At 63.8% G+C, this 230686-nt stretch carries 185 protein-coding genes, 3 tRNA genes and 2 pseudogenes (2 of these 190 only partly in view); 78 read left to right on the top strand and 112 right to left on the bottom strand.

The window, feature by feature from the left end; translation table 11 throughout:
• Positions 1-1175 carry the 5' portion of a vWA domain-containing protein gene (locus BDD21_RS19400; RefSeq protein WP_120800020.1) on the bottom strand. It extends 862 nt beyond the left edge of the window, so 1175 of the gene's 2037 nt are visible here — the first part of the coding sequence; its start codon is at positions 1173-1175; its stop codon lies beyond the left edge, outside the window.
• Positions 1176-1403: 228 nt separating this feature from the next.
• On the opposite strand from BDD21_RS19400, the gene BDD21_RS19395 reads away from it, so the two are divergent.
• Complete coding sequence (locus BDD21_RS19395; protein ID WP_120798558.1) at positions 1404-3653, top strand: hypothetical protein; 2250 nt, start codon at positions 1404-1406, stop codon at positions 3651-3653.
• Positions 3654-3784: 131 nt separating this feature from the next.
• Here the strand turns inward: BDD21_RS19395 and BDD21_RS19390 are convergent, their stop codons facing one another.
• From BDD21_RS19390 to BDD21_RS19360, 7 genes are all read right to left on the bottom strand, one after another.
• A complete protein-coding gene (locus BDD21_RS19390; RefSeq protein WP_120798557.1) occupies positions 3785-4327 on the bottom strand; it encodes a hypothetical protein in 543 nt (180 codons plus the stop codon).
• A 159-nt stretch (positions 4328-4486) separates the two neighbouring features.
• A complete protein-coding gene (locus BDD21_RS19385) occupies positions 4487-5620 on the bottom strand; it encodes an SEL1-like repeat protein (protein ID WP_120798556.1) in 1134 nt (377 codons plus the stop codon).
• 339 nt (positions 5621-5959) lie between these two features.
• Positions 5960-8737, bottom strand: coding sequence for a putative virulence factor (locus BDD21_RS19380; protein WP_120798555.1), 2778 nt, complete (start codon positions 8735-8737; stop codon positions 5960-5962).
• 429 nt (positions 8738-9166) lie between these two features.
• On the bottom strand, positions 9167-12160 hold the full coding sequence (locus BDD21_RS19375) for a virulence factor SrfB (RefSeq protein WP_120798554.1): 2994 nt from the start codon (positions 12158-12160) through the stop codon (positions 9167-9169).
• A gap of 99 nt (positions 12161-12259) precedes the next feature.
• The gene (locus BDD21_RS19370; RefSeq protein ID WP_120798553.1) at positions 12260-14116 is read right to left on the bottom strand and encodes an SrfA family protein; all 1857 of its coding nucleotides are present in this window, start codon (positions 14114-14116) and stop codon (positions 12260-12262) included.
• Positions 14113-15600 (bottom strand): hypothetical protein, encoded by a 1488-nt coding sequence (locus tag BDD21_RS19365; protein WP_120798552.1) that lies wholly within the window; start codon positions 15598-15600, stop codon positions 14113-14115. Before BDD21_RS19365 ends, BDD21_RS19370 begins: the two co-directional genes overlap by 4 nt.
• Before the next feature lie 17 nt (positions 15601-15617).
• A complete protein-coding gene (locus BDD21_RS19360; RefSeq protein ID WP_120798551.1) occupies positions 15618-16175 on the bottom strand; it encodes a CDP-alcohol phosphatidyltransferase family protein in 558 nt (185 codons plus the stop codon).
• Positions 16176-16402: 227 nt separating this feature from the next.
• Here BDD21_RS19360 and purM point away from each other — a divergent pair, with 227 nt between their 5' ends.
• The 3 genes from purM to BDD21_RS19345 are packed head-to-tail and all read left to right on the top strand — an operon-like array spanning position 16403 to position 19055.
• Complete coding sequence (purM, locus tag BDD21_RS19355; RefSeq protein WP_120798550.1) at positions 16403-17476, top strand: phosphoribosylformylglycinamidine cyclo-ligase; 1074 nt, start codon at positions 16403-16405, stop codon at positions 17474-17476.
• The gene (gene purN, locus BDD21_RS19350; RefSeq protein ID WP_120800019.1) at positions 17469-18188 is read left to right on the top strand and encodes a phosphoribosylglycinamide formyltransferase; all 720 of its coding nucleotides are present in this window, start codon (positions 17469-17471) and stop codon (positions 18186-18188) included. Before purM ends, purN begins: the two co-directional genes overlap by 8 nt.
• A gap of 60 nt (positions 18189-18248) precedes the next feature.
• A complete protein-coding gene (locus tag BDD21_RS19345; RefSeq protein WP_120800018.1) occupies positions 18249-19055 on the top strand; it encodes a cold shock and DUF1294 domain-containing protein in 807 nt (268 codons plus the stop codon).
• A gap of 28 nt (positions 19056-19083) precedes the next feature.
• Here the strand turns inward: BDD21_RS19345 and BDD21_RS19340 are convergent, their stop codons facing one another.
• The 3 genes from BDD21_RS19340 to BDD21_RS19330 all read right to left on the bottom strand — a co-directional run bounded on the left by BDD21_RS19340 (position 19084) and on the right by BDD21_RS19330 (position 20278).
• A complete protein-coding gene (locus tag BDD21_RS19340) occupies positions 19084-19338 on the bottom strand; it encodes a hypothetical protein (RefSeq protein ID WP_120798549.1) in 255 nt (84 codons plus the stop codon).
• Positions 19339-19367: 29 nt separating this feature from the next.
• Complete coding sequence (locus BDD21_RS19335; protein ID WP_120798548.1) at positions 19368-19658, bottom strand: DUF6489 family protein; 291 nt, start codon at positions 19656-19658, stop codon at positions 19368-19370.
• Positions 19659-19798: 140 nt separating this feature from the next.
• Complete coding sequence (locus BDD21_RS19330; RefSeq protein ID WP_120798547.1) at positions 19799-20278, bottom strand: hypothetical protein; 480 nt, start codon at positions 20276-20278, stop codon at positions 19799-19801.
• A 149-nt stretch (positions 20279-20427) separates the two neighbouring features.
• Between BDD21_RS19330 and BDD21_RS19325 the strand changes: the two genes are divergently transcribed.
• Positions 20428-20742 carry a thiamine-binding protein gene (locus tag BDD21_RS19325; RefSeq protein ID WP_120798546.1) on the top strand — a complete coding sequence of 105 codons (315 nt, stop codon included), beginning with the start codon at positions 20428-20430 and terminating at the stop codon, positions 20740-20742.
• Between the two features lie 435 nt (positions 20743-21177).
• Positions 21178-22020 (top strand): metallophosphoesterase family protein, encoded by an 843-nt coding sequence (locus BDD21_RS19320; protein WP_120798545.1) that lies wholly within the window; start codon positions 21178-21180, stop codon positions 22018-22020.
• 56 nt (positions 22021-22076) lie between these two features.
• Here BDD21_RS19320 and BDD21_RS27975 read toward each other — a convergent pair whose 3' ends face one another.
• Entirely contained in the window at positions 22077-22247 is a 171-nt protein-coding gene (locus tag BDD21_RS27975; RefSeq protein ID WP_170164825.1) for a hypothetical protein, read from the bottom strand.
• Positions 22248-22513: 266 nt separating this feature from the next.
• Between BDD21_RS27975 and hslO the strand changes: the two genes are divergently transcribed.
• The 4 genes from hslO (at position 22514) to BDD21_RS19295 (ending at position 29198) form a co-directional block, all read left to right on the top strand.
• Positions 22514-23386, top strand: a complete 873-nt coding sequence (gene hslO / locus BDD21_RS19315) for an Hsp33 family molecular chaperone HslO (protein WP_120798544.1) — start codon at positions 22514-22516, stop codon at positions 23384-23386.
• 14 nt (positions 23387-23400) lie between these two features.
• Positions 23401-24651, top strand: a complete 1251-nt coding sequence (locus tag BDD21_RS19310) for a NupC/NupG family nucleoside CNT transporter (protein ID WP_120798543.1) — start codon at positions 23401-23403, stop codon at positions 24649-24651.
• 285 nt (positions 24652-24936) lie between these two features.
• Positions 24937-27111, top strand: coding sequence for a catalase/peroxidase HPI (gene katG / locus BDD21_RS19305; protein ID WP_120798542.1), 2175 nt, complete (start codon positions 24937-24939; stop codon positions 27109-27111).
• Between the two features lie 410 nt (positions 27112-27521).
• Positions 27522-29198 (top strand): cation:proton antiporter, encoded by a 1677-nt coding sequence (locus BDD21_RS19295; protein ID WP_245969697.1) that lies wholly within the window; start codon positions 27522-27524, stop codon positions 29196-29198.
• Positions 29199-29383: 185 nt separating this feature from the next.
• Here the strand turns inward: BDD21_RS19295 and BDD21_RS19290 are convergent, their stop codons facing one another.
• A complete protein-coding gene (locus BDD21_RS19290) occupies positions 29384-29821 on the bottom strand; it encodes a rhodanese-like domain-containing protein (RefSeq protein ID WP_120798540.1) in 438 nt (145 codons plus the stop codon).
• 179 nt (positions 29822-30000) lie between these two features.
• Here BDD21_RS19290 and BDD21_RS19285 point away from each other — a divergent pair, with 179 nt between their 5' ends.
• Complete coding sequence (locus BDD21_RS19285; RefSeq protein WP_425470262.1) at positions 30001-30168, top strand: cupin domain-containing protein; 168 nt, start codon at positions 30001-30003, stop codon at positions 30166-30168.
• A 28-nt stretch (positions 30169-30196) separates the two neighbouring features.
• Here BDD21_RS19285 and fghA read toward each other — a convergent pair whose 3' ends face one another.
• The 5 genes from fghA to BDD21_RS19260 all read right to left on the bottom strand — a co-directional run bounded on the left by fghA (position 30197) and on the right by BDD21_RS19260 (position 35261).
• Positions 30197-31042 carry an S-formylglutathione hydrolase gene (fghA, locus tag BDD21_RS19280; RefSeq protein WP_120798539.1) on the bottom strand — a complete coding sequence of 282 codons (846 nt, stop codon included), beginning with the start codon at positions 31040-31042 and terminating at the stop codon, positions 30197-30199.
• Positions 31043-31135: 93 nt separating this feature from the next.
• Positions 31136-32245 (bottom strand): S-(hydroxymethyl)glutathione dehydrogenase/class III alcohol dehydrogenase, encoded by a 1110-nt coding sequence (locus BDD21_RS19275; RefSeq protein WP_120798538.1) that lies wholly within the window; start codon positions 32243-32245, stop codon positions 31136-31138.
• A gap of 87 nt (positions 32246-32332) precedes the next feature.
• On the bottom strand, positions 32333-32992 hold the full coding sequence (locus tag BDD21_RS19270) for a uracil-DNA glycosylase family protein (protein ID WP_120800016.1): 660 nt from the start codon (positions 32990-32992) through the stop codon (positions 32333-32335).
• Positions 32993-33006: 14 nt separating this feature from the next.
• A complete protein-coding gene (locus BDD21_RS19265) occupies positions 33007-33591 on the bottom strand; it encodes a DinB family protein (protein ID WP_120798537.1) in 585 nt (194 codons plus the stop codon).
• Positions 33588-35261: a glutamine--tRNA ligase/YqeY domain fusion protein gene (locus BDD21_RS19260; RefSeq protein WP_120798536.1), complete on the bottom strand. Its 1674-nt coding sequence runs from the start codon at positions 35259-35261 to the stop codon at positions 33588-33590. The genes BDD21_RS19265 and BDD21_RS19260 overlap by 4 nt, the downstream gene beginning before the upstream one ends.
• Before the next feature lie 300 nt (positions 35262-35561).
• Between BDD21_RS19260 and BDD21_RS19255 the strand changes: the two genes are divergently transcribed.
• Together BDD21_RS19255 and BDD21_RS19250 are read left to right on the top strand one after the other, a co-directional pair.
• Complete coding sequence (locus BDD21_RS19255; RefSeq protein ID WP_120798535.1) at positions 35562-35885, top strand: DUF1840 domain-containing protein; 324 nt, start codon at positions 35562-35564, stop codon at positions 35883-35885.
• A 165-nt stretch (positions 35886-36050) separates the two neighbouring features.
• Entirely contained in the window at positions 36051-36239 is a 189-nt protein-coding gene (locus BDD21_RS19250) for a hypothetical protein (protein WP_120798534.1), read from the top strand.
• A gap of 49 nt (positions 36240-36288) precedes the next feature.
• On the opposite strand, the gene BDD21_RS19245 is transcribed toward BDD21_RS19250, so the two are convergent.
• The 7 genes from BDD21_RS19245 to BDD21_RS19215 all read right to left on the bottom strand — a co-directional run bounded on the left by BDD21_RS19245 (position 36289) and on the right by BDD21_RS19215 (position 45832).
• Entirely contained in the window at positions 36289-36966 is a 678-nt protein-coding gene (locus BDD21_RS19245) for an SOUL family heme-binding protein (RefSeq protein WP_245969695.1), read from the bottom strand.
• Between the two features lie 185 nt (positions 36967-37151).
• The gene (locus tag BDD21_RS19240; RefSeq protein WP_120798533.1) at positions 37152-38171 is read right to left on the bottom strand and encodes a hypothetical protein; all 1020 of its coding nucleotides are present in this window, start codon (positions 38169-38171) and stop codon (positions 37152-37154) included.
• 50 nt (positions 38172-38221) lie between these two features.
• Positions 38222-39451 (bottom strand): polysaccharide deacetylase family protein, encoded by a 1230-nt coding sequence (locus BDD21_RS19235; RefSeq protein WP_120798532.1) that lies wholly within the window; start codon positions 39449-39451, stop codon positions 38222-38224.
• 154 nt (positions 39452-39605) lie between these two features.
• Positions 39606-41696, bottom strand: coding sequence for a glycogen debranching protein GlgX (gene glgX, locus BDD21_RS19230; RefSeq protein ID WP_120798531.1), 2091 nt, complete (start codon positions 41694-41696; stop codon positions 39606-39608).
• 310 nt (positions 41697-42006) lie between these two features.
• On the bottom strand, positions 42007-43158 hold the full coding sequence (locus tag BDD21_RS19225) for an MFS transporter (protein ID WP_120800014.1): 1152 nt from the start codon (positions 43156-43158) through the stop codon (positions 42007-42009).
• A gap of 211 nt (positions 43159-43369) precedes the next feature.
• Positions 43370-44461 carry a chorismate synthase gene (gene aroC / locus BDD21_RS19220; protein WP_120798530.1) on the bottom strand — a complete coding sequence of 364 codons (1092 nt, stop codon included), beginning with the start codon at positions 44459-44461 and terminating at the stop codon, positions 43370-43372.
• Positions 44462-44464: 3 nt separating this feature from the next.
• Positions 44465-45832 carry a TolC family outer membrane protein gene (locus BDD21_RS19215; protein WP_120798529.1) on the bottom strand — a complete coding sequence of 456 codons (1368 nt, stop codon included), beginning with the start codon at positions 45830-45832 and terminating at the stop codon, positions 44465-44467.
• A gap of 338 nt (positions 45833-46170) precedes the next feature.
• On the opposite strand from BDD21_RS19215, the gene BDD21_RS19210 reads away from it, so the two are divergent.
• The gene (locus BDD21_RS19210) at positions 46171-47133 is read left to right on the top strand and encodes a hydrolase (RefSeq protein WP_120798528.1); all 963 of its coding nucleotides are present in this window, start codon (positions 46171-46173) and stop codon (positions 47131-47133) included.
• Between the two features lie 190 nt (positions 47134-47323).
• Here the strand turns inward: BDD21_RS19210 and BDD21_RS19205 are convergent, their stop codons facing one another.
• Both BDD21_RS19205 and BDD21_RS19200 read right to left on the bottom strand, forming a co-directional pair.
• A complete protein-coding gene (locus tag BDD21_RS19205; RefSeq protein ID WP_120798527.1) occupies positions 47324-48166 on the bottom strand; it encodes an ATP-grasp domain-containing protein in 843 nt (280 codons plus the stop codon).
• 266 nt (positions 48167-48432) lie between these two features.
• Positions 48433-50511 (bottom strand): molybdopterin-containing oxidoreductase family protein, encoded by a 2079-nt coding sequence (locus BDD21_RS19200; protein ID WP_120798526.1) that lies wholly within the window; start codon positions 50509-50511, stop codon positions 48433-48435.
• Between the two features lie 98 nt (positions 50512-50609).
• On the opposite strand from BDD21_RS19200, the gene BDD21_RS19195 reads away from it, so the two are divergent.
• The 4 genes from BDD21_RS19195 (at position 50610) to BDD21_RS19180 (ending at position 54149) form a co-directional block, all read left to right on the top strand.
• Positions 50610-51362 carry an ATP-binding cassette domain-containing protein gene (locus BDD21_RS19195; protein ID WP_120798525.1) on the top strand — a complete coding sequence of 251 codons (753 nt, stop codon included), beginning with the start codon at positions 50610-50612 and terminating at the stop codon, positions 51360-51362.
• A gap of 8 nt (positions 51363-51370) precedes the next feature.
• On the top strand, positions 51371-52981 hold the full coding sequence (locus BDD21_RS19190; protein WP_245969693.1) for an ABC transporter permease/substrate-binding protein: 1611 nt from the start codon (positions 51371-51373) through the stop codon (positions 52979-52981).
• Between the two features lie 101 nt (positions 52982-53082).
• Entirely contained in the window at positions 53083-53718 is a 636-nt protein-coding gene (locus BDD21_RS19185) for a Uma2 family endonuclease (RefSeq protein ID WP_120798523.1), read from the top strand.
• Complete coding sequence (locus BDD21_RS19180; RefSeq protein WP_120798522.1) at positions 53715-54149, top strand: nuclear transport factor 2 family protein; 435 nt, start codon at positions 53715-53717, stop codon at positions 54147-54149. The genes BDD21_RS19185 and BDD21_RS19180 overlap by 4 nt, the downstream gene beginning before the upstream one ends.
• Positions 54150-54332: 183 nt before the next feature.
• On the opposite strand, the gene BDD21_RS19175 is transcribed toward BDD21_RS19180, so the two are convergent.
• On the bottom strand, positions 54333-55019 hold the full coding sequence (locus BDD21_RS19175) for a DUF6064 family protein (RefSeq protein WP_120798521.1): 687 nt from the start codon (positions 55017-55019) through the stop codon (positions 54333-54335).
• Positions 55019-55951 (bottom strand): aldo/keto reductase, encoded by a 933-nt coding sequence (locus BDD21_RS19170; protein WP_120798520.1) that lies wholly within the window; start codon positions 55949-55951, stop codon positions 55019-55021. The genes BDD21_RS19175 and BDD21_RS19170 overlap by 1 nt, the downstream gene beginning before the upstream one ends.
• 330 nt (positions 55952-56281) lie before the next feature.
• Here BDD21_RS19170 and BDD21_RS19165 point away from each other — a divergent pair, with 330 nt between their 5' ends.
• Positions 56282-57571, top strand: a complete 1290-nt coding sequence (locus tag BDD21_RS19165; RefSeq protein ID WP_120798519.1) for an RNA-binding domain-containing protein — start codon at positions 56282-56284, stop codon at positions 57569-57571.
• 35 nt (positions 57572-57606) lie between these two features.
• On the opposite strand, the gene BDD21_RS19160 is transcribed toward BDD21_RS19165, so the two are convergent.
• From BDD21_RS19160 to uvrC, 4 genes are all read right to left on the bottom strand, one after another.
• The gene (locus BDD21_RS19160) at positions 57607-58755 is read right to left on the bottom strand and encodes a Fic family protein (RefSeq protein WP_120798518.1); all 1149 of its coding nucleotides are present in this window, start codon (positions 58753-58755) and stop codon (positions 57607-57609) included.
• A gap of 395 nt (positions 58756-59150) precedes the next feature.
• Positions 59151-59225 (bottom strand) — tRNA-Gly (locus tag BDD21_RS19155).
• A gap of 116 nt (positions 59226-59341) precedes the next feature.
• Positions 59342-59917: a CDP-diacylglycerol--glycerol-3-phosphate 3-phosphatidyltransferase gene (pgsA, locus tag BDD21_RS19150; protein ID WP_120798517.1), complete on the bottom strand. Its 576-nt coding sequence runs from the start codon at positions 59915-59917 to the stop codon at positions 59342-59344.
• 3 nt (positions 59918-59920) lie between these two features.
• Positions 59921-61789, bottom strand: coding sequence for an excinuclease ABC subunit UvrC (uvrC, locus tag BDD21_RS19145; protein ID WP_425470261.1), 1869 nt, complete (start codon positions 61787-61789; stop codon positions 59921-59923).
• Positions 61790-62006: 217 nt separating this feature from the next.
• On the opposite strand from uvrC, the gene BDD21_RS19140 reads away from it, so the two are divergent.
• Positions 62007-63188: an NnrS family protein gene (locus tag BDD21_RS19140; protein WP_120798516.1), complete on the top strand. Its 1182-nt coding sequence runs from the start codon at positions 62007-62009 to the stop codon at positions 63186-63188.
• A 31-nt stretch (positions 63189-63219) separates the two neighbouring features.
• Here BDD21_RS19140 and BDD21_RS19135 read toward each other — a convergent pair whose 3' ends face one another.
• The 3 genes from BDD21_RS19135 to BDD21_RS19125 are packed head-to-tail and all read right to left on the bottom strand — an operon-like array spanning position 63220 to position 64924.
• The gene (locus BDD21_RS19135) at positions 63220-63600 is read right to left on the bottom strand and encodes a nitrous oxide-stimulated promoter family protein (RefSeq protein WP_120798515.1); all 381 of its coding nucleotides are present in this window, start codon (positions 63598-63600) and stop codon (positions 63220-63222) included.
• A 41-nt stretch (positions 63601-63641) separates the two neighbouring features.
• A complete protein-coding gene (locus BDD21_RS19130; RefSeq protein ID WP_120798514.1) occupies positions 63642-64358 on the bottom strand; it encodes a c-type cytochrome in 717 nt (238 codons plus the stop codon).
• Complete coding sequence (locus BDD21_RS19125; protein WP_245969691.1) at positions 64355-64924, bottom strand: HPP family protein; 570 nt, start codon at positions 64922-64924, stop codon at positions 64355-64357. Before BDD21_RS19125 ends, BDD21_RS19130 begins: the two co-directional genes overlap by 4 nt.
• 184 nt (positions 64925-65108) lie before the next feature.
• Here BDD21_RS19125 and BDD21_RS19120 point away from each other — a divergent pair, with 184 nt between their 5' ends.
• Entirely contained in the window at positions 65109-65630 is a 522-nt protein-coding gene (locus BDD21_RS19120; RefSeq protein WP_211335101.1) for a hypothetical protein, read from the top strand.
• Between the two features lie 81 nt (positions 65631-65711).
• Positions 65712-66353 carry a CBS domain-containing protein gene (locus tag BDD21_RS19115; RefSeq protein ID WP_120798512.1) on the top strand — a complete coding sequence of 214 codons (642 nt, stop codon included), beginning with the start codon at positions 65712-65714 and terminating at the stop codon, positions 66351-66353.
• Between the two features lie 94 nt (positions 66354-66447).
• Here the strand turns inward: BDD21_RS19115 and BDD21_RS19110 are convergent, their stop codons facing one another.
• The 7 genes from BDD21_RS19110 to BDD21_RS19080 all read right to left on the bottom strand — a co-directional run bounded on the left by BDD21_RS19110 (position 66448) and on the right by BDD21_RS19080 (position 77090).
• Positions 66448-67536: a tellurite resistance/C4-dicarboxylate transporter family protein gene (locus BDD21_RS19110; RefSeq protein ID WP_120798511.1), complete on the bottom strand. Its 1089-nt coding sequence runs from the start codon at positions 67534-67536 to the stop codon at positions 66448-66450.
• A gap of 194 nt (positions 67537-67730) precedes the next feature.
• On the bottom strand, positions 67731-69266 hold the full coding sequence (locus BDD21_RS19105) for a respiratory nitrate reductase subunit gamma (protein WP_120798510.1): 1536 nt from the start codon (positions 69264-69266) through the stop codon (positions 67731-67733).
• Positions 69263-70012, bottom strand: coding sequence for a nitrate reductase molybdenum cofactor assembly chaperone (locus BDD21_RS19100; protein WP_147431150.1), 750 nt, complete (start codon positions 70010-70012; stop codon positions 69263-69265). Before BDD21_RS19100 ends, BDD21_RS19105 begins: the two co-directional genes overlap by 4 nt.
• 2 nt (positions 70013-70014) lie before the next feature.
• Positions 70015-71562, bottom strand: a complete 1548-nt coding sequence (gene narH / locus BDD21_RS19095; RefSeq protein WP_120798508.1) for a nitrate reductase subunit beta — start codon at positions 71560-71562, stop codon at positions 70015-70017.
• 3 nt (positions 71563-71565) lie between these two features.
• On the bottom strand, positions 71566-75345 hold the full coding sequence (locus tag BDD21_RS19090; RefSeq protein ID WP_120798507.1) for a nitrate reductase subunit alpha: 3780 nt from the start codon (positions 75343-75345) through the stop codon (positions 71566-71568).
• Complete coding sequence (locus BDD21_RS19085; RefSeq protein ID WP_120798506.1) at positions 75342-76208, bottom strand: hypothetical protein; 867 nt, start codon at positions 76206-76208, stop codon at positions 75342-75344. The genes BDD21_RS19090 and BDD21_RS19085 overlap by 4 nt, the downstream gene beginning before the upstream one ends.
• A gap of 561 nt (positions 76209-76769) precedes the next feature.
• Entirely contained in the window at positions 76770-77090 is a 321-nt protein-coding gene (locus BDD21_RS19080; protein ID WP_120798505.1) for a type II toxin-antitoxin system RelE family toxin, read from the bottom strand.
• A 91-nt stretch (positions 77091-77181) separates the two neighbouring features.
• On the opposite strand from BDD21_RS19080, the gene BDD21_RS19075 reads away from it, so the two are divergent.
• The 7 genes from BDD21_RS19075 (at position 77182) to BDD21_RS19045 (ending at position 83228) form a co-directional block, all read left to right on the top strand.
• Positions 77182-78489 (top strand): AAA family ATPase, encoded by a 1308-nt coding sequence (locus BDD21_RS19075; RefSeq protein WP_120798504.1) that lies wholly within the window; start codon positions 77182-77184, stop codon positions 78487-78489.
• A gap of 359 nt (positions 78490-78848) precedes the next feature.
• Positions 78849-79469 carry a hypothetical protein gene (locus tag BDD21_RS19070; RefSeq protein ID WP_120796895.1) on the top strand — a complete coding sequence of 207 codons (621 nt, stop codon included), beginning with the start codon at positions 78849-78851 and terminating at the stop codon, positions 79467-79469.
• 47 nt (positions 79470-79516) lie between these two features.
• Positions 79517-80875, top strand: coding sequence for a DDE-type integrase/transposase/recombinase (locus BDD21_RS19065; protein ID WP_120797115.1), 1359 nt, complete (start codon positions 79517-79519; stop codon positions 80873-80875).
• On the top strand, positions 80875-81675 hold the full coding sequence (locus BDD21_RS19060; protein WP_120797114.1) for an ExeA family protein: 801 nt from the start codon (positions 80875-80877) through the stop codon (positions 81673-81675). Before BDD21_RS19065 ends, BDD21_RS19060 begins: the two co-directional genes overlap by 1 nt.
• Positions 81672-81911, top strand: a complete 240-nt coding sequence (locus tag BDD21_RS19055) for a hypothetical protein (protein WP_120796898.1) — start codon at positions 81672-81674, stop codon at positions 81909-81911. Before BDD21_RS19060 ends, BDD21_RS19055 begins: the two co-directional genes overlap by 4 nt.
• A 282-nt stretch (positions 81912-82193) precedes the next feature.
• Positions 82194-82754, top strand: a complete 561-nt coding sequence (locus tag BDD21_RS19050; RefSeq protein ID WP_147431149.1) for an HNH endonuclease family protein — start codon at positions 82194-82196, stop codon at positions 82752-82754.
• A gap of 135 nt (positions 82755-82889) precedes the next feature.
• Positions 82890-83228, top strand: a complete 339-nt coding sequence (locus BDD21_RS19045) for a hypothetical protein (protein ID WP_211335100.1) — start codon at positions 82890-82892, stop codon at positions 83226-83228.
• Positions 83229-83531: 303 nt separating this feature from the next.
• Here BDD21_RS19045 and BDD21_RS19040 read toward each other — a convergent pair whose 3' ends face one another.
• The gene (locus BDD21_RS19040; RefSeq protein WP_120798502.1) at positions 83532-84107 is read right to left on the bottom strand and encodes a hypothetical protein; all 576 of its coding nucleotides are present in this window, start codon (positions 84105-84107) and stop codon (positions 83532-83534) included.
• Between the two features lie 348 nt (positions 84108-84455).
• Between BDD21_RS19040 and BDD21_RS19035 the strand changes: the two genes are divergently transcribed.
• Positions 84456-84740, top strand: a complete 285-nt coding sequence (locus BDD21_RS19035) for a hypothetical protein (RefSeq protein ID WP_120798501.1) — start codon at positions 84456-84458, stop codon at positions 84738-84740.
• Positions 84737-85672, top strand: coding sequence for an ImmA/IrrE family metallo-endopeptidase (locus tag BDD21_RS19030; RefSeq protein ID WP_120798500.1), 936 nt, complete (start codon positions 84737-84739; stop codon positions 85670-85672). The genes BDD21_RS19035 and BDD21_RS19030 overlap by 4 nt, the downstream gene beginning before the upstream one ends.
• Here BDD21_RS19030 and BDD21_RS19025 read toward each other — a convergent pair.
• A complete protein-coding gene (locus BDD21_RS19025; RefSeq protein ID WP_120795595.1) occupies positions 85669-87321 on the bottom strand; it encodes a DUF6399 domain-containing protein in 1653 nt (550 codons plus the stop codon). The genes BDD21_RS19030 and BDD21_RS19025 overlap by 4 nt on opposite strands.
• 279 nt (positions 87322-87600) lie before the next feature.
• Between BDD21_RS19025 and BDD21_RS19020 the strand changes: the two genes are divergently transcribed.
• The 4 genes from BDD21_RS19020 (at position 87601) to BDD21_RS19005 (ending at position 91487) form a co-directional block, all read left to right on the top strand.
• Positions 87601-89235, top strand: coding sequence for a site-specific DNA-methyltransferase (locus tag BDD21_RS19020; protein WP_120798499.1), 1635 nt, complete (start codon positions 87601-87603; stop codon positions 89233-89235).
• On the top strand, positions 89232-90401 hold the full coding sequence (locus BDD21_RS19015; RefSeq protein ID WP_211335099.1) for a PDDEXK nuclease domain-containing protein: 1170 nt from the start codon (positions 89232-89234) through the stop codon (positions 90399-90401). The genes BDD21_RS19020 and BDD21_RS19015 overlap by 4 nt, the downstream gene beginning before the upstream one ends.
• A gap of 190 nt (positions 90402-90591) precedes the next feature.
• Positions 90592-90882, top strand: a complete 291-nt coding sequence (locus BDD21_RS19010) for a nucleotidyltransferase family protein (RefSeq protein ID WP_120798498.1) — start codon at positions 90592-90594, stop codon at positions 90880-90882.
• Positions 90883-90944: 62 nt separating this feature from the next.
• Positions 90945-91487, top strand: coding sequence for a helix-turn-helix domain-containing protein (locus tag BDD21_RS19005; protein WP_120798497.1), 543 nt, complete (start codon positions 90945-90947; stop codon positions 91485-91487).
• 107 nt (positions 91488-91594) lie between these two features.
• Here BDD21_RS19005 and BDD21_RS19000 read toward each other — a convergent pair whose 3' ends face one another.
• Entirely contained in the window at positions 91595-92845 is a 1251-nt protein-coding gene (locus BDD21_RS19000; RefSeq protein WP_120798496.1) for an ISL3 family transposase, read from the bottom strand.
• Positions 92846-92954: 109 nt separating this feature from the next.
• Here BDD21_RS19000 and BDD21_RS18995 point away from each other — a divergent pair.
• The 3 genes and pseudogenes from BDD21_RS18995 to BDD21_RS28750 form a co-directional block, all read left to right on the top strand.
• A pseudogene (locus tag BDD21_RS18995) lies at positions 92955-93488 on the top strand (IS630 family transposase); the annotation flags it as partial.
• A gap of 80 nt (positions 93489-93568) precedes the next feature.
• Positions 93569-95710, top strand: a complete 2142-nt coding sequence (locus BDD21_RS18990) for a DEAD/DEAH box helicase (RefSeq protein ID WP_245969689.1) — start codon at positions 93569-93571, stop codon at positions 95708-95710.
• Between the two features lie 132 nt (positions 95711-95842).
• Positions 95843-96259: a hypothetical protein gene (locus tag BDD21_RS28750; RefSeq protein WP_245969688.1), complete on the top strand. Its 417-nt coding sequence runs from the start codon at positions 95843-95845 to the stop codon at positions 96257-96259.
• A 451-nt stretch (positions 96260-96710) separates the two neighbouring features.
• Here the strand turns inward: BDD21_RS28750 and BDD21_RS18985 are convergent, their stop codons facing one another.
• The 5 genes from BDD21_RS18985 to BDD21_RS18965 all read right to left on the bottom strand — a co-directional run bounded on the left by BDD21_RS18985 (position 96711) and on the right by BDD21_RS18965 (position 102308).
• Positions 96711-96917 carry a hypothetical protein gene (locus BDD21_RS18985; RefSeq protein WP_120798495.1) on the bottom strand — a complete coding sequence of 69 codons (207 nt, stop codon included), beginning with the start codon at positions 96915-96917 and terminating at the stop codon, positions 96711-96713.
• A 1380-nt stretch (positions 96918-98297) separates the two neighbouring features.
• A complete protein-coding gene (locus BDD21_RS18980) occupies positions 98298-98771 on the bottom strand; it encodes a universal stress protein (protein ID WP_120798494.1) in 474 nt (157 codons plus the stop codon).
• Positions 98772-98883: 112 nt separating this feature from the next.
• A complete protein-coding gene (locus BDD21_RS18975) occupies positions 98884-100233 on the bottom strand; it encodes an MFS transporter (RefSeq protein WP_120798493.1) in 1350 nt (449 codons plus the stop codon).
• 57 nt (positions 100234-100290) lie between these two features.
• A complete protein-coding gene (locus BDD21_RS18970; protein ID WP_120798492.1) occupies positions 100291-100752 on the bottom strand; it encodes a hypothetical protein in 462 nt (153 codons plus the stop codon).
• A gap of 509 nt (positions 100753-101261) precedes the next feature.
• The gene (locus tag BDD21_RS18965; protein ID WP_120798491.1) at positions 101262-102308 is read right to left on the bottom strand and encodes a LysR family transcriptional regulator; all 1047 of its coding nucleotides are present in this window, start codon (positions 102306-102308) and stop codon (positions 101262-101264) included.
• A 169-nt stretch (positions 102309-102477) separates the two neighbouring features.
• Between BDD21_RS18965 and BDD21_RS18960 the strand changes: the two genes are divergently transcribed.
• From BDD21_RS18960 to moaD, 9 genes and pseudogenes are all read left to right on the top strand, one after another.
• On the top strand, positions 102478-104301 hold the full coding sequence (locus BDD21_RS18960; RefSeq protein WP_120798490.1) for an assimilatory sulfite reductase (NADPH) flavoprotein subunit: 1824 nt from the start codon (positions 102478-102480) through the stop codon (positions 104299-104301).
• Positions 104298-105983, top strand: a complete 1686-nt coding sequence (cysI, locus tag BDD21_RS18955; protein WP_120798489.1) for an assimilatory sulfite reductase (NADPH) hemoprotein subunit — start codon at positions 104298-104300, stop codon at positions 105981-105983. The genes BDD21_RS18960 and cysI overlap by 4 nt, the downstream gene beginning before the upstream one ends.
• Entirely contained in the window at positions 105976-106695 is a 720-nt protein-coding gene (locus tag BDD21_RS18950) for a phosphoadenylyl-sulfate reductase (protein ID WP_120798488.1), read from the top strand. The genes cysI and BDD21_RS18950 overlap by 8 nt, the downstream gene beginning before the upstream one ends.
• A gap of 296 nt (positions 106696-106991) precedes the next feature.
• Complete coding sequence (locus BDD21_RS18945) at positions 106992-107846, top strand: iron-sulfur cluster assembly protein (RefSeq protein ID WP_120798487.1); 855 nt, start codon at positions 106992-106994, stop codon at positions 107844-107846.
• A gap of 490 nt (positions 107847-108336) precedes the next feature.
• Positions 108337-109758 carry a sigma-54-dependent transcriptional regulator gene (locus BDD21_RS18940; protein ID WP_120798486.1) on the top strand — a complete coding sequence of 474 codons (1422 nt, stop codon included), beginning with the start codon at positions 108337-108339 and terminating at the stop codon, positions 109756-109758.
• 222 nt (positions 109759-109980) lie between these two features.
• Positions 109981-110745, top strand: a pseudogene (locus BDD21_RS28745) (sensor histidine kinase); the annotation flags it as partial.
• 156 nt (positions 110746-110901) lie between these two features.
• Entirely contained in the window at positions 110902-111432 is a 531-nt protein-coding gene (moaB, locus tag BDD21_RS28740) for a molybdenum cofactor biosynthesis protein B (RefSeq protein ID WP_245969946.1), read from the top strand.
• Positions 111433-111434: 2 nt separating this feature from the next.
• A complete protein-coding gene (locus tag BDD21_RS18930) occupies positions 111435-112685 on the top strand; it encodes a molybdopterin molybdotransferase MoeA (RefSeq protein ID WP_120798484.1) in 1251 nt (416 codons plus the stop codon).
• Between the two features lie 201 nt (positions 112686-112886).
• Positions 112887-113141 carry a molybdopterin converting factor subunit 1 gene (gene moaD / locus BDD21_RS18925; protein WP_120798483.1) on the top strand — a complete coding sequence of 85 codons (255 nt, stop codon included), beginning with the start codon at positions 112887-112889 and terminating at the stop codon, positions 113139-113141.
• A 251-nt stretch (positions 113142-113392) separates the two neighbouring features.
• Here moaD and ltrA (BDD21_RS18920) read toward each other — a convergent pair whose 3' ends face one another.
• The 3 genes from ltrA (BDD21_RS18920) to moaA all read right to left on the bottom strand — a co-directional run bounded on the left by ltrA (BDD21_RS18920) (position 113393) and on the right by moaA (position 118304).
• Positions 113393-114703, bottom strand: a complete 1311-nt coding sequence (gene ltrA / locus BDD21_RS18920; protein WP_170164696.1) for a group II intron reverse transcriptase/maturase — start codon at positions 114701-114703, stop codon at positions 113393-113395.
• A gap of 563 nt (positions 114704-115266) precedes the next feature.
• Entirely contained in the window at positions 115267-116487 is a 1221-nt protein-coding gene (gene ltrA / locus BDD21_RS18915) for a group II intron reverse transcriptase/maturase (protein WP_120796613.1), read from the bottom strand.
• A gap of 779 nt (positions 116488-117266) precedes the next feature.
• Positions 117267-118304 (bottom strand): GTP 3',8-cyclase MoaA, encoded by a 1038-nt coding sequence (moaA, locus tag BDD21_RS18910; RefSeq protein WP_120798482.1) that lies wholly within the window; start codon positions 118302-118304, stop codon positions 117267-117269.
• A gap of 477 nt (positions 118305-118781) precedes the next feature.
• Here moaA and BDD21_RS18905 point away from each other — a divergent pair, with 477 nt between their 5' ends.
• The 6 genes from BDD21_RS18905 (at position 118782) to BDD21_RS18880 (ending at position 125308) form a co-directional block, all read left to right on the top strand.
• Positions 118782-120467 (top strand): NADH-quinone oxidoreductase subunit 5 family protein, encoded by a 1686-nt coding sequence (locus BDD21_RS18905; RefSeq protein WP_245969687.1) that lies wholly within the window; start codon positions 118782-118784, stop codon positions 120465-120467.
• 1 nt (position 120468) lies between these two features.
• On the top strand, positions 120469-121278 hold the full coding sequence (locus tag BDD21_RS18900) for a hypothetical protein (protein WP_120798481.1): 810 nt from the start codon (positions 120469-120471) through the stop codon (positions 121276-121278).
• Positions 121279-121394: 116 nt separating this feature from the next.
• On the top strand, positions 121395-121793 hold the full coding sequence (locus BDD21_RS18895) for a putative inorganic carbon transporter subunit DabA (RefSeq protein WP_120800010.1): 399 nt from the start codon (positions 121395-121397) through the stop codon (positions 121791-121793).
• A complete protein-coding gene (locus tag BDD21_RS18890; RefSeq protein ID WP_120798480.1) occupies positions 121790-124576 on the top strand; it encodes a DUF2309 domain-containing protein in 2787 nt (928 codons plus the stop codon). The genes BDD21_RS18895 and BDD21_RS18890 overlap by 4 nt, the downstream gene beginning before the upstream one ends.
• Complete coding sequence (locus BDD21_RS18885) at positions 124573-124902, top strand: P-II family nitrogen regulator (RefSeq protein WP_120798479.1); 330 nt, start codon at positions 124573-124575, stop codon at positions 124900-124902. Before BDD21_RS18890 ends, BDD21_RS18885 begins: the two co-directional genes overlap by 4 nt.
• 202 nt (positions 124903-125104) lie before the next feature.
• Positions 125105-125308 (top strand): hypothetical protein, encoded by a 204-nt coding sequence (locus tag BDD21_RS18880; RefSeq protein ID WP_120798478.1) that lies wholly within the window; start codon positions 125105-125107, stop codon positions 125306-125308.
• A gap of 640 nt (positions 125309-125948) precedes the next feature.
• Here the strand turns inward: BDD21_RS18880 and ilvC are convergent.
• The 4 genes from ilvC to BDD21_RS18860 form a co-directional block, all read right to left on the bottom strand.
• Positions 125949-126965: a ketol-acid reductoisomerase gene (ilvC, locus tag BDD21_RS18875; RefSeq protein WP_211335209.1), complete on the bottom strand. Its 1017-nt coding sequence runs from the start codon at positions 126963-126965 to the stop codon at positions 125949-125951.
• 223 nt (positions 126966-127188) lie between these two features.
• Positions 127189-127680 carry an acetolactate synthase small subunit gene (gene ilvN, locus BDD21_RS18870; RefSeq protein WP_120798476.1) on the bottom strand — a complete coding sequence of 164 codons (492 nt, stop codon included), beginning with the start codon at positions 127678-127680 and terminating at the stop codon, positions 127189-127191.
• Positions 127681-127710: 30 nt separating this feature from the next.
• Entirely contained in the window at positions 127711-129498 is a 1788-nt protein-coding gene (locus BDD21_RS18865) for an acetolactate synthase 3 large subunit (protein ID WP_120798475.1), read from the bottom strand.
• A gap of 136 nt (positions 129499-129634) precedes the next feature.
• Positions 129635-130690: a PilZ domain-containing protein gene (locus BDD21_RS18860; RefSeq protein WP_170164824.1), complete on the bottom strand. Its 1056-nt coding sequence runs from the start codon at positions 130688-130690 to the stop codon at positions 129635-129637.
• A 334-nt stretch (positions 130691-131024) separates the two neighbouring features.
• Here BDD21_RS18860 and BDD21_RS18855 point away from each other — a divergent pair, with 334 nt between their 5' ends.
• Positions 131025-132746 (top strand): proline--tRNA ligase, encoded by a 1722-nt coding sequence (locus BDD21_RS18855; RefSeq protein ID WP_120798473.1) that lies wholly within the window; start codon positions 131025-131027, stop codon positions 132744-132746.
• A 168-nt stretch (positions 132747-132914) separates the two neighbouring features.
• Positions 132915-133430 carry a 3-hydroxyacyl-[acyl-carrier-protein] dehydratase FabA gene (gene fabA, locus BDD21_RS18850; RefSeq protein ID WP_120798472.1) on the top strand — a complete coding sequence of 172 codons (516 nt, stop codon included), beginning with the start codon at positions 132915-132917 and terminating at the stop codon, positions 133428-133430.
• Positions 133431-133840: 410 nt separating this feature from the next.
• On the opposite strand, the gene BDD21_RS18845 is transcribed toward fabA, so the two are convergent.
• A complete protein-coding gene (locus BDD21_RS18845; protein WP_245969686.1) occupies positions 133841-134611 on the bottom strand; it encodes an aminodeoxychorismate lyase in 771 nt (256 codons plus the stop codon).
• A gap of 75 nt (positions 134612-134686) precedes the next feature.
• On the opposite strand from BDD21_RS18845, the gene BDD21_RS18840 reads away from it, so the two are divergent.
• The gene (locus BDD21_RS18840; protein ID WP_120798470.1) at positions 134687-136504 is read left to right on the top strand and encodes an AAA family ATPase; all 1818 of its coding nucleotides are present in this window, start codon (positions 134687-134689) and stop codon (positions 136502-136504) included.
• A 196-nt stretch (positions 136505-136700) separates the two neighbouring features.
• Here BDD21_RS18840 and BDD21_RS18835 read toward each other — a convergent pair whose 3' ends face one another.
• The gene (locus tag BDD21_RS18835; RefSeq protein ID WP_245969685.1) at positions 136701-140828 is read right to left on the bottom strand and encodes a hypothetical protein; all 4128 of its coding nucleotides are present in this window, start codon (positions 140826-140828) and stop codon (positions 136701-136703) included.
• A gap of 162 nt (positions 140829-140990) precedes the next feature.
• Here BDD21_RS18835 and BDD21_RS18830 point away from each other — a divergent pair, with 162 nt between their 5' ends.
• The 4 genes from BDD21_RS18830 (at position 140991) to BDD21_RS18815 (ending at position 147143) form a co-directional block, all read left to right on the top strand.
• Positions 140991-142559 (top strand): alkaline phosphatase, encoded by a 1569-nt coding sequence (locus BDD21_RS18830; RefSeq protein WP_245969684.1) that lies wholly within the window; start codon positions 140991-140993, stop codon positions 142557-142559.
• A gap of 107 nt (positions 142560-142666) precedes the next feature.
• Positions 142667-143800 carry a YibE/F family protein gene (locus BDD21_RS18825; protein WP_245969683.1) on the top strand — a complete coding sequence of 378 codons (1134 nt, stop codon included), beginning with the start codon at positions 142667-142669 and terminating at the stop codon, positions 143798-143800.
• 1687 nt (positions 143801-145487) lie between these two features.
• On the top strand, positions 145488-145664 hold the full coding sequence (locus tag BDD21_RS27970) for a hypothetical protein (protein WP_170164823.1): 177 nt from the start codon (positions 145488-145490) through the stop codon (positions 145662-145664).
• 183 nt (positions 145665-145847) lie between these two features.
• Positions 145848-147143: a DUF3422 family protein gene (locus BDD21_RS18815; RefSeq protein ID WP_120798466.1), complete on the top strand. Its 1296-nt coding sequence runs from the start codon at positions 145848-145850 to the stop codon at positions 147141-147143.
• A 42-nt stretch (positions 147144-147185) separates the two neighbouring features.
• Here BDD21_RS18815 and BDD21_RS18810 read toward each other — a convergent pair whose 3' ends face one another.
• The 3 genes from BDD21_RS18810 to BDD21_RS18800 all read right to left on the bottom strand — a co-directional run bounded on the left by BDD21_RS18810 (position 147186) and on the right by BDD21_RS18800 (position 151401).
• Complete coding sequence (locus BDD21_RS18810; protein ID WP_120798465.1) at positions 147186-149108, bottom strand: tetratricopeptide repeat protein; 1923 nt, start codon at positions 149106-149108, stop codon at positions 147186-147188.
• Positions 149109-149245: 137 nt separating this feature from the next.
• The gene (cbiB, locus tag BDD21_RS18805) at positions 149246-150211 is read right to left on the bottom strand and encodes an adenosylcobinamide-phosphate synthase CbiB (RefSeq protein WP_120798464.1); all 966 of its coding nucleotides are present in this window, start codon (positions 150209-150211) and stop codon (positions 149246-149248) included.
• Positions 150202-151401 carry an adenosylcobinamide amidohydrolase gene (locus BDD21_RS18800; protein ID WP_120798463.1) on the bottom strand — a complete coding sequence of 400 codons (1200 nt, stop codon included), beginning with the start codon at positions 151399-151401 and terminating at the stop codon, positions 150202-150204. Before BDD21_RS18800 ends, cbiB begins: the two co-directional genes overlap by 10 nt.
• A 267-nt stretch (positions 151402-151668) precedes the next feature.
• On the opposite strand from BDD21_RS18800, the gene BDD21_RS27965 reads away from it, so the two are divergent.
• Together BDD21_RS27965 and BDD21_RS18790 are read left to right on the top strand one after the other, a co-directional pair.
• Entirely contained in the window at positions 151669-151893 is a 225-nt protein-coding gene (locus BDD21_RS27965) for a cysteine-rich CWC family protein (protein WP_170164822.1), read from the top strand.
• Between the two features lie 43 nt (positions 151894-151936).
• Positions 151937-155056, top strand: a complete 3120-nt coding sequence (locus BDD21_RS18790; protein WP_120798461.1) for an SUMF1/EgtB/PvdO family nonheme iron enzyme — start codon at positions 151937-151939, stop codon at positions 155054-155056.
• 71 nt (positions 155057-155127) lie between these two features.
• Here BDD21_RS18790 and BDD21_RS18785 read toward each other — a convergent pair whose 3' ends face one another.
• The 9 genes from BDD21_RS18785 to tagH all read right to left on the bottom strand — a co-directional run bounded on the left by BDD21_RS18785 (position 155128) and on the right by tagH (position 167832).
• The gene (locus BDD21_RS18785) at positions 155128-156117 is read right to left on the bottom strand and encodes a tetratricopeptide repeat protein (RefSeq protein WP_120798460.1); all 990 of its coding nucleotides are present in this window, start codon (positions 156115-156117) and stop codon (positions 155128-155130) included.
• Between the two features lie 98 nt (positions 156118-156215).
• Positions 156216-157523 (bottom strand): autotransporter outer membrane beta-barrel domain-containing protein, encoded by a 1308-nt coding sequence (locus tag BDD21_RS18780; protein ID WP_245969943.1) that lies wholly within the window; start codon positions 157521-157523, stop codon positions 156216-156218.
• A gap of 400 nt (positions 157524-157923) precedes the next feature.
• Entirely contained in the window at positions 157924-158658 is a 735-nt protein-coding gene (locus tag BDD21_RS18775) for a PP2C family protein-serine/threonine phosphatase (protein ID WP_120798458.1), read from the bottom strand.
• Positions 158655-159413 carry a type VI secretion system-associated protein TagF gene (gene tagF, locus BDD21_RS18770; RefSeq protein ID WP_120798457.1) on the bottom strand — a complete coding sequence of 253 codons (759 nt, stop codon included), beginning with the start codon at positions 159411-159413 and terminating at the stop codon, positions 158655-158657. The genes BDD21_RS18775 and tagF overlap by 4 nt, the downstream gene beginning before the upstream one ends.
• On the bottom strand, positions 159410-162961 hold the full coding sequence (gene tssM, locus BDD21_RS18765; protein WP_120798456.1) for a type VI secretion system membrane subunit TssM: 3552 nt from the start codon (positions 162959-162961) through the stop codon (positions 159410-159412). Before tssM ends, tagF begins: the two co-directional genes overlap by 4 nt.
• Positions 162958-164340 (bottom strand): type IVB secretion system protein IcmH/DotU, encoded by a 1383-nt coding sequence (icmH, locus tag BDD21_RS18760; RefSeq protein WP_120798455.1) that lies wholly within the window; start codon positions 164338-164340, stop codon positions 162958-162960. Before icmH ends, tssM begins: the two co-directional genes overlap by 4 nt.
• A 3-nt stretch (positions 164341-164343) precedes the next feature.
• Entirely contained in the window at positions 164344-165675 is a 1332-nt protein-coding gene (gene tssK, locus BDD21_RS18755) for a type VI secretion system baseplate subunit TssK (protein ID WP_120798454.1), read from the bottom strand.
• A 12-nt stretch (positions 165676-165687) separates the two neighbouring features.
• Complete coding sequence (gene tssJ / locus BDD21_RS18750) at positions 165688-166188, bottom strand: type VI secretion system lipoprotein TssJ (protein ID WP_120798453.1); 501 nt, start codon at positions 166186-166188, stop codon at positions 165688-165690.
• A 105-nt stretch (positions 166189-166293) separates the two neighbouring features.
• Positions 166294-167832 (bottom strand): type VI secretion system-associated FHA domain protein TagH, encoded by a 1539-nt coding sequence (gene tagH, locus BDD21_RS18745; protein WP_120798452.1) that lies wholly within the window; start codon positions 167830-167832, stop codon positions 166294-166296.
• Between the two features lie 329 nt (positions 167833-168161).
• Here tagH and BDD21_RS18740 point away from each other — a divergent pair, with 329 nt between their 5' ends.
• The 3 genes from BDD21_RS18740 (at position 168162) to BDD21_RS18730 (ending at position 174542) form a co-directional block, all read left to right on the top strand.
• Positions 168162-170366 carry a bifunctional serine/threonine-protein kinase/formylglycine-generating enzyme family protein gene (locus tag BDD21_RS18740; protein WP_120798451.1) on the top strand — a complete coding sequence of 735 codons (2205 nt, stop codon included), beginning with the start codon at positions 168162-168164 and terminating at the stop codon, positions 170364-170366.
• Entirely contained in the window at positions 170363-171442 is a 1080-nt protein-coding gene (locus tag BDD21_RS18735) for a tetratricopeptide repeat protein (RefSeq protein WP_120798450.1), read from the top strand. Before BDD21_RS18740 ends, BDD21_RS18735 begins: the two co-directional genes overlap by 4 nt.
• A 421-nt stretch (positions 171443-171863) precedes the next feature.
• A complete protein-coding gene (locus tag BDD21_RS18730; RefSeq protein ID WP_211335098.1) occupies positions 171864-174542 on the top strand; it encodes an autotransporter family protein in 2679 nt (892 codons plus the stop codon).
• 30 nt (positions 174543-174572) lie between these two features.
• On the opposite strand, the gene BDD21_RS18725 is transcribed toward BDD21_RS18730, so the two are convergent.
• Positions 174573-175211 (bottom strand): lipase family protein, encoded by a 639-nt coding sequence (locus tag BDD21_RS18725; protein ID WP_170164820.1) that lies wholly within the window; start codon positions 175209-175211, stop codon positions 174573-174575.
• A gap of 232 nt (positions 175212-175443) precedes the next feature.
• The gene (locus BDD21_RS18720) at positions 175444-176868 is read right to left on the bottom strand and encodes a transglycosylase SLT domain-containing protein (protein WP_170164819.1); all 1425 of its coding nucleotides are present in this window, start codon (positions 176866-176868) and stop codon (positions 175444-175446) included.
• 398 nt (positions 176869-177266) lie between these two features.
• Here BDD21_RS18720 and BDD21_RS18715 point away from each other — a divergent pair, with 398 nt between their 5' ends.
• Both BDD21_RS18715 and BDD21_RS18705 read left to right on the top strand, forming a co-directional pair.
• Positions 177267-178286 (top strand): OmpA family protein, encoded by a 1020-nt coding sequence (locus BDD21_RS18715; protein WP_120798446.1) that lies wholly within the window; start codon positions 177267-177269, stop codon positions 178284-178286.
• A gap of 444 nt (positions 178287-178730) precedes the next feature.
• Positions 178731-179060 (top strand): type II toxin-antitoxin system HicB family antitoxin, encoded by a 330-nt coding sequence (locus BDD21_RS18705; protein ID WP_120798445.1) that lies wholly within the window; start codon positions 178731-178733, stop codon positions 179058-179060.
• Here the strand turns inward: BDD21_RS18705 and BDD21_RS18700 are convergent.
• From BDD21_RS18700 to BDD21_RS18615, 18 genes are all read right to left on the bottom strand, one after another.
• Entirely contained in the window at positions 179057-179320 is a 264-nt protein-coding gene (locus BDD21_RS18700; RefSeq protein ID WP_120798444.1) for a hypothetical protein, read from the bottom strand. The two genes, BDD21_RS18705 and BDD21_RS18700, sit on opposite strands and share 4 nt — an antisense overlap.
• 69 nt (positions 179321-179389) lie before the next feature.
• Positions 179390-180676 (bottom strand): TIGR02270 family protein, encoded by a 1287-nt coding sequence (locus tag BDD21_RS18695; RefSeq protein ID WP_120798443.1) that lies wholly within the window; start codon positions 180674-180676, stop codon positions 179390-179392.
• A 203-nt stretch (positions 180677-180879) separates the two neighbouring features.
• Complete coding sequence (locus BDD21_RS18690) at positions 180880-181779, bottom strand: WD40/YVTN/BNR-like repeat-containing protein (RefSeq protein ID WP_120798442.1); 900 nt, start codon at positions 181777-181779, stop codon at positions 180880-180882.
• Positions 181780-181897: 118 nt separating this feature from the next.
• Positions 181898-182971 (bottom strand): PAAR-like domain-containing protein, encoded by a 1074-nt coding sequence (locus BDD21_RS27960; protein ID WP_170164818.1) that lies wholly within the window; start codon positions 182969-182971, stop codon positions 181898-181900.
• Between the two features lie 5 nt (positions 182972-182976).
• On the bottom strand, positions 182977-183996 hold the full coding sequence (locus BDD21_RS18680) for a hypothetical protein (protein ID WP_120798441.1): 1020 nt from the start codon (positions 183994-183996) through the stop codon (positions 182977-182979).
• An 8-nt stretch (positions 183997-184004) separates the two neighbouring features.
• Positions 184005-185111, bottom strand: coding sequence for a DUF2169 family type VI secretion system accessory protein (locus tag BDD21_RS18675; RefSeq protein WP_120798440.1), 1107 nt, complete (start codon positions 185109-185111; stop codon positions 184005-184007).
• A 39-nt stretch (positions 185112-185150) separates the two neighbouring features.
• On the bottom strand, positions 185151-185693 hold the full coding sequence (locus BDD21_RS18670) for a DUF6484 domain-containing protein (protein WP_211335097.1): 543 nt from the start codon (positions 185691-185693) through the stop codon (positions 185151-185153).
• 26 nt (positions 185694-185719) lie between these two features.
• Complete coding sequence (locus BDD21_RS18665) at positions 185720-187951, bottom strand: type VI secretion system Vgr family protein (protein ID WP_120798439.1); 2232 nt, start codon at positions 187949-187951, stop codon at positions 185720-185722.
• Between the two features lie 84 nt (positions 187952-188035).
• Positions 188036-190843 carry a type VI secretion system ATPase TssH gene (gene tssH / locus BDD21_RS18660; RefSeq protein ID WP_120798438.1) on the bottom strand — a complete coding sequence of 936 codons (2808 nt, stop codon included), beginning with the start codon at positions 190841-190843 and terminating at the stop codon, positions 188036-188038.
• On the bottom strand, positions 190840-192015 hold the full coding sequence (gene tssG / locus BDD21_RS18655) for a type VI secretion system baseplate subunit TssG (RefSeq protein ID WP_245969682.1): 1176 nt from the start codon (positions 192013-192015) through the stop codon (positions 190840-190842). Before tssG ends, tssH begins: the two co-directional genes overlap by 4 nt.
• Positions 191979-193868 (bottom strand): type VI secretion system baseplate subunit TssF, encoded by a 1890-nt coding sequence (gene tssF, locus BDD21_RS18650; protein ID WP_120798437.1) that lies wholly within the window; start codon positions 193866-193868, stop codon positions 191979-191981. The genes tssG and tssF overlap by 37 nt, the downstream gene beginning before the upstream one ends.
• Positions 193869-193876: 8 nt before the next feature.
• Positions 193877-194389, bottom strand: coding sequence for a type VI secretion system baseplate subunit TssE (tssE, locus tag BDD21_RS18645; RefSeq protein WP_120798436.1), 513 nt, complete (start codon positions 194387-194389; stop codon positions 193877-193879).
• Between the two features lie 5 nt (positions 194390-194394).
• Positions 194395-195201, bottom strand: coding sequence for a type VI secretion system accessory protein TagJ (locus tag BDD21_RS18640; RefSeq protein WP_120798435.1), 807 nt, complete (start codon positions 195199-195201; stop codon positions 194395-194397).
• A 262-nt stretch (positions 195202-195463) separates the two neighbouring features.
• Entirely contained in the window at positions 195464-196003 is a 540-nt protein-coding gene (locus BDD21_RS18635; RefSeq protein WP_170164817.1) for an Hcp family type VI secretion system effector, read from the bottom strand.
• 245 nt (positions 196004-196248) lie between these two features.
• Complete coding sequence (gene tssC / locus BDD21_RS18630; RefSeq protein WP_211335096.1) at positions 196249-197748, bottom strand: type VI secretion system contractile sheath large subunit; 1500 nt, start codon at positions 197746-197748, stop codon at positions 196249-196251.
• Between the two features lies 1 nt (position 197749).
• Positions 197750-198274 carry a type VI secretion system contractile sheath small subunit gene (gene tssB, locus BDD21_RS18625; protein WP_120798433.1) on the bottom strand — a complete coding sequence of 175 codons (525 nt, stop codon included), beginning with the start codon at positions 198272-198274 and terminating at the stop codon, positions 197750-197752.
• A 67-nt stretch (positions 198275-198341) separates the two neighbouring features.
• The gene (gene tssA, locus BDD21_RS18620; RefSeq protein WP_120798432.1) at positions 198342-199385 is read right to left on the bottom strand and encodes a type VI secretion system protein TssA; all 1044 of its coding nucleotides are present in this window, start codon (positions 199383-199385) and stop codon (positions 198342-198344) included.
• A gap of 407 nt (positions 199386-199792) precedes the next feature.
• Positions 199793-201091, bottom strand: a complete 1299-nt coding sequence (locus BDD21_RS18615) for a cobyrinic acid a,c-diamide synthase CobB (protein ID WP_120798431.1) — start codon at positions 201089-201091, stop codon at positions 199793-199795.
• Positions 201092-201282: 191 nt separating this feature from the next.
• On the opposite strand from BDD21_RS18615, the gene cobM reads away from it, so the two are divergent.
• From cobM to lpdA, 5 genes are all read left to right on the top strand, one after another.
• On the top strand, positions 201283-202071 hold the full coding sequence (cobM, locus tag BDD21_RS18610) for a precorrin-4 C(11)-methyltransferase (protein ID WP_120798430.1): 789 nt from the start codon (positions 201283-201285) through the stop codon (positions 202069-202071).
• Positions 202072-202081: 10 nt separating this feature from the next.
• Positions 202082-202528, top strand: a complete 447-nt coding sequence (locus tag BDD21_RS18605) for a DUF29 domain-containing protein (protein ID WP_120798429.1) — start codon at positions 202082-202084, stop codon at positions 202526-202528.
• A gap of 262 nt (positions 202529-202790) precedes the next feature.
• A complete protein-coding gene (gene aceE / locus BDD21_RS18600) occupies positions 202791-205445 on the top strand; it encodes a pyruvate dehydrogenase (acetyl-transferring), homodimeric type (protein WP_120798428.1) in 2655 nt (884 codons plus the stop codon).
• A 209-nt stretch (positions 205446-205654) separates the two neighbouring features.
• Positions 205655-207394 (top strand): dihydrolipoyllysine-residue acetyltransferase, encoded by a 1740-nt coding sequence (gene aceF, locus BDD21_RS18595; RefSeq protein WP_120798427.1) that lies wholly within the window; start codon positions 205655-205657, stop codon positions 207392-207394.
• Between the two features lie 181 nt (positions 207395-207575).
• Positions 207576-209294: a dihydrolipoyl dehydrogenase gene (gene lpdA / locus BDD21_RS18590; RefSeq protein WP_120798426.1), complete on the top strand. Its 1719-nt coding sequence runs from the start codon at positions 207576-207578 to the stop codon at positions 209292-209294.
• A 204-nt stretch (positions 209295-209498) separates the two neighbouring features.
• Here the strand turns inward: lpdA and BDD21_RS18585 are convergent, their stop codons facing one another.
• The 3 genes from BDD21_RS18585 to BDD21_RS18570 form a co-directional block, all read right to left on the bottom strand.
• Entirely contained in the window at positions 209499-209777 is a 279-nt protein-coding gene (locus tag BDD21_RS18585) for a BPTI/Kunitz domain-containing protein (protein ID WP_245969680.1), read from the bottom strand.
• Between the two features lie 5 nt (positions 209778-209782).
• Positions 209783-210286, bottom strand: coding sequence for a hypothetical protein (locus tag BDD21_RS18580; RefSeq protein WP_147431146.1), 504 nt, complete (start codon positions 210284-210286; stop codon positions 209783-209785).
• A 620-nt stretch (positions 210287-210906) separates the two neighbouring features.
• Positions 210907-211326, bottom strand: a complete 420-nt coding sequence (locus tag BDD21_RS18570; RefSeq protein WP_093030780.1) for a rubrerythrin family protein — start codon at positions 211324-211326, stop codon at positions 210907-210909.
• A gap of 213 nt (positions 211327-211539) precedes the next feature.
• Between BDD21_RS18570 and cpdA the strand changes: the two genes are divergently transcribed.
• On the top strand, positions 211540-212406 hold the full coding sequence (gene cpdA, locus BDD21_RS18565) for a 3',5'-cyclic-AMP phosphodiesterase (protein WP_120800005.1): 867 nt from the start codon (positions 211540-211542) through the stop codon (positions 212404-212406).
• A gap of 42 nt (positions 212407-212448) precedes the next feature.
• On the opposite strand, the gene BDD21_RS18560 is transcribed toward cpdA, so the two are convergent.
• Together BDD21_RS18560 and BDD21_RS18555 are read right to left on the bottom strand one after the other, a co-directional pair.
• A complete protein-coding gene (locus BDD21_RS18560; RefSeq protein WP_120798422.1) occupies positions 212449-212739 on the bottom strand; it encodes an acylphosphatase in 291 nt (96 codons plus the stop codon).
• 60 nt (positions 212740-212799) lie between these two features.
• On the bottom strand, positions 212800-213315 hold the full coding sequence (locus BDD21_RS18555; protein WP_245969679.1) for a thioredoxin family protein: 516 nt from the start codon (positions 213313-213315) through the stop codon (positions 212800-212802).
• Between the two features lie 493 nt (positions 213316-213808).
• On the opposite strand from BDD21_RS18555, the gene wrbA reads away from it, so the two are divergent.
• Together wrbA and hda are read left to right on the top strand one after the other, a co-directional pair.
• Entirely contained in the window at positions 213809-214408 is a 600-nt protein-coding gene (gene wrbA / locus BDD21_RS18550; protein ID WP_120798420.1) for an NAD(P)H:quinone oxidoreductase, read from the top strand.
• A 33-nt stretch (positions 214409-214441) separates the two neighbouring features.
• Positions 214442-215146 carry a DnaA regulatory inactivator Hda gene (gene hda, locus BDD21_RS18545; RefSeq protein ID WP_120798419.1) on the top strand — a complete coding sequence of 235 codons (705 nt, stop codon included), beginning with the start codon at positions 214442-214444 and terminating at the stop codon, positions 215144-215146.
• Positions 215147-215149: 3 nt separating this feature from the next.
• On the opposite strand, the gene BDD21_RS18540 is transcribed toward hda, so the two are convergent.
• Positions 215150-215608, bottom strand: a complete 459-nt coding sequence (locus tag BDD21_RS18540) for a hypothetical protein (protein ID WP_120798418.1) — start codon at positions 215606-215608, stop codon at positions 215150-215152.
• Positions 215609-216301: 693 nt separating this feature from the next.
• Between BDD21_RS18540 and pabB the strand changes: the two genes are divergently transcribed.
• Positions 216302-217690 carry an aminodeoxychorismate synthase component I gene (gene pabB / locus BDD21_RS18535; RefSeq protein ID WP_120798417.1) on the top strand — a complete coding sequence of 463 codons (1389 nt, stop codon included), beginning with the start codon at positions 216302-216304 and terminating at the stop codon, positions 217688-217690.
• A gap of 106 nt (positions 217691-217796) precedes the next feature.
• On the opposite strand, the gene BDD21_RS29070 is transcribed toward pabB, so the two are convergent.
• The 11 genes from BDD21_RS29070 to BDD21_RS18480 all read right to left on the bottom strand — a co-directional run bounded on the left by BDD21_RS29070 (position 217797) and on the right by BDD21_RS18480 (position 226081).
• Positions 217797-217919 (bottom strand): hypothetical protein, encoded by a 123-nt coding sequence (locus BDD21_RS29070; RefSeq protein WP_281269161.1) that lies wholly within the window; start codon positions 217917-217919, stop codon positions 217797-217799.
• Between the two features lie 288 nt (positions 217920-218207).
• Positions 218208-218284, bottom strand: a tRNA-Pro gene (locus BDD21_RS18525).
• A gap of 37 nt (positions 218285-218321) precedes the next feature.
• Entirely contained in the window at positions 218322-218696 is a 375-nt protein-coding gene (locus BDD21_RS18520) for a MerR family transcriptional regulator (RefSeq protein WP_007194179.1), read from the bottom strand.
• Positions 218677-218976 carry an integration host factor subunit alpha gene (gene ihfA, locus BDD21_RS18515; protein WP_007194180.1) on the bottom strand — a complete coding sequence of 100 codons (300 nt, stop codon included), beginning with the start codon at positions 218974-218976 and terminating at the stop codon, positions 218677-218679. The genes BDD21_RS18520 and ihfA overlap by 20 nt, the downstream gene beginning before the upstream one ends.
• Positions 218977-218980: 4 nt before the next feature.
• On the bottom strand, positions 218981-221359 hold the full coding sequence (pheT, locus tag BDD21_RS18510; RefSeq protein ID WP_120798416.1) for a phenylalanine--tRNA ligase subunit beta: 2379 nt from the start codon (positions 221357-221359) through the stop codon (positions 218981-218983).
• Positions 221360-221472: 113 nt separating this feature from the next.
• Entirely contained in the window at positions 221473-222504 is a 1032-nt protein-coding gene (gene pheS, locus BDD21_RS18505) for a phenylalanine--tRNA ligase subunit alpha (RefSeq protein ID WP_120798415.1), read from the bottom strand.
• A gap of 116 nt (positions 222505-222620) precedes the next feature.
• Positions 222621-222977, bottom strand: coding sequence for a 50S ribosomal protein L20 (gene rplT / locus BDD21_RS18500; RefSeq protein ID WP_007194183.1), 357 nt, complete (start codon positions 222975-222977; stop codon positions 222621-222623).
• 44 nt (positions 222978-223021) lie between these two features.
• Positions 223022-223219 (bottom strand): 50S ribosomal protein L35, encoded by a 198-nt coding sequence (rpmI, locus tag BDD21_RS18495; protein WP_093186566.1) that lies wholly within the window; start codon positions 223217-223219, stop codon positions 223022-223024.
• A 148-nt stretch (positions 223220-223367) separates the two neighbouring features.
• Entirely contained in the window at positions 223368-223901 is a 534-nt protein-coding gene (gene infC / locus BDD21_RS18490) for a translation initiation factor IF-3 (RefSeq protein WP_120798414.1), read from the bottom strand.
• Between the two features lie 58 nt (positions 223902-223959).
• A complete protein-coding gene (gene thrS, locus BDD21_RS18485; RefSeq protein WP_120798413.1) occupies positions 223960-225879 on the bottom strand; it encodes a threonine--tRNA ligase in 1920 nt (639 codons plus the stop codon).
• Between the two features lie 125 nt (positions 225880-226004).
• Positions 226005-226081, bottom strand: a tRNA-Val gene (locus tag BDD21_RS18480).
• A 201-nt stretch (positions 226082-226282) separates the two neighbouring features.
• On the opposite strand from BDD21_RS18480, the gene BDD21_RS18475 reads away from it, so the two are divergent.
• Positions 226283-227806 (top strand): fumarate hydratase, encoded by a 1524-nt coding sequence (locus BDD21_RS18475; RefSeq protein WP_120798412.1) that lies wholly within the window; start codon positions 226283-226285, stop codon positions 227804-227806.
• The gene (locus BDD21_RS18470; protein WP_120798411.1) at positions 227806-228819 is read left to right on the top strand and encodes a YhdH/YhfP family quinone oxidoreductase; all 1014 of its coding nucleotides are present in this window, start codon (positions 227806-227808) and stop codon (positions 228817-228819) included. Before BDD21_RS18475 ends, BDD21_RS18470 begins: the two co-directional genes overlap by 1 nt.
• A 503-nt stretch (positions 228820-229322) precedes the next feature.
• On the opposite strand, the gene BDD21_RS18465 is transcribed toward BDD21_RS18470, so the two are convergent.
• The 3 genes from BDD21_RS18465 to BDD21_RS18455 all read right to left on the bottom strand — a co-directional run.
• Positions 229323-229562: an acetyltransferase gene (locus BDD21_RS18465; RefSeq protein ID WP_120798410.1), complete on the bottom strand. Its 240-nt coding sequence runs from the start codon at positions 229560-229562 to the stop codon at positions 229323-229325.
• Between the two features lie 245 nt (positions 229563-229807).
• Positions 229808-230050, bottom strand: a complete 243-nt coding sequence (locus BDD21_RS18460) for a BolA family protein (RefSeq protein WP_120798409.1) — start codon at positions 230048-230050, stop codon at positions 229808-229810.
• Positions 230051-230408: 358 nt separating this feature from the next.
• Positions 230409-230686, bottom strand: the 3' portion of a protein-coding gene (locus tag BDD21_RS18455; protein WP_120798408.1) for an ATP-binding protein. The gene runs 3268 nt beyond the window's last position; 278 of the gene's 3546 nt are visible here — the last part of the coding sequence; its start codon lies beyond the right edge, outside the window; it ends in the stop codon at positions 230409-230411.

Raw genomic sequence — 230686 nt, 5'->3', positions numbered from 1 at the left:
ACCATGAGGGCGACACCCTTCTCGGCCGCCTCCGAACGCACCTGCTCGGCATGCAGACCCGTGGTGGAGGCGTCGCCTTCGAGCGCGCCGGCATCCGTGATCAGCACGGCATAGCGAGCGCCGAAGCGGTTCCAGGGGATCTCCTCGAGGGCCGTGATCACCCCGGCGTAAGGATCCTCGTCGAACCGGTCCGTCGAGACCGTCGCCTCGGTGACCTTGGATGCGCGGGTCAGGAACTCGAGCCCCGAGGAGACCTCCGCGGGGTCGACGAACATCCGCGCGACATATTCCAACGATTTGGCCTTGGCCGGATCGGCGCTCGGTGCACGGAAGGCGACGAGACCGAAGGAGACCTTCTCGAGAAGCCCCGAGCCCTCGATCCGCTTATAGACCTGCTCCGCCGCAGCGCGCGCCTCGTCGATGTATTGCTGCATCGAGATGGTCGAGTCGATGATGAAGACCACCGCCGCGCGGAAGCTGCCGAGCTGGGTCACCGGCTCCGCGCCGCCGTCCCGAGGCGGCGTACTCGTCGGAGCCGCCGTCTCGGTGACCGAGGCCACCTTCAGACCGCGCATCAGATGACCCGAATCGGTGAAGACCTCCTCGAAGTCCAGGATCGGCAGCAGATAGAAGCGCGAGTTGATGTCGATAAAGCGATCCGGCTCGATCGCCACTACGCGCGGATCGCGCCCGCCCTCGGCGATCTCGCGGGTCAGCGGCCCGACCTCGGCGGCCGGATCCGGGAGCGCCAGCAGGCCGTTCAGCGCGTCCCAGGACTCGAAGAACAGGGCGCGCTCGCGCGCGGCGCCCGGGTTGGTGAAGGCCAGCGCCATTTGCTGAAGCCAAGGCACCGTGTCCCCGGCCCGCAGCCAGCCGCTGACCTTGCCCCTGGTGTCGACGCCGACCTCGAGCCAGCGCTGCCCGTCGCGCTCGGTCTCGGCATAGACGTAGAAGCGCGAGAAGGCATCGACAAGACTCCCGGCATCGCCGCCCGGTTGCGCGGTCAGCATCGCCCCCGGACGGGTCAGGACCCGCTGAAAGAGCGTCTTCTTCCCGGCCTGCAGCAAGGGCGAGCGATCGGTCGTCGGCTCGGCACAGACCGGCGCCGCTGCCATGACAACCGCAGTCAACAGCAGCCACGCACTCAACCGTCGCTTCAGGTGTACTCCAATCATCCGGCCTCCAGTGATTCCGCGCTCCGAGAGGTCATCGGGCGATCCGATCATGCCGACACGGCGTAGGTCGGGTTAGGCGCGCCACTCCGAGATCCGACGATCCGGACCACGGTCAAGGCGAGTCGTAACCCGACGCCGCAAGTCGATGATTATCGCATAGGCCGCCCTCGGCACCGAACCGGCTAGAATCCACGTCAGGACGTCACATCGACAGCTCGGGAGCCCGCGATGACACCCTCGGTTCGTATCCTGACCCTGATCTACGCCGGCCCTCCTGCGGATCGGCTGCCGCCGGATCATCCCTGGCAACAATTCGACGCACTCGGACGAACACTCAGACGGCATCTGCCCGGGGCAACGGCAGCCGTCTTCGCCCGGCCCGAAATCGCCGTCGACGGCTCGGGTACCGTCACTTGGACCAGCGAGTTGCCCGGACAACCGCGGCCCTTGACCGATCTGCCGGACGAAGAGCAGGCGGCGGCTCGGCGCATCCTCGACGATCACCTGAACGCGATCTCGCACCTGGCCGACGAGCTGACTCGTCGCGAGCCGGAGGATCCCGAGCCCGCGCGCCTGCTGATCCGCGCCATCGTCTATCCCGGCGACGAGGCGGTCTATGTGATCGGCGGCGCCCCGGTGCTGATCTCCTGGGGCGGGACCGACCCCGGCCGGCCGCCGCACGCAGCCGGTGCGTCGGATCCCGCGACTGTCCCGCCCGCGCCGCGCCGGCCCGCGTGGATCCTGCCCCTTCTCGGATTGATCGCATTCGCTACCCTGGGGCTCGGTCTCGCCCTGGGTGTCTGGCTCTGGCAACTGGAGGAGACCGAGCAGGGCTTACGCGAGGACCTCGATGCCGCACTGGCCAACCAATGCGACCCGGCTGCGCCCCTGTTGGAGATCGCGTCCCGCTTGGAGCGGATCGACCGCGAGGACGCACGCTACGCGGACATCCGCATGGCGGTCCTGACCGAGATCGGCATCTGCGAGGAGGCCGCACTCTTCACCGAGCGGCTCGCGACCGAGCCGCCCTGCGATCATCTGCCCGCCTTGGATGAGGAACTCGCCTTCTACGACCTCGAGCGCGAACCCTTCCGCGCCTTAAAGGCCGAGCTGGACCGAAGGATCTCGGCCTGCGCGCGGGTCGATGGACTCGCCCAACGTCTCGATGCGGTCGCCGGCGACTGCCTCGCCGTCGCTGAGTTGGAACGAGAGATCGCGACGCTCGACGCACCCCGGAGCGAGATCGCCGCACTGCGCATCGGCCTGGATCGCGCACTCGCGGCCTGCCGTCTCGCCGAGACGCTCGGCCCGCGGCTGACCGAGGTGTCGACCGACTGCACGGCACTGCGCACCCTGGCGCGCGAGACTGCCCCCGCCTTCGTCGAGCTGGACGCAAGCCGCCCACCGTTAAGCGAGATCCGGCGCGGACTCGACGAGGCCCTCGCGCGCTGCGACCTGGCCGATCATCTGGAAGGCGAGCTGGCACGCTCGCAGGACGATTGTTTGGTCCTCGCCGGACTTGACGAGACCCTGTCGCGCCATGACCCGGAGCGCGAGCCACTCGCCGCCGTGTCCGAGAGGCTCGCCATCGCGCTGCGCCAATGCGCGGACCTGAACGACTTGGAGCAAGGCTTCGCAGAGGCCAACGGCGACTGTGACCGTCTTCAGGCGTTGGCCGACGGGCTCGATGCGTACCGAAACAATCTGCGCTTCCTCGACATCCGCACCCGACTGGCACCCGAGCTCCAGCTCTGCAGCGAGGCCGACGCGCTCGAGGAGCAAATCGCGGCCATCGGCGGCGACTGCGCCAAGGCGCGCGAGCTGGCCGCCAGTCTCGCCGAGAAAGGCGACCCGCGCTTCGCCAAGGCACGCGACGCACTCAAGGCACCGATCGCCGACTGCGACCGAATCGACCGTTACACCCGACGCCTCGCCGAGGCCGGCACGGACTGCACGCGCCTCGTCGCCTTGGAGCGCGACCTCAAGCGCGAGTCCGCCCCGACGTTGCGACCGGTCCGGGTAGAACTCGGTGAGCGGATCGGCCCGTGCCGCCCGCCGCCGCCGAAACCCGTCGTGGCCCAAGCGCCCCCGAAGGCCCCGCCACCCGAGATCAAGATCAGCACCAAGTCCCCTGCCCCGCCTCCGACCCCGAAAGACAGCGGCTCCTTCGCCATGCGCGGGGAATGCACGGGACGCCTCACCATCGACCCGACCTCCGGTTGGGATGGCGACCGCGTCCGCCATATCGTCACCATCGATCCGCCGGCCAGCGAGCGCGTCGCCCGCGTGACCTCGACCAATCCCGGATGCCGCAACTGCGCCCTGCGCAAGATCGGCCGCAACACCTGGCGCGGCGATCTCTTCTACGGGTGCCGCGGTCGCGGCATCGTCCAGGTGTCTTATGCCGCCTACGATGCGAGCGGACGGGTGATCTGCAGCGGAAACGGCAGCGACCTGTGTCTCGGGCGGCGACGCTAGATAGATAACATGTCAAAAATAAGTTGAGCGCCGAGTCTAATTTCGTTGTCGTTGTCGTTGTCGTTGTCGATTACGACAACGACAACCGTGGCAATGGATTCCGAGCGACGCACCGTTCGGCAGTCGGCCACTCAGTCCTTACGCAGTAGTCGCTTCGAGAGTATGTCCCACTTTTTGATGTTGAACTCGCCCTCGGTGAGCACGCCCTCGCGCTCAAGAGCCTTCAGTCCTCGCAGGAGCCGGATCACGTCCTCGACTCCGCTCGACCGACCGGTGATCTGTTGCTTCAGAAGGGCCAGCTCCTCCGGGGTCAGAACGCCCTCATGGTGCAGCGCGGCGAGCCTGGCGAGCCCCTCCGCGATGCCCACGAGTCCGGGCGCGGCACCTGCGTGGATGGCGTCGAGGTCGTTGCGGATGGCCAGCTCGTCGTGGACGCTGACGCGCGGTGTCTTGGCGCCGGCGTTGAGCCGCCGACCGGCAGCGGTCAGGGCGCGGCCCTTGCGCAGGGCATCTTGGCGCAGCGTGGTGTTGGTCGGGTCATCGGCCAAGGCCGCGAGGGCAACTCGGTAAGCGTTCTTCGCGGTCGCGTAGGCACGGTGCTCGGCGTGGGTCTTGAGGATGGCGAGCGCAAGCACCGCACCGACGATCAGCCAAAACCAGATGCTGTTGTCCATGTCCTTCCTCCTGCGTCCTCTGGCGAGCCGTGGTCGTGCGAACGACTCCCATAAAGCATAGTCGTCGTTTTGATCATTGCGAGTCCGTCGCCTCGGCGACGGGTCGTTCCGTGCCGTCTCGCACACACCTTTGAGCCGGATCAGGCCATCCGGTCGGAATCACCGCCCCACGTCGAAGCGCTCGATCGCTCCCGCGGCCTCCGTGTCACCCGCAGCCGCCGCCTTCCGCAGCCAACCAAGGCCCGCCTCATGCGTCGGCCCGGAGGTCTCATGCTCGGCCATAAGCTGGCCGAGGCGGCGCTGGACCTCGATGTCGCCGGCCTCGGCGGCGTCGCTATAGTAGACGATCGCATACGGGATATCGGGGGCGACGATGCAGGTTCCGGGGCGATGGCTGAGCGGATCGTAACGCCGGGCGAGACGGGCCGCGAAGGTCGGATCGGCGTTGGCGGCTTCGCTGAAGAGCGCATAGGCCGCGGGGCAATCGCCGGCTTGCTCAAGTTGTTCTGCGCGCTCGAAGATGGCTGCCGGGGGCGGTCCATCGGCGAGAAATCGGCTCGCCAGCGCGATGCCGGTGAGGGTGGGATCGGGTTCCGGAGGGGGTATCGTTTCACCCGATCGCGTCGATCCCGACTCGTCCTCTGGAACGAGCGGGCGGTCCGGGGTCGGCTCGACGAGTTGAGCGACATCCGGATCCGCCGGCAGCGTCTCGCCGAACCAACCGAGCCACCAAGCGCCGGCACCGGCGCCGGCCAAAAGCAGGACGGCGACAAGTGCGAACCAGGGCCAGCGTGCCGCGGAGCGCGGGGTCGGTCGGGGATCCGCATGACCATCGAGGTCGAGCGAGAAGTCGTCGGCGTCGGAAACCGGCTCGGCGTCGCGCGCGGACTCGGCTCCGGGTCTGCGGACGCTGATGGTCTCCTCCAAGGGATCCCTGGATGCCGAGCGCGGTGCGGCGGCGCCGGATCCGATCAACTCGCCGCGGATCCGCAGTGTGCCGGCGTCCTCGGCGCCGTCGAGCCTGGCGACGACGCGCAATGGTGCGCCGCCGACGCCGACGATGCTGTCCACCAGGTCCGCGCCGAGGGTGAGCCTGAGTCCGTCCGATAGCGGCTCGGCGGTGAAGATGGGGTGCCAGTGCGGTGTGACCTGCCATTGGCGATCCAACCCCAGGTAGCGCCCGTCGTTGCGTTGCAGGGCGAGCGAGACCGTCTCCGGGCTCGGCCGTGCGCCTCCGATCAGCAGCCGGGCGGAGCCCGGACCGGCCGGGTGGAGATCGATCTTCAGGGCCATCGGGGTCTACCTGTACTCGTTGGGGTTTGAAGGCGTTGACGGGATCGCGTGGTCACGGAGGACAGCGAGTGCCCGGAAGGCATCGATCCCCGATGCCGTCGGTATCGAGCAAACCCGTCGCAGAATTTTTCGTTGTCGTTGTCGTTGTCGTAATCGGATTCAGGACGAACACGACAACGACAACGACAACGAGTAGAGCCCTCGACAACTGTTCATGTTTGCGGCTCTGCCCGTAGATCCCTTTCCGGAAATCACCTTAAACCGCGCCCCCGCTCAGGGCCGTGGATACACCAAACGTTGAGCTCACTCGAAAATTGAGCATCTCGCTCTGGACGCGGTTTAAGTCGCCCCTACAGCGCCTACGGGGCTGTTCCCGGCAACCAGGGCCAGGATCTGGCCGAGCCGGGCATTCTGCTCCGGCGAGATGTCCCGCCCGGCGGCGTGGCCTGCGTTGGCGATGGCGAGCGCACGAAACGCCTCGAACCAGTCGACGATGTAGAGCGCGGGGAAGTTCACCGGGGTCTCGGGCAGCAGGGGCATGCCGCGGTGCGGGATCGGCGGCGGCGGGGCAAAGACCGGGCGCTGTGGGCCGACCAGGGAGCGCGGACGATCGTCGGGCGGCAGGTCGTCGGTGCCGAGGTAATCGACGAATCGATTGATGCGCGTTGCGGTGGCGTAGACCTGTCGCTCGGCGAGCTGAGAGCGCATCGCCGCGGTCTGGGACTCGGCGCTGTCGATCAGGCCGATCAGGGCTTGATCGAGCCCCGAGCGGTCGGCGCCGGTGATCAGCTCGCCGATCAGATCTTCGAGCGCGCCCTTGTCCAGGCCCATGTGGCGCAGCCAGTGTGGATCCTCGGGCAGTGCCTTGAGGTGACCGACCCAGTAGCTGAGGACGGCGCGGACGAAGCGTGCCGCGTTCTCGTTGGTCGCCGCGGGGGCCGGTGCATCCGCGCCGCCCTTGGTGGACGCACGGTCCGTACCCGATGGATAGCCGGACGAGGCCCCGCCGAGCAGGGCATCGAGATCGATCAGGCCGCCGTCGCCGCTTGGCGCCGGGGTGCGGGCCGTATCCGGCGCGGCGGCCGAGATCGCCGGTGCCGGTTGGCCGGCCGCGGCGTCGGCACGCAGATAAAGTGCGCGCAGTCCCTCCTTGGGCGGCTGCAACGCGCCGAGCAGGGCGGCGAAGCGATTGGGTCGCTGACGCAGCGCCCCGACCACCCGATCGGCGAGACGGCGTTTGTTGTCGACCTCGGCCGCGCCCTCCGCGCGGAAATAGACTCCGAAGCGATGCCGGACGAGCTCCTCGATCCCCGCGTCGAGCTGCTCGCCGATCCGGGCGAGCTTGCCCTCGGGCGCGGCGACCCGGCCGAGATAGTCGGCGAGACGGGAAATGCCGCCGTCGTTGAAGCTGAGCATCGCGTCCCAGGCGGCGTGTGGATCCGCGAGATGCTTCTGAACGGTCGAATCCTCGCAGAAGGTGCGCCGCAAGAGGTCGAGACGGGACCGTTGGCCGGGCAGGATGGCGAGCTCGCCGGTCTCGTCCGTTTCGATGACGGCGGTCGCCATGCGCGGCTTGCGCACCAGAAAGAGGTTGTCGAAGGGCTTGCCGGGCGACCATTCGCGCAGCCAGTCGTAGGCGCCGAAGCGCTCCAGGAGGGCGAGCTTCATCATGCCTTCCCAGCCCTTACGCATCAGGTCCTCGGTCTCGCTCGGGACCGGGTTGAGGCGAAAGTCGAACATGGTGAAGGCCCAGATGAGGCCCGGATCGCGGCGCGCGCGGGTGGCCGGATCCGCACCCTGCGTGGCATGGACCCAGGTCTCCAGAACCGGTCCCAGGTCTTTGACATCGCTCTGTTTGTGCGAGGGGGCGCAGAGCACCAAGAGATTCATCTCCTGATCGTCCGTGTAGCGCTCGAAGAGGAAGGCGACCTTGCCGCGCAGCACCAGTTGGGCGACCGGGTCGACCTGATCGTCCTGAAGCTGCTTGCGCACCTCGGCCAGGTTCGCGACCGCGAGACGCCCGCGATAGCCGGGGAAGTCGAGCAGATCGACCTGCTCCAAGAGCCCCGTGCGCGGGGTCTCGGCGAGCACGAAACGCAGCTCCGTGGTCAGGGCCGCGAGCAGCGAGCGCGGCAGCGAGACAGCCGGCAGCAGGGTCTCGCCGCGACGCGGGACGATCTCGATACGGTCGGCGTCGTCGCGCCCGAGCCGCTCGAGGATGTCGACGTTCATGATGCTGTCGCCCTGGCTTAGCTCGCCGCTCGCGTCGGTGCGCACCAGCGCGGCAAGCGGGGCATAGGCGGCCTCGGCGTGACCGGCGTCGGCCAACCCCCGGCGCAGAGCCAGATAGGTCTCGGTCAGCTCGCGCACCTCGCCCCAGAGCACGGAGAAGAGCGCGGCGCGGTCCGGCGGCTCCAGATAGGGCGCCAGCGCGATCGCGGTGGGCCAATAATCGGCCTTGAGCTGCTCGGTGGTCTTGGGGAAGCGCTTCTCGAAATACTCAAGCAGATCGACCACGTCGTCCTCGCTCACGCCGCCGGTTGGCGCGGCGGTGCGGCGGGCCTGCAAGGCGGCAAGGTGTCGGCGCAGATGGCCGGGCGAGAGGTCGACCTCGACCTGCTCGCGGTCGAAGTCGTTGAAGAAGGCGTTGCCGAGCACCTTGGCGAGATCGACCTCGGAGAAGAGCGACAGCTCCAGCGGATAGCCTCGCGGCGCCGTGCTCGGCCGGCGAGTAAAGCGGGTCACCAACCCGGTAGCCTCCTTGCCGTGGCCGGGCGGGTTCACGTGCTGGATGAAGTTCAGCCGTCGGCCCTCGACCTCGGTCTCAAGCTCGCCGCTCTCCCCGGCCGCCAGGGCGGAGATCAGATAGGACTTGCCGGCTTGCGACAGGCCGAAGAAGCCGACGCTGACCGAGCGCCCGGCCGCACGGCCGAGCCGGGTGGCGAGGTTGCGGGTGCGTCTGAGCTTATCGGTCAGGCTGTCGGACTCGCGGTCGAGCCGCTGGGAGTGACGGCGGGTCTCGGCCACCCAATCGATTGCTTCGCCGCTGCCCTCGTACAGGGCGCGGCTGTGGCGAATCAGGTCGGCTGCGCGCGACGCGTGCGATGTATCGGTCATGGTCTCTTCGCTTGATTCATCATCAATGAAATCCTTGGTCAACTCCCGCGCCGAGGCTTGATGGGTTTCGCTGCGCTCTACCCATCCTACAACCCATTGATCAGCATGATCATTGAATCATCCCATTGACGACTGCTTGCGCTGTTGTTTCTGTCGAAGTCGCATGAGCTCGGTCCGCTTGCGCCAAAATTCGAGTTGCTCCTGTGTCGACATGCCGGCCATCAAGCGGGCCACATGATCGGCACCACGCCGCTTCAACGCGACGCAGTCAAGCTTGTACATGGGCCCGGCCTGTAGGGTGGACGAGCGAAAGCGAAGTCCACCGAATCCCGCGCCGACACTGGTGGACTGCGCTGCGCTTGTCCACCCTACCGATCCGATCGGCGATATGCGGATCGATGAGCAACACCCGCTGATCCGCGACCGCGCTCACCTGAAAATCGACCCGCTGTCGAGCCAGTAACTGTCCTGATCGAACCCGATGCTGGTCAAGGTATTGAGCTTCAGGGCCACGACACCGCGGCCGAAGGCACGGCCGCCTTCCAGCTCTACGGCGGCGACTCGGAACCGCTCGGCATTCACCCCGCGCATCCGCTCCAAACGCACCTGGAGCACGCCGCCTTGGGTGTAGAGCAGACGGCGGACCTCGTCGTCGGCGAAGTCGAGCAGATAGAGCGGCTGCGCACCCCAGCGCTCGGCGGCGAGTTGACGATAACCGATGTGCATCACCCCGGTCATGGGGATGGTGGTCTCGGGCAACTGGTACTCGGGATCGTCGAGGTCCACGTCGCTGTAATAGACATCGCCGGCCTTGATCATCCGGTTGCGGTCGATCATGCCGAGATAGCGAATCGTCGAATAGGGACGGAAGGCGTTGGCTCGGAACGAGAAATTAGGCAGACGACCCTGCCCGAGCAGGCAGAGCATGGCGCCGACCGCGGCCGTGGTCTTGGGGTCGGCGATGCGTCCGCGTCGATTGAAGGGATACCAGGCACCGGTGCGATAGTCGTGCATCGCGATGATCCGATCCGGCGGCAACGGCAGGAGTGCCCGCACCAGCGCCTGGAAACCCGGCAGGCGCGACGGGCGCCCGGTCAGCAGAAGCAGGTCGCAGTCGTAGAGGTGCGCGATCTCGCACAGGGACCGCACGGCACGGGTGACCTCGAGGCGCTCCTCCATGAACAACTGATGGGTGCGGTCGAGATCAAGCCTGACCGGGCAGTCCAGCAGCGAAAAGCCGGTGACCGTCCCGCCGGTCGCGTCGCGCACGCCGCCGGCGAACCAGTCCAGGACGGCGTCGGTCGGCCCCTCGGGACTGATCTCGGCGACCAGCTCGGAGAGCGCGAGGGTATGCGGCTCGCTGCCGTGGACCGGATCGAACCGCTCGTACGCCTTGAGCACCGCGAGCCCGGCCGGGTAAAGCACCTGCAGCGCCAACTGCTGACGGAGCATCCCCTCCTGGACATCGACGGGATCCGAGCCGATGAGGCGCGACAGCAGCGCGTCGGGCTCGTCGACCCCGGCGACGGTCACGGCCTCCTTGAGGGCCGGCACCAGGGTCGCGCCGATGACCTCGAGGAGGATGTCGTCGCCGGCGACCTTGAAGCCGTCGCGAAAGCGCTGCTCGGGCTCGATGGTGCGATTGGCGCCCGTGCGGCCGCCTTCGAGCCGATAGTCGTTGATGACGAGATCCGTGGTGCCGCCGCCGATGTCCACGGTCGCGATGCGCAGGCGCGGCCCCTCTCCGGCGGTTCTGCCCCCGGTCTCGGCGTCGCGGACCCGCCCGGCCATCGCGAACAGCTCCTCCGCGCGCCCGGCGAAGGTGTTCTGGATCTCGCTGTAGAGATAGACCGCCTGGCTGCAGGTCGCCTCGTCCCAGCGCACCTCGATGGTCGGGAACGGGGGCCAGGCCAGCTCGGCGCCGGGCCCCTCGATCGGCGCGTCCTCTGGGTGCCAGCCGAACGCCTTCCAGACCAGTCCGACGGCTTGGTGCATCCGCTCGGCGAAGAGATCGCGCTCCTGCTTGGGCATGGAGGGCGGGATGGTCAGGATGAGCGTGCGCAGATGCCGCGGCAGGTCGGCCGTGGGCATGCGCAGACGCTGGGCCGGACTGTTGATCTGGCAGAGCGCCTGGGTCAGGACCTCGGCGAGCATGAACATCATCATGGCGCTGCGCGAATAGTGCGGCATGAAGACCGGCATGCGGTCGGCCTCGGGCAAGGTGTAGAGCGCCGTGCCGACCTCGTTGATGAGATTGCAGAAGGGCGCGGCCGTGGCCATCGGCTCGATCTCGGTCCGCACGAAGGCGCTGTTGAAGCGCCAGCCGGTGTCGAAGCGGTCCTCGTCCCAGAGATAGCGCTTGGGGCTGGAGATGCCGGTAGCCCCTTCGGTACCGCGGCGACGCCCGGCCATGCGCGCGGCCTCCGGCCCGACGCGGGCGATGGTCGGCCAGAGGAAGGCCCCGGCGCGTCCGCTCTTGTGCGCCCAGTGCTCCTTGCCGAAGGTCGCCTGGGCGAGCTCGACGCGGCTCTCGAAGGGCTCGTTGTAGCGGTGCTGCGGCTGGGACAGATCGCGCAGCTCCAGCTCGTAACGGCGTCCGAGCACGTCGCCCTCCTTGGCGTGCTGCTCGATGAGGATGCCGCAGGTGCGCGAGTTGCCGACGTCCAGCACCATGTCGACCGGCACCGCCGGCTGCACGTCGGTCGCCTTGTTGCCGAGCAGCTTGATCTCGGGGATACAGCCGGACTCGCCGATCACCGCGAGCAGGTTGAGATAATGGGCATGGTGGGCGAGACGCTCGCGCTCAGCCTCCACGTCCTCGGGCGGCAGACGCAGGCGCGGGCCGGCACGCTCGTCGAAGACCTCCTGGATCCAGCCCGCCACCCAGGGCAGCTCCGGGAACCAGCCGATCTCGTGCGCGCGGTGCGCGAAGGCGAAGGCCGCGCCCGCGCCCACATCGGCCTCGGTCGGGGCCAGATAGCGCAGGTCTTCGGCATCGGCCAGCAGATTGGTGTCGATGGCGAGGGTGAGCCGATGGGTGTGATCGGTCGCGGCGGCCTCCTCCGCGGACAGGGCCAAGAGCCGCAACCGCGCCCAGGTCTCGGGACCGGCCGCAAAGCGCCTCGGCGGGTGCAGCCGCAGCACGGGTACCGGCAGCCAGATACCGTCGAGCAGGCGGGCCGAGTCGTCGACCGGCACGCTCAGTTGGGACTTCAGAGGAATGCCGGGGCGGTCGGGCCAGTAGAGCTGGTTGGTGCGCTCGTCATAGAGCAGGCGCGCGAGCGAGCGGTTGCTCTCCTGCACCACGAACTCGCCGGGCAGAGCCTTGCGCAACGCGAGGGTCAAGCCGAAGTCGAGGAACTGAACGCCGCTGTCGGCGATCAGCGTCACCTTGGTTTCGAAATTCACCAGTCTCGCGAGCATGGCCTATAACCTAAACCGCGCCCAGCGCGGAATGCGATGTTTTTGGATGGTGTCGGCCTCGGCGGACTTGACGACCGTTGGAGCCAGCGCGGTTTAGTCTCATTCACCGGTCGCGCCCTGCACGTCGATCGAGAAGGTACCGCCGCCGGGATAACGGCCGACGCAATCGGGTTTGCCGTCCTTGCCCGGCGCACACTCCACGCTCGGCCGACCGAAGTTGGTGCCGTCGACGCAGCGGATATCCCCGCTGCTGTCGATCACCAGACGCTCGCCCTTCACGGATGCCTCGGCACCGCTTTGGCAGACGCTGCCATCGTGGCGCTTGAGTCGCAATTGACCCTGACCCTCTTGGGTGCGGTATTCCATCTGGATCGGCAGGCCGGTCTTGGGGTCCTGCAGAGAGGTGGCGGTGCGCCAGCCGCTGGCCAGGCCACCAAGCGCCTGCGGGGTTCCGCCGGGTGTGGACGCGCTGGGCGTCGTGCTGGGTCCGGCTGCTCCGCGCTTGGGTGATGCGGTGCCCGGAACCGCACCGGGCGCGCCTTCGGATTCGCCTGCGGTCGAGCCAGGTAGACCGGGCGTCGCCGGGATCGGCTCGCCCTCCCCCGTCGGCGGCTCGGTACCTTCTTCGGAGGAGACGGCGTCCGAGGTATCCTGGCCAGACGGCGTCTCGGAAGACCCCTCCTCGGCCGCAATCGGATCGGACAGCGTGGGATCCAACACAGGATCGACGATACCGGTATCCGCGTCGAGGTCGGTCGGTAGGGGTGCTTCGCCGGTGGGATCGATCGGGGCCGAATCGTCCGGGGGCAGGTCGCTCGGGAGCGAGTCGATCAAGGGCAACTCGGCATCCGGGACCGGAATCTCGCCCTCGATCGGCACAGTCTCGGCCGCATCTGGATCGAGCACTTCGTCGAGGGCCAAAGGCAGCCCCTCGGTCCCCTCCCCCGCATCCGCTCCGATCGTCTCGTCCAAGACCGACGCCCCTTCAGACAGGCTATCGATCTCGTCCAGCAGGCGCGTCGATTCGCTCCCCGAGGCGTCCGCCTCGTCCAGCACCACGTCCCGGTCGGTCACCGAAACGGAACTGGTGTCGGTCGTTCGGTCGCTCCGGATGTCGCGCTCGATCAGGGTGCGGTCCCGCAGCTGTCCGGAATCAATCGTCACATCGCGAATGACCGACTCGTCTCGAATCGCCGGGTCGAGCAAGAGCGGATCATCGGCCGGCGGCTCTCCGAGAATCGGGGTGAGTTCCTCCGCAACCCAGTCCGGGACCCAGTCCGGGGCCCACTCGGCGAAGGGCGTCGAAGCGTCGGGCACGCAGCCGCGCAACAGGAAGAAAAGCAGCAGCACCAGCCCGAGCAGCAGGAGCGGAAACCAGATCCACCAAGGGAGACCGCGGCGAGGGGTCGGTTCCGGACTCCGGACCTGCCCGGGCTCGTCGGTCAGGTCGAGCGACCACTCCGTCGGCGGGGCGGCAAACCGTCCCAGATTCACCAAGGGGTCCGAGCCGACTGCCTCGCGATCGCGGACAAAGCCCCAAAAGCTCATGACCGGGCGGCCGTCGACCAGATAGACGTGATCCTCGTCCGGAAAGTTGAAGACATGGGCGAGCAGCCGGGCGAAGACATGACGCTCGGGATCCGGATCGGCCTGCATGGTGCGCGCAAGCGCGTCGATCCGGGTGCGGTTCTCCAAGAGCTGGCTTTGGGCCGAGAGTCGCTCCTCTGGGCTCGCGGCACTCCAGGGCACGACCGGGCCCGGGCGCGGTGCGTACCAATCCAGCGTATCGCCGTCCTCGTTGCGTTGCGGGATGGCGAAGCTGTCGGCGAGATCCGGGCCGAGCCGACGCGCCAAGGCGGCGCGCAGTTGGGCCGCGGCGAGATACACCGGGTGGCCGACGGCGCCGACCGGGTGATAGTCGGTGAGTGTTCCGGTGCGCAGTAAAGGTCCGATCATGGTTGCTTGAGCCCCTCGCCGACGGCCTCTTCCAGTTTTTCCAGGGTATCGCAGCGCAACAGCGCCTCGTCGAGCCTGCCGCGGATCGCACGCAGCGGCTCGCGCTCGGCGTCCTCGGCGGTCAGCTCCCGATCGAGTGTCCGCAAGGCGGCACAGTCCATTTGAGCATCCACCAGCTTCTGACGATAGGTTTGGGCGCGGGCGCAGCGGGCCAACTCGGCGTCGAATCGCTCCCGCAGGGCCGCGAGCGGTGCGCGGGTGACATCGAGCCCCGCCGACTCGCGGTCCAGCTTCAGCAGGGCCGTACATCCGCCGTCGTCAGCCCCCAGTGCCGCATCAAGCGCGACGACGAGTCGATCGGCCTCGGCGCAACCTGCAAGCTCTCGACCCAGGCGCTCCCGGACCGGTTGCCAAGGCGTTTCGTCCGGTGCGTCCTCGGACGCCGGCTCGGACTCAGGCAGAGCGATCGCGCTGCCCAGCTCGGCCAGCGCCGCACAGTTGCCGAGCCGACGCTCCAGCTCCGCCGCCGCCTGCGCCGAGGTCTCGCAGACACCGACACGCTCGTCGAGCCGCGCAACGATGCCGGCAAAGGGCTCGCGATCGAGATCCGGTCCGGACCTCGGCGAGCTCTCGTCCGACCCGGCCAAATCCACTCGAATCTCGTTCAACCGCGCGCAATCCCAGTCGGCGGCGATCACCTCGCGATCGAGCGATGCGGCCGCCGCACAGCGGGCCTGCTCGGCCGCGATCCGCTCGCGCAGCTCGGCGTAGCCCTCGCCCTCGGGATCAAGCCGGTCGATCCGCAACGCAAGCGCCCCGAGCCGATCTTGCCCGACACAGGCCGCATCCAGCGCGGCCTGCAGCTCCGCGGCGAGCGAGTCCGCCTCGCGCCGGTCGAGCCAGAGCCAGCCGCCGCCCGCGAGACCGGCTCCAAGGATCAGCGCGACCGTGACCGCCCAACCCCATCGGAAGCGGCGCCGGACGGGCGGCTCGGGCGCGGAGGCCGAGGCGAGGACGGGGCCATTCGAACGCCCACGCCCGGGCTCCTCGACCAAGACGAACCCCCAGAGCGTGAGCACGGGCTCGTCGCCGATGACATAGGCGTGGGAGTCGTCCGGATACCGGGTCGCGGCACGCAGGATGGCGGCGATGGACTCGGAGCCCTTCACCCGCGTCGGCAACGCATCGGCGAGCCGGCGCAAGGCATCCAGCCGTTCCTCGAGCTTGGCCTTCATGGCGGCACGACGCGCGGCCGGCAAGGCGGTCAGTCGCGTCGGCTGGCCCGGAAGATCGCTGTACCAGTCGACCGTCTTGCCGTCGGCGCAGGGCACGGGCAAGGCGAAGACCGATGCGACGACACCCGGCAGATGCCGGCGGATGAGGGTCTGAAGCTCCCGATGCAGGTCGTCGAGCCCGACAAGCTCCTCGGTCGGCAGCCGATAGCCGCCGATGTCGACCCGTGCGACCCGCAGTGATGGTGCCAACCGAGCCTCCCGTACAATCAATGCTCCCGCCAACCGCGCTGCCGCGCCTTGTGGCCCCAGATCCACACATACTGCGCGCCGCTGACGACGACGGTCACGAAACAGGCCCAGATCATCGTCTCGATCCACACTTCCGGCAGATGGAACGGACCCGCAGCCATGATGACCATCACCACCAGCACAATCTGGAGCACGGTGTTGAGCTTACTGATCGGCAAGGGCGCGGCCTCGACCGCCTCGACGCGATAGTTGTAGACGACTGCTCCCGTTACGATCACGAGATCCCGCAGGATCACGGCGATCACGAGCCAGACCGGAACCAGCCCCTGCCAGCCCAGGACCAGAAAACACCCGACCAGCAATGCCTTGTCGGCGAGCGGGTCCAGAATCCCGCCCAAGCGCGTACGCCAGTCGAAACGTTTCGCCAGATAGCCGTCCAGGCCGTCCGACACGCCGGCTGCGGCAAACAATGCCAAGGCCCAGCCGTATTCGCCGGCCGCGAGGAGATACATAGTGGGTGCGACCGCGACAAGTCGCAGGACGCTGATGATGTTTGGAATATCCCTGAGCTTCACGCACAGACTCCGGTCGCCGGGGGCGGCACCAAACCTTGATGCCTATGCGGTTGATGCTAGCCGGGTCTGTGGCGCCTGTCCAAGCCGAATGCCCTACTGCCCTACCGCGGTGCACCCTCGCCGTTGCGATCGACCCGCCCGGCGACGCCGACAAAGTCCATCGCCCGTACTGCGTGCCCGGCCGGACTGCTAGAATAAACGGCCGAACCCTCCCTTGGAGCCAAAGCGTGACGCAGGATTCCGCCCCGCCCTCATCGCCATCCCTCAGTTATCGCGACGCCGGTGTCGACATCGACGCCGGCGCCCGGCTTGTCGAGCGCATCAAACCGCTTGCCGCCGCCACCACTCGACCCGGCGTCATCACTGGTTTGGGCGGATTCGGGGCGCTCTTCGAGCTCCCGCTCGCCGATTATCGGCAACCCGTGCTGGTCTCGGGCACGGACGGCGTGGGCACCAAGCTCAAACTCGCGATCGAGCTGGGTCGGCACGACAGCATCGGCATCGATCTGGTCGCCATGTGCGCGAACGACATCCTGGTCAGCGGCGCCGAACCCTTGTTTTTTCTCGACTATTACGCCACAGGCCAGCTCGATGTCGAGGTCGCCGCGTCCGTCATCTCGGGCATCGCGCGCGGCTGCGAGTTCGCCGGCTGCGCCTTGACCGGCGGCGAGACGGCCGAGATGCCGGGTATCTATCGCCCCGGAGACTACGACCTCGCCGGCTTCTGTGTCGGGATCGCGGAGAAGGACGATCTCATCGTCCCGGACCGCGTTCGACCGGGCGACCTCCTAATCGGTCTTGCCGCATCCGGTCCGCACTCCAACGGCTACTCGCTGATCCGCAAGGTGATCGAGGTCAGCGGCGCGGATCTCGGCGAGGACCTAGACGGCGCCAGCCTCGGCGAGCGGCTGCTGGCACCGACTCGCATCTATGTCAGGTCGGTTCTGCCCTTGACCCGGGCCATCCGGGTGCACGCCCTCGCCCACATCACGGGCGGCGGACTGACCGAGAATCTGCCGCGGGTGCTGCCGGACGACACGCGCGCCGTCCTGGATGTCGCGAGCTGGACCCGCCCGTCGGTGTTCGATTGGCTCCAGTCCAAGGGCGGCATCGACGATGCCGAGATGCTGCGCACCTTCAACTGCGGGATCGGGATGGTGGTAGCCGTCGACGCAGCCGATTTGGATCAGGCGCTCGAGCTGTTGCGCGCCGGCGGCGAGGATGCCCGGGTGATTGGACAGGTCGAGGCGGGTCAAGGACCCTCGTCGGTGCGCTATGTCGGCGAGGCCGCGCATGTCTGATGGCGTACGCCTGCGCGTCGTCGCCTTGATTTCGGGCAGCGGCAGCAACCTGCAAGCCTTGATGGACGAAGCGGCAGACGGCGGGGCCTTCGAGATCGTCGCCGTCATCAGCAACCGCGCGGATGCCTTCGGCCTGGAACGGGCTCGCCGCGCGGGCATCCCGGCCGAGGTGCTGGACCATCGCGATTATGCGGGGCGCGAGCCTTACGAGGCGGAGCTGCGCGACCTGATCGATCGCTATGCGCCCGACTTGGTCATCCTGGCCGGCTTCATGCGCATCCTCACGCCCGCTTTCGTCGAGCACTATGCCGGACGAATGCTCAACATTCATCCCTCGCTCTTACCCAAATTCCGGGGGCTCCAGACCCATCAGCGCGCTTTGGACGCCGAGGAGCGCGAGCATGGCGCCAGCGTCCACTTTGTCACACCCGAGCTCGACGGCGGACCGGTCGTCATTCAGGCTCGACTTGCAATCCATCCGAGAGAGGACGCCGCGACATTGGCGCAACGGGTGCTCGCGCAGGAGCACATCATCTATCCACGGGCGGTCGGCTGGTTCGCGCAAGGGCGCCTGCGATTGGAGGAGGATGGCCGGCCGTGGTTGGACGGCGCGCCGCTGATGTCGCCGATCATGATCGATACCGCGACCGGCTCCGATGGTTTCGGAACGGGCGACGAGTCTCCCCAAGTGCGCGCGGCGCGGACAAGATGATCGATTGACTCGCGATCCCCGGAACCGGGGACATTGTTGCAACAAGCCAAAGAGACCGAAATGGAAATTCAAACGGACAGAAACCGCTTGCGCGAAGGGACGTTGGCTCGATGGGACGGGGCCAAGGGGTTCGGATTCATCCGGCCGAACGATGGCGGCAAGGACGTCTTCGTCCACGTCAGTGCGCTCCCTGCAGGCTTGACCCCCAACATCGGCACGTACCTCGTCTTCAGCGCCAGCGACGACCCGCGGGGGCGCGGTCAGCGGGTGATCAAAGCGGTTGCAGCAGGTGACGCAGGCAGGGCAGCGGCGCAGGCTGCTCCCGAGGTCAGGACGAAACCGGACCACTTCCGCAAGGAGAGAGCCGGAGGTCGCGTCGACGGCAGTCGAAGGCATGTCGGCCGCGTGCTTCCGTCGCGCGCTCGAAGCACGCGCGACCAGACGCTCAAACCGCTCCCGCTCAATGCCCAGACCGCCATGGTCGCCCTTCTAGCGCTGGTGTGTCTCGTCGCTGCCGCCACGATGGCGCCGCTGACGCCTCTCCCTTTCATCGCCTACCCGGTCTTCAGCTCACTTGCCTTTCTGATGTACGCCCGCGATAAGCTCCGTGCGATCCGAGGCAACTGGCGCATTCCGGAGTCCTCGCTCCATCTGGTCGAGGCGGCGGGCGGATGGCCAGGGGCTTATATCGCCCAGCAGATGATGCGTCACAAGACCGTCAAAACGAGCTATCAGGTGACCTTCTGGCTCATCGTCGTGCTCCATGTCGGTTTTTGGAGTCTCTGGATGGTCTCGCCCGAGACAGTGCTGGAGCAATTTCAGCCGATCGCAGATCATTTATCCAACTATTTTACGATTAACCGCTAAAAGCACACACCGGTCTCGGTCCGATCCATCAATGCTCACACTTGTCGAGCCTCTCGCGAGCGCCCGGGATCACCGACAGGAGAAAGGTCGAGATGAGCACGACCGGCGCGAGGATGATGAGCACGAGCGCGAAGAACAGGACGATCTGCTGCAGGTAGGCCAGGTCGGGCAGGACATAACGCACGGCCGTGAAGAGCAACAGAGCCGCGACGAAAAAGATAGCGGAAACGACCACCCCGTCGCGCATGGTTCTGCAGCCGAGGATCAGCAATCGGTGAACCATTCGTCATCTCCTCCGCGGTGTCGTGCGCACTATTTTCGTCGCGTCTTAGACTCGGTGTCCGAGCTGTCGCTGCCCGAGCCCGCTGCGCCCGAGGACATGCTCGTCGCATTCGTCAGCATTTTCTGGAACATGTCCCACGAGGCCATGGTCCCGGTCACGTAGGGCTGGAAGAGCTTGATCGGGTCGTAACCCTCGGTGCCGGCGACCATGCGCTCGCGGATGTCGTCCATCAACTGGCGTTGAAAGGCTTCGACATCCGGCAAACCCAACAGCTTGCGCATTTCTTCCGGCGTCATCTCGACATCGAAACTCATCTTCATGCCTCTCTCCTTGGAGCGCGGCGCGGCACGTTGCCCCGCCTGCCCGATAACTCTGGACGATGACGCGGGCTGAATCAAGACGCTTCGCAACGACCGTGGGCGTCACTCCCGGCCGATCCGCATACCGCACCGGGCGCGGTTTAGTGCCGACTCGCGCGCGGGACCGAGTCGGTCGGCGCGGGATCCTCCACGGCCATGGTGCGGCGCACCCGGCGCCCGACCAAGAGACAGGCGCGCTCGAATGCGCGAGCGGCCTCGCGTGCGTTCCACTCCCACTCGGAAGGATGCGCGGTGACCGGGAACTGCCAGTGCCCGGTCGTCAGCACGGTGCCGATGCGCACCTCTAGCGTCCAGTCATGCCAGACGGTGCCGGGCTGATCGTCCTCGACGAACTCCTGCTCGGCCAGTCGAACATAGTTGCCGGCGCGATCCTCCATCGAGACCAGGTCGGAAATGACCAAAGAATCGTCGACACAGCTGGTCCAAGCCGTGTGGACCGCGCTGGCTGTCCCCATTAAGGAGTGAATGAGGAGTGACGGGGTCAGTGTGAGCGACAAGGGGGTTTCCCAATCCGGCTCGGCGGCATCGGTCGGGATCTCGGTGTCGGTCTGGGTGGCCATTGCAAATCCTTTACGGTCGACTTGTTCCCGGCGGATGCAGGGCGTCTAATGCGCGTCAGTCTATAGTTCAGGTCCGCCGCAGGGCAATCCTCGTTCGGTTTCCATGCCTCGGCCCTCGGCAGGACCAGGTGCATTCCTGAGGTTTTATCATGTCCGTTCTTCTCGATCTCAGCATCTTTCCCGTGGACCGAGGCGCCGGTGTGAGCGGCTTCGTCGCCCCCGTCATCGCCATGATCCGTGACAGTGGCCACGACTACCGACTCTCGCCGATGGGCACCGTCGTCGAAACCGACACCCTGCCCGAGGCACTCGCGTTGATGGAGCGCGCCTACGCGATCCTCGAGGCGGCAGGCTGCGAGCGCGTCTATGCCACGGCCAAGCTCGACATCCGGCCGGGGCAAACCGGACGCATAGAGGGGAAGGTCGAGTCGGTGCGGAGGCAGATCGGGCAGGTCGCCTGCTGAACCGCGTCCGTCCGGCACGATATGGAGGGTTCGCGGGGCTGATGGGGCCAGTGGCCACGATCGGCGGGCGGAGCTTGACGCGGTTCAGGAATTTTTATGATCTAAAAGTTATTCAGTTATGGCATTAACTTCAATTAGATACTTAAACTGAGTCCAGAGCGAGATACTCATATTCGAGTGAGTTCAGCGTTTGGTGTAGCCACAGCCCTTAGCGGGGACGCAGTTTAAAATGATATATTTTTTATGATTTTAAACCGCGCAGGCTCCAGCGGTTGTCAAGTCTGCCGGGGCCGATCCCATCCCAAAACATCGCATACCGGGCCGGGCGCGGTTTAAACCGCGTCGACGCAACATCGCAAAGGGATGTCAAGCTGCGGCTCACCACCCACCACTCACCTCACCGCGCCGGACGCGGTTTAAAACGAGACATGGTTTATGAAGGTTGCGATCTTTTCCGATGTTCAAGCCAACCTGCCGGCGATGGAGGTCGCGGTCGAGCGGATCCTCGACTGGAATCCGGATCTGGTGGTGATGGACGGGGACCTGGTCAATCGCGGGCCGAGCAGCCTTGCCTGTGTCGAGCTGTTCGACGAGCTGCGCCGGACACGCGGCTGGTTGCCGGTGAAGGGCAATCACGAGGCTTGGATCCTGCGCTGCTCTCGGGAACCGCCCCGCACCGAGCTCGAGGGACAGATGCGGCGGTTTGCCGACTGGACCTACGAGCAGGTCCGCGAGCGTCTCGCGGCACTTGAAGGCTGGCCGGATCATCTGTGTTTCCACGGCGAGCGCGATTCCAGCTGGGTGCATGTCACGCACGGGACCATGGCCGGGAACCGCTTCGGGATCTCGGCCGGTGTTTCCGACGAGGAGATCCGCGGCAATCTCCCGGTGGATGTCGCCCTGTTCGTGACGGCGCACACGCATCGACCCCTGCACCGCGAGCTGGACGGCACACCCATCCTGAACGTCGGCTCGGTCGGCTCGCCGTTCGACGGCGATATGCGCGGAAGCTATGCCTTGCTCGAAGAGCGTCGGGGGCGGTGGACGTGGGAGATCGTGCGGTTCGACTACGACCGTGCTCGCGCGGAGCGGGATTTCCGTGATTCGGGCTTTATCGAGGAGGGCGGACCCTTGGCGCGCATTCTCTTCGAGGAGTGGCGTCAGGCACGTCTGTTGATGCCCTATTGGAGACGAGGCTTCGAGCCGGCCGTTCTCGCTGGAGAGCGCGACCTCGCTGGATCTGTCGAAGAATTCCTGCGGGATTCAGGTCACGTTTGATCGGGTCAAGCGCCGGTGCGCAGAGGCGCACCGGGGTTCGATGGATGTCATGACGGTCACTGCTTGGCTTGCTCGCTCAGGATGTAGACGGTGACCCCGGACCCGAGCAGCCCCCAGAACACCATCGGGATCCATGCCTTGCTCAGGAGCGCCTCGGCTCCGTAGGTCGCGCCGGCCAAGATCAAGAAGAGGGTTGCCGTGATCAGACTTAGGATAAGGGGCATCATGATTGTTTCCTTTTAGCTACAACGTTGACTCCAATATTAGCGTTTCCTTAATTAGTTACAAGCCTCCTCCAGCCTCACCCGGCGCCGATGACGCATCCGGGCGGCGCATGTAACGGATTGAAACCAAGAGCGACAACAGGTGCGATCGGGGTGTTCCGAAGCATCCGACGCTGCGGATCGGACAAACGACGTGATCGATGACAAATTGCAACAAGATGTAACAGGGCAACAATCGGCCCTTTGGAGTACCGCCCTTGGAGTATGAGATGAGCGACTCGGATCGTCTTTACCGCTTCACCTTCGAGAACATCGGGATTCGCGGCAACCTCGTCCATCTGGATGCAGCCTGGCGTGCCGTCCTCGGCGCACATCCCTACCCGGAGGCGGTTCGCGATCCGCTCGGGGAGTCGCTGGCCGCCGTGACGCTGCTCGCCTCGACGATCAAGTTCGAGGGCTCGCTGATCCTACAGGCACAAGGGAAAGGGCCCATCCGCACCCTGGTTGCGCAGGCGACTCACGAGCACAAGATTCGCGGGCTTGCCCGCTGGGAAGGCGAGGTGCCCGCCGACGGAACGCTCGCGGCGCGCTTCGGAGGGGGCCATTTGGCCTTGACGATCGAGCGGCGCGGCGCCGAGCCCTATCAGGGAATCGTGCCGCTGGAAGGGGCAGATCTCTCCGCAGCGATCGAGCGTTATTTCGTTGACTCCGAGCAGCTCCCGACGCGACTCTGGCTCACGGCCGGAGAGCACCGCGCTGCCGGGCTGCTGTTGCAGCGCCTCCCCGGCGAGGGTCTGAGCGACGAAGACTGGGAGCGCATCGGGATGCTGGCCGGCACACTGACACGCGAGGAACTGACCGGCCAATCCACGGGCGATCTTCTGTATCGGCTCTTCAACGAGGAGTCGATCCGGCTCTTCGAGCCCGAACCGATCGCCTTTCGGTGCGGCTGCTCGCGCACCCGGATCGAGGAGACCCTCAAGCTCCTCGGCCCGGCCGAGGTGGACGACATCCTCGCCGAGGAGGGCGCGGTCAGCGTCACCTGCGAGTTCTGCAACCGCAACTACGCCTTCGACGCGGTGGACGCCAAACAGCTCTTCGCCGAGCTGACTCGTCACGAGCCCTCGCCCTCGCAGCACTGATCCGGTCCGGGCGTATGCTGAGCACCCTGCAGCCCCTGCTCGGGCTGGGCGTCATCCTCGGTCTGGCCTGGCTCGCGAGCGAGCGCCGACGCGCGGTCAGTCCTCGCCTGGTCCTCGCGGGCTTGGCGCTCCAGATCGCCCTTGCGCTCTTGTTACTGAAGCTGCCGCTCGCCCAGACGGCCTTTCTGGGGCTGACCGACCTGGTGCTCGCGGTGCAGCGCGCCACCCAAGCCGGCACCGAGCTGGTCTTCGGCTTCCTCGGCGGGGGCGCGGCACCCTTCGAGACGCGCTATCCTCAGAACAGCTTCGTGCTCGCCTTCCAGGCCCTGCCGCTGATCCTGGTGATGAGTGCAGTCTCCGCCCTGCTCTTTTATTGGCGCGTGCTGCCGCTGCTGGTGCGCGGCTTCGCCTGGCTGTTGCGACGGACCATGGGAACAGGAGGGGCGCTCGGGCTCGGGGCTGCGGCGAACGTCTTCGTCGGCATGACCGAAGCGCCACTCTTGATCCGGCCCTACTTGGCGGGACTGTCGCGCTCGGCACTCTTCGCACTCATGACCTGCGGCATGGCGACCGTCGCCGGGACCGTCATGGTGCTCTACGCCGGGATCCTCGCAGACACCGTGCCGGATGCCATGGGACACATCCTCACCGCATCCCTGATCAGCGCACCCGCGGCCTTGATGATCGCCGGCATCCTGGTGCCGGAGCAGGCGGACGAGGCGGATCGGGCGATCGTCGCCATCCCGAACGCGTCACGCAGCAGCATGGACGCCATCACCCGCGGAACACTCGATGCCATCCCGCTCTGGCTCAACATCCTGGCGATGTTGATCGTGATGGTCGCACTGGTGAGCCTCGCCAACCAACTACTGGCTCTCCTACCGACGGTGGCCGGCGAGCCCTTGACCGCACAGCGTATCCTCGGTTGGGCCATGGCTCCGGTCGTCTGGTTGATCGGCATCCCCTGGTCCGAGGCGCAGGTTGCCGGCTCCCTTATGGGTGTCAAGACCATCCTCAACGAGTTGATTGCCTACCTGGAGCTCGCCGGCACCCCGAGTGCCGAGCTCAGCGAGCGCAGCCGACTAATCATGACCTATGCACTGTGCGGCTTCGCCAATCTCGGGAGCCTCGGCATCATGATCGGCGGCCTCGGAGCCATGGCACGGGAACGGCGCGACGAGATCGTCGCGCTCGGGCTGAAATCAGTCCTTGCCGGGACCATGGCGACGCTGTCGACGGGGGCGATCGTTGCCGTGATTCTTTAGAGGAGGTCACCCCCCGGCCTCATCCCGCTCGGACCCTGCCCGGGGTGTGCCGTGCCTCGCGGAGCACACCCGACCGACGGAGCAGACCGATACAGCAGACTGACACAGCATTGCCGCCAAAACTAATTTCCTATCGATATCTTAGATTCAATCGGCATAACCGATCTACGGCATCCAGGCAAACGATTGGCCATCCCCACTGACTGTCCGTATTCTCGATGTGTGCTCGCTGAGCACCCAAGACAAACCGACTTCGGACAACGAAGCCACAATCAGGAGACAGAGATGGACAAAACCGAGATAACGACTGCCGGCAAATGCCCTGTCATGCACGGCGGGAATACGACCGCCGGAACATCGGTCATGGACTGGTGGCCGAAGGCGCTGAACCTCGACATCCTGCATCAGCACGACACCAAGACCAATCCGATGGGGCAGGACTTCAACTATCGTGAAGCCGTCAAGACACTCGATGTGGAGGCGCTCAAGACCGATCTCCGCGCCGCGATGACCGACAGCCAGGACTGGTGGCCCGCGGATTGGGGCCATTACGGCGGTCTGATGATTCGGATGTCCTGGCACGCCGCGGGCACCTATCGGATTGCGGACGGCCGCGGCGGTGCCGGCACGGGCAATCAGCGGTTTGCTCCGATCAACAGTTGGCCCGACAACGTGAACCTGGACAAGGCGCGTCGTCTGCTTTGGCCGATCAAGAAAAAATACGGCAACAAGATCAGTTGGGCCGACCTGATCGTTCTCGCCGGCACCGTAGCCTATGAATCGATGGGACTGAAGACCTACGGTTTTGCCTTTGGCCGCGAAGACATTTGGCATCCCGAGAAGGACACCTACTGGGGCTCCGAGAAGGAGTGGCTGGCACCCAGCGACAACCCCGACAGCCGCTACTCGGGCGATCGGGAGCTGGAAAACCCCCTGGCCGCCGTGATGATGGGCTTGATCTACGTCAATCCCGAAGGAGTCGACGGCAAACCCGACCCCTTGCGCACGGCGCACGACGTGCGCGTCACCTTCGCGCGCATGGCGATGAACGACGAGGAAACCGTCGCCTTGACCGCCGGTGGCCATACCGTCGGCAAGTGCCACGGCAATGGCGATGCCGGTCTGCTTGGGCCGACGCCCGAAGCGGCCGATGTGCAGGAGCAGGGCCTTGGCTGGAACAACCACACCAGCCGCGGCATCGGCCGCGACACCGTGTCCAGCGGCATCGAAGGCGCCTGGACGACCCACCCCACGCAGTGGGACAACGGCTACTTCGCCATGCTGCTCGAGCATGAGTGGGAGCTCAAAAAGAGCCCTGCCGGTGCCTGGCAGTGGGAGCCCAAGGACATCAAGGAAGAGGACAAGCCCGTTGATGTCGAGGATCCTTCGATCCGCTACAACCCGATCATGACCGATGCCGACATGGCCATGAAGATGGACCCGGCGTATCGGGAGATCTCCGAGCGGTTCTACAAGGATCCCGAGTACTTCTCGGAGGTCTTCGCGCGGGCCTGGTTCAAGCTGACGCATCGTGACATGGGTCCCAAGGCGCGCTACATCGGCCCCGATGTTCCGCAGGAAGACCTCATCTGGCAGGATCCGGTGCCCGCCGGCCGAACTGATTACGCTGTCGACGCCGTGAAGGCCAAGATCGCGGCCAGCAGTCTGAGCGTCGGCGACATGGTCGCTACCGCCTGGGACAGCGCGCGGACCTTCCGCGGATCGGACATGCGCGGTGGTGCCAACGGTGCGCGCATCCGCCTGGCCCCGCAGAAGGACTGGGAGGGCAACGAGCCCGCGCGTCTGGCCAAGGTGCTGGGCGTGCTCGAGGGTATCGCGGCCGAGACCGGCGCCAGCCTGGCCGATGTCATCGTGCTTGCCGGCAATGTCGGGATCGAGCAGGCGGCCAAGGCAGCCGGTGTGGCGGTCTCTGTCCCCTTCACCCCCGGTCGCGGCGATGCCACCGCCGAGATGACGGATGTCGAGTCATTCGAACCGCTGGAGCCCATCCATGACGGCTATCGCAACTGGCTCAAGAAGGACTATGTCGTCAGTCCCGAAGAGATGATGCTCGACCGCACGCAGCTCATGGGTCTGACCGCACACGAGATGACGGCGCTGGTCGGCGGCATGCGTGTGTTGGGCACCAATCACGGAGGCACCAAGCACGGCGCGTTCACCGATCGGGAAGGCGTTCTGACGAACGACTTCTTTGTGAATCTGACGGATATGGCCTACACCTGGAAGCCAACAGGCAACAACCTGTATGACATCCGAGACCGCAGGACGGATGAGGTCAAGTGGACGGCGACCCGAGTGGATCTCGTGTTCGGGTCCAACGCAATCCTGCGCGCCTATGCCGAGGTCTACGCGCAGGATGACAACAGGGAAAAGTTCGTGCAAGACTTCGTCGCTGCATGGACGAAGGTCATGAACGCCGACCGCTTCGACGCTGTTTAACCTAAGATCCGGCATCGCCTCCCGCGCCGCCTGCGAGGCGTCGTCGGGATGCGGCAAAGCCACCGGGAGCCGCTGAGTCACAGCGGCTTCCGGCCATCACAAGGATGATATGCGCCCAACGAGAGTTCGAATTCCCGAGATCCTGCCGATTTGCCCGAGCGCACTGCGATCTCGATCGACGATGTCGCATCATCCCCCGGACTGCGACGACACCACACGAGGAGCAGAGAGCACATGTGGAACGAGCGCAACGCCGATACCGACGTCGCCTACGGGACATCGCCTCACGGCGTCCTGATCGAGCAGGCGGGCTGCGTTACAGAGGGTTCGGCGCGGCGCTTGGCCAGGCACACGGGCCGTGACGCGATTTGGTTGGCCGCGCGAGCCGATGCGGTGACCGTGGATGCGCGATGGGCGGGGTTGCGATGACCGATGCCTTTGCGGAGCTGTCGCTCCTCATGGTGATCGCGGCCGTTGCGGGCGCGATTGCGGTGAGCCTGAAACAGCCCCTGCTGATCGCCTACATCGTCGTCGGCATCGCGGTCGGCCCGGCGGGATTCGCGTTGGTCAGTTCCCACGATCAGATCGAGGTGCTCGCCCAGGTCGGCGTGGCGGTGCTCCTGTTCGTGGTGGGACTGAAGCTCGACCTCACCCGGGTGCGCGACATCGGCCCGGTCGCCTTGGCCACCGGATTGGGCCAGCTCGCCTTTACGATCGTCTTCGGCTTCCTGATCATCCTGGCCCTGGGCAAGGGACTGGTCGAATCGCTCTACGTCGCGGTCGCACTGACCTTCTCGAGCACCATCATCATCGTCAAGCTGCTCTCCGACAAGGGCGAGCTCGACGCGCTGCACGGGCGCATCGCGATCGGTTTCCTGATCGTGCAGGATATCGCCGTCGTGCTGGCGATGATGGCGATGAGTTCGCTCGGCACGGGCGCCGACGCGTCGGCCTGGATCGTCGCGATCGCGCTGGTGGGGCGCATCGCGGCCGCAGCGCTGCTGATGTTCGTGCTGATGCGCTACGTGCTCCCGGATCTCCTGCATCGCATCGCGCGCTCGCAGGAGTTGCTCCTGATCTTCGCAATCGCGTGGGGAACCGGGCTCGCGGCCCTTGGCGAGTGGGTTGGCTTCTCCAAAGAAGCCGGTGCCTTCCTGGCCGGTTTCTCGTTGGCATCGACGGCCTATCGCGAGGTCATCAGCGCGCGCCTGACGGGCATCCGCGACTTTCTGCTGTTGTTCTTTTTTATCCATCTCGGCGCCGAGCTTGACATGACGACCCTCGGTGCCGAGGTCTGGCCCGCGATCTGGCTGTCGTTGTTCGTGCTGATCGGCAATCCGTTGATCGTGATGGCCATCATGGGCGGGATGGGCTATCGCAAGCGAACGGGGTTTTTGGCGGGTCTGACGGTGGCCCAGATCAGCGAATTCTCGATCGTCTTCGTGGCGATGGGCATCAGCCTAGGGCATGTCGGGGTGGAGGCACTCGGGCTGACAACCTTGGTCGGGCTGATCACCATCACACTGTCGACCTACATGATCCTGTACTCGCATCCCTTGTACCGCACGCTCGCGCCTCTGCTCGGGGTGTTCGAGCGACGCCGACCCTACCGCGAACTCGGCGATGAAGATACCACTTCGGACGAGGCGCAGCCGGAGGTACTGGTGATCGGGCTTGGCCGCTACGGACTCCGCTTGGCACGACGGCTGAGCGACGAGGGCCTGCAGGTGATCGGTGTGGATAGTGATCCGGACGTCGTGCGTCGCTTAGCCGAAACCGACTTGAACGTGCGCTTCGGCGATGGTCACGACGCCGCCTTTTTGGATAGTCTCCCCATGGATGGACTGCGCTGGGCCATCAGCACCCTGCCGGAACTGGATTCAAACCGCGTCCTGCTCTATGCGTTGGCCGAGCGTCGGTTCTCCGGCGAGATTGCCGTCGTCGCACGCGACGACGCACAAGGCGCGCAACTCTGGCAGATGGGGGCCCCTGTCATTCTGTACCCCTTCCGCGACGCGGTGGATTTTGCCGCGGACAACATCATGGCCATCATACGTCGCCGAAGCGAAGCCGATGCAACGTCCTAAACCGCGCCCGGTGCGGTATGCGTCATGTGTTGGATGGCTTGGCCGCGCCAGCTCCGACGACTGACGGAGCTGGCGCGGCTTGATGGATTGAGAAGGTTAAATTTTAAACCGCGTCTCGCCAAGATCGAGGAAGCCTCCGACGCTGAACACAAACTGAAAGTGACGCATTTCGCTCTGGACGCGGTTCAACAGGTCTTGCAGCTTTCCACCGGTAGCCCTCGGCGCACCCAGCCCGGACCCGCCCGACTTCCCGCCATGCCTTCCGGAACATGCGAGACGTTGGTGAACCCCAGCTTCTCGAGGGCGTCTCGAGTGTAGCCGGTCCGGTTTCCGGTACGACAAATGAGAACAATGGGGGCGTTCCGATCACCCTCGACGGCTTTCAGGAGATCCTGCACGAAGGTCGGCGCGGTCATATCGATCGTAAGCGCGCCGGTCGCGATTCCGGTCTGTCGCCATTCGGCCGGGGTGCGGATATCAATGAAGGTGATCTCGCCGGCGCGGGACTTCTCCAGCGCCTCGGCTGCGGTCAGGGTCGAGTCGGCTTGCGCCGCCCCGCCGATGAGGGAGAGGGCGGCGAGCACAGCGACTGCGTGGTGTCGGACGGATCGAAGAACGGACATGAGAATAAGCTCCTTTTTGAACTGCTCACGTGATGTAACGAGCGCACGCGGGGGAAGTTGTGCCTCCTGGCCTCAGCACAACCTCGGGAGTCAAAAATTTTCGGAAAACCCCTTGGACCGACCACGGATCACGCGCTCGGCCTCACGGGTGCGTTGACGCGGGCATCGACCGTCGCAACATGTCCTTCGACGGCGGCGACGCACCTCGACCGATCCTCGAGGGCGAATTCGCCGACGAGCACGGCCGCTATCCGGAAGGGACCTGGATCCGTAGTCCACACATGAGCCAGCACACCCCGTTTTCGGATGCGGGGTGTCTGATCTACGTGCGCGTCGGCGGGCTATGACACGGGCCGATCGGGCGGACGCGCGAGCTCAGCTCCGGGCCGTCAGGGCGCGCGCGTGGTAGGCCAGGTGCTCCCCGATGAAGGTCCCGATGAAGTGGTAGCTGTGGTCGTAATCGGGCTGCATCCGCAGGATCAGCGGGATGCCGCGTTCCTTGCAGGCTTGTGACAATGCCTCGGGTCTGAGCTGGCCTTCGAGCAAAAACTCGTCGTCAGTGCCTTGATCGATGAACAAGGGCATCGGCTCCGCACCCGCGCGGATCAGCTCGGTGGCGTCCCAGTCCTTCCAGCACGCAGGGTCGTCGCCCAGATAGGCCGCGAAGCAACCGCGACCCCAGCCGGATTCGACCGGGTTGCAGATGGGCGCGAAGGCGGACACCGAGCGGTAGAGGCCGGGGTTCTTCAGTGCGCTGATCAAGGCGCCGTGCCCGCCCATCGAATGCCCGGTGATGGAGCGCCGCCCGGGGATCAGCGGCAGCGTGCGCTCCACCAAGGCCGGCAGCTCCAGATTCACATAGTCGAACATCCGATAGTGCGCGGCCCAAGGCTCATGTGCGGCGTTGATGTAGAAGCCGGCGCCCTGCCCAAGATCGTAACGGTCCGGCGCATCGGCCACCTGCTCGCCGCGCGGACTGGTGTCCGGCATCACGAGCGCCAGACCCAGCTCCGCGGCATAGCGTTGGGCGCCGGCCTTGACCCGAAAGTTGTCGTCGGTGCAGGTCAGCCCGGAGAGAAAATACACGGACGGGACCGCGGCGGCCTCGGCCTGCGGCGGCAGGTAGACCGAGAAGGTCATGCGGCAGTTGCAGACGGTGGAGTCGTGGGTGTAGCGCTCCAACCAGCCGCCGAATTCGCGAATGCGTTCGATGCGCTCCATCGTGACCTCCTTAAACCGCGCCCAGCGCGGTATGCGATGTTTTTGGATGGGATCGGCCCCGGCAGATTTGACGCCCGCTGGAGCCGGCGCGGTTTAGAACAGGATCACGGAGCGGATGCTTTCGCCGCTGTGCATGAGATCGAATGCGCGGTTGATGTCGTCCAGCGGCATGGTGTGGGTCACCATGCGGTCCACCTCGATCTCGCCGGCCAGGTATTGCTCGACATAGCCCGGCAGCTGGGTGCGGCCCTTGACCCCGCCGAAGGCGCTGCCCTTCCAGGTGCGGCCGGTCACCAGTTGAAACGGCCGGGTGCGGATCTCCTGTCCGGCGCCGGCGACACCGATGATGGTCGAGACACCCCAGCCCATACGGCAGCACTCAAGCGCCTGTCGCATCACGTCCACGTTGCCGATGCATTCGAAGGAGTAATCCACACCGCCGTGGGTCATCTCGACGATCGCCTCGGTGACGCTGCCGGTCAGCTCACTCGGGTTGATGCAGTCGGTGGCGCCGAGCGCTCGCGCCATCTCGAACTTGGCCGAGTTGAGATCCACCGCGATGATGCGGGCCGCCTTCGCCATCACCGCGCCCTGGATGACGGACAGGCCGATCCCGCCGAGGCCGAAGACGGCAACCGTCGAGCCGGCCTCCACCTTGGCCGTGTTCAAGACCGCACCGATGCCGGTGGTGATACCGCAGCCGAGCAGGCAGACCTTGTCGAGCGGTGCCGCGGGATTGATCTTCGCCAGGGCGATCTCGGGCACGACCGTATATTCGGAGAAGGTCGAGCAGCCCATGTAGTGGAAGATCGGCTTGCCCTTGTGCGAGAAGCGACGTGTGCCGTCCGGCATGTAGCCGGTCCAGACCGTCGAGGCGATGGATTGGCAGAGGTTGGACTTGGTCGAGTTGCAGTATTCGCAGTCGCCGCACTCCGGGATATAGAGCGGGATGACATGGTCCCCCGGCTTCAGACCCTTCACGCCCGGCCCGCATTCCACCACCTCGCAGCCGCCCTCGTGACCGAGCACGCAGGGGAAGGCACCCTCCGGATCCTGGCCGGACAGCGTGAAGGCATCCGTATGGCAGACGCCCGAGGCGATGACCTTGAGCAGGACCTCGCCCTCCTTCGGACCCTCGACCTCGATCTCCTCGATGGACAGGGGCTTTGCGGGCTCCCAAGCGACGGCGGCTCTTGCTTTCATGGTGCTCTCCGGAGGTGATCGGCGGAATGGGACGGCGCGGGTGCGACACAGGATCGTGAAAATGACGCGTTTCGCTCTGGACGCGGTTTAGGCAGCGCCGCCCCGATGGGCGGGCGACGCACGCCCCATGGCAGACCCAGTCCGAATCTCTTGCCAGGCCGGGTGCGCGTCGATGAGGGACAACGCCACCTCCAGCAGGGTCTTACCCGGCTCCATCTTGAACCAGGTCGAGGCGCCCGAGGGGTGCGGGAGCGGGATGAGGTCGGCCTCCAACCCACTCGGGGAGCGATAAGACCATTGGGCTCCGACAACATCGTTCAGACGCTTGGACGCCATGAACTGGACGATGGCGAGCTTGCCGACCGGGATGATCAATCGGGGCCGCGAAAGCTCGACCTCCGTGCGCCACCAGCCGCTGCAGCGCTCGACTTCGGCGGCATCGGGAACGCGGTCGCCGCCTTTCGGGGCTTTGCCGGGAAAACAGCGGCAGACCGCGCTCATGAGGGCGCGGCTGCGAAAGGTCGACTCGTCGATCCCGATGGACTCGAACCAACGAAAGAGCGTCTTGCCCGCGGTCCAGCAAAACGGAATGCCCTGCAGGATCTCGCGCGTGCCCGGGGCTTGGCCGACCATCATGACCGGCGAGACGACCGCCTGACCGTGCACGGGCGGCCCCTGCATCCCGGGGCAACGCCGACAGTCGACCAGATCGCGATACAGGTGACCGAGCGCGTCGATGCCTTGCATCCTCTCGCCCGAGCTCATGCCCGAAGACGCCGCAGGATCTTTTCGATCTGAGCGCGATGCGTGCGATTGTGGATCGCGGCCACGGCGTGCCACTGACGTGCATTAAGCGGACCGAACCAAGGATGCGGGTGCCGCTCGCGCGATCGCAGCGTGCCCAATCGCTGGACCACGTCCGTGTAGCGCTCGACCGCCGCCCCCAACGCCGTGATCCTGTCCGGTCCGGCATCATCATGCGGCCGGACGTCCTCCAAAACGATCTCGGCACCGTGATTGTGATCGGTGCAGATCGCGTGGATCAGGACCATGACGGCGGTATTGACCATGACGAGGTGGTCGAGCGTCATGTAGACGGACCAGTCGCGGCTGCTCTCCTCGATCCCCGGAAAGCGCGCGATCCGGATCCGAGCCCTCCCCTGCTCTTCGGAGAGACCTTGCGCGAGCGTTCTGGCCTGCAGCGCATCGCGTCGGAACGCCCGCAGGATCGCTGCCGGGGAGACGAACGACGCGTAAAGACGCAGACCGAGATCCGCGGCACGACGCTCGTGCCAAGGGATCAGGGCGCGCAGCGGGTCGAGGTTGTCCGGTGCGCCTCCCCTCATGATCGGCCCTTGCCCCAGGTGTCGCGCAGCCCGACGGTCAGGTTGAAGACCGGCCGCTCGGGCGTCGCATCGGCATCGACCACGAAATAACCCTCGCGCTCGAACTGGAAGCGCTCGCCGGGCGCCGCGCCCTGCAAGGCGGGCTCGAGGACCGCGTCGGTCAGGATGCGCAAGGACTCGGGATTGATGTCGCCGCGGAAATCCGCTCCACCGCCGCCCGGTACCGGAACGCGGAACAGACGGTCGTAAAGCCTGATCTCGGCCCGAATCCCGTGCTCGGCCGAGACCCAATGAATGACGCCTTTCACCTTGCGGCCCTGAGGATCGCGGCCGAGCGTGTCGAGATCCGCGCTCGCATGCAAGGCGACGACCGCACCCTCGGCATCCTTCACGACCTCGTCGCAGCGAATCACATAACCGTTGCGCAAGCGGACCTCGCCGCCGGGCACCAAACGCTTGAACCCCTTCGGAGGGATCTCTTCGAAGTCGGTCCGGTCGATATAGATCTCGCGACCGAACGGGACCGCGCGCTCGCCCATCTCAGCATCCTTGGGATGATTGCGTGCCTCGATCGACTCGGTTCGACCCTCCGGATAGTTGGTGATGACCACCTTCAGCGGCCGCAGCACGGCCATCCGACGCGGCGCGGTCGCATCCAGGTCTTCGCGGATCGTGCTCTCGAGCAACGCCATCTCGACCAGATTGTCCGATTTGGTGATCCCGACCCGCTCGCAGAAGTCGCGGATCGCACCCGGCGTGTAGCCGCGGCGTCGCAAGCCGGCGACGGTCGGCATGCGCGGGTCGTCCCAGCCATGGACATGACGCTCGCCGACCAGCTCGGTCAGGCGGCGCTTGCTCATGACCGTGTATTCGAGATTCAGCCGGCTGAACTCGATCTGACGCGGCTTGCAGGGCACCGAGACGTTGTTCACGCACCAGTCGTAGAGCGGGCGATGGTCCTCGAACTCGAGCGTGCACAGCGAGTGCGTGATGCCTTCGAGCGCATCGGAGATGGGATGCGTGTAGTCGTAGGTCGGATAGAGACACCAGGCGGAGCCAGTCTGATGATGGACGACCCCGTGCTTGATCCGATAGAGCACCGGGTCTCGCAGGTTGATGTTCGGGGAGGCCATGTCGATGCGCGCACGCAGGGTGCGGGCGCCGTCCGGGAACTCGCCGGCGCGCATCCGCCTGAAGAGGTCCAGATTCTCTTCGACCGTGCGATCGCGGTAGGGGCTGTCGCGGCCGGGCTCGGTGAGGGTCCCGCGGTAGTTGCGCGTCTCCTCGGCGTTCAGATCGCAGACATAGGCGAGGCCCTTCTCGATCAGCTCGATCGCAAACCCGTAGAGTTGCTCGAAGTAATCCGATGCGAAATAGACCCGATCGCCCCAGTCGAAACCGAGCCAACGCACATCCGCTTTGATGGAGTCGACGAACTCGACGTTTTCCTTGTGCGGGTTGGTATCGTCGAAGCGCAGATTGCAGGTGCCGCCGAACGCCTGCGCAAGACCGAAGTTCAGAACGATGGACTTGGCGTGCCCGATATGCAGATAACCGTTCGGCTCCGGCGGGAAGCGCGTGACGATGTGCGTGTGCTTGCCGGCGGCCAGATCGGCCTCGATGATCTGGCGGATAAAGTTGGTGCGTGGCGTCTCGACGGTGTCGCTCATAGTGCCCTTAAACCGCGCCCGGCGCGGTATGCGATGTTTTTGGATGGGATCGGCCCCGGCAGACGTGACGACCGCTGGGGCTGGCGCGGTTTAACTGAGATCGGCGAGTGGGCCGTGCGATCCCCGAAGCGGGCCCGAGCACCGCATTCTAGCGCTTGCCGGCCGGATTGAAAGGGTCGTCGACGGCTCGGGATCGCCCCCCGCGACCTTCGCGCTGAGGTCGCACCTGCCGGAGCGAGTTGCGCTATTCTGGTCTGCCGTCCGCCCGGGACACACTCAGCCAGGTCGAGGTCATCGTTCATGCTGGTTACATTTCGAACCAAGGCGTATGCCGATATCACCATGTTCGGGGACGTGGCCGTCACGCTCCTCAAGCTGATGGGACACAGCGGTGCGGTCCCCGGGGCGCTCATGCCGGAGGACATCCCCGCCGCCCTGACGAAACTCAAGGCCGCGGTGGAGGAGCATGCGGAAACGCCGCTCGACCCGACTCCGAGCGGCTCTCAAGCGGCTCCGCGAGACGGCAAAGACGGCCAGTACGTCAGTCTCGCGCATCGGGCGCTGCCCTTGATCGAGCTGCTGACCGCGGCGGCGGCGGACGACGCCTATGTGATGTGGGACTGAAGCGCGCCCGACGCGGTTTCGGAATTCCATGTAAAGGACAGCGTTGAGCGGCGGTCCGGTTGAAACGATCTTCGAGGAGCCACGCGGTGCGATCTGCGCAAGCCGGAGCACGGCGTCGGATCGATCACCAACCATCAAACCGCAATTCAGCCAAACGGAGGCCAGATGGAATACTCCACCTTCAAATCACTCCAGGCGCTCCTCTTTTTCGGCAGCGCCATGGGCTTTTGTCTGTGGCAGCTCGCCGTGATCCGCCGCATCCGGCGCGAGGACGCCGAGGCACGCGAAAAGGAACAGGCCGGGACGTCCGGCGCGGCGCCGATGCTCTCGGAGCAATCCATCGAGACCCGTTGAAAACCGCGTCGAGGCAGGTCGAGTGCGCACAGATGCGCGTCGCACTCGATCAGGGATTCGTCCCGGTCTCCGCGACCTCGACCATGACCTCGTTACGCCGCATGAGCCAGAGCGAGAAGGGCGAGTTGTAGCGCGCATAGACGGGCGCGGCGAGGGGCTTCAGTCCGGCCTCCTCGACGGCACGCAGGAGTTGAGCCTCGTTCTCGCGATAACGCGTCTCGGTCCAGCGTCCGGAATAGCGCCGCACCGCCATCAGCTTGCCGGGCTCTTCACGCAACCGCACCCGCGGGTCGACGGGCTCGGGCAGGGTGTCCAGCGTAAACCGATCCGGCATGACGAAGCTGACCACAAAGGTCTCGCCCTCGGTACCGCTCGCCGGGCGCTGCACCACGGGCGCGGTCATCTCGATGCGCTCACCCTCGCCCGCCGCCGGCCGCTGGGTGACCGGCGCCGTCATCTCGATCTTGGTGTCCGCGCGGTTATCTCCGAAGATGTAGCCCGCAAGGATGCGGAACGCCTGATTCCCTGCCTCGTCGAAGGGGCCGGCGACCTCGGTTTCAGCCACCGCATACGACGGATAACGACGAAGCTCGAAATCGGAAAAGGTTCGAACAACCCTGTAATCCGGTTCCTCGACGGCCATCGCTTCGGTCCCTCCGAACAACATGAGAAAGGCGCAGACCAGTGTCGTTATCTCGCGCCGAGTGGTGGATCTTGATCCGATCATGAAAGCTACCCCGTGTTCACGGTTTCGACATCGGTGTCGACATCGGGTTCGAGGTGAAACATGGAGGCGTGGGCGAGAAGGAGAAGGTCGACGACGACAGGAGGCAAAGACGCGTGTCACTCGGCATTCCCGGGCCGACCAGCCACTCGGCAACGCTCGGCCGTATGACCGCCCCGCCGCCGCATTCAGGCGTCGGCGGGGCGATCGGGCAGGTCCGGCGGATTCAGCTCGAAGGCCCGCTTGATCAATTCCGGATCATCGACCCGAATGACGAGCTGAAACCGGCCTCCCGGTCCGACACGGTAAGGCTGTCCGAAGAGATCGATCAGCGTGCCGGGTGCAGCACAGCCGTTGATGCGCAGCTCGGCCTCGATCAACAGCTCGACTCCGCCAGGCGTCGGCTGGCCGTAACGCATCGGTGCAGTCGGCGATGGGCTCGAACGCCGCTCGGGGGAGTCAGCCGGCTCGGGCATGGCAACTTCGGTAACTTCGCTCTGCGATGACGGTACGGCGTCGCGCGAGAGTGGAGCGTCGGATTCGGAATCCCGGAACCTGGTCGGCGATTGATCGGCATGATCGGCATGATCGGGCTGGACCGGGATCTCGGCGGCCGGCGTTGACTCGCGATCGGGTACAAGGTCCGGATCGCGACCGGCACCGAGACCAAGGCGCGCGCCGCGTTGGGCCAAGACGTCGATGGCGCGGATTCCGGTCTGCTCGGGAACGATAGAGATCGAGCCAAGCGGCTCTTGCACCGTTGGCGACGGCGTCGCTGCCGATCCCGACTTCGGAGGATCGGTCTGCGGTGTGGCAGCGGGCGCCGGAGCCTTGCTCAACCCATCGGAGGATGCCCCGACACTCTCGGCGGTCGGCAAGCGGACATCGACCCGCGCGCCGTGATCAAGGACGTTGGATCGGGCGAGCATCACCCAACCGCCCGCCGCATCGCTCAGACCCAGCTCGGCGTCGTAACGTGCGGGCCGTGCATCGACCGAAAAGACCTGCTCCCCGTGACCGCCCGGGCTACGCAGCTGCAGGGTGATTTCCTGAACCTGCGTTGCACCCCCGGCATGAAGACACCTCAGACGCAGCACGGGCACCGGCTTGGGACCGTCGGGCCGGAAACCGGCCGCGGCGGGGATGACGTCGTCGCCCGAGAGGTGCCAGAAGGCGCGGAGACCGCCGTCCCCTGCGCTCGCGAGCACGAGATGCGTCCCGCGTTCTCGTAAAGGGAACCGTGGAACGAGCGTCCGCTTCACTCCGCGAGGCCGTCCAAACCAAGCCCGATCGCATCGGCACGGGACGGCTGCACGATCGCGATCTCCGCCTCGTCCAATGCGAGGGATGCCTCATGGGTCCGTGCATGCAGGTGCGGGATCCAGGAATCACCCCAAAAGAGAAAACAGCTGGTCTCGGCCTCGAGGATCAAACGACGGGCACGCGACAGGGGCTCGGCGCACCGAGCGGTCGCGTCCGCAGATCCACGCATGAGCTGCCAATAGCGGGCACTGAGCCGTGCGATCTCCGCAACGGCTTCGCGTTGGCGCTCGCTGCCCGCCCACTGAGAGAGATCCTCCCCGGAGGTGGAGCCGACATTCCAGGCACCGGTTTGGACCTGCGCGTAGGCCGTCGGCGCGACCCGACCGAGATAGTCCGCCAGACGCACCGGGATGATCGGGCAGGTCCCGTCGCGCACCTGTCCCATGTAAGGGGCGAAGAAGTGACCGAAGAATCCGGATGGCTCGTGGGTTTGGCGAAACCAGCCGCCGTTTTCGCCGTCCGACCAGGTCGTCACGAGGCGTCTCTCGTCCGGCCGCGGCGAGCCAGCGGTCCGCCACAGGACCTCGTCGCGAAACCAACGTGGATTCAGTCCACTCTCCTGGGCGTTGGAGACATCGCGATCGCGCGGGACAACGTTGATGCACACACCTTCATGGCACGCGATGTAAGGGCGAAAGATGTCGCTGATGCCGTCCTCCGGGCGGACATGCACGCCGTCGACAACGACGTAGTCGTAGCCGGCTTGCACCAGCGCCGGGATCATCGCCATGGTGAAGGCCATCTCCGGGGGCCAAAAGCCGCGTGGCGCCCGGCCGAAGACCTGCTCCATCCGTGCTCGCCCCAAGGCAAGCTGCTCGGACCAATCGGCATACGGGATCAAGGGGAAGATCGGATGGGAGTAGCCCATGCCGATCAGCTCGATGTTGTCGGCCTCGCGATAGCCCTGGAGCATCGCCGGGATGTCGACGATGTGACGATACCGGTCGACGATCTCGGGGTCGAGAAGCTGCTCGAGCAAGACACCTGAAAACCCGACATGCAGTCGTGCGACATCGCGATACTGCAAGGCATAGCGCGGCACACGCTCGTAGCAGCGGATGATCTCCTCGGCCTCCCAAGGATTGGTATCGATCAGGAGCCGCAGGTTGCCGGGGGGCTGGTGCATGTGCAACCCGAGGGCGTGATGGATGTCGGTCCGAGTCATGGATCACCACAGTCAGGGGGATGCCTGTATGAATCGTCGGCGCCTTAAACCGCGCCCGGTGCGATATGCGTAGTGTGTTGGATTAGCTTGGCTGCGCCAGCTCCGACAACTGTCGGAGCTGGCGCGAAAGTGAGCATCTCGCTCTGGACGCGGTTTAGCGCCCCTCGAAGATCTGAATACTGCGCGAGCGCACCAGCACGGAGGCTGTTTCGAGCGCGATCTGATCCTCGGGCGGGATGAGATCGGTCGGGCTGGCACGTCCGGTGTCGAGGGCGGTGTACCAACGACATTGCTCGATTGCCGGGATCTCGAACCGTTTCGCCTCCGCATCCATGTTGATGAGTACACACAGCACGTCGTCGTCTTGGCGCGCACGCGCCAAGGTGAAGGCGAGCACCCGTGCGTCCGGGTCCTCCCAGGGCGGATCGCCCGGCGTGGTTCCGTGCCAGACCACGTCCGGAAGATCGCTGCCGTTGCGCGGCTGGCCGGACAGGAAGTGGCGGCGACGCAGACTCGCATGACGCTTGCGCAAGGCGATCAATCCGCGCACGAACCGCAGCATGTCGCCATTGCGCTCGACCAACGACCAGTCGAACCAGCCCAGAGGGTTGTCCTGGCACCAGGTGTTGTTGTTGCCCTGCTGGGTGCGCAGCACCTCGTCCCCGGCCAAGAGCATCGGGATACCCTGGCTCATGAACATGAGGGTCAAGAGGTTCTTGGCCTGACGCCGGCGCAGCGCGAGGATCTCGGGATTTTCGGTCTCGCCCTCGACACCGCAGTTCCAGCTCAGGTTGTTGTCGGTCCCGTCGCGATTCTCCTCGCGGTTGGCGCGGTTGTACTTACGCTCGTAGGAGACGAGGTCCCAGAGGGTGAAGCCGTCGTGGCAGGTGACGAAATTCACGCTGTTGATGGGCTGACGCAGGTTGGCCTGATAGAGGTCGCTGCTGCCCGCGAGCCGGGTCGCGATCTCCGGAACCAGTCCCGGGTCGCCGCGAACGAACCGCCGCACGCTGTCGCGAAAGCAGCCGTTCCATTCCATCCAGCGATAGCCGGGAAAGCTGCCGACCTGATAAAGACCGGCGGCGTCCCATGCCTCGGCGATGATTTTGGAGGCGTTGAGCGTATCGGAGAGCTCGATTGCCCAGAGCACGGGCGGATTGGCCATCGGCCGGCCGTCCGCGTCCCGCGCCATGGCGCTGGCGAGATCGAAACGGAACCCGTCCACGTGCATCTCGCGGACCCAATACTCAAGCGCGTCGATGATGAAACGAGACACGACGGGGTGATTTGCGTTGACCGTATTGCCGCAGCCCGTGAAATCCAGATAGATGCTCTTGTCGAGGGTATCCAGGCAATAGAAGGTCTCGTTTCCGAGCCCTTTGAAGCTCATGGTCGGACCGCCGTTGCCGCCCTCGCTGGTGTGGTTGAACACCACATCCAGGATGACGCCGATGCCGGCCTTGTGCAGGGCCTTGACCATGTCGCGGAACTCGCGCCGATGCGTGCCCTGCTCGGGGGTGACACAGTAACCGGGATGGGGCGAGAAGAAGCCGAAGCTGCTGTAGCCCCAGAAGTTGCGCAGCCCCGCCTCCCAGACACCCGGCGGGACGTCCTGCTCGTCGAACGCCATGACCGGCATCAGCTCGACATGGGTAATGCCGAGATCCTGCAGATAGGGGATCTTTTCGATCAGACCGAGGAAGGTTCCGGGATGATGCACGCCCGAGCTGGCATGCCGCGTAAAGCCGCCGACATGGAGCTCGTAGATGATGGTCTGCTCGGTGGGGCGGCGGATCGGCGTGTCGCCTTCCCAGTCGTACTCCTCGGCGAGGACCAAGCCGCGGGGCGAGTCATGCGGCTTCACCCCGTTGTTCAGGCGATTCCAGCGATCCCAATGCGAGAGATTCACGGCGCGTGCCCAAGGATCGAGCAGTTCGGTGCCGGCATCGAAACGCCAGCCGTGGGCACGAGGCTCGAACGGACCCTCCATGCGCCAGGTGTAGTGCGTCCCGGGCGGCAGATCCACGACCAGAACGTGCCAGTAGAAGAAGGTGTGGTTGACCTCCGGATCCAGCCGGATGATCTGGAAGGGCTCCGCGCTGTCCGCGCTGCGATAGAGCAGCAGCTCGGCTCCGCAGGCATGGCGACTGAACACGGAGAAGTTGACCCCGTCGTCTTCGACGCTCGCCCCGTTGGGGTAGCGTCGACCCGGAAGGATCTGAAAAGGACCTTGATCGACTGGCATGGCTGTAATGGCTGAGGTCAAACCGAGCAAGCTCGGCAGGGTTGGCGGCGTCGGCGGACCCGCGAAAGAAAATAGAATAACACGCGGCCCGTTAACCCGGATCCGTGATGAGTCCCGTCCACTAAACCGCGTCCAGAGCGATAGGCGTCATTTTCACGTTGCGTTTGGTTTTGGAGATATCCTCGATCTCGGTGAGACGCGGTTTAAAATTTAATTTTTTCAAGATTTTAAACCGCGCCAGTTCCGGCATTCGTCGGAGCTGGCGCGGCCAATCCATTTCAACAAACAACGCATACCGCACGGGCGCGGTTTAATGGCCGGCAACCTCCCTCGGGGGACGATCCACCCAGCGCCAGGCGGCGATCAGTCCAAGCGCAGCAGCACCGGATGCGATCCCGAAGGTGACCCCCGCACCCTCGGCGCTCCACAGCAAACCACCGATGAGACTGCCGAGCGCCCCGCCCGCGCCGAAGCTCAGGCTGTTGTAGAGCGCCTGCCCGCGTCCCTGCGTGCGTCCGCGAAAATACTGATGGACGAGATGGATCGCAGCCGCATGGAAGGTCCCGAAGGTGGCGGCATGCATGAGTTGGGCAACGATCGCCACAGCAGGGATCGCGACGAAGGTTCCGATCAGCAACCAGCGTACGACCGCGATCGCCAGACTCCAGATCAGGACATGACGCGCACCGAAACGCTCGAGCAGGTTGCGCATCACGAGAAACACCAGCACCTCGGCCACGACGCCGAGTGCCCAAAGCGCGCCGATCGCAGAGGTCGCGTATCCCACCTCCGCGAGATGGATCGAGAAGAAGGCGTAATAGATCCCGTGACTCGCCTGCATGAGAAAGCAGGCGGCGAAGAACGCCATCACCTCGGGTCGTGCCAAAAGCACGCGCAACCCGGGCGTGGCATGATCCCCCGTGACGGGCGCGCTGTCCGGGACGGTCAGGGTCGAGAGCCAGATGGCGACGAAGAGGATAAGCACCCAGATCGGCACGACGCTCATCGGGGCGGACTCCAACTGCACGCCCAGGATGGCGACCACCAGGATAAACCCGACCGAGCCCCACAGCCGGATCAGGGCATAACCCGCAGGCCGGTGGCGCAGATGATTGAAGGTGACCGCCTCCATCTGCGGAAGCGAGGCATTCCAGAAGAAGCTGAAGAGGATCATGGCCGCGGCGATGGTCCAGAAGCCGTCGGCCGGGAAGACGCCGAGGAAGGTCACCGCCGAGACCAGTGCGCCGAAGCGCACGATCGGCATGCGCCGCCCGGTGATGTCGACGATATGACCCCACAGCATCGGTGCGACGATCTTGGTGCCCACCAGGATCGCCATGAGCTGACCGATCGCCAGCGCATCGAACCCCTTCGATTGCAGATAAGGCCCCCAAAAGGGCACCAGTGCGCCGAGCGCGGCGAAATAGAAGAAGTAATAGCCGGAGAGTCGCCAATACGGCATCGCGTCTGGCCCAGTGCTGAACCGCGTCCGCTTCAACATGCTTTCTTTGCGTCCTGGATCGACCTTGCGCCGGCCCATCGGGGCCGTCGTCGACTCGGTTCAGTTCATTGGATTCTTGACCGCACCGCGTTGCGCTGCGCCAACGTCGGGCCGGGAATAACGCGAGACGCGAGACAGGTGCGAAATCGCCTCCTGTCGCCGCGGAACCGGTTCAGGCGGCGATAGGCGGGGTGGGCGGCACAACGCCGGCGTTTTGGCCGCGGTGCCGCAGCAGGTGATCCATCAGGACCAATGCGAGCATGGCCTCGGCGATGGGTGTGGCCCGAATACCGACGCAGGGGTCGTGTCGTCCCTTGGTGACCACCTCCGTCGCATGACCTGAGGTGTCGATGGTCCGACCCGGCAGCCGAATGCTGGAGGTCGGTTTCAGCGCGATGCGCACCAGCACGTCCTGACCCGAGGAGATCCCGCCGAGGATGCCGCCGGCATGGTTGGAGAGAAACCCCTCGGGTGTCATCTCGTCGCGGTGCTCGGTGCCCTTCTGCTCGACGCAGGCGAAGCCGGCGCCGATCTCCACCGCTTTGACGGCGTTGATGCTCATCATGGCGTGGGCGATGTCGGCATCGAGCCGATCGAAGACCGGCTCGCCGAGACCCGTCGGCATGCCGCTCGCCACGACCGTGATGGCTGCGCCGATCGAGTTGCCCTCTTTGCGCAGGTCGTCCATGTACGCCTCGAGACGCGGCACCGTCTCGGCGCAGGGACAGAAGAAGGGATTGCGCTCGACCTGATCCCAGTCGAGTCTCGCGGGACGAATCGGGCCGAGCTGCGACAGATAACCGCGCACCGAGATGCCGGCGTGCTCGGCCAAGTATTTCTTGGCGATCGCCCCGGCCGCGACCCGCACGGCGGTCTCGCGCGCCGAGGAGCGCCCGCCGCCGCGATAGTCGCGTCGGCCGTATTTCTGGTCGTAGGTGTAGTCGGCGTGTCCCGGGCGATAACGCGCGGCGATCTCGGAGTAATCCTTCGAGCGCTGATCTTCGTTGCGGATCAGTAGACCGATCGGAGCACCCGTGGTGCGGCCCTCGAACACACCCGAGAGGATCTCGACCGTATCGGACTCGCGCCGCTGGGTGGTGTGACGCGACTGGCCGGGCTTGCGCCGATCCAGATCACGCTGCAGATCCGCGGCTTCAAGCGCGAGCCCCGGAGGACAGCCGTCGACGACACCGCCGATGGCCGGACCGTGACTTTCGCCGAAACTGGTGAAGACGAAGACCCGCCCGAAGCTGTTGCCGGACATGATTCAGTACGCCAGCGGGGCGATCGTGTCTTCGGGATTGAGCCAGGCATTGCCGCGCCCCAGGATCTCCCGTGTCAGCGTGCTGGTGGCTTGGTGCAGTCGGACGCCGTTGAGGATGTAGTCGTACCGCGAACTCAAGTAATCGAACTCCGCCTGGAACAACTGACGTTGTGCATTCAGGACGTCCACTTGGGTACGGGTACCGACCTCCTGACCTGCTTCCGTGGATTCGAGCGACGACCTCGCCGAGACGACCGCGGCTTGTCGTGCCTTCACGTCCTCGATGCTCGAGATGACGCCGCGAAACGCGTCCTTCACCTGTTGATCGACCTGCCGGCGTGTCGCGTCGAGCTGATCCTGCGAGGCGCGGAAGTTGAACCCGGCCTGGCGTGTCCTCGAGGCGACCGCGCCGCCCTGATAGATAGGCACGTTGAGCGTGAGTCCGACGAAGCCGGTGTCGGTATCGGTGTTGAATTCGGCCCCCGAGCGGGCGACGTCGTAGCCGGCCTGCAGGTTGACCGACGGGTAATATCCCGAGCGCTCGATCTGGATCCCCTTCTTGGCCGCACTCACCGCCTCGCTGGCGGCGATGATGCCGTAGTTGGAGCGTGCTGCGGTATCGGCCCAGATCTCGATGTTGTTGGGCTCGGGCGGGGTGAGCGGCAGCGTATCGCCGAGTCGCGCCAGCGGAACCTGGATCGGGCCGACGATGGTGAGGAGCGCTTGCCAGGCGTTGTCGAGGTTGTTCTTCGCCGTGATCAGGTTGGCACGCGAGCGGTCGTATGCGGCCTGGCTGTCGTTCACATCCGTGATGGCCACCAAGCCGACCTCGAAGCGCTGCCGGGATTGCTCGAGCTGACGCTCGTCGGCCCTTACGAGTGCTTCCTGGACGGTCACCGCATCGGCGGCACGCAAGACCCCGAAGTAGCGATCCGCCGTGTCGACCATCAGGGTGATCTGGGCGTCGCGGTATTGAGCCTCGGCCTGCGCGATGATGTTGTCGGTCTGTTGCAGGGTCATCCAGCTGGCTCGGTTATACACCGTTTGGCTGACGACGGCTTGGGCACCGTAGGTGCTGAACGAATCGGAGCGACTGAAGCCTATACCTTGCCCCGACCCACCTCCGCTGGAGGTCCCGCTCGCGTCCAAGGTCTGGTAGTCGACGTCGCCGACCACGCTCAGGTTGGGCAGCAAAAGGGAGCGCGCTTGAGGCTTGACCTCGCGCGTTGCGAACAGGTTCTGCTCGGCTTGACGGATCTGGGGGTCGCTCTGAACCGCCAAGTCGTAGATCTGCAGGAGATCCTCGGCTTGGCTCGCCGATGCCAGACCGCAGAGTAATGCGGCGATCAGGGTCGAAAGGCGTGTTCGCATGTTGGATTCCTTGGTCGGGCTCGCGGGGTCAGGTGATACCCTGAAGGCCGTCAGTATAGGGGACAACGGGGCCGCCTCTCAATCTACGGACCCTCGAACCACCCAAACCGAGAGGATGGGTAGAGCGCAGCGAAACCCATCCTCCCCGCACCGCTCTGAACAGGCAAAAGCCGGAAGACATCGCGGTGCGGAGGATGGGTTTCGCTGCGCTTTTGGGGTGGCTGTCGTAGCCGTAGGCGCTTCGTGGATGGGTTTCGCTGCGCTCTACCCATCGGCTGTTGCTCCGTTGGTTTCGAGCGGATGGCGGATAGTTTGGATCATTGGAGATTTCGCGGGCTATGGGCTTGATCACACGCAGCACCTTCCGACCGGCCTGGTGGCTTCCCGGGGCGCATCTGCAGACACTTTGGCCGAGTCTGTCGCGACCCCGTCCGCGACCCGATCTTGCGCGTCGACGCATCGAGCTGGCGGACGGCGATTTCATCGATCTGGCGATCGGCCATGCTGCCGGGCCGCGCGTCGTGGTGATCCACGGGCTGGAGGGCGGGCTCGAGTCGCACTATGCCGCGAGCCTGGTCGATCGCTTGGAGCGCGAGGGCTATCAACCGATCTTCATGTTCCTGCGCGGATGCTCCGAGGAGCCGAACCGCCTCGAGCGCGCCTACCATTCGGGGGCCACGGAAGACCTGGCGGAGGTCCTCGCCGTCCTCGGTGCAGACCCCGAGGGTCCGCCGACCGCCGCGATCGGCTTCTCGCTCGGCGCAAACCTGCTGCTGAAATATCTCGGCGAGACCGAGCAGCCCGGCGTCGGATCGGCCATCGCGGTGTCGGTCCCCTTTGTCCTGCGCGATGCCATGCTGAGGCTCGATATCGGATTCTCGAAGATCTATCGGCGCTATCTGCTTGGAAAGCTCAAGGTGAGCCTGCGGCGAAAGTTCGCCGGGCGGCGCTTCCCCCTCGACGTCGACCTCGACGCCATCGGGGATTTCAACGCCTTCGACGACCGGGTCACGGCACCGCTGAACGGGTTCGAGGGCGTCTTCGACTACTACAGTCGGGCGAGCTGCCGGCAGTATCTGCCGACCATCCGCACGCCGACGCTCATCATCCAGGCCGTCGATGATCCCTTCATGTTCCCGACCACCATCCCTTGGGAGCACGAACTCGGCCCCGGCATCACTTTGGAACTCGCCGATCATGGCGGTCACGTCGGCTTCATCGACGGCCCCTGGCCGTGGCGTGCTCGCTACTGGCTCGAAGACCGGATCATCCGAGGTCTGAGCGAGACAGGGCCGCGGTAAACCGCGTTCAGAGCGAAATGCGTCATTTTCACGTTGCGTTTGGCTTTGCACGTAACTCCGGCCAGCGTGCCCCGTGGCGCAGAGCGCCACGGGGCACGCGTGACACCGCAGAGCGGGTGTCACGGGTTAATCGTAAGGCTCTGCTCGTTGTCGTTGTCGTTTCGAAATTCGCCTTATTCCCGAAGATCGCCTAAGCCAGGGTGAGTCCGGTCAACCTCCGCAGGACGTCCAGTCCGGCATCCTTGTCCGAGCAGCGCAGGATAGCCGCGCGATCGGCCGTATGGGTGTCGATGTCGATCCGGACACCCTGCTGCGCTGCCGCCTCGCATTGCGCCTCGTCGATCATGGCCTCGCCGAAGACCGAGATCACGAAACCGCCCGGGATCGGCGGCGGCGGTGTGAATGCGGACCCGTCGATCAGCGCGACCCAGGCCGGGATGAAGTCGGGACCGTAGAAATCGAAGAAACCGTTCGAGCCCCGCAGATGCACCTCGATCGGTCGTCCGCCGATCATCTCCAGGTTGCACAGACCGCTGTAACCCTCCAGGCGGCGGGCGACCCATTCCGCGATCGACGGCTCCAGGTCGGGGAGCGCGGCCCCGATCTCCCAGTAAACCGGGCGTTCCCGATCTTTGACGTCCGAGCCGCGCGTGTGGGCAAACCAGACCGCACGTCCGTCCTGCACCAAACAATCGCTGCTGGTATGCGGACCTTCGAGCCGCTCGCACCAGAAGCTGCCCGCCTCTTTCGGGACGGCATCGGCCGGAACGGCACGCGCACGCACCGCCATACCGGCGAGGTTGACGATGGGTTTGACGAAGACCTGCTCATCCTCCGCAATCCCGCAGTCGCGCGGGTCGACACCGCAGGGCGCCGCGCGCAGACCCGCATCGAGCGCGAGCCAGAGCTTGTCGTAGACCTGTTGATGCGCCGGGTTAAGACGCCAAGCAGCGGCGTCGTTCACCCCGACATCGCGTCGGGGCGATGGCTGAAACAGATGCTCACGGTCGGGTAAGACGCCGATGAAAGGCACGATTCGGGGATCTCGGGTTGGGGTTCGGGGTTCGGGGTTCGGGGTTCGGGGTTCGGGGTTCGGGGTTCGGGGTTCGGGTTAGCCTCCTGCCTCCTGCCTCCTGCCTCCTGCCTCCTGCCACCAGCTATCAGCTTTCAGCTATCAGCTATCAGCTATTCGAAATCAAAAAACCTTCGCACTTGAGGGCTAACGCCTCCAGCCTAGCGTACTCCCGGCTGGAGGCAGGAGGCAGGAGGCAGGAGGCTGGAGGCTGGAGGCTGGAAGCTCTACCCCACCCGCTCCACCTGACACAACAGCGACTTGAACGGTGGAAACCCGCTGATGGGATCCAGGTGCCGGTCGTCGGTCAGCTCGTTGATGTTGGCGTCGTTGCGACCGTGGGTGCAATGCACGACGCCCGACTTGATTCGGTCCGTGACCTTGGCGATGAAACGCACCGCCCCGCGCGGGGAGCTGACCACGACCGAATCACCGTTCTCGATACCGCGCGGCGCGGCATCGTCCGGGTGGATCTCGGCCAACGGGTGGGGGATCGCGCGGCGCATCCGGTCGATATAGTTGTGCTGCGAATGGGTGTCGAACTTGGTTCGCGCCCCGCTGGTCAGGACCAACGGGTAATCGACCGCCAGTGCGGGTGTGGAGATCGGGCTCTCGGGCGGCTCGCGATAGATCGGAAGTCCGTCGTGACCGGCCTCGCGAAGCTCGATCGAGTCGAATTCCACTTTTCCCGAACGTGTGCGGAAACCGCGCAGCCGGTAGAGCCGATCGGCGTCCATAAACCCGTTCTCGACCAGATCCTCGATCGCCTCGGCGTAGACGACCACGCCGTCAGGGTTGTCGTAAACCTCCCGGCGGATCTCCTCCGGGATGCCCTCGGCCGCTTCGGCCCAGGAGGCCGCGAGGTCACCATTCCAAAATTGATCGGCCATGCCGAGTCGTACACCGAGCTGCAGGAAGATCTCGCCGTCCGGACGCGCCTCGCCCTTGGGCGCGACGATCGGCCGGCGATAGCGCAGCTCGCCCTGATAGGCGCAGCCGGGATAGGCGATCAGCGCGGGACGCTCCAGACTGGTCGCCGCCGGCAGCACGAAGTCCGCCATGAGCGTGGCCGGGTTGTGGAAGAAGTCGGTCGCAACGAAGAAGTCCAGCGCGCCGAGCGCGCGCTCCATCCGCTTGGAGTTGGGCCACATGGCGGTGTTGATGCCCATCGCCAGCAGGGCGCGGATGCGCTGGGGGCGCCCGTCCAGGATGCAGTCGGGCAGCAGCATGCTCTGCGCCGCCGGCCAATAGCGGGTCCAGACCGGATAAACCTCGTCGCCGATGCGCGGCGGCAGATGCGTGCGACAGTAGTCGAACAGCTCGATCGGTTTGGGCGCGGCCTTGTCGTTGAAGAAACGGTTGCCACCCTCGCGGTCCAGGTTGCCGGTCACCGCCGAGAGCAGGATGACCGCGCGGTGGTTCTGGAAGCCGTTGCTGTGCTGGACCGTCGCGGTGGGCGAGAGTGTGATCTGGGCCGGCGGGGTCGTCGCGAACAGCTCGACGGCGGTGCGCAGATCCTGCTCCGCGACGCCGCAGATCTCGGCGACACGCGCGGGCGTGAAGTCGCGGACATAGTCTCGGAAGCCCTCGACACCGTTGGCCCACTCATCTAGAAAGGCTTGATCCTGCCAGCCGTTCTCGAAGATCAGATGATGGAAGCCGAGCGCCAGGGCACCGTCGGTCCCCGGGCGGATCGCCAGATGGACATCGGCCTCCTCGGCGAGCGGTGTGCGGCGCGGATCGACCACGATGAGGGTCTTGCCTGGCCGGCGCAGTACCAACGGATGGGTGTCGAAGGGCGGGATCGAGCCGCGCGGGTTGGTCGACCAGATGAGATGACAGCGCGTCTTCGGCGAGACCACCGTGGACGTGGTTTTGATCTTGTAGCCGAAGGTCACTTTCTCCGCCACCATGGTCGCGGAGAAGCAGCAACCGCTCTCGGTCAGGTAGTTGGGCGAGCCGAAGGCATGTGCCAGACGCTGCAACTGAGGCCGCGCCTCCTTGGTATAGCCGGCGAAGAAGCCTACTGCCGGTGCGCCGTGCTCGGCCTTCGCGGCGCTCAGGCGCTCGGCGATGGTGTCGAGCGCCTCGTCCCAGGACACGCGCTCGAACTCGCCGCTCCCGCGCAGCCCGACGCGCTTGAGCGGATAGAGGATGCGGTCGGGATGGTTGCGCCGATCCAGCTGCACGTAACAGCGCGGACAATCGGGGCCTTGGACGCGGATCGGCTCGCCGTCGTCGTCGAGCTCGACCTGAATCCCGCAGTTGGCATCACACTCGTAACAGGTACTGGTTTTCCACGACATACGACGGTAATCCTGAAGCTCCTTTTGACGATGCCCTGGAATTCGAGCCGATAGGCACGAATTCAAGCGGCTCATGCACAGTCGACGGGAAGCAACCGATGCTGCGATTCGAAGGGGTCTTCAAGGACTACGGCGGGACACCCGCGCTTGCGGGTGTCGATCTGGATGTATCGGAGGCGCAAACGACGGTTCTGATCGGCCCGAGCGGCTGCGGCAAATCTACGCTGCTGCGCCTCGCCGCCGGCCTGATCCGACCCGATCGCGGCCAGGTGTGGTTCGAGGGCGCCCGGCTGGATACGGCCAGCCTGCGTCCTGCCCGGCTGCGCATGGGTTACATGATCCAGGACGGCGGACTGTTTCCGCACCTGAGCGTTCACGACAACGTCACCCTGATGGCACGCCGGCTGGACTGGCCGCGCGAGCGTCGCGAGCAGCGTCTAGCCGAGCTTGCGGACCTGGTGCAACTCCCGACGGCGATGCTGGCACGCTATCCGATCGAGCTTTCCGGCGGCCAGCGACAGCGCGTCGCCCTGATGCGTGCACTCATGCTCGACCCCGATCTGTTGCTGCTCGACGAGCCGCTCGGGGCACTTGACCCCATGATCCGTTTCGAGCTGCAGCGCGAGCTCAAGGCGATCTTCGCCCGACTCGGCAAGACGGTGCTGATGGTGACGCATGACTTGGCCGAGGCGGTCTTCTTCGGACATCGGATCGTCCTGCTGCGTGCCGGTTGCATCGTCCAGCAGGCCGAGCCGCGGGTGCTCCTCGACAGTCCCGCCGAGCCCTTCGTCGCGCAGTTCGTGGCCGCGCAGCGCGAGCCGCAGCGGGTGTTGCTAGGAGCAGTAGGATGAGGCGCGGCATGTCACGAAGGGCCTCCAGCCGCCAGCTTCCAGCCACCGGGCTTGCCCTTGCGCTCGCGCCGGTCGTCGCGTTATTGCTCGCGATTGGACTCGCCGCTTGGTCGCCCGAGCCGCGCGCCGAGGAATCCACACCCCGCCCCGTCACCATCGGCTCGAAGAAGTTCACCGAGTCGGTCATCCTGGGCGAAACGCTGCGTCTGTTGGCACTCGACGCGGGTCATCCGTCGCGTCATCGCGCCGAGCTGGGCGGGACGCGCATCCTCTGGGGCGCCCTGCTGAGCGGCGAGATCGACATCTATCCGGAATACAGCGGCACGCTGGTCCGCGAGATCCTGGCCGGCGAGGATCTGTCCTCGCCCGAGCGCCTGGAGGCGGCGCTCTCGGCCCGCGGGGTGCGATCCTCGGCGTCGCTGGGATTCGAGAACACCTACGCGATCGCAGTGCCCGAGCCCTTGGCGCAGCAGCTCGGCCTGCGACGCATCTCCGACCTGCGCGAGCATCCGGATCTGCGACTCGGCTTCAGCAGCGAGTTTCTGGAGCGCGCCGACGGCTGGCCGGGGCTGCGCCAGCGCTATCGGCTTCCGCAGACGCGCGTACAGGGCCTGGATCACGACCTGGTCTATCGGGGCATCGCCGCCGGGCATCTGGACGTGACGGTGGTCTACACCACGGATGCCGAGATCGCGCGCTACGGGCTGCGCATGCTCGACGACGATCTGGGCTATTTCGAGGACTACCAAGCAATCCTGCTCTACCGCGCGGAGCTGGCCGAGGAGGCACCGGCCGCCGTCGCCGCCTTCCGCCGTCTCGAAGGCGCGATCGACGCGCCCACCATGGCGGGCATGAACGGGGCGGTGAAGCTGGAGGGCGACTCCGAGCAGACGGTCGCCGCACGCCTCTTATCGGAGGGCCTCGGGCTTGAGGTCACGGTCTCCGGTCAGGGCTTTTGGAGCCAATTGGGCCAGCGCACGCTGGAGCATCTGGGCTTGGTCGGGGTCTCGCTCGGTGCGGCCATCCTCTTCGCCGTGCCGCTCGGGGTGTTGGCTGCACAGCAGGCACGGCTCGGTCATCTGATCCTCGGGATCACCGGGATGATCCAGACCATCCCCTCGCTCGCCCTCTTCGTCTTCCTCATCCCCTGGCTCGGGATCGGCTGGCTGCCGACCGTGGTCGCACTCTTTCTGTACAGCCTGCTCCCGATCGTGCGCAACACCCACGCCGGATTGATGGACATCCCGGTGCCGATCCGCGAATCGGCCGATGTCCTCGGGTTGACCCGCGGCGCGCGCCTGCGCCTGATCGAGCTGCCGCTGGCCGCCAACACCATCCTGGCCGGGATCAAGACCTCCGCCGTGCTCAATGTCGGCACCGCCACCGTCGCGGCACTCATCGGCGCCGGCGGCTACGGCCAGCCGATCCTCACCGGGATCCGCCTGGACGACACCGCACTCATCATGCAGGGCGCCGTCCCGGCCGCACTGCTCGCGCTTGGGCTCCAAGGGCTATTCGAGTTTGCCGAGCGCTGGGTGGTGCCGCGCGGGCTGCGGTTGAAACCGACGGATGGGGTCAGGACAGACGCGGATCCCGATCCCGAAAGACCCCGGGCTTGAGCGTGCCGCGTGTCCTTCCCGCGGCTCGAACAGGCGACTAAACTGTCGAAGCGACAGCGGCTCGCGCACCGCATGCGATCTCACCGAGAGCGACCACAGCCATGATGCCCGCCCACCATCCTTCGGCCGTCTGCGACCTCGACCATGTCGATCAGCGCGTTGTCCTGCGCGACGTCGGCTGGGACGACTACGAGGCCATCCTCTCCGCCCGCGGCGACGACGGCGGGGTGCGAATCACGTATTTCAACGGCGAGCTGGAGCTGATGACACCTTCCGTCGATCACGAATCACTCAAGACGCGGCTCGCCCGTCTGATCGAAACCTACGCCGAGATCAGGGACATCGAGCTTGAAGGCTACGGCTCCTGGACCCTGAAGGAAAAGGCGAAGCAGCTCGGCGCCGAGGCCGACGAGTGTTATCTGGTCGGCCCGATCCGCAGGGCACCGAAGGTTCCGGATATCGCAATCGAGGTCGTCTGGACCAGCGGCGGTGTGGACAAGCTCGCGGTCTATCGCGGGCTCGGCGTGCCCGAGGTCTGGTTTTGGGAGGACGGCACGCTGCGCTTCTTCGTGCTGCAGGAGGAGACCTTTCTCGCCGCGACGCGCAGCCGAGCACTGCCGGATCTCGATCCCGCGCTCATCGTCCGCTGCATGGCCGAGCCCACCCAGACACGCGCGATCCGGGCGTTGCGTACCGCGCTGCTCGGCACCGCGGCGGCGCCGGACTCCGATCGATGAGCCGATTCCAGACCCCGGACGAGGTCGAAGCCGCCTTCTATGCCGCCTTCCAGGCACTCGACATCGCCTTGATGGGAGAGGTCTGGTCGGAGCAGCCCAGCCCCGTCTGCGTCCACCCCGGCGGCGATCTCCTGCAGGGTCGCAGCGAAGTCCTACAGAGTTGGCGCGAGGTGATGACCGGGGCCGAGCGCCCCGAGCTGCACTACCGCATGATCCAACGCACGGCGACCGCCGGGCTTGCCGTGCATCTGGTCGAGGAGCTGATCCGCCCGAGCCGTTCGCGCGAGGAGCCCAACCGGATCCTGGCGACGAACGTCTACCGTCAGACGGCAGAGGGCTGGCGGATGACCGCCCATCACGCCTCCTTGCCGCTCATGCGCAGGCGGCCCGAAACGGCGACGCCCGAGACCCCGAAGCCGCGGATGCACTGAATCCGTCGGACCCGGGTCCGCCCGTCGCGCCCGGTCTTGCGTGTCCGCCGACATTTGGTTGTGCCTCCTCGCACGGCTCGGCGCAACCTACAGCCTGCGTAATGCCCGAAAAACCAGCAGCGCCTGTAGAGGCGAATGTATTCGCCCCTTGTATGCCCGGTAAATCTTTTCCCGGAATTCACCTTACGAGTCTTTGAGCTGCCTTCGCCCGGACACCCGCGGCCAAGCAACGACGCCCAGGTAGAGCGCAGCGGCGAGCGGCATGACCGACCAGGTTGGAACCCCCAAGACCCAAAGGGTCGCCCCGCTGATCAAACACCACGCGAGCGGGATGATCGACAGAAACCAGCGCAGCGGATGGCGCACGAGCAGCAAAAATCCCAGCGTCGCAACGACGGTCGGATCCGGTGCGCTGCCGAAGACCTCCAAACCGTACCAGGGTCGACCGGAAAGAAGTCCGAGCAGGGGCTGCAGCGCCAGTGCGAAGACGAGGATCCAGAGCCCCGGGCCGGGATCCCGAGCCACGCCCTCGGGCGAGCCAGCGAGCGGACGCCGCCCGAGCACGACAGCCATCATCAGGCCCTGCAGCAGGAAGCCGATCCCGAAATAGATCCCCGGCCAGCTCAAGGGCGCGTACCAGTGGATCTGAAAAACCCAGCCGACCCATACCCAGCAGGCCGCGGTCAGGAGAAACGGCGCCCGGAGTACCCATCCATCTGCCCGCCGCGCCGTGAACAGCGCCGTGAGCCCCATCGCCAGCCCGATGATCGGAGCCGGCCAGACGCCGATGTTGTAGCGCTCGAACAGCCTGAAATAGGTCTCGCGCGAAAACGGAATCAGGTCGACGAGCGAATAGCTCAAGAGGTCCATCAGAGCGCGGCGACATCGGCGGCCATCCGTCGCCGCAGCGCCGCATCCGGCATGGCCCCGCGTGCGGCCGCCATGTTCTCCTCCATGTGATCCACCCGGCTGGTCGCCGGGATGGCACAGGTCACCGCCGGGTGCGAGACGATGAACTTCAGCAGGACCTGCGACCAGGCGGTGCAATCGATCTCGCGCGCCCAACCCGGCAAGGGGTGACGCTTGACGCGATCGACCAGGGGACCGCCCTGAAAGGGCCGATTGGCGATCACCGCGATCCCGCGTTCCGCGGCCAACGGAAGCAGCCGTGTCTCGGCCTCGCGATCCGCGATGTTGTAGGTCAACTGCACGAAATCGATGGGTTGCGTCTCCATGATCTGCGCAAGCTCGGCGTGACGGCGCCCGTGCGAGGTGGTGATGCCGATATAGCGTACCTCACCGTCGGCCTTCATCGCCGACAGGGTCTCCAGATGGCCACTCCAATTCAGCAGGTTGTGGACCTGCAGAAGATCCAGCCGCGGAAGACCCCAAAGCCGCTCGGACGTGGCGATCTGCTCGACACCCTCCGCGGTCGAGGAGGTCCAAACCTTGGTCGCCGAGAACAAACCCTCGGGGCGATCCAGTCTCGCCAAGCAACTGCCGACGACTGCCTCGGCCGTCCCGTACATGGGCGAGGAGTCGATCATGCCGCCGCCGGCGTCAAAGAAGGCACGCAGGACGTCGGTACGCACATCTTGCGCCACCGGGTCGTCCCCGACGTTGAAGGTGATCCAGGTCCCCATGCCGACGACGGGCAAGGGCTCACCGGTCGAGGGGATGGGTTTGGAGTAGGGCTGCCCATCCACCGCCCGGCTGTTGCCCGGCAGCGTTAGGAAGGACAGAGGCGCGACCGCGAGAGCCGCAAGGAAGGCACGCCGACTCGAGACGCAAGATCGATCCATAGACAAGCTCCAGGTACCGTCCGCCGAGCGGACTCGAGCATTGCGGAGTTTGACCATGATTGCGGGGATGGTTGCACGGAGGACATCGATAAGGGTGCCGGTCTCGGGGCGCGCACGTACACTACCCACCAGGGTAGACCAGTGCGTTGGCAAGGCGGACGCTCGCGCAGCGAGGCACGATCACGTCACCTCGAAAGAGCACCACCCTTATCAGGTCCTTCATGGTTCGCATTAAACCGCGCCGGCTCCGACGGTCGTCGAAGCCGGCGCGGCCAAGCCAATCCAACAAACTACGCTTACCGCACCGGGCGCGGTTTAAAAGGCATCGGCATGACCAAAACCGAACTGCTCGAATTGATCAAGAACGGCGAGAGCTCCGGCGTGGAGTTCAAACGCGACGACGTTCGCCCGGAGCAGCTCGCCAAGGAGATCGTGGCCCTTGCCAACTTTCAGGGCGGCGTGATCCTCCTCGGAGTGGAGGACGACGGGGCCATCACCGGCATCCAACGTGAGCATCTCGAGGAGTGGGTGCTGGATACCGTCTTCGGGCGTTACGTCCATCCGATGATCCTGCCGTTCTTCGAGACGGTGCAGATGGACGCCAGTCGCCGGGTGGCCGTGATCTCGCTCACGCAGGGCACGGCCAAGCCCTACGTGGTGCGCGACAAGGGCCGCGAGGAAATTTACGTGCGCGCCGGGAGCACGTCGCGCAAGGCATCGCGCGAGCAGCAGGCGCGGCTCTTTGCACTCGGGGGCATGCTCCACGCGGAACTACTGCCGGTGTCCGGAACGGCGCTTCAGGATCTCGACCTGGATCGACTGCACGACTACCTGGCCCGGGTGCTCAATGACCCGGAGGTGCCCGCTGATCCGACCGCTTGGGGGAAGCGCCTCACGGGCCTGGGCTTCATGACGGAGCGAGCGGGCGGCGAGCCGGTGTGCACCATCGCCGGCACCCTGCTCTTCGGGCGTCGGCCCCGCTGGGCGCTGCGTCAGGCCGGGGTGCGCTGGATGGCCTTTCCGGGAGACACGATGGACTATGCCGCAAGCGACGATCACATCCTGGACGAGCCCCTGGTGGGACTTTGGCGCACCCGCGACGGCAGCCGGGTCTTGGAGCGCGGGGGACTCATGGAGTCGCTCATCGAGCGGATGCGACCGTTCGTGTCCGCGGAGTCCGCCGAGCTTGTCGACGGGGTGCGCCGCGAACGGCGCTGGCACTATCCGCCGGCGGCACTGCGCGAAGCACTGGTGAACGCCCTCGCCCATCGGGACTGGACGCGCATCGAGGATGTCGAGGTCGTGGCCTACGCCGATCGGTTGGAGATCCGCAGCCCGGGCGCCCTGCAGAATTCCATGACCGTGGAGAAGATGCTGGCCGGACAGCGCTCGCCCCGCAACCCCCTGATCGTCGACGTGCTGCGTGACTACGGCTATGTCGACGCACGCGGCATGGGGGTGCGAAGCAAGATCGTTCCCCTGTTGCGGCAACACAACGGCGTGGATCCGGCGTTCGAGGCGACGGAGGACTATCTCCTGGTGCGGTTCTGGCGGGATGCCGAAGCCCAAGTGAAGGGGTCGGGACGACGGCCGACGGGGTCCATGACGATCCGGTCCTGAACCGCGGGCCCGCTCCCGCCGACCTGATCCAGCCTCTATGAGGCGATGCCTGTGCTGTCGAGTAGCCCCGACGTCCCAGCCGTCCCTAGATTCAAGGCATAGCGGGTATGCTTGCGCTGCCCGGTGCGCACGAGCGCGCCCTTGGCGACCAGGTCCTGGAGGTCGCGGGTCGCGGTGGCGCGCGACGTACGGGCGATGGCGATATAGTTTTCGGCGCTCAAGCCCCCAACGAAGCCCTCGGGCCCCGCCCGGAACACCCGGGCGAGCACCTTATCCTGGCGTGCGTTCAACTGATCCCGAAGCCGGTCGTAGAGCTTGGCTTTGCCGATCAGAAAGATGACCCGGGCGCGCGTGTAGTCCAGCGCATCCAGGACGGTATGGGAGAAATAGTCCAGCCAATCGTCGATGCGATTGACTTTGTTCGCCCGCTCCAGTGCGGCGTAATACGCCTTTTTGTGCCGCTCGATGGTGTGCGATAGCGCGATCAGGGTGGGTTGCCCGAGACCCTGCGCTAGGACCTGTTCCGCAATGGCACGCGCGATCCGGCCGTTGCCGTCCTCGAACGGGTGAATCGAGACGAAATAGAGGTGGGCAATACCCGCGCGTGTCAGGGTCGGCAGCGGGCGCTCGCCGGTCGGGGCGCTGCGGTCGAGCCAGGCGACGAAGCGGTCCATCTCCTCGGGCACCCGCTGGGCGGGCGGCGCCTCGAAATGGATCCTGGGTGCATAGACGGCGCCGGACACCACCTGCATCGGCTCTTCCAAGGTGCGATAGCTCCCGACATCACGCAGGTCCTGCCGTCCTGCCATCAGCATTCGATGCCAGGCCCACAGGATCGCATGGGTCAGGGGAGCCTGGAAGTGCCGATAGAGATCGACCATCAACTCCGCCATCCCCGCCTCGGCCGGGGCGACGCGACGCGGGTCTTGGGTCAGGCCAAACTCGCGCAAAAGGGACGACTGAAGACTGTCGCGATCGAGATACTCGCCCTCGATGCGCGCGGTCATCAGGGCCTCGTCGCCGATCAGGTCGACCGTCAGCGCCCGTTGTTCGGAGTCGTTCAGATGCGCGAAGGCACCGAACAGGAGCCCGGACTCATGCAGCAGGCGCGACTCCAAGGCCGCAAGCCGCTCGCTGTCGTAGGCGAAATCGGGCCAGTCGGATTGTTGCCAGTTCCAGACCATGATGCATAGTGGGAGCCGCTATTGCTCATATTGAGACGCTTTTTTGAGCGATAGGCGGGATCTTAACCCGGTTGTCGCTGAGCAACCAGCCCAGCGCCTCCGCGGCGCGGGCGCGACCTTCCTGCTCTCAGCCACATCTCGCCCCCTCAAGGCCCGATCGCCGAGGATTCCGGGCATTATTTGGGGGCTCATTATGCATTCCAGAGAGTTCCCGACGGAGTCGAGGCGGGGAGCCGTGGAGAGCACTGGATGCAGCGCGAGGAGGGTCGTGGGGGGTAAAATGCTGTCCCTTTTGAAGTCGCCAGGCAGTGCACCCCATGCTGAACATCCAGGGCACCGTTTGGGCACACAAACAAAAGCCGGCGCGAGGCCGGCTTTTAAGGTCTTGAGTAATCTGGAGCGGGAAACGAGATTCGAACTCGCGACCCCAACCTTGGCAAGGTTGTGCTCTACCACTGAGCTATTCCCGCTTTGGAGCCGCGTATTTTAGTGTTTTTCTCGATGCTGTCAACCCCTGGATGGCGTCCACGCGCATCACGCAGGAACAACGCGGCGCTGACCGCTCCAAACCCGCTCCGAAAGGGGCTCAATCGCGCCCCTCGACATCGACCTGTCCGGACAGGCTCGGCCACGCCGCGCGCAGATAGAGCATCATCGACCAAAGCGTCAGGACGGCGGCGACGTAGAGAAGAACGACACCCAGTCCGTAGACCCAGGGTCCGAAGACCGTATCGTGCAGGATCAGGAGCACGATCGAGATCATCTGCGCCGTGGTCTTGATCTTGCCGGTCATCGAGACCGCAACCTTGGCACGCGCGCCGATCTCGGCCATCCACTCGCGCAGCGCGGAGACCGTGATCTCGCGTCCGATGATGACGATCGCCGGGAGTGCCAAGAGGGTGCGGGGGTCGTACTGCACGAGCAGTACGAGCGCGACCGCCACCATCAGCTTGTCGGCGACCGGGTCGAGGAAGGCGCCGAGCGGGGAGGTCTGCTCCCAGAGACGCGCGAGATAGCCGTCCAGCCAGTCCGTAAAGGCCGCGGCGCCGAAGATCGCCGCAGCGACATAGGGCGCCCAATGTGCCTCGATATAGAACACGACGACGAACACCGGGATCAAGACAATCCGGAGCATCGTCAGAAGGTTGGGGATATTCCACATACGTCAGGGCCCCGCGGCCTCCTCGTGAAAGGCATCGTAGATCTGTTGTGCCAATTGTCGGCCGATGCCGTCGACGCAGGCAATGTCTTCGACCCCTGCGCGGGCCAGGCCGCGGATGCCGCCGAACTGCTTCAGAAGTCGCTGGCGGCGCCGCGGTCCGATCCCGGCGAGCCCTTCCAGCGTGGAGGTGGTACGTGCCTTGGCACGGCGCTGGCGATGACCGGTGATGGCGAACCGATGGGCCTCGTCGCGGATCTGCTCGATCAGATGCATGGCGGGGGAATCGCCCGGCAGTATAAGCGGCGACTCGACGTCCAACAACCAAAGCAGCTCGGTGCCGGGACGCCGATCAGGCCCCTTCGAAATACCCACCACCTGCAGGCCGGCGATTCCGAGCTCTTGGAGCGTATCTCCGACCGCGCGGATCTGTCCGCGTCCGCCGTCGATGAAGAGGATATCCGGGATCGGATACTCGCCCTGCTTCACCCGCGTGTAGCGTCGGCTCAGGGCCTGTTGCAGCGCCGCATAGTCGTCGCCGGGGGTGATGCCCTCGATGTTGAAGCGGCGATAATCCGACTTGCGCGGCCCCTCCCCGTCGAAGACCACGCAGGAGGCGACGGTGCGCTCGCCTTGGGTGTGACTGATGTCGAAGCACTCCATGCGTTGGGGCCGCTCGGGGAGATCCAGTGCGTCGCGCAGCGCCTCGATGCGCCGCCCGTAACCGGCCTGGCTGCCGAGCCTGGACTTGAGCGCGACCTCGGCATTGCCGCGGGCCATCTCGAGCCAACGCGCACGCTCGGCGCGCACCCGCCATTTGATGTGTACGCGCCGCTCGGCGCGTTGCGAGAGCGCCGTCTCCAAGAGCGCGCACTCTTCCGGCTCGACGCTGACGACCAGCTCGGGCGGGATCTGCTTGTCGGCATAGAACTGAGCCAGGAATCCGGCCAGGAGGGTCGCGTCGTCCGTGTCGTCGGGCGCCTTCGGAAAGAATGCCTTGTTGCCGAGGTTGCGTCCGGCGCGGATGAAGAAGACCTGCACGCAGCTCGTCCCGCCCTCCTGGGCGCAGGCGATGATGTCGAGGTCGCCGCCCTCCCCGCTCACGTATTGGCGTTGCTGGATCCGACTCAGGGTCGCGATCTGATCGCGCAGCACGGCGGCCCGCTCGAATTCGAGCGCGGCGGCGGCCTGCTCCATGCTGCGCCCCAGATCCGCGATCACCTCCTCGGCGCGCCCGTCGAGGAACTGGATGGTGTGGGCGACGTCCTCGGCGTACGCCTCGAGGCTGACGAGTCCGACACAGGGGCCGCTGCAGCGTTTGATCTGATACTGCAGGCAGGGTCGCGAGCGGTTGTTGAAGAAGCTGTCTTCGCACTGTCGTACCGGGAACAGCTTCTGCAGCAACTGCAGTGTCTCGCGCACCGCCCAGGCGCTCGGATAGGGGCCGAAGAGGCGCCCTTTGGATTTGCGCGGCCCCCGATAGAAGGCCAGTCTCGGGAAGTCGTCCTGCGTGCTGAGATAGATGAAGGGGTAGCTCTTGTCGTCGCGCAGCAGGACGTTGAAGCGCGGACGCAGTGACTTGATGAGGTTGCTCTCGAGCAGCAGCGCCTCGCCCTCGGTGCGGGTCACCGTCACCTCGATGTCGGCGATCTGGCTCACCATCACCTGCAGACGGCGTGTCAGGGCCCGGCTGAAATAGCTCGACACCCGGCGTTTGAGGTTCTTGGCCTTGCCGACATAGAGGACGGTAGACTCGGCATCGAGCATGCGGTAAACGCCGGGACTTTGGGGGATGCGCTCGAGGAGGGCTCGCGCGGGCATCTCGGGTCCGGGTGGACCCTCCTCGGCATCTCGATCGGGGGTGGTGTCGTTCATCTGCCGATTAGAGCGCAAACGACCGACGCGGATCCAGACCGGGCACCCGGGCGCCGGACTCTTCGCGGCTCCGCCCGGGCTCCGCCTGGGTTCCCCCGGACTCCTTCGGCCGCGGGGCGGCGCCTTGATGCACGTCAAGGCCCTGTATCCATGCCGTCGTTAGCGTAGGCGACGAACAGCCTTGAGCTCGGCACCCACCAACAGCGGATCCCACCCTATGCGCATCGCGTCCGGCACCAACAGGAAACAGGGCATCGCCGTCCTTGCGCTCGGCTTCCGGCCGTTTTTTCTGGCGGCGGGGATCGCCGCCGTACTGTCTGTCCTGGTCTGGCTGGCGATGTTGACGGGCCATTTCCCGCAGCCGGGCTATCTGGCGGGGCCGGCCTGGCACGCCCATGAGATGCTGTTCGGCTATCTGGCGGCCGTCATCGCGGGGTTCCTGCTCACCGCCGTACGCAACTGGAGCGGCATGGACACGCCGACCGGCCCGGCACTCGCGGGATTGGTCGCGCTTTGGCTTGCCGCGCGTCTGATGCCCTGGCTTGGACTGCCGCCGCTGCTGGTCGCGCTGACGGATGTCGCCTTCTTTCCGGTCCTGGCGTTCGCGCTGCGCCGGCCGCTCTGGTTTGGCCCCAATCCGGTGAACCGCGTGTTCCTGCTGCTGTTCGCCGGCATGACCCTCGCAAGTGCGCTGGTCCATCTCGATGTGCTCGGCATCCTTCCGGGCGGGGTGGCGCGGGGTCACCGCATGATGCTGGACCTGGTGATTCTGACGATGCTTCTGGTCTCGGGCCGGGTGATGCCCTTCTTCATCGAGCGCGGGATCGCCGGTGCCAAGCCCAAGAGCATCCAGTTCGTCGAGCGCCTGATCTTTCTGCTCGCCGGAGCACTCCTGATCGCGGACCTTATCCAGCCCCACGGTTCCCCGTCGGGCGCCCTCGCGATCGCGTTGGGCCTGGTGCTTCTGGTGCGGATCGCCGGCTGGCACGATCGACGGGTGTGGACAACCCCCATGTTGACGGTGCTCTATGTGGGTCTGCTCTGGCTCGCGTTCGGCCTGATCCTGGACGGGCTCCCCGCCTTCACCACCCTACCCGCCCGCGGCGCGCTGCACACCCTGACCATCGGGGCGATCGGCGTGGTGACGCTCGGGATGATGGCGCGGGTCGCGATCGGTCATACGGGTCGCGCGATGCAGGCCGCTCGCCTGACCATCCTCGCCTTCGTTCTGATCAACCTCGCCGCGGGCCTGCGCGGTCTCGCACCTCTGATGTACCCGGCCGGCTATCACGCCTGGCTGATGAGCGCCGGACTCTGCTGGATCCTCGCCTTCGGGCTCTTTCTCTGGGTTCACGCACCCATGCTGGTCGCGCCCCGGCCGGACGGGCGCCCGGGCTGATGCGGCCGCGGGGCATCGCTTGGAAACGCGATCACTCGGGCGTCGTGTCCGACGGCGTTTTGTTTGTCTGTCCACGCGTCGCCTTCTTCAACTGAGGCGCCGGACGGAGCTTATCGAGGATGTGCCCGAGGCTCAGGATCGGATGGGGCCAGAGCATCCGGGGGCCGGAATAGCGCATGACCTCGCGCACCCGCTCGCGCATCAGGGCGCTGTAGCAGTGCACCTCGCAGAGATTGCAGGCCGGCTTCTCTTCCTGGAAAGGACAGGTGTCGAGACGGCGATGCGCGTAGTCGAGCAAGGACACGCACTCGACGCAGAGTCCTTTGGGGCCGGGGTGATGATCCCGGCAGTAGATCGCCATCATGGCGGTGATGGTCTTCTTCTCGCGTGCAATGCGTCGGCCGAACGGCATTGGATTTCCTCGGGTACGGATGCAAAGCGGGGCCTCGACGATCAATCGTCCAGGATCGAGATGTAGGCGAAGATGTCGCGCAGTTCCTCGGCGGTGAAGGCCGCGAGCAGCTCCTCGGCATCCGGGTCGGACGGGTCATGGACACGCCTCTTGTCGATGTATTTGTCGACCTGGCGCAGCATGTACCCGGTGTACTGACCGGCCAACACAGGTACGGCATCGCGCTCGCGTCCCCGGCCGTCGCGGCCGTGGCAGGAGGCGCACTCCTTGTCGTAAAGGCGCCCGCCGGCAACCGTATCGCCCTCCGCGCGCGGGATCTGGACGATCTGTTTGGTGGCCATCAGCCGCTCGTAGGCGTTGAAATCAGGTGCGTTCTCGTCGACCGGCGGGAGGCGACTCGGCAGCTCGATCGCGGCGAGAAAGGCCGAGATATCGCGGATATCCGAGTCCGGCATCTGCCGGTGGTCCGTGTGCTCCACCATGGCGAGGTTCTCGCGCTCGCGCACTCGGAACAGGTCGAGCTGCCGTGCGATGAAAGCGGCGGGGAGACCGGCCAGCCGGGGATATTCGCCGTCCTTTCCGCCTTGGCCGTACTCGCCGTGGCAGCCGGCACAGACCTCGTTGATCTCGACGGCGTTGTCGAGGTCGGCGTCGGCGAACCGATCCTCGACCTCCTCGGCGAGCGCAACCGGCACGGCGAGCAGACAGCCGAGGACGAGGCCGAAGCATCGAGCAGCACGCGACCCGGTTCGACTCATATCCAGCTCTCCGGATAACGTCGGGTTGCCGGGATGTTGTTGACGATCAAGGCCACGCCCAACAGGATCAGCGGCCCGAGCGTCGCCGGAATCAGCACATAGACATAGCCCATCGCGTGGATCTCCTCCGAGCCCATGACCGCGATCAGCGCGGTTGCCCCGCCCGGCGGGTGCAGGGTCTTGCTCAGATGCATCAGCGCGATGGCCGTCGCCACGGCCACCGCTTGGGCCAGCCAGGGGTCTGCCGAGAGGAGCTTCCAACTGGTCACACCGACCAGCGCCGAGATGACGTGGCCGCCGACCAGATTGCGGGGCTGCGCCAATGGACTGCGCACCGCCCCGTAGAGCAGAACCGCGGATGCACCCAGCGAGCCGACGGTCAGGGTAAGATCGGTCCCCGAGAAGAACGCCTGATTGAGCCAACCAACCAGGCCGATCCCGAGGAATGCACCGATCCACGACCAGAAGACCTCCTGATTGCTGACTCGCGGCGGACTTCCGCGTGTGGTCCCGCGCATCTTTCGGACGTAGGCCATCAGGCTCAAGGCATTGCCTCCAATTGGCATGCGTACCGGAGACTCCGGTGCGACGGCAGGGCGGTTCGGGCGCGCGTCCGATCCGTTCCACCACCGCACCGAGCCCTTGACCGGGATTTGAATCTTGCCGCTCGGTCCGAACCTTGACCCATATCAAGCCGGGCATGAAATCTGTCGGCACGTCATACAACACAAACGGAGAGCGAGGCGATCGATGAACAGGGAGGACTCCCGTTTCGAGCAGACGGCACAGGAGACGAGCGACGACGACGATCGACTCTGGCCGAGCGCCGACTATGCCCGTCAGGTCGAGCGACTGCGCGAGGCCGTGGGCGGGACCGTCTATCTCGTCGAGCTCGAGCCCACCGAGATCCAACTCGGGATTCGCCAGACCGGGCAGCCCTTCGTCCTGCTCGACGTCCTGGAGTTTCCTCGACCGGATCCGGCTCGGGGTCTCGCACCACACCTGATCCTGCTCGACGACGGTCGCGGCGTGAATCTCGGTCGTATCGCACGCATCTGCCTGGAGCGGCCCTTTAGTCCGACACCCGAGCAGATCCTCTACCAGGATCGTCGGGCCACTCGAGAGCTCTTGTTCGCGGAGCGCCGCCTCTCCCCGGCCTTTATCGCCGAACGCTCGCAACAGCTCCTCGGACAGGTGCTCGGGATGGACGGCACGGCGATGCGCTCGGAGCAGTCACCGGTGCTCGGGCATCAGCCGAAACACGTCGATTGATCTGCCTCAAGGCGATCTGCGGATGAGCCACGCCTAATAGGCTCGGCCAGCGGCGCTGAAACCGATCATTGGGGGCATCAGGTGACAGAGAACCATCTTCATCTCTTTCAGGAACCGGACCACGCCGACATCGACGAGATCCGGGAGCTCGAACTTTCCGACGACGACATCCTGGATGCGATGCGGAAGATCCCGGGCTATATCGACATTACGACGACCGACTTCAGAACCATTTATCACCTCGCCCATGCCCATGCCGTCGAGCGCATGAATAGCCGCATGTGTGCGAGAAACCTCATGCGCTCGCCGATCCAACCGCTGCAGCCGACGACACCGCTTCACCAAGCGGCCGGATTGTTCGTCCGCCAAGGCGTCAAGGCGCTGCCGGTGGTCGTGGGCGGTGGTCTGGTGAGGGGGATCCTGACCGAGACGGATATTCTCAAGCGACTCGGAGCGGAGAGTTTTTTGGAGCTGCTTCCGCGATTGCTCGAGCAATGCGACCGACTCGCCCACTGCTGTCACGAAACCGCGACGAGCGCGATGATGACATCCCCGGCGATCTGCGTACCCGAGCACGCCGGCTTCTCGGAGATCATGTCCGCCTTCAAGAGCCACGGCGGGCGCAGCATGCCGGTCGTCGACGAGCGCGGTCGTCTCCTCGGGCTCCTGATGCGCAAGGATTTTCTCGCTGCCTGCCAACTCGATGTGCAGTCGATCCGATGAGGGGCGCTTGGCGCGACGCGAGGCGATTATCCGGAATGTTCCACGTCCTTAAACCGCACCCGGCGCGGTATGCGATGTTCTTGGATGGGATTCGTTAACCCCCTGCGGAAACGGAGACTCTGACCAAAGCCCCGATCGCTCTGGACAAACGCCTGAGAAGACCGAAAAAGGTCAGCCCCCAGGCTACGAGCGCGATGTAGACGGTGATCGCCGGGATCCAGGTCAGGCCGTCCAGCGGCAATGCCTTCGCCAACAACGAGGTGCTCGCCGTATACATGCCCAAGGGAAACACCGCGCCCCAGAATAACGGTGTGTAGACGATCGGCACGCGTCTGAGCCAATGCGTCCAGATCCCCAGGGCTATGAGGAGCGGTATCCACCAGGTCCCGGCGGCCCAAAAGAAGAGGGTGAAACCTTTGAGGAACGGAATCAGCTCGCCAAGCAAGCGCGATTCCTCGGCATGGAGAATCAGTGTCGCCCCGGCCTGCGTGGCGATCGCGGTCGCGCCCATACTGACCCAGTATGGCGGGGTAAAGCTCGCCGGCTCCAACTGCATGAAGGTCAAGCGATAGAAGACTAGCGCGATGATGTTGATATAGAGCATGCACCCCATGAAATAAAAGAACAGACCGAGAAAGAGCATCAGCTGCTGATACTCCGGAAAACCGGACGCGAGCATGGTGCCCAGTACGGCAATGGACTGCGTGGCAACCGATGCAATGAGCCACACACCGCTGAGGCCATCCGTCAAGGACGGCTTGCTCGGATGAACGATGATGGCGGTAAAAAAGGCATAGGTGATCAGGAGCCACAGGCATGCGCCGAAGATCCAAAGCCCGAATGCAAGGTCCTGCTTCCCCGTCAACGTGAGGATCTGTGCCCCCAGAACACAGGTGCCCGCAACGATCGTAAAATACCCCGGACCCAAGGCATGCGCCCTGAGATCGTCGAGGAGATGCGCGGGACAGACCAGGACCCGAATGCCGGTCATCAGCCACAAGACGCCGAAGGCCAGCAGGTTGACCCAGAGCAAGGGCATGGCGATCCAGTCGAGGCCGACCAGATCACACGCAATGGAGAGGATGCCCGTCGCCATGACCAATGAAAAGTAAGACGGCGGCAGCTTCTCGATCCAATACCGAGCCACGGTCGAGACGGCCTGCGAGCGCGTTGGAGATGCCATCGTTGCGCCGGCGCCTCGGATTCGGAGTGATGATCCCGCGGATCCCGGACGTCGCCGGACGGATGACCCGCGGTGCCGCAGCGCCGGACGAGTCGTCCTGCGGCGTTTGTCAGAGGTTCTTCGATGGGGTGCCGTTGCCACTGCACCGCACGCCGAGGGCCATACGGCGACCCGAGGCTATGCGGTCGCGGCGATCAGCGTCCGGCGATGCGCCGTTGCGGAAACACCTCCGACTCCAGGTAGGTGATCAGTGCCCAGATCTTCTCCGGGCCCAGATTCGCATAGGCGGGCATCAGCCATTCATCCTTGTTTCTCGGCAGCCCCGCGGCGATGCGATAGTAGAGCTGTGTCTCGCTCGATCCACCCTTGAGCGGCTCGGTACGCAGATTGCGCGTTGGCACAGTGCGACCCGCCGCGTCCGTTCGCAGCGCGGTCAGGACACCGTCGCCGGCGCCGGTCGGGCCGTGACAGACCGCGCACATGCCGGCGTAAAGCTCCTTGCCCTCCTTGATCATGGCGACCGTCGGCTCGGGTCGCGCCGGAACCTCGATCGTCTCGCCCGGCGTCGGTCGGTCCTTCCAGAACTGCTCGACCGTACGCACCAGCGAGTCGATCTGCCGCTCCGAGAGTGCCGCGAAACCGGGCATTCCGGAACCGGTCAGCCCGTGGACGATGGCATGCCGGATATCCTCGTCCGAAGCGACCCCGTTCGATGTCGAGATGAACTGAAAATGGCCTTCGGCGAGGTTTCTGGGAACGACGGAGAAGGTCGGAGAATTCGCGCCCGGACCGTCTCCGTGTCCCTGGAGACCATGGCAGCGCGCGCATTGGCTGACATAGAGCGGATAGCCTTCCAGAACCTTCTGCGCTTGACTCGAGTCCGGCCCCGTCGGCTCGACCGATGTCGCCGCATGCGCGGCTTGAACCAGGCCATCGCCTTTCGGACTAGGCAGGACGAAGGCGATGACGACCAAGACGCCGACTACACCTGCGGTCAGATAGGTCATATAGGACTTGTCGGTGACGCCTTTGAACTCCCAGCACCCCAACACCCAGCCGTTCTGGAACTTCTTCGCCGTCGTGCGCAAGACCTGATAGGGTCGCACCAGATAGTTGACCGGCAGCGTCCAGGCATGGATCAGCTTCGTGAAGGGGAAATAGGCCGCGAAGGCGAACGCGAGCAGGATATGGACCTTCGACAACAGCGGCGCGGATGCCATCAGCTCCGGCTGCGGTGAAAGCCGCCAAAGGCTGGCGAACCAAGGCGCTGCCGTATAGGAGACGCCCCAAATACGATCCCCCAACGCTTGATAGATGGCAACGCCCAGAATCGCGATGAGGAACAGATGCACGATGTAGTCATCGGGCTGACTCATCGCGCGCATCTCGGGAACAACAGTCCGCCTGATCAGTGCAATCACCGACCCGATGATCGCGACCAAACCACCGAGTGTCGCCAACCAAAAGAAGGCGCCGACCCAACTCCGCCACCCCAGCATCCCGCCGATCAATCCGGCGAGATGACCAAAGAAGACCAGGAAGATGCCCCAATGCAGAAGATGCGCGGCGAGTCCGAGGATGCCCTGGCCATGGAAGATCCCGCTCGCGCGGGTCGACATCCCGAACGGCCGATAGACCATCCGAATAAAGGGTACGACGAAGAAGAGCGTCAGTGCCACGTAGGGGAAGACACCCCAGATGACATAACTCGAAAACAGGATGTTGTTCATTGGCGCCCCCAACCGGTGGTGGACAGTTCAGGAGATGGCGAGAGCCCCGGCGTCGACGAGGTACCCTTGCGCACCGGGATCGTCGCTTGAACCTCCGGAGCGAGCCAGACGGGATCATCGGCGAGACGCTCCAGATCCTCCTCCGCGACAAACTCGAGCGCTTCCATCAGCAGGTCGTAGACGCTCTCGTACTTCTGCAGCGCTTTGCGCATCGCCGGGATGCCGGGCTGCAGGTATTGGTCTACGAAGCGGCGTCGCAGCCCGATACCGTCGCGTTCCGGATGCGCGCTGCTCACGGCCAGGAACTCGATCATCACCGGCAAAAAATCAGGCAGCTCGGTGATGGCGAGATCGAACCCGAAATGCTCGTAACTCGCCTTCAGCTCGATCATGTACTGATTGCGCCCGCAGGCACCGGCGCCCCGGCAGGAGTTGGGCTCCTCGTACATGTGCGACCCCAGGTAGAGCGGACAGGGCGGCGTCAGCTCCAGGGTGGCGGTGTACTCGTCGACGTTGTGCGCGGCTGGGGATGCCAGGAAACGCTCGATGCGCTCGCGCATCGGCGTCTCCGGGATGGCCTGGAGGAAGCGCTCCACCCGCCCGGCGTCCCGGACGGATGGATTGAGCAAAAGCTCTGCGATCAACCCGTACATGGCCCCGAGATCCCAGCCGGCCGACCCCGTCGAGACTGCTCCGGACGCACCCGGACCCGATACGTAGGCTTCGGTCGATTGGACTGCGCTCATGGTCAGCTCCCCACACCCATCTTGTTGCCGTGGAACGATGTGCGCCGCTTCGGACTCTGCTCGGGGGCGAGCAGGTCGTACCCGGTGAAACCACGCTCCAGGTAAGGCGCGTTGTCGGTGTCTTCCGTGCGCGAGGTCGCGATAACGAACCGTTCGTGGAAGTGCGCGAGCGAGAGCAGCCGATGCATATGCCGTGCTTGCTCGATCGTCAGTCCGACGGCCTTCAGGACGGTATCGTCGGTGCGACCCTCCACACGCTCCTGGCGACGGAACTCGCGCAATGCGAGCTGGCGCAGCAGGGCCGTCTCGACCAGCTTCGTATTGCCCGCAGCCAACAGTCGGGCCAGATATTCGATCGGAATGCGGAACTCCTTCAGATCCGGCAGCACCGTGCCGCCGTCGACCATATCGAGCGTGCCGCGATCATTCGGCTTGGCCGTTTGCACCGGACTCTCCGGGGGGATATAGAAGAGGCTCGGCAGCGTGCGGAACTCCGGATGCAGCGGCAGCGCGATCTCCCATTCCTTGACCATCTTGTAGACCGGCGAGCGGCGGCAGGCATCCAGCCAGTTGTCCGAGATGCCTTGACGCTTCGCCTCGGCAATGATCTCCGGGTCGAAGGGGTTCAGGATGATGTCGCGATGCCGATCCACCAACTCGTGCTCAGGCGCATTCGCCGTCTCGGCGACCCGATCAAGATCGTAGAGCAGCGGGCCGAGATAGCGAATACGACCCACGCACGCCTGGAAGCACATCGGCGGCTGGCCGGTTTCGAGCCGCGGGAAGCAGAGAATACATTTCTCCGACTTACCCGTGCGCCAGTTGTAATAGGTCTTCTTGTAAGGACAACCCGAGACGCAATAGCGCCAACCCCGGCACCGATCCTGATCGATCAGGACCACGCCGTCCTCTTCGCGCTTGTAGTTCGCACCCGATGGGCAGGAGCCTACGCACGCCGGATTCAGGCAGTGATTGCAGATGCGCGGCAGATACATCATGAAGGAGTTCTCGAACTTCAGAAGCGCCTGACGCGCCGCAGGCGTCATGTCCATGAAGTTGTAATCGAGCTTGCCCGTTCCCTCTTCATGGGTGCCGGCGCCATTGTCCTCCCAATTCACGCCGTAGGTCAGCTCGATGTCTTCCTCGCCGGTAATCTGCGACTTGGGGCGTGCGACCGGTTGCGAATACTTGGTCGGCTGCTCCGAATGAAGATCCTCGTAGGTGAAGGTGAAGGGGCCCTTGCCGTAATAGTCGTCCATCTGCGGCAGAACAGGGTTGTAGAAGAGGCTGATCATCTCCCAAAAGCGCGAGGCCTGATTCAGCTTGGGCGCATCCGCACCCGGATCCTCCTTCCAACCACCGCGGTACTTGTCTTGGTTCTCCCATTGCTTGGGATAGCCCGCACCCGGCTTGGTCTCGACATTGTTCCAGAACATGTATTCCGCGCCTTCGCGGTTGGTCCACACGTTCTTGCACGCAATGGTGCAGGTTTGACAACCCAGACACTTATCCAGGTTGAAGACGATACCCATCTGTTGCTTGATACGCATGGTTTATGCCCCGACGCTCAGCTGTGACTCTTGGTAAATGACCTTGCGACCGCGCGACTCCATCGGTTTCTTGCGGATGAGCACCACGCAATCGCGCTCCGATGGACTGGTCCCTTGGTAATTGAGCCAATAGGTCCAATTAGCGTAGCCGCCGACCATGGTCGCGGGGTTCATCATGATGCGGGTGGTGGCGTTGTTGTTGCCGCCGCGCAGATCGCTGGCCCCGCGTTCCCTTGCCAACGACGAGAAGGGTACGTTCACGTGACGCTCGGTCTGGTGATAGACGATCGACATGTCGCGCGGCACCGTATGGCTCACCACTGCTCGGGCGACCTGGATCCCGTTCTCGTTGAAGATCTCCACCCAGTCGTTGTCCTTCACACCGATATCGCGCGCGTCGTCGTCGTTGATCCAGACCGTCGGCCCGCCGCGGAACATGTTCTGCATCTGCCATGAATCGCCGAACATGCTGTGAATGCCCCATTTCTGATGCGGGGTGATGAAGCGGAACAGCTTCGCCCCTTTCATCTTGATGTCCTTCTGGGCCACGTCGCCGATCGACACCATGTCCACCGGCGGCTTGTAGACCGGGAAGTCCTCGCCCAGATCGCGGAACATGCGGTGGTCGTAATAGATCTCCTGTCGTCCGGTGAGGGTGTGGAAGGGCTTGAGCGCCTCGATGTTCAGCGTCCAGGGCGAATAGGTCCGCCCCTTGGTCTCGATGGCGGACCAATGCGGCGAGGTCAACGCCCGCCTCGGCTGAGAGATGAGATCGGGATAGTGGTAGGCGGTCTCCCGCTCATGCTCGACGATATGCGCAAGCGGCACGCCGCAACGCTCCTCGAGCTTCTTGAACATCTGATAGGACAGCTCGCCGTCGCTCTCGGGCGAGATCCGCAGGATCACCTCGCAGACCTTCGCGGCCGTTTCCATGTTCGGCCGGCCCTGCTTCTCGCCGACCAGATAGCTCTCCTTCATCTGCTCGTACGCCTCGGCGAGGTCGCCCTTGACCCCCTTGGCGCCGTAGCCGTTCGGCTTGGTGACCGCCGGACCCAACGTGGTGTACATGTCGTGGACCCTGGTGTAGTCACGCGTCACGACACTGACGTTCGGGAAGGTCTTGCCGGGAATCGGCTCGCTCTCGCCGGTCCACCAGTCGCGCAGCTCGCCCATGGGTTGCGCCATCTCGTCGGGCGTGTCCGTGCTCAGTGCCGTCATCACCAGATCCTCGATCGGATCGGGTAGATGGACCTTGGCCAGCTCGCTGATCTTCTCGGCGATGAGTCGGAAGGCCTCCCAGTCGTGCTTGGATTCATAGGCCGGGTCGTGTGCCGGCGTAAAGGGATGCAGGAAGGAATGCAGATCAGTGCAGGTCAGATCGAACTTCTCGTACCAGTGCGCGGTGGGGAGCACGATGTCGGAGTAGTTCGCGGAGGAGTCCATCCGCAGGTTGACGTTGTAGATGAGATCCAGCTTCCCGATCGGCGCGTTCTCGGTCCAGTCGATCTCGTTGACCATGTCCTTGGCGCGGGTCTCGCCGCCGAGCACATTGTTGTGCGTGCCGAGCATGTGCTTCAGATTGAGCTCATGCCCGCGCATGCTGGTACCGATGAGATTCCCGCGATAGATCCAGAGGACCTTCGGGTGGTTCTTGGGCGCATCCACATTGGGCAGGGCGAACTTGAGCTTGCGCTCCTTGAACTGCTGCGCGACCCATGTCTTCACATCGTCGAGGCTCTCGCACCCGGCCTTGCGCGCGTCCTGCATGACATCCGTGGGATTGCGCTCGTCGAACTGCGGGAAGAACGGCAGCCAACCGTTGCGCACCGCGACCGCGTTCATGTCTGCGGCATGATTGGCCTTGGCGGGCATCTCCTTGGCACGCGGCGCCCAGAGCGGATCCAGGCTCATGCCGTCGTAGCGCCACTGATCCGTGTGGAAGTAAAAATAGGAGGTGGAGTTCATCTGCCGCCCGACGTTGCCCCAGTCGGCCGCATTGCCGATCGTCCCGATGGCCGCCACGTTGCGGATCTTCTCGGTGCCCACGTAGTGCGCGAACCCGCCGCCGTTGCGCCCCTGACACCCGGTGAGGATCCCCATGACGGCCTCGGAGCGATAGGTCAGCGACCCGCCGTGGTACCAGTGCAGGATGCCCGAACCGGTGATGAAGAGGCACTTGCCTTTGGTCTTCTCGGCGGTGTCGGCCCACTCGCGCGCCACGCGGATCGCGAGGTTGCGGTCCACGCCCGTCTCCTGCTCCTGCCAGGCCGGGGTGTAAGCCTCCGAGGCGTCGTCGTAGTCCTTCGGGTAGCCCGAGCCGGAGAGACCGCGGTTCACGCCGAAGCTGGCGAGCAGCAGATCGTAGGCCGTGGCGACGCGCACCTTGGTGCCGTCCTTCTTGGTCAGAACGCGGCTCGGCACGCCACGGAGACTCTGCCTCGCCTTCTCGCCCCGCAGCGCCGTGGTCCCGAACTCGACGTTGAAGGTGTGCGTGAAGTCGGCGTACTCGACGATGACCTCTTCGAAGTCGCCGTCCATGAGTGTGAGCAGCGGATCGAACGGCTGGGCCGTCACCGCGTCCTCGTTCTTGAGGTTCCAGCGCCCGGTGTTCTTCTCCTCCCAACGGAAGCCCAGCGTCCCGCCCGGCAGACGCAGCTCGCCCTGTTTGTCGAAACAAGGCAGCTTCCAGTCGGCCAATTCTTCGTCGGCATAGGCGGCGACATCGCTGGCGCGCAGGAATCGACCGCTCGCGTAATGGTCGCCCTCCTCGTCCAGGATGACCAAGAAGGGCAGATTGGTGTATTGCGCCACATAGCTGTGGAAATACTCGGAACGTCGATTGACATGGAATTCCTGCAGGATGACGTGAATACAGGAAAGAATGAATGCCGTATCCGTACCGGGGCGCACCGGAACCCAAAGGTCCGCGAACTTGGTGACGTCGGAATAGTCCGGCGAGAGATTCACCAGCTTGCCGCCGTTGTATTTGTGCTCGGAGGCAAAATGGGCATCCGCCGTGCGGGTCATCGGCAGGTTCGAGCCCATCACGATCCAATAGGCGCTCTGATACCAGTCGGCCGATTCATGCACATCGGTCTGATCGCCCCAGATCATCGGCATGACGTGCGGCAGATCGTGATACCACTCGTAGAAGCTGAGCATGGTCCCGCCGAGCAGATTCGACAGGCGATGACCGGAGAGGAAGCTCACCATGCTCATCGCCGGAATCGGCGAGAAGGATGCCAGGTGGTCGGCGCCGTGCTCCTTGATGGTGTAGATCTTCGCCGCGGCGATGATCTCGGTGGCCTCGTCCCAGCTCGTGCGACGCCAGCCGGCCTTGCCGCGGGCGTTGCGGTAGGCTTTGGAACGCTCGGGGTTCTCGACGATCGCGGCCCAGGCGGCGATCGGATCCTTCCCGGCTTCGCGCTCGGCCCTCCAGAAGTCGAGCAGCACCGCGCGGACGTAGGGATATTTCGGACGCACCGGACTGTAGGGATACCAGGACGCCGAGATCCCGCGCTGGCAGCCGCGCGGCTCGTAGTTGGGCGTCTCGTCGTTGATCTGGGGCCAGTCGGTCTTCTGCAGCTCCCAGGTGATCATGCCGTTCTTGACGAAGACCTCCCAAGAGCAGGAGCCGGAGCAATTGACGCTATGGCTCGTGCGCACCGACTTGTCGTATTGCCAGCGGCGGCGATAGAAGTCTTCCCATTTGCGCGGCTCGTCGAGCTCGCGGAACCAGCGGGAGCCACCGTTGCCGTTGCCGTCGTCTTTGGTCTTGCTCATTGCTGTTCTGCCTCTTGGGTTTCCGGTCCGACTTGAGTACCGGTTTCGCTGGCATGGGCCAGCCCGAAAGCCTTGACGAACGGGCGGAAATCGCGGACCGTCCCGTAGATCGCCACCACCGCATTGCGCCGCTCGTCGTAGACGAGGTTCACCGCCTCGGATCGACCGATCGGATGGGGGACCGCGTTGTTGTCGTGGTCGACCCAGTCCTCCTTCATCGCCTGCATGGAGACGTACAGCAGCCCGCCGTCGCGATGGGCCTGCCACCAGACGCGGTAATCCCACTCGCCCACCTTGATCTCGTGTTGACTGGTCTTGGCTTGCGGATCGTGCGGATCGATATCCCATTGCAGGACGGGAATACCGATGTCGTAGTCGATGGATTCACGCGGGCCGCTGAGCGGATTCGGACCGCCCGGCCGATAGCCGGCTGCGGGCGCAACGTCATGGCGTCCGAGCGCGATGGCGAGCAGATCCGGCTCCGGCAGCTCGCCTTCCTCCAAGAACTCGGCCTGGAGCGGCGTCATGAGTCTGCTCATCGTCGCGCTCGGGCCTTCGGGCTTCTTGCGGAGCTCCTTCGCGAGGTCTTCGGCGCTGCGCAGCGGCACATCCGGGACGAAGGGCGCGATCCGACGGATCTGCACGTCCGCGAAGTCCGCGCGTTGAAGCACATCGCGAATCTGCCGCTCCATGGTGGCCACCTTGGTCTCGTCGCGCGTGTCGGGCTTGAACTCGACCTCCACCATCGGCCCGATGGCGAGAATGTCCCCGACAAACCCCGAGGCGATGATGTCGCGCGAGAAGCCGGGGTACTTGACCTCCCGGAGCAACTCCCGCACGCGCTGCGACTCCTCGTTGATCATGGTGTTTTCACTCCTCATCCTCCGTTCTCAGGGCCGCCCGTCTTGATGCGGCGGTCTCTGCTGTTGTCTCCGAGCGATTTACTCGGATTGAGGGGCTCGTACGCAGAGCCATTCAGCAACGGGTATGCCAGAGGGAAATCGAGACGTGCGGGAGCTGTGCTCGGAATCGGAGCGGTGTTGCTAAAGAGGGATTTGAGTGTAGCGGATCTTACTGATTTCAATTGTGAAAACAGGCATGGACGGATATCGGTCGAGACCAGTGGAAGGCGTTTTGGAAGGACGGAAGGGGACCCAAGTCATCCCCACCATCGGTCGGCCTGGGTTCAGAGGAAGCGCCGGTCGGCGAGACAGATTGTCCCGTCGCTCATTGCCGTCCGGTTCAATGTGTCTCGGCGACAGGGACAAGACGAGCATGGTTTGGAGGCGACGATCTGGCTCCCGGCAAGCGCGTGCTGAAGGCGATCGCAGTCAGGCTTGCGGAGAAAACACACGACGCAAACCGCGCTGGGCGCGGTTTAGACGCCGAGGAAGGTCATCTTCGAGTGTGTCGGCCGACGACGGTCAGTCGCCGTAGTGGGTTCTGGCGCACACGACGATGACGACGAGCTCATCATCCTGAATGCTGTAAAGGATACGATCCTGGTAGCTCAATCGGGCCGAATAGTATCCCTTGAGCGGTCCCGCCAAGCGCTTTGCAGAGTGCGGATCGACCGCGAGGCGATAACGGACGATGTCCGTTATTGTTTTCCCGTGCAGTTGTCTTCGACGCCGAACAACACGAATTCCCCGCCGGGACGCCTGTGTGGTTTCGGCGCCGAGCGGGATGCGGGGGGTCGGATCCTCGCGCTCGGCGTGGATTCCATGGACCAATGAGAGGATCATTTGGGCTTCGCCGCCTTGGCGGACGAGATAAATCGGGCGCGGCAGTCAGTGATCGGCCCCGGCTGATCGCAAGATAACGAGGGGACCAGGCATGTACATCGGCAAGGTGATCCTGAAGAACATCCGCGGCTTTGCCGATCTGGAGTTCGACCTCGCGCGGCCGGATGGCAGTTATGGCGGCTGGACGGTCTTCACCGGCGACAACGGTTCCGGCAAGAGCACCTTGCTGAAGGCGATTGCGCTCGGACTTGCGGGTAAGGATGCCGCGCGCGCCTTGCAGCCGAGCTTTCGCGGCTGGATTCGCGACGGAGGTGACGGCGAGGCATCCATTCAGCTGGAGATCATCAGAAGCAGCGAGGACGACGCCCTCGCGACAGGCGGTCGCGCTCCATCGGCCTCTCGTAGCTTTCCGGCAAAGCTGGTCCTGAAGAACGGTGGCCGGGAAGTGATGCTGCAGTCGGCCATTCCGGACGAGAAGCAGAATCAGAGAAACGACTCCACCCCGGAACGGACCATCTGGGCTAGCGATGCGAAGGGCTGGTTCTCCTGCGGCTATGGCCCATTCCGTCGTGTCTTCGGCGCCTCCCCCGAAGCGGCGCGCCAGATGGTGGCCCCTTCCACCGAGCGCTTCGTCACCATGTTTCAAGAGGCGGCGTCCTTGGCCGAGGTCGATCAGTGGCTGCGTAACCTCAACCACAAAGCGCTTGAGAAGAAAGCCGCAGAGAGTGCCCAACTGGAGCTTCTGCTGGAGATTCTGAGGGATGAACTGATGCCGAATCAGATCACCATCGATCGCGTGGACTCGGATGGGCTCTGGCTGAAAGATCGGAACGGGGTTCAACTCTCTTGGGAGGAAATGAGCGACGGCTACCGTGCCGCCCTAGCTCTGCTCACCGACATCCTGCGCCATCTAATCAATGCCTATGGCATCGATGACCTGAAAGAACGCCTGGACGGAAAGCTCCGGATCAAGCGCAGCGGGGTCGTGCTCATCGACGAGGTCGATGCCCACCTGCACCCGGAGTGGCAACGGGAGATCGGCTTCTGGCTCAAGCGACACTTCCCCAACATCCAATTCCTGGTCACCACCCATAGTCCCATCATTTGCCAGGCGGCCGATCCCAACGGCCTGTTCGTGTTGCCCGAGCCGGGCAGCGCTGCACCACCGAAGGCGCTCTCAGAGAAAGACTACAACACCGTGATTGCCTCGCGGCCGGATACCATCCTCCTAACACCGGCCTTCGGCCTGCAAAATACGCGCTCGCCACGCGCAGTAGCCGGCCGCGCCGAGTTGGCCGGTCTACAAGCCAAGCGGCGGGCAGGGGCAAAGCTCACCAAGGACGAACAAACTAAAGAACAACAGCTTGAACTCTTCGCAACCGGCGATGAGGAGCCCTGACGGATGCGTCGGGTCACACGCAGCGCCCTTCCTGTCGCAACTCAGAAGGCACTGGATCGGCATCAGGAGATGGTCAACCAAGCGCGGGCCGATGGCACCTTGAACGTCGAAAGACAATGGAAGGGTGCGCGCAAGACCAAGTGTTGTTTCCCATCCTGATCCGCAAACCACCGGCAGTTTTTGCAGGAAGTATTCCACCGGTGATGTCATTTTCCGGTGAGGCAATGCGGTAGGCGCGGAGCGCGGATGTCCCGCACGCTTCACCGGCGTGCATCCTCGCGGTCGTCCCGGCACAATCGCCTCACCCTCCTCCACATGAGAAGGCCCGCCACGGGTGCAACCGTGCGGGCCGATGGCCGGTGCAACTACGCTTCGAGTGTCATCTCACCGGCGCGGACTACGTTACGCAACAAGGCTGGTTGAGCGCAACGCTTCCGTGCTGTCCGCTGCATCCGCATGGCGATTGCGGCTTTGCGCGTCACGGCACCTATGAGCGCGTCTCCCCGCCCGGCACGCGGGTGGCGCGCTGGTACTGTCCCGAGGGGCATCGCACCTTCAGTCTGCTCCCCGACTGTCTGGCGGCGCGCCTCTCGGGCACCTTGAGCGAGGTCGAGGCGGTGGTGCGTGCGGCCGAGCAGGCGCCGAGTCTGGAAGCGCTGTGCAAGCACCAACGTCTGGACATCGAACTGCCCGGGGCGTTGCGCTGGGTCCGTCGGCGTGTGCAGGACGTGCACGGCGCGTTGCATCGTATCAAGGGTGTTCTCGGGGACACGTTCGCGAACGTGGCGCCGACGCTGACGGCGTTCGCCGACCACCTGGAGGTGGAGCCGGTTCTGGTGGCGTTGCGCGGGATCGCCGCGGCCTGGCTTGACGTGCTGCCCAAGCCGCTCGGATTCGCGCCCCGGCGCCGCCGGGGCCGCAGTGCGCTCCCCCGCCTCCAACACCGTGCGGGGCCTGACCCGCCGGGCTGCCCGGCATAGGGTCCGCGGCGCAGGCAAACCGCCTGCGTCAGCCGCGGAGTGCGTCCATGAGTGACCCGCAGACCGATCTTCAGCACGACATCGCCCTGTTTCGCTACGGGGTGATTGCCGAACTCGTGCAGTGGCCCAAGGAAGAGAAAGGCCTCTACGAGGCGATCCAGACCAAGGCCGAGCGCGACTACGCCATTCCGGGCAGCACCCGCACCCGGGTCGCCGCCGAGACCATCCGCGATTGGCTCAAGGCCTATCGGCGCGGCGGCTTCGAGGCCCTTCTGCCCAAGCCGCGTGCCGATCGCGGTCAGGTGCGCCGCCTGCCCGCGAACGTGGTCGAGGCGCTGCTCGCCGCCAAGGAGGCCAACCCGCAGCTGTCGGTGCAGTTGGTGATCCGCGCGGTGCGCCGGCGCCCCGAGGTCCCGCCCGATCTGCCGCTGCCGCCCTCCACCGTGCATCGCCTGCTCGCCCGTCATGGCCTGATGGACACGGCCAAGACGGCGAGTCAGGCGCAGGACCGGCGCCGCTTTGCCTTCGAGCAGGCCGGGGAGCTGTGGATGAGCGACGTGATGCACGGTCCGGCCGTGGTGGTCGGGGAGCGGGTCAAACGCAAGACCTATCTGATCGCCTTCATCGACGATGCGACCCGGGTGATCCCCTATGCGGCCTTTGCGCTGTCGGAGAACACCCGAACCTTTCTGCCGGTGCTCGCGCAGGCGATCCTGCGCCGCGGCTTGCCGCAGAAGCTCTATGTCGACAACGGCGCCAATTATCGCTCCAAGCAGTTGGCCCTGGTCTGCGCCAAGCTCGGCATCGCGCTGATCCATGCCCGGCCCTATCAACCGCAAGGCAAGGGCAAGATCGAGCGTTGGTTCAAAACGGTCCGTGCGCAGCTGCTGACCCGCCTGACCGAAGCGGATCTGGCGAGCCTCGCGGCACTCAACCGCCGCCTCGCCAGCTGGATCGAGGGCGAGTATCACCACACCCCGCATCGCGGCCTGGAGGGCGCCACGCCGCTCGAGCAGTGGGCGCGCACCGGGGCCGCGGTGCGCTTTCCCGAGCCCGGCCTGGACCTGGCCGATCTGTTCCTGCACGAGGCGGTGCGCAAGGTGCAGAAGGACCGCACGGTCAGCCTCCACGGGGTGGTCTACGAGGTCGACGCCGCCTTGGTCGGGGAGAACATCACCCTGCGCTACGATCCGGACGCACCGCCCGAGCGGCCGATTCAGGTCTGCTTCGAGGGCCGCGCGCACGACCCGGCCCGTCCGGTCCAGACGTATGCGAACTGTTTCGTCAAACGCGATCGTCCCTCGCGCACCTTGGCCGTGGACGGACCGGTCCCCGAGCCCGCACCCTCGGCGCTGCGCCTGCGCGAACTGCCCGAGGCGGATGCCGACACCCTGGAGGGCCGCTGATGTACCGCAAACACTTCGCCCTCACGGCCTTTCCCTTCGATCTGACCCCGCCGCCGGATGCGCTGTTCGCCGCCGCCAGCCTCACCGAGGCCGAGGCACGTCTGAAGCATCTGCTGGAGCTGCGTGCCATCGGCCTGATCACCGGCGAGGCCGGCTCGGGCAAGACCACGGTCTGCCGCAAGGTCGCCGCCGATCTGCATCCGGGCCTCTATCGGGTGTTCTACATTCCGCTGTCCACCGGCAACGTGATGGACATGTACAAGACCATCGGCTGGGAGCTCGGCCTGCCGGTGGAGCGCAACCGCGCGGCGGCCTTCCGCACCATCCGCACCGAGATCACCCGCTTGAGTCTGGAGGCCAAGCAACGCCCCGTCCTGATCATCGACGAGGCCCATCATCTGCGCAACGAGGTGCTCGAGGATCTGCGTCTGCTCACCAACTATCAGATGGATTCGGAGAATCGCCTGTGTCTGCTGTTGGTGGGACTCACGGAGCTGCGTCGCCGTCTGAGCATGGCGGTACATGAGTCGCTCGCCCAGCGCATCGTGGTGCGTCATCACGTGACCGGGCTGACCCGCGAGGAGTTGCCGGCCTATCTGACCCATCGTCTGCGCCTGGCCGGCTGCGAGCTGCCGCTGTTCGAGCCGCCCGCCGTGGAGGCGCTGTTCCAGGCCACCCGCGGCATGCCCCGCAAGGTCAATCGTCTGGCCCACTACGCACTGACCGGGGCCGCGCTGGAACAGGCCCGCCAGGTCACCGCCGAGCACGTGCAGACTGCCCGCGAGGAGGTCGCCCCATGAGCCGGCTCCCCGAACCCTTCACCATCCTCCTGCCCGAGGACTGGACGCCCGAGCAGGCCTGGGCCGTCCAGGATTGCTTGGATGAACTGCTCGTGCAGATCCAGGCGCGCTACGGAGCGGCCGTGCAGCAGTGGCTCTACGGCGAGGACACCGATCCGGATCCGGACCCGCCGCCCGACGCCGTCACCCAACTGGACCTCTTCGAGAACGACTTCGACGATCCGCTGCCCTTCTGAGCGACCCTTGCCCGGCGGGTCGCCACCCGCCGGGCACCCTCCCTACAGGCGCCCGACCCGGGCGCGTCGAACACCGCCGCGACGCACTCCACACACCGCCTTCGCGCTCCTCGGGCTCCTCGCACTCCTCCACCTGCCGACACTGCGCCACCGGGGTGATCAGTGCGGGAAAACCGCGAGCATTCCGCGCGAAACAATTCGGGAATCGGCCGGTGAAATAAAGCGAGCGACAACACCAAGCCGCTTCAGACCGTACTCAAGACACTCAAGCAGATGGCCGGGATGCGCGAGCGATGCATGTACTGCGGGGATTCTCACGGCACGGACATCGAACACTTCTGGCCGAAGACGCCCTATCCGGAGCGGATGTTCCGCTGGCCCAACCTACTCCTTTGCTGTTCGGAATGCGGACGATTCAAAGGGAATGTCTTCCCGTTGGATGCCGGCGCGCAGCCACTATTGGTGGATCCTTCAGAGGTTAACCCTTGGGATTTCATCGACTTCAACCCGGACACCTGCACCTTCGTGGCCCGCTATGACCTCGCCACCGAGGCTCCGTCGGCGCGGGGCGCGAAGACCGTGGATCTACTCCAGCTCGACCGACGCGAAGCCCTGGAGGCGGGCTACCGCAAGACCCACAGACGCATCCTGGCGCTATTCGAACGCGCCCTACAACAGTCGGACGTCGATCCCGACGCGCTCTGCCAAGATCTGAGCGAGGCCGACGATCATGGACTGCTCGGCTGGTACCTTACCGGAACCGGCCAGCACTTGAGTCCGTTTCGCGAGATTCGCGCCAAGCATCCCAAGGCTTGGGACGTCTGCGTCGCCGCGCTGACCTGACAAGTTGACCAAGAGGCAAGACTTGAGGCGCGGATTCTGCCGGACAATCGCCCGACGCGAGTCATCGATCATGTGGCACGATGGGGATGCTAGGTACTCGCGTCGATCGATTGGTCGCCGCTTTTCAGTAGCCCAATGAACGCAACGGACTACCACGCCAAATACATCGCCTACGAGCTCACGCGACGCTTCCCGCCCGACAGTCCGGAGCGGCTTGCCGGTGCGGTCGCCAGCGCTCAGGTTGATCTCAACCCACATCAGGTCGATGCCGCCCTTTTTGCCTTTGCATCGCCCTTATCCAAAGGTGCGCTGCTCGCCGACGAAGTGGGCCTCGGCAAGACCATCGAGGCCGGGCTGGTGCGGCCTCGCTCATTAGGCCGGCCACCCAACCTTAAGGACTCGCGACACCGCTCCGCGGTGTCGCGCATCTCCCCGGCGCTCTGCGCCACGTGCCGGGATCGCCGGAATTACTAGCAAGGGCTCGCCGGGCAGTGTCCAGATCACCGCCCGGGTACACCGACTTCAGTCGCCCGAGCGCGCCCGCACGGCGGACTGAAGTCCGCTCCCCGGGAGCCGACTGAAGTCGGCGTACCCGGGCGTGCAGCCGAAGTTTGGCATCCGGCGGTTGGGGAACCCGAGATGCCTGGACGAAAGGATGACCAAAGCCGAAACTCGCAAAGGTCTCTGATTCCTGTCGCAGGGCGATGTGACGCCTCCCCGGGTGTCGGCATCCAGAGGAACGAGGATCTCGAGTTGGCGGACGCGTTCGCGCCGTTTCTAGGGCTCGCCGAGCACCGATGTCCCATGCGGGAAAGCGATTTCATCCGCTTCCCGTCGGGCGACGAACACGGCAATCTCCTCGACGCGGTCACGCGACGGGCCGTTCAGGTTTCTGCCGTACCTCGCGTCGTAGTGCCCGCAGTAGTCAGCCGCAAGCTTGTAGCCGAGGCGGGGGTCGTCCGGATGCCGCAGGCAGATCCCGAGCGCATCTTCGCACAGCATCAGCGCCTTCGAGTTGACCAGGCGAACCCGGCCCCAATTGACGCTTCTGTAGTCGGGTTGGAATGCCTCGAGCCGTGCCTGAAGCTCCCGCATCGCCCGTGGGTTTAGGTCGCCGCGCGCCGGCAGGTCCGCAAGCAGTGCGCGCACTTGCGCCAACAACGCGGCTTCCGGCTCGGATGTCGGTGCTTCCCCGGTTGTGGCCTGCTCGGCGATCCAGAGTGCGAAGGCGGTCAGTCGTCCGGGCTTTTCGAACCACTTCTTCAGGACCGACAGGCGGACAAGCTCCGCGAAGCCTTCGCGATCGATTTCCTCAAGGATGGAGGCGAGCTTCCGATGAATCGTGAGTGCCATAGGCCATTGAATCGGTCGATGCCGGTGAGGTGGATTGTCGAGGCCAAAAAGGTGATGGATCAACCGCAACCGAGCGGTCGAACGCGGCGGCTTTGGTGTGTGAGACGGGAAGACTCCGATGAGGTGAGCGCGTTTACGCCCCGCTGGTAAGGACTCAGTCAAGCATCCCATGTCGGCCAGGTCGATCACTTCGCGCCGTCGGGTGGACGAGCGCAGTAGGGTGGACAAGCGCAGCGGAGTCCACCAACCAGCGCCGGCGCGGGGTTCGGTGGACTTCGCTCTCGCTCGTCCACCCTACCGGCCTACTACGCCAAACGTCCCGGCAAGATCAGCCGCGTCGAGCCGCTTATGGGTCGCGCGGGCTGGCTCACGCTCTTTGCCTTCAGCGTAGAATCCTTGGAGCAATCAGAGGATCATCTGATCTTCGCTGCCGTGACGGATGAGGGCGAGCCGCTTGATCCCGAGACTGCTGCCCGCCTGATGCCGTTGCCCGGCACGGTATCGCCCCGCGCACCCGACGATAAGCCGGACGCGCGGCAAGGCCAACTTGCCGTGCAGATTGCCGAGCAACGTGGCACGATTGAACGCGGCATTTCGGAGCGCAACGCGCGCAGCGATGGAAGACACGAATGAGATATGAGCCTGTCACCGGAGTGCAACCGGAGATTTTTCGTTGGGCGAGGGTCTCGGTCGGGCTGAGCGTGACCGACGTGGCAGCCATGCTCAAACGCAATCCCGAAGACGTCGCTGCGTGGGAGGCCGGCACCAAGGCACCGACATACCCGCAACTGGAGACGTTGGCGTATCAGGTTTACAAACGTCCGCTGGCGGTCTTCTTTCTTCCGAGCCCGCCGGAGGAGCAGCTACCACAGCGCGAATTCCGAACCCTCCCCGACGCGGACATGCAGACCCTCGCGCGGGATACCTACCTGCATATCCGGCGCGCTCATGCCTATCAGCTTGCCTTAAGGGATCTCGACGACGGCCACAACCCCGCCGAGCATCTCATCTGGAAGAGCGTGTCCCTGGCCACCTCGCAGCCGCTCGCGGAGCAAGCGGAGCGCATTCGCCAACACCTTGGAATCACCCTCGAGAAGCAAATCCGCTGGGCCAGCGATGTTTCGGCACTCAAGGGGTGGCGCAAGGCGATCGAGGATGCGGGTGTCTTTGTGTTCAAAGCGGCCTTCAAGCAGAAGGAGATTTCCGGCTTCTGTCTGGCCGATGACGTCCTGCCGCTCATCTACTTGAACAACAGCACCACCAAGACGCGCCAGATCTTCAGTCTGCTGCATGAGCTCGCGCACCTCCTCTTGAGCATGAATGGCTTAAGCAAGCTGGATACGGGTTACATCGACGCGTTACCCAAGAGAGAACAACGGATTGAGCGTTTCTGCAATGCCATTGCGGCCGAGGTATTGATACCGACGCAGGATTTTATGGCCGAGACGAGACATCTGCCCAGCGACCTGGAGCCAATGACGGATGTGCGCTTCTCAAAGCTCGCGAGCCGTTACGGCGTGAGTCGAGAAGCCGGCCTTGATCATCGATTGGTCCACTGTTGCTAAGCCGCCACAGGAACGAGGTAAGGCTGCCTTGCCGGGCGCGGTCGTCGTCGGGCCGGTCGGGCGGGCCAGGGCATGCGCTCGAGCACCTGCTCGAACAAGGATGGGTGGGGTTGAGCGAAGAAGCGCTCGGCGGCCGTGGTGCCGTCGGGCCGCTTGATCGCAAAGTTGTGCAGGGCGGTCAAGACCTGCTGCTTGCGCGGACTGAGTCGGTGATGCCCGTGCTGATAGAGCGCGAGGAAGCCGTTGCGTCCCTCGACACAGGAGCTGCTGCGCTGGAACAGATCGGCACACTCCCCGGCGACCTGCTCGAGATGGTGACGGGTCTGCGGATCCAGCGACTGGATCGGGTGCGAGGGCTGCCTCAGCGGGGCGAGACGCTGCGCACTCAGTGCTCGGAGTCGATGACGGGGCTCGGCGCGGGTGCTGCGTGCGGCGACGCGCTCCAGATAAAGCGCCGGGATCAGATCGTCGAGCATCGCCTGCTCGATGGCCGGTGCCAGGTCCAGCGCCTGCACCCGGGTGTTGACCATCATGAAGAAGAAGGTCAGCGTGGCGACGAGGCTTTGAGTCAGGCGCTTCGCCTTGGCCAGATGTGCGCAGAGACGCTCGGAAAGATCCGCTTCCTCGGCGATCGCCTCCAGGCGCGCAAACAGCGTTCCCAGACGCGCCTCCAACTGCTCGGGGGTTTGCGCCTGTCCCTGTTGGATCTCGTAGGGATGATCGACCTCGCTGAACGCACCGATCAGGGCTTTGGCCTCGGCGCGGTGCGCGTGGGCCTGCTCGCGCGCAAGGCTGGCTTGGACGTAAGCGCTCAGCGCCTCGTCGATGCGCGCGGCGAACGCCGGCGGGCGCCCGGGGCCGTGGCGGCGCCGATGATAGGCCTGCTCGGCGGCGCATTCGTCTTGCCAGCGCGCCTTCGCCTCGGTCTCCGCCGTCTCGGCCTGTTGCTCGGCGCGCTTCAGCGACAGACTCATCGCCTGGCTGACCTCATGCTGCAGATGAAACAGGTCCGTGGCATGGTGTGCGCCCAGATCACGCTCGACATGCGCCAACAGCCCCTTGGCCTCATCGCTGGTGCCTTGCACCACCGTGACATTCAGCCCCTCGAGTCCACCCTCGAGCGCCCGTGTCCAGGCCGCCGCCGAGCGCTCATCGCTCCTGTGCTCGAGCAGGATGAAGTTCGAGACCGCATCGATGCCCACCAAACGCATGCCGTCTTTCCACGTCTCATCTTCGGCGATGCTCAGTGTGCGATGGGGCATGGCTTGGGCCAGCGTCCCGCGCAGTTCGGTGGCGGCGGTGACGATCTGCTCCTCCAAGCCGGCATGGAACGCCTGCTGCGCACCGTAGGAGGCGCCGATGAATGCCGACAGCCCACTGCGCTCGAGAAAATCGCAGACCACGCGCACGCCCGCGCCGCCCTGCTCGCCGATGCTCCAGTGCGCGGCAACCAGGATCCGGCGCAGCCACACCACGCCCTCGGGCGTCTCGACGAAGGCCGACAGCGCCGCCGGCGCCGATGGCGCAGGGGACGCGTTCCAGTGACGCAGGGTGCTGCGCGCCACGCCGGCGCCGCTGACCGCCGCGCGTTGACTCTGCCCATCCTGCTGGGCTTGCGCCACCGCATGCAGGTGCTTGGCGCGATCCAAGCGATCGTGGATTGGCGTGGGGCGTCGATCTGCACTAGAGTCGACACAGGCAGGAGCATCGGACAACGGCGTTTCCCTCGGTCAGTTTGCACTTCCAAGGGTACGCCTCCCCGGCGCTCCTGCCACTCCTTCAGGATGCTTGATCGCCTACCGAAACACGCGGTTTTGGACCAACCGATGATCAAGGCCGAGAAGCCATACGGCGCCGTTTTCTCGACGCTGGACGGGGCGGCAAGTCGCCCTTGATGCGTTCATCCACCAGCACGGCTGGAAGCTCTGATGGCTGATCCGAAGAAACTGGAGCTGACCTGGATCGGTAAGGAGAACCGGCCACGCCTGGAGCCGCGGATTCTGCTGGAGGATCCGGCGAGGTCTTACCTCTCGAAGCATCGCATGACAGATCACGACATCTTCGACAACCGGCTGATCTTCGGGGACAACCTGCTGGCGCTCAAAGCACTGGAGTCGGAGTTCGCGGGTAAGGTGAAGTGTGTCTTCATCGACCCACCCTACAACACCGGCAGCGCCTTTACCCATTACGACGACGGGTTGGAACATTCCATTTGGCTTTCGTTGATGCGTGATCGCCTGGAGAGCATTCGGCGTTTGTTATCCGATGATGGGTCTTTGTGGATTACTATTGACGATAACGAGTGCCATTACCTTAAGGTGTTGTGCGACGAAGCCTTTGGGAGAAACAATTTCGTTTCCAATGTTGTCTGGCAAAAGACGCTGACCCGCAGGAATGATGCTCGCGCCCTTTCAACAGCGCACGATCACGTTCTAGTTTATTCTAAATCGTTCGATAGGTTTTTCGTCAATAAACTAGACTCAAGTGATAAGCAAAGAGCGACATACCAGAACCGCGACAACGATCCAAGAGGGAACTGGTTAGCCGTACCATTCCATGCACCGAACATCCGGCCTAATTTAACTTACGAAATTATCACGCCTAGCGGTAGATCTTTGTGGCCACCTAAGGGTAGATGCTGGAGCACAACAAGGGAGAGATTCGAAGAGCTAGTTGCTGACAATCGGATCTACTTCGGGCTTGATGGAAACGGAATGGCCCAGCGGAAAAAGTTCTGGAACGAATCTGAAAACAAAATGGTTCCATGGACTTGGTGGGGCTATGAGGAAGCTGGAGACAACCGTGAAGCTAATCGTGAGGCCAAGGAAATTTCTGAGTTAGCAGGAATTGAATCGAAATTCGATACGCCCAAGCCAGAGAAACTTCTGAAGCGCATCCTTGAAATCGCCTCTAATCCCGGTGATCTAATCTTGGACTCCTTCGCCGGCTCCGGCACCACCGGCGCCGTCGCCCACAAAATGGGCCGCCGCTGGATCATGGTCGAGCTTGGCGAGCACTGTCACACCCACATCATCCCGCGTCTGAAGAAGGTCATCGACGGCGAGGATCCCGGCGGCATCAGCAAGGCGGTCGACTGGAAAGGCGGCGGCGGTTTCCGCTACTACCGGCTCGCGCCCTCGCTGCTGGAAAAGGACACCTGGGGCAACTGGGTCATCAACCGCGACTACAACGCCACCATGCTCGCCGAGGCACTGTGCAAGCTGGAGGGCTTCATCTACGCCCCGTCGGATACCCTCTACTGGCAGCACGGCTACTCGACCGAGAGTGACTTCATCTATATCACCACTGCCAACCTGAATCATGAGCAGCTTGAGCAACTGAGCGACGAGGTCGGACCCGAGCGTAGCCTTCTGGTGCTCTGTACGGCCTTTCGTGCCCGAACCGACCTCTACTCCAATCTCACGGTCAAAAAGATCCCCCGACAGGTCCTCTCGCGCTGCGAGTGGGGCCGCGACGATTACTCGCTTCGGGTGGAGAACCTGCCGAGCGCGCCCGTGGCACCAGGCCAGTTGGAACTGTTCGGCGAGAAGGAGTCGCGATGAGCCGCAAGAAGGTGGCCCAGGCACCCGAAACGATGTTGGCAGCCAGTGCTTTGCTGTCGCGTATTCGCGAGATCTGGGAAGCCGCCCGCTCGCAGGCGGTGCGCTCGGTGAACTCTTCTCTGGTAAGGGCCAACTGGCTGATCGGGAAACAGATCGTTGAAGCCGAGCAAGGTGGGGAGTTCCGCGCCGAGTACGGCGCCGCCTTGCTGAAGGAGTTGTCCGCACACCTGATCAAGGAGTTCGGTAGCGGCTTTTCAGTGAGTGCGCTCCAATACATGCGTGCCTTCTATCGGGCTTACCCCGAGTTGCTTGTCACGATTCAACACGCGGTGCGTGTTGAATCCGGCGCAGGGCTGGTGGGCAGTGTCGCGCAGATTCAACACGCGGTGCGTGGCGAATCCGCTGCGTCCGGTGCGGGCTGGACTCCAGGCCAGCTGCACAATGGGTTATCTTGGACGCATTACCGGGCGTTGCTAAAGGTCGAGCGCCGCGAGGTGCGTGATTTCTACGAGATTGAGACTGTGCGCAATGGCTGGTCGGCGCGACAATTAGAGCGCCAAATCAACTCGCTGCTGTTCGAGCGACTGCTCAAGAGCCGCGATAAGGTCGGCGTATCAAAGCTGGCAAACGAGGGGCTGATTCCCTGTCGCCCGCTGGATGCGATCAAGGATCCCTACGTACTCGAGTTCCTGAATCTTCCCGAATCGCACCGGCTGGTCGAGTCACGGGTCGAGGAGGCGCTGATCTCCCGGTTGCAGGACTTTCTGCTCGAATTGGGAAGTGGCTTTGCCTTCATCGGCAGACAGGTGCGGCTAACGTTGGACGGTGACCACTTCTATCCGGACCTGATCTTTTATCACGTCAAATTGAAGTGCTATGTGGTGATCGACATCAAGGTCGCGAAGCTGACCCACGGGGACCTCGGGCAGATGCAGATGTACGTGCACTATTACGACCGCGAAATTGCCGGTGTGGACGATCAGCCGACCATCGGGCTCATCTTATGCGCAGACAAAAATGAGGCCATGGTCCGCTACGTGCTGGATGACAAGTCTAGCCAGATTTTCGCCAGCCGCTACCAGTTTCAACTTCCCAGCGAGGAGGTCTTGCGGGCTGAACTGCGGCGCGAGTTGGATGAACTGGATGGACCGGGAGCTGGCGCATGACTGAGCGAGGGATCACTCGTATTTTCGGCGATTGTGGAACGGGGCGCGGAGCGCCAAGGGGAATGCGTGACACCGCAGAGCGGATGTCACGAGCAGCTTATGTTTGGCCGACCCGTGCAACCAGCCAGGGCGCTGATCGACGCCTAAACCTCGGTAATAATTCCGCACGGTCCAAATGCCAAGGTGAAGCATGAACAGAGAGCAGGTTTTGTCGGTGTTGAATCAACACCGGGACGAGATCCAGCGGCGCTTCGCCGTTAAACACCTATCACTCTTCGGGTCGGCGGCACGGGATCAACTCCATGCGGGCAGCGATATCGACGTGCTCGTGGAGTTTGAAGGGCCGCCGACCTTCGACGGCTATATGAACCTCAAGGACTTCCTGGAGGCGTTGTTTGCAACCGAAGTCGACCTGGCTACTATACCTCTTATAGGCATGAACTGCACTTTCCTCATGTCGACTCTCATCAATGCTCGATAACGTTTTGACTCCGAGTTAAACTTGTCGCTACCGACGAGCCACCTTGTAGTTTTTTTACGACGATGATCAGAATCGAGTTCTCCGAGCAGGATCTGAAGAAAATACAGCAGTTGCGTTACGCGCATCCACACCCAAGGGTGCGCAGGCGAATGGAGGCGCTGTGGCTGAAGAGCCAGGGCCTTGCGCACCGGGAGATTTGTCGGCTCGCGGGAATTTCCAGCAACACTTTACGGCAGTACCTCGGAATGTTTCAATCCGGCGGTATCAAGAGGCTGACGGAGCTCAACTTCTATGCCCCGACGAGCGAGTTGGAGCAGCATCGCTATCGACTCGAAGTCCATTTCCGCAAGCATCCGCCTGCGACCATCAACGAGGCGGCGACCATGATCGAGGAGCTGACGGGAATCAAGCGCAGTCCGAGCGCCGTGGGGCGGTTTCTCAATTCGCTCGGCATGGCTCCGAGAAGAGTTGGAACCATACCCTCGAAAGCCGACCCTGAGGAGCAAGAGCATTTTCGTATCAACAAGTTAGAGCCGCGACTCGAAGAAGCGAGACAGGGCAAACGCGCTATTTTTGGCTCTCCCGGAATTCAGGGAAAGCGCTAAAATATTTAAAAACATGACGTTGTAGTCATTTTGACCGAACACGTTGGTTGAAAATATCGCTGGACGCACCCCGTCCAAGCCATTTTTAAGCGGTTGTTTTTCATTGATCAGCGCGCGAAAACCCGATAACCGCACAGATCGAGGTACACCCTCTGGTAGAGCCGGCGCAGGTTGCTCAAGCCATAGCACCGCCGTTTTAATACTTTGATCTTGTTGTTGAGACCTTCGACGAAACCGCTCGTGTGTCGTTCGGTAAAATAATTGGTGATCTCGTCCCAATGACGGCGCAACGTTTTCAGGAAGGATTGAAAACACGTCATCTCGGCGTTCTTGACCCGTCGCATCCAGCCACTGAGTTTGCGCTTGGCCTGACCTTTGGACAGGGGCATGTCGTAGACCTCGGTGAGGGCTTGGCTGAGGGCATGAGCTTGCGCGAGTTGCGGGGAATAGGCGAACAACCGGGCGCGGATCCGCCGTTCCTCGGCGCTCAAGTCGGATTCGCGCTTGCGCAGGATCCAATGGACGTTCTTGAGCCCGCCGTACTCGGTTTTCGACAGGTCGCGCTTGAGCCGGCGCAGTTCTGTCTTGCGCAACGTCTCCACGGCGTCGCGATACAAACGCGCGACATGGAAGCGATCGGCGCAGATGGCGACGTGCGTGCCGAAGACGGCCTTGGCCGCACCGATGAAGCCGCTGTACAGGTCGGTGCACACGACGCGAACGGTGCGCCGCAAGGATTTTGGGATCGTGCGCAAAAACGCCTCGACGGTCGCGCGCTTACGGTCCTTGAGCACGGCGAGGATGCTCAGGGTGTCCTCGACCCTGGCGCTGACGATCACCACGAAATTGCCGTGGCCTTTGGTCAAGGCGATCTCGTCGAGCCCGAGCACGGGCAGCGCCGTGAGCGTCGTCCAGTCGATCTGGCTCGGGACGCACCGATCGAGAATACCGTCGAGGTGCTCCGGGGTGACGGCCTCCTTGTGCGCGACGTCTTCCAGGGTGCTGTTGATCAGGGCGCGCATCAGGCTGTGTTCGAACGCACGGGTGAAGCCGCTGCGCGGGTCGTACCAGTCCACCCGTTGGGTGGTGGTGGGATGATCCCGGCAATCGGGGCAGCGATACCGTTTGGGACGAATGAGAATTTCGGTGCGATGCTCGAAGATCGACAGATGGCGCAACCGCCGTTCTTCACCGAGTCCATGCGGCTCGGTGATGCGTCGGCCGCAGCTCCGGCACTGCGTGCCCTCCTCGGTGCTGTGCACATGAATTTCCAGCACAGCGGCGTCCGTGATCTCGACGCGGTCGATGGCGATCTGCGGCAGTCCGAGCAGGCGCAGGAGTTGGCTCTGGTCAATCATCGGTTTTCCATTGAGTTAAAAGCGTTCGAATGGAAGTTTACCAAGATTGGCTGCGTAGAACACTGATTTTACTAAACTTGGCGTTCCCTGAGATCCGGGAGAGCCCTATTTTTTTGTCGATGCTGCTCACTTTGTATTGGGTGCCTTTCTCGGTATTCTGTGGTCATTCTCCCGTCTCTTTGTAAAGACTTCCGCCGGGAGGAAGCGTTTCAATGTGCTCGGTGCGCTGAACGCGATCACACATGAACTGGTGATGGTGACGAACGATACCTATATCACCGCAGAAAGCGTCTGCGACTTGTTACGACGCATTGCTATGCTGAATCTCGACGTGCCGATCACGTTGGTTATGGACAATGCGCGCTATCAGAAGTGCAATATCGTCACAGCGCTGGCTTCGCAACTGAATATCGAATTGCTTTATCTTCCCGCCTATTCACCGAATTTAAACCTGATCGAGAGGCTGTGGAAGTTCGTCAAGAAAAAAGTCCTCTACTCGAAATACTACCCCAATTTCGCCGAGTTCCGAGATGCAATCACCGACTGCCTAAAACAAACGCACACCACGCACAAGAAGGAGCTGGACTCTTTACTCACGCTGAAATTCCAGGCATTCAAGAAATGCGAGCTTGTGCCTATATGAGGTATAACGAAATGATCAAGCCCCGCTTGCGTCGTCATATCGAGAAGGATCTACTCCATGTCGCGTGAAGGAGGTGGTTCGTGACCGTCCGCCATGTGAACGCCATCGCCGGCCGCCTGAGCCTGCGCCCGCCCCAGCGCCGATCGCTGGAGATCCTGCATCGGATCATGGACATCACGCCGCCCGGAAAGGCGCCCGACGTCGCCGCCGTGCTGGACATCATCCGCGGAGAGTTCCCTTCGGTCGCGGATTTCGAGCGGGACTTCCCCTCGCTGTGTTTCGCGCTCGCGACCGGCGTGGGCAAGACCCGGCTCATGGGTGCCTTCATCAGCTATCTGCATCAGGCGCACGGGATCGACAACTTCTTCGTGCTGGCGCCCAACCTGACCATCTACAACAAGCTGATTACGGACTTCACGCCGAACACGCCGAAGTATGTCTTCCGGGGCATCGCCGAGTTCGCGACCAACACACCCATGGTCATCACCGGCGACACCTACGAGCAACAGAACGTCACCGGGCCCGGCCTGCTCGGGACGGTGCGGATCAACATCTTCAACATCTCCAAGATCAACTCGGAGGTGCGCGGCGGCAAGGCGCCGCGCATCAAGCGACTGTCGGAGTACATCGGCACCAGCTATTTCGACTATCTGGCCGGACTGCCGGATCTGGTGCTCCTGATGGACGAGTCGCACCGCTACCGCGCGAGCGCCGGGATTCGGGCGATCAACGAGCTTCGTCCTATCCTCGGGCTCGAGCTGACGGCCACGCCCTATGTCGAGACCAGCCGGGGCGCCGTCGCCTTCAAGAACGTGATCCTCGACTACCCGCTGGCTCGCGCCATGGCCGATGGCTTCGTGAAGGAACCGGCGGTTGTCACACGCAAGGACTTCGACCCCGGCGGGATGTCCGCCTCCGAGATCGAGCGGCTCAAGCTCGAAGACGGGGTGCGCCTGCACGAGGGGGTGAAGGTCGAGCTGGAGACCTATGCGCGTGCAACCGACAAGCCCATCGTCAAGCCTTTCGTGTTGGTCATCGCCCGCGACACGACCCATGCGGGCGAGTTGCTGGCGCTTATCCAGTCCGATGCCTTCTTCGAGGGGCGTTACAAGGACAAGGTCATTCAGGTGGATTCCAGCAGAAGCGGGGCCGAGGAAGAGGCCATGATTGCCCGCTTGCTCAAGGTCGAGCATACCGAGGAGCCGACCGAGATCGTGATCCACGTGAACATGCTCAAAGAGGGCTGGGACGTCACCAATCTCTACACCATCGTGCCCCTGCGCGCGGCCAATGCCCGCGTCCTGATCGAGCAATCCATCGGCCGGGGTTTGCGCCTGCCTTACGGCGTTCGAACCGGTGTGACCGCCGTTGATCGCCTGAACATCGTCGCACATGACCGCTTTCAGGAGATCGTGGACGAGGCCAAGCGGCCGGGGTCGGCGATACAGCTCCAGACGGTCGAGCTGGACATCGACCAGCTCGCGCAGAAGACCGCCACGGTCGTCTCCCAGTCCCAGTTGGCGAGCCAGCTGGGTTTCAAACCCGCGACGCCGACCAGCAGTACCCTGGTCGCCGGCGACGACCAACCCCCAGCCTTCGACAAACCCGCGGAACAGGCCATTGCGCAACTGGCCTACGCCGCGATCAAGCGGCTGAGCGGCGACCCGCAAACCGTGCCGGCGGTCGAGTACCTGAAGACACCCGAGGTCCAGGCCGCGATTGTACAGGCCGTGGAGGCCCAGCGTACCCCGGCTCAGTTGGCTCTCCAGGGCCTCGCCGAGGAACCGGACATCGCCGCCGTCGTTGCCAAGACCGTCGATTTGGTCGCGCAGCAGACCATCGACATCCCGCGCATCCTGGTCGTTCCCAAAGGCGAGGTTCGCTCCGGATTCAAGCCCTTCACGCTGGAGCTGGCGACCTTGCGGTACGCGCCGGTCTCCGACGAATTATGGGTCCAGCACCTGCGCACCGGGCAACGCGACGTCGTGACACTGGGACAGGGCGGCTTCGATGAAGCCCGGTTGGAGGACGACCTGGTCAGTGGCCTCATCGACTTCGACGACATCTCCTACGATGACCACGCGGACCTCCTCTATGATCTGGCCGGGCAGACCGTCCAGCACTTTCTGAGCTATCTCGCCGAAGACGACACACGCAAGGTGCTGCGCTGCTACCAGCAGCCCATCGCCGACTTCATTCATGCGCAGATGCAACAGCATTAGTTCGAGGAGACCGACGGGGGTTACGAGGTCAAGATCAGCAAGGGCTTCACCGAGCTGAAACCGAGCGCCTACAGCTACGCAGTCAAGGATCCGCCCGCGAACTACCGCGTTGCACCTGCGGACAAGAGCAACATGAGCCGTTACCTCTTCGGCGGTTTCGAACGCTGCCTCTATCCGCTCCAGAAGTTCGAATCAGATGCCGAGCGCAAGCTGGCCGTGATCCTGGAGCGCGAGGCGGTCAAGTGGTTCAGACCCGCCCGCGGACAGTTCCAGATCTATTACCGCGACGGCGCCGAGCATCGCGAATACCAGCCCGACTTCGTCGCCGAAACGGACGCAGCCGTCTACATGCTGGAGCCGAAGATGCGCAAAGAGATGGGCGATACGGCTGTCCTCGCCAAGAAAGAAGCCGCGCTGCGCTGGTGTGCCAACGCCTCGGTTCACGCGCTCGCCCATGGCGGCAAAGCCTGGCAGTACCTGCTGATCCCACATGATGCGATCGCGGAGAACATGACCCTGAGCGGCCTTGCCAACCAGTTTGGAGATTAGCGGATGGCTGCATCCCCCCGACGCATGCGTGCTGCGCCGCTGTCTATTTCGAGGCTGTCGCTCATGATCCTTGCCTTGTGGTCGTACTGGTTATCGAGGAGGATCGTATCTTCCCTTTCGAAAGCGCTTGAGTTGACTCATCCATGAAGACCCTTCTTCCCCTTACCCTTCTCCTTGTCGCGCTCGCCGTTGGCGCCTGCACGACCAACCGTCCGGGTGCCGTTGCGAGCGCCGAAACGCCGTCGGACGGACCCACGGTCTACGGACAGCTATCGGTCTCGGTGGATCACGCCGCGACTCGGTGACGGAGCTTCAGAGCTCGTCCCACGCAGGATAGGTCAATCTCGGAATCCGTGGCGTTTCGACGCGGTAGCGGCAGTGGTGGGAATAGGCTTCGAAGATCGTGATTTGGGTCTCGGGGGTCGGGAGATGTCGCCATGTCGCGCCCCCCTCACCCGGTCGTCGTGCCGGTCGGACCCTCATCGCGGGCCTCTTGGGAAGAGGTCGGTGAACCTCCCGAACGCGCCGCCTCGGCCTTGCGCGCCTCGTCCTCCCGATTCATCCGACGCAGCAACCAGAGCTCCCGGAGCAGGAAGCCCATGATGACGCCCGCGGTCAGGAGCGCCTTGAGAAGCATCAAGGTTCCGGTGCTGATCATGGCTCGGGCATCTCACTTGGACCTGATGGCAGGGTCTCCGGTCGGTGCCGACCGGCGAAGTTGCTACCGCGTAGAGATGCCTGACGATCAGGCGGACTTCAAGAGCAGCCTGCCGATGAAATGGCCGGAAGCCGAATCCGACCCGTCCAGGAGCAACTCAGGAACCTGTGGATCCCGTGATTTAACATGTCGGGTTACGCTGCGCTGACCCGGCCTAGGGATGGCAGGTAGTTTATTTGAATCGCTTCCTAAACCGCGCGCGGTGCGGTATGCGTCATTTGTTGGAATGGCTTAGCCGCTCCAGCTCCGACGCGTGTCGGAGCTGGCGCGGCCAGCCTCGATCATCGTTTCGTTGCGCCAGGCAAAGCCTGGAAGGAGAGGAAGATAGCGAACGGATAAGCCAATCGGAAACTCCTTTTTGCGACCCACCGGGTGCAAGTCCCGAGCCGGTAAGGAGTGGCCATCCACCGGAACCGAGTGTTGTGTGGTGCGGGAGCGATCCCGCCTGCGAAGCGTACACAGGGGGCGTGCAGGCCGTGTGATGGAGCCCCGTTACTGAGTTCAGCGGAGCCGACGTATTCGGAACACCGGAAGGCAACAGTTTCGGCATCGTAACGGCCTGATGTCGAGACTCCGCCGGGGTCTAAGAGCAGGGCATGTACGCACGGGTCGTCCAGGAACCTGGGAGCGCTCAGTTGCTCCTTGCCCGAGACGCGGCGCGGGCACCGCGTAAGAAGCCGCCCCGGCCCGACGGCGCTGGTCCGGCCGACGGGAGCGAACAGGACCGACGGCAAGGTAGCGCCAAGCGAAGGCAACGAAGTGCGGCGCGATGGCGACTGAGCAGTCAGAGTCGGCTGATAGTACCGTTGAGCGTGGGGAACGCACCCGAGCGGACCCATGGGAGGGAAGCGGCCGATCGGTTGAGACACCTTCTGAAGGGACGATGGCGTGAACATCGAGTCACCTGACCATCTGAACAGAACGACAGGAGATCGCGACATGGGCTGAATGGTCCATCGGGTGTGCGACAGTTGTCGTGCAGCGAGCGCTCAACCGAGGAGCCGGATGCGGTAGTCCCGCACGTCCGGATCTGTGGGAGCCGCGGGTGGGTAACCACCCGCGGCCACCCGGTGCCAAATCGGCAGTGTCCAGGTCGCCGACCGCGACCGCCCGGGTACGCCGACTTTAGTCGGCCCCCGGGGAGGCGGACTTCAGTCCGCCGTGCGGGCGTGCTCGGGGGGCCGACTGAAGTCGGCGTACCCGGGTGTGGGGCCGAAGTCTTGCGTCCGGTTGGGGAACACAAAAGGCATGGTCGAGAGGATACCAAAGCCGCGCGGCCAAACCACTCCAACAAACGACGCATATCTCGCTGGGCGCGGTTTAGGTCCTCGACGCATCTCTCTCGCCATAGCTATAGACCAAGACGGGGATCGTCGAATGGGTCAGGGTTCGCAGGGTTTCACTGCCGAGTATCTTTGCCCGAATCCCCTTGCGGCCGTGCGAGGCCATAAAGATCAAGTCGGCCCCCGACTGACTGGCGGCCTCCACGATTGCCTCGTATGGGCTATTGCTCAAGGTCGAGATGGACTCGCATTCCACGCCGGCGTCGCGGCACATGTCTTCCACAAACCCTAGGTTCTTGCGGACCTCCTTGTCGATCTGCTCGTCGATCTGCTCCAGGGAGTTGGACGCCGCCTTCTTCTCTTCGCCGTAGAAGTAGGCGGCAGCCAGATTCGGCTTCGCATGATAAGCCGTAATACGAGCACCGAGCTGCTTGGCGAAGACCACCGCTTGCCGAGCGGTTTCCTGCGAAAGCTCTGAGCCGTCGGTCGGAACAAGGATGTTCTTGAACATGGGGATTCCTTCGGTTTGGCTGAAGACAGGGCAGCACGGCCCGCCGGATTGCACGCACTTTCAAGAAAAAAAGACTCCGGGATCCGACACCCGGAGAAACCGACGTTCTGGACTAGACCCGGGCGATCGACAACGGCGATCCCCGACGCTCGTAGTAGTACCAAATCATGGCAAGCATGATGAAATAGGCGCAAATGAAGATCATGAACCCGCCGATGACACCCGCCATGGCGAAGACGCGCGGGATGATGAAGGCCCCGAGTGACCCGATGGCACCTGCAATCCCGATGCATCCCCCGGCCAGACGCCGTGCACGCACCAGTTTCACGGGGTCGATCTTACCGGTCTCGGGGTCCGTGGCTGCTGCGCGGAAAACCGCGGGAATCATGCGATAGACGGTCCCGTTGCCGAAGCCGGCGGCCATGAACAGCAAGAGAAAGAGCCCGAGAAACAGAGGGAAGGCCGGAACATCCATGTTCAGCACCAGAATGACACCACCACAGCCGATACACATGATGGTGAACGCCAGCATCGAGGTGCGCGCACCCCCGAGCTTGTCGGCCATCCATCCACCGACGGGGCGGATCAGGGCGCCGATGAGTGCACCCAGAAAGACGTAGTTTCCCGTGACCTCGGGAAACTCCGAGCGCATGAGGGTTGCAAAGCTGTTGGCATAACCGATGAACGAACCAAAGGTCCCGATATAGATCCAGGAGATGATCCAGGTGTTCTTGTCGGCGGTTGCGAGCAACAATGCCTTCGAATCGGAGTTGGCCTCGCTCAGGTTGTCCATGAAGAGGTAGGCGCCGAGCGCTGCGATGATACAGAGCGGGATGAACATCAGACCCGCGCGGTCCAACGACAGTCCTGCTGCGGTAATGATGATGATCGGGATGGTGAACTGGACCCATGCGGTGCCGAGATTTCCGCCCGAGGCATTGAGACCTAGGGCTGCTCCCTTCTGACGCTCCGGATAGAAGAAGGAGATATTGACCATCGATGAGGTGAAGTTGCCCGCGCCCAACCCGGCCGTCGTGGCGATGATGAGCATGAGCCAGAAGGGCGTATCGGGGTTGGTGACCGCCCACGCGAGCCCGGAGGCAGGAATCATCAGCAATAAGGCCGAGGTGATGGTCCAGTTACGTCCGCCGAATCGAGGAACGGTGAAGGTGTAGGCGAACCGCATCAGGGCGCCGAAGAGTCCCGGCATGGCAATCAGCCAAAAACGCTCGTCGGCATTGTAGGCAAACCCGGCATCCGGAAGCCGCGGGACGACCATGCCCCAAACCGCAAGCATCGCGAAGCCCAGGAACTCGGCGAACATGGACCACACCAAATTGCGACGTGCGATCTTTTTTCCGGAGTTCTCCCATTGAATCTCGTTCTCGGGATTCCATCCGTCGATCCAACGCCCTCGCCCAAACTTGAGCTTGGGACCGTCTGCTTGAGCGATTGCGGTCATCTGCGTTTCCTCGCGAATATCGTGCTCGAAGATCGGCCTGCGATGGATGCGGAATCCTTAGGGGACTTTTGTAGGCGTACCCCTGAGTGCATACGCATCATTGAAGGCTTGCGGCAACTCCTCGATGTCCAGTTTGAGATCGGCGAGCATTCGCTCGGCCAATGCCAATTGCTCTTGTAGGCCGGTCAACTCGGATCGAAATTCCTGCTCGCGGGCCATGCGTTCGGCGATCTCGGTGCGCAGAGCAACCGCGTCCTCCTTCGCTTTTGTGATCGACGCAATCAGCCGGGCGCCGGATGCCTTGAGATGCGGGGCAGACTGAGTCGGCTCGTAGAAGCGAAGGACATAGTTCTTGCCGGTCGCCGTGGTCTGGGTGACCGGCTGCCGTAGGATCAGGGTGTCGAATAGAAAGTAGGAAGACAGCGCCACGGCCGCTGCGGTGCCGACAATAAGCGGGACGAGCGAGGGTCGCGGCGGCGAGGACACGCCGGGATGAGATCCTGCAATGGTCTCGGACATAGGTCTCTCCTGGAATGGATGGCGGCGTTTGAAAACATTCCCCGAGGATTCGGGATCCGATGCGCTCGATGACGGCCCGTTCGCACCGCCTCATGTGAAACGGCGGCAAGTCGCACTTTGCAATAGACGCGCCAATCCCGATTCGAGTCAGGTACGAGGTGGACAGGCATGCCCTCGGAATGGATGCGGCTGCAGCCTGATGCGCAGTCAGGATATTAGTCGATCCCGCACCGCCTGGATTCATCAGCGACGGTAGGTGATTTACGGGCCAAATCCGGACTTCGGTGGCCTGTGCTCGGGACCCGAGAGGCGGGGCGGCGGACCTTTTCCCCGGCGAGGAGCAGGCGCAGGACTGATGACCTCGGGGGCCACGGCAGATCGCGGTGAGACAAAACGACCCACCCCGAGACCCGGATCCGGACACAATGTCTCGGCGGAAGGGGATCCTCGGCGAATGACCCGCGGATCAACGGCAGGTCGCGAGGGCCGCCGCTCGGCGAGCGCTCGGCTTAGCGCTCGATCGGGCCGCGTGCGGAGGTGGCGACGGGGACAGAGTCGAGGCTCAGACCCCGACCCACGACCTCGGCACGGGCCGGGAATTGACCCGCGGAACCCGGCGCAAGGCGCCCGTCGAACCGCGCCGATACGCCCGTTTCGCCTGTCCGGCCGGAGGTCTCGGCCTTGAAGATGTCGACGAAGTGCTGGTGGTATTTGCGCAGGTACTTGTCCCGTGCATAGGCGATCTTGGTCACCTCCCACGGGAATAGATCGCTCAGATCGTGCGTCCCGAGATCGGCATCCTCCTTGGGCTGGTAGGCCAAGGCGGCGATGATGCCCACGCCGAGTCCTTCGCGCACATAGGTCTTGATGACGTCCGTATCCGCAGCACTCAGGACCACCTTCGGGTGCAGTCCGGCCTTGGAGAAGGTCTCGCTGAAACTTCCGCTTCCGGTGAACCCGAACACGTAGGTGATGATCGGGTGTTCGCACAGGTCGGCGAGGGTGACGACCCTGTGCCCGAGCAAGGGGTGCGACCGCGGCGCGATCAGGCAGCGGTTCCAGCGATAGCAGGGGACGGTGTGCAGCGCGATCTCCTCGCCCAGTGCCTCGGTGCAGATCGCCAGATCCACCAGATCGCGCAGCACCATGTCGACCAGTTGCCCCGGCGTGCCCTGATGGATCTGCAGCTCGACCGCGGGATAAGCCGCGGCAAAGCGTCGGATCACCGGCGGCAACACATAGCGGGCCTGGGTGTGGGTCGCGCCCAGGCGCAGCACGCCCCGATCCTCCTCCAGGTGATCGCGACCCACCGCAGCGATATTGCCGGTCTGGCGCAACGCCTCGCAGGCGTGCCGAAAGACCTGCTCACCCACCTCGGTCAACCCGACCAGACGCTTTCCGTGGCGCACGAACAGCCGCGTGCCGAGTTCCGCCTCGAGCTGCTTGAGATGCTGGGTTACGGCCGATTGCACCAGATGAAGACGCTCGGCCGTTCGGCTTACGTTGAACCGGACCTCCACCAAGGTCACCAGGGAACGCAGTTGGCGTAGTTCCATATCATTGCTCGTGATAACGACGCATGAATGATCATTTCATATCGCCTCTGCCCTCTGCCTAGACTTTGTGCCGAAGCGGGCTTACCGGCCCGAGCGAGTCAGACTCCGAGCCGGGGCGAAGCGAACCGGACTGACAAAAAGCACGACATATGCCAGGGGATCTCGACCGATGGCCCTTTCACAGTTAAATGCGTTGACCAGCCCGGTGAACGAGCATCAGATCCGCGCCCTGCAGGTTGCGTTGAAGGATATGTCGCCGACTCAGATCGCCTGGGTCAGCGGCTACCTCGCCGGCATCGGCGGCAGGAGTCTTCCCGCGCCCGCCGAGCCGAAGGCGGTCGAGACGATCACGATCCTCTACGGCTCTCAGACCGGCAACGCGAAAGGCGTGGCCGAGCAGCTCGGATCGCAGGCGATCGATCAGGGGATGGACGTCCGGGTCATCTCCATGGGCGATTTCAGTCCGCGCAAGCTGACCAAGGAGCGGTGGGTCCTGCTGGTCGTGAGCACCCACGGCGAGGGCGAGCCGCCGGAAAGCGCCTATGCACTGCATGCCTTCATCCAGGATCAGGGCGCGGCGCGCCTGGAGCAACTGCGTTACGCCGTGCTGGGTCTGGGCGACTCGAGCTACGAGCACTTCTGCCGGACCGCGGTGGACTTCGATCGCCGCCTTGCGGAGCTTGGCGCACAGCGCATCCTGCCGCTGCAATGCTGCGATTTGGACTACCGACCGCACACCGAGCGCTGGGCGACGGATGCCTTGGATCGGCTGAACGCACTCGCGCCGCGAAAAGCCAGCAATGTCGTGACGATGCCGGGTCTGCGGGCCTATCAAGAGCAGAGCCAGAACGAGACCCGCCCTTACGACAAGGACAACCCCTACCCCGCAACCCTGCTGGAGAACCGCCGGATCACCACGCAAGACGCCATCGCGGACGTCCGCCATCTGGCCCTTGCGGTCGATCCCGACGCCCTGCACTACCGGCCGGGCGACGCCCTCGGGGTGTGGGTCAGCAACGATCCGGCGCTCGCCGATGCGATCCTGGCCGGCGTCGGCCTCGACGGCGAGACCCGAATCCAGCTCGGCGTCGGCGTCGGTGGCGCCGGCGACGAGGAGCTGGACCTGCGCCGCGCCCTGATCGAGCGGCTCGAGCTGACCCAACTGCATCCGACGACGGTACGCGCTTGGTCCGAGCTGACGGATGCCCCGGAGCTGAAGACGCTGGCGGCGGATGGGGCACGGCTGCGCGCCTATTCGGGAGAGCGCCAGCTCATCGATCTGATCTCGGACCATCCGGCCCGCATCGAGGCGCCCGCGCTGGTCGCGCTGCTGCGTCCGCTCCAGCCGAGGCTCTACTCGATCGCATCGAGCCAAGCCGAATACGAAGACGAGGTCCACCTCACCGTCTCGGTGGTGCGCTATCAGGCGCATGGCCGAGAACATCTGGGCGCGGCCTCCGGGTTCTTAAGCGAGCGGCTCGCACGCGAGGCGCCGGTCCGTGTCTATGTCGCCGAAAACGACGCCTTCCGTCTGCCGGACGACGGCGACACACCGCTGATCATGATCGGCGCGGGGACGGGTGTCGCACCCTATCGCGCCTTCCTGCAACAGCGTGCCGCCAACGGTGATCGGGGCCGCAACTGGCTGATCTTCGGCAACCGGCACTTCCATCGCGATTTTCTCTATCAGCTCGACTGGCAAGCCCACCGCAAGGCCGGGCGGCTCGATCGCGTCAGCCTCGCCTTCTCGCGCGACGGCGAGCAAAAACTCTATGTGCAGCAGCGTCTGCGCGAAGAAGGCAAGGAGATCCTGCGCTGGCTCGACGCGGGGGCGCATCTCTACGTGTGCGGTGCGACCGCCATGGGACAGGCCGTGGATTCCGCACTCGTGGACATCTTCGCCACCGAGGCCGGGCTCGCCCCCGACGCCGCGCAAGCCCGTGTCGACACTCTGCGCCGCGAGGCGCGTTACCACCGAGACCTCTACGCATGAGCGAACCCATCCACGAGAACGAGCGGATCAAGGCCCGGAGCAACTATCTCCGCGGCACGCTCGCCGAGAGCCTGGCCGACACGCTGACCGGCGCCATGAGCCCGGACGACACCCAGATCAGCAAGTTCCACGGCTTCTATCAACAGGACCATCGCGACCGCCGCCAAGAACGACGCGAGCAGTATCTCGAGCCCTATTTCGGCTTCATGCTGCGAGCACGTCTGCCGGGGGGCGTCTGCACCCCGGCGCAATGGCTGGCGATCGACGGCATCGGCCGCGAGCTGGCCGGCGGCAGTCTGCGCCTGACCACGCGCCAGAGCTTCCAGTACCACGGGATCCTCAAGCGCGACATCACGTCGGTCATTCGCGGGATCAACAAGGTCATGATCGACTCGATCGGAGGCTGCGGCGATGTGAACCGCAACGTCCTCTGCAACCCGAACCCGGTCGAATCCGTGCTGCATCGGGATGTCTACGACTGGGCCAAGCGGATCAGCGAACACCTGCTGCCGCAGACCCGCGCCTATCACGAGATCTGGCTCGACGGCGAGCAGGTCGGCGGCGGCGAGGATGTCGAACCCATCTACGGCAAGACCTATCTGCCGCGCAAGTTCAAGACCGCCGTAGCAGTGCCGCCGCACAACGATGTCGACGTCTATTCCAACGACCTGGGCTTCGTTGCCATCGCGGAGGGCGGGCGCCTGATCGGCTTCAACGTCTCGGCCGGCGGAGGGATGGGCGCGACCCACGGGGACACCGCCACCTTCCCGAGACTGGCCGACGTCCTCGGTTTCGTCGAGCCGGACCGGACACTGGCGGTCACCGAGGCCGTGGTCACCGTCCAACGTGATTTCGGCGATCGGCTCAACCGCAGTCAGGCACGACTTAAGTACACCATCGAACGCATGGGGCTCGAGACCTTTCGGGCTGAGGTCGAGCGACGGGCCGGGATCCGCTTCGAACCCGCACGGCCGGTCCGCTTCACCGATCAAGGGGACCGTTACGGGTGGGTCAAGGGTCAGGACGACCGATGGCACCTCACCCTCTATATCGAGAGCGGACGCCTGATCGACGGCCCGGGCCACAGCCCCATGACAGGTCTGCGCGAGATCGCCCGGATTCATCAGGGAGACTTCCGCATCACCCCGAACCAGAATCTGATCGTCGCCCGCGTGCCCGAGGTCCGCAAGGCGGACATCGATGCCTTGGCACGCGAGCACGGTCTACTGGCCGAAGAACATTCGCCGCTGCGTCTGAACGGCATCTCCTGCGTCGCGCTGCCGACCTGCCCCTTGGCGATGGCCGAGGCCGAGCGCTACTACCCGGATTTCCTGGCGCAGGTGGAGCGGCTGACGGCCAAGCACGGCGTCGCGGATCAGGAGATCGTGACCCGCATCACCGGTTGCCCCAACGGCTGCGCGCGGCCCTATCTCGCCGAGCTGGCACTCGTCGGCAAAGGGCCGGGGCGCTACAACCTGATGCTCGGCGGCGACGGGATCGGCACCCGGCTCAACCGGCTCTACCGCGAGAACCTCGACGAGATCGCCATCTTGGCCGAGATCGACACCCTGCTCGGGCGCTACGCCGCAGGCCGCAAACCCGGCGAGCGCTTCGGCGACTATCTGATCCGCGACGGGATCGTCCGTCCGGTCGTGAATCCTGCGGAGGACTTCCATGCCTAAGCCCGATCTCGACGCCCTCCTCCACGGCGATCAAGCCGCGTTGCACGCAGCCAACCGGCGGCTGGAATCCCTCCCCGCGGAGGACCGCGTGCGCTGGGCCTTGGAGCATCTGCCGGAGCAGCATGTTCTTTCCTCCAGCTTCGGGACCCAATCGGCCGTGATGCTGCATCTGGTCAGCCGCATGATGCCCGAGATCCCGGTGATTCTGGTCGATACGGGCTATCTCTTCCCCGAGACCTATCGCCTCGTCGACGAGCTTACGGATCGGCTCGGGCTGAACCTTCAGGTCTATCGCCCTTTACTCTCGCCCGCCTGGCAGGAGGCGCGCCTCGGGCGTCTCTGGGAGCAGGGAGCGGACGGCATCGAGCGCTACAACCGGCTCAACAAGGTCGAGCCGATGGACCGGGCACTCCGCGAGCTGGACGCCGGCACCTGGTTCGCCGGGCTGCGTCGCCAACAGGCGGGCTCACGGGCCGAGCTGCCGGTGCTGCGGCTTCAGGACGGTCGGTTGAAGGTCCACCCGATCGTCGACTGGCAGAACCTCGACGTGCACCGTTATCTGCGCCGTCATGATCTCCCCGATCATCCTCTGCAGGGTCAAGGCTATGTCTCGATCGGGGATGTCCACACCACGGCGCCGCTGCTGCCGGGAATGCTGGAGGAAGAGACGCGGTTTTTCGGTTTGAAACGTGAGTGTGGGTTGCATCGGTAGCTCAGGAACGTGTCAGAAATGGTTGAGTACCGAAGCTAATCGTTGTCGTTGTCGTTGTCGTTGTCGTTAGTCGATTACGACAACGACAACGAAAGCCGTTGAAAAGATTCAACCCGAAATAGATTTGGCAAGCAGATTGCTAGGTTATTCGGAGTCTAAGGCCGACGTCTTGGACAGGACCAGGTCTCCGTCGAGCCCTGAAATGCGATGCGGTGACGCCATGGCACACGACCGAGACAGAAAACCGGTCGCGCGCCGAGACATGTCGTCGCACAACAACCCAGAGGAGGAATGAGATGGCACCGATTAAACCCGAAGAGGTGAAGGAGCTTCTGCGGCAGATCCGCTTTCCCGGTCGGTCACGCGATGTCGTGTCGCTCGGGTTCGTCAAGAGCGTCGCGGTCCAGGGAACCAACATCGAGGTGGAATTTACGCCGGACTCGATCAACGCCGAGAAGGTCACGGCCATGGAGAACGAGACCCGTGCCCTGTTGCAGGGACTCGGGTTCGAGACCATCGAGATCCATACCGAGCCACCCTACGACGACGACTCCATGCTGCTCGGCGGCGCCTCGATGAATCCGCTGCAGGTCGATCTGAAGGAATACGGCCTAGACCCCATCCCCGACCCCAGCCACGGCGGTGCGCCGCATCTCAAAGATCTTCTGGCCGGCGCCGAGGACAAGGAGCGCAAACCGCCACCGACGTCGCCGCCCACCTCCGAAATCCCCGATGCCTTCGACCCACCCATCGTCGACGGACCCCAAGGCAACGCCGATCCGACCTACAACGGACCCGTGCCGGTCTTTCAATGGCAGATCAACCCGGAGGATCCCGATGCCCAGGAGCGCCAAGGCAAGGTCAAGCTCAGCATCGGCAGTTGGAACTATGTCGTTCTCTGGTCGATTCACGCCGAGGAAGACCTGGTCTATGCGTCGGTTCATGCCCGGCATTGGATTTACTACGACGGCAAGGCCCGGCCGAATCCCGCCGGACGCACGGAGGGCGTGAACCTCGTCTACGATCGTCGACGCGGAGGCGTCGTGGCGATCTACGGAACCGTGAAGGATTTTCGCCCCTTCGTCGAGGCCTACCGTCGGGCCTACAGCGGTGAAGTCAGCGAGCCCGAGCCCGCGCTGGACGCGGCTTAGACACACCTGCGGAGGCGGGAGAAATCCCCCTCCTCGCCATCCCCCTTCCGAATCTCTGCATCGACCTCCGCAAAAAACCCCGCCCGAGATTCCTCGTACGAGTCCGCATTGCGGCAAACCCTCATCTATTCGCTTTTAATAAATTGCTTAAACAATGATCTCACCTGTGTCATATCGACATCTCCGATATCACACTCAATAAATTTCGTTTGTATCCGCATAAGCGCTACAGATATCCTTTTACGCAATATTGACGGGTTTGGCTTTGTATTGCGTGATATCCGCCGAGACCACTTCCGAACGCTCGGTTGCAAAAACCTGAATACGGCGATTAGATTGAACATCGGTGCTCGAGGGCAACCAAAACGCATCATCGATGAAGCCAGTCGATCAGGTCGGAACCCGACCCGACAATCGCGGCTCCCACACAAAAACGTCGGCGGACGGCCCGAGCCTATCGGACGCGACCGACGAACCAGAGGACACCACTATGTCGATTTCCTTTGCAGATCGCAGCGATGTAGGAGGCGACGAGGTCTCAGCCGCCCCGAATGCGGTGGAGGCCATCCTGGTTCTGGACGACGAGCCCGGAATGCGGACCTTCATCGCGCGCACACTCTCGTCGAAGTTTGCTCGAGTCGAGACGGCCGCCGATGCCGAGGAGGCGCGGGCTTTGGCCAAAGACACCCGCTTCGACCTCATGATCGCGGACATTCGCCTGCCCGGCGCGGTCAGCGGGCTCGAGCTTGCCCGCGAGCTCAGGGATCGCTATCAGGTCGACTTGGACGTGATCTTCATCACCGGCTATTCGGACGTCTACGACGAGATCGATGCACTGCGCGATACCTCGGCGGATGTGCTGCGCAAACCCTTTCACGCCGAGCAACTGCTCGCGGTGATCAAGCGCGCGCAGGATCGGCGACAAGCCACTCGCGAGCAGTTTCTGCGAAACCGCGAGTTCGAGCAACGTCCGTCCGCGAAACGCATCGTCGGTGAAAGCGCGTCGTTGAAGGACATTTGGCGCACCATCCACCGCATCGCACCCATGCCCTCGACGGTGCTGATCAAGGGTGAAACCGGCACGGGCAAGGAGCTGGTTGCACGGGCGCTCCACGATCTCAGCGGCCGGCGCGGGAGCTATGTCCCCGTGAACTGCGGCGCCATCTCGGCCGACCTGATCGAAGGCGAACTCTTCGGACATCTCAAAGGTGCCTTCACCGGAGCGCACCAGGCGCGCAATGGTCTCTTCAGTCACGCCGACGGCGGGACCCTCTTCCTGGACGAGATCGGCGAGATGCCTCTTGCCCTGCAGGCGAAGCTCCTGCGGGTGTTGGAGGAGCGCAGGTATCGCCCGGTGGGCGGCAGCCAGGAGATTCCGGTCAATGCACGCGTGATCACGGCGACCAATCGCGACCTGGCCGCGGAGGTTCTCGCCGGCCGTTTCCGCAAGGATCTCTACTATCGGATCAACGTGGTCGATCTGCGCCTGCCGCCGTTGCGCGAGCGCAAGGGCGACATCGAGCACCTCGCCCGTTACTTTCTGCAGGTCTTGTCCGCGGAGTTGGGCGTTCCCACGCCCGAGCTCACGGCGTGGGATCTGCAGCAGCTCACCCGCTATGATTGGCCCGGCAACTGTCGCGAGCTGCGCAACGTCATCGAGCGATCCTTGCTGCTCGGCAGTCCGGTGGCTCAGTATGTCTGGGAATCCACGGCGCACACCCCGGAGGAGTCCGCCAGCGTCGCGCCCACGTCGTCGCTGGAGGCCGTGCAGCGCTCGCACATCATGAACGCCCTTTGCGTGGCCGGCGGGAACAAGACGGTCGCGGCACGCGCCTTGGGCGTCTCCCGAAAGACCGTCGAACGAAAACTGAAGGAATGGTCGGATGAGGCTTCTGCAGCTCAACCGGGCTGATTGCGCTCACGCTTTCCCCTCGATAGGATTCGACATGAACGCGGGTGCCGTTGCGTGTCGACATCGATCGGGAGCGCCGGCTGCCCGCTCGACTGTGGATCGGTTCGGATTTAAACCGCGTCCCCACGAAGGGCCGTGGATGCACCACACATCGAACTCAATCGAACGTGAGCATCTCGCTCTGGACGCGGTTTCATTGAGGCGAAGGTCACCGAGAACGAGATGGACGAAACACGCGGTGCAGTCGAGCTCAGACAGGCCGACCAGGATCTCGAGGACGTACTCGCCCTTTTGCGGGAAGCGCGCCATAAGCAATGCGTCCAGACCGAGAAACTTGCGGCTGTCGGCGAGTTGATTGCGGGTGTCGCTCACGAGATCAACAACCCGCTCGCGGTCATGCTCGGATACGTCAACCTCGTGACGCATGAGCTGGGACCGACCGCCTGGTCCGTGCGCATGGAGGTCGATCTCATCGTTCAACAGATCGAGCGCGTTCGCAAGATCATCGACAGCCTGCTCGATATCGCCCGTCCGATGGACGATGTCGACCTCCTTTCACCGGAGGATATGGCGAGGCTGATCGAGGACTCTCTCGGCCTCGTCATCGATCAGGCACAACGCGGCATGCTCAAGGTCTGTCTCGACCTTCAGGCCACATGCCCCGTGCGTATCGGCCGGCAAGACCTGCAGCAGGTCATCGTCAACCTCATCGTGAACGCCTTCCATGCCGTCGAGCTCAACGGCGGTCTGATCGAAGTGGGTTCAAGGGACTGGGACGGGCGCGGTATCCTCATCAGCGTCAGAGATACCGGGCCGGGGGTTCCGGCAGACCTGGTCGAGAAGATCTTCCGGCCTTTCTTTACAACCAAGGGCGCCGGCAGAGGAACAGGGCTCGGCCTCTCGGTCAGCACCGGGCTGATCCGACGCTACGGCGGCGCCCTGACCCTGGAGGCAACCTCCGAGGCAGGAACGGAATTCCGAATTTGGGTCCCTGCCGAACCTGCGTTCGACGATGAAGACACCTGGCTTGCACAGACACTGGTGTCGAGCCTGGAATCGCGCTCCTGGCCGGCATCCGAATACACTGCAACGCGACCGGATACACAGCCACGATCGCGCCCGGCTTCAGCACAGGACAACGCCATGCCAGAGCACTTCAAAGACCAAGGCTTTCTGCCCCTGCAGATCGCCGTCCTGACCGTCTCGGACAGTCGGACCGAGGAGAACGACACCTCGGGACGACTTTTGGTGGAGCGTGCCGAAGCGGCGGGGCACCGGGTCGTGGCCAAACGGATCGTCCCGGACGACATCTACCGGATGCGCGCGGCCTTCTCGGAATGGATCGCCGACCCCGAGATCCAGGTCATCTTGAGCACCGGAGGCACCGGCGTCACCGGACGGGACAGCACGCCGGAGGCCGTGGCCCCATTGCTCGACAAGCCGCTCGAAGGCTTCGGAGAGCTGTTCCGAAGCTTCTCGCTCGAGGAGATCGGCACATCCACCTTGCAGTCGCGCGCGCTCGGGGGACTCGCCAACGGGACCTTCATCTTCTGTCTGCCGGGCTCCAGCGGGGCCTGCCGCACCGCCTGGGATCGCATCCTGCTCGCGCAGTTGGACAGCCGCACCCGCCCGTGCAACTTCGCCCAGCTCATTCCGCGCTTGCTGGAGCGTTGACGATGACAACGGATCCTTGCGGCTGTGATGCGTCCGGGCGCGCGGCGCTGACCAAAGAGCAGGCGCTCGAGCGCCTGCTCGCGCGCGTCGACCCCATCGGCGAGACCGAGAGCGTCTCGATCGCCGAGGGACTCGGACGCGTCTTGGCCGAACCGGTCAAGAGCGCGATCGACGTCCCTGCCTGGGACAACAGCGCGATGGACGGCTATGCAATCCGTCATGCGGACCTGGCGGCCGGCGACGGGCGCCTGCGCGTCGCTCAGCGGATCCCCGCCGGCTCGTCCGGAAGCGTCCTCGCCCCCGGCACGGCGGCGCGCATCTTCACCGGTGCCCCGGTTCCCGAGGGCTGCGATACCGTGGTGATCCAGGAGGTCTGCGAGGCCGCGGAGGACTGGGTTCAAGTCCCGCTCGACTGCAAAACCAACGCAAACATCCGCCGCATCGGCGAGGACATCCGCGCCGGCGCCGAGGTCATCGCCACAGGCACCCGTCTCGCCCCGCAGCACCTTGGACTCGCGGCATCGATCGGCACCGCGCGTGTCCGTGTCTATCGGCGCTTGCGCGTCGCGGTCTTCTCCAGCGGCGACGAGCTGGTGATGCCGGGCGAGCCGCTCGGTCCCGGACAGATCTACAACTCCAACCGCTTCATGCTCTTCGGGTTGCTGGAGCAACTCGGCTGCAAGGTGGTGGATCTGGGGATCGTCGAGGACACCCCCGCAGCCACCGAGCAGGCGTTGATGCAGGGCGCAGCTCAGGCCGACCTGATCGTCGGCAGCGGCGGCGTCTCGGTCGGCGAAGAGGACCACATCAAGTCCGCGCTCGAGCGGGTCGGCACACTGGAACTCTGGAGCGTCGCGATCCGCCCCGGCAAGCCGCTGGCCTTCGGGCGCATCGGCGCGACGCCCTTCATCGGCAATCCGGGTAACCCGGTCTCGCTGTTCGTGACCTTTTGTCTCTTCGGCATCCCGGTGATCCGACGGCAGCAGGGTATCGCCGGGGATCTGCGTCCCCTGACGCTTCGGGTCCGTGCAGGTTTCGACTGGCTACGCCCCGACAAGCGAAGGGAGTTTCACCGGGCGCGCATTCAAATCGGCGACGACGGTGCGCAGGAGCTTGCGGTGTTCCCCAGCCGCTCATCCGCCGTGCTCTCCTCCGTCGCCTGGGCGGACGGCCTGGTGGAGATTCCCGAGAACCAGGTCATCCACAAAGGCGACTTCGTGGATTTTATTCCGTTCAAGGGTCTCTTCGGCTGAACCGCGTGCGGCGGGGCATGGCAGGGGCCGGGATCGGATCATTCTCCCCGGGATCAATGAACTCGGGGGGACGCGGTTCAGGTGACTGGGGTTTTGTTGGGCGGGTTATCCCTCATGGCGGTATCACCGTGGATCGGCAGTTGTTTGGGCTGAAAGAAAGTCAGGCCCGAGATTCGGCGGCATAGAGTAGCGGATAGAAATATGATCGATATCCTGTATTTCGCTCGGCTCAGAGAGAGCCTTGGACTGGCGAGGGAGCAACTGGATGCCTCGCAAAACATCGACTCCATCGCGGATCTACTCGCGCACCTGCGTATTCGCGGCGAGCCTTGGTCAACGACATTGGCCGAAGGTGAATCCGTTTTGGCGGCAGTGAATCAAGAGATCGCCCGGCCGGACACGCGGATCAAAGACGGCGATGAGATCGCACTCTTCCCGCCGGTCACCGGCGGGTAGAGCACGCAGGCCATTGATGAGAAACGGTTCTCATGAATGGCCCGGAACTATAGGGTAGGGAAGGCTCACGCCTCCCCTCCCTCCGGTAGGGTCGAGAACTGGCGCGCCGAGGTTAGGGTCCGGTGGATCCTCCAGCGCTTTCGCGCTGGCCCTCAGTCCGGCTCCCATGATCACGTTTCCAGCCCCCGCCACGTCAAACCCGGCGTGCCGTTTTCCGGCACCGGGCTTTCCTGCCGACTTCACATCCAGGGTTATGAGACCGCTTGCACTGGGAGCGCTTTCGGCTTACGCAGCCCGATTCGGTACCCGTCGTAGAGCCCGAGCACCTCGTATAGCCACGTCCTACTCCACCTCTTCCAGCCAAAGCCCTGACGCTGCCGCGCGCGCATCAGATGGCGCCGAATCTTCTTCTCCACCCAATCTTGGACATACCCGAAACAGCGACTGGAGTGCCCCACCCGAAAGTAGCCTACCCACCCCCTGAGGATCGGATTGATCAAGGCGATCACCCGATCGATCGGCTGCGAGCGGTAGCGGCGGAACACGTCCTTGAGGCGTTGTAGGATCGCGGTACGCGCCTTCATCCGTGGCGTGTAACGCGCGCCCCAGACCCCGCGCCGAGTCTTGGCCCGGCGGAAGTCAAAGCCCAGGAAGCTGAATGCCCCTCCCCGGCTCAGGTCCAGCCGTCGTGTCTTGTCTTGATTGAGTTGCACATCGAGCTTGGCCAACTCCTCGACCAAGCGTCGCCAGGCCGCGTCCTTGAGCCAGTTCCACCGGCGATACCCATCGACCAAGATCACCAGGTCATCGGCATAACGGGCATACTCGATATAGGTATAGCGTCCGTTGCGGGTGACCTCCTTGGCCCGCTCCAGCATCCGGTCGACCTCGTTGAGGTAGAGGTTACTGAGCAGGGGTGAGATCACACCGCCTTGCGGAACGCCCCGCTTGCCACTGGCCTTGAGGATACGCTTGAGCAAGCCCAAGACCTGATCATCGCGGACCCGCTCCGCCACCTTCCCCAAGAGGAGATCGTGACGAACCGTGTCGAAGTAAGACGCCAGGTCCACATCAATCACATAGGTCTTGTTGCTCACAATGGCCTCGGCCACGCGCTGCACGGCTTGATGCGCCGTGCGCTTGGGTCGGTATCCATAGCTTCCATCCTGGAAGTCAGCCTCGAAGATCGGCTCCAGAATCAGCTTGAGCGCCCCCTGGACCACGCGATCGCGAATGCAGGGAATCCCCAGGACGCGCATGCGCCCGTCTCCCTTGGGAATCTCCCGGCGGCGATTCGGTTGCGGTCGGTAGGTTCCGATGACCAGCTCATCCCGGATGCCTTTCAGAAACGCCTCCACGCCAGCCGCCTCGATGGCCGCGAACGTCACCCCGTCACTGCCGGGGGCACCGTTGTTCGCTTTCGCCATCGCATAGGCCGCGTGCAGGGTCTCCTCTTTGCACACGTGGACGTAGAGTCCCCAGAAGCGCCAGGCCGGTTCAGCCTTCGCCTTGATGTAGATCCTCTTCCTCAGGTCTTGCAGATCGATGGGCGTCGTTGTCATCTCGCCCCTGCCTCCCATCTTGTTCAAGGATTGCCAACAGTAGGGCGCCTTCGCTCCACGGACATTACCCCGCTTCAGCGCTACTACGCGCCCATCCGCCACCCGCTCGCCTTCGGTCCACTTCCCGGTGTCGCCGGTTATAAGACCTACCTTGCTCCGGGGATTTCGCCCCGGGGCGAGACGGGCTTCTCCAGTTGCTTAGCGTGCCCTTGCCACCATGCCGTCGCTACTCACCCCGCCGAAGTGGTCGGATCGTCTCGGTCAGATTTCGACCCGCCATGCTGCCTTCGCCCCACGGTTGCAGGCTCGGCCTTCGGAGCTACGCATTGTCGAGGCCATCATTGCGTTCACTGTTGTTACGGCCTGGTGACTCGCCACCTCCCCAAGGAAGGTGCTGTCGATCGGCTTCAGAGTCTTGGTCTCCCGCCACCCTGCGATCCAAGCTACGGGGCTCCTGACTGTTACCCCGGCAGGACTGTCTCCTGCTGAACACGCCAGCCTTCGCTGGACACACAACCGTACGTGCGGTTCTCCCGCATACGGCTCTCCGGTCGAGCGTTTCCTCATCGGGATCGGCACGCTAGGGCATGGGCTTCGGTCAGGGTGAAAAGCCCAAGCTTCGCGAAGTAGGCATTTGGCCAACGTCGATGCGTTAGGGGGCTTAGGCCCCATCCCTGCTTGTGGTGGCGGCGCAATAACAGGGCGCGTAAGCGGCGGCGGACAAACTTGTCCACGTCGGGAAACTCGGTGCGGTAGGCGTGCTTGAAATATTCAAACCAGCCTCGCAGCGTGAGGTTCAATTCCTCCACGATCTGCGCCATGCTCCCGCTGCGCGAGCGACGGGTTTTGGCCCGCACGACCTCGCGCAGTGCCTTGCGACTCTTCTTGCGCACCCAACGGCGCCCCGCCTCGAACCGGTAGCCCAGGAATTCAAACCCCTGCCCCGGTTCACGGCAATCGCCGATGTGGGTCTTCTCGGGGTGGAGCGTCAGCCCGTTGGCTTGGGTCCACGCCCGGACCGCTTCCAATGCGGCTTGCGCCTCGTCCCGGTCCCGACAGAGGATGACGAAGTCGTCGGCGTATCGAACCATCTTCCAACCCCGCTCGGTGATCATCCGATCCAGGGGGTGCAGGTAGAGGTTGGCCAGCAGCGGACTGAGCACCGCACCTTGGGGGGTGCCCGCCGTGGGGGTCCAACACTCCAGGCCGTCCATGACCGCTTGCTCCAAGAAGCGCCCGATCAGGTTCAGTACGCGACCATCGCTGATCCGTTCGGCCACCCGTTCCAGCAGTGGCTGATGCGGGATGCTGTCGTAGTAGCTCGCCAGGTCGGCATCCACCACTGTGGTGTAGCCTTCGCGCAGGAGCTCATCGACCTGCCGCAGCGCGTCCTTGCATCCTCGTTGCGGTCTGAAGCCATAATTCACGGGCAGGAAATCCTTTTCAAAGATCGGTTCCATGACCAGCTTCAGCGCCGCTTGCACGATGCGATCTTTGATCACGGGGATTCCCAGCGGGCGGCGTTTTCCGTCACCCTTGGGGATGTAGACCCGTCGCACCGCATCGGGCCGGTAGCGTCCCGCGGCGAGGTCATCATGCAGTTCCGCCAGGTAGCGATCCGCCTGCGCCTCGAAGTGCTCAATCCGCATCCGATCCACACCCGCCGCGCCGTGATTCGCCCGCACCCGTTCCCAGGCCAGGCGCAGCGTTGTCGGGGCATGAACCTTATCCATCAGACTGTACCATCGCCCTCCCTTCACCCCGTTCTCCAGGGCTGCCAACATTCGGTCCGTCCACACCGATGCTTCCACCCACTGCCAAGAGCGGGTGTCTGTCTCACGTTTAGTCGTTGCCGACACTGCCGAAACTGCTCTGTTTTGCTGCATCGCTCTGGTCATTCCAAATCGCTCTTCCTATCCCCCTTCCCTCGACGCGGCTTTGCTTTCCGCGCTTTTCCGTACCCGGTCTCAACGGTAGGCAGGGTCTGCGCCCCGGTGTCTCGAGGATCGGCCGTTTCCAGCCGATGGCCCTGGTTGTCCGAGCGTACGTGCGGTACTACGAGGACTCTGACTCCTGCCCCCGGTCACCTCCGCGGGCAGGTCTCCCTGCTTCTCTCGTTTCACCTTCCGACCATTCCATCCCCAAACATACCCGGTGGTCCACTCATCGCTTTGGGCGCCATGTCAGCGTGAGCGGTGCGTTTCAGGCTTCGCCATGTCACGGCAGGCTCGCCACCACCGAACACCGAAACGGGTTCGTCATCCTACGGACTGGTCGTTCGCCTCCGGTTGCTCCCCACCCCGCCTCGCGGCGACGCAGTAACCTTCGGCTACGGGGTTATGGCTTGCCCCGATACGGACTTTCACCGTACTGTTGAAACGCCTCTGCAGGCGTACCGTGACACCCGCTCCGCGGTGTCACGCATGCCCCGTGGCGCTCTGCGCCACGCGACGCGATGGCCGAATCGGTAGGGTGGACGAGCGAGAGCGAAGTCCACCGAACCCCGTGCCGGCGGTGGCGGACTGCGCTGCGCTTCTCCACCCTACTCCTCAAACTTCACTCCTCACCCACCCGTCATATTCATATGACGAAAGATGATCGGCTTGGCCTGAAGGTCGAAGTCGTGACCGCGGGGTTTGATGTTCATGGCTGCGACGATCGCCTTCTTGACCCGCGCGTCCTCGGTCGGATTTCCGCGCAGCGCGCGGCGAAGGTCTGCCGAATGCTCCTGACCCAGGCAGAGCAGCAGACGTCCCTCTGCGGTCACCCGCACGCGATTGCAGTCTCCGCAGAAGTTGTGGCTGTGCGGTGAGATGAAGCCGACGCGTGTCTCTTCGCCGGCGACGCGAAAGTATTTGGAAGGTCCGCCGGTCGCCTCGATCGTCGGCAGAAGGTCGAAATGCTCTGCGAGATCCTGGCGAATGGCATCGCTCGAGTAGTAGGCCTCGGCCCGGTCATGATCGCCGATCACGCCCAACGGCATCTCCTCGATAAAGCTGATGTCGATCCCGCGATCGATGGCGAAGCGCACCAGGTCGGCGACCTCGTCGTGATTGCGGTTCTTGAGTACCACCGTATTCAATTTGATCTTCCGGAAGCCGACCCGCAGGGCCGCATCGAGTCCGCTCAGTGTCTTCTCGATCTGTCCGACTCGGGTGATCTTACGAAAACGCTCCGGATCCAGCGTATCCAGGCTGATATTGATACGGGTCACTCCGGCATCCTTCAGTGACTGCGCATAGCGCCCGAGCTGGGTCGCGTTGGTCGTGAGCGTCAGGTCACGGATAGTCGAGAGCCCGCCCAATTGTTCGAACAACCAGATCACATTCGGACGCACCAACGGCTCGCCGCCCGTGACCCTCAACTTGGTCACACCCAGCTCGCTGAAACATCTGCCGAGTCTTGCCATCTCCTCGAGAGTCAGAAGTTGGCTGCGCGGCAGAAAGGTCATCTTCTCCGACATGCAATAGACACAGCGCAGATCGCAACGATCGGTAACGGAGAGACGCACATAGGTGATCCGGCGGCCGAACCGATCGATCAAACCCGGCTCCTGTTCGACCGTCCGCTCTTCGGTTTGAAAGGCAGTTTCTCGTTTCACGCGCTGTCCTGTTTTCAATGGAGGCTTCCGATTGAGGAACGCTCGTCGACGGCGAGCGGCGTACGAGTCATTGCGCCGAGCGCACACGACCTCGCCTCGTATCTGCACTTAACGTGCCTCGCTCATGTGCGCCTTTTTGCGCATGTACCCGCCTCCGGACCGGGACAATGTGTCTCGATGGAGACCGCCGATTGGGCGGTTTTGTCCCGATCGTCATACCGCCGAGCCGCACTCGACCGTATCGCCAAAGGAGCAGGTCGAGGGGTATTTCGCCGAGTCGCACCGTCCTCCGGGCGACAACCCGAGCAGTCGCTCGAGCCCGAGAGCACCGCGCCCCGTCGCTGGAATCGCTCGGCCGCTCGGTCGGCCTTAGGCACGATACCTGCTGCCGATCCTGCAAATCAAAAGGTCACGGCAAAAGCGGAATGACCCTATGCATTTGCCGGTAAAGCCGACCAACCGGAGCGCTGAAACGACGTGATCGCATACGCCGCCTATCTGCTCCCGATCCTGGGATTGGTCTCGGCCTGTGTCGTCTTGGTGTCGGCCGAGCGACTGGGCGAGCGGATCTCGGGGATCAGCGTGGGCTTTAGCCTGTCGATCTTCGTCTTGGCGCTCGGGTTGTTTATAGAGCAGATCGCCTCGGGTCAAGGGCAGCTTGCGACCCTTGGCGGCATCGGTCTCTTCTCGCTGTATTTCGACTCGCTCTCGGCATTGATGGCGCTGGCCGTGAGCGCGATCAGTCTGATCGTCCATCTCTATTCCAGACGCTATATGCGGGACGATCCCGCCTATACACGCTTTTTCGTGCTGCTGGACAGCATCAACGCCATGATCATGCTCATGGTCCTGGCGGGCGATCTGCTGACCTTGCTGCTCGCCTGGCATTCCATCGGCATCCTTCTCTATTTTTTACTCAACCACGATACCCGCCGCGAGGCGGCGAATCGCTACGCCTTCTGGACACTCATCACGCATCGCATCGGGGACCTGCCCTTGATGGCGGCCGCGGCTCTGCTGTATTACAGCTACGGCACCCTGAGCATTCCGCTTCTTTTCGATGCGATCGCGGCCGACCCGGGACGCACCAGCGTCTTCGGCCTCCCCATCACGGAAACCGTCGGGGTGCTCGTCTTGATCGCGGCCTTCGCCAAATCGGCCCAGTTTCCCTTCCATACTTGGCTGCCCTACACGATGGAAGGCCCGACACCGGTGTCGGCCTTGATGCACGCGGGCATCGTCAATTCGGGCGGTTTTCTGATCAATCGCTTTGCACCGGTCTTTGTACAGACCGATTCGGTATTGCAAATCGCACTGCTGATCGGGCTCGTGACGGCCATCATGGGATCGGTGATGATGCTGATGCAGAGCGACATCAAGAGGGCGCTGGGTTATTCGACCATGGGTCAGATGGGCTATATGGTCATGGAATGCGGCCTCGGCGCCTTTTCGTTGGCGATCTTTCATCTGATCGCCCACGGGGTCTTCAAGGCGACCTTGTTCCTGGATTCGGGAAGTTTGATTGCACGCGCGCGCAAGGATCCGAACCTGCCGGAGGGCGAGATCTATAAGTTCATGGTCGAGCGCAAGGCACCCAAGCCACCCTTGTCTTGGATCGTGTTTGCCGGGATCACCATCGCGGTTCCGCTCATCATCCTGGTTGCCGCCCATCAGGTCGTCGACGAGGGCTTTCTCAGTCATCAAGGGGCCATCATCCTTCTGCTCTTCGGCTGGATCACGGGCGCTCAAACCCTCTTCTTCGTCTACAAGATCGGCGGCGAGCAGCCTTTCAAGCTGCTGGGCTATGTCATCCTGTCCTTTGCCCTGGTCATCCTGACCTATGTCTTGGTCGGGCATACGATCGACACCTTGCTTTATCCGGATCCGGCCTTCCGCGACGCGCTGTACCGGGCCGCATCCTTGCCGGCACCGCTGTTCACCCTGCTGATGCTCGTCTTGGTCACCCTGATTGCGGCGGGTTGGATGCTGGTGTTCTGGTCGACCGCCAAGCAGGAGCCACTCACGCGTCGCTACCGTGACCTCTACTTGTCTATCTACGCCTTGATGTCACGGGAGTTTTATATCGCAGACCTCTACGGGCGCCTGGCCGGGTTCATGCTGGCACGCTCGCGCCGGCTCAATGCATTGATGCGGTGGGTCTGAGATGACACTGACGCTGCTTCTCCTCGCCGGGCTCTTCCTGCCGCTCTACCCTATGAGCATACTGCCCAATGCACTATTGCAGGGTCAGTTGAACGCGGAGGTCGGCAAGCGCTCGGCATGGCGTCGCGCTCCCGGATTCAAGATCGCGCTATTGCTGGTCTTCCCGCTGATCGGTGTGGGCTTGACCACGCTGGCGATACGTCTCGGCATCCCGGATGCACGGCTTCTGACCTTCTTCGGCGTCTGGGGCGGCATCACCTCGGTGCTTTACGCCTTTCGTCTCCTGAGCGCGAAGGACGGGGAGATTTGGATCTCCCACCTCTTCACCTCGGCGCTCGCGCTCATCTGGATCGGCATCGCCTACGGGGTGAATCCCCTGCTCCCCGCGATCGGACTCTCGGTCTCGCTGTTGCCGCTGGTCTTTATGCTCGAGCAGTTGACCCAGCGCTTCGGGATCGCGCGCAGCGGGCTCTATCCGGGACTCTGTTGCCGCATGCCCTGGTTCTCGCACCTCTTCGTGCTCGCTGTTCTGACGGCCATCGCCGTGCCCTTCTCGCCGTCCTTTTTCGCCATCGCTGCGCTCGCATTCGGCGGGGTTGCCGCCGACGAGATCGTGGTCTTGTTGCCCATCTGTCTGTCGTGGCTGCTCTGGACCTGGGCCGGTGTCAACCTGCTCACGGGGATCGTGTGGGGCATTCCGCGGGACGATCTGGTCTATCGCGACCTGGATCCCAAACGCGCCATCGGTGTGGGGGGCGGCATGGTGGCACTCGGCATCTTCGGAATCCTACTCGTGGAGGTTGCACTGTGAGGCGAACAAACGGCGACTCAGAGGCTTCGATCCATCGATCGACCCCGCTTAGGACAGGGGACACCGCCGGACACGAGTCAGGGCTGCCTTTGGGCCATGCGCTCAAGATCCGCTCCATGGTCACGGTCGCCGGCGAGTTCCTGCCCTTCATGTGGCCGATGCGCAACTATATTTACAACAATCCGCTGAACGGGTTCGAGCATCTTCCGTTCGAGGAGGCAGTCGAGCAGGCGACCCGACTCTTTCACGCACGGGGCTATCTGCGCCGAACCGACTATCAAGCCATGATGGACGAAGGCCGGATCGATCTCGAGGTGATCCAAGACCTGGTCTCCGAGTTCCTGCGAGACTGGGCACCGAATGACGATTCCGGCGAGGACGATGGCGAGCCGCTCGACCTCGAGCACATCCTCACGACACTCATGACCCGGATGGATCAGCCGAGCGTCGGCGACGCCTATCCGAGCACGGATGCGATCTTGGCCCGACTTCGCCCGTCGGCGGATCAGCCATGAAGATGCTCGACACGACTCTGATCGGCGTGCGCTGGACGCTCTACGATCTCGTCGATCGGCTCTACGGCACCCGGATCAATGCGACCCTCAACGAGCTGCAGATCAAGGGTTGCATGGACTTCCTGGATGAAGGTCAATCCGTCTGGCGTATGCCCGGCCGTCGGCAAGGCATGTTCCGCGCTTGGAGCCATATCGCCAAGCGCAATCGCCGCCTGCGTCTGCACGGGCTCGATGTCGGGGAGATTCTGACACGGACCGAACAGCCGGAGGCGGCGATCGATCTGGTCATGAATCGGCTGCAGATCCCCGAGACGCTCTGGATGGATTATTTCGCCCTCGAGCTCGCCAAGCTGCATGGCTGGGCCGGTTTCGTGCGCTGGCGTTCGCAGGCCAAGGGCTACTATTGGCAGGAGCGCAATCCGGCGGACTTGGTCGACTTCATCGCGATTCGACTGGTGCTCTCCCTGCCGTTGATCGAAGAGGCCGGCAAGGAGCATCGGCGCGACTTCCGCTATCCCGCCTGGGTTCGGTATCTCGAAGCGCATCCCCACGAAGCTCTGCTGCGCCATGAGTTGCACTCGGGCGCGATCCTCCCCGATTACGCACATCGGGTCGAGGTCGTACTCGACGGCGCAGACGCCGCGCAGATCAAAACACTCTGCTCGGAATACGAGCGCGAGAAGACTGCACGCGAGGCCGCGATGCGTGCACTGCGCCTGCAGGAGCTGTGCGAGCGGGCCGGCATCCCGCGCGCGGAGCTGGCCGGAAAACGCTCGGGAACACTGCGCCGAATGATCGAGGCGGTCTACAGCTTCCGCGCGCACGAGGGGTTCGTCTGGACGCAGGCGCTGGAACGCACCTATATCCGCGACCTGCTCGCGAAGCTGGCCGCTCACCGGACGCGGACCGCCGATGCCGTGCGCAGACCGGACGAGCCGCATGTCAACGGTGGCGACATTCAAGCGCTGTTTTGCATCGATGTGCGTTCCGAGAGACTGCGGCGCCAGCTCGAGCAGCTCGGTCATTACGAGACCTTCGGTGTCGCCGGCTTCTTCGGCGTCCCGGTCAACTTCATCGAGTTCGGCAAGGGCCACGAGGCCGCACTCTGTCCGGCCATCGTCACGCCGAGCAATGTCGCACTGGAGATGCCGCACTCACACCCGTCCGGCGGTCACGGGCATGAGGGCCACGCGCTGTTTCAACTCGCCACCGAGGTCGTGCACGATCTCAAGAGCACCGTGCTCGCGCCCTATATCACGGTCGAGGCGGTCGGATTGTTGTTCGGATTCGACATGGTCGGCAAGACCCTGGCGCCCGCCGCCTACACCCGCTGGCGCAAGACGCTCGACAACGGCAGACAGCCGACCCGACTCATGATCGACAAGATCTCCAAGGACGACGCACTCGATCTGATCGCGACCCTTCAGGACGAGATGGTGGTGAGGGCCATCGATCGGCATTTCGGGGTCAAGCGCGAGGCCATTACGACCGGCATGATCCGCGAGTTGCGCGAGATCGCACTGGGTCACGCCACCCGACCGAGCGGCTTCGCCCAGCGCTTCGACCTCGACACCGCTGCCGAGACCCTGTTCCTGACCAGCCTGCGCCTGGAGTACGGACTGAATCCCGATCAGGCCAGAATCCAGCTCGAGCATCTGGCACGGATCGGGTTTCGGATCGAACGTCAGGCGCTGTTGGTCGACAACCTTCTGAAGACCATCGGCTTGGTCGATGACTTCGCGAAGATCGTCTTGGTCGTCGGTCACGGCAGCAGCTCGCAGAACAACCCCTACGAATCGGCATTGGACTGCGGGGCCTGCGGCGGCGACCGCGGTTTGGTGAATGCCCGTATCTTCGCGGCGATGGCGAATCGGCGCGAAGTGCGCGATCGGCTCGCCGAGCGCGGTATCCGGATCCCGGACGACACCTGTTTCATCCCTGCCCTGCACGACACCACCACCGACGAGACGACACTCTACGACATCGAGCAGCTGCCGCCCGGCCGGCTGACTCAGGTCTCGCGCATCCAGGAAGATCTGGCCGCCGCCGGTCGCCTCTGCGCGCAGGAACGCTGCATCGAGCTGGGGGAGACCGGGGTGCCTTCTCCGGAGTCCGCCGCGGGCCGGGTCAAGCGCCACGCCATGGATTGGACACAGGTGCGCCCGGAATGGGGCCTGTCGAAGAACGCCTCCTTCATCATCGGCAGCCGCAGCCTCACGCGTGCGCTCGATCTCGAGGGTCGCGCCTTCCTGCATTCCTACGACCATCGCCAGGACCCATCGGGCGAGCTGCTTGTGGGCATCCTCTCCGGCCCGCTGATCGTCGCCCAGTGGATCAACTTGGAGTACTACTTCTCGGCCGTCGACAACGAGGTCTTCGGCAGCGGCAGCAAGATCTACCACAACGTGGTTGGCCGCTTCGGCGTGATGACGGGCAACGTCGGCGACTTGCGCACAGGGCTCCCGGCCCAGGCCGTCGCCAAGGGCGATCGGCCCTACCATCAGCCGATGCGGTTGATCACCCTCATCGAGGCGCCGCTGTCCTGCATACAAGAGGCTTTGGACAAGGTCTTCAAGGTTCGCGAGCTGGTGAAGAACGGCTGGGTGCGTCTGTTGGTCCTCGATCCCGAGACGGAGCGCGTTTCTCTGTTCGAGCATGGTCTCTGGACCGCACAGCCCTGGCCGGCCGGAACGGACCGCAGCGCCCGGGTGGCCAGACCCCTCGGCGCCAAACCGGCTCGACAACATCGAAAACGCGCCGCAACCCTGGAGGAATCGCCATGAACGCACTCACGGTCACTGCGATGAAGAAGCTGGAGATCATCGTGGAGGGCGAGCAACAGGGTTTCGTCGTCGATCTACTGGATCGCGCAGGCGTCGGCGGCTACACGATCCTTCACAACCTATCCGGAAAAGGCACCCACGGCGTCCACAAGGGACATCTGATGTTCAATGACGACTCGGTCCTCATCATGATCGTGACCGCCGTTTCCGATGACCTTGTCGGCCCGATCCTGGAGGGATTGACACCCTTCTTCAACAAACACATGGGCGTCGTCTTCACCTCCGACATCCAGGTCAGCCGAATGGTGAAGATGCATACCGATTGAACCTAAACCGCGTCTCGCCGAGATCGAGGATATCTTCAAAGCCAAACGCGACGTGAAAATGACGCATTTCGCTCTGAACGCTGTTTAGACGGAAAGGCGAACAGTACATTCTTAAAGCCGATACCTGCCATCGCCGATTGGAATAGCGGCCCGAAGGAAAACCAGAGTATGCTGGTGCACAATAGCAACGGGGATCACTCCAATGACAGACATCCTGCACGAGCCTCATAAACCCCAGTTCGAATCGGCTCCGAATCAAGCCCGCAAGGCAGCCACAGTCGAAGAAGCCTGGGCCGCAGCGGAGGAGTTGAAACCGATGGTCGGACAGGTTCGCAAGATCGCCAAGGTCCGACGCTCCGACCTCTCGGCTAGGGGCAAGATGGCGCTACCCCCCGACCAACGCTGACCCCGCGGGTCAAGACGCCTATGCGATCGAAGGGTCTGGAGACGGATTCTTGCGAGTCTGCTTCGGGAACGAGACCTAGGTCGCGATTGCATTCCTCTGGCTGACATACGCTCTAGTCACAAGGACAGGAACAGCGGAGTCAAAGTCGATCGCCCCGAAAAACCGGGAAGCTCCGAACGCTCGACCTGTCCATCGCGACCGGGACCAAGCGAACGCACGTCCTCGAGATCGCATCACTCGACGGGAGCAGTATCATGACATATACATATCAGATGTTCGGTGCGATGACGGGGTGGTCATTTCTCTACGGATGCATGCTCGGAATCGCCTCGCCGGCCAATTACCTCCCGAGACAAGCCCGGATGTATCCCGTCGGCAGCGATGATGCATTGGCGATACGCGACGAAAGCCGCGCACCGGGCCTTTCACAAAAAGAGCAGGTTTGATTCATTCGCGACGTGAAACGATTGCCTGCTGTAGGAGCCGCCACAGGCGAACTCTCGATACACACGCTCGATACACACAGGCGAATAACAGCGACGTGAATAAAAAAGGCCATGCGCCCCTTCGGGTGCATGGCCTTTCGTGTCTTTACGGATCAGACTGATCGGATCCGGAGAAAGACTTGGACTGCAATCGATCAGTTGCGGGACTTGTCGACCAGCTTCTTCTCGCGGATCCAGGGCATCATGTCGCGCAGACGCTCGCCGACCTCTTCGATCTGATGCTCTTCGCCGAGTCGACGCATGGCCTTCATCGACGCCGCGCCCGCCTGGTTCTCGAGGATGAATTCCTTGGCGAACTGGCCGTTCTGGATCTCGCCGAGGATGCGCTTCATCTCGGCCTTGGTCTCGTCGGTGATGATGCGCGGACCGCGCGTCAGGTCACCGTACTCGGCCGTGTTGGAGATCGAGTAGCGCATATTGGCGATGCCGCCTTCGTAGATGAGATCCACGATCAGCTTGACCTCGTGCAGACACTCGAAGTAGGCCATCTCGGGCGCATAACCGGCCTCGACCAGGGTCTCGAAACCCGCCTTGATCAGCGAGGTCAACCCGCCGCAGAGCACGACTTGCTCGCCGAACAGATCGGTCTCGCACTCCTCGCGGAAGTTGGTCTCGATAATGCCTGCACGCCCGCCGCCATTGGCCGAGGCGTAAGCGAGCGCAATGTCGCGGGCCTGACCGGTTGCATCCTGATGAACCGCGATCAGGCTGGGTACGCCGCCGCCCTGGGTGTAGGTCGAGCGCACCAGATGGCCCGGACCCTTGGGCGCGATCATGATGACGTCGAGGTCTTCGCGGGGTGTGATCTGGCCGAAGTGCACGTTGAAGCCGTGGGCGAAGGCAAGCGCTGCACCCTGCTTGATGTTGGGCGCGACCTGCTCGCGATAGAGCGCGGCCTGGTGCTCGTCGGGAGCGAGGATCATGACCACGTCCGCACCCTTCACGGCCTCTTCGATCGAGCGGACCTCGAGACCGGCGTTGGCCGCCTTGGCTGCGGAAGCCGAGCCGGGACGCAGACCGACGACGACCGACACGCCGGACTCCTTCAGGTTGTTGGCATGGGCATGACCCTGCGAGCCGTAACCGATGATCGCGACCTGTTTGCCCTGGATGAGAGAGAGGTCGGCGTCTTTGTCGTAATACACATTGATGGTCATTAAGGTGAATCCTTCAGCTGGAGATGAATGAGGCGGATCGGTCTACGAGCGGCCTTCAGGCACTCCGTCAGGTCCGATCCGATAAAGCGAACCGCAACCGCGCAAGCAGCTCAATCCGAAAAAGAGTAAAGACTTAAACCGCGTCCCCCGCAGAGGCGGCGGACACGCGCCATACCGGGCTCACAGGAAAACGGCTCATGTCGCACAAGGACGCGGTTTAAATGGTGAGGCCCTTGTCGCCGCGCGAGATGCCTGTGGGACCCGAACGAACCACCTCGACGATCAGCCCTTCCGGAACCGCGTCGATGAAGGCATCGAGCTTCTTGGATGCCCCGGTCAGCTCGATGACATAACTGGTGTCGGTCACGTCGATGATCTTGGCGCGGAAGATCTCGGTCAGGCGCTTGAGCTCTTCGCGATCCTGACGCTCGGCGCGCACCTTGATCATCATCATCTCGCGCTCGATGTGCGGGCCCTCGGAGAGGTCGAGCAGCTTCACGGTGTCGATCAGCTTATTCAACTGCTTCTTGATCTGCTCGACCACGTCGTCGTTGCCCGTGGTGACCAGGGTCATGCGCGAGAGGGTCGGGTCATCCGTCGGGGCGACGGTGAGGGATTCGATGTTGTAGCCACGGGCGGAGAAGAGCCCGGCAACGCGCGAGAGGGCGCCCGCCTCGTTCTCCAGCAGCACGGCGATGATATGTCTCATGTGTCAGCTCTCGTTCACTCGGGACGCGTGTTAAGCCAGCTCGCGGTCCGAGAGGCTTGGCGCCAAGTGCATCTCGTGGTGGCCCTTGCCGGCCGCGATCATCGGATAAACGTTCTCGGTTGGATCCACGATGACATCCATAAACACGAGGCGGTTCTTCATCGCGAACGCCTCGGTCATCGCGGCCTCGAGATCGGCCGGCTGGTCGACGCGCATTCCGACATGCCCGAAGCTCTCGGCGAGCTTCACGAAGTCCGGCAGTGCGTCGACATAGGAGTTCGAGTAGCGGCTCTCGTAGAAGAACTCCTGCCACTGCCGCACCATGCCCATGTAGCCGTTGTTGAGCAGGATGACCTTTACGGGCAGCCCGTACTGAAGGCAGGTGGCCAGCTCCTGGATACACATGAGGATGCTCGCCTCGCCTGAGATACAGGCGACCTGCGCATCCGGAAACGCCAATTGCACCCCGATCGCCGCCGGGAGCCCGAAGCCCATGGTTCCGAGACCACCCGAGTTGATCCAGCGCCGAGGCTTGTCGAAGGGATAGAACTGGGCGGCGAACATCTGGTGCTGACCCACGTCCGAGGTCAGATAGAGGTCGCCGTCGGTCACCTTGTAGAGTGTTTCCACCGCGAACTGCGGCTTGATGGCCGTGCTGTTGCGGTCGTAGCGCATGCAGTCCACCGCACGCCACTCCGCGATCTTGGACCACCAATCGGAAACCGGCTGCTCGTCGGAACTCGGAGCCAGCTCGCGATAGAGCTTGAGCATGTCGGAGAGCACGTTGGCCACCTGCCCCACGATCGGTACATGGACCTTCACGTTCTTGGAGATCGAGGAGGGATCCACATCGACATGGATGATCTTCGCATGCGGGCAGAAATGCTCGATCTTGCCGGTGACCCGATCGTCGAAACGCGCACCGATGGCGATCAAGACATCGGTCTCGTGCATCGCCATGTTGGCCTCGTAGGTGCCGTGCATCCCGAGCATGCCGATGAACTGCGGATCGGTCATGGGGTAGGCGCCGAGCCCCATCAGGGTGCTGGTGACGGGAAAACCGGTCGTGCGGACGAAATCCGTCAACTGCGCCGATGCCTCGCCGAGCACCACACCACCGCCGGTATAGAAGACCGGCCGCTTGGCTTGGAGGATCAGATCCACAGCCTTGCGGATCTGCCCCGGATGCCCTTTCAACACCGGGTTGTAGGAGCGCATCTTCACGTCGCGCGGATAGTCGTAGGGGATCTTGATGTTCGGATCCGTCACGTCCTTCGGGATATCGACGACCACGGGGCCCGGCCGACCGCTCGTCGCGATAAAGAATGCCTTGCGGATGGTCAACGCCAGATCGCGCACGTCCTTGACCAGGAAGTTATGCTTCACGCAGGGCCGGGTGATGCCGACGGTGTCGACTTCCTGGAAGGCATCGCTGCCGATCACCGGTGTGGGCACCTGGCCGGTCAGGATCACCATCGGGATGGAATCCATGTAAGCCGTCGCGATACCGGTGACCGCGTTGGTCGCACCGGGCCCGGACGTCACCAGACAGACGCCGCACTTCCCTGTCGCGCGCGCGTAGCCGTCCGCGGCGTGCGAGGCGCCTTGCTCGTGACGCACCAGGATATGTTTGACGGACTCCTGCCGAAACAGGGCGTCGTAGATATGCAGCACCGCGCCGCCGGGATAGCCGAAGACGAACTCGACCCCCTCGTCGGCGAGCGCCTGAATAACGATCTCGGCCCCGCTCAGCTCGACACCACTCCGCTCCGGCCGCGCCGGCTCGGCCCCATCGAGTTGCGCTTCAGACAGTGCCACCTCGGTGACCTCCGATCAGTCCCAAAAGGGTTCAAAAGCGATCGAAGTTACCGCGATCGGCGCAGCCGGTCAAGCGAGGCGCGGATTCGATCCGCCGATACCGCCGCGACCGGGCCGCCGGGCCGACGACGCCGATTCAACGGCAACGCGTCGGGCGCAACCGGCTCGTTCTGGTTGCAGGCAGACCGTAGGCGCAGTCATGAGCGTCCTGGAGAAAACCCAGCTCCTCCCATGCATCCGCCGGCCAGCCGCCCGGCTCAACATGACTGCCCAGCGTCAGGTCCTGGAACGCGAGGTCGAACGCCTCCGGGTCTCCCCACACCCAGATCAGACTTCTCAAGGCATCGGGAAAGCGCGACTCCAAGACCGAAGCGTCGCCGTGATCATCGAGCGCGAGGTCTTCCGTCGGCCGTGCGAGATGCATCGCACGCAGCCAATCCGGGGCACCCTCGACACTGGACTCGGGGTGTTTCGACACCGGCGGAAGCTGCTCGATCAAGAGGTCGACGAATGTCTTGATCGCCGGTGTCGGATGCTCGAATCCGAGCTCGAGACCGAACAGCTCCGATTGGGTGAACCCATCCATCTTGACGCGCTCGACCTCGCGCACACGCGCCCGCAACCGAAGTCCGGGTAGACCATCCGCCCCGCGAATGGAAAGACGAATGCTCTGGCCAGCCTCGTAAGTCTCGAAGACGGTGATGCTCAAACGCCCGGCCGCGATCTGCTCGAGCATCTCGCGCATCGCTGCGGCATCCTCGATCACGACCTCTAGCTCGCGCACCAGCGGGTCCGAGTCTCGGACAGTCGAGTCCTCCGCCGGATCGAGCATCGTCAGAAGCTTTTCCAACCGGGCTTGGCTGCGCGGCGAGAGGCTCGCGAACCGCACAGCGACCTGATGATGGCCGGACCCCAGCCGCTGCGCCCGCACGACCTCCGCGTCAATCGAAACCGTTTCGTGTCCTCGCCAGGGAAACGTCAAGCGCAGCGTACCGGATAAGGAGGCGAGCGGCACGGCGACGACGAACTGAGCGCCGCCCCAGGAAATGTCCTGGTTCATCGCGGTGATCGGCTCGCTTTGGTTCGGTAAGAAAACCTGGATGGGTATGCGCACTGAAATGCGGCGCTGGGTCCGCCGGTTCGCAACCGACGCCTTACCGCTTGGACTGGAATCCTCTGGTCGTTTTGTCATGATCACACTCGAATCGAACCCGACCCGAGATGCTTTCGGATCGCGACGGTGTCGGATTCGCCGTCGCCGTCGCCAAAGGAGACGCCACCGAGAAGGGGCGACGCATCCTTGCTGCGCACGAGACATCGGCTTGCCCGACGCTCCCCGAAGTCCACGCTCGGGTTTGGTCGGTATAGTATAGACCGGGCGTCCCGAGATCGCCTCACGAGCCACGACGAGACCCCCGCATCGACACCCGTCCGGAGTTCTCCGGCGGCTTCCGACCATCGCGCGGTTGTTTCGATACTGGTTGAACAATACACTTCGCGCCTTTACGCCGCCGATAGCCCTGCCGATGCGCACCTCTCAGTTTCCGATCCAGACCCTCAAAGAGACCCCGTCCGACGCGGAGATCGCCAGTCACCGGTTGATGCTGCGCGCCGGCATGATCCGTAAGCTGGCTGCCGGGCTCTACACCTGGCTGCCGATGGGGCTGCGCGTCCTGCGCAAGGTCGAGGGCATCGTCCGTGATGAAATGGACCGCGCCGGTGCCCTCGAGGTTTCCATGCCGGCAGTGCAGCCCGCCGAGTTGTGGCAAGAGTCCGGCCGTTGGGACCAATACGGCCCGGAGCTGCTGCGTCTGCGTGACCGCCATCAGCGCGACTTCTGCTTCGGCCCGACACACGAGGAGATCATCACCGATCTCGCCCGCAACGAGCTGAAGAGCTACAAGCAGCTGCCGATCAACTTCTACCAGATCCAGACGAAATTCCGCGACGAGATCCGCCCGCGCTTCGGCGTGATGCGTGCGCGCGAGTTCCTGATGAAGGATGCCTACTCCTTCCATCTCGACGACGCCTCGCTCGAAGACACCTACCGGCAGATGCACGCGGCCTACAGCCGCATCTTCACTCGGTGCGGGCTCGATTTCCGCCCGGTGCAAGCCGACACCGGCAGCATCGGCGGCAACGCCTCGCACGAGTTCCATGTGCTGGCGGACTCGGGCGAGGACGCCATCGCCTTCTCCGACAGCAGCGACTATGCCGCCAACGTCGAACTCGCCGAGGCCCTCGCCTTGGCCGATGCTGCCCCGGCACCGCAGGAGACCGCGCGCCTGGTCGACACGCCGAACGCACGCACCATCGCGGATCTGGTCGAGCAGTTTGCTCAGCCGATCGAGCGCACGGTCAAGACCCTGGTGGTTGCCGCCTCCGCCGAGAGCGAGTCCGCCCTGATCGCCCTGCTGGTGCGCGGCGATCACGAGCTCAACGCCATCAAGGCCGAAAAGCTGCCCGGGGTCGCCGCGCCGCTGCGCATGGCAACGGAGGCCGAGATCCGCGAGGCGATCGGTGCCGGTCCCGGATCGCTCGGACCGAAGGATCTTCCGATTCCCTGCATCGTGGATCGCACCGTCGCGGTGACCGGAGATTTCAGCGCCGGCGCCAATCAAGAGGGCAAGCATTGGTTCGGTCTGAACTGGGGCCGGGATCTGCCGATGCCCGAGGTCGCGGATCTGCGCAACGTGATCGACGGCGACCCGAGCCCGGATGGCTCGGGTCATCTGAAGATCGCGCGCGGGATCGAGGTCGGACATATCTTCCAGCTCGGGCGTAAATACAGCCAAGCCATGAAGGCCAACGTGCTCGGCGAAGACGGCCGTGCGACGACCCTCACCATGGGTTGTTACGGTATCGGGGTCTCGCGTGTCGTCGCCGCGGCGATCGAGCAGCATCACGACGAGCGCGGCATCTCCTGGCCGGCGCCGATCGCGCCATTCCAGGTCGCACTTCTGCCGATGAAGCTCGGCAAATCCTACCGCGTGCGCGAGGCGACGGATCAGCTCTACGAGGATCTCAAGCTGGCCGGGGTCGACGTCCTGCTCGACGATCGCGACGCCCGCCCCGGCGTCATGTTTGCCGACATGGAGTTGATCGGCATCCCGCATCGCATCGTCGTCGGCGACAAGTCGCTCGACGACGGGCAGGTCGAGTACAAGGGCCGCAACGACAGCGAGACGCAGCTCATCCCGATCGAGGAGATCGTCGGCTGGCTGTCGGCGCGGCTTCGGGCGGACTGATTTCAGCCGCCAGCGATCCTCGCGCTCTCGTAGGGGCAACGCAACACCGAACGCATCGCGTGCAATCCATCCCGCCCCGCCGCCTCTAACAAAGCCGGAGGCCGGAGGCTGGAGGCTGGAGGCTCTCGAATCCCTGGAACCGCAAGACACACAGGACCTCACCCCAAAATGACTAAAGAAGCCTCCTTCGACCGCGACGCCCTCCTCGCCTGCGGCCACGGCGACATGTTCGGCCCGGGCAATGCCCAGCTGCCCGTGCCGAACATGCTGATGATGGATCGCGTGCTGCGCATCGCCGATTTCGGCGGCGCCAACGGCAAGGGCGAGATCCTGGCCGAGCTGGATATCAAGCCCGAGCTCTGGTTCTTTCAGTGCCATTTTCCCGGCGACCCGGTCATGCCCGGCTGTCTGGGTCTGGATGCACTCTGGCAGCTCGTCGGCTTCTATCTGGCGTGGATCGGCAACCCGGGGCACGGGCGTGCGCTCGGTGTGGGCGAGGTCAAATTCACCGGACAGGTGCTCCCGACCGCGAGCAAGGTCACCTATCACATCGACATGAAGCGGGTGATTTCGCGCAAACTGGTGCTCGGCATCGGCGACGGCGTGGTGCAGGTGGACGGGCGCACCATTTATACGGCAAAGGATCTGCGGGTGGGGCTCTTTACCTCGACCGAGGGCTTCTAAGACTAAACCGCGTCCGAAGCGATATTCGATCCTCGCAGCGAGAATAACGCTCAGCGGACCCAATCCGCTCAGTGGTGGACGCGGTTTAGGATTTGAAAACCATTTTCGGGGTCTTCGGTGCCCACGATCCGTCTATGGCATTTCCGAAACATTCCGTACCCGTAGGTTGGGCAAAGCCTAGTGCCGTAAGGTAAACAAGCGCCGTAAGGTGGACAAGCGCCGTAAGGTAAACAAGCGCCGTAGGGTGGGGTGGACAAGCGAAGCGCAGACCACCGGCGCCGGCGCGGGGTTCGGTGGACTTCGCTCTCGCTCGTCCACCCTACCGGCTTTGCGCGGTTTAACGATCAAGTCCCTCGGCATCACTGTTACCGGGAATCCCTTGATCCTGCGACCTGCGACGGTCGGCGCTCTCAAGACTCCATGAGTGCGGCGAGGCGGGGATAACGCGCGAGATCGCCCTCGATGCGCTCGATCGCGAAACGAACAAACATCGACTCGCTGAGCCAGTCCTCCTGGCGCGACGCGCGGCCGGCCCGATGGTGCGGCGTGGTCCGATACGCGAACGCCTGCATCCGGGAGAGATCCTCCCAGACGCTGAAGGTCGCGAGCGTCAAGAGCGGGTGCTCTCCGAATCCGACGTGATAGGGGCAGCCCGGCGTGCCGCGGAGCTGACGGCGGATCTCCGGGACGCTGCGCCAGAAGGCGCGCGCCCGCGTCGAAGCGACCCGCGCACGGGTGAGCACGACGAGCGGCCGATCCGGCTGCTGGCGGCCTCGATAGTCGAAGAGCGCCTCACCGCCCCAGGTTCCGCGCCCGGACACCGGAGTCAGCGAAAAGTGGAGCTGCTCGGTGCTCGCATCGGCGACGGCTCGGTAGAAAGGGGTCCGGCGCAGACGCGCCTCGTCGTCGGGATCCGCGAAGACCCGCATCAGGCAGTAAGCACCGAGATCCGGCACCACGGAAAACCCGTCGCCGCTGCCACAGCCCATCAGGCGGATCCTGCCGGCCGGCATATGGCGATCCATCAGAAACCGCTGAAAGCCCATCCGCAGGAAGGCATCGGGAACACGGAGCCCCGAATAGCGGAAGAAGCTGAACACAACCGGACCACTCACGATCATCCCTCGCTCGGCCATTGAAACGACACCCCGATCGCCGGGGTCGCCCTGTCGGACGGACACCTCGACCTCCTCCTACACCGCATCCAAGCGTGCTATGTTCGAGGGACGAACCACGCACCCGGAGCAGGTCGCGCCATGCGATTCCCCTATGGATTGAGCGACTTCGGCAAACTGATCCGCGAAGGCTACTTCTACCAGGACCGCACCGACCGCATCCCGCTGCTGGAAGCCTCGGGCGATCAACTGCTCTTCATCCGCCCGCGACGCTTCGGCAAGAGCCTGCTGCTGTCGATGCTGGAATGCTACTACGATCTCGGCCGGGCCGAGCAGTTCGACGCCTTGTTCGGATCGCTCGCCATCGGTCGCGCCCCCACGCCGTTACACAACCGCTATTTCGTCATGCGGTGGGATTTCTCGCTGGTCAAGCCACAGGGCGAGGTCCGAGATATCGAGGCGGCGCTGCACCAGCATCTCAACGACTGCATCCGCGAGTTTGCGATCCGCTATCAAGACCAGCTGCCGCGGCCAATCGAGATTCAGACCGACAACGCCCTGTCATCATGGCGTTCGGCCCTGACGGCGGTCTCGCAAACCCCGCACAAGCTCTATCTGCTCATCGACGAATACGACAACTTCGCCAACGAGGTCCTGATGGCGAAGCGCGAACACTACGAGGCGCTGCTCTACGGCGAAGGTCTATTGAAGACCGTCTTCAAGGCAGTCAAGGCCGGCGCCGGGGGCCAGGGGCTCGATCGGGTCTTCATCACGGGCGTCTCGCCGGTCGTTCTGAGCGACATGACCAGCGGCTACAACGTCGCGAAAAACATCTATCTGGAACCCGAGTTCAACGACCTCTGCGGCTTCACCGAACCGGAGATCGCCGCCGTGCTGACCCTTCTGGCAAGCGACGGCGCCGACTGGTCGCACGCCGAGGCGCTTGACACCATGCGCACCTTCTACAACGGCTATCGGTTCAGCGAAGACGCCGAGGCCCGGATCTACAACCCGACCCTGAGCCTCTACTTCTTGGAGCATCTCGACAAACGCGGACGCTATCCGCGCCGGATGCTCGACGAGAATCTGGCGATGGACCGTGCGAAGCTCGTCTATATCGCGCGCCTGCCGCATGGCGAGGCCCTCTTGATCGAGGCCCTGAGCAACGCCGAGGGCGTGACCATCCCGCAACTGGCGCGGCGTTTCGGAGTGGCCGACATGCTCCTTGCAGTGAAGGATCAGCCCTTCATGGCCTCGCTGCTCTACTATTTCGGCATCATGACGTTGGCCGGCGAGGGCGTGCTCGGGAAACTGCGACTGGCGATCCCCAATCTGGTCGCTCGCGCGCTCTATGTCGAGCGCCTCCAGGAGCTGTGGCTCCCCACCTACGACGACCGCGAGACCATCCAACGCCGGTCCGAGACGGTCTATCTTCAGGCAGACCTCGAGCCGATCTGCGACTTCATCGAGCAGCGCTACTTCAAGATCCTCTCCAACCGCGACTACCGCTGGAGCAACGAGCTGCTGCTGAAGATCGCCTTCCTCACCCTCCTGTTCAACGACCGGCTTTACATGATGGTTTCGGAGCTGGAGACCGAGCGCGGGTATGTCGATCTCGCCTTGATCGTGCGCCCCGACATGCGCCGCGTCCGGGCGCTGGATCTGCTGCTGGAGCTCAAACACCTCGGACTTAAGGACTTGGGACTCAGCGGCGAGCAGGTGCGCGCCGGTTCCCGCGAGACCCTTGCCGCCCTGCCCGCGGTCGCCGCCAAGCTCGACGAGGCCGAGGCGCAAGCACGACGCTATGGTGCCGCCTTGCGCGAGCGCTATGGCTTGACGGACCTGCGCGCCTTCGCCGTGGTCGGCATCGGCCATGAGCGCCTCGTTTGGCGGGCGGTCGACGTCGCGCTGGTTGTGACGAGCCCCGGTCAAGCTGAATCCGGTTCAACTGCTCTTTAATTAAACCGCGCCCAGCGCGGTATGCGATGTTTTTGGATGGGATCGGCCCAGGCGGATTTGACGACCGCTGGAGCCGGCGCGGTTTAAGAGATTAAAAATGATCAAATTTTAAACCGCGTCCCCGCTATGGGCCGTGGATGCACCAAACGTCGAACTCAATCGAAAGTGAGCATCTCGCTCGGAACGCGGTTTAGGGTCAAAGATCCAGCCGCATCTCCTCCGTCTCGGGCGTGCGTTTCTCCTTTGACCGCTTCGGCTCGGCAGCGGGTAGCTCCCGCCAGAGCAGAGGCTTGGAAAGCCCCTCCCACCCCCAGCGCAGCCAGTCGAGCAGGCGCATCGCAAGCCAGAGCGCCCAAGCGAGCATGAGTGCGCGGTAGACCCACATGGGGACCGAGAGCACCCACACCTCCGGCAGCACGGGTCCACCGCGGTCTTGATACCAATTGAGCGTGGTCGCGGTCGAGCCGTTCCCCATGATCTGCATCTCGGGCGTTCCCAGCAGACCTTGCTGGACGGCGCCGAGGAGCCCCGCCAGGGCGAAGAGCGTCAGGAGCACGAGCCCCGTCTGGATCAGGTTGAAGCGCCAGGCCGGACGGGTAAGCGGGTCCATGCGATGCCGCAGGCCAAGTGCGAAGAGCCAGCCGATAACCAGCAGCACGACCCAGACCTGAGCCAAAATCAAACCGATGCCGAGCAGGAGCCAGTCGTGAACGCGCAAGGGTGTGAGTCGGCTGCGGCCCAGACCCGCGGCCAGCCCGACCAGCACCAAGAGGATCCCCCAGAAGAGCACGGCCGGGCCGATTCGCGGACCCCACGTCCAGAGCACCCAGCGGTCATCCGGTAGGCTCAGCGTGAGATTCAGGTTAACCGCCGGGCTGCGCAGATCCGGCAGGCTGGGCCGGTAGCCGAGCCCCAGCGGTTGCGGCTCGCGCCAGGTCAACTCCGCACGCGTCGCACCGGGCGTCAGCGGCAGCTCCACCTCCGGCGCCGTGTCGGGCAGCGGAAGGCTGCGGCCGTCCAGGCTGAAGGCGATCGGCTCGGCGCCGTCCGGCAGCCGGATGATATGGCTGCCGCCTTGGCTGCTGCGGATCGCCAGGGTCAGGGTCGAAAGGGTCCCGCGCTGCCCCGGCTCGACCCGCGTGTCGACGCGATCCAAGGTCAATGTCGGCCCCGGGACGCCCGGTGGTCGGGTGATGGTCAAGACCAAGGTCTCGCCAGGCAGGGGGCGCCAGTTGGGCAGCCAGCGTTCGGACGGCCCGAGACGGTGGATCGGGGCAATGCCCGAATGCTCCAGATGCCAGAGCGGACCGACATCGAGACGCCAATCCTCGCTCAGGCGCGGATCCATGGGGGCGACGAGACGCAGCTCGCCGGTCGGCTCCAGACGCGACGACCAAGCCACCTCCGAGCGCCCGGCGGGCAGGTCCGCGAGAACCGCAACGTCCTCCACCTGGACCCCGGGCGTCTGAACCGACTCGCCCGGGAGCAAGGGCACCGGGATCAAGACCGGAAAATCGTTCGGCGAAAGACGCAGCACGCGGGTATCCACCCGCCAATCGATGCCCATCCTCAGGGTCCGCTCGACGCGCAGCAGCGGGGGCAGTGCACCCTGGGCGAGGGATGCCTCCTGCGGGACGCCGGTGTCGGAGAGGCGGACGAGGCGAATCTGGGCACCGGCACGCCCGTCCGCATCCAGCCCTTCGAGTTTCCAGCCCTCGACGGTAGCCCGGATCAGACGCGGCGGCAGCGGCAGTGGGATTTCGACCTGATCGCGGCTCGCCAACGGGCCGACGAGCCTGACCTCATGTCGGCCGGCGGGGAGCATGAGCAGGAGCCGCCCGGCTGCATCTTGGCGCAGTCCGTCCGAGGGCACGCCGCCCACGCGAATCTCGGTCGGCAACCAGCCCCCTGACCCGCCCGGCACGGGCGCCGCGATCGCGACCGCGGCGTCCAGGGTCAAATCCAGCACCAGCCGGTCTGGATCCGCCGCGAGGACCATCAGGGGCAGATCGACACAGTGCGGCAGACAGTCCGGCGGGGCGAGCAGACGGGTACGCAGCTCCTGAAGCAGCTCGGGGCTCGGTAGGTCCTCGGCGAGGACAGGCTCGGTCCCGACCGCCGTCCCCAGTCCCAAGGCGACCAGCAGGGCGAAACCCGCGCCGTGGGTCCCGCGACCGCCGACGAGCCCGGCCAGCCGCGCACCGAGCAGCACCAGGAGCACGGCACCCAGGAGCGACAACACCAGGTTCAAGGTCGGGGTCAGCAACCAGAGCCGTGCCGACTCTTGCTCGCCGACCGGTCCGCTCCAACGCAGATCCACACTGTTCCACCGCCAGTCCGGAATGCCCGCTCCGGTCTGTAGACGCGCATCGGGATCCATGAGATCGATGGGCTCGGGCATTGGCGCGGCGGGTTCCGACAAGGCATCGGAAAGCCGCTCGCGTTTCGAGGTCGCCTCCATGTCCATCCTGCTGCGCAGCTCCAACGCTGGCGCGGGAGCCGCGGTCGTGTGCATGCCCGATCCACCGCCGCCCAACGCGATCCAGGGGCGCTCCAGATGCGGAAAGAGTCCGTCGCGGACCTCCGTCACCAAGAACGGCAGTCCGATGACCAAGAGCCCCAGCAACGCCAATCGGAAATAGAGTGTCGTGAGGGTCCGCAGACGCCGCAGACCGGTACGCACGGGCGCGTCCGGGATCAACCGCAGCAAGGCCGCAGCGGCGAGCAGGTTTAGCCAGATCAGGCGCGGCGCACCGGGCGCCTGCCAGGTCAGACCCAACGTGAGCAGGGCAAGCAACGCCCAACCCCAGCCCCAGATCCGGCCGATCCCGAGTGTCGTGATCAGCACCAGAAAGAGATCCAACAGGCTCCAGCGACCGACCCAGGTACTCGGCAGGTTATCGACGCCTTGGACGGTCAAGAGATCCCAACCCGGCGGAAGATACAGCCGCGCGTCCACGCTCTCGAACTCGGTCGCCCAACCGGATGCCGGAACACGTCCGGGTGCCGACTCGAGCCGAGCATCGGCGACCACATCGAGGCTGCCCCGTCTGACTTCCACTCCGGGCGACGCCGCGTCGTGAAGACGCGTGATGAGTACCGGACGGCCGTCGAGGGTTACGGCGCCGAGCGCGAGTGCCGGTCCGGCATCCAGGCGCCACCCGCGCGACAACTGACCTCGGATGCGGTCCTGCACGCTGTAGCCCTTGCCGTCGAAGTCGAGCCAAAGCTCGCGCTCCAGGCGCAGACGGTCCGGGCCGGGATCCGGATCCCCGCGGACCTGCTCGGTCAGACGCAGGACGCCACCCGGCTCGGCCCGATAGACCGGCAGACCCGCCCACTCCTCGGGGATCCCGGTCTGGCGCGGATCCACGGCGGCGAGTCCGGAAGGCTCGACACGCCGCAACGCGGGCTCAGCGGCGAAGGCCCAGATCTCGCGCTCCGGCCAGGGTGCGCCGGTCTCGGGACGCGAAAGCTCGGAGACATCGCCGTCGTGATGCGCCACGACATCCAGCGCCCAGCGCCCGGGACGCACCTGCACCCGCAGCATCCCGTCCTCTTCGAGCCGCGCAGGCAAGGGGCTGTCGATCCGCAAGGGGATCCCGCCGGGCAAGAGCACCGGACCCAGCCGCACCTCGCGCGCACCGCCGGACACCTCCAGTCGAAGACGGGTCAGGACATCGAGCGGCAGACTGTCTTGGATGCGTCGATAGACCTCCAGGCTCAGGTGATCGCCCGAGCGCTCGGTATCGGACCCGGCGGGTTCACCGAGCCAGAGACGGTTGGTCCGATCCAGTCGCGGCGCCGGCACCACCGCATGGCCATCCCGCACCAACGCGACCATCCCGACCATTGGGGGAATCAGCAGCGCGTCCGGCGGACGATCCCAGACGAAGCGCCCGGTCACTCGGTGGACCCCGGCCGCGAGCGTCACCGTCGGCCGGCCATCGCGCTGGACCGTCGGCAGTGCGGCCCCGTCCACCTCGACCCCGAGTGGCCATGCATCCGCGTCGCCCGGAAGCGGCACCACAGACTCGGCCAGAACCTGCCAGACCTGAGTGAATGTCCCGCCCTTCCCGCTCAGCACCAGCTCCAAACGCCCTGGCCAGGCACAGAGTCGCGCGCCGTCGGCGGGATCGATCGGACAGGCGCGTTGATCCTGGCCCTCGGGACCGCCCTCCAGGACCCAGGGGATCCAAGGTCGCAAGCCCCCGGGAACGGTCGGTGCGGAGCCTGTTTCGGAGCCGCGTGGCTCGACGCCGTCCGGAACGGTATCGATCTGCGCTCGCACAGGCGCCGACAGGATCAGAATAAGCAGCAGCAATCGTCGCGGAACATTCGGCATATTGTCACAAGAAAGTAAGGGTCTTTCTGTAGATTGCGCCGTGCCGTTCGGAAAGCACCCAACACCTCTGTCCTCCCCCCGAGCGGTCCGCCGGCCCCGTCCATCCAGGGCCAACTATGACCAGAAGTAGAGAGAAGGCAAGTGAAACACCGACATTTGATCCTTAGTCTGTCCGCTACGGCGTTGCTTGCAGCAGCGACATCGGCAAGCGCGGCGCTGCCGAAGTATGTGTTCTTCTTCCTCGGCGACGGCATGGCGAGCGCCCAGATCCAAGCCACCGAGGCCTATTTGACAACCATCAACGGCGGGGATGCGACGTTCGCCGCAGACCTCATGCGTCCCGAGAATCGGCTCAACATGACCAAGATGCCCGTTGCGGGCATGCAGACGACCTACGATGCCTACGCCTTGATGACGGATTCGGCATCCTCGGCCACGGCCTTCGCGAGTGGTCTCAAGACCAAGAGCGGCGTGATCAACATGGATCCGGAGACTCAAACGACCTGTTACAAGAGTATCGCCGAGCTCGCCCATGAAAGCGGCAGGAAGGTCGGGGTCATCAGCAGCGTCTCTCTGGATCATGCAACACCGGCCACCTATTACGCCAGCGTGACCAATCGCGGCTTGATGAACAACATCGGGACTCAGCTCGCCGAGAGCGGGTACGCGTTCTTCGGCGGCGGCGGTCTCGTCGCACCGGAGGGACCTGCGCGCTCGGGCGATACCGACAACAACATTTGGGACCTGCTGAGCACCAACGGATACACGGTCCTCAACGATCGCGCATCCATCTTGTCGCTCAAGGCCCAGCCGATGGACAAGGTGGTCGCGATCAACCCCGTACTCGATCGCAGCTCCGCCATGCCCTATGCCATCGACCGCCCGGAGGGTAATCTCTCGCTGAAGGAGATGGTCGAGGTCGCGATCGCCAATCTCGAAGATCGCCCGAAAAAGCGCTGGGACAAGGTCAGAGGCCCGGCCCGCAACGGTTTCTTCCTGATGGTCGAGGGCGGCAAGATCGACTGGGCCGGCCATGCGAACGACGCGGTCGCCAGCATCGGCGACATGTTGGATTTCGACGCCGCAGTCGGGGTCGCCATCGAGTTCGCGAGCCGGCATCCGAATGAAACCCTCATCGTCGTCACGGGCGATCACGAGACCGGCGGTATGACCATCGGACATGCGACGACCGCCTATACGGCCTATTACGATCGTCTGCTCGGTCAGAAGAACAGCTACGAGCACTTCCAGGCGAACCAATGGGCCGAGCATAAGGCCGCCAACAGCGAGACACTCTGCGCGGGCGACGCCTGGAAGGCTCCCGACAATCTCGAACGCGATACGGTCATGCTCGGACTCATCAATGACGTCTTCGGCATGGATTGGGCGGACCTGAACGTCTACCAGAAGGAGAAGCTCGAAGACGCCTACGACAAGTCCATGTGCGGCGCCAACGACAACAGCGCGGACGAAAACAAGCTCCTCTACGGCGGCTACGAGCCGATCGTCGTGACCATCACCCATCTGCTCAACGAGCGCGCCAGCATCGGCTGGACCTCTTACTCCCACACCGGCGTTCCCGTGCCCCTGTATGCACAGGGATGGGCGTCCGCTCGGCTGGCGGGCTTCTACGACAACACGGATATCGCCAAGCGCCTCGCCAAGATCATGCGTTTGCCCGAGCTGCCGGTCACGAAAGCCTGTCCGTAACCCTAGGGTCATCGCGACGACGGGTTAGATCGAACCCGCCTCCTCTCGGCGCCGCCTTCGCGGCGCCGTTTTTGTGTTCCGAATGTTCAGATCCGAGGTATCGCTCCGTGTCGAGAATAGGTCGCGAATGGCTTTTTGCCGGAGTCATCGCCGTCGTCTGCATCCTCCTGCTCACACTCGATCTAGCACCGCCCGGCCCGCCGGCCGAGCGCGGCCTGCATGCGCGCGGCTTGATCGTCGATGTGGACAACAGTCGCGTCCGCACCAACCTCATCATCAAGACCGAGGCCCAGGTCCTGACCATCAGATTGCTTGACGGGCCGGCGGAGGGCGAAGAGTTCGCCGTCACCAACATGCTCACCGGCAAGCTCGAGCTCGACGAATTCTACGAAACGGGCTCGGTCATCCTGGTCGAATACGACCTCGTCGACGGGCAGCCGGCCCACGGCATGGCACGCGGTCACTATCGCCTACAGATGCAGCTTCTGCTCATCGGCGGCTTCGTGGCCCTGTTGATCGGGGTCGCCGGGGTCACCGGGCTGAAGGCCGCACTCTCCTTCGTCTTTGCGGCACTGGTGCTCTGGAAGCTGTATTTCCCGCTCCTGCTCCTCGGCTATCCGCCGATTCCGACCGGTCTCGCGGTGGTCGCCGTCCTGACCGGCGTCGTGACCTTCTCGGTCGGCGGACTGTCAAGACGCGGTATCGCGACCTTCTCGGGATCCATACTCGGCGTTTTGCTCACCTGCGGTCTCGCCGTCTGGTTCGCACATGCCTTCAACCTGCACGGCGCCATCCGACCCTTCGCCGAAGCGCTGCTTTACTCGGGCTATTACGAGCTGCGACTGACCGACATCTTCATCGCCAGTGTCTTCATCGCCTCCTCCGGCGCAGTCATGGATCTCGCGATGGACATCGCCGCAAGTATGGAGGAGATCAAGCTGGGTCAACCGGATATCGGCGTCTTGGACCATATCGCCTCAGGGCTGCGCGTCGGTCGGGCAGTCATCGGCACCATGACCACCACGCTGCTGCTCGCCTATTCGAGCAGTCACATCTGCATGTTCCTGCTCTTCATGGCCAAAGGTCTACCGGCGGAGAACATTCTCAACGCACCCTTCGTCGCCGCCGAGACCCTCAACATCCTGGTCGGGAGCTTCGGCCTCGTCACGGTCGCCCCCTTCACTGCCGTAGTTGCGGGGCTGCTCTATCGGGCGCACGCAAACACAGCCTCGGCATGCTAAACCGCGCTCGGTGGTCACGCCGGGGGACCTCCGAAGCGCCCTCAACGCGCGCCGAGATCACAGAACCGCAACACAACCATCGTATGTTTCCCACTTAAACCGCGCCCGGTGCGGTATGCGTATTCCGGGAAAGGATCTACCGGCGTTGCTCATTAGCTCGGCCGGTAGGGTGGACGAGCGAGAGCGAAGTCCACCGATCCCCGCGCCGACGCTGGTGGACTGCGCTACGCTTGTCCACCCTACCGCTGCGATCAGCGACGCGGGACCGGGTGGCCGCGGGTGGTTACCCACCCGCGGCTCCCACAGATCCGGACGTGCGGGACTACCGCATCCGGCTCCTCGGTTGAGCGCTCGCTGCACGACAACTGTCGCACACCCGATGGACCATTCAGCCCATGTCGCGATCTCCTGTCGTTCTGTTCAGATGGTCAGGTGACTCGATGTTCACGCCATCGTCCCTTCAGAAGGTGTCTCAACCGATCGGCCGCTTCCCTCCCATGGGTCCGCTCGGGTGCGTTCCCCACGCTCAACGGTACTATCAGCCGACTCTGACTGCTCAGTCGCCATCGCGCCGCACTTCGTTGCCTTCGCTTGGCGCTACCTTGCCGTCGGTCCTGTTCGCTCCCGTCGGCCGGACCAGCGCCGTCGGGCCGGGGCGGCTTCTTACGCGGTGCCCGCGCCGCGTCTCGGGCAAGGAGCAACTGAGCGCTCCCAGGTTCCTGGACGACCCGTGCGTACATGCCCTGCTCTTAGACCCCGGCGGAGTCTCGACATCAGGCCGTTACGATGCCGAAACTGTTGCCTTCCGGTGTTCCGAATACGTCGGCTCCGCTGAACTCAGTAACGGGGCTCCATCACACGGCCTGCACGCCCCCTGTGTACGCTTCGCAGGCGGGATCGCTCCCGCACCACACAACACTCGGTTCCGGTGGATGGCCACTCCTTACCGGCTCGGGACTTGCACCCGGTGGGTCGCAAAAAGGAGTTTCCGATTGGCTTATCCGTTCGCTATCTTCCTCTCCTTCCAGGCTTTGCCTGGCGCAACGGTTTTATGAGCGAGGCCGATCTACCGACAGAGCCGGAGCCGAGGCACGTCGTCGAAGGGTCTACTCGTTGTCGTTGTCGTTGTCGTTGTCGTTGTCGTTGTCGTTGTCATCATCGGATTCCGGACGAACCGATCTTTCCTCGCACATCCGATCTGCCGGAAGCAACGCCGCGAAGCGGCGTGCCCTGGGATAGACGACTTGCAGTCGTCCTCTTCCACGGGCCTCGCGCGCACGACCGTCGCGTCAGGCAACGCCTGACAGGCTGTTCGCGGTACCCTTGCGCATGCCCCGAGGATTCCGAGCGCATCCGAACCGCATCGGTCGTCGGCAGCCCTGCTCGCTAGAGCATGCGAGCCGATGCTGGTACGCTCGGTGATCGGCCTGATCGAGGACTGGTTCTCCGTCGTGGACGCAGCAGGGCAGCCGCGCTTCCGGATGCGTATTCGCGACCCGCGCAAGCCATGCCGGCTCGGACCCTTGAATCCAGTCACCGTCCGTCGAGAGCACGCCACGAAGGCGAGCGCAGGAGACCTTTCCGACACACGAAAAGGATCCGACGTCCTCGCCTCCTCTTCAACCCCCATTCAGGTGCCCGAACGGCAGTCTCGACTGTCTCGGCGCCGAACAGCGAGAGTATGACCATGGCCAAGACAAACTATGCGTTCGAGAAACGTCAGCGCGACCTACAGAAGAAAAAGAAGAAAGAGGACAAGCAGAAGCGCAAGACCGAAAACAGCAGCACTCCATCCGAAGCGGCCGACGTCGAGCAGCCCGAGGGTGATCTGCCGCAGACCGACGCCGGGCAGAGCTCGACCTGAATCCGGGTGGAGTCGAGCAGGCGACACCGGCCCGCAACGGCCTCGCGCGCCTGCGCGAATTGCAGTGCCTCATGACACGCGCGATCCACGCGTGACGCACGCACGAGCAGGGATCGCGAGCCGGTATCGCCTTCGTCACAAGCCCCGGTTACACTCGCGCCGCCCAATAAGGATCCTCACGGCATGTCACTTCCCTTCAAAGAGCATCTGCTGCGTCATATCGTCACCGACGAGCTGCACGCCCGCACCTTCGAGCCCCTGCGCGCGCCCGAACGTGTCTCCCATCTCGCTGCGGTCTCGGGCGAGCGCGGGGGCGGCCGCAACATCGAGCACCTGAAGCGACTTCTCGCCCACTACGGGTTGCCGATCCCGGAGATGGTCGATCAACACTATTGGATCGACCTCGGACCCATGCGTCTGCGTTGGGAGCGCCATACCGAGTTCGTTACCTATACCTTCAGCAAGCACGGCGCTTTCGCTCACCCCTTCGCCGAACCGTTGCTCGACGATCTGCCGCAGGACTGGCTGCGCGACCTGCCCGGCGAGGTGATCACCGCCACCTCGCTGGCCATCGAGCCCTGCGATCTTCCCGAGCGCACCAACGACGAGCTGGTCGCGCTCTTCGAGGGCAACCCCGTCATCGGCTCGGAAGTGGTCGGGGGTGCGGGGCGCGCTTGGTCCGATCATAAGATCCATGCCGACGGGTACTCGTGGATCCTGCTGCGCGCCTGCGGCCTGTCCGACAATCAGGCCGGGCGACTGGCCAAGCGCGTGTTGGAGATCAACGCCTACCGGGCCATGGCACTGCTCGGATTCCCGCTGGCACGGGGCGTCTCAGCAGCCCTCAGCGACGCCGATCGTCGCTTGGCGCTGGTGGCTTCACGCCTGTCGAGTCAGGTCTCGTCCGATCAAACGGCCTTCGAGAGCGAGCTGCTGGGCGAGCTGACCAGGCTCGCCGCGGATATCGAGGCGGTTTCGGCCCGAACCACCTATCGCTTCGATGCCTCGCGTGCCTATTACGGGATGATCCAACAGCGGCTCGAGCAGCTTCGCCAAAACAGGATCGAAGGCCTTCAGACACTGTCCGAGTTCCTCGACGCACGCTTGACCCCGGCGGTCGCGACCTGCGAGGCCACCCAACGACGTCAGCACGACTTGGCGGAGCGCGCAGCCCGCATCACCAGCCTGTTGCGCGCCCGTGTGGATGTCTCGCTGCAGGAGCAAAACCGGCAGTTGCTGCAGTCCATGGATCGCCGCGCCCATCTGCAGGTGCGTCTGCAGGAGACCGTGGAAGGGCTCTCCGTCATCGCGATCGGCTACTACGGCGTCGGCCTCATCGGGTATGCACTCAAGGGTCTGGAAAGCGGCGGAATCCCGATCGATGCGGGCTTGTGGATGGGAATCGCCCTCCCCTTCGTGATCGGGTTCGCCTGGTTCGGACTCAGACGGATCAAGCGGCGCCTGGCCGGATCGGAGTGATTCTGCGCCCGGCCGAACGGCCGGGCGCCCCCCGAGAGCGGATCAGTCGCCCTTGCGCTCGAACCGACCGCTCTTGTCGGCACCGGGCCTGACCCGCCCCTGCAGTCGCTTGGCGAGGGCCAACCGGCGCGCGTCGTCCTCGTCTTCGACCAATGGTTCAAGACTCGCGATCAGAGCGTCCGCAGCAGGCTGATTCCCTCGCGCCCGGCTCAGCATCGCCAATGCACCATAGAGCACGAAGATGTCCTGCACGTGCAGGCTCGGGCGCTCGTAGAGTCCATCCAGCAGGCGAGCGGCCTCGTCGATCTCCCCGGCCTCGATCAGCATGACGGCCAGATTGCAGCGCGGGAAGACGTAGTCCGGGAAACGGGCGATCACATCGCGAAGCAGCTCGATCGCTTCCAGAGGACGACCCTGAGCACTGTGGATCGCGGCGAGGTTGCCGAGTGCGACACGATGCCCGGGGGCGTACTCGAGGATCCGAGTCAAGAGGATCTCCGCGCCCTCGTAATCCCGCTCGTTGAAGCGGTCTATCGAGCGTTGGAGAAGCATCTCGAGATCCTTGGGAAGATTGCTCGGCTCGGGCTCGCGTCTGATCTCGGTACTGACCAATTTAACCTGCGTCACGCGCTCGCCGTCCCACAGCTCAAGCGGCTCGCCGTAAGGCAGCAGACCCTTGTCGTGGAGCGGGCGAAGTAACCCGAAGCGCGTCTCCCTGGTCCCGATCGGCAGACAGGCGAACCGTTTCAGACGCTCGACCGCGTTCGGATCGCCCCGTTCGGCGCGATATTGGAGGATGAAGGCGACCAGACCGCGCAGGCCGTCGTCGCCGCCGACGTAGAGTGCATCGAGGAAGTCATTGGATGCCGTCACCTTCCCGAGGTGCGAAAAGGCGTCGTTCCCGGCGTCACGCATCCGGTTCAGCCAGGTCAGCGGCAATGCCTGCCCGAGACCGAACACCGGCGGATACGCCAAGGCATCGCCCGCGGCGTCGATCACGGTGCGACTCTCCAGGGCGGGTTTGAAATTCGGCACGCGCTCGAGCGATGCCTTGCAGAGCGCCCGCGCCCGCTTTGCCTCACCCAGTCGACTCGCCGCGCAGGCGGCCAAATGGCTCAGCATCGCCTGTTGCTGAGGCTCTCCGATGCCGAACCAGTCACACCGCTCAACACGCGCGAAGGCATCCAACGCGGCGGCATCCTCGCCCAACAGCAGCAAGGCATCGAGCTGCGGCACGGCATCCTCGAGTCGGCGGGCCGTCGCGGCGGCCAAGGGTGTCGTCAGGCCCCGTGCGCCGGTCTCGTCACCCTGATAGAGACGCAAACGCGCCGCCCATCCCAAGGCGAAGAGGTTGTCCGGATCCTCCTTCCAAAGCGCAAGGAAGGCCGCCAGGGCATCCTCGATGCGATCGAGATGGAACAGAGACATCGCACGATTGTTCTTCGCCGGCGTTAGATCGACCCCGTCCAGCCAACGCACGACGCCGGCAAAATCATGGCCGTCCAGATGGAGCTTGCCGATATCGAAGAGCAGCATCTGCTCGGCGGTTGCGCTCGACCCGTCGGGCTGCCGCAGCAGATCCTCGCGTATCGCGGCCGCCACCGGAAACCCGGGCGTCTCGACACCGAGCGCACGCAGCCGCTCCGCGGTGCGATCCGCCAACATGACATGCCCGAACTGCAGTGCGTACCGAAAAAGCATCTCCTGAGCGGGCAAGCTCTTGGGACGACGCTCCGCCCAATCGAAAGCGGCAATGGCCGCAGCGCCGCTTCCCTGGCTACCCTCCAGCGCCTCCACGAGCAGACGCCGGGGACCGCTTTGGTCCGGGTGGGCCTCGATCAAGGCACGCAGCCGACGCGCCGCGGTCGCGTCATCTCTGCGCTCCATCAAACGTTCGATCGCCTTGAGCTGGCTGGACAACACGGCGGAGGCGCCGGACTTGGGCTTGGCGGACTTTTTGGACATGAGAACCCCGAGACTCGGATATTAAACTATTAAAAAATATATTATTTTTAAACCGCGTCCCCGCTCAAGGCTGTGGATGCACCAAACGTCGAGTTCACTCGAAAGTGAGCATCTCGCTCTGGACGCGGTTTAAACCCTCACCATGGCAGAACCGTGCGCAGCGGCGCAACGGCCACACCGACGAGAAGGGCTAAGAGGCAGGCCACCAGGATCAAACGCAGCGCGCGCTCGAGGTCCGGCGACCCGAGATCGGCCGGCCAATCCGGATCGCCCATGTAGGCATCCGTAACGAGCGTCCCGCCGTAGCGAATCGGACCGACCAGCCGGACCCGCAGCGCGCCGGCGCAGGCGGCCTCGCTCCAGCCGGAGTTCGGACTGGGGAGCATGGCGTGATAGTCGCGCGCGGCGCGCAAGACCAGCCGCGGGTGCAGCTTGAGCAATGCCGCCGCGGCCGCGATCAAGGGGACCGAGAGCCGCGCCGGGAGCCAATGGACGAGATCGTCGGAACGCGCCGCGGCCCAGCCGAAACGGCCGTAGCGCGCGTTCTTGTAGCCGACCATCGAATCCAGGCTCGACACCGCCTTCACCAGGATCAGACCCGGAAGCCCGAACAGACAGAGCGCCCACAGTGGCGTCAGGACCCCGTCCGTCAGGTTCTCCGAGAGACTCTCGATGGTCGCCCGCACAATACCGTCGCGCTCCAGTTGCTCGGTATCGCGACCGACCAGCATCCGCAGCCGGGCGCGTGCACGCGGAGGATCGTCGAGCGATTCGAGCACGCGGCGCCCGTGATCCAGGAGATCACGGGTGCAGATCAGGCTGTAGGCGATAAAGACATCCCAGCCAAAGGCCGCCCAGGGGTGAACAACGCCGAGCACGTATCGAACGCCCCACCAGACCGCCAGCGCGCCGCCGACCACCAACAACCAATGCAGAACGCCGCTGACACGCCCGCTCAGCCCGCCGGCAAACAAGAGCCTCTCCCAGCCGAGACTCCAGGCCCCGATGATCCGAATCGGATGAAAACGATAGACCGGATCCCCGATCAGCGCGTCGAGGAGACAGGCCGCGAAGACGAGCGCGAGGTGCTCGGTCAGTCCCATTTGCGTGCAAACCCACGAACGACGGCGAGCGCGGCTAAGCGCCCGTCCGGCAACCCTTGATGCGGCGCCAGCTCCGCACGCAGCGCGACGAAACGCTCGGGCTGGACCGCGACGGCCGCCCCGAGCAGCGCCGCCTGGTTCAGGATCGCCTCGCGCGCAACCCCGGCATGCAGCACCCCGGTGCGCACCAGATCCAGAATCTCGGCCAGGCCATAGGCGGCTGCGGCGCTGTGCGGATCATGGATGATCGCCTGGAGATTCGCGGCGAAGACGGCCGCACCCGGAGCGTCCAGCTCGGACGCCGCGCAGTCCCGCAGCGCCGCCTCGTCGCAACCGAAGCGACCCAAGGCCGCGCAGATGGTTCGCCTAAGCTCGGGAACGATGCCGTTCTGCAGCAGCAGGCAGCGGGTCACCGCCTCATGCGTCGCCCGCCCGAGCAGCTCGCCCAGCGTGTTGTGACCGCCCGCCCAGTGCCGCTCCCACTCGCCTTCGTGCGCCAGCGGAGCGGCGATGGCGAGCTGATCGGTCCCGGTACCGGTCGCCAGGCCCGGCGACTGCAGGCTCGGCATGCGCAGATCCAGCAGAGCCAAGCTTTTCGCCTCCGTCACCATCGTCGCCGCCCGAACCAAGCACGCAGGCGTGCAGGGCTGGTTGATCAGGACCAGAGTGACGATGGTACCCGAGGCTGAATCCTCGGGCGGTGGGTCGTCGGCGGACGGACGCGCGAATTCGGGTTGCCCCGCCGGTTCCGCGGAACGCCCGCTACGGGCCGGACGACTGCCGTCGGCCTCCTCGTGCCAAGCAGCCGGATCGCCCGCGCGGACAGCATTGCCGGTCACCCCGGCGGTGGCGACCACCGTCACGCAAAGATCCTCCGCATCCGCATGTGCCACGACCGCGCATTGCATGTTGGCGGCGGTCCCCATGAGGGCGGTCGTCTCGGGCGGAAGCCCGGCCTCGGAGCACGTTTGAGCGTGATAATCCCGGGCCCCAAGACCCAAGACCCGCTCGTAACGCGCCAGATGGGCCGCACCCTCGCAACTCTGATGATTCGCGAGATGGGTCAGCGTCTCGGACATCCCGCCGTTCACCCTGCAGGTGCCGAGCACACGATGCGCACGCGCGAAGGCCACGACGAGATAGCGCCCCTGCCGGTGCAGGGCGTAACGGTCGGTCTCTTCGAGCAGCATGCGGACCTCGATCACGGGGACGGGAAGGGATGGCCGGCGAGCGACGGGGCCGACGGACGCGCGAGGCTATCGCAAGTGAAGGCGGGACCGCAACGACGACGAGGCGCGTCGGCCCGAAAGGAGGCGGGGCGAGGGTGTAGACTGTCATCGCGTCCGAGCAACCACCATTACAAAGGCGAGGTCCCGGTTCGGCGCCCCGTCAAACGACGACAGCAAGAAGACTGTCGGTCAACCCACCCGCCAACACGGATATCGGGAGCAACGCGAATGGGAAAGCACGAGATGAAGACCTGTCCGCGCTGCGGATCCAGCTTCGAATGCAAAGCGAACCGCGTCGAGCGATGCGGCTGCCTGAGCGTCACACTCACCGCGGAGGCGCTCGAGTTCCTCGGCAACCGTTATCGGGACTGTCTTTGCGTCGCCTGCCTGGAGCAGGTCAATCGAATGTGCAACGACGCCTGCGAACAGGACGACATGACGCGATACCGGTAACCTCCGGCCAACGTCCGCAGACATCCTTACCCTTCAGCCACTCATGGACATTCCGGGTTACACGATCATTCGCGAGCTGGGCGCCGGCGGGATGGCGACAGTCTATCTTGCGAAACAGATGCGGCTTGATCGGGAAGTCGCACTGAAAGTCTTGAAGCCGATTTCAGACGAATCCGACGATTTCGCAGCTCGCTTTCTCAGGGAAGGGCGGGTCGTCGCACAACTTCAGGACCGCCGAATCGTCACGATCTACGATTTTGACTCGCGAGGCCCTTTCCACTATTTCTCCATGGAATATCTACCGGGTGGAACGCTCTCGGAACGCATTATAGAGGGCATGAGCGTCGAACGCGGACTCGAGACCATCAAAGGCGTCGCTCAAGCTTTATCGTATGCGCATCAGCGGGGGATCATTCATCGCGACATCAAGCCGCAGAACATCCTCTTTCGATACGATGATACCCCTGTATTGACGGATTTCGGTATCGCTCACGTCATGAAGGCGAATTCCGATACCACGCGCATGACGAAGCTGGGCATGATCGTCGGGAGCCCGAGGTACATGAGCCCACAGCAGATCATGTGCCAATCGCTTGATGCTCGATCGGATCTCTACAGTCTCGGCATTGTCTTCTACGAAATGTTGACCGGCGAGCTTCCTTATCGGTCCGACGATGTCATGAGTCTTGCCATGAAGCATTGCACGGAAGCAATGCCGCCGCTGCCAAGTCATCTGTCCCGTTTTCAAGGAATCCTCGACAAGCTGGTCGCAAAAGATCCTGACGCACGCTTCGATAGCGCCGACCAGCTTGTCGGAGCAATCGAGCGCCTAGAGGCCGCGGCTCGTTATCCCGATTCCGGCGATGATGAAACGCTTGTGCTTGCACGGCCAACTCGAAAGGATCAAAGCGAGCCTGGAAGCAGCATCAACCTCAAGCGATGGTTTCTTTGGGGTGGCGGCACACTGGTGCTCGCCCCGGCACTCATTGCCGGCTATCTCATAATGACTCCAAAAACGAGCCCCGAGGAGCCTGAGATCGCTTCCGGTTTACCTCCCGCTGCAGCAAACCGCTCGACGACAGCAGCTAACTATGAGGAGCTCGCAATCGCGCATATCGAGCGCGGCGAAGTGGCGCGAGGTCTCGATCTGATTCGACTGGGACTGGATATGGCCCCGGAAGATGATCGCCTGACGGCTCTCGAAGATCGCACTCAAGCGCGTCTTGAAGCAATGACAATGCTCGGTCAAGCGCAGGATATCGCACAGCGAGGAGCGCTCGGGGAGAGCCTGGAGATGATCGAGGAAGGATTACGGTTAGCACCGAATCTTCCGGGGCTCAATGCGTTCCGGGAGGAACTGGAGCAGCGCATCCACAATGATCGCCAAGAAAAAGCCGACAAACTACTGGCGGAGGCACGCGCCATGATGGAGCGGCTTGAGCTCGGAAACGCGCTCGCCTCTATCGATGCAGGACTGCTGATGGCTCCGGAGCGAAACGACCTCGTGGCCCTGAGATCCGATGTCGAGGACGCCCTGAAACAGCAGAGCCGAATTGAAGACCTGTTGATGCAGGCACGTCAATCGCGTCAACTGGGCTCTCTTTCGGAAAGTCTCGCACAGGTCGAGGAAGGTCTTCAGATTGCACCGAACAACCCTGATCTGCTCCAAATACAGGCAGATCTGATCGCCGAGAAGGAAGCCCTTATTGCCGAGCAAACCCAGGATCTTGTGGTTCGAGTGGATCACCACCTCGCGAACGGTGAATACCGTGAAGCGCTTCGCCTTTCGGAGGATGGCTTGGAAGATGCCCCCGGTCATCGCGAGTTACTAACGCGTCGCGACGAGGCCGGATCTCGCCTTGAGATCGCAGAGAGGGTCGATGCATTACTGGAGCGGGCCCAACGTGCACAACAGGCAGGTGCCCTGGACGAGAGTCTGTCGTTGCTGACCGAAGCGCTTCGCCTCGCGCCGATGCGGTCCGAGCTTGGGCAACTCCGAGACGAGATCGAGTCCGAGCTGAATGAGCGTTCTCGGATCGCCCGAATGCTGGCGGAATGCAATTCTCGGCTGTCGACCGAGCCGCCCCTGGTGGATTCGGCCGCGTCTGTCGCCTGCTATCGGGACGTCCTCCAGGCGGATGACAAGAACTCCGGCGCACGTGCACAGCTCGACCGAATCGCCGAACTGCTCGTCGAGTCGACGTCCACGGCATTGGACCGAGGCGAACTCACAACAGCCCGGGATCAGTTGGAGCAGCTCAGCGTAAGCTGGCCGAACGACCCCCGAGTCTCATCCTTGGCCGAGCGGTTGCGCATCGAAAGCGCTCGCGCATCGATCGCACCGACAATGGTGACGATTCCTCAAGGTTGCTTCCAGATGGGCAGTCCGGCAGACGAGATCGATAGAGAGGACGACGAGCTACAACATGAGGTCTGCGTGGACGAGTTTCGGCTCGGTGCGTTTGAGGTCACGGTCGCGCAGTTCCGGCGGTTCGTCGAGGCGACGGGACATCGAACCGAGGCCGAGTTCAATAGCGGTGAGAATACCGGCTGTTGGACCCTGGCCCGAAATCGGGTCCAGGGAGCGGACGATTGGGGATACGAACCCGAGGCGAGCTGGCTTCAGCCGATCGAAGGCATGGAGATTCAGGATGACTACCCGGTCAGCTGCGTCAGCTGGCGCGACACACAGGCCTACCTCGCATGGCTGGGCCGAGCGACCGACCGAAGCTATCGCTTGCCGACTGAGGCGGAGTGGGAGTACGCGGCTCGCGCAGGCACCACAACCCCGCGCTTCTGGGGCGTCGGGTCAGGGTTGTCGGCGTGCGACTATGCGAACGTGGCGGACTCGGCCAACGGGTGGAACAACGGCTTTGTCTGCGACGACGGTCACGAGTGGATGGCCCCCGTCGGTCAGTTCAAGCCCAACGCTTGGGGTCTGTACGACCCGCTCGGCAATGTTTGGGAGTGGACCTGCTCGTCGTATGACGCCGGTTATCAAGGACGCCAGAATCGATGTGCGCCACCCGATTCAGACAAGCCCCGGGTCCTGCGGGGCGGGTCCTGGTACAGCGGTCCGAAAGCAGTCCGCTCGGCCTACCGAGATAGGGCATTCCCTGAGTCCCGTTACAGCTTCTTGGGTTTCCGAGTCGTCCAAGATTGACGGGGTCGTTGCCCCGGAACTACTCCTGTCCCGTGGTTTCGATAATCTCATCCGTCGACTGCCCGCCCCATCTACGGCGGCCCAGCCAACCTTCGAGAGGTATCCAGGACAGCGTCGTACTGTTGCGTGCGAACGAGCTCCAGCTTCTCGAGCTGCGCAGCCCGCTCCCCAGATCTTCCCCCTGTCGGCACCTCCGCTTGCTCGCGCGCCTTCAGCTCCTGAATCGCATGCAACTCCCTGCGTAATCGCTGCGCCTCACTCTCTGCATCACGTCTTTGACTCTCGAGAAGCCGTTGTTGATCGTCGTGCGCCCTCTGCAACGCACTTAGATCCACGGCTTCTGCCGGGCGACTTCGTGAAGCCGCTCGTTGTTTTATCAGCTCGTCTCGCGTGGCTTGCGCAGTCCGTTTCAAACCTGCGGCCACCTGATTTTTCAGAGCGATCTCCTTCCGAAACGCAGCCCGTTCCTGCTCCAGCGTGGATTCGAAGATCAGCCGATCCTCGGTGATTCCCGAGGCGCGGCGATACCAGTCGAGCGCCGCGACATTGTCCTTTGGGACGCCCAATCCACGCTCGTAGAGTGATCCCAGGCTTGTTTGCGCAGGTCGATGGTTCTTCTCCGCAGCCCTGCGATACCACTCGGCGGCCCTGCCGTAATCCGGAGCCGGCAGGCCCAGCCCCTTCTCGTAGATCTCTCCGACATACGTCTGCGCCACGGGGTCACCCGACTGCGCCTGCGGCAAGAGAGTGCTCAACGCTGTCGCATAGTCCGAGCGGTCGAAGAGGACGTATTCTCCCCCGCGTATTCCGCAGTCCTTCCGGGTCGTTTTAACTGACTGGCGCGCACCGAGGTAGGTCGCCATGGTACCCAACCGACGAATCTGCCCCGGCAAGAGGCAATCAACCACCACATATTCGTCGATGTCGCGGGGCAGCCCGGTTGCCTGTTGAGTATCCCGCTGCATCTCGACGCCTCCCATAGGCGCCGAGTCACAGCTTGCTACGGCGGCTGCGGCCAGGCAGGACAAGCCCGCTTGCTTCAAGCGATTCACAAAGTTCATCAATGAGCGACCTCATGCTCAGGCGATTCATGCAGGAGGGCCTGATACCGCCCAGGGTTCTCGCCATTCGCCGTTGGATCTTGCGTGGACCGAGCTGATCAGAATTCCATCCTGACCCCTGCGTTGACAGCATTGTAGCTTACGCCGTCATAGCCAAGCAGAGTATTGTATGCGACAAAACCTGACCAGCCATGCTCAAACTGAGCGGATACTCCGGCACCAAGCTCCATGTAATCATGGTCAGGCTTGTTCGTCAGGATAAACAGCGGTTGCTGATTGATGTCGTTCACGAAGGTGGCCCCCACTCGTTCCTGCGGATTCTGGAACTCGTGAATCCATGCCACCCGAACCTGAGGCACGAACACGCCGTTCTTGTGACTAATTGCTCTGGACACCTGAACTCCGAGATCCGACGTCAATGACTCGTAGGTCTGGGATGAAATGGAGAGGGCCATGCTACCGCCGGTTGTGTTTGGACTGGACATCGACTCTCGGTAGCCGTCGACATCATTATTGATATAGTTGAACCTCAAGGCGGGACTGATCACCCAGGCATCATGATATAGGTTGTAGCCTGCGCCCAGATTGAAGTTCCAGACACTCGCGCTGGGATCCGAGCTGGCGATTTGGTTCGCCACATTATTGCCTGCGAAGTCGATCGTATAGTTGATCTTACGTTTCAGCGTATATTCATTGCTGGCGTAACCGATCAAGCCGTCTACAAAGAAGCCGTTGGGGAGAAAGTAAGTCGCATAGATCAACCCTCCCCACGAATCTCCCGACATGTCACCACGATTATTATCGAAATCGAATTGCTCATCGGCGTAGCGTATTGCCAGGCCCCCGATAAAGTTCTCGTTGAATCGGTAATCGACACTCAAGGCCATCGCCCAGCGCTCGAAGTCGTAACCCGGTTGGTAGGCTGATTCATCCTCATCGCCATTGACGTAATCGAAGCTGAAAAAGCCCCCGAACGGACCAAGCGCGACATCTGCGCTAGCCGCTCCGCCTGCCTGGACCCCGGAGACGTCCCGATCTGCCAGGAGAGTCGTGGGCTCGGCCCATGTAGCGTCAGCCAACCGAATGCGTTGAAGGCGGTTCTGAACGAAAGCGACCCCGAGTCCGGCCGCACGCAAGGCCGCGGAGTTCTGAGCACTGATCTGGTCGGCGGCGAGTTGATTCAAGGACGTCGTCGACCCGCTCGGATCATCCGCCGATCCAAGCACGATGATTCCGCAGTCGTCCTGAAAACGCTGATTATTGGCATTACCACGGCCATTATCCCCCGTGATGCACGTCTGAAAAATAGCATTACCAGCAATATTTCCATTGATGGTTGCCGCATCCAGCGCCTCTTGATAAAACGGAGGGGGCGCATCGGCTATCGCCAATCCCGCCCAGAGCATCGGCAAAACAGTTCCCAGGGCACCTGAGGCTACGACATGAGAGCGCGACGACGACTCTAGTCGCGAAGACCGTCCGATCATCTCCACTTGCGATTCCTCCGCTAAAAGGTTGAACAGAATCTAACGCTGAATTCACATCACAAGAAAAAACGCGGAATGACTACCCATTACAGAGAGCGCTGCCGGCTTTCGAGGTCCGCTACCGCAATTCGGGAACAATCGTCACGTGTACTGAGTACCACACTCGGGCATGCGTTGACAATAGTCTTTTTTGCTCACTTCGGAGTGGCCTATGTTCCCGCTCCTAGCCATCGATGTTCGATCCATCGAATCGAAGCCGCGACAATTTAATAAGGGCTGTTGAAGAATCGCGGATCTCTCATCGACAGATCGGTATCCATCAGCGATGAATATCCACGATCACCACAGTGATATTGTCTCGCCCCCCCGCATTGCAGGCAGCCTCGATCAAATTGCGTGCAACCTCCCCCGGCGCGGCGCCGCATAGGATCTCTGCGATTGCATCCGACCGAAGCTCCTTGACCAAGCCGTCGCTGCACAGCAGGAAGCGGTCGCCGTCTCTCAATGCCTCGACGCGCAGGTCCACATCCATCTCGGAGTCGGCGCCGACCGCACGCACCAGCACATTCGAGAGGGGGTGCTGCTCGGCCTGCTCGGGCGTCAACATCCCCTTGTCGACAAGATCCTGGACATGCGTGTGGTCCAAGGTCAGTTGCACAAGCTCGCCGTCGCGCCGCCGATAGACACGGCTGTCGCCGACCCAGAGGATGGCGCAATGGTCTCCGACGGCGATCAGGGCAACGATGGTGCTGCCGATCAGGTCATCGCCCCGCGCCGCCGCATCGGCCAGCAGCCGGCGATTCACCTCCTGCAGGATGTTGCGCACCGATTCGACGGAAGAGCCCAAGAGGTCGAGACGCCCCATCCGACCGAGACCCTCCACCAGCATTCGGCTCGCCATGCCGCCATCGCTGTGCCCGCCCATCCCGTCGGCGACGGCCCACAGACCCAGATCAGGGCGGTCCAAGTAGGCGTCCTGGTTGACGTCTCGGACCCGACCGGGATGGGTTACACCCGCCGATGTCCAGCGCAGGTGAGCCGGTCGCAGACTCATGTTGGCTCCTCGCCCGGGATTGCCGGGTCGGCTTGAGCGAGCTCCCACCATCCCCTGTTGGCCCAATCCCCTGCGAGGAGTGCACTGAAGCCTTCCGTCGGCGGCAATCCCTGACAGGCAAGAAAGGACGGTGCCACCTGCTCGGAGCCACGCGACCACCAGAGACTGTAGGCACAGAAGACCTGATCGAGCGCGCGAGCCAACAGGGTCGAGCAGCCGGCACTCAGCTCCGAGGGAGAGGCCGCGCCGATCCGCCAGGCGTTGGACCTGACCTGACCGGCTGCGGCCGCCGCAGCGAGACCGGGGAGCAGATCGATCGGGACCCCCAGCTCCAGGGTCAGCGCATCGAAGTCCTCGACCGAGCGATCTTCCTCAAGCCCGGAGAGCATCACCGCCTCGGCGCGCTCGAACCAATCCGCGGCGGCCAGAATCCGCAACGGGTCGACCCCCGTCTCCAGCGGACAGGCGAGCGTCAAGGGAAAATAGCGCCCGACCCGATCCACACTGGGCATCAGCACGCCCGCCCAAGCGCTCCGCCCGGCCACGCCAGGGGTCAGGACAAAACGCCATAAAGGACTCGTGAGATAGGTTTCGAGCCAGGAATCGCCGAGCTGAGCACGACTCTCCACCAGACATTCGCGCAGCCACAGATCCCACGGCTGGACGAGTTCGGCGGGCAGGCGGCGGCTCACGAAGTCGCCGAGGCTCGGCAACTTGCCGTAGAAACCGGGTGATCCCTGGTCAGTTCCGCTCATAGGCGCCCCGGACAGCGAAACCCTCTCAGCTCGTCGAGCTTGAAGGGATTGCGCACGCTGATCGCGCGCAGATCGAACTGCGCGGACATCCCGGCCACGGAGAAGGTCAGCCGAAACAGCTCCGGTTGATTGGTCGCGGTGAGTCGGGAACGGTCGAGCACGCGGAACCAGGCCCAGGGCCCCTCCTCCGTCAAACTTGGCCCGCCACCGCTGGTGTCGACGAAGACCAGACGCGCCCTCGGTGCGCCGTCCGGCGGCGGCCATTGCAGCTTCTGCGTGCGCAAGGGACCGTGCCGGTAATCGACAATCTGGCCCCCGAGATCCAAGGTGAATTGGTTCAAACGGGCATCCATGCCGCGCGGCTGAAGCTCGAACTCGACCGACGGGGTATTGCCGCCGCTCATAAAGAACGCCTCGCGGATGACGGCCGCGCGCTGAAATTGGGCCAGCACCTCGTCCGGGATCCCGATGGCCTTGTCGACCCAACGCCATGTGGAACGTGCCGTATCGACGGACGGACTCAGGTGCGCCTTGAAGAAGGCGTCGATCAGCCCGTCCGGGCCGAAGACCCGGCCGAAGTCATGCAGCGTCGTCTCGCGCGCGGTTCCGGCGACGAAGGGATAGCGGTCGTGGATCGCCTCGCGGCAGAAGGGCAGCACCTCGGCCGTCCAGATATTGTTCAGTTGAGCCCGCGCGCCTCCGGCGGCGATGTTGGCGCTATCCTGTGCCAGGGTTCCGACCAAGCCGCCGATCGGTGCCGGAAGCTGCGCCGCGAGCGCCTTGGCATCGCGGATCTCGGCACTCTCGCCCGCCACCAGCAGGCCGCGACCCGTAGTCGCCGCCGCGGCCACGGACGACAGGTGGAGCTGCAACTGCCCCATCGAAATCAGGACCCGCTCGATGGGGGCCTGACGTTGCTCGTCGGATCGCACCAGGTCATGCAGCCAGGCAAAACGACGCGTCACGTAGGCCTCCGGGGCCTCCGCGGACGGCGCGGCGGGGTCCGGGTCGTCGAAATAGCGCTCGACGCGCTGTCGGAATCCTTGCAGGGGCGCTCCGCCCTGACCCGCGGCGGACGCATCGGCCGGCGGGAGTCGGTCCAGCTCGGTCTGGCGGGCGGCCGCGACAAGGAGGCGCTTCAGCGGTGAATACTCGGGGTCGGCAAGGATGCGTGCGACCTCCGAGGCGTGATGCAGATCGCGCACGGCGACCAGATCGATATCCTCGAGCAGCGCCGTCCATTCAACGACATAGTCGCGCAGATAGCGCTCGCGAACCTCCTCGAGCACGCGCCGCGCGCCGTCGGATCCGGCCGCGAGACGGGCATCCGGACCCAAGACCCAAGCCTCCTTCTCCGCCGCCTCGATCAGTCGGCTGCTCGCGCTCGTGAATCCGCGGTGGTAGCCGTCGTAGGTGAAGAGCGCGGGCACACCCTGATTGATCGGCCGTCCGCTGCGACGGGCAAACACCAGCTTCGCAAAATCCCCGCCGGCATCGCTGATGGTGAAATCGGTAAGGTCATCGCCCGGTCCGTCCTGCTTGAGGCGAGCGTAGATGCGCTCGGCCGGGGGCGTCCGGTTGAGAATGACCCGCGCGTCGGCGATCAGCGTCCCGTCGAGTTCGATCGGCAAGGGTGCGGGCCGGCGCACCAGCAGGGCCGACAAATGATCGCGCAATGCCTCCTGCTGCTCGGTGGTGGTCTCGCGCGGTAGACTGCGCTGCCAATCGCGCCCGACCCAATACTGCACGGCCGCGGGGTCGTAGTGCTCGTCGCTGTCGAGCATGAGGTAGACACGCAAGGCATCGTAGAGATAGTCGGGGTCGCCGCCGGCCTCGCGGACCTGCTCCTCCAGACGCAGGATGACCCTCGGCAGCAGGGCCTTGGCGAGAATGCGCTCATAAGCCCGCTCGGCCTGAGATCCGAGCTTGCCGCCTTGATAGAGGCCGAGCCCCATACTGACGGGGACAGACGCGCCGCGGGCGGCGTACCCGCCGGGAATCGTGCGCGCCGCATCCAGCAGGGGCAGGACACCGAGCGGGTTGCGCTCCTCGACCGGGATGGCGTCGATCTTGGCCTCGATCTCGACCACGCGCTGCCCGACCTCGTCGATGTAGGCCAGGTTGCGCGAGTAGCTCGTGGTCCAGGCCGCGCCGGCCAGCAACAGGACCGTGAAAACCCCGGCATAGGCCCCTCGCCTGAGCCAACGTCGGCGACGCTCCAGACGCGGATTCAGCCCTGCAAGCCCTGCCTCGGTGAAGATCAGATCGCGCAGCAAACGCGTCAGGAAGAAGCTCTTGGCTGTCCCTCTGAAGGGGAGCTGGGCCTGGCGAGCAAGGCCGAAACTCCCCGCAAACCCGCCCAGCACGCGGTCGATCGGGGTGCCGGTCTGCGTGCCGCTGGTGAAATAGACACCCCGCACCAAAGGGCGAATTTCGAAACGCGACGGGGCGAAGGTGTCTTGCAAAAACTGCTCGAGAGCATCGCCGAGTGCATTGAATTGCCGTGGAAAGCTGAACACAAGGGAGCGTTTTCCCGGTTCACGTTCCTGCTCCATACGGGTCAGCAGACGTTGGTCGAGACGCTCGACCAAGGCCGTCAGCTCGGCCGGAAAGGTCGAGAGCGCCGCCGGGGTCGTCTCCTCGGGGTCGTAGGGGAAGGTCACGCCCCAGACCTGCTCGCGTCCCTCCTTGTTCAGATCCGCGAAGAACTCCATGAAGCCGGCCACCAGATCCGCCTTCATGAAGAGCACATAAACCGGGATCGCGATGCCGAAGGTCTTGCACAGCTCCTGGATGCGCTGGCGGATCGCCGCCGCGTGGGCCGCGCGCTCCGTTTGGCTCTGCTGCATGAGGTCTGCAAGACTCACGGCGACAAAGACCCCGTTGATCGGGCGTCGCGGCCGGTGCTTTTTCAACAGCCCGAGGAAACCCTGCCAGGCGGCGCTGTCCACCTGCTCGTAGCTATCCTGCGTGGTGTAGCGTCCGGCGGTGTCGATCAAGACCGCCTCGTCGGTGAACCACCAATCACAGTTGCGGGTCCCGCCGACGCCCTGGACCGCATCCTGGCCGAGACGCTCGGCAAGCGGGAAGCGCAGCCCCGAATTCATGAGGGCCGTCGTCTTGCCGCAGCCGGGCGGACCGATGATCAGATACCAAGGGAGTTGGTAGACCCATCGTCCGCCTAGGCGGTGCCGAACCTCCGAGCCCTTGAGGGCCGCCAATGCGGTATCGAAGCGCTCGCGCAGGACCTGCAGCTCTTCTTCGCTCGCGACCTTGGCCGGGTCCGGCGCCGCCGCCGGACGCGCCGCGAGCTGATCCATCAAGCGTCGATTCCGCAACCGCGAACGCACGAAGGAGCCAATGCGCACCACACCCCAAACCCCGAACAGGGCCCCGACGGCCATGTATCGGCTGCGCGCCGACGCCAAGGGCTCCACGCCGGCAACGCCGACCAACGGGCCGATGAACCAGATCAGCAGCGCCAGCGCGAGCGTCCCGAGGAGGGTCAGAAACCAGCGCGAGCCGAGGAATCGAAACAGCGTCTTCATGGCCGCACACTGGCCACATCGGAGGTCGTACGTCCCCCGCCGCGTGGCCCCATCAAGGTGATCTCGACCCGCCGGTTGCGGGCGTCCCGCGGATTCTCGGGTACGCGGAGCTCGGTGTCGGCGCGTCCTTCGGCGGTGAAGCGCGACGGGTCGCCCACGACCTCCACGAGCGAGGCCATGACGCGCTCGGCCCGTTCCTGCGACAGATGCCAGTTCGACGGGAAGCGCAGTGTGTTGATCGGGACGCTGTCGGAGTGCCCCGTCACCAGGACCGTACCGGGCAAGCGGGCCAGGGCCTCGCCGATCCGACGCATCAACGGCATCAAGCCCGGCGTCAAACTGCTGCTCCCCGAGGCAAAGAGTCCGTCGCCGCGGATGATGACGGTCTGGCCCGCGGGCCTGTCTTCCACCTCCAAACGCCCGGCGGCGATCTCCTCGGCGAGCAGGAGACGCAAGGTCAGCGGCGCTGGCGAGTCCGGCGAGGCCGGCGGCGCCTCGGCGAAGGGAACCCTCGGGCGATCCACGACCACCTCCAACCCGCGGTCGAGCTGACTGAGCGAGAGGAAAACAGGATCCGAATCACGGTTGAGCGAAATGCTGTAGAAGGCGAAGAGTCCGGCGAGCAGCAGGCCGGCCATCGCGGAGAAGACCCAGAGCGGCAGCTGGTGGATCAGCGGATCCCGCCGCACCTTCGCCCCCTGCCAATGCAACGACAGCTCCGGATCCGGATCGCCGCGTTGCGTGCGAATCGTCTGAAAGAGTTGCTCGCGGACCCGTTCGAGCTGTGCGCGGCCGTCCGGGCGCGCCCGGTAGCGCCCCTCGAAGCCCAGCGCCAGGCACAGATACATGAGCTCCAAGAGGTTCAGATTGCCGCTCGGATAGGCGAGCAAGCGGTCCAGTGCACTGAAGAACTTCTCCCCGCCCCAGGTCTCGTTGTGGAAGCTAATCAAGAGCCCCTGATGGCTCCAGACGCTCTCGGTCCCCCAAGGCGTATCCAGGACGGATTCGTCGATCAGGGCGCAGAGGACATAGCGCGCGGGCAGCACGACCGCATCCACCAAGCCCTTCGCGCGGGCGCAGGTCTCGAACTCGCGGACCTGGCGGACGAGGCCCTCGCGCAGTCCGGCGGGATCGGGATGAGAGACGGTCCCGCGCAGCTCCGCGGCGATCGTCAGGAGACCCGCCGCACAGCTCACGAGCGGATTGACGACCGGCGCCGTCTGCGCGACCGCGCTCCAGGTCGGCGGGACCCCGGAGAAGGGCGGCGGCTGCGCGACCGGTCGAGCCGGTGCGGCGGCCGACCGGCGCCCTCCGGGGATCGGACGGATCACGGTTGCTCCGGCGTCGCCGGGTATGCTGAAAGGATCGTCGTCGGTCACGGTTTACTCCCGGATGGCCCAGAGCTCGAGCTCCAATCCCGGGAACTCCCCGCCGATATGCATCCCGAAGCCGCCTCCCGCGCTCAGCTGCTTCCAGAATTCACCGCCTCGATCCAATTCAAAATAGTCGAAGCCCGCGTGATAGGGAATCTCCAGCGGCGCCGTGGGCATGGGCTTGAGTGCGATTCCCGGCAGGGCAAGCTTGACCAGATCCTGGATCCGCTCGACCGGGCCGACCTTGCATTGAGCGGGGAACCGGTTGCGCAAGGTCTGCGAGTCAACGCTCGCCTGTGCGGCAAGCACGAACCGCGCGGCCGGCAGCAGCGAGCGGTCAGCCACCAGCGCGACCCGGAATCCGAATTGGCGCTCCTGGATCGGGATGGCGATGGCCCGCTCGACATACTCGCGACCCAGATATTCGCGCAGACGCTCGATGAGCGGGGAGAAGGTCGCGTCCAGGTCATCGTGCCGATAGGGTGGAAACTCGGGCGGACGTTTGGTCTCGCTCGCGAAGGTCGCCAGCTCCCCGGCCAGCCCGAGCAGGTAGCGGTAGATCGCCTCGGGATGCAGTCCCCGGACCTGCATCAGATGCAGCACGACCGGCTCGGCGCGATTCATCAGCTGCAGCAGCAGGAAATCGGCCCAATCCGAGACCCCGCCGCGCCCCACCCCGCGCACGCGTCCGGCGCGCGACTCGGCCTGACGGTGCAACAGGCCGCTCAGCTCCTCGACGAAATCGGCAAGACGTCGGCCGACCCGGTAATCGATGCAGGGCGGGATGAAGGCGCGATCAAGCACCACCTCGCGGTCCGCACGACACTCGAGCACCCGCGCCACACCGCAACAGGCGAATCCGTCCCGGGCCTCCCGCTCGAGCATCAAGCGCAGATCGAGCCGCCCGATCTCGACCGATGTCTCGGTGTCGGAGCCTAGGGCGTTGTCGCGCACGCTGAGCTCGCCGACCCGATAGCGAAGGCCGGTCTCCGGCTGCTCCGGGCCGCCGCTCTCGGCAGCACCCGCGCGGCGCAGCGGCAAGGCGAGATAGAGCGTCTGACCCGATACCGACTCGTCGAGCTGCAAGGGCTGCGGAAGCGGATCGCTCGCCGGTGCATCGAACGGGGTTCCATCGGGCAGAACGCCCGCGACCTCGCTCAGCACCAGCTTGCCGATACCCAGCATCTCCGTGTCGATCTCCATCCGAGACAGACCCCAAGGATAGGGTACGCCGAGGCCCGCCTTGGCCCCGATCAGATGCTCGAGATAGCGATCGTGCTGTTGGAAATGATGGGGCTGAAGGAAGAGACCTTCGGACCAGAGTACCTTGTTGTCCCACACCGGCAGCGACTCCTATCGGGGATAGGCCGAGATGGCCTCTGCGGCAACGACGATCCGGATGGCATTGCTCATATCCGGAATGAGCGCGGTCGCGGCGCGCCAGCGGCTGCGATCGATGTCGCGATAGGCCGCCACCACGCCGATGTAGGCCGCCTCGGGATTCAACGGCCGGGTGATCTCCCGACGTTCTCCGGGCCTCAGGGTCAGTTCCTCGCGCGCAATCAGATCCGGCCCCAGCACTGCCGACTCGTTGTCGAACAGGCTGTAGAAGTCCGCGGTCATGAAGGTGCCCTGCCCCTTGAGCGCATAGATCCGCACGACCACCGGCAGCGGATTGCCGCCGGGTCCGCGATTCACGTCGGCGGTCGCTTCGATCTCCAGGCTCAGCATGGGTGCAGGCTTCTCCTCCTTCCCGGCGCAACCGGTGAGCAGACCGATGCCGATGATCAGGATCCAGACACCGAGCACGGAGACGGTGCGGCGCTGCGGTCGAGGCGGGAACAGGTGGGTCATTCTCGTTACCCTCTTGGCGGATGAACCCGAACGGTCGAGCAACACGACCGATCATCCAGATCGACCGGCCGGCCGGGCAGCGGATCGCGCCCGGTCTGCAACAGGTCAGGCGCGCTGTCGTCCGCGTGCCTGATCGAGGCGTTGGATCTGCTCCTGATACGCCTTCGTAAAGGCGTCGCCGAAGAGGCGCATGAAATCCTCCGCCGCATCCGCGGCTACCTCCTCGTAAGCCTCGGTGAAGAGATCCCAATATCGGGACTTGCGCACCATCGGGAGCATCTCTTCGAGTCGTGATCGGGCCGTCAATCGGCGCTCGAGCTCGGCGGGCTCGAAACGTGCGAGGAGCGCGCGCAATGCGGCCTGGAGTCCGGCCGTCATCGCCATCTCGTGCGCACGAATATCGTCGAAGGCCTCGCGCGCGGCGGGTACGGCCGGCAGGAAACCGGGGCTCGGGCGAAACAGCAGCCGATCCAGAAGGTCGTCGGGATCGGCCGAGAACTTGAAGGGGTTGTTCTCCGCCGGCCGAATGGTGGTCACCCCCAAGCGCAGCTCACTCTTGAATTGGGCACGCCCCATCATCGTCAGGGTCAGGCCCGCCGCCAAGGCTCTGAGGAGAGTTCCTGCGTTGCGCAGAAATTCCTCGGGCTGCCCCACACGCGCGCCGTCACCCACCCCGAGCCCTTCGACGAAGGCATCCACGAGGGCTGCCGCGTCCGAGCCGAGCGCTTCCTGCCCCTGCGGCCGTGTGTCGGCGTTCGAGCGCGCGTCGGCAGGCGGGGTGTGCGCAGGTGACGGACTCGTCGCCTGCGCAGCGGGAACTGCTCGCGAGAATGGATCGTCCTCGGAGACGGGCCCAGAGCGAACGGGGCGTTGCGGCTCGACAGCGTCCGCCGAAGACTCCTGCGGGCATGCTGGCGGCGGACTTGCCGGCGGCGCCGACGAGGCTGAGTTGTCGTTCGGCGACACATCCTCGGGAGGAGCGGCCCAGACATCGTTCAGTATGTCGTAGTCGTCCGGGATGGATTGGATCTCGGGGGGGCGAAAAAAGACACTCTCGACAGGCGTTTGGTGAGACGCGCCTTTGGGATGAGCATCCTTCGGCGCCGCTGCAAGCCGCGAATCCAGTGGAGATGCATCGGCAAAAGGATCGTCCACCAGGTGCGGTGTCGCCGCATCGAGGCTGTCGCTGCGCGGCTCTGCGGCATCGCCCGGATTCAATAGATCCAGGATGTCGGTGCGGGGACCGGGCTTGGACAGACCGGGCAACGCACTGCTTGCGATGTCATCGAAGGGATCGCGATCGCGCTTGGCCGTTTCCGGAGCTGCAGAGGCGATGCTCACGAGAAGCTCGTAAGCGCCGATGGCGAGACGGTCGCCGTTCTGCAGGGTCATGGGCTGATGCGTCGGCAACGGCTCGGTGGACTGATTGAGAAAGGTCCCGTTGCGACTGGTATCCGTGATCCAGACACCCGTGTCGCGAACCTCGATCAATGCATGCCTGCCCGAAACGACGCGCTCCGGATCATCGAGAACCAAGTCATTGTCACGCGCGCGGCCAATGGTCGCGGCGCCGGAGTTCATTCGAAGCTCCATCGGAGCGCCGGCATGGCCGCTGCGATCGATGAGGCGAAGCGTCAACTCCATGCCGCGAATCCCCGCGAGAACAGAGTCCCGAACGTCTCGTCACGATGCTGTACCCCTTGAGTCATCGCATCACGCATCGCAGAAGACCATACGTCATTTAAGGTTGATGGTTCATAGCCGGAAGATGATCCGACGACACGAGACCGAGTATAGTCGAGTCGGTCAACCGGCTCCAAAAACATCCGAAAAATTCGCCGCGCATCGAATTTCGCAACCTCGCCCATCGTCCATCACACTCCGGTGCGGATCGCTCGCGGCGGCGCTGCAACAGCTTGAGGCCATCACCATCCGCTCCGTTCGAGGACCATGCGTTTAATACGGGCCCTATCGTGACACAAACAGATCAACAGACCATCCCTGTCGGCGCAATGATCGACGAGTTCAGGGTTACTCGCGTCTTGGGCGCGGGGAACTTCGGCATCGTCTACGAGTGCGAGAACGTCCACCTCGACGAGACGGTCGCGATCAAGGAATTCCTGCCGACCGAGCTCGCGCGGCGGGACGCCGATGGTCAGATCGCGCCGCTGTCGCCGGCCACCGCAGACGCGTTCAACTGGGCTCGCGACCGATTCCTCCAAGAAGCACGCACGCTCTGGAGCCTGGCGCGCCCGGTCCCCCATCGCAACATCGTGCGCGTTACCCGCTATCGCGAGGCGAACGGCAGCGCCTACATGTTCATGGAATTCGAGCGGGGGCAACCTTTATCGGATCTACTGGAGGAACGCGGGACCCTGACCTTCGAGGAGTTGCGCCCGATCGTCGCGCCGCTGCTCGATGGTCTGGAGCGGGTCCATGCGGCGAACGTCCTGCACCGCGACATCAAGCCTGCGAACATCCTGATCCGCCCTGACGGATCCCCGGTCCTGATCGACTTCGGCGCGGCCCGCAACGTCGCCCTGAGCGGGGAGACCTCGGTATTCACCACCTACACGCCTCGCTATGCAGCCATGGAGCAGCACTATCCGGGCGGAGACCAGGGGCCCTGGACCGACATCTACGGACTTGGGGCCACCCTGTACCGGGCGGTGACGGGAGTGACGCCCAAGAGCGCCTCGGAACAACTGCTCGGCCACATCCAGGAGCCCGCGGCCGAGCTCTGCCGCGGGCGCTACCCGGACGCCTTCCTGCAGGCCATCGATGCCGCCTGCGCGCTCAAGCCGGAAGACCGCCCACAGTCCGTGAACGCATGGCGAGCGCAACTGCTTTCCGATCTGCCTGCCGCGGAAGATGCGACGGTGGTGCTGCCCACGGTCTCGGCGACGGAGGTCACCCGATTCTCGGCGTCATCGGCGGGGACGCCGAGGACGCCGACATCCAGTCAAGCCACCGGGGCGGTCGCGGTCGAGGCCGGCCTTCCACCGCCGCGCCGGATCCGGGTATGGATCCTCGCGACCCTGGTGCTCGCAGTCGCCGCCGGGGCTTCCGCCTGGTACTGGTGGACGGAACACCGATCGGACGAGGAAGCCGAACGGGCAGCCATCGAGGGGTCCTCGCGACAACCCGAGGACGCGCCGCTTCGCACGGAGCCCGAGCCGACATCCAAGGATCGCGATGTCGCCGAAACCAAGCCGGCGCCGATTCCCGCACCTGCCGTCGAGCCATTCGCCCCGCATCAGCGCTTCTCCGATCGCCTGAATTCGGGAGGGTCAGGGCCGAGCATGATCGGAATTCCTGCCGGCGAGTTCGCGATGGGCTCGCCGGTCGACGAGGACGGCCGCAACAGCGATGAACGCCTGCACGCGGCCGCGGTCGACGAGCCCTTCGCAATGAGCCGGACCGAGATCACCATCGAACAGTTCTCGGAATTCACTCGGGCCGTCGGCTATCGCACCGAGGCCGATCGCGAGAGTGCTTGTCTGCGTATCGACGATGAAGGAGTCGAGCTCGTCGCCGACCTGAGCCTGTCCTGGGAGCAGCCCGGCTATCCGGTCACGCGAGAACATCCGGTCGTCTGCGTGACCTGGAACGACGCCCGAGCCTATGCCGAGTGGCTCGGCGAGCAAACCGGCCGCGAGTACCGTTTGCCGACCGAGCTGGAATGGGAATACGCGGCGAGGGCCACCACGACGACCAGCCGCCATTGGGGCGACAACCTCGAGGTGTCATGCGATTTCGCAAACACCGCCGATGAGACCGTGCTTACCGGCGCAGAAGAGACACGACGCATCGAAGGCGCAAGATCAGAGTGTCTCGATGGCCATCTCTACGCCGCGCCGGTCGCGACCTTTCAACCAAACCTGTTCGGACTTCACGACATGCTCGGCAATGTCGCGGAATGGACATGTTCGGTCTATGATCCTGTGTATGGCGGAGGCCAAGCCAAATGCCTGGATGCGACACAGCGACGCGGCCCGGCTCCCATCGTCATCCGGGGCGGTTCGTGGCTGACCTCGCCGGCCTTGGCTCGCTCGGCCGCGCGTGATGGACTACCTTCGAATTTGGGTCTCAATACGATCGGCTTCCGCGTCCTGGCGACCAATCGCCCGTGGGAAGGCCGAGCGAGCGTAACCACTCACGGGAGTGCAGACGAATGAAGCGCATCCGGTCGCTTACAGATGTCTTCCCTCGCGGCTCGGCGGGCGCAATTGCCGCCGTGATCACGCTGCTCGTCGGCGGTTGTGCGACCACCGGCTCGGGCACCGACCCGTCCGCCGTTTACGGACAAGTCTCCGGGACGGCCGACGCCCCGGGCGCAACCGGCTATGTCATCGCCCAGCTGGAAGATCTCACCGTCGTCGATTGCCTGTTGCCCGGACGGTTGCGCAGGATGGGGGCGACCATCACCTGGGTCGGTCGCCCTCGCCCCGTCAAGCAAACCATCAGTGACTGCGAGATCCTCGGCGGCCAATACGTCCTCTTCGACCGCGCCGACTTCGACACCGCCTTGGCCGTTTGGAAGTTCGCTGCCGAACAGGGGGATCCCACCGCGCAAACCTATGTGGGCGAGATCTTCGAGCGCGGGTTGGGGCGCGCGCCCGACTACGCGACGGCGGCGCAATGGTATCGGAAGGCCGCCGTCCAGGGCTCGCCGCGGGCCCAGCTTCGGCTCGGCGCACTTTACGAAAAAGGTCTGGGCGTGCAGCGGGATCCGGTCGAGGCCCTCGACTGGTTTCGTCAGGCCGCCGGCCTTCAAAAGGACAGGATCGTCTATCTCTCGCAAGCCGTGGCGGAGGCGAAACGGCGCACCGGCGAGTCTGCCCCTCGCCCCGCCCCGCCGCGCCCGGCCCCGCCCTCCCGAGCCCCGGTCGCGGCGACGCAAGCGCCCTCCGCCGAGCTCGCCGGGCAGCCCGGCATCGAACGCGTCTCGCCCGTGAGGCCGGACGTGGTCCAGCCCGCTCGACAGGAGCTCTCACAGATCACGGCGGTTGCGCAGACACGCAATCAGGAGCTGATCCGCGCCGAGACCGCGCGTGATCGAGCAAAAGAGGACATCGTGCTCCGAAGTCGGGAGACCCGGCTCATGGATCAGGCCAAGCCGGTGATCCGTGCCGATCGCCGCTTGATCGACCAATATGTCGCGCTCACGCAAGAAGCCGAGACGCAGCGTGTCGCCGCAGAGGGTTTGGAGCGGGTGCTGGAGGTCGCCGCACCTGTGATGGCGCAACAGTGATCCTAGATCCGGCAGTTGACCGCTTCGTGCTTCATGCAACGGTTTGACTGCCTCGACGATCGCGTTCATCCGAGGGATCACCGGCCGGGTGATGGCCGCTACGACCCCCGGGCACGCCCCGCGCGGCGCCCGACTGCGTTGCAACTCGTTGGCGTAGAACCACTACGCCGCCTCGTTACGCCTTGCCGGACACCGCGCGGGACGTGCCCGGGGGCCGTTCAACTGCCGGATCCAGGATCACCGAGAGACATCGGTTCGTTAAAAAGAGGGGGCAAACGTCATGTCGACGGGGAACTGCGCGCGCTTGAATTGGGGACAACCAGGGCATCACGACGGATCGGACGCTTCGCCCGGTATCGGCTCGGGACGGTCTTGCGTCTCGCGCTTCCTACTCGCGGGCCTACTGCTGATCGCGGGATCCATGCCGCTCACGCAGGCGACCGCGGCGCCCACGACGACGATCACCGCGGATCCGTCCAGCATTCAGGAAGGCGGAGAGCCCGGTAACTTTATCATCCAAGTCACCGACCCGGATTTTCCGTGTTTCCTGAACGAATCCACCGTCGAGGTTTCCGTCGCATTCGGGGGCAGCGCCATATTCGGTGTCGATTATCTTGCAACCGGTGCTACCGGCAACCTCGTCTCGGTGCCGATGACCCTGCAAACCCCTGACTGCGAGTTCGGACAGGCCTCCGGGACGGCCTTGGTCAGGATCGATCCGCTCGCCGACGATCTCGTCGAAGGAGACGAGACGGTCGTCCTCGGCAGCTCAACCTGCAGCATCCCCGGTTTCGAAGCGCCGCCGACCACCTGCGCCGCGTCCGCAACCATGACAATCCTGGACAGCACCCTGATCGCGAGCATCGAGGCGAGTGACCCCGACGCATCGAAGGAGACGCTCGATCCCGGCGAGTTCCTCGTCAGCTTATCGAGTCCTGCAGGAGAAGGCGGCGTCACGGTCACCTACAGCCTGAGCGGCAGCGCCGTTGCCGGGGTCGATTTCGCACCGCTCCCCGGAACGCTCGTGATCCCTGCCGGACAGAGCAGTGCCACGATCAGCGTCACCCCGCTCCCCGGCAATCCAGGAGATCCCGACGCCGATCTGATTGTCACTGTTCAGCCCGGGCAGGGCTATGCCGTCGGCGCTCCCGCATCCGCGACCGTCGTCATTCGTGGTCGTCCCGCATTGCCGGAAGCCAGTATTACGGCAGTGTCGAATGCGTCCAAAGAAACCGCAACGCGCGGCGAATACATCGTCAACCTGTCCAGACCGGCAGGCGAGGATGTCACGATCTTCTATAACCTGAGCGGTAGCGCCACCCCGGGTGTTGACTTCGAACCGCTCTCGGGCACGGTTCGGGTCCTTGCGGGTCAGGCCAGCGCCCCCATCGGTGTTATCCCGATATCCGGCGAACAGGGCAGTCCCGACACCGAATTGACGGCGAGCCTCCAGCCCGGAGAGGGCTATGTCATCGGCACGCCGGCATCGGCGACGCTCTCCATTACCGGTCGGGCGGGCTTGCCTCTCGCGTTGACCGTCGTTTCCGGCAACGATCAACTCGCCACCTCGCGTCAGTCTTTGCAGCCCTTCGTCGTGCGCGCGACCAACAGCGCCGGCGGTGTGGCTGGCCTAGTCGTGCTCTGGGAAATCGTTCAGGGCGACGGCAGCCTCTCGACGACCCAGTCGACCACGAATGCCTCGGGAGAAGCCAGCACCGTACTGACACCGGGCGACCAAACGCAGTATGCCGTCCGTGCGACCTTGAGCGCGCAGGGCATTGCGCTCTCGGCCGCATTCAACGCCGTCGCCTCCGCCCCGCTTGCGGATCTTCCCGGAATGAGCCCGGGCCAACGCTCGGTGGCGGGAGCCCTCGACGCGCTCTGTCCCGCACTCAACACGCGTGGTCAGCAGGGCACGCTGACGTCGGGCGAGCAGGATTTGCTCAACCAGTGCAGAACGCTCATCGCCAACTCCGGAACAAACCCGGGAGCCGTGGTTCAGGGCGTCGTGGCCTTGACCCCGGAGCAGGCCAGTGCGCCCCGCAAGCTCATCACTCAGATCTCGTCCGTCCAGGTCGACAATCTCACCGAGCGGCTCTCCGCGCTGCGAAGCGGCGCGCGCGGTATCAGTCTGCGCGGACTCTCGGTCGGCATCGGCGATCAAACCATTCAAGGGGGACTGCTGGCGAGCGCGATCAAACAAGGGGTCGAATCCGGAGGCGCCGCCAGTGCCGACGACGCATGGCCTTTCGAGCGTCTGGGCATCTTCATCACGGGCGATGTCCAGTGGGGCTCCAAAAACAAAACCATCAACGAAGACGGCTTCACGTTCGACACCCTCGGGTTGACCGCGGGCGCGGATTATCGCTTCACGGATGGATTGATCCTCGGCGCGGCCTTGGGGTTCGCGAGCACCAAGGTCGACATCGATGCCGCCGGCGGTAGCCTCAACGGCGATAGCTGGAGCCTGTCGCTTTACGGCACCTACTACCCCACCGACAACTTCTATCTGGAGGGCTCGGCCACCTACGGTTGGGACACCTACGATCAAGACCGCAACATCGCCTACAGCCTCCTCGGTGGTTCAAGGCAAGCCAAGGCCAACTTCGACGGCAGTCAGTATTCCTTGCTCTTCGGAGCGGGTTACGACCTGATCCGGGGAGGTAATATCATCGATATGTACGGCAGGGTGAGGTATACAAGCGCATCGCTTGATGACTATCGGGAACGCGGAGCGAGTGGACTCGACTTGGTCATTCGCGGGCAGGATGCCGTCTCCTTCGTCAGTATCCTGGGCGCACAGATCTCGCGCTCGATCAGCCTGCAGAAGGCCGTGCTCATCCCGCAGGGCTGGATCGAGTGGGAGCATGAGTTCGAGAAGGGCGACGACGAGGTGCAGGGGTATTTCGCACACGACCCGAACCGATTTGGATTTTCCTTGCCCACGGATGCACTGGACACGGATCTCATCCGTCTCGGCGTCGGACTCGGTGCCCAGTTCGGCCAAGGACGTGTCGCCTTCGTGAGCTTCCAGACCTCGCTCGGCATGGAGGACTACAGCGAGTACAACGTGACGGCGGGCATTCGGATGGAGTTTTGAGCTGCACCCGTTCGGCTCTGCCCCCCTCGCCTATCGAGGCGAGTGGAGTACAGCCTCGCCCAGGATCCACGGCCAATGCTCGAACCAGCAGCAGCGATGGTCGAAACCCGGGATGCTCTTGAAGGTTGCGTCGGGATTGCCCGCACGGAAACGCTCGATGGTCCAGGGAGGGACCTGACGATCGAGATCTCCGAAGAGATGGATCTGCCGGATTCGCGGGTCAAGAGATCCTTTCCGGGCCGGATTCAGCGATCCAGCCAACCGACTGTAGCCGTGGTGGTCCGCCCAGACATCGATATCCAGATTGGCGGCGACCGTGATCACGCGCTCGACGCCGTCCAACCGCTCCGCGATCAGCATGGCAAGGACGCCGCCGCCGCTGTAGCCGATCAGTGTGATCGGCGGTCGCTCCGACGGCGTCAAGATGTGCTCGATGGCCACCACCATGCTCTCGACCACCTCCGAGCCATAACGCTCATGTGTCCAGAGTTCTGGGCGGCACCCTTCGGCCTGAGCAAACCCCTGATAACAGGGTCGCCCGACATACAACACCGGAGCCGGGTCGCGCACCATGAGCTTGAGCGCGAGCGGGTTTCTCGGCGTCGGGTCATGCGCGATCCGATATCGTGTCTCCCAAGGCCGGCCATCGCCCTCAAGATAGACATGCATCCCCTTCGCGCGATTGGAGCCGGCCGGCAATGCCGGTCGTCGATAAATCCGATGATCGAACCCGTGACCCGAAACCATCTCGCGGGTCAATCCATGCGAAGCCGCAATCTCGTCGGCCGGCCTATCCGGATGCGTTGCACAACCCTCGAAAAAAACCCCCAACAACAAGATTGCTCCGGCCCGAGCACCTCGCATCGCCTGCCGCATCATTCGGCGCGCATCCGGACGCGAATCAGGGCGCCAAAGGGTTCTCGAAGTCGAATCCGAACAACGCGGGATTCTCCCCGATCACCGCCGCGGAGACGATATAGAAGACATAGTCGTAGGTCTCTTTCGGGATCTTGTGCTGGCGCAGCAGTTGCCAGAAATTGCGCTCGCGAGGATTCGCCGGCATCTGCCGCACCCGCTTGATGATGTTGCCCTCTCCCCAGTTATAAGAAGCCATGACCAACAGGCCCGAGGCTTGGGCGTCGGTCCGATAGATGTCCTTCAGATACTTGGCGGCGGCCAGGGTCGACTTGGCGAAATCGTGCCGCTGATCTGCGGGGTCATACTCACCGAGGTGTTGCAGCGGCCCAGGCTGTAGACCATAGCGCTTACCCGTTTCGGGGATGAACTGCCACATCCCCTTGGCGCGGCCGTAGCGGGTGGGTGGCCCGACGATCTGAGGCTGAAAATTGCTCTCCTGCAGCGCCAGATAGATGAACTGCGGCGGCAGCCCTTGCTCGGTCAGTGCGCGCTGAATGGTCGGGGCATACCCGTTCTCGTTGAGACGCCGAATCGCACGGACGAGCCGCGGAGAGGATTGCCACTTGCGGATGTAGGACTTCACCTCCGCGGTAAAGTCGTCGGGCACATCCACCTCGGTCTCGCCGAAGACGCGAGCGATATGCAGAATGATCTTGTCTTCGGAGTTCAGCGGCACAGGCCTGGCCGCCTGGACCTTCTCGACGAAGGCGTCGTAGCGCTCGCGCATGGCCGCAAGGCGACGTTTCGACTCCGCCACCTGCGCCTGCAGTTCGGCGGATGCCTCCTCGCCGATGCTGACCTCCAGATTGACGACTTGGAGCTCCAACTCCTTCATGTCGTAAAAGATGTCGTTTGCCAGCCGAGCCGTCTGCTCCAATTGCTGATGCTGAAACAAGGCGAAACCGCCGACCGCGACCAGAAGCAGGACGACCGCCCCGATGAGTCCGACATAGACTGCACGCTGCCGGCGCCGCAGATCCCGGAACGCCTTGCGTACCATTAGGGTGTGCTCGCCGGCCCCGCCCGGTGGGTCATCCTGGAAGTAGTGCTTGGCAATCTGCTCCAACGACCCGGACGCCTGCTCCTCCGGCTGCGCCTTCGGCTGGATCAACTTGATACGCGGCCCCCCGGGTCCGAGCGCCAAGGTCATGGTTCCTTCAAGCGGGATCTTGTCGATCGCCCGCCCGTCGATCAGGGTACCGTTGCTGCTTCCGAGATCACGTGCCCACCAGCGTCCCCCCTCGGGAAAGATCGCCAGATGATGACGACTGACCTCGGCGTGCAGAATACGCAGTCCGCAGTCATCGCCCCGCCCAATCAAGACCGCCTGGTTGTAATGGCTTCGACAGGGGATGCCGCGCGCATCCGGATACTCGACCTCGATCGGGGGAAGAGAAGGTCTCGACACTCTGCCGCGAGGAACGAAAACGGTTTCGTCGTTGGTCGGCATCTGCAGTGATCAAGACTCGGATGGAAGAGGTTGCGAGAAAGCCAAGTTCCTGAGCGCGCCTTCCGACATCGAAGTCCGCCCTCCCCAGAGTAGACCCCCGACCGGCCCTGCGCAAAGAACACAGTAATGGTAGCAACCGAACTTCCGCTCAGCCTGGCGGATTGGTTCGGCATCCAGAAAATCAGTGCTATTCTTGAGGTATATATCAGGTGCTTTCCGGGGAAGGAACGGCCGGCGTGTAGGTGCGAATTTATTCGCACGCACAGCCCGTAAGTTCTTCCGGGCATGCGCAATCGGGACACCTAGGCGACTTCCGCAAAATTCCATAACCGATTTAGTCGGGGAATAAGGTTCACATGCGCAGCAACACTTATTATTTGATTCTACTCGTCTGCTTGATCTCGACGATGGCGGAACCCGCCTGGACTCGAGACCTGACCAAAGACCTACCGGGATCAAGCGACATCGCCGGCATCCCACGCTTTGCAAACACCGTCATCATCGGTTACCGCTTCAGCGAGTTTGACCGAAGCGACATCCCGACCGGCCCATGGGATCCCGATCCCGCCGTTCGCTTCTGGCGCGATTCGCTCGCACGCGAGGGCCGGCGTACCCGCATCCTCTATCTCGCCCCTCACGACGCGAGCGCGCTCGAAGTCATCCGGAATTACCGGCACTCCCTCGATACGCTCGACTACCAACCCATCTTCCAATGCTCGGGGTTTCGAGAGTGCGGCGCAAAGATCGCGGATTTTTATGTCGACGAAACCCGTGGCAAGAAGCTGACCGACAACAACATGCTCAAGAACGTGTATTCAGGAGCCTCCGTGCAGGATCCGCAAGCCTTGGTCGCCAAGCGGACCGGGGGCGACACGGATGCCTATCTCTTCATCTTCGCCGCCTATCAGGACAACTATGTCGAGCCCGCTGCCGGCAAGCGGGTCGCCATCTTCCTGGAGGAAGTTCTGACCACGCCGATGCAGGACCGCATGATCCTCCTGGATGCTGCCGAGCTGGACCGTGGTCTCTCCGACGCCGGACGGATCGCCCTCTACGGCATCTACTTCGACTTCGACCAGGCGACGATCCGTCCCGAATCCGAGCCACAACTGTCTGAAATGGCGAAGCTGTTGCGTGAACAGCCCGACCTCGGCGTCTACATCGTCGGACATACCGACAACACGGGCGGCCTTGATTACAACATGGACCTCTCGAAGCGACGCGCGAACGCCGTGGTGCAGGCATTGGCGACCGACTTCCAGATCACCCCGGACCGACTCACGCCCATGGGCGTGGCCAGCTTGTCCCCCGTCGCGGCCAACACAACCGAAGACGGACGCGCCAAGAACCGGCGCGTGGAGATGGTCGCGAAATAGCAGCTTTGACCCATGCCGTTCCGACCGATTCACCGCGCTCCGACCCCAGACCAGGCGATATGCACCGAGAGGATGGGTAGAGCGCAGCGAAACCCATCCTCCCCCGCCCTAACCTCAACACCGAGGGCAAATAAGCGCAGCTCATCGGCCGGCTACCGTGACCATGGATCGGATGGTGGTGCACCGCCAAACGAAAGGGGCAGCTATAAATAGGCCAGACCTGCCATCACGGGTCGCCTGGCCTCGCAATCCGAGCGGTGTCGCCTTTCGAGAACTGGCGAAGCTCTGCGAGCACTCCTTCGGTCAGCCGCGACAATCAGGCAGCCATCCGATTTTCAGGACACCCTGGCTCGGCGATCCACGCGTCAACATTCAAGACAAGAGCGGAAAAGCCAAGCCCTATCAGGTCCAAGCAGATCCTTGCTGCCATCGAGAAGATCGAAAATGGTTGCCGCAAAACACTACGCCTATCGCGTCGTTTGGTCCGAAGAGGATCAGGAGTTCATCGGACTCTGCGCCGAGTTCCCGAGCCTCTCCCACCTAGATGAAAACCAGGTATCGGCTCTACAGGGGATTGTCGCGCTCGTCGCGGACGTCGTCTCGGACATGGAGGACAGCGGCGAAACGCCCCCCAAGCCGATCGCGGACCGGCACTACTCCGGACGTTTCCAAGTTCGTACCACGCCGGAACTGCACCGTCGTCTCGCCATCCGCGCGGCGGAGGCCAACGTCAGCCTGAACAGAATGGTGAACGATCAGCTTGGCAAGGGCTAAGGTGGAGCCGCTTCGGCAAACGCCTTGTACTCGTCCATCGTGTGATCGACCAACTGAAACACGCCCTTGTGGATATCCGCGCTCGTCGGTGTCAAGGAAATCCCGTATAGACGAAACAGGTGAGCCGTTGCCCGATTGGCCTGCTCCCTGATCAGGACGAGATGCCTTTCTCGATCACTCAGCGACTGGCGCGCCTGGAAACGATGCTCTTTCGGTGCACCCTTCGCCTGCTCCCGTTTGAACGCCAACTCATGCGTCATCGAACGCTCGATTAATTTGAGGCGCTGACTAATCAGATCCAGACTGGTGGACCAATGGTGGCTTAATGTTCACGGAATTTGCGCGCGGCTGTTCTTGCTGGCCGCGAGCCAGCGGCTTTGGCGCCAGGCCGGCGCGGCGATCGGGAAGAGCGGCGTGCCCGGGGCCAGCAGGCACAGATACTCGGCTGCGGCGCGCCGTTGGCGCTGGTAGCCCTCGCGGAGCACGCGGCGGCAATGCTCAAGGCTGACCGGCTCGCCCATGAAATAGCGCGTGCCCTGTTGGAAGCGCGGCCCGTTGGCATCCCACCATGCCTGGATCTTGGCCGGGTCCGGCCAAGGGAGGCTGTCGTCTGGATCCAGATCGACATTCGGGTCCTCGGGGTCGTCGGTCGGCCCTGGATCGAAGTCTTCTGGCGGATTGCGCTCGAGATCGAGCCAAGCCAAGTCAAGCCCCGTGATCGTGGAGAAGGACTCGCCCGCCAAGCGGGCGGTCGCATCGTCGGCCATGAGCTTGATGAGCCAGGGTATGTAGTGCACTTGGCCGGCCAACCCGGCCCCGCGGATCAGCAGGCGCAGGTTGGCGGGGTCATTGGCCAGCGATTGGAGACGACCGTGACCGCTCGGCAGATCGACTGCCTTAAGCCACAACTCCAGAGCGTGTGCGCGGCAGGGACCGGGTTTGTCCGCGAGGTCCGCCAGCACATCCAGGGAACGGTCCCGATTCCCGAGCAGCAGCGACGACACCGCGGCCCAGAAACGCGCGCATGGATCCTCGTCCAGCAAGCGTCCTAAACAGGCGTAGATCAGATCGCGTCGGCCAGCCTGCCCCGCGGCGCGCAAGGCCCGGGCACGCAGACTCGGATCGGGATCTTCGATTGCTCGGGTGAGCGTCGCACCCGGGTCGAGACGGTGCATGATGCAGGCGGCAATGCCGACCTCTCGGCGCATCGGCACTGCGGACGCCAGAAGTTCCGCGACGATGCCTTGGAGGTCAGCGGCCGATACCCAGCCGAAGGCGGAGAGCAATCCGCGGCGCGCGTCTGAAAGCGTCTCCGCAAGCGCGAAAAGACGGTCTAGGCGTGCCTCGCTCTTGCTCTCGATCGCACCCACTGCCGCCGCGAAGACCTCGCCGGCCCCCGGCGTCTCTAGCGCCGCATCGCAAAGGCTGGAACCGTATTCACCGGCCACCGCCACTCCGTCCAGATGCGCCGCGATTCGCTCGTCGAGGCGCACCAAGTGGAGAAGCTTGACGTGCGGCGCCCGCACCAGCACCGAACGGGTATGACGCAGGATTGCCGATTCTTCGGCATGCTGTTGGATGACCGTCAGAATCGGTTGGCGGGAGCTGGCTAACATGGGCTGCCGCACCGGGCTGGTATTTCATGATTGGCGCGAGTAAACGTGGTCTGTCTCCCAGTGATGCGAGCGATGCCTTGGGCAAATTCGCTCAGGCTGCTTCGTGCGGTCTCGCCAGAGGTGCAGGTAACTCGCGCCCCATACTCACGCAGACTTGCAACCAAGACGACACGACTTCCTCCCCATTTCTGGCTCCGCCTTGGCTACGGCACATTCATTGGGCAAATCACTTCTGACCAGCCTTGCCCATCGAAACAAAGCAGGTCATCTACGCCAAAGGACCAGAGCACGCCGTCGTTTGCGTGAAGACGATGGCAGTCGACGTCTCGTCCAAGCCCGAAATCTACTTCCCTAAAGTCTCGTCCATCATGTTTAAGTATCCCAGATTCGTAGGATACAAACAAATCTCCTGAATACATCTCCACGGACCAAAAGTTGTGTTCTACTTCAGGATCGCCGATGTATTCCCACCTATCACCGCTTCCCCTAAACAGAGTTCCGTTATCCCCGCAAATATAGACTTCCTCTTTAGAGACACACTTAATGCCAGACAGAGACAGGTTCGTTGGAAAATACCTCTGTTGCCACTCCGTTCCGTCAAAGTGCAACACTTTTCCGAATGTTCCGACAGCGTAAATATCGTCCCGACCCGTTCCTCCCATGTCTTCGAAATCCAGGCCGTCAGTACCAAGCATCTTTGAGTCGATATGAACCCACTTGTTCTCTTCGCGACGATACACTTGTCCCGACATACCGCATGCGTATATCTCATCTCTGATGTTCCTTATTCGCAATGCGTTTCCATACCTACGGCAGTCCCCTAATGACTCGTGAATTGGCCTTAGACGACCCCCAACCAAAATATTGCCGTTGTAACCAAGGAAGAATGCGAGCCCATCGGAATGCCTGCACGCGACCGAGACAAGGGCATCCTTGTCATAATCAGCGTACTTCCATTGATTATCAATTATAACCGCGATGCGTGATGCATCAATGTGGGCGTATTTCCGTATCTGGGAAGCCAAAAAAATGTGATGCGCGTCGAGAACATAACCATCGTTAAAGCATAATGCATTGGCCAATTCGTCTGCAGGGCTTCCCATAGCGCGCCTCCAAAACCGCGAGTAACGTCAAATTGTGTTTGCAGGCGGATGACGACCTAGGAAATCTGGTCGGCGCCCTGCATCAGCCTACAGAACCGGCTATTCGCCGGAAACATAGCTAGCTGTAGTCAAAGTATTGTGAATCATCTGGTATAGCTTCACTGTAGTACTTCTCGCCTTCTTTTCTCGGATTCTTGCTCTTGCGAAGGTTGCCTTTTGAGTTCTTGGTGTGGTATTGGTCCATCTGCGCCTGGATGCATTCTTTATTGCAACCTACGTGGTGCGCAATCGTCTGCGCGGTGGGCGCTGCTACATCCTTGTATTTGTAAGTATCTCCCTCTAACTCATCTCTCATGTGCGTATATGCACGTCCTATTCTGCCATGTTGTTTTAATCTGCCGGTACCTTCCCGGGCACCATGGTCATGCCCTGAAACACAAATGGCAGGCGCTTTGTCTTCATCATATCCTTTGCAGCCATGAACTTTCTTTGACTGTTTGGTGGGGCCTGCTGGGAGCGAACGCGCGCCCTCTTCGCTGTAATGATCCATTACGGGAATCGCATGATGCGGAGTCATTTGATTACCGCTTCTTGTGCAGCAATGATTTGGTTTTAGAGACCCCGGAACCATCATGCATTTTCTGGCTTTGCAGCAGGCGGCGGTGAAGCATTCATGCGGCGGTGCGGTACAATTTGCGTCTACTTGATCTGCGTAATCGTTGGGTGGAGGCTGATTGCACGCACCGCCGGGAGCCATAGCCATTGAGTCGTTAAAGGGCCAGGGCACCGTGTTAGGGGGCGAGCCGTGGTTGTGAGTCGTCAAATCAAGGTTTCGAACGGCGTTTTCGCTCTCGATTTTCACATCCATTGACCAGGATGTAAAATAGACTTTTCCCCGGTTTACGCTCGAAACAACACCCTTTTTAGCCGCAGATCCGGCTTCATCACCGGTGCTCTTCTTAAAGTACGACTTGTTCTTGAGCATTACCTCCTGTCCGCTTATCGTAACGCTTTTGCTTCCACTAGTCGTATCGCTCGTGAAACCAGTGTTAGGATAAGGAACTGGCACGCCGGGTGGTGTCGCAGGATTTTCTGGAGGGGTAAAGCAAACGTCAGGGAATGAGCAGATAGACTTGCCGCTACCCGCCTTGCACGAGAGTTCCATGTTGTTTGCGAAGACGTCGTTTGCCATTACCTTCACCTGAAACTCAAGACATTGGCGGATCGTTCTCCGGAGTCGTTTGCGTAGTGAGCGAGGATGCGTGGGCCAGCCGCGTACGCCTTGTGGAACGCGGCATTGGCGACGGTGAGTACCGCAATGCCTGCTGCGGCACCTGCCTCTCCGATGCATTCGGCCGGATGCCAAATGTCGAACACCTGCTTTCGCTGGCGGATGATGCGTGACAGGGCTATTGCAGCTTCCTTGAAGTAGTACTGCTCGCCGGATAGGTCCGTTATCCGGAAGTCGAGGTCGTGCATCTCACAGCCGGCGTCGCCGAGCGCGCATCTGATCGCGGTGGCGAGTCCCTCGGCGCGCAGGGGCGCGCCGGAGTCGATGTGTGCCTTCTCCACGCCGAAGCCGATGCCAGTGCAGAGCATTTCTGCGCCGTGATCAGGTCGGCCGACGAGTAATGCCCCGGCGCCCTCGCCAGGCAGGAATCCATTCGAATTGCCTGGGGTTAGGATGCGGTTTTCTTGCTCGAACGCGCTTAACGTAGACCAGGTGAGTAGGCTGTCGGTTGCGGCGAGCAACACGCGCGGCTTACTGTTGGCGTAAATCAGTTTCCGCGCTTGGGAAAGAGCGACGGCTACGCTTACGCGTCCAGCGGCAATATGCACCGATTCGGGGGCAAACGCTGAGCCCAGTTCGTTCTCGATGTCGAGAAACAGCTGATCGTCAATTCCTTCCAGCCGGCCGGGGCGTTCGTGCTCCGCGACGCATAGTAGAAGCGGGATGCTTCCCCAGTCCTCGCTTGGGACTCCGTCGAGGCACTCGGAGATCGCCATCGCGGCCATCTTGGCGAGCTTGGTGCGGCCGCGCCAAGGCTGCTCCAGAGGCACCTGATGCGCCATGATCCACTCGCCATCGCTCCCCATGAAGCGGGTCTCGGTGGGGTTGCTGATCTTGGCGCGAATGGCGGCACAGGCGGCGGGGGCGGAGAGCCCCACGCTGGTCACCAGACCGGTGCTCTTAATGGCGATGGGCTGGCCAGGCATCTTCGGCCCTAAGCCTCCCCGCTTGCAGGGGGAGCTTGGTCTTCTGCGATGACGGGCATGGGAAAAGCGACCTCTTCGCGCTGCTGCCACCATTCCTCACCCTTCTTTCCGACGAGCACCTGAGCGATCTCGAACATGTTCTTCTTCAGGGGCCGGGATACGCGCCAGGTCATAGTCAGCCGCTCCAGATCGGGCTCCAGCACTAGGGTGTCCAAGGCCGCCTTAAGATCCTCTCGCTCCCCCTTCTTCGGAAAGACATGCACCGGCGCCTCGAAGGCGGGGATGGTGAAGCTGCGCCGGCCGTCCGTGGTCAGGTTGACCATAGCGACCTCCTGGCCGCCCAGGGGCCCCGAGAATTGTTGGTCGAGCGGTGCGGCCTGGTAGTACTGCTCGTCGAAGTCGGGCGGCAGGAAGGGAAAGTCCTCGTCGAGCCAACGCTGATCGTAGGTTCCGGCGTAGCGGTAGCGCGGTTCCCAGGCTCGGCCGATGGGTCCGAAAGCCATCGGCGGATAGGTGTCGTCCGGGCGTTCGACCGGTCGGTTGAACTCCTCGGTGTTGGGCAAGGGTGAACCATCCACCAACGCGCCGTTCAAGTGTCGGTGGAACCCTCTGCCCACTGGGTTAGGCATGAAGGCAGCGTGCTTCGCAGGGTCCTCATGCCGATTGTCGACCCCGCCGAATGCACAGTCATACCCGATCGGCATGACCGTGAAAGGCATGGGCTCGCTTGCGCTTATGCCGGTCGATGCCGCTTGCCAAACTCGATTGCCTACGACGGCGAATGTCTTGGTCATTCCTCCCACCTTCAGGGCCACGGGCACGCGCGTTGTCGGACGGCCGCCAGGTGCGTAGGCACTGCCGAGGAGGAGAACCTCTGCACGGGGCTTACGGGGCGCGAAATCGACCTCGTAGACAGGAGCCGAGAAGCCCGGCGCTCCGGTGAAGGTATCTGCCATCACGAGCGGGATCTGCTCCTCGGCCAATCGCAGCGGCTCGCTCGCCGAGCGGGGGAGCACGAAGGTGCCCTTGACGACCACGACCAGCAGTTCACGGCCACTGGGCTCCATGCCCATGGTGTAACCGGCGACCATTCGGGTGGCGTTGATCAGCTCCAAGGGGTTCTCCAGGCGGAAATTTCTGCCGTATCGACGAGGTCAGTTGAGTTGCACCGATCCACCTTTAATGCGATTGACGCCGGTCGAGCGGCTAAGCACGTAAGCGCCTTGGATCAGCACCTTGCCGGCCTTGGTCAGGGTGATGCTCGCTTTGCCGCAGCGCAGCACCATCTGCTCTTGGGCACCGATCACCATCCGCTCGCCGTCCGCATCGATCTCGACTTGGACCGGACGTTCGGCAAGCGGCCAGTCTTCCCGCTCCTGTAGGACGCCCATGATGATCGGCTTGGCGGGGTCGGCCCCCTCGAACATCAGAGTGACTCGCCGACCGATGTGAGCACCGTGCAGATCCACCACGGTTAGCGCGGCGAGGGCCGCGGTTCCGGGCTGTCCAGGGTAAACCACGAGAGGCGTGCGCCTGTCGTGAGCGATGGCAAGCAATTCACCGATGATCACGCCGGGCGCCGTTGGCGCATGCTCGATTGGAGTCGTCGGTGCATTGAGCAGTGGACGCAATAGGGTCGCGCCGGTTGTCTGCTCCGACTCAGGCCGGGACGCTCGCTTATTTGCCGTACGACTCATGGTATTCCCCGGAGCAAGATGTCGGCTTAGTTTTGAAGGATCTTCGAGCCCTTCATCGTGATGTCGCTCGATGCCTTGACGTTGATCTTTCCGCTTCCCTGGATCGATATATCCTTGCCCTTAATGACGATAGTCCCGTCTTTCTTCATCGAGATACTGGCGCTTCCGGTCGTGATGGTAATCGAGTCGCCGGCATTGATCGTGAGATTCTTGCCGACGCTGAGACTGTCGTCCTTTCCGATCGAGACCGAACGGCCCTCTCCCACCGAGACGCTTTCCGATTTGGCGACCGACTCGGTGCGCCCGCCGCCGATCGTGATGCTCTCGTCCTTGGCCACGTTTTCGCTCCGGCTGGATCCGATACTGATGCTTTCGTCCTTGCCCACGCTCTCGGTGCGGTTGGCACCGATGGTGATGCGCTCGTCTTTGGCTACGTTCTCCGTGCGGTTGGCGCCGATGGTGATGCTCTCATCCTTCGCGACGTTCTCGGTACGTCCTCCGCCGATGGTGATGCTCTCGTTCTTGTCGACGGTCTCCGTGCGATTCTGATGGATGGTGATGGTCTCGTTCTTATCCACGGTCTCGGTGCGATGGCCGTGGATGGTGATCGTCTCGTTGTTGTCGACCGTCTCGGTGCGGTCGTGCTTGATGTGGCTGGTTTCATCGTGGTCGATGGTCTTGGTCCGATCATGACCTACCCAATGAGTCTCGTCGTTCTCGACCTCGATGTCCTGATTCTTCTCCGCGTGGATCCAGAGCTGCTCCTCGCCCTTCTTGTCCTCCATCCGAATGGCGTTGGCATTCGCCACGCCGCCGCCCTTGGTCGAGCGACTCAAGACACCGCTTTGGGTCATATTCGCCGGCAGATCCCAAGGCGGCATCTGGTCCCCGTTGTAGACACGGCCCGTGATGAGAGGCTGATCCGGGTCACCTTCGAGGAAGTCCACGATCACTTCCTGACCGATCCGCGGGATGGCCACCGCGCCCCAGTTCTTGCCTGCCCAGGGGTGAGAGACGCGGACCCAGCAAGAGCTGTTCTCGTCGTTCTTCCCGTAGCGGTCCCAATGGAACTGAACCTTGACCCGCCCGTATTGATCGGTCCAGATCTCCTCTCCCGCCGTGCCGACGACGATTGCGGTCTGCGGACCCTGAACGATCGGCTTGGGGGTCTCGCGTGCCGGGCGGTAAGGGACTTGTGCATCCATGACGGTCAGGCTGCTCGCAAAGACCGGCTCGGAAGGGTTCGATTCAAACGATCCGAATTCGTCGGACCTGAGCCGATAATCGGCGGATAGGACGAGATATTCTCGGTTCTGATCGTCGCGCCGGTGCCCGGTAAGGGAGAAGAGTGCACCGGCGGCCAGTCCACGGGCAGTGCCTTGTGCTCGGGCAAGCTCATGTCCGGCCTGAGCCTCCTCGAGACGCACCCGCGCATAGGTTTCGCTGTCGCCAGCTTCGACATAGTTGCCCGGATAGTCGAAGACCTCGTAATCCGCCAGCTCGTGCGGCTTGGGGCTGCTGCGGGTTGCGAGCAGATTCTTGCGCGGTGCGGTGAAGTCGAAGGAGGTATTGGCGAAGGCACCGGGGCGAACCTGTTGCTCGATCGACCAAACGTTGATGTGGTCACGTTCGCGCAGCGAATCGGCATCGGGTGGGAAATAAGGAACCTCCTCGTAGCCCGCAATCGTGGAATGGGCGCTGTAGCTGTCGGCAAGAATCAGGTTGTGCTTGCCGTCCTGGTGCTCGAAGAAATAGTAGATGCCCTCATGCTCCAACAGGCGGCTGACGAAGCTCAGATCCGTCTCGCGATACTGGACGCAATAGACCCACTGCCGATAGCTCCCGGAGAGGCGCTCTTCGAAGTCGGTGAATCCGTGCTCGCGGAAGATGGATTTGACGATATCCGGAACCGTCTGCTCTTGAAAGATACGACAGTCGGCCGTGCGCGAAAGAAACCAAAGCCAGGGGACCAATGTGGCTTTATAGCGTGCGTCGGCACCGTCGAAGCCGACGAGTGAAAAGCGATTGATCCAGCCGTTGAACCAACGCTTGCTTCCATCCATCAACCGCAGCGATACGGTGGCCGGTTTGCCGAGCAGATCCGACGGGGCGATATCGATGTCTTCGCTGCTGAGCTCCAACGCGTATTCGAACAAGGCGCTGATGCGCTCGTTTGCGGTCATGCTCCGCAAAAGAAGCGCATCTTCGCCGAGCGGCGTGTTCACCGCGAGGGTCCGATCGCGTTGGCTCAGAGGCATTGCAGGCCCTCGCTCGTGATTCCAACCGAGTATAGACGAGTTGCAGGCGTTCGCCAGCCCGGCGATGCCAAGCGACTCAATGGCTCATTCGAAACTGTAGCTGAAGCCGTCGTCGCCCGACCCGATCGCGATCCTTCCGATCGTTTTCCCCTCCAATGTCCGATTGAGCAGCTCGCGACTGATGGCCGGCAGCACCGTATTGGTGAGGATGGCATCCACCACCCGCGCGCCGCTCTCGACCTCGGCGCAGCGCCGGGCGATCAATTCGATGACGGCCTCGTCGTAGGTCAGCGCGGCGCGATGGTTCTCCGCGATCCGCCGCACGATGCGGCCCAACTGCAACCGGATGATGAGGCCGAGCATCTCGTCGCTCAGTGGATAGTAGGGAATGGCGACAAGTCGCCCGAGCAGCGCAGGCGGGAAGACCTTGAGCAGAGGCTGACGCAAGGCGGTGCCGATCCCCTCGACATCGGGCATCAGCTCGGGATCCTTGCACAGCGACATGATCAGATCCGTGCCGACGTTGGTCGTGAGCAGGATCAGGGTATTGCGAAAGTCGATGTACCGCCCTTCGGCATCCTCCATCCAGCCCTTGTCGAAGACCTGGAAGAAGATCTCGTGCACGTCCGGATGGGCTTTCTCGACCTCGTCGAGCAGGACCACGCTGTAGGGCTTGCGCCGCACGGCCTCGGTGAGGATGCCGCCCTCGCCGTAGCCGACATAGCCGGGGGGCGCGCCCTTGAGCGTGGAGACCGTATGGGCCTCCTGGAACTCGCTCATGTTGATGGTGATGATGTTCTGCTCGCCGCCGTAGAGGGCCTCGGCGAGCGCGAGGCCGGTCTCGGTCTTGCCGACACCGGAGGGACCGGCGAGCAGGAAGACGCCGATCGGCTTGCTCGGATTGTCGAGCCGGGCACGCGAGGTCTGGATCCGTTTGGCGATCATCTCAAGCGCATGGCGTTGGCCGATGACGCGCTTGTTGAGCGTGTCCGCCAGGTTCAGCACGGCCGTCACCTCGTCCTTGACCATGCGTCCGACCGGGATGCCGGTCCAGTCGGCGACCACCGAGGCAACCGCCTGGGCGTCGACGCTGGGGAGGATCAGGGGGCGTTCCCCTTGAAGGTCCTGCAGCTCGGCTTGGAGTGCGCGCAGCCGCTTTAAAGCGGACGTACGCTCGGCGTCGGACAGCGGTGGCGGGCCCGCCGGAGACGCCGATCCCGAATCGGAAGACGGGTCCTGGGTCGACCGATCGGCGTCGTGCGGATCTGGATGCGCCGACGCGGGCGCAACCGCCTCCGCCGCCTGCTCCAAAGGGCTACCCGTCCCTTCGACAGGTGCCTGATGGCCGCGCAGCACCGCTCGCAGATCGAGAATCTCGCGCACCAGCGCCTTCTCGGCCTCCCAACGGCCGCGAAGCCCCTCCAGACGCTCGCGCTCCTCAGCCACCGTCTCCCCTGCCGCGCGCGCCCGCTCCTGCGTATCGACACCCACCGCCGTCTCGCGATCGATGATCGCCAGCTCCGTCTCAAGCCCCTCGATCCGGCGTCGGCAGTCCTCGACCTCGGCCGGCTCGGCCGCCTGACTGATGGCGACTCGGGCACAGGCGGTATCGAGCAGGCTGACGGCCTTGTCGGGCAATTGGCGTGCAGGGATGTAGCGATGCGAGAGTCGGACCGCGCTCTCGAGGCCCTCGTCGAGCAACTGCACCTGGTGATGCTTCTCCAGCGTCGAGGCGATGCCGCGGACCATGAGGATCGCCTTCTCCTCGCTCGGCTCGTCGATGGCGACCACCTGGAAGCGACGGGTCAGGGCCGGATCCTTCTCGATGTATTTCTTGTACTCACTCCAGGTCGTGGCGGCGACCGTGCGCAGCGTCCCGCGTGCGAGCGCCGGTTTGAGCAGGTTGGCCGCGTCGCCGGTGCCGGCGGTACCGCCGGCGCCGATCAGGGTATGGGCCTCGTCGATGAAGAGGATGATCGGCTTCGGGGAGGCCTGCACCTCTTCGATCACCTGACGCAGCCGGTTCTCGAACTCGCCCTTCATGCTCGCGCCGGCCTGCAGCAAACCGACATCCAGGGTCCGCAGGCTGACCTCCTTGAGCGGTGGCGGCACCTCGCCCGACGCCAGGCGCAAGGCGAAGCCTTCGACGACGGCCGTCTTACCTACGCCGGCCTCGCCCGTCAGGATGGGGTTGTTCTGACGCCGCCGCATGAGGATGTCGATCATCTGGCGGATCTCCTCGTCGCGTCCGACGATGGGATCCAGCTCGCCGTTGCGGGCGCGCTCGGTCAGGTCGATGGAGAATTGTTTAAGCGCCTCCTGCTTGCCCATCTGGGCCGGGGCCATGGCCGCGCTCGTCTCTCCGGGCGCGGCGCCGCCGCCCGTTTGAAAACCGTCGCTGGCACTCAGGCGATCCTCCGGCGAGCCCGAGACGATCTCGGCAAAGCGATCGGTCAGGGTATCCGTGACGATCGTGTCGAACTGGCGCGAGATCCCGAGCAGGGCGCTGCGCAGACCGCGGGTCTTGAGCATCCCGACCAGGAGATGGCCGGTGCGGACCTGCGACTCGCCGAACATCAGGGTCCCGTAGGTCCAGCCCCGCTCCACGGCCTCCTCGACGTCGGAGGACAGATCCGAGATGGAGCGCGAGCCGCGCGGGAGTCGATCCAGGGACTCGGTGAAGTCGCGCGCCAAACCGGCCGGGTCCAAGTCGAACTGTCGGATGATCCGGTGTAGGTCCGAGTCCTGATTCTGGAGGATCTGATTGAGCCAGTGCACCAGCTCCACGTAAGGATTGCCGCGCATCTTGCAGAAGACGGTGGCACTTTCGATAGCCTTGTAGGCGAGCGGATTGAGCTTGCCGAACAGTGCGGTGCGGCTGATCTCGGTCATCGTGTGCTCCTGGTCGAATCGAGCCGCTTGTGCGGATCGAGCTTCAAATCGTCCCCGTCCCGACCCAAGGGGCAGCTCGTGAGCCAGGTCGTCCAACCCAGCCGCCCGCCATTGCCGAGACACAGCGGCGGAACCTCGGCAGCCGTGAGCACCGGGTTCAGATCCCAATCGAGCTGGTCGCCCATATAGTTCCGCACCACGGCCTTGATCCTCTGCAGGGTCTCCCCGCCCGGCAGCAGCCGACGATAATCGGCCAAGCCGACCGGACCGATCGACACGCGAAACTTGGATTGGTGATCCCACACCCGCCCGCCGAGCGTCGTGGTACGACCCAAAGCCCCCGTGCCGGGCGTCTCGCCGAGACGCAACCGGCAATCGGGCGGCAGCACCAGCCAATGACCGATAAACTCCTCGATGCGCACCGGCAGCCGCAGAAACGCGGCCAGCATGGCGCGCAGCCCGTCCGGATGGCGCGCCTGGCAGGACAGGTGCCCGGCGAAATGGCGCTTGGCCAGATCCGGCATGGCGTCGCGACCTTGGTAGGCCGGCATACCGGTCCCGCCCAGGGCGCCGAGATAGGTCCCGAAGCGGTCCTGCGTCGGGCGGTCGAAGCTGACCGCGGGCTGCGCTTGAGCCCAGCCGCGATAGAAGAGCGTCAGCATCCGATGATGAAAGAGATCCAGAAACCGCGCGAAGGTCGGATCCGAGGCGTGTCGTTGCCGCTCGCGTGCGTACTCGGTGAGATGCAGCGGCAGCGGGCCATTGGGGCCGAGCAGACCGAAGAAGTAGACCAGAAGCCGCGCCGGCCGGCCGGACGCGGGCCGCAGCAGTGCGGCAAGCTCGGCCGGCGCGAAGATCATCGAAGGCTGCTGGCCCAGTCGAATCGGATCATCGACGGGCCGGGCCGAGGCGCCGAGCCTCGGTCGTTCCGGCTGCAGGGCTTCGAGCCGACGCAGGGTCTGAAAAAACCCGAAGCGCCAGGGCGCGGCCGCCATCTCGCCGAATAGGGCCTGCTTGACACGGTCGCGAGCCGTATCGGGCAGCGCCGTATTCGGCGTCACCAGTGGCTCGTCGGGTCGGGCCATCTGCTCCGGTGCGGCAAGATCGCCCGGAGCAAGGTCACCGGCGGGCGCCGTCACAAGATCGGTCGGCGGCCGATCGTCGCTGGCCATCGCATCACCTCTCCACGGTCGGTCTTGAGCAGGGTCTCGGTAAAGCTGTTGATCGAGCAGTAGCGGGCAAAGAAGCGTTCGAGCACGGACCCCAGGAGGAAGACGCCCGTGCCCTCGAAGGCGGTCTCGTCGCAATGCAGACTGATCTCCAAACCGCGCGCATAGGTGACGGGCCGCACGCCGGGCAGGCGTCGCGTGATGGGCCGCGAGGCCACACCGCGCAGCCCCTCGACCTGATGACGGACGTCGGCATTGGCGAGATCCGCGTAAAGCGCCAAGAGCTCGCGGAGTGCCGCCGCGCCGGTGCCGCCGTCGCTGTCGGCGATCGAGAGATAGTTCAGAGACAGATGACTGATGAGACGCCAGGCGGTGTCGCCGTGCGCATGCGAGGGCTGCGGTCGCGTTGGCCCCGCCACCACACGCACCGCCCGCACGGGTGCGCCGATCTCGAGCGAGAAATCCGTCGTGCCGGTCCCCACCGGCATCTGCAGCGGCAAATCCCGGTTGGTGCAGAGTCCGGTCACCGCGAGCTGACGCAGCCGGCTCGACCAGGGCACATCTCCGCTGTCGACCAGATTCACATAGACCTCGCTGCCGATGTAGCTCGAACGCGGCCCCTGTCGGCGCTGCCGCGAGGAGAACCGGCGCGGCACGCGATGCACGCTGTAGTAGGCCGGCTCGGCCTCCCGCGCGCTCATGTCGGTGGCGGAGTAGAAGGGCCTGAACTCGCGCATCTCCGTGGTCGCGGCCCCGTAACCCGTCACGCCGTCGACACGATAGACCTCGAAGTCCATCGGGCGGGTCCGGTCCGGGACGACGTGATAGTCCGGCCCGGCATCGCCGAGATGAATCCGGTCGCAGCGCTTGGGGAACAGGTTGATGACCGGGGTGCAATGGAGTGCGAAATTGCCCGCGTTGAGAACACCGTCGAGTGACGGGGCCGTCCGTCCAAAGAGCAGGATCAGATCGACCTCGGACGCGGCGATGCGTCGCAGAATCGGGCCCAAGGCGTCGACGGCCACGAAGAGAAAGCGTGAGGGAAAGGCGAAGTACTCGTGCAGATGCCGATACCCGTGAAACGACGTCGGGGCATAGGGCAAGAGGGCCTCGTCCTCCTCGAAACCGAGCGGACGCAGGACGGTCGCCGGGAGCACCTCGATCCAGGGTACGGGTCGACCGGTCGGCTGGACCAGCACGGCCGTGGTATTGCCGAGCAATTGGGAATAGAGATCGAACGGGAGCTGGTCGGTCCCCTGCAGGAAGAGATCCAACCGGAACAGGTCCGGCCGGCTCGGGGCAAGCTGCGCAAAGGTCAGACCGGCCGTCATGCGCAGGCGCAGCCGGATCCCCGCCTTGCTGCGTTGCAGAACCGGCAGATCCGCCCGCGCGACCGGCCCGATGTGGGTGAAGTACTCCGCCTCGGTCAGCTCGAGGGGCCAGAGCCGCACCTCGTGGGCCGTGCGGTACTCGCAGGCGGTCTGCTCGCCCTTGCCGATGGTGCTGCGCAATTGGGTCTCGCGCGGAAGAACGACACCCTCGGCCAGCGCCCCTTCATTGAGATCCGGCGCGAGCTGGACCACCGCCATCGATGGGGTCGGCGCCAGATAGTGAGGATAGACGGTCTCCAACAGGTGCTGCGTGAAGGCCGGGAACTCGGCATCGATCTTGAGCTGGACGCGGGCGGCCAGGAAGGCGAAGCCCTCGAGCAGACGCTCGACATAGGGGTCCGCACACTCGAAGCCGGAAAGACCCAGCCGACCGGCGATCTTGGGGAACTCGGCCGCGAACTCGCCGCCCATCTCGCGCAGATGCGCAAGCTCGCGGTTGTAATAGGAGAGGAGACGCGGATCCATGATGTCTCTCAGCCGCTCGACGGGGTCGTCTCGTAGACACGGATTTCGCCGTTCTCCAGATCCACGTCGGTCTTGAGATACAGCCGCTGCGGCATGGGCGTGCCCCAAAGCTCGCCTTCGATGTCGAAACGGATCGCATTCGGCGTCATTTCCTCGGCGTCGACGACGGCGCGAATACTCAGACCCTGCCGCAGGATCCGTGGCTCGAAGCGCAGGATCGCTTGGCGCAACCGGCGCTCCAGCGTCAGGACGTCGAGTCCCGAGAGGTTGCGCCCGGCGAGGTCCGGCATCCCGAAGTTGACGACCGAGGACTCGACCTGCGGATAGGGTGCCAAGTCCTGAACCGTCGCCAAATCGCAGGTGTTGAGGAGCCACTCCAGGTCACGGATGACACATTGCTTGAGCTTGCGCGGCGAGAGGACACGCTGGTCCCGCGACTCCTCGCGCTGTTGCGGTGCGTCGTCGGTCAGCCGGTCGAGCAACGAGGGCTGCAGACGTTCTTTCGGGGTCAGATCCGCCATCGCGCTCAGGACACCCCTTCGGACGGTGGATCGATCTCGATACGGCGTGTCGCCAGCAAGGAATAGTCGCCCGCGTCGGTGGTCAGCATGCGTTGTCCCAGACCCGTAAAGAGCTCGCCGCCCTGCTCCGTCCACTCGGTCAAACGCGCGAGTCGGATGCGCGGATCCGGACTCGATTCCGAGCCCGGATACCGTGACGGGACGAAGGCGACCGCCTCGCCCCCATTGGCCCAGGTGATATGTGCCGGTGCCCAGACCAGGTCGCGCAGATCGGTCGGCTCCTCCAGGACCAGCGTCCGCAGGTGTTGGAACGGGACCCAGGAATAGCGCCCTTCCAGGATGATCTCCAGCATGGGTCCCAGGCGCCCGTCCGCATCGGCGATCCAGATAAACGGCTCTCCGTCGATGCGCCCCGAGGAGGCCGGCGCGGCCTCCAATGCCCGCTCGCGCAAGGCCTGAGAATGCTCCACCCGCCCCTGAGCCGCGAGGCGTAGTGCCTGGAACAGGAGTGCGACCCACTGCGCCGGCTCGCCCAGAACCAGCGGGTCGCGCTCCCCGGCGAAGACCTGCGCGCGCAGCGCCTCGCAACTCAAGAGATCGCGATAGGTGCTGACCATGGCCAGGGTGCCGGCGTCCAACTCCCCGGCAACGTTGAGCTGGCTCAGCGCTCGGTCCCACTGCCCCAGGACAGCGAATAATTGAAACAGAAAGGTCCGCAGGCGCGCGTCGGCCGGCGCCCGGCGAACCCGATCGGTCAGGTCGGCGAGGGCGGCATCCAGGTCGCCTTGCTTCAACGCCTCTTCGGCACCCATGGGCAACTCCCGGCGCCGGACATCAGGTACCCGGCGCACTCAGACCTCAGTGGTTACGCATGCCCCATCGACCCAAACCGCGTCCAGAGCGAGATGCTGATTTTCGATTAAGTTCGACGCTTGTTGCATCCACAGCCCTTAGGCGGGACGCGGTTTAAAATAATAGATTCTTGAATATCTTAAACCGCGCCGGCTCCAGCGATCATCAATTCTGCCGGGGCCGATCCCATCCACAAACATCGCATACCGCATTGGGCGCGGTTTAATCCTGCTTATTGGTCTCAAGGTTCCAGGTCCGGTCCGTCGCTGAGCCGGGCTGACCGGTATGGTCGATCGGTGTGTACTCCCACTTGATCTTGCCGTAGGCGAAGGTGACCTGCTCGATCGGTTTGATCTCGTCGCCACTACTGCCGCCGGGCGACACGGAGGTCACGATGCAATCCTCCAGGGTGTACTTCATGAAGGTATGCTTGTCGCCGGTAGCCAAACACAGTTCAAGCTCGACCTTCGGGATGTGATCGCCCCTCGCACACTTGATGTTGAGATCCGGTGTTGCATTGTCGATGGTCTTGGCCACCGCGAGATTTTGGAAATCGGCTCGTCCGCCGGTGCGCCCACCCGTCGCGCTGGCACCCGAGACGGGCTGCGATACACCGTGACTGAAGCTCAGGATTTCGATCCACTTATCATGGGCATCGTCGCTGCTTTCGCCATCGATGCCTTCGATCTTCAGGAACATATCAACGGCCATAACAAACCTCCTCGTTTCTTGACCAGGAATGTTGTTTGCCGACGCCTTCAACCATCGGCTTGTGGAGTCACCGATTCCCTGACAAACCTGCGTCTGCCCTCCGTGTGCTAAACCGCGTCCAGAGCGAGATGCTCTTTCTCAAGTGAGTTCGACGTTTGGTGCATCCCCCGCCCTTAGCTGTGCGCGGTTTAAAATAATATATTTTTTAATACCTTAAACCGCGCCGGCTCCAGCGGTTGTCAAGTCCGCCAGGGCCGATCCCATCCAAAACCATCGCATACCGCGCCGGGCGCGGTTTAAGTCTTCTGCGAAGGTAGCTTCGAGACCAACCGCAGTGAGACGGTCAAGCCTTCGAGCTGGTAGTGCGGTCTCAGATAGAAGACCGAGTTGTAATACCCCGGATTGCCTTCGACCTCCGTGACCACGACCTGCGCAGCCGCCAGCGGCTTACGGGCCTTGTCGACCTCCGAGGCGTTCGCTGGATTCGGCTCGACATACTTGTTGATCCATTTGTTGAGCCACTTCTCCATGTCGTCGCGCTCCTTGAAGGACCCGATCTTGTCGCGCACGATCGCCTTCAAATAGTGCGCGAAACGGCAGACTGCGAAGAGATAGGGCAGACGGGCCGACAGATTGGCGTTGGCGGTCGCATCCGGGTCGTCGTACTCGAAGGGCTTTTGCAGCGACTGTGCGCCGATAAAGGCCGCGAAGTCGGTATTCTTCTTGTGCATGAGGGGCATGAAGCCATTCTTGGCCAATTCCGCCTCGCGCCGGTCGTCGATGGCGATCTCGGTCGGACATTTCATATCCACGCCGCCGTCGTCGCTCGGGAAGGTATGGACCGGGAGTCCCTCGACAGCGCCCCCGGACTCCACACCGCGGATACGCGAGCACCACCCGTAAAGCTTGAACGCCCGGCTAATGTTCACGGCCATGGCATAAGCCGAGTTGGACCAAGCGTAACGACTGTGGTCGCCCAAGCCGGTCTCTTCCTCGAAGTCAAACTCCTCGACCGGATCCGTCTTCGCCCCGTAGGGCAAGCGCGCCAGAAAGCGCGGCATGGCCAACCCGATATAGCGCGAATCCTCGGACTCACGCAGCGATTTCCAGGCGGCATATTCGGGGGTTTGGAAGATCTTAGTCAGATCGCGCGGATTGCTCAGCTCCTGCCAGGACTCCATCTGCATGATCCCCGAGTCCGCCCCGGCAATGAATGGGGTATGTGCAGCAGCGGAGATCTGCGCCATCTGGCCGAGCAGCTCCACATCCGGGGGACTGTGATCGAAATAATAGTCCCCGACAATACAGCCGAACGGCTCACCGCCGAACATGCTGTATTCCTCCGTATAGATCTTCTTGAAGATCGGACTCTGGTCCCAGGCGGTCCCTTTGAACTTCTTCAGGGACTTGTGCAGATCCTTTTTCGAGATGTTCATGACCCGGATCTTGAGCATCTCGTCCGTCTCGGTGTTGTTCACGAGATGATGCAGACCGCGCCAGCTCCCTTCGAGCTGCTGGAAATCGGCGTGATGCAGGATCAGGTTGACCTGCTCGGTCAGTTTGCGGTCGATCTCGGCAATGATCGACTCGATGGTGCGCACGGCGTCGTCGGAGATGAGCGCGGTCTTCTCGAGCGCCTGGGCTGCGAGGGTCTGCACCGCACCCTCCACCGCCTCGCGAGCCCGGTCGGAGCGGGGCTTGAACTCTTTCTGAAGCAGCGAGGTAAAGGCACCGGCCTCCATCGGCTCGGCAGTTGCGCCCTGCGGGGCCTGCGCTTGGGTCTCGGTCTCGGCCATCTTACTTCTCCTCCGCCTGAGACGGCTCATCCGCCGGCTTCGGCGCAGCGGCAAGGGCCTGCAATAGGTTTGGATCCTGGAGCACCTTGGCGATCAACTCCTCGGCACCGCTCTTGCCGTCCATATAGGTCAGGAGGTTGGCGAGCTGCGAGCGCGCGTTGAGCAGGTTGTTCAAGGCGTCGACCTTGCGCGCGACCGCCGCAGGCGAGAAATCGTCCATGCTCTCGAAGGTCAGCTCGACGTTTAGGTTGCCCTCCCCGGTCAGGGTGTTGGGCACCTGGAAGGCCACGCGCGGCTTCATCGCCTTTAATCGATCGTCGAAATTGTCGACGTCGATCTCGAGCATCTTGCGATCGGCGACCGGCGGAAGGGCCTCGACGGGCTTGCCCGAGAGATCCGCGAGGACGCCCATCACAAAGGGCAGCTGGATGGTCTTTTCGGCGCCGTAGAGCTCGACGTCGTACTCGATCTGCACCCGCGGCGCCCGATTGCGGGCGATGAACTTCTGACTGCTTTCTTTCGCCACTGAGAGTCTCCTCGCTCTGGAAGGGCCCGCGGCTTCGGGTCAACAGCAGGCGGCCGCAGGCCGGGTTTCAGCTCTTGTCGTCGATACCGCACACCTTCTGGATCTGGGGTAAGGCATCGGGCGCAAGGTCTCGCACGATATCGACGAAGTTGCCGGTCACGAGCCGTCTTGCACGCTTCAGCAACAAGGGTACGGGGCTCGATGGCTCGTTGCGAAGGTAGTAGTCGCAGAGTCGGTCCAACGACTGGACCACATCCTCGCGCGAGCGGATCTGGGCATGGACACCTCCCGCGGTCGACACGGACGGTTGTTCCGGCTCGGCTGCCGCATCGGCGCCGAGTTGGACATCGGCATCCGGCCCGGGGCGGCGTTCGCCGAGACGCGCCTGCAAGAGGCCCTGAATCGCGGAAAGCAGCGCCGTCAGCGGCTCGAGATTCGGCATGAGGTGCGACGGGACATGCTTGGCAAGCGCCTCGCCGAGTCCGCGCACCTCGGAAAGAGAGGCGGTCGCACCGAGCGCGGCTGCACTCAGCTCCTCCGGATCGCAGTCCCGGAAGGCCGCGGCAATCGCTGTGCCGTCGAATGGCTGCGCATCCCGAGGCGCTGCCGCCTTGCCCTCGGCGACCTCGATATCGCGATACGTGATGACTCCGAAGATCCGGGAGCGGATCAGAGGGGTTGCGCGCAGCGGCCGAAGCATGGTGTCCAGCTCGCAGAGTGCGAGCAACGCGTTGAGCCGGATGCCGGGATCCAGGTTGTCATCGGGGTCGAGTTGAGGGTGAAGGCTGTCCCAGAATTCCACCACCAACCCACTCAGGAGCCGAAGCCCTTGACTCAAGCCAGCGAGCCCCTCCATGTGCATCAGGGCACGCGTGAGGAAGACGGCGGAACGCAGATCCTTCGAGCGTGCCAAGAGACGTAGAGCCAGTGCCCGAACCGCGGACCAATCCGGATCCTCCGCGGGAACCAGGCTCTCGCCCATGCGCCGCTCGGGTGTGCCTGCGGCAGCCTGCACCATCGCCAGAAATTCAGAGTCGTACTCGAGATCGTCGCCGGCTGGAGAATCGGCGGAGACCGGCTGGAGCAGTGCGTCAAGGTCCAGCCCATTCATCGTGTCTATACACCGAGCCTGAGTGGATAAACCGGAACCCTAGCGATTGGAAACGCAATCGCCGATGAAACGCGAAGGCAGTGTCGAATTCACGGGGCGTAATCGGCGGGGCACCGCCTCCGAACACAAGGCCCCGGGACCCGGCAACTCACCTCTCGAGGTCGCACTTGTCGCGAAAAGCACTGCGAAACGGATCCAGGCTGGCCTACTTCCGCCTCGCTGCTATCGAGAACCGTCGGGATGCATGGCCGAAAACCAACAGAGTGTCTCAGGAATTAAAACTAGGCGCTGCGAGCACGACTGTCAAGAGCACCGAAGAGAGATCGATGATCCTGCTTGAATTGACATCATCGCCCCGCGACCCGATCGGGAACGGAGTCGTCGTTGGAATCGACGGAAAACAACCCTCAGCTCAGAAACAAGGCCGCGGCAGCCTCCGGCGCGGAAGGAAAGTAGAGATGAAGGTAGCTCGCCCGCACCGGACCGAGCCGATAGAAGGGCTCCCCCGGCTGTCCGTCCGAGCGACGCCGTCCGGAGCAGGTCGGCGTCATCGGGGTCTCCAAGGCTGAATGATGGAAACTGTGCCCGCGCACCTCACCCCCGGGCAGGTCGATCGACTCGAGACCCAAGCCGACCAAACGCGGCATCAAGCGCGCCTGCCCCGGCAGCAGGCCGACCATGGTGCCGCACTCGCCGTCGCGATCGAGCAGTGACTCGAGCAGGTAGAGCATGCCGCCGCATTCGGCATAGATCGGCCGACCGGCGCTCGCATGTGCCTGCAGGGACTCCTTCATCGCACGATTCCCCGCCAATCGCGACAGATGCAGCTCGGGATATCCGCCGGGCAGGTAGATGGCGTCGGCGACCACGGCGGTGTCGGCGAGCGGGGAGAACTCGACCCATTCGGCGCCCATCGCACGGAGTAGGTCCAGATTCTCCGGATAGATGAAGCTGAAGGCGGCATCGCGGGCGACGCCGATCTTGCGACCGCTCAGCAGTGGCGGCACGTCCGGGGCTTCCCCGGCGGGGGGATCGAAACGTACCGGACCCGGCAGCCGGGCCAAGTCGGTGTCGGCGATCACCTGCGCTGCAGCGTCGAGGCGCGCATCCAGATCGGCGATCTCACCGGCCTGGACCAGGCCCAGGTGTCGGCTGGGCAGCGTCGCCTCATCCACCCGCGGCAGCGCGCCGAGAAAGGGAACGTCTTCCGGCATACCGGCCGCGAGCATCTCGACATGACGCGCACTGGCGACCCGGTTGGCGATGACGCCTGCGAACGGGAGGCTCGGCCGATAACGGGCCAAGCCGAGCGCGAGTGCACCGAAGGTCTGGCCCATGCCGCCGGCATCGATCAGCACCGCCACCGGGACACCGAAGGTCTGCGCGAGGTCGGCACCGGACGGGGTGCCGTCGAAGAGCCCCATCGCCCCTTCGATCAGGATGAGATCCGCCGCGCCGGCGGCCGCGTAGAGCTTGCGCCTCGAGTCGGTCTCGCCGACCATCCACAGATCAAGAGACTCGACCGGCGCCCCGGCGGCCCGGCCGAGGATCATGGGGTCCAAGAAATCCGGCCCGGTCTTGAAGACCCGCACCCGCCGCCCTTGGTTGCGGTGATGGCGCGCCAGCGCGGCGACCAAGGTCGTTTTGCCTTGACCGGATGCGGGAGCGGCGAGGAAAAGCGCGGGACAGGTTCTGGCAACGGTCATGGCTTACGCGTCGATTCGGCCGTGTTGAAGACGACGAACGAGCGCACCTGGACGCATTGCGCCCCGATCGACCGCCCATCTATCCTGTCGGTTCGAGGCATCATGCTGGAAGCCGCTTCGCCGATGCAACTCACCGCGCTTCGGCAGCGAGAACACTGTTATGGGTAAGGTTGATATGGGCAAGCTTCGGTATGGGTAAGGTCTGGTTCGTCGGCGCCGGTCCGGGTGCGGCCGATTTGATCACGGTCCGCGGCAGCCGCCTATTGGGCGAGGCCGGAGCCGTCCTCTACGCCGGATCGCTCGTCTCCAGGGCTGCCCTGCAATGGGCGTCGCCCGGCTGCGACATCGCCGACTCCAAGGGCATGGACATCAGCGAGATCACGGGCTGGCTGATGGATCGGGCCAAGCATCACGAGACGATAGTGCGACTTCAGACCGGCGATCCGGCGCTCTACGGCGCGCTGGCCGAGGTGGCTGGGCCTTTGGACCGCGCCGGCATCCCGGTCGGGATCGTGCCCGGCGTCTCCTCGGCGATGGCCTCGGCAGCGGCCGCGGGCGAGACACTGACCCTCCCGGAGGTGACCCAAACGGTCATCCTCACCCGCATCGAGGGACGCACACCGATGCCCGAGCGCGAGTCGCTCGACGCCTTGGCGCGCCATCGTTGCTCGCTCTGCATCTTTCTCTCGATCGCCCACATCGATGCGGTCATCGACGCGCTACGCAGCGCCGGTTGGCCGGACTCCGCGCCCATGGTCGTCGTGGAGAAGGCGACCTGGCCGGGCGAGGAGCGCGTCCTGCGTGGAACGCTCGCCGACATTGCCGAGCAGTGTCGCACTGCAGGGATCGACCGCCAGGCCATGATCCTGGCAAGCCCGGCCCTGGGTGCACGCGCGCGCACCGACATCGCAATGTCCCGACTCTACGCCCCCGAGTTCGGCCACGGCTTTCGCCGCGCCGAGTGGACACCCGAGACTTGAGGACCCCGCGATGAGTGCACTCTCAGAGCTCTACAAGACCGATTTCCACGCCTGGACGCTGAAGGCTGCGGAATTGATCCGCCAGCATCGCTTCGACGAGGTGAACACGGACGATCTGGCGGAGGAGCTGGACAGCATGGGGAAGAAAGAGCGCAACGAGATCGCGAATCGCTTGGTCATTCTGCTGGCCCACCTGTTGAAGCGGCAATTTCAGCCGGCCTACCGAAGTACGGGCTGGCGCAGCAGCATCATCGAGCAGCGCAAGCAGATTCAGCGTCAGATCCAGTCAAGCCCCAGCGTGAAGCCCTACGTGCCGGAGGCCATCGACGATGCCTACCCGGACGCCGTGGACATCACCGTGCGCGAGACCCTGTTGGGCCCCGAGCGGTTTCCCCGATCTTGCCCCTACGCAATCGACGAGATCCTTGATTTCGATTTCTACCCGAACGAGCCATGACCCCCAAGGTTCCGGCAACGTGGGCTCACGAGGCATGTCGATCGCCTGAGGCCGGAGAACGAAGGCCGAACGCAAGAAGCAGAAAGCTGATAGCTGATAGCTGATAGCTGACGGCAGGAGGCCGGCAGCTGGAGGCCGGCAGCTACTGACCAACGCCCGACCATACATTGACCCCCTAAATTCTCACCATTGCAAACTCCGAGCGCTGATATAATCCGCGCTTTGCCCGTGCCGACCGCTTCGACCGCTTCCGGGAAACAACATGACCAACAAGCCCGATATCGATCCCCAAGAGACACAGGAATGGCTCGATTCGCTCGAGGCCGTGCTCGAGAACGAAGGCGTCGAGCGCGCCCACTTTTTGCTCGAGCGACTGATCGACAAGGCGCGCCGTTCGGGGGCTTATCTCCCGTTCACCGCCAACACCGCCTATGTGAACACCATTCCGGTGCAGCAGCAGGAGCGCTTCCCCGGCGATCGCGCCATGGAGCGACGCATTCGCTCCTTCGTGCGCTGGAACGCCATGGCCATGGTGGTGCAGGCGAACCGGCTCTCGACCGAGCTCGGGGGGCACATCTCGAGCTTCGCCTCCTCCGCCACCCTCGTCGACGTGGGCTACAACCACTTCTTCCGTGCGCGCGACAAGGATCACGGCGGAGACCTGATCTTCTTCCAAGGTCACGCGGCGCCCGGCATCTATGCCCGCGCGTTCCTGGAGGGACGCATCAGCGAGGAGCAGCTCTACAACTTCCGCCAGGAGGTCGACGGCAACGGCTTGTCCTCCTATCCACACCCTTGGTTGATGCCCAACTTCTGGCAGTTCCCGACCGTCTCGATGGGGTTGGGTCCACTGATGGCCATCTACCAGGCGCGCTTCATGCGCTATCTGAACGACCGGGAGCTGGTCAACACGAGCGAGCGTAAGGTCTGGGCCTTCCTGGGCGACGGCGAGATGGACGAGCCCGAATCGCTGGGCGCCATCTCCTTGGCGGCACGCGAACGTCTCGATAACCTGGTGTTCGTCGTCAACTGCAACCTGCAGCGTCTCGACGGCCCGGTACGCGGCAACGGCAAGATCATCCAGGAGCTCGAAGCCGTCTTCCGCGGCGCCGGCTGGAACGTCGTCAAGGTCGTCTGGGGCAGTTACTGGGACCCCTTGTTCGCCCGCGACAAGCAGGGTCTGCTCCTCAAGCGCATGGAGGAATGCGTCGACGGCGACTACCAGGCCTACAAGGCCAAGGGCGGCGCCTACACCCGCGAGCATTTCTTCGGCAAGTATGCCGAGCTCAAGGACATGGTCGCCAACATGACCGACGAGGACATCTGGCGTCTGAACCGCGGCGGCCATGATCCGGCCAAGGTCTATGCCGCCTACGACGCGGCCATGCGCATGAACGGCAAGCCGACAGTGATCCTGGCCAAGACCGTAAAAGGTTACGGTATGGGTGTGGCCGGCGAGGGCATGAACATCACCCACTCGCAGAAAAAGATGGGCGAGACGCATCTCAAAGCCTTCCGCGACCGCTTCAATATTCCGATCTCGGACGATCAGATCGGCGCCGCGCCCTTCTACAAGCCGCCGCAGGACAGCCCCGAGATGCTGTACATGCATGAGGTGCGCGAGCGGCTCGGCGGGTTCCTACCGCTGCGTCGCGACGATGCCGCGGTGCTGCCGATCCCCGAGCTGGATGCCTTCAAGCCGCTCCTCGAAGGCAGCGGCGACAAGGAGATGTCGACCACCATGGCGATGGTGCGCATCCTCACGATCCTGGTGCGCGACAAGGCGATCGGCAAGTATTTGGTCCCCATCGTTCCGGACGAGGCACGCACCTTCGGCATGGAGGGCATGTTCCGCCAGCTCGGCATCTACTCCTCGATCGGCCAGCTCTACGAGCCGGTCGATGCCGATCAGGTCATGTACTACCGCGAGGACAAGAAGGGTCAGATCCTGCAGGAAGGCATCAACGAGGCGGGCGCCATGTCGTCCTGGATCGCGGCGGCCACCGCCTACGCGAACCACGGCCAGAGCATGATCCCCTTCTACATCTACTACTCCATGTTCGGGTTCCAGCGCATCGGGGATCTGGCCTGGGCGGCGGGCGACATGCAGGCCCGCGGTTTCCTGATCGGCGGCACCGCCGGACGCACCACGCTCGCCGGCGAGGGTCTGCAGCATCAGGACGGCCACAGCATGGTGGTCGCCGCGACCATCCCGAACTGTGTCGCCTACGACCCGGCCTACGCCTACGAGCTCGCCGTCATCGTCCAAGACGGCCTGCGCCGGATGTATCGAGAGAAGGAAAACGTCTTCTACTACGTCACGGCGATGAACGAGAACTACGTCCAGCCGGCGCTGCCGGAGGGCGCCGAGGCCGGGATCCTCAAGGGCATGTATCCGGTTCATCAGGGCGAGGAGCACACCCACCGGGTCCAGTTGCTCGGCGCCGGGACCATCCTGCGCGAGGTCTTGGCCGCGGCCGAGCTGCTCGCCAAGGACTTCAACGTCGGCGCCGATGTCTGGAGCGTCACCAGCTTCAACGAGCTGCGGCGCGAAGGCATCGATGTGGAGCGTTGGAACATGCTCCATCCCGACCAGCCCCAGCGCACCACCTATGTCGAGGAGCAACTGGCCGGGACCCGAGGCCCGATCGTCGCCGCCACGGACTATGTCAGGACCTACGCCGACCAGATCCGCCCCTACATCCCGCGACACTACCTGGTGCTCGGGACCGACGGCTTCGGGCGGAGCGACATGCGCAGCCAGCTGCGAAAATTCTTCGAGGTGAATCGTTACTACATCGTCGTCGCAGCCCTCAAGGCATTGGCCGACGAGGGCGAGATCCCGACCGCGACGGTCTCCGAGGCGATTCGGAAATACCGTATCGACCCGGAAAAACCCAACCCGGTAACGATCTGAACCGCGCTAAACCGCGTCCGGCATGGCATGGGTTACTTCGGTGGATCGACCGACGTACAAGGACCCACGAAGCGCTCGGTCGACGCGGTTTAGGACATCTAAAATCGAGAGCTAAGCCGCGTTCGGGCCGAAGCGCCCGGGTTAACCCGGGCCGCCCACCACAGGGAGCCGTGGTGATCGCCCCGGATGCGGTTTAGGGAGGACAGAGCGTGGCAACCGTCGAAGACATTCTGCTGCCGGACATCGGGGACTTCTCGGACGTCGAGGTGATCGAGATCCTCGTCGCGCCGGGCGACCGGATCGAGGCCGAGCAATCGATCCTCAGTCTGGAGAGCGACAAGGCGACCATCGAGATCCCCGCGCCGTTGGCGGGGGTGATCCGAGCGTTGAAGGTCAAGGTCGGCGATCGCGTCAGTCAGGGGGATCTCCTGATGACGCTGGAGACCGATGGGGCTGGTTCCGAGGAGGCTCCGTCCAAGGAGACATCTGCCGGCGAAGGGGGATCTGCACAAGCCGAGGCGAGCGAGCCGGGTGCTGTTCCCGCGACAGCACGCCCGGTGTCCCCTGCTCCGGCTTCGGCGCAGGCCTCGAAATCGACCGCACCGCGCACGCCGAGCGGCGGCGAGACCATCTCCGTGGTCCTGCCCGACATCGGCGATTTCGTGGACATCCCGGTCATCGAGGTCCTTATTGCTCCGGGCGATCGCATCGAGGTCGATCAGTCGCTTCTCACCCTCGAGAGCGACAAGGCGACGATGGAGATCCCCTCGCCCAACGCAGGTGTCGTCGAGGAGTTGGCCGTCAACGTCGGGGATACCCTGAATCAGGGCGATCTCATCCTGACACTGCGGACCGAAGGCGAGGTCGACAGCGGCGAGCCGGTCGCAACCGCCGAGCCGATGGCCGCGAACACGGCCGAAGAGCTCGAGGCACCGCCGGGTCCGGCCTCGAGCGTCAAACGCGCGCCCGGTGAATCCGAGCGCCGCCCCGCTCCGGTGCTGCCGCGTCCCGAGGACATGGCCGCCATCGCCAAGGGCCGCAAGGCCCATGCGAGCCCCGCCGTGAGACGTTTCGCGCGCGAGCTCGGCGTCGACCTGAAGGTCGTCAAGGGGTCGGGGCCAAAGGGTCGCGTGCTCAAAGACGACGTCCAGGGCTTCGTCAAGCAATCACTCGCGCAAGGTGCTCCGAGCGGGGCCGGCGGCGCCCTACCCTTCGCCCTGCCAGCAGCGCCCGAGATCGATTTCGGCAAGTTCGGCCCGGTCGAGGTCACCGAGCTGTCGCGCATCAAGAAGCTCAGCGGTCGGCATTTGCACCGCTGCTGGCTCTCGGTGCCGCATGTCACCCAGTTCGACGAGGCGGACATCACCTCGCTCGAAGACTTCCGCAAGGCGCAAAAGGCGCAGGCCGCCGAGAAGGGCATCAAGCTGACCTTCGTCCCCTTCCTGCTCAAGGCGGTCGCGACGGCGCTGAACCGGATGCCGGTCCTCAAGGCTTCGTTGACGGCGGACGGCGAGGGTCTGGTGCTCAAGCACTTCACCCATATCGGCGTGGCGGTCGACACGCCGCAGGGTCTGGTTGTCCCGGTCGTGCGCGACGTCGACAAGAAAGGCATCTTTGCGCTGGCCGCGGAACTCTCCGAGCTCGGTGAGAAGGCACGCGCCGGCAAGCTGCTGCCGGGCGACATGCAGGGTGGCTGTTTTTCCATCTCCAGCCTCGGCGGCATCGGCGGGACTGCCTTCACGCCGATCGTGAACGCGCCCGAGGTCGCCATCCTCGGGGTCTCGCGCGCGACGATCAAGCCGGTTTGGAACGGGCAGACCTTCGAGCCGCGCCTGATGCTGCCGCTGTCGCTGTCTTACGATCACCGAGTGGTCGACGGCGCGGACGGGGCGCGCTTCACCAGCCTGCTCGGGGAGCTGCTCGGGGATCTGCGCCAGCTTCTGCTGTAGGGCGGCGCGGAGGCGGGCGTGCGAACCGGCGCCACGCCCCATGCCCGAGCGCGACGCCCGAACCCAATGCAGTGAATAGGATCGAGGGTTTCGCCTCGCGACACGCTTTCGTCTAGCATTGGGCGCTATCGAGCCATCATCATCGCGCGGCCACTGCCGGCCCCAAGAGAAGAATCACACCATGAACGACAAGAGCGGCGACATCATCGAGGTCAAGGTACCGGACATCGGTGACTTCAAAGACGTGGAGGTCATCGAGGTCCTGGTCTCACCGGGCGATTCGGTGATCGAGGAAGCGTCGCTGATCACACTCGAAAGCGACAAGGCGAGCATGGAGATCCCGGCGCCGCGTGCCGGGAACGTGCGCACGGTCGAGGTCGCGGTCGGCGATCGGATCTCGGAAGGAACGCTCATCATGACGCTCGACGTCAAGGCGACGGGCGGAGGCGAAGCGGGCAAAGAATCCGTGAGCACGGCTGCTGCCGCGTCTCAGGAGATCGTCACCGAAGTCGTGGTGCTCGGTGCGGGTCCCGGTGGCTACACCGCCGCCTTCCGCGCCGCCGATCTCGGAAAGAAGGTCGTCCTGATCGAGCGCTACGACACCCTCGGCGGCGTCTGTCTGAACGTCGGCTGTATCCCATCGAAGGCGCTGCTGCATACGGCCGCCATTCTCGAAGAGGTCAAGACGCTCGGCACGATGGGCGTCACCTTCGGCGAGCCGCAGATCGATCTGGACAAGATGCGCGCGGGCAAGGAGCAGGTGGTCGCCAAGCTCACCGGCGGTCTCGCGGCCATGGCCAAGCAACGCCGGGTCGAGGTGGTCCAAGGCACCGGACGCTTCGAGGCGCCGAACCGGATCGCCGTGGCACAACCCGGTGGTCCGGTGCGAATCCTGTTCGACCACTGCGTCATCGCCTGCGGCTCGGCGCCCATGAAGATCCCGGGCTTTCCGCATGACGACCCGCGGGTCATGGACTCCACCGACGCGCTCGAGATCGCGGACATCCCGGAGCGTCTTCTGATCGTCGGCGGCGGCATCATCGGGCTCGAGATGGCAAGCGTCTACAGCGCGCTTGGCTCGACCGTCGAGGTCGTCGAGATGAAGGATCAGTTGATGCCGGGGGCGGACATCGATTTGGTACGCGCGCTCGAAAAGGTCATCAAGAAGCGCTACAGCACGATCCGACTCGACACCAAGGTCGCGCAGATGAGCGCCACCGCCGAAGGCATCAAGGTCGTCTTCGAGGGCAAAAAGCCGGGCGAAGAGATCTACGACAAGGTGCTGGTCGCCATCGGCCGACGCCCGAACGGCAAGCTCGTCAACGCCGAGGCCGCCGGGGTGAAGGTCGATCAGCACGGATTCATCAAGGTCGATGCCCACATGCGCACCAACGTGCCGAACATCTTCGCCATCGGCGACGTCGTCGGCGGGCCGATGCTCGCCCACAAGGCGACGCACGAGGCCAAGGTCGCGGCCGAGGTGATCGCCGGCATGCCTGCCCTCTTCGACCCCATGACCATCCCCTCGGTCGCCTACACGGACCCCGAGGTCGCCTGGATGGGCTTGACCGAGACCGACGCCAAGGCCAAGGGCATCGCCTACGAGAAGGGCGTCTTCCCCTGGGCGGCGAGCGGTCGCGCACTCGGCATCCACCGCGACGAGGGTCTGACCAAGCTGCTCTTCGATCCGGAGACCAAGCGCATCCTGGGTGCGGGCATCGTCGGCCCGAACGCCGGCGAGCTGATCGGCGAGGCTGTTCTGGCGCTTGAGATGGGTGCGGACATGGAAGACATCGGTCTGACCATCCACCCGCACCCGACCCTGAACGAGACCATCGGGCTCGCCGCCGAGATGGCGCACGGCTCGATCACGGATCTACTCCCGCCGAAGAAGCGCTGATACGCGTAAACCGCGCCCAGCGCGGTATGCATAGTGTATTGGATTGAAGTGGCCACGCCGTCTCCGATCACTGTCGGAGCTGGCGCGGTTTAAGATATTAAAAAATATAAACTTTTAAACCGCGTCTTGCCGAGATCGAGGACATCTCCGAGGCCGAACGCAAAATGCAAATGACGCATGTCACTCTGGACGCGGTTTAAAGCCTCACCGCTTCGCCCCGCAGAAGTCCAAACACTGCTGCAAGGTCGCGAACGGCACCCGACCCGCGCAGCCGCCGTAGGTGAACGCCTTGCAGCGATCGTCTCGGTAGTCGTAATAGAATCCGAGCTGATTGGAACGGCAGGGGCCGGGGTCGGGTTTGACGAGGCAGGCGACGGGCAGCTCATCGCTGCCGCCTCCTGTGGGAGCACCGCCACATCCCGCGATGCCTGCCATGAGAATGAGGATGAGGAGCGCCGGAAGGCGAAACCGGCCTAACCCCATAGCCCTCATCGGGACCGGCTTCGCGCAGTCGCGCGGATTTGCGCACCCGTCGGTGCGTGCTTCCACCAATCGCGATGCCGAAACTCGCTGCCGTCCTTCGCCATCACCTGAACGGAACCGCCTCGACGGAATCCCCAACCTTTGATCCTCGGACCATGCAGGAAGAGCGTCCAAGCCGGCACGCCTGCACGCAAGACGACCCGATGATAATCCGAGCCGCGCAGCCTGTTGAATCGCCCCGGAGCACGAAAGCAGACCCGGATCTGCTCCGAGTCCCCGTCGAGTGTGCGAATCTCGTCATAACCGCCCGAGAGCACCAAGCTCAAGGCATGTCCCCAGGGGTGATCATGAAGGCCGCGATCCGGATCCGAATCGACGAAACGGTGCAGGTAGAGATGCCAGCCGAAGGCGCCGAGGAGGTAGTAACGTTCGAGGTAGGGCTCGCCTTGGTCGCCTTCGATGAGACGACAGGGTCGACGCGCGCTGATCCATTCAAGCAGTCTTTCCATCGGGTCCTTTAAACCGCGTCCGTTGCAACGAAACCGCGTCCAGAGCGACATGCGTCGTTTTCATGTTTCGTTTGGCTTCGGAGATGTCCTCAACCCCGGTGAGACGCGGTTTAGACGTTAATATTTTTTGAGACATTAAACCGCGTCCCCGCTAAGGGCCGTGGATGCACCAAACGCCGACCTCCCTCGGAAGTTAGCATCTCGCTCTGGACGCGGCTTAATGCGGGTCGAGCCGCCGCGTGCGGATGTTGCCCCTCGACCCTCGGGCGTCGGTCGCCGTTGGTCGACACCGAAGAATTCGGTTTCGAGCGACTGGAGCGCTGCGGGGCGAGTCACGATTATACGCGTGCGGAGTTGCGCTGCATGAGGGACTGCGAAGTGCATGAGGGCTCAGCGGCGTTCTTGCGAAACGTGACGACGATTTCCGGACGTCGGCATCCGGATGACGCCTCACTGGAAAACCTGAAGGGGCGACTCAAGTCGCCCCTACATGCCGGTCGCTCTCTCTTCAAGCCATCGAAAGCGCTTTTTCCCTAAACCGCGATCGACGCCGAGACCCTTGGTGTCGACCCTGTCCGAGGATGCCGCCGAGCCGGCCTGGTTGCTCGGGGGGACGCGGTTTAAGCGTCGAGGTTGTCGAGCGCCTTCTGGAAGCGATTGGCGTGCGAGCGCTCGGCCTTGGCCAGCGTCTCGAACCAGTCGGCGACCTCGTCGAAGCCTTCGTCACGTGCGGTCTTGGCCATGCCGGGGTACATATCGGTGTATTCGTGGGTTTCGCCCGCGATGGCCGCCCGCAGATTGTCGCCGGTCGGACCGATCGGCAGACCGGTGGCCGGGTCGCCGACGGCTTCGAGATATTCGAGGTGGCCGTGCGCATGGCCGGTCTCGCCCTCGGCGGTCGAGCGGAAGACCGCCGCGACATCGTTGTAGCCCTCGACATCGGCCTTGGCGGCGAAATAGAGGTAGCGGCGATTCGCCTGAGACTCGCCCGCGAAGGCTTCCTTCAAACTTTCTTCGGTTTTGCTGCCCTTGAGCTCCATGTCGATCTCCTCACGATGGAATGAACCGGGGTTGGCTGAACCTGCATCGAAAACCTTAGTCACCTCCAAGCCATTTCAGAAATTGTTTGTTCCAATGGCTGCGATCGTCTGTTTTTATGGGCTAGGGCACTCTTCGACAAGTCTGTGAACTGGTTCGGCAACGCTCACTTGCACAACTGCTATATCCTAGTCCTGATCAACAAGGAGCAGATTATGCCAGCGCCCAACGGCTTACGGACATTCGACGTCGCCCCGTCACCCACAACGGGGGGAGCCCGGCCGGAACAGACCGCGCAACGGCTGACGCTTCTGCAGTTGACCGATCCGCATCTCTTCGCCGAACCCGACGGGCAGCTGCTCGGCGTGACCACGCGGCGCAGCTTCGAGGCGGTGTTGGAGCTCGCACTCGCGCATTCGCCGCCTGCCGATGCCTTGGTGCTCACGGGCGATCTCGTCCATGACGAGTCGCGCGAAGGCTATCGAGCGCTTCGCCGTTTGCTCGATCGCACCGGACTGCCCTACTACTGCATCCCCGGCAACCACGACTCGCAGCCGCTGATGGAAGAGCTACTCGGACCCGCGGCGCTCGGGCCGGTTGCCGTGCGAACGCTCGGAGACTGGAACCTCGTCTTTCTCGATTCCACCGAGCCGGGCCGAGAGGGCGGGCGAATCGGACAGGCTCGACTCGCGGCGCTTGGCGATGCCCTCGTGGCAAAGCGATCACCGGCGGTGATCTTTCTGCATCAACATCCGATCCCTGTACAGAGCGCCTGGATGGACAGGCTCTCGGTCGAGGACGGAGATGAGCTGATTGCACTCTGCAACCGGCATCATCAGGTCAAGGCCCTGGTCTGCGGTCATGTTCACCAGGAATTCGCGCAGCGTCTCGACGGGTATTGGGTTCTGGGAACACCCTCGACCTGTGTTCAGTTCGAGCCACGCCAATCCAAATTCGCGATCGATGCGCAACCCCCCGGTTACCGAGAACTCACACTCCTTGCGAACGGCGCGCTGGAGACCCGCGTCGTGCGTCTCGACGGCTACCCGGAGCGTCCGAGTCGGACGGCGGGCGGTTATTGAGATGCCGGACACCTGTCGCACCGTGGCTCGGCGGGCGCCCCGTCAGTCGATGGCGAAGCTCGGATACTGCTGATAGTCCAGAGGCTCGCAAGCAACCCCGGTCACCGCAGCCCCCGGGGGCCCGGTGCGCAACCAGTCGCGCAGATGACCGACCGCGCTCGCCTCCCCGCAAACCAGCAACTCCACGCGCCCGTCGGGAAGATTTCGCGCATATCCGGTCACGCCCAACCGCATCGCCTGCTCGCGAGCCGACGCACGGAAAAACACGCCCTGCACCCGGCCGCCGACGAGGCAGCGGTAACAGATACGTTGCTCGCTTTGATGCTCGTCCATTGTCTGCTCCTGGGATCGCGCCCCGTACGCCGCCCGGATGGCGACGCGGCGTGCGGTGTGTTACTCCGCGGCGGCGGCTTGACGCTCGCGCTTGTAGGCCGGGAAGGTGATGTCTTTATAGCGTTCCTGAACGACGTATTCCCCGAGCCACATGAACTCGGTCGCATCACCCGTAGCCCCGGTGTACCTGGCCACCAGATTGCCGTCGAGGTCGAAGAAGGCGAACACCGGCGTCGCACGCACCCGATGGGTCTTCAAGGCGAAATCCTTTTGCGGCATCGCCGTCCCCGCGAAATCGTGGATCTCGACATCGCCCTCGATATCGACCGGGAAGATCATGAAATGCGCTTTGTAATAGTCCTGCACCTCGGGCTGGTTCAGCACCGTGGTCTTCATGCGATGACAAAAGGGGCACTCGTCCATCTCGAACATCAGCAGGATGCCCTTCTTGCCCTCGTCTCTCGCCGTCTCGAGCTCTTCGGCGAAATCCCCGAAGGTCGAATCGAAGAAATGCTGACCCGGGTCGCGCGTTGCAGCACCGACGGCAGTCGCGCACAACACGAGCAGGATGAACATCAGTCGAAGCTCTCGCCGACCATCACGCGAACGCAGGTGAGCCATTCTTGTCTTGCCTCCTCGCACGATTTGGGCACCGGACGAACATCCGGGCCGGGTCGGCTGATTCTCACCAGTTCGACGTGACAGTTCAATGCCCGGATCTCGCGAGGTCGGACGGGGCGGCTCGGGCGGACGAAACATCGGCTTTCACTGCTGACGCGGTTTAGACTAAACCGCGCCCGGAGCGGTATGCGTCATTCGTTGGATTAGCTTAGCCGCGCCAGCTCCGACGACTCTCGGAGCTGGCGCGGCTTAAAGTGATAAAAAGATTAAATTTTAAACCGCGTCTCGCCAAGATCGAGGAAGCGCCCGACGTTGAACACAACGTGAAAATTACGCATTTCGCTCTGGACGCGGTTTAATGCCCGACCCACGACATCAGTATCAGACCGAGCGCCGGTCCGATTCGTGACCCGCGCATTCCGGCGTCCTATTCGGAGACCGATCATCCATGAGCTACATCCTTGTCCTCTACTACAGTCGCTTCGGCGCCACCGCCGAGATGGCCCGTCATGTCGGACGCGGCGTCGAGGCCGGCGGACTGCAAGCGCGCCTGCGGACCGTACCTGCCGTCTCGACCGTCTGCGAAGCGACCGAGGACAGCGTCCCGGCCTCCGGTGCACCCTATGCCGACGAAGATGACCTGCGCGGCTGCGCCGGCCTTGCACTCGGCAGCCCCACACGATTCGGAAACATGGCCGCCCCGATGAAGTATTTCCTCGACGGAACTAGCAGTCTTTGGCTCTCCGGGGCCATTTCCGGCAAACCCGCCGGGGTCTTTACCTCGACCTCCAGCCTGCACGGCGGTCAAGAGGCCACGCTGCTCACCATGATGATCCCCTTGCTTCATCACGGGATGCTGTTGATGGGGCTCCCCTACACCGAGGGCGACCTCCTTCACACCCGCTCCGGCGGCACTCCCTACGGCCCCTCGCACCTGGCCGGCCCCGACAGCGCCCTGCCGGTGACAGACGAGGAAAAACGTCTGTGTTTGGCCTTGGGCCGTCGGCTCGCCGAGACCGCGACCGCACTCTCGCGCCGCCCGGGCTGAAGCGCCGCACCCTTACCCCGAGCAGACGGAACCGTGACCGACCATCCCGGGCAACTGCATCTGCCGATCACGCTGATCCGTGAGCCGACGCTCGCGGACTATCGCGCCGGTCCGAACGCAGAGGCGCTCGCCGCGGTCGCGACCCTGGCGTCCGGGGCCGGCGAGCCTTACGTGTTTCTGTTCGGAGGCGCATCGACGGGCAAGACCCATCTGCTGCAGGGCGCCTGCCAGGCGGCGATCCAAAGGGGCCGCATGGCCCAATACATCCCGCTCGGCAAGACCGGGCTGATGCCCTCGATCTTCGACGACCTCGAGAGCCGCGATCTGTTGGCGATCGACGATGTGCAGGCCATCGCCGGCAAGGCGGACTGGGAGGTCGCCTTATTCGATCTTTTCAATCGAGCGCGCGCGCGCGGATGCCCGCTCCTGATCGCGGCGAGCTCGGCCCCGGACGCCTTGGGGCTTGGCCTGGCGGATCTGTGCTCGCGCCTTCAATGGGGGCCGCGCTACTGCCTGCTGCCGCTGAGCGACCCGGACTGCGAGCGATTGCTCACGGAGATCGCCGCAGAGTTCGGCATGCGGCTGGGACAGGAAACCGCACGCTATATCATGAACAACTATGCCCGCGATCCCGGCTCGCTGGTCGCCCTGATCGAGCGGATCGACCAAGTCAGCCTGCGCGAGCAACGCCAACCGAGCATTCCCCTGGTGCGTCGGGTCATGCGCGGCGAGAGCTGAACCTCACTCCCCGCAGATCAGACGACCGAACCTCGTCCGGTCGATCGTCGCCGGCTGTGTGCACACCCTCCTCAACCGCTCCACGAGTGGGCCGTCGGGATCGAAGATCAGAACCCACGATGTTGCGGCCATGCTCATGCCCTCGAAGCCATCCTCGCGGCAGGCCGCATAGACCTGCTCGTAGAGGTCGTCGCAAAAAGCCGGTCCTATGCGTTCGGAGCGATAACCGCACTGGTCGATGACCGCTTGGAGCGCGCCGGTACCGGTCGCACCCGTATAGGCGCTGACATCGCCGAAATCCCGCAGACCGGCAGCCTCGAGGGTCGCGATCACCCGATCACGGCAAGCATCCCAAGCTGCCCCCGACGAAGCGGATGCGCCGAGAGCGGCACCGGAAACAAGGAGCAGGAAGAGCCCGGCAGCAAGCAAACCGTAAAGCCTTGGGCGGGAGACATGAAACATGTTGAGCTCCTGTCCGGAGGACGTAAGCAACGCCCTCGAGCTCGGCGATCGAGATGAGCAAGGCGCCACTCACGAGGGGCCCCGGAGATCTCCGTTTCGCGGTTGCGCGGCCATGTCGGTCCAAGCCGACAGCGCGCTCGAGGGCATGAGTGTGTTGTCTTCAGTCTATGCCAAGACCGAGCGTCCCGCACCCGATGCCGGATCTCGCCGTTGTGCTATAAACCGCGCCCAGTGCGGTATGCGTGGTTTGTTGGATTGCCTTGGCCGCGCCGGCTCCGACGACTGTCGGAGCCGGCGCGATTTAAGGTATTAAAAAGATTAAATTTAAACCGCCCCTCACCGAGGTCGAGGACATCTCCGAAGCCAAACGCAACATGACAATGACGCATGTCGCTCTGGACAATGACGCATGTCGCTCTGGACGCGGTTTAATCGAGCACGGCACCGCAGCGACCGACGAGGCTGCTCGTCGATATCGCCAGCACCACCACCGACCTGATCCTCATCAAGGCAGGTCGCGTCGGCGTAAGCGGATACTCCGATCCTCGTGCGCAGGCTGGCGAATCGATTGAATCGCCCTCACGTCGGTTGTTGCGGGTTGCTCGAAACCACGACGGAAAACGCAATCCCGGATGTCGCCGAATGTGCCCCTGCAGCCGCCGTGGCCTTCCTGGCGGCGGAGATGGACGCCCGATGACCACCCCCTTGATCCGCGACCTTCCCTACCGCCCCGACAGCAGCGTCCTGTTCGAGGCATTGGCGAGCCGCGCCTGGCCCGTCTTCCTCGATAGCGGGCGGCCGACGTGCACGCAAGGGCGCTATGACATCTTGACCGCCGAGCCGAGCGCGACGCTGGTCACCCGCGGACTCAGGACCGAGCTGCACGATGCGCACGGGACGCGCGCCTCCCTGGCGGACCCCTTCACCCTACTGGACGAAACCCTCGGCCCGCGTCGACCCCGCATCCCGGGCCTGCCGTTCTGCGGCGGGGCGATCGGCTACTTCGCCTATGATCTCGCCCGTCGTCTGGAACGCCTCCCCAGCCTCGCTGAGGACGCGGAGGGTATCCCGGACATGGCCGTCGGGATTTATGACTGGGCGCTGGTCGTGGATCATGCGAGGCGACGCTCGCGGCTGGTCGCACAGGATGAGGCGTGTCTCCACGAGTGGCTCGCACGCTTGGCCCCTGCCCTGTCCGGCCGGCGCACGACACGCGCGCCGAACGCCTTCCGCGTTCTTGATCGCGTGCGCTCCAACCTCGGCCACGGGGAGTATCTGACGGCCCTCGCCCGCATCAAACACTATCTACACGAGGGCGACTGCTACCAGGTCAACCTTGCCCAGCGTTTCGCCGTCCCCGCGGAGGGCGACCCCTGGCAGGCCTACAAGGGACTGCGCATCGCGAATGCCGCTCCCTTCGGGGCCTATCTTTCGACGCCCGACTGTCACATCCTGTGCTCCTCGCCCGAACGCTTCCTGAGCGTATGCGGGGACCGCGTGGAGACCAAGCCCATCAAAGGGACCCGGCCGCGCGGGAGCGACGCCGTCGAGGACCGGATGCTCGCGCAGGCCCTGCGCAACAGCGTCAAGGACCGCGCCGAAAACCTGATGATCGTCGACCTCCTGCGCAACGACCTCGGCAAGGTCTGCGCCATCGGCAGCGTGCATGTCCCGACACTCTTCGCGATCGAGAGCTACGCACGCGTCCATCACCTGGTCAGCACGGTCCGCGGTCGCCTGGCCGAGGGTCGCACCGCCCTGGACCTGTTGCGGGCCTGTTTCCCCGGCGGCTCCATCACCGGGGCGCCCAAGCTGCGCGCCATGGAGATCATCGAGGAGCTCGAGCCACAGCGTCGCGGCGTCTACTGCGGGTCGATCGGCTATCTGGGCTACGACGGCACCATGGACACCAACATCGCCATCCGCACCCTCGTCCACTCGGCCGGGGTCACGCGCCTTTGGGCCGGTGGCGGCATCGTCGCCGACTCCGACCCCGAAGCCGAGTACCGCGAGACCTACGACAAGGCCGCGCCCCTGCTGGACCTCCTGGAGCGACTGCGGTTGGACCATGTGGGTAGCTGAGCCTTTCGGACCGCTCGGCGCGGCCGGGATCGGCCCATGTGGATAGCCAGCGCCGATCCAGGATCTCGCCCACCGTACTCGGAAAGGTCCCGGCCAGCCAGCGCCGTCACTCCGATTCCGCATCCCACGGCTCGTTGTCGTCGCCGAACAGCGCCGTCATCACGTGCGTCGCCTGGATCCACCCGGACCATGCCAAGGCCCGCAAAGCCATCGGCGCGTCGCTCAACAAGGATGCCGTGCTCGTGCTGCGGCGATGGGAAGGGCGACACGAGACCCGCGTCTTCTGCTACCCGCGCAAGGCGCCTGACCAAGAGATGATTTGGGGTCCGATCGTCAAAGCCGGCAGCAACGCCTGGCGCAAAGCGCTACGCCCATTTGGCGCCGGAGCACCTTGCCGAGCATGCCGCGCGAATCGAGACGGGGCTTCGTCCGGTGCATTTCCGGCACACCGAGGACGAAGACAATAAAAAAGCGGTATCGGGTGACCGATAACCGCTTGAATATACTTCTAATTTTTTGGTCGGGGCGAGAGGATTTGAACCTCCGACCACCTGAACCCCATTCAGGTGCGCTACCAGGCTGCGCTACGCCCCGATAAGACGGGCAATAGTAGGTTGAAGCCCTTGCGCTGTCAACGTCGCAGCAGCTGAAGGACGTCTTCGAGCTCTGCACGCATCTGGCGCAGGATCTGATGCGTCTGGCTCAGATCGTTCTTCGCACCCTCGCCGCTGAGCTGCAGGCGCGCACCACCGATCGTGAAGCCCTGCTCGTAGAGTAGGTTGCGGATCTGGCGCACCATCAACACGTCGTGACGCTGATAGTAGCGACGGTTGCCGCGTCGCTTGACCGGTTTGAGCTGAGGGAATTCCTGCTCCCAATACCGCAGCACGTGGGGTTTTACCCCACAGAGCTCGCTCACCTCGCCGATGGTGAAGTATCGCTTTCCCGGGATCGGCGGAAGATCGCCGGGGCCGTTGTCCTCGCCCTTATCGGTCGGTTCCAGCATAGGCCTCCACTCGCTGTTTTAGCTTTTGCCCCGGACGAAAGGTCACCACGCGGCGCGCCGTGATCGGGATCTCTTCTCCCGTCTTGGGGTTGCGGCCGGGACGTTCCTTCTTTTCGCGCAGATCGAAGTTGCCGAACCCGGAGAGCTTGACCTGCTCGCCGCGCTCCAACGCTGCGCGAATCTCCTCGAAGAACATCTCGACGATGTCCTTGGCCTCACGCTTGTTCAGGCCAAGCTCATCGAACAGGTGCTCGGCCATATCGGCCTTGGTCAATGCCATGGGGTCAATCCCTCAATCTTGCGCCAAATTCCGAAGCGAGGCGAGCTAGGATCCGCCTCACGGTGTCCTCGATGACACCATCTGTAAGTGTCTGAGAAGAAGCCTGTAAAATCAATCCAAGAGCGAGACTTTTTCTGCCCGATTCAATGTTTTTGCCGGTGTAGAGGTCGAACAGGACCAGATCGCGCAACAGCTCGGTCTCCGTAGCGCGAATACAGTCCGCAATCGCCGCGTAAGTCACGGCCTCGTCGACGATGATGGCGATGTCGCGGCGAATGCTCGGAAAGCGCGAAATCGACGCGTGCTTGGGCAGGGCGCCGACGCTCAGCGGTGCGATGTCCAACTCGAACAGATAGGCATCGCCCGTGATGTCGAGCTGTGCGGCCAGGCTGGGATGCAGCATTCCGAGCAGACCGATGGCTCGACCGTCACATTCCACGCTCGCGGTCTGACCGGGATGCAGCGCCGGATGCGTGCCGGGAATGAAGCCGAATCGCTCCGGTGCGCCGGTCAGCGCCAGCAGGGCCTCCACATCGGCCTTCAGATCGAAGAAGTCCGACGCGCGGCTCGATAGACCCCACTGCTCCGGATCCGGGCTTCCGGTGATGAGGCCCGCGAGACCCTGCGTCTGTGTCAGACCGTCCGCGCCGATCCGAAAGCGTAGACCGGACTCGAAGATCCGCACCCGCTCCTGTTGTCGCGCCTGGTTGTACCGCGCGGCCTGGATCAAGCCCGGCCAGAGGCTGGTGCGCATGGTGGAGAGCTCGGCGCTCAGCGGATTCGCCAGGCGCAGTACCTCCTGTTCGGGGTCGACCAACGCCTGAATCTCGGGGCTCACGAAGCTGTAGGTGATGACCTCGTGGAAGCCGCGATCGACCAATGCCAGACGGGCGCGATCCAGATCGAAATCCGCTTCCGGGGTCGATCGAGTGACCGATGCCGAGCTCGCGTGACTGACCGGGATTCGATCGTAACCGTAGATACGGCCGATATCGGCGATCAGGTCGACCTCTTGAACCAGGTCGAAGCGGGCACTCGGCGGCGTGATCAGCCATCCTTCGGCGGTCGGCTCGGTGCGCATGCCCAGACGTGCGAGGATGCCGAGGATGGTCTCCTCGGGCAATGCGAGTCCGAGCACTTGAGCCACACGCGCGGGACGGAGTATCAAGGTCTCGGGCTTCGGTAGATCAACTTCCGAGATCGCCTGGACCACGGGACCCGGCTCGCCCCCGACGATCGCGATCAAGAGTCGGGTCGCACGCTCGATCGCACGGATCTGGAGTTGGGGGTCGACACCGCGCTCGAACCGATGCGATGAATCCGTATGCAGACCATACGAGCGCGCCTTGCCGCTGACGGCAAGCGGCGCGAAGAAGGCGCTTTCAAGCAGCACGTCGCGGGTCTCGGGACCGACGGCGGTCTCAGCACCACCCATGATCCCGGCCAACGCAACGGCGCGTCCGGAATCGGCGATCACCAGGGTGTCTGCACGCAGGGTCGCCTCCTCGCCGTTGAGCAGGGCGATGCGCTCGCCCTGCGCCGCCATGCGCACGCGGATCTCGCCGTCGAGCTTGGCGAGATCGAACCCGTGCATCGGCTGGCCCAGCTCGAGCAGGACATAGTTGGTCACGTCGACCACCGGGCTGATGGCCCGGATCCCGCCGCGGCGCAGGCGCTCCTGCATCCACCAGGGCGTGGTCGCGTTCGGATCGATGTTGCGGATGATCCGGCAGACGTAGCGCGGGCAGGCGGCAGGCGCCTGGAGTAGAACCGGCAGGGACTGCTCATGCGCGGGCGCGACCGGCTGGATCGCGGGTGTGGCGAGCGGCGCACGGTTGATCACGGCGACCTCGCGTGCGAGTCCGGCAATGCTGAGACAATCGCCGCGATCCGGGGTGAGGTCCACCTCGATACAGTGGTCGTCGAGCGCCATCCAGGCACGGATGTCCTCGCCCACCGGCGCATCCGCAGGCAAGGGCAGGATGCCCTCGGAGGACTCGGCAAGACCGAGTTCTTTGGCCGAGCAGATCATGCCGAAGGACTCGACACCCCGCAGCTTGGCCTTCTTGATCTTGAAGTCGCCGGGCAACACGGCGCCGACCGTCGCGACCGGAACCTTCATCCCCTCGGCGACGTTGGCGGCCCCGCAGATGATCTGGAGAAGCGCATCCTCGCCGAGATCGACCCGACAGATCCGCAGCTTTTCGGCATCCGGATGGGGCGCGACGGAGTGCACCCAGCCGATCCGCACGCCGCTGAAGGCCGGGGCCGCGGGCTCAACCGCGTCGACCTCCAGACCCGCCATGCTGAGCTGATCGGCCAATTGCCGGGTGTCGACCGGTGGGTTCACCCACTCCCGCAACCACGCCTCGCTGAATCGCATCTGCTGCTGCCCTATTTCTTAGTGGTTAGTGGTTAGTGGTTAGTGGTTAGTGGTTAGTGGTTAGTGGTTAGCGGTTAGCGGTTAGCGGTTAGCGGTTAGCGGTTAGCCGAATCTCACGAGAATTGGCGCAGGTATCTCAGATCGTTCTCGAAATTCAAACGGATGTCGTCGATTCCGTAACGCAGCATCGCCAAACGCTCCACCCCCATGCCGAAGGCGTATCCGAGATAGCGATCGGGGTCGATGCCGACGTGCCGAAAGACCTCCGGATAGACCATGCCGCAACCGAGCACCTCGAGCCATCCGGTCTGCTTGCAGACCCGACACCCGCTGCCGCCGCAGATGACACACTGGATGTCGACCTCGGCCGAAGGCTCTGTGAAAGGGAAGTAAGACGGCCGGAAACGCAGCTCCAGATCGCGCTCGAAGAAGTTCCGCAAGAAGTCGTAGAGCACACCCTTGAGGTCGGCGAAGCTGACCTGCTCATCGACCAGCAGGCCTTCGACCTGATGGAACATGGGCGTATGGGTCAGATCCGAATCGCAGCGATAGACGCGACCCGGCGCGATGATCTTGAGCGGCGGCGCCTGCTCCTCCATCACCCGGATCTGGACCGGGGAGGTGTGGGTGCGCAGCAGCAACTCGGCATCGAAATAAAAGGTGTCGTGCATCGCCCGCGCGGGGTGGTGCTCCGGGATGTTGAGTGCCTCGAAGTTGTGATAAGCGTCCTCGACCTCCGGCCCTTCCGCGACGGCGAACCCTGCGTTGGCGAACAGACGCTCGATGCGACGCATGGCACGGGTCACGGGATGCAGTCCGCCGGGCCGTCTGCCGCGTCCCGGCAGGCTCACGTCGATCCGCTCGGCGGCGAGTCGCGCGGTGAGTGATGCCTCTTCCAAGACGATCTTGCGCTGGTCGATGGCAACCTGGACCGCGACCTTCGCCTGGTTGATCTTCTGACCTGCTGCAGGGCGCTCGTCGGCCGGCAGCGTGCCGAGCTGCTTGAGCAGGGCGGTCAGCTCCCCGCTCTTGCCGAGATAGCGCACGCGCACCTGATCGAGACTGGCAAGATCGGCCGCTGCCGCGATCGCCTCGAGTGCGGCGGCTTGCAGCGCCGCGAGACCGAGTCCGGTGTGTTCAGCCATAGTCGGGTCTTCCGGCTGGGTGTCTGGTCCGCCGCGAGGTCGTGAAACGAAAAAGGGAAAGACCGGGGCCTTTCCCTCTTGTATCGCCGTAGAACCCGGGCGAGAAAGGAAACGGCTTAGGCCAGTGCGGTCTTCGCTTGCTCGGCCAGCGCAGCAAAGGCGACGCTGTCGTGATAGGCGATGTCGGCGAGCACCTTGCGGTCGACCTCGACCCCGACCTTCTTCAGCCCGTCGATGAACCGGCTGTAGGACAGACCGTTCTCGCGAGCGGCGGCGTTGATACGCGCAATCCAGAGCGCGCGGAATTGGCGCTTCTTCTGGCGGCGATCGCGGTAGGCGTATTGGCCGGCCTTGATGACGGCCTGTTTGGCAACGCGATAGACCTTACTGCGGGCACCGTAGTAACCCTTGGCCTGATCAAGGACCTTTTTATGACGAGCGTGGGCGGTAACACCCCGTTTGACGCGTGGCATTCTTTGACTCCTGAGATTCGTACAAGCGCAATGCGATCAGTCGATCAGCAGTAAGGGATCATCCGCAGCGCGGCCCGCACATCCGACTTATGGAGCCGCTTAGGCGCACGCAATTGGCGCTTACGCTTGGTGCTCTTCTTGGTCAGGATATGACGCCGATGAGATGAATTGCACTTGACCGAACCGGAGGCAGTGCGCTTGAAGCGCTTCGCCGCCCCGCGATTTGTTTTCAGCTTGGGCATGGGTTTTTGACTCCGCGATTTGCCGAATGATTATAGTGCGACGCCTGTCGAGCCGAGGTTTTTTCAAGGCGGGATCGGCCGTATCGACCGATGCCGTCTCATCGAGACACTCAGTGTGATTCGCCCATTGGCTCGACGATGCGCGTCGCTATTTCTTTTTGGGGCCCAGCACCATCACCATTTGGCGTCCTTCCATTTGGGGTTGTTGCTCTACGATGCTGAGGGCTGCAAGGTCGTTTTCGATCCGCTTCAAGAGCTCCAGACCGAGCTCACGATGCGCATGCTCGCGCCCGCGAAACCGCATGGTGACCTTGCCCTTATCCCCTTCATTGAGGAAACGCATCAGGCTGCGTAGTTTGACCTGATAGTCTCCTTCGTCCGTTCCCGGACGAAACTTCACTTCCTTGATCTGAACCTGCTTCTGCTTTTTCTTGGCTTCGTTCTTCTTCTTCTTCTGGTCGAAGAGAAATCTGCCGAAGTCCATGAGACGACACACCGGAGGCTCCGACGTCGGAACGATCTCCACGAGATCGAGGCCCGCTTCCGTGGCCATCTCCAATGCCTCGCGCGTATTGACGACTCCGACCTGGTTTCCGTCCGCGCCGATCAGACGCACTTCCGGTACGTTGATCTCCTTGTTGACGCGGTTTCTCTTTGGTGCAGCGATAGCAGGTTCCTCCAAAAGCACTAATAGACACGACGCGCACGACGCTCTCGCGGCCCGTTGGTCAGGCCGGGCGTCAGTGGGTCCGGTTCGCGATCTCTTCGCTCAGACGGTCGATAAAGGCATCGAGCTGAAGGATTCCAAGATCCTGGCCCGCACGGTCGCGAACGGCAACGGAGCGGGACTCGACCTCCCGATCACCGACGACGAGCAGGTAAGGTACTCGTTGCAGGGTGTGCTCGCGGATTTTAAAGCCGATCTTCTCGTTTCTCAAGTCCGTCTCAGCCCGGAAGCCCTTCCCGCGCAAGGTCTTAGAGACCTCCTTGACGTAATCCGCCTGCCGATCCGTGATATTCATCACGATCGCCTGGGTCGGCGACAACCAAACCGGCAATTGACCCGCATAGTGTTCGAGCAAAATGCCGATAAACCGCTCCACCGAGCCCAGGATCGCGCGGTGGATCATCACCGGAACCTGCTTGCTGTTGTCCTCGGCGATATAGTGCGCACCCAAACGCCCGGGCATCGAGAAGTCCACCTGGATGGTGCCGCACTGCCAGGCGCGACCGATGCTGTCGTGCAGGGTGAATTCGATCTTGGGGCCGTAAAAGGCGCCCTCGCCCGGCTGCACCTTGAATGCGAGACCTTTCGCCTGGAGCGCTTGGTCGAGCGCCGCCTCGGCCTTGTCCCAGAGCTCGTCGCCGCCGACGCGTTTGTCCGGGCGCAACGAGAGGGCCAGATCGATCTCGGTGAAGCCGAAGTCGCGATAGGTCTCGAAGACCATGTCGATCAGGGTCGCAACCTCGTCCTGGAGCTGCTCCTCGGTGCAGAAGACATGCGCATCGTCCTGCGTGAAGCGACGTGCCCGCATCAGACCGTGGAGGGTGCCGGAAGGCTCGTTGCGATGCACGACGCCGAACTCGGCAATACGCAGCGGCAGATCGCGATGGCTCTTCAGACCCTGATTGAAGAGCTGGATATGCCCGGGACAATTCATCGGCTTGATCGCGTAGTCGCGATCGTCCAGATGCGTCGTGAACATGCCGCCGGCGAACTTGTCCCAGTGCCCGGAGCGCTCCCAGAGCGATCGATCGAGCACCTGCGGGGTCTCGACCTCTTGGTAACCGTACTCGTCGAGCTTCTCGCGCATGTAGCCTTCGGCCAGGCGATAGATCACCCGCCCCTTGGAATGCCAGAAGGCCATGCCCGGCGCCTCGTCCTGAAAATGGAAGAGATCAAGCTGTTTGCCGAGCTTGCGATGATCGCGCTTCTCGGCCTCTTCCAGACGGTGCAGATAGGCCGCCAACTCTTTCTTATCGCGCCACGCGGTGCCGTAGATGCGCTGGAGCATGGGATTCTTCGAATCGCCGCGCCAATAGGCACCCGCCAGCTTCATCAGCTTGAACCCGTTGCCGAGCTTGCCGGTGCTCGGCAGATGCGGCCCGCGACAGACATCGAACCAATCGCCCTGACGGTAGACGGACACCGCCTCCCCTTCGGGAATAATGTCCTCGATGATCTCGACCTTGTAGTGCTCGCCGAGCTCGGCGAAGACCTGCTTGGCCTGCTCGCGCTCCCAAACCTCGCGCACGATGGGGAGATCGCGCTTGACGATCTCGTGCATGCGCGCCTCGATCGCCTCGAGATCCTCCGGCGTGAAGGGCTCGTCGCGGGCGAAGTCGTAGTAGAAGCCGTTCTCGATGGCGGGACCGATGGTCACCTGCGTACCGGGATAGAGCTCCTGCACCGCTTGGGCCATGACGTGCGCGGCATCGTGTCGCAGCAGTTCGAGCGCCGTCTCCTCATCCTTGGCGGTGACGATAGCCAGCTCCGCGTCCTGCCCGATCACGAACGAGGTGTCGACCAGCGCCCCGTCGACCCGACCGGCGAGCGCCGCCTTGGCCAAGCCGGCACCGATGGAGGCGGCGACGTCCCGAACGGAAACAGGGTCATCGAACTGGCGCTTGGAACCATCCGGCAGGGTCACGACGGGCATAGCGAAACCTTCAAAGTGCTCAGTGGTGATCGATACGAGGGATCACATGAAAAAACCGCCAGCCCCAGCACGGTGCCGCTCGAAGGGTGTCGAGCGGCCAACGGCCGGAGCTGGCGGCTGATGTTTGGTAGGCGCGATTGGACTCGAACCAACGACCCCCACCATGTCAAGGTGGTGCTCTAACCAACTGAGCTACGCGCCTGTCGTTGCGAGCCCGGAATATTACAGGCCCCTACGATCTTTGCCAAGCTCTTTTTGATCGTGGCGATTCCAGCCCGAGGGGCGATCGAGCTGGGAGATTGGTTTCGCTGCGCTCTACCTATCCGACGTCCACGTCTTCCGGAGCCGGGCGCGAGTGGGTTGTTATACTGCGTGGATGTCCGGAACGAGGCGCCGCAGAACCATGACCATTATCCGCGAGACCGACTTTGTCCAAAGCATCGCCGACGCGCTGCAATTCATCTCCTACTATCACCCGCGCGACTATATCGAAGCCCTGACTGCAGCTTACGAGATCGAGGAATCGCCGGCCGCCAAGGATGCGATGGCTCAGATCCTCGTCAACTCGCGGATGTGCGCTGAGGGCCACCGACCGATCTGTCAGGACACCGGCATGGTCGTGGTCTTTCTGAAGATCGGCATGGAGGTGCGCTGGGATACAACCCAGGGGATTCAGGAGATGGTGGACGCGGGCGTGCGCAGGGCGTACAGCCATCCCGACAATGTGCTGCGCGCCTCCATGGTCTCGCCCCCCATCGGCGAGCGCAGGAACACCGGCGACAACACGCCGGCCGTCGTGCATGTCGAGCTGGTTCCCGGCAATCGGGTCGAGGTGCGTCTGGCGGCCAAGGGCGGCGGCTCAGAGAACAAGGCCAAGTTCGCGGTCTTGAACCCGAGCGAAAGCCTGGTCGACTGGGTGCTCAAGACGGTCCCGACCATGGGTGCCGGTTGGTGCCCGCCCGGGATGCTCGGGATCGGGATCGGCGGATCCGCCGAGAAGGCGATGCTGCTCGCGAAGGAGTCCCTGATGGAGCACATCGACATCCACGAGATCAAGGCGCGCGGGCCTGCGAACCCCATCGAAGCCCTGCGCATGGAGCTGCACGAGAAGGTCAACGGTCTCGGCATCGGCGCGCAGGGTCTCGGCGGGCTCACCACGGTGCTGGATGTGAAGATCCTGACCTACCCGACCCATGCCGCCTCGCTCCCGGTCGCCATGATCCCCAACTGCGCCGCGACGCGGCATCTGGAATTCACGCTCGACGGCTCCGGGCCGGTTGCACTCATCCCGCCGAGCCTGGACGATTGGCCTCCGATCACCTGGGACGCGGCTGCCGGGACGCGCCGCGTCCATCTCGACGGACTGACCCGCGAGGACATCGCGACCTGGCAGCCGGGCGAGCGCCTCCTGCTCTCGGGCAAGCTGCTGACCGGTCGGGACGCCGCGCACAAACGCATCGCCGATCTCCTGGACCGAGGCGAACGCCTGCCGGACGGCGTGGATCTCACCAACCGCTTCATCTACTACGTCGGCCCCGTCGACCCGGTGCGCGACGAGGTCGTGGGTCCGGCCGGACCGACCACGGCCACACGGATGGACAAGTTCACCGACCAATTGCTGGAGCGCACAGGTCTGATCGGGATGATCGGCAAGGCCGAGCGCGGGCCCGCTGCGATCGACGCCATCAAGAAGCATGGAGCGGTCTACCTGATGGCCGTCGGCGGCGCGGCCTTCTTGGTCGCCAAGGCGATCAAGTCGTCGCGACTCGTCGCCTTCGAGGATCTGGGGATGGAGGCGATCCGCGAATTCGAGGTCGAGGACATGCCGGTCACCGTCGCCGTCGACAGCCGCGGCGAATCTGTTCATCAAACCGGGCCGGCCAAATGGCGCAGCACGATCGGGCTGATCCCGGTGGAGGTCATTTAATGGAAAGCTATCGCGCATTTCGAATTCATCAAGACGAACAGGGCCACCGCGCCGGTCTCGAGGCACTGCCCAAACAGGTCCCCGAAACGGGCGAGGTCCTGGTCCGGGTCGCCTATTCGAGCGTCAATTACAAGGATGCACTCGCCGGCACGGGGCGCGGGAAGATCCTGCGCACCTTCCCGCTGGTCGGCGGGGTGGATGCCGCCGGCATCGTGGAGCAATCCAACGACCCCGCTTACCGTGCGGGGGATGCGGTCGTCGCGACGGGCTGGGGCCTGAGCTTCGACCACGACGGCGGCTATGCCGAGTATCTGCGCGTCCCTGCAACCTGGTTGACGCCGATTCCGGTCGGGTTGGACCCGCGCTCGACCATGATCCTGGGCACCGCGGGATTCACCGCGGCACTGGCGGTCCACCGCATGCAGGTCAACGGCCAGCGCCCCGAGATGGGTCCTATCCTGGTGACGGGCGCAAGCGGCGGGGTTGGATCCATGGCGATCGCGATCCTCGCCCGGCTCGGCTACGAGGCGGTCGCACTCTCGGGGAAACCGGAGCTTGCGGACTGGCTGACGTCAATCGGCGCCGCGCGCATCATCGGGCGCGATGCACTGGCCGATGCGAAGCGGCCGCTGGAGAAGGCCCTCTGGGGCGGCGCTATCGACAATGTCGGCGGCGAGACCCTGGCGCAGATCACGCGCACCATAGTCCCGAACGGGAACATCGCCAGCATCGGTCTGGCCGGCGGTCACCAACTCGAGACCACCGTGATGCCCTTCATCCTGCGCGGCGTGAGTCTGCTCGGTTGCAACTCGGTCGATGTCCCGCAGACGCTACGCGCCGATCTGTGGGGGCATCTGGCGAGCGACTGGCGCCCGGCCGACTTCGACCTGCTACTCGGAGAGACCGTCGATCTGGATGGCCTGCCACAGGTCTTCGAGGCGATGCTCGCGGGGAAGACTCACGGGCGGATCCTGGTGGAGGTCGCACCCCCATCCGACACGAACGGCGGCTAAACCGCGTCCAGAGCGAGATGCTCACTTTCGAGTGAGTTCGACGTTTGGTGCATTCACGGCCCTTAGCGGAGACGCGGTTTAGAATTATATATTTTTTAATACCTTAAACCGCGCCGGCTCCGACAAACTACACATATCGCGTCGGGCGAGGTTTAAGGGCCGTAGGATGGGTAGAGCGAAGCGAAACCCATCCTCCCCGCGCCAAGGTCCGTGCGAGCCACCACAAGCCGAAGGCCTCGATCGTTAGCCCGGCCGGTAGGGTGGACGAGCGAGAGCGAAGTCCACCGATCCCCGCGCCGGCGCTGGTGGACTGCGCTGCGCTTGCCCTCCGGCTACGGCGCAAAGCGGTCGATGTGGCCCGCGTTATGAGCACGGCCCAACCGCCGGCGCAAGGTGTGCCTCCTATCGTCAGCACAACGGATTCAATTCGGGAACCGGCGACGCAAAGGCGCGAAGGGCGCAAAAAAACCGGCCCGAGCATGCTCGGGCCGGTTTGCATCCCTTCAGGACGCCTTCTTGTAATAGTGGTGAACCTCGTCGTCACGATAATGGCTGTCGGTCCAGCAGCGCGGCAGCAACTCGTCCGAGATGAACATCAGCTCGGCCTTGTCGAACGTCTCCGGCTCCTGGGCCTCTTCACCATAGTGAAAACGGCCGACGATCTTCGGGTGCATCGGATTGAACAGGTCCCGCTGACTGAGGACCTCGATCATCTTGCCGGTAGTGCGATGTTTCAGAAACACGGCTTGACCTCCTGCGCAAGGGCTTGATCCGTCGTCTTCAAGTATGGCACCGGGTCAGCCCTTGGCAAGGTCCGGCGCCGGGCCCATGAACCCGGCCACAACGACGACGTTGCGCTGTAGGGTGGACAAGCGCAGCGCAGTCCACCAGCGCCGGCGCGGGGTTTGGTGGGCTTCGCTCTCGCGCGTCCACCCGACCTGCCCGTCTGACGAACGACGCCAGTTCCGGCAATGCCCTCCGACGCATCTCAGCCGACGTGCTCGGCGGCTTGTGCCGGCGTCAGGGTCTTGATCGACAAGGCGTGCAACTCCCCGCTCGCGATCTGCGGCTTGACGGTATCCATCACCAGACGCTGCTTCTTGATCGGCGTGAGACCTTCGAAGACCTCGCTCACGACGACGGCGTCGAAATGACTGCCGTCTCCGGAGACCTGGACCTCGGCGCCGGGGATGCCCTGGCGGATGAGTTGTGCGACAGCTTCGATTTCCAACGGATACTCCTTAACCGCGCCCAGCGCGGTATGCGATGATTTTGGATGGGATCGGACCCGGCAGACTTGACGACCGCTGGAGATGGTGCTCTTTAAGATAATAAAAGATATATCGTTTTTAACCGCGCCCCCGCTAAGGGCCGTGGATGCACCCAACGTCGGACTCACTCGAAAGTAAGCACCTCGCTCTGGACGCGGTTTGATCGCCTCGATTCCTGTTGACGCCCCCGGCAAGCTGTCGCTGCAGCGCCAGCTTGCCGCCGACTTTATAAGATAAGGCTTTGTACTCGCGGAGCAAGCACGGAGAGCAGGCGGCACGGCATGGGCGACACCCCGTTCCGCCCACCAACGGGCGCACTCACGACCCCAAACGGTGGACCCAAACCCGCTCTTGGCTCGGATCGAGCTGCCGCGCCTGCTCGATGTCGCGGCCGTGGTGCGTGAAAAGGATCACCTGGGTCTTGGCCGAGAAGTCGGCCAGGGTCGCGAGTGTGGCGAGCGCGCGCTCGTCGTCGAACTGGATGAGGATGTCGTCGACGACGAACGGCATCGGCTCGGCGGCTTGGAGATACTGCTCCAGATTGGCGAGGCGCAGCGCCAGATAGAGCTGATCACGGGTGCCCGTGCTCATCGCCT

This window comes from Thiocapsa rosea (genome assembly GCF_003634315.1).
GTDB lineage: Bacteria > Pseudomonadota > Gammaproteobacteria > Chromatiales > Chromatiaceae > Thiocapsa > Thiocapsa rosea.
The sequence above is the reverse complement of the archived record's forward strand: the minus strand, read 5'-3'. Positions and strand labels throughout refer to the sequence as shown.

Excerpts from the sequence above, each read along its gene's own strand:
- BDD21_RS18970 (WP_120798492.1), bottom strand. The coding sequence starts at position 100,752 with ATGTCCGAGACCATTGCAGGATCTCATCCCGGCGTGTCCTCGCCGCCG.
- BDD21_RS18780 (WP_245969943.1), bottom strand. The coding sequence starts at position 157,523 with ATGCTCTGGGCGGGATTGGCGATAGCCGATGCGCCCCCTCCGTTTTAT.
- BDD21_RS18840 (WP_120798470.1), top strand. The coding sequence starts at position 134,687 with ATGCGATTCCCCTATGGATTGAGCGACTTCGGCAAACTGATCCGCGAA.
- ltrA (WP_120796613.1), bottom strand. The coding sequence starts at position 116,487 with ATGTTGGCAGCCCTGGAGAACGGGGTGAAGGGAGGGCGATGGTACAGT.
- BDD21_RS18665 (WP_120798439.1), bottom strand. The coding sequence starts at position 187,951 with ATGCCTCTGAGCCAACGCGATCGGACCCTCGCGGTGAACACGCCGCTC.
- rplT (WP_007194183.1), bottom strand. The coding sequence starts at position 222,977 with ATGCCACGCGTCAAACGGGGTGTTACCGCCCACGCTCGTCATAAAAAG.
- BDD21_RS27970 (WP_170164823.1), top strand. The coding sequence starts at position 145,488 with ATGGCCAAGACAAACTATGCGTTCGAGAAACGTCAGCGCGACCTACAG.
- BDD21_RS19325 (WP_120798546.1), top strand. The coding sequence starts at position 20,428 with ATGTCCGTTCTTCTCGATCTCAGCATCTTTCCCGTGGACCGAGGCGCC.
- cpdA (WP_120800005.1), top strand. The coding sequence starts at position 211,540 with ATGCCAGCGCCCAACGGCTTACGGACATTCGACGTCGCCCCGTCACCC.
- BDD21_RS19135 (WP_120798515.1), bottom strand. The coding sequence starts at position 63,600 with ATGCCGTTCGGCCGACGCATTGCACGCGAGAAGAAGACCATCACCGCC.
- BDD21_RS18725 (WP_170164820.1), bottom strand. The coding sequence starts at position 175,211 with ATGCATGTCTATCTTGAGGGCGATGGCCGGCCTTGGGAGACACGATAT.
- BDD21_RS19080 (WP_120798505.1), bottom strand. The coding sequence starts at position 77,090 with ATGATCCTCTCATTGGTCCATGGAATCCACGCCGAGCGCGAGGATCCG.
- BDD21_RS18715 (WP_120798446.1), top strand. The coding sequence starts at position 177,267 with ATGCGCAGCAACACTTATTATTTGATTCTACTCGTCTGCTTGATCTCG.
- BDD21_RS19065 (WP_120797115.1), top strand. The coding sequence starts at position 79,517 with ATGAGTGACCCGCAGACCGATCTTCAGCACGACATCGCCCTGTTTCGC.
- BDD21_RS19020 (WP_120798499.1), top strand. The coding sequence starts at position 87,601 with ATGGCTGATCCGAAGAAACTGGAGCTGACCTGGATCGGTAAGGAGAAC.
- BDD21_RS18695 (WP_120798443.1), bottom strand. The coding sequence starts at position 180,676 with ATGTTAGCCAGCTCCCGCCAACCGATTCTGACGGTCATCCAACAGCAT.
- BDD21_RS19190 (WP_245969693.1), top strand. The coding sequence starts at position 51,371 with ATGTCACGAAGGGCCTCCAGCCGCCAGCTTCCAGCCACCGGGCTTGCC.
- BDD21_RS18895 (WP_120800010.1), top strand. The coding sequence starts at position 121,395 with ATGGTCACGGTCGCCGGCGAGTTCCTGCCCTTCATGTGGCCGATGCGC.
- BDD21_RS18890 (WP_120798480.1), top strand. The coding sequence starts at position 121,790 with ATGAAGATGCTCGACACGACTCTGATCGGCGTGCGCTGGACGCTCTAC.
- purN (WP_120800019.1), top strand. The coding sequence starts at position 17,469 with ATGTCTGATGGCGTACGCCTGCGCGTCGTCGCCTTGATTTCGGGCAGC.
- tagH (WP_120798452.1), bottom strand. The coding sequence starts at position 167,832 with ATGGAGTTGACGCTTCGCCTCATCGATCGCAGCGGCCATGCCGGCGCT.
- BDD21_RS19040 (WP_120798502.1), bottom strand. The coding sequence starts at position 84,107 with ATGGCACTCACGATTCATCGGAAGCTCGCCTCCATCCTTGAGGAAATC.
- pgsA (WP_120798517.1), bottom strand. The coding sequence starts at position 59,917 with ATGTGGAATATCCCCAACCTTCTGACGATGCTCCGGATTGTCTTGATC.
- BDD21_RS19330 (WP_120798547.1), bottom strand. The coding sequence starts at position 20,278 with ATGGCCACCCAGACCGACACCGAGATCCCGACCGATGCCGCCGAGCCG.
- pheT (WP_120798416.1), bottom strand. The coding sequence starts at position 221,359 with ATGCGATTCAGCGAGGCGTGGTTGCGGGAGTGGGTGAACCCACCGGTC.
- thrS (WP_120798413.1), bottom strand. The coding sequence starts at position 225,879 with ATGCCCGTCGTGACCCTGCCGGATGGTTCCAAGCGCCAGTTCGATGAC.
- BDD21_RS18945 (WP_120798487.1), top strand. The coding sequence starts at position 106,992 with ATGGCACCGATTAAACCCGAAGAGGTGAAGGAGCTTCTGCGGCAGATC.
- BDD21_RS19195 (WP_120798525.1), top strand. The coding sequence starts at position 50,610 with ATGCTGCGATTCGAAGGGGTCTTCAAGGACTACGGCGGGACACCCGCG.
- BDD21_RS18730 (WP_211335098.1), top strand. The coding sequence starts at position 171,864 with ATGCCGCTCACGCAGGCGACCGCGGCGCCCACGACGACGATCACCGCG.
- narH (WP_120798508.1), bottom strand. The coding sequence starts at position 71,562 with ATGCGTATCAAGCAACAGATGGGTATCGTCTTCAACCTGGATAAGTGT.
- BDD21_RS19270 (WP_120800016.1), bottom strand. The coding sequence starts at position 32,992 with ATGCAAGGCATCGACGCGCTCGGTCACCTGTATCGCGATCTGGTCGAC.
- BDD21_RS19075 (WP_120798504.1), top strand. The coding sequence starts at position 77,182 with ATGTACATCGGCAAGGTGATCCTGAAGAACATCCGCGGCTTTGCCGAT.
- BDD21_RS18475 (WP_120798412.1), top strand. The coding sequence starts at position 226,283 with ATGACCATTATCCGCGAGACCGACTTTGTCCAAAGCATCGCCGACGCG.
- BDD21_RS18470 (WP_120798411.1), top strand. The coding sequence starts at position 227,806 with ATGGAAAGCTATCGCGCATTTCGAATTCATCAAGACGAACAGGGCCAC.
- cbiB (WP_120798464.1), bottom strand. The coding sequence starts at position 150,211 with ATGGGACTGACCGAGCACCTCGCGCTCGTCTTCGCGGCCTGTCTCCTC.
- BDD21_RS18980 (WP_120798494.1), bottom strand. The coding sequence starts at position 98,771 with ATGTTCAAGAACATCCTTGTTCCGACCGACGGCTCAGAGCTTTCGCAG.
- BDD21_RS18855 (WP_120798473.1), top strand. The coding sequence starts at position 131,025 with ATGCGCACCTCTCAGTTTCCGATCCAGACCCTCAAAGAGACCCCGTCC.
- BDD21_RS19105 (WP_120798510.1), bottom strand. The coding sequence starts at position 69,266 with ATGAACAACATCCTGTTTTCGAGTTATGTCATCTGGGGTGTCTTCCCC.
- BDD21_RS19015 (WP_211335099.1), top strand. The coding sequence starts at position 89,232 with ATGAGCCGCAAGAAGGTGGCCCAGGCACCCGAAACGATGTTGGCAGCC.
- BDD21_RS19175 (WP_120798521.1), bottom strand. The coding sequence starts at position 55,019 with ATGGACCTCTTGAGCTATTCGCTCGTCGACCTGATTCCGTTTTCGCGC.
- BDD21_RS18555 (WP_245969679.1), bottom strand. The coding sequence starts at position 213,315 with ATGTTCATCCTGCTCGTGTTGTGCGCGACTGCCGTCGGTGCTGCAACG.
- BDD21_RS19170 (WP_120798520.1), bottom strand. The coding sequence starts at position 55,951 with ATGGATCGATCTTGCGTCTCGAGTCGGCGTGCCTTCCTTGCGGCTCTC.
- BDD21_RS18735 (WP_120798450.1), top strand. The coding sequence starts at position 170,363 with ATGAAGCGCATCCGGTCGCTTACAGATGTCTTCCCTCGCGGCTCGGCG.
- aceE (WP_120798428.1), top strand. The coding sequence starts at position 202,791 with ATGACCAACAAGCCCGATATCGATCCCCAAGAGACACAGGAATGGCTC.
- BDD21_RS18615 (WP_120798431.1), bottom strand. The coding sequence starts at position 201,091 with ATGACCGTTGCCAGAACCTGTCCCGCGCTTTTCCTCGCCGCTCCCGCA.
- BDD21_RS19385 (WP_120798556.1), bottom strand. The coding sequence starts at position 5,620 with ATGGCCCTGAAGATCGATCTCCACCCGGCCGGTCCGGGCTCCGCCCGG.
- tssM (WP_120798456.1), bottom strand. The coding sequence starts at position 162,961 with ATGAAGACGCTGTTTCGATTCCTCGGCTCGCGCTGGTTTCTGACCCTC.
- lpdA (WP_120798426.1), top strand. The coding sequence starts at position 207,576 with ATGAACGACAAGAGCGGCGACATCATCGAGGTCAAGGTACCGGACATC.
- BDD21_RS19130 (WP_120798514.1), bottom strand. The coding sequence starts at position 64,358 with ATGAGTCGAACCGGGTCGCGTGCTGCTCGATGCTTCGGCCTCGTCCTC.
- pabB (WP_120798417.1), top strand. The coding sequence starts at position 216,302 with ATGACCACCCCCTTGATCCGCGACCTTCCCTACCGCCCCGACAGCAGC.
- BDD21_RS19310 (WP_120798543.1), top strand. The coding sequence starts at position 23,401 with ATGCTGAGCACCCTGCAGCCCCTGCTCGGGCTGGGCGTCATCCTCGGT.
- BDD21_RS19210 (WP_120798528.1), top strand. The coding sequence starts at position 46,171 with ATGGGCTTGATCACACGCAGCACCTTCCGACCGGCCTGGTGGCTTCCC.
- tssG (WP_245969682.1), bottom strand. The coding sequence starts at position 192,015 with ATGGCCAGCGACGATCGGCCGCCGACCGATCTTGTGACGGCGCCCGCC.
- BDD21_RS19165 (WP_120798519.1), top strand. The coding sequence starts at position 56,282 with ATGACCAAAACCGAACTGCTCGAATTGATCAAGAACGGCGAGAGCTCC.
- glgX (WP_120798531.1), bottom strand. The coding sequence starts at position 41,696 with ATGCCAGTCGATCAAGGTCCTTTTCAGATCCTTCCGGGTCGACGCTAC.
- wrbA (WP_120798420.1), top strand. The coding sequence starts at position 213,809 with ATGAGCTACATCCTTGTCCTCTACTACAGTCGCTTCGGCGCCACCGCC.
- BDD21_RS28750 (WP_245969688.1), top strand. The coding sequence starts at position 95,843 with ATGAGCCGTTACCTCTTCGGCGGTTTCGAACGCTGCCTCTATCCGCTC.
- BDD21_RS18810 (WP_120798465.1), bottom strand. The coding sequence starts at position 149,108 with ATGTCCAAAAAGTCCGCCAAGCCCAAGTCCGGCGCCTCCGCCGTGTTG.
- cobM (WP_120798430.1), top strand. The coding sequence starts at position 201,283 with ATGGGTAAGGTCTGGTTCGTCGGCGCCGGTCCGGGTGCGGCCGATTTG.
- BDD21_RS19090 (WP_120798507.1), bottom strand. The coding sequence starts at position 75,345 with ATGAGCAAGACCAAAGACGACGGCAACGGCAACGGTGGCTCCCGCTGG.
- BDD21_RS18560 (WP_120798422.1), bottom strand. The coding sequence starts at position 212,739 with ATGGACGAGCATCAAAGCGAGCAACGTATCTGTTACCGCTGCCTCGTC.
- uvrC (WP_425470261.1), bottom strand. The coding sequence starts at position 61,789 with ATGAACGACACCACCCCCGATCGAGATGCCGAGGAGGGTCCACCCGGA.
- BDD21_RS19215 (WP_120798529.1), bottom strand. The coding sequence starts at position 45,832 with ATGCGAACACGCCTTTCGACCCTGATCGCCGCATTACTCTGCGGTCTG.
- BDD21_RS18880 (WP_120798478.1), top strand. The coding sequence starts at position 125,105 with ATGACAGACATCCTGCACGAGCCTCATAAACCCCAGTTCGAATCGGCT.
- tssA (WP_120798432.1), bottom strand. The coding sequence starts at position 199,385 with ATGAATGGGCTGGACCTTGACGCACTGCTCCAGCCGGTCTCCGCCGAT.
- BDD21_RS18950 (WP_120798488.1), top strand. The coding sequence starts at position 105,976 with ATGCCTAAGCCCGATCTCGACGCCCTCCTCCACGGCGATCAAGCCGCG.
- BDD21_RS18815 (WP_120798466.1), top strand. The coding sequence starts at position 145,848 with ATGTCACTTCCCTTCAAAGAGCATCTGCTGCGTCATATCGTCACCGAC.
- moaB (WP_245969946.1), top strand. The coding sequence starts at position 110,902 with ATGCCAGAGCACTTCAAAGACCAAGGCTTTCTGCCCCTGCAGATCGCC.
- BDD21_RS19030 (WP_120798500.1), top strand. The coding sequence starts at position 84,737 with ATGAGATATGAGCCTGTCACCGGAGTGCAACCGGAGATTTTTCGTTGG.
- BDD21_RS18520 (WP_007194179.1), bottom strand. The coding sequence starts at position 218,696 with ATGCTGGAACCGACCGATAAGGGCGAGGACAACGGCCCCGGCGATCTT.
- BDD21_RS18690 (WP_120798442.1), bottom strand. The coding sequence starts at position 181,779 with ATGGGAAGCCCTGCAGACGAATTGGCCAATGCATTATGCTTTAACGAT.
- BDD21_RS19050 (WP_147431149.1), top strand. The coding sequence starts at position 82,194 with ATGCGCGAGCGATGCATGTACTGCGGGGATTCTCACGGCACGGACATC.
- BDD21_RS18785 (WP_120798460.1), bottom strand. The coding sequence starts at position 156,117 with ATGAACTTTGTGAATCGCTTGAAGCAAGCGGGCTTGTCCTGCCTGGCC.
- tagF (WP_120798457.1), bottom strand. The coding sequence starts at position 159,413 with ATGAGCGGAACTGACCAGGGATCACCCGGTTTCTACGGCAAGTTGCCG.
- aroC (WP_120798530.1), bottom strand. The coding sequence starts at position 44,461 with ATGTCCGGCAACAGCTTCGGGCGGGTCTTCGTCTTCACCAGTTTCGGC.
- BDD21_RS18585 (WP_245969680.1), bottom strand. The coding sequence starts at position 209,777 with ATGGGGTTAGGCCGGTTTCGCCTTCCGGCGCTCCTCATCCTCATTCTC.
- BDD21_RS18580 (WP_147431146.1), bottom strand. The coding sequence starts at position 210,286 with ATGGAAAGACTGCTTGAATGGATCAGCGCGCGTCGACCCTGTCGTCTC.
- BDD21_RS19285 (WP_425470262.1), top strand. The coding sequence starts at position 30,001 with ATGTCCTTCGACGGCGGCGACGCACCTCGACCGATCCTCGAGGGCGAA.
- BDD21_RS19395 (WP_120798558.1), top strand. The coding sequence starts at position 1,404 with ATGACACCCTCGGTTCGTATCCTGACCCTGATCTACGCCGGCCCTCCT.
- BDD21_RS19265 (WP_120798537.1), bottom strand. The coding sequence starts at position 33,591 with ATGAGGGGAGGCGCACCGGACAACCTCGACCCGCTGCGCGCCCTGATC.
- BDD21_RS18790 (WP_120798461.1), top strand. The coding sequence starts at position 151,937 with ATGGACATTCCGGGTTACACGATCATTCGCGAGCTGGGCGCCGGCGGG.
- BDD21_RS27975 (WP_170164825.1), bottom strand. The coding sequence starts at position 22,247 with ATGATGCCCCTTATCCTAAGTCTGATCACGGCAACCCTCTTCTTGATC.
- BDD21_RS19060 (WP_120797114.1), top strand. The coding sequence starts at position 80,875 with ATGTACCGCAAACACTTCGCCCTCACGGCCTTTCCCTTCGATCTGACC.
- BDD21_RS19235 (WP_120798532.1), bottom strand. The coding sequence starts at position 39,451 with ATGACTCGGACCGACATCCATCACGCCCTCGGGTTGCACATGCACCAG.
- BDD21_RS18640 (WP_120798435.1), bottom strand. The coding sequence starts at position 195,201 with ATGGGTGCCGAAGAGGCGTTGAAGCAAGGCGACCTGGATGCCGCCCTC.
- tssJ (WP_120798453.1), bottom strand. The coding sequence starts at position 166,188 with ATGACCCACCTGTTCCCGCCTCGACCGCAGCGCCGCACCGTCTCCGTG.
- BDD21_RS19000 (WP_120798496.1), bottom strand. The coding sequence starts at position 92,845 with ATGATTGACCAGAGCCAACTCCTGCGCCTGCTCGGACTGCCGCAGATC.
- BDD21_RS18705 (WP_120798445.1), top strand. The coding sequence starts at position 178,731 with ATGGTTGCCGCAAAACACTACGCCTATCGCGTCGTTTGGTCCGAAGAG.
- BDD21_RS19160 (WP_120798518.1), bottom strand. The coding sequence starts at position 58,755 with ATGGTCTGGAACTGGCAACAATCCGACTGGCCCGATTTCGCCTACGAC.
- BDD21_RS18885 (WP_120798479.1), top strand. The coding sequence starts at position 124,573 with ATGAACGCACTCACGGTCACTGCGATGAAGAAGCTGGAGATCATCGTG.
- BDD21_RS18975 (WP_120798493.1), bottom strand. The coding sequence starts at position 100,233 with ATGACCGCAATCGCTCAAGCAGACGGTCCCAAGCTCAAGTTTGGGCGA.
- tssF (WP_120798437.1), bottom strand. The coding sequence starts at position 193,868 with ATGGATCCGCGTCTCCTCTCCTATTACAACCGCGAGCTTGCGCATCTG.
- BDD21_RS19140 (WP_120798516.1), top strand. The coding sequence starts at position 62,007 with ATGCGCATCGCGTCCGGCACCAACAGGAAACAGGGCATCGCCGTCCTT.
- BDD21_RS19035 (WP_120798501.1), top strand. The coding sequence starts at position 84,456 with ATGGGTCGCGCGGGCTGGCTCACGCTCTTTGCCTTCAGCGTAGAATCC.
- BDD21_RS18775 (WP_120798458.1), bottom strand. The coding sequence starts at position 158,658 with ATGAGTCTGCGACCGGCTCACCTGCGCTGGACATCGGCGGGTGTAACC.
- BDD21_RS18800 (WP_120798463.1), bottom strand. The coding sequence starts at position 151,401 with ATGCTGCTCGAAGAGACCGACCGTTACGCCCTGCACCGGCAGGGGCGC.
- BDD21_RS19320 (WP_120798545.1), top strand. The coding sequence starts at position 21,178 with ATGAAGGTTGCGATCTTTTCCGATGTTCAAGCCAACCTGCCGGCGATG.
- BDD21_RS19390 (WP_120798557.1), bottom strand. The coding sequence starts at position 4,327 with ATGGACAACAGCATCTGGTTTTGGCTGATCGTCGGTGCGGTGCTTGCG.
- BDD21_RS19340 (WP_120798549.1), bottom strand. The coding sequence starts at position 19,338 with ATGGTTCACCGATTGCTGATCCTCGGCTGCAGAACCATGCGCGACGGG.
- BDD21_RS19345 (WP_120800018.1), top strand. The coding sequence starts at position 18,249 with ATGGAAATTCAAACGGACAGAAACCGCTTGCGCGAAGGGACGTTGGCT.
- rpmI (WP_093186566.1), bottom strand. The coding sequence starts at position 223,219 with ATGCCCAAGCTGAAAACAAATCGCGGGGCGGCGAAGCGCTTCAAGCGC.
- BDD21_RS19180 (WP_120798522.1), top strand. The coding sequence starts at position 53,715 with ATGAGCCGATTCCAGACCCCGGACGAGGTCGAAGCCGCCTTCTATGCC.
- tssC (WP_211335096.1), bottom strand. The coding sequence starts at position 197,748 with ATGGCCGAGACCGAGACCCAAGCGCAGGCCCCGCAGGGCGCAACTGCC.
- BDD21_RS19010 (WP_120798498.1), top strand. The coding sequence starts at position 90,592 with ATGAACAGAGAGCAGGTTTTGTCGGTGTTGAATCAACACCGGGACGAG.
- BDD21_RS18930 (WP_120798484.1), top strand. The coding sequence starts at position 111,435 with ATGACAACGGATCCTTGCGGCTGTGATGCGTCCGGGCGCGCGGCGCTG.
- BDD21_RS19125 (WP_245969691.1), bottom strand. The coding sequence starts at position 64,924 with ATGCCAATTGGAGGCAATGCCTTGAGCCTGATGGCCTACGTCCGAAAG.
- cysI (WP_120798489.1), top strand. The coding sequence starts at position 104,298 with ATGAGCGAACCCATCCACGAGAACGAGCGGATCAAGGCCCGGAGCAAC.
- BDD21_RS19255 (WP_120798535.1), top strand. The coding sequence starts at position 35,562 with ATGCTGGTTACATTTCGAACCAAGGCGTATGCCGATATCACCATGTTC.
- BDD21_RS19290 (WP_120798540.1), bottom strand. The coding sequence starts at position 29,821 with ATGTCCGTTCTTCGATCCGTCCGACACCACGCAGTCGCTGTGCTCGCC.
- BDD21_RS19055 (WP_120796898.1), top strand. The coding sequence starts at position 81,672 with ATGAGCCGGCTCCCCGAACCCTTCACCATCCTCCTGCCCGAGGACTGG.
- BDD21_RS18605 (WP_120798429.1), top strand. The coding sequence starts at position 202,082 with ATGAGTGCACTCTCAGAGCTCTACAAGACCGATTTCCACGCCTGGACG.
- BDD21_RS19245 (WP_245969695.1), bottom strand. The coding sequence starts at position 36,966 with ATGATCGGATCAAGATCCACCACTCGGCGCGAGATAACGACACTGGTC.
- ilvN (WP_120798476.1), bottom strand. The coding sequence starts at position 127,680 with ATGAGACATATCATCGCCGTGCTGCTGGAGAACGAGGCGGGCGCCCTC.
- BDD21_RS19295 (WP_245969697.1), top strand. The coding sequence starts at position 27,522 with ATGGGCGGGGTTGCGATGACCGATGCCTTTGCGGAGCTGTCGCTCCTC.
- BDD21_RS19045 (WP_211335100.1), top strand. The coding sequence starts at position 82,890 with ATGAACGCAACGGACTACCACGCCAAATACATCGCCTACGAGCTCACG.
- BDD21_RS18680 (WP_120798441.1), bottom strand. The coding sequence starts at position 183,996 with ATGCCTGGCCAGCCCATCGCCATTAAGAGCACCGGTCTGGTGACCAGC.
- BDD21_RS27965 (WP_170164822.1), top strand. The coding sequence starts at position 151,669 with ATGGGAAAGCACGAGATGAAGACCTGTCCGCGCTGCGGATCCAGCTTC.
- BDD21_RS19120 (WP_211335101.1), top strand. The coding sequence starts at position 65,109 with ATGAACAGGGAGGACTCCCGTTTCGAGCAGACGGCACAGGAGACGAGC.
- BDD21_RS18670 (WP_211335097.1), bottom strand. The coding sequence starts at position 185,693 with ATGAGTCGTACGGCAAATAAGCGAGCGTCCCGGCCTGAGTCGGAGCAG.
- BDD21_RS27960 (WP_170164818.1), bottom strand. The coding sequence starts at position 182,971 with ATGGCAAACGACGTCTTCGCAAACAACATGGAACTCTCGTGCAAGGCG.
- fabA (WP_120798472.1), top strand. The coding sequence starts at position 132,915 with ATGACTAAAGAAGCCTCCTTCGACCGCGACGCCCTCCTCGCCTGCGGC.
- BDD21_RS19005 (WP_120798497.1), top strand. The coding sequence starts at position 90,945 with ATGATCAGAATCGAGTTCTCCGAGCAGGATCTGAAGAAAATACAGCAG.
- BDD21_RS18700 (WP_120798444.1), bottom strand. The coding sequence starts at position 179,320 with ATGACGCATGAGTTGGCGTTCAAACGGGAGCAGGCGAAGGGTGCACCG.
- BDD21_RS18860 (WP_170164824.1), bottom strand. The coding sequence starts at position 130,690 with ATGACAAAACGACCAGAGGATTCCAGTCCAAGCGGTAAGGCGTCGGTT.
- BDD21_RS19085 (WP_120798506.1), bottom strand. The coding sequence starts at position 76,208 with ATGATCAACGAGGAGTCGCAGCGCGTGCGGGAGTTGCTCCGGGAGGTC.
- ihfA (WP_007194180.1), bottom strand. The coding sequence starts at position 218,976 with ATGGCATTGACCAAGGCCGATATGGCCGAGCACCTGTTCGATGAGCTT.
- BDD21_RS19110 (WP_120798511.1), bottom strand. The coding sequence starts at position 67,536 with ATGGCATCTCCAACGCGCTCGCAGGCCGTCTCGACCGTGGCTCGGTAT.
- BDD21_RS18960 (WP_120798490.1), top strand. The coding sequence starts at position 102,478 with ATGGCCCTTTCACAGTTAAATGCGTTGACCAGCCCGGTGAACGAGCAT.
- BDD21_RS19375 (WP_120798554.1), bottom strand. The coding sequence starts at position 12,160 with ATGCTCGCGAGACTGGTGAATTTCGAAACCAAGGTGACGCTGATCGCC.
- hslO (WP_120798544.1), top strand. The coding sequence starts at position 22,514 with ATGAGCGACTCGGATCGTCTTTACCGCTTCACCTTCGAGAACATCGGG.
- BDD21_RS18540 (WP_120798418.1), bottom strand. The coding sequence starts at position 215,608 with ATGTTTCATGTCTCCCGCCCAAGGCTTTACGGTTTGCTTGCTGCCGGG.
- BDD21_RS19335 (WP_120798548.1), bottom strand. The coding sequence starts at position 19,658 with ATGAAGATGAGTTTCGATGTCGAGATGACGCCGGAAGAAATGCGCAAG.
- tssE (WP_120798436.1), bottom strand. The coding sequence starts at position 194,389 with ATGGCGGATCTGACCCCGAAAGAACGTCTGCAGCCCTCGTTGCTCGAC.
- katG (WP_120798542.1), top strand. The coding sequence starts at position 24,937 with ATGGACAAAACCGAGATAACGACTGCCGGCAAATGCCCTGTCATGCAC.
- BDD21_RS18965 (WP_120798491.1), bottom strand. The coding sequence starts at position 102,308 with ATGGAACTACGCCAACTGCGTTCCCTGGTGACCTTGGTGGAGGTCCGG.
- BDD21_RS19100 (WP_147431150.1), bottom strand. The coding sequence starts at position 70,012 with ATGAGCGCAGTCCAATCGACCGAAGCCTACGTATCGGGTCCGGGTGCG.
- BDD21_RS19275 (WP_120798538.1), bottom strand. The coding sequence starts at position 32,245 with ATGAAAGCAAGAGCCGCCGTCGCTTGGGAGCCCGCAAAGCCCCTGTCC.
- BDD21_RS19225 (WP_120800014.1), bottom strand. The coding sequence starts at position 43,158 with ATGCCGTATTGGCGACTCTCCGGCTATTACTTCTTCTATTTCGCCGCG.
- BDD21_RS19380 (WP_120798555.1), bottom strand. The coding sequence starts at position 8,737 with ATGACCGATACATCGCACGCGTCGCGCGCAGCCGACCTGATTCGCCAC.
- BDD21_RS19260 (WP_120798536.1), bottom strand. The coding sequence starts at position 35,261 with ATGAGCGACACCGTCGAGACGCCACGCACCAACTTTATCCGCCAGATC.
- BDD21_RS19250 (WP_120798534.1), top strand. The coding sequence starts at position 36,051 with ATGGAATACTCCACCTTCAAATCACTCCAGGCGCTCCTCTTTTTCGGC.
- fghA (WP_120798539.1), bottom strand. The coding sequence starts at position 31,042 with ATGGAGCGCATCGAACGCATTCGCGAATTCGGCGGCTGGTTGGAGCGC.
- BDD21_RS19185 (WP_120798523.1), top strand. The coding sequence starts at position 53,083 with ATGATGCCCGCCCACCATCCTTCGGCCGTCTGCGACCTCGACCATGTC.
- tssH (WP_120798438.1), bottom strand. The coding sequence starts at position 190,843 with ATGACCGAGATCAGCCGCACCGCACTGTTCGGCAAGCTCAATCCGCTC.
- BDD21_RS18570 (WP_093030780.1), bottom strand. The coding sequence starts at position 211,326 with ATGGAGCTCAAGGGCAGCAAAACCGAAGAAAGTTTGAAGGAAGCCTTC.
- BDD21_RS18985 (WP_120798495.1), bottom strand. The coding sequence starts at position 96,917 with ATGATCAGCACCGGAACCTTGATGCTTCTCAAGGCGCTCCTGACCGCG.
- moaD (WP_120798483.1), top strand. The coding sequence starts at position 112,887 with ATGATCGATATCCTGTATTTCGCTCGGCTCAGAGAGAGCCTTGGACTG.
- ltrA (WP_170164696.1), bottom strand. The coding sequence starts at position 114,703 with ATGACAACGACGCCCATCGATCTGCAAGACCTGAGGAAGAGGATCTAC.
- BDD21_RS18900 (WP_120798481.1), top strand. The coding sequence starts at position 120,469 with ATGACACTGACGCTGCTTCTCCTCGCCGGGCTCTTCCTGCCGCTCTAC.
- BDD21_RS18940 (WP_120798486.1), top strand. The coding sequence starts at position 108,337 with ATGTCGATTTCCTTTGCAGATCGCAGCGATGTAGGAGGCGACGAGGTC.
- pheS (WP_120798415.1), bottom strand. The coding sequence starts at position 222,504 with ATGGCTGAACACACCGGACTCGGTCTCGCGGCGCTGCAAGCCGCCGCA.
- BDD21_RS19200 (WP_120798526.1), bottom strand. The coding sequence starts at position 50,511 with ATGTCGTGGAAAACCAGTACCTGTTACGAGTGTGATGCCAACTGCGGG.
- BDD21_RS19370 (WP_120798553.1), bottom strand. The coding sequence starts at position 14,116 with ATGATCGGACCTTTACTGCGCACCGGAACACTCACCGACTATCACCCG.